This is a genomic window from Spirosoma arboris (genome assembly GCF_009754945.1).
Classification (GTDB): Bacteria; Bacteroidota; Bacteroidia; order Cytophagales; family Spirosomataceae; genus Spirosoma; species Spirosoma arboris.
Genome location: NZ_WPIN01000006.1, coordinates 57,672 through 288,357, shown reverse-complemented (window position 1 = coordinate 288,357; position 230,686 = coordinate 57,672). Strand labels below are relative to the sequence as shown.

Annotated in this window: 190 protein-coding genes and 1 pseudogene (1 of these 191 running past the window's edge); 97 read left to right on the top strand and 94 right to left on the bottom strand. The window is 46.6% G+C overall.

Annotated elements, in window-relative coordinates:
• The first annotated feature begins 69 nt into the window (after positions 1-69).
• The 5 genes from GO755_RS18235 to GO755_RS18215 all read left to right on the top strand — a co-directional run bounded on the left by GO755_RS18235 (position 70) and on the right by GO755_RS18215 (position 9,228).
• Positions 70-498 (top strand): RrF2 family transcriptional regulator, encoded by a 429-nt coding sequence (locus tag GO755_RS18235; RefSeq protein WP_157586635.1) that lies wholly within the window; start codon positions 70-72, stop codon positions 496-498.
• 185 nt (positions 499-683) lie between these two features.
• Entirely contained in the window at positions 684-1,022 is a 339-nt protein-coding gene (locus tag GO755_RS18230; RefSeq protein ID WP_157586633.1) for a PadR family transcriptional regulator, read from the top strand.
• Complete coding sequence (locus tag GO755_RS18225) at positions 1,019-3,706, top strand: ABC transporter permease (protein WP_198174863.1); 2,688 nt, start codon at positions 1,019-1,021, stop codon at positions 3,704-3,706. The genes GO755_RS18230 and GO755_RS18225 overlap by 4 nt, the downstream gene beginning before the upstream one ends.
• Positions 3,707-3,728: 22 nt before the next feature.
• Positions 3,729-6,398, top strand: a complete 2,670-nt coding sequence (locus GO755_RS18220) for an ABC transporter permease (protein WP_227686992.1) — start codon at positions 3,729-3,731, stop codon at positions 6,396-6,398.
• Between the two features lie 160 nt (positions 6,399-6,558).
• Entirely contained in the window at positions 6,559-9,228 is a 2,670-nt protein-coding gene (locus GO755_RS18215; protein WP_227686991.1) for an ABC transporter permease, read from the top strand.
• Between the two features lie 81 nt (positions 9,229-9,309).
• On the opposite strand, the pseudogene GO755_RS18210 reads toward GO755_RS18215, so the two are convergent.
• Both GO755_RS18210 and GO755_RS18205 read right to left on the bottom strand, forming a co-directional pair.
• A pseudogene (locus GO755_RS18210) lies at positions 9,310-9,405 on the bottom strand (DJ-1/PfpI family protein); the annotation flags it as partial.
• 18 nt (positions 9,406-9,423) lie between these two features.
• The gene (locus tag GO755_RS18205) at positions 9,424-15,297 is read right to left on the bottom strand and encodes a TolB-like translocation protein (protein WP_157586631.1); all 5,874 of its coding nucleotides are present in this window, start codon (positions 15,295-15,297) and stop codon (positions 9,424-9,426) included.
• A gap of 307 nt (positions 15,298-15,604) precedes the next feature.
• On the opposite strand from GO755_RS18205, the gene GO755_RS18200 reads away from it, so the two are divergent.
• A complete protein-coding gene (locus GO755_RS18200) occupies positions 15,605-15,874 on the top strand; it encodes an ArsR/SmtB family transcription factor (protein ID WP_157586629.1) in 270 nt (89 codons plus the stop codon).
• 94 nt (positions 15,875-15,968) lie between these two features.
• Positions 15,969-17,060 (top strand): alkene reductase, encoded by a 1,092-nt coding sequence (locus GO755_RS18195; protein WP_157586627.1) that lies wholly within the window; start codon positions 15,969-15,971, stop codon positions 17,058-17,060.
• Positions 17,061-17,189: 129 nt separating this feature from the next.
• Here the strand turns inward: GO755_RS18195 and GO755_RS18190 are convergent, their stop codons facing one another.
• Positions 17,190-18,137, bottom strand: coding sequence for a PLP-dependent cysteine synthase family protein (locus GO755_RS18190; protein WP_157586625.1), 948 nt, complete (start codon positions 18,135-18,137; stop codon positions 17,190-17,192).
• A 152-nt stretch (positions 18,138-18,289) separates the two neighbouring features.
• Here GO755_RS18190 and GO755_RS18185 point away from each other — a divergent pair, with 152 nt between their 5' ends.
• Positions 18,290-19,186, top strand: a complete 897-nt coding sequence (locus GO755_RS18185; protein WP_157586624.1) for a cyanophycinase — start codon at positions 18,290-18,292, stop codon at positions 19,184-19,186.
• A 93-nt stretch (positions 19,187-19,279) separates the two neighbouring features.
• On the opposite strand, the gene purQ is transcribed toward GO755_RS18185, so the two are convergent.
• The 6 genes from purQ to GO755_RS18155 form a co-directional block, all read right to left on the bottom strand.
• Positions 19,280-19,969 carry a phosphoribosylformylglycinamidine synthase subunit PurQ gene (purQ, locus tag GO755_RS18180; RefSeq protein WP_157586622.1) on the bottom strand — a complete coding sequence of 230 codons (690 nt, stop codon included), beginning with the start codon at positions 19,967-19,969 and terminating at the stop codon, positions 19,280-19,282.
• Positions 19,970-20,043: 74 nt separating this feature from the next.
• Positions 20,044-20,976 (bottom strand): bifunctional metallophosphatase/5'-nucleotidase, encoded by a 933-nt coding sequence (locus GO755_RS18175; protein WP_157586620.1) that lies wholly within the window; start codon positions 20,974-20,976, stop codon positions 20,044-20,046.
• Complete coding sequence (locus tag GO755_RS18170; protein WP_157586618.1) at positions 20,954-21,694, bottom strand: 5'-nucleotidase C-terminal domain-containing protein; 741 nt, start codon at positions 21,692-21,694, stop codon at positions 20,954-20,956. The genes GO755_RS18175 and GO755_RS18170 overlap by 23 nt, the downstream gene beginning before the upstream one ends.
• 83 nt (positions 21,695-21,777) lie before the next feature.
• Positions 21,778-22,923: a hypothetical protein gene (locus GO755_RS18165; protein WP_157586617.1), complete on the bottom strand. Its 1,146-nt coding sequence runs from the start codon at positions 22,921-22,923 to the stop codon at positions 21,778-21,780.
• A 104-nt stretch (positions 22,924-23,027) separates the two neighbouring features.
• On the bottom strand, positions 23,028-24,338 hold the full coding sequence (ahcY, locus tag GO755_RS18160) for an adenosylhomocysteinase (protein ID WP_157586615.1): 1,311 nt from the start codon (positions 24,336-24,338) through the stop codon (positions 23,028-23,030).
• 185 nt (positions 24,339-24,523) lie between these two features.
• Positions 24,524-24,988 (bottom strand): RidA family protein, encoded by a 465-nt coding sequence (locus GO755_RS18155; RefSeq protein WP_157586613.1) that lies wholly within the window; start codon positions 24,986-24,988, stop codon positions 24,524-24,526.
• A gap of 140 nt (positions 24,989-25,128) precedes the next feature.
• Between GO755_RS18155 and GO755_RS18150 the strand changes: the two genes are divergently transcribed.
• The 3 genes from GO755_RS18150 to GO755_RS18140 all read left to right on the top strand — a co-directional run bounded on the left by GO755_RS18150 (position 25,129) and on the right by GO755_RS18140 (position 26,812).
• The gene (locus tag GO755_RS18150) at positions 25,129-25,620 is read left to right on the top strand and encodes a MarR family winged helix-turn-helix transcriptional regulator (protein ID WP_157586611.1); all 492 of its coding nucleotides are present in this window, start codon (positions 25,129-25,131) and stop codon (positions 25,618-25,620) included.
• 10 nt (positions 25,621-25,630) lie between these two features.
• Entirely contained in the window at positions 25,631-26,095 is a 465-nt protein-coding gene (locus tag GO755_RS18145) for a GNAT family N-acetyltransferase (protein ID WP_157586610.1), read from the top strand.
• Between the two features lie 132 nt (positions 26,096-26,227).
• Complete coding sequence (locus tag GO755_RS18140; RefSeq protein WP_227686990.1) at positions 26,228-26,812, top strand: fasciclin domain-containing protein; 585 nt, start codon at positions 26,228-26,230, stop codon at positions 26,810-26,812.
• Between the two features lie 7 nt (positions 26,813-26,819).
• On the opposite strand, the gene GO755_RS18135 is transcribed toward GO755_RS18140, so the two are convergent.
• The 3 genes from GO755_RS18135 to GO755_RS18125 all read right to left on the bottom strand — a co-directional run bounded on the left by GO755_RS18135 (position 26,820) and on the right by GO755_RS18125 (position 30,790).
• Complete coding sequence (locus tag GO755_RS18135; RefSeq protein WP_157586608.1) at positions 26,820-27,926, bottom strand: serine hydrolase domain-containing protein; 1,107 nt, start codon at positions 27,924-27,926, stop codon at positions 26,820-26,822.
• Between the two features lie 93 nt (positions 27,927-28,019).
• Positions 28,020-29,963: a histidinol-phosphatase gene (locus GO755_RS18130; RefSeq protein ID WP_157586606.1), complete on the bottom strand. Its 1,944-nt coding sequence runs from the start codon at positions 29,961-29,963 to the stop codon at positions 28,020-28,022.
• A gap of 161 nt (positions 29,964-30,124) precedes the next feature.
• Positions 30,125-30,790, bottom strand: a complete 666-nt coding sequence (locus GO755_RS18125) for a hypothetical protein (protein ID WP_157586604.1) — start codon at positions 30,788-30,790, stop codon at positions 30,125-30,127.
• A gap of 308 nt (positions 30,791-31,098) precedes the next feature.
• On the opposite strand from GO755_RS18125, the gene GO755_RS18120 reads away from it, so the two are divergent.
• The 5 genes from GO755_RS18120 to GO755_RS18100 all read left to right on the top strand — a co-directional run bounded on the left by GO755_RS18120 (position 31,099) and on the right by GO755_RS18100 (position 37,291).
• Positions 31,099-31,896 (top strand): HipA family kinase, encoded by a 798-nt coding sequence (locus GO755_RS18120; RefSeq protein ID WP_317165901.1) that lies wholly within the window; start codon positions 31,099-31,101, stop codon positions 31,894-31,896.
• On the top strand, positions 31,874-32,257 hold the full coding sequence (locus GO755_RS18115; RefSeq protein ID WP_157586603.1) for a DUF3037 domain-containing protein: 384 nt from the start codon (positions 31,874-31,876) through the stop codon (positions 32,255-32,257). Before GO755_RS18120 ends, GO755_RS18115 begins: the two co-directional genes overlap by 23 nt.
• Before the next feature lie 141 nt (positions 32,258-32,398).
• Entirely contained in the window at positions 32,399-33,694 is a 1,296-nt protein-coding gene (locus GO755_RS18110; protein WP_157586601.1) for a serine hydrolase, read from the top strand.
• A gap of 78 nt (positions 33,695-33,772) precedes the next feature.
• Positions 33,773-35,092 (top strand): serine hydrolase domain-containing protein, encoded by a 1,320-nt coding sequence (locus GO755_RS18105; protein ID WP_157586599.1) that lies wholly within the window; start codon positions 33,773-33,775, stop codon positions 35,090-35,092.
• Between the two features lie 12 nt (positions 35,093-35,104).
• Positions 35,105-37,291 carry an alpha-galactosidase gene (locus GO755_RS18100; RefSeq protein WP_157586598.1) on the top strand — a complete coding sequence of 729 codons (2,187 nt, stop codon included), beginning with the start codon at positions 35,105-35,107 and terminating at the stop codon, positions 37,289-37,291.
• A gap of 31 nt (positions 37,292-37,322) precedes the next feature.
• Here the strand turns inward: GO755_RS18100 and GO755_RS18095 are convergent, their stop codons facing one another.
• Positions 37,323-37,820: a MarR family winged helix-turn-helix transcriptional regulator gene (locus GO755_RS18095; RefSeq protein WP_157586597.1), complete on the bottom strand. Its 498-nt coding sequence runs from the start codon at positions 37,818-37,820 to the stop codon at positions 37,323-37,325.
• Positions 37,821-37,977: 157 nt separating this feature from the next.
• Between GO755_RS18095 and GO755_RS18090 the strand changes: the two genes are divergently transcribed.
• Both GO755_RS18090 and GO755_RS18085 read left to right on the top strand, forming a co-directional pair.
• A complete protein-coding gene (locus GO755_RS18090; protein ID WP_157586596.1) occupies positions 37,978-38,613 on the top strand; it encodes a TMEM175 family protein in 636 nt (211 codons plus the stop codon).
• A gap of 12 nt (positions 38,614-38,625) precedes the next feature.
• Entirely contained in the window at positions 38,626-38,994 is a 369-nt protein-coding gene (locus GO755_RS18085) for a VOC family protein (protein ID WP_157586595.1), read from the top strand.
• Between the two features lie 194 nt (positions 38,995-39,188).
• Here GO755_RS18085 and GO755_RS18080 read toward each other — a convergent pair whose 3' ends face one another.
• Positions 39,189-40,970 (bottom strand): ABC transporter ATP-binding protein, encoded by a 1,782-nt coding sequence (locus GO755_RS18080; RefSeq protein ID WP_317165905.1) that lies wholly within the window; start codon positions 40,968-40,970, stop codon positions 39,189-39,191.
• A 275-nt stretch (positions 40,971-41,245) separates the two neighbouring features.
• Between GO755_RS18080 and nusB the strand changes: the two genes are divergently transcribed.
• From nusB to GO755_RS18045, 7 genes are all read left to right on the top strand, one after another.
• Positions 41,246-42,382 carry a transcription antitermination factor NusB gene (gene nusB, locus GO755_RS18075; RefSeq protein ID WP_157586858.1) on the top strand — a complete coding sequence of 379 codons (1,137 nt, stop codon included), beginning with the start codon at positions 41,246-41,248 and terminating at the stop codon, positions 42,380-42,382.
• 118 nt (positions 42,383-42,500) lie between these two features.
• The gene (locus GO755_RS18070) at positions 42,501-42,803 is read left to right on the top strand and encodes a YtxH domain-containing protein (RefSeq protein WP_157586594.1); all 303 of its coding nucleotides are present in this window, start codon (positions 42,501-42,503) and stop codon (positions 42,801-42,803) included.
• Positions 42,804-42,818: 15 nt separating this feature from the next.
• Positions 42,819-43,271, top strand: a complete 453-nt coding sequence (locus GO755_RS18065) for a DUF1573 domain-containing protein (RefSeq protein ID WP_157586593.1) — start codon at positions 42,819-42,821, stop codon at positions 43,269-43,271.
• A 14-nt stretch (positions 43,272-43,285) separates the two neighbouring features.
• On the top strand, positions 43,286-43,609 hold the full coding sequence (gene yajC / locus GO755_RS18060; protein ID WP_157586592.1) for a preprotein translocase subunit YajC: 324 nt from the start codon (positions 43,286-43,288) through the stop codon (positions 43,607-43,609).
• Positions 43,610-43,691: 82 nt separating this feature from the next.
• A complete protein-coding gene (locus GO755_RS18055; protein WP_317165900.1) occupies positions 43,692-44,387 on the top strand; it encodes a YbbR-like domain-containing protein in 696 nt (231 codons plus the stop codon).
• Positions 44,388-44,484: 97 nt separating this feature from the next.
• Entirely contained in the window at positions 44,485-45,093 is a 609-nt protein-coding gene (coaE, locus tag GO755_RS18050) for a dephospho-CoA kinase (protein ID WP_157586591.1), read from the top strand.
• Positions 45,094-45,142: 49 nt separating this feature from the next.
• Complete coding sequence (locus GO755_RS18045) at positions 45,143-46,810, top strand: amidase (protein ID WP_157586590.1); 1,668 nt, start codon at positions 45,143-45,145, stop codon at positions 46,808-46,810.
• A 96-nt stretch (positions 46,811-46,906) separates the two neighbouring features.
• Here GO755_RS18045 and GO755_RS18040 read toward each other — a convergent pair whose 3' ends face one another.
• Positions 46,907-47,812, bottom strand: coding sequence for a nucleotidyltransferase family protein (locus tag GO755_RS18040; protein ID WP_157586589.1), 906 nt, complete (start codon positions 47,810-47,812; stop codon positions 46,907-46,909).
• A gap of 316 nt (positions 47,813-48,128) precedes the next feature.
• Here GO755_RS18040 and GO755_RS18035 point away from each other — a divergent pair, with 316 nt between their 5' ends.
• From GO755_RS18035 to GO755_RS18010, 6 genes are all read left to right on the top strand, one after another.
• Positions 48,129-49,289: a homogentisate 1,2-dioxygenase gene (locus GO755_RS18035; RefSeq protein WP_157586588.1), complete on the top strand. Its 1,161-nt coding sequence runs from the start codon at positions 48,129-48,131 to the stop codon at positions 49,287-49,289.
• A gap of 44 nt (positions 49,290-49,333) precedes the next feature.
• Positions 49,334-50,458, top strand: coding sequence for a 4-hydroxyphenylpyruvate dioxygenase (gene hppD, locus GO755_RS18030; protein WP_157586587.1), 1,125 nt, complete (start codon positions 49,334-49,336; stop codon positions 50,456-50,458).
• Positions 50,430-51,299, top strand: coding sequence for a phenylalanine 4-monooxygenase (locus GO755_RS18025; protein WP_317165899.1), 870 nt, complete (start codon positions 50,430-50,432; stop codon positions 51,297-51,299). Before hppD ends, GO755_RS18025 begins: the two co-directional genes overlap by 29 nt.
• A 53-nt stretch (positions 51,300-51,352) precedes the next feature.
• Entirely contained in the window at positions 51,353-51,790 is a 438-nt protein-coding gene (locus GO755_RS18020; protein WP_317165898.1) for a MarR family winged helix-turn-helix transcriptional regulator, read from the top strand.
• Positions 51,791-51,856: 66 nt separating this feature from the next.
• Positions 51,857-53,029 (top strand): fumarylacetoacetase, encoded by a 1,173-nt coding sequence (gene fahA, locus GO755_RS18015; RefSeq protein WP_157586585.1) that lies wholly within the window; start codon positions 51,857-51,859, stop codon positions 53,027-53,029.
• Complete coding sequence (locus tag GO755_RS18010; protein WP_157586584.1) at positions 53,026-53,928, top strand: flavin reductase family protein; 903 nt, start codon at positions 53,026-53,028, stop codon at positions 53,926-53,928. The genes fahA and GO755_RS18010 overlap by 4 nt, the downstream gene beginning before the upstream one ends.
• 492 nt (positions 53,929-54,420) lie before the next feature.
• Here the strand turns inward: GO755_RS18010 and GO755_RS18005 are convergent, their stop codons facing one another.
• The 14 genes from GO755_RS18005 to GO755_RS17945 all read right to left on the bottom strand — a co-directional run bounded on the left by GO755_RS18005 (position 54,421) and on the right by GO755_RS17945 (position 69,913).
• Entirely contained in the window at positions 54,421-55,980 is a 1,560-nt protein-coding gene (locus tag GO755_RS18005) for an ABC transporter permease/substrate-binding protein (RefSeq protein WP_157586583.1), read from the bottom strand.
• A complete protein-coding gene (locus GO755_RS18000) occupies positions 55,973-56,707 on the bottom strand; it encodes an ABC transporter ATP-binding protein (RefSeq protein ID WP_157586582.1) in 735 nt (244 codons plus the stop codon). Before GO755_RS18000 ends, GO755_RS18005 begins: the two co-directional genes overlap by 8 nt.
• A complete protein-coding gene (locus GO755_RS17995; RefSeq protein WP_157586581.1) occupies positions 56,704-56,985 on the bottom strand; it encodes a DUF427 domain-containing protein in 282 nt (93 codons plus the stop codon). Before GO755_RS17995 ends, GO755_RS18000 begins: the two co-directional genes overlap by 4 nt.
• Before the next feature lie 54 nt (positions 56,986-57,039).
• Complete coding sequence (locus GO755_RS17990) at positions 57,040-58,956, bottom strand: CocE/NonD family hydrolase (RefSeq protein ID WP_157586580.1); 1,917 nt, start codon at positions 58,954-58,956, stop codon at positions 57,040-57,042.
• A gap of 120 nt (positions 58,957-59,076) precedes the next feature.
• Entirely contained in the window at positions 59,077-59,235 is a 159-nt protein-coding gene (locus GO755_RS40925) for a hypothetical protein (RefSeq protein WP_198174862.1), read from the bottom strand.
• Entirely contained in the window at positions 59,219-59,800 is a 582-nt protein-coding gene (locus GO755_RS17985) for a zeta toxin family protein (RefSeq protein ID WP_157586579.1), read from the bottom strand. Before GO755_RS17985 ends, GO755_RS40925 begins: the two co-directional genes overlap by 17 nt.
• Before the next feature lie 4 nt (positions 59,801-59,804).
• The gene (locus GO755_RS17980) at positions 59,805-60,005 is read right to left on the bottom strand and encodes a helix-turn-helix transcriptional regulator (RefSeq protein ID WP_157586578.1); all 201 of its coding nucleotides are present in this window, start codon (positions 60,003-60,005) and stop codon (positions 59,805-59,807) included.
• Entirely contained in the window at positions 59,989-60,474 is a 486-nt protein-coding gene (locus tag GO755_RS17975) for a hypothetical protein (protein ID WP_157586577.1), read from the bottom strand. Before GO755_RS17975 ends, GO755_RS17980 begins: the two co-directional genes overlap by 17 nt.
• Before the next feature lie 129 nt (positions 60,475-60,603).
• Positions 60,604-60,930: an L-rhamnose mutarotase gene (locus GO755_RS17970; protein ID WP_198174861.1), complete on the bottom strand. Its 327-nt coding sequence runs from the start codon at positions 60,928-60,930 to the stop codon at positions 60,604-60,606.
• A 130-nt stretch (positions 60,931-61,060) separates the two neighbouring features.
• Entirely contained in the window at positions 61,061-62,041 is a 981-nt protein-coding gene (locus GO755_RS17965) for a type I phosphomannose isomerase catalytic subunit (protein WP_157586575.1), read from the bottom strand.
• Positions 62,042-62,120: 79 nt separating this feature from the next.
• Entirely contained in the window at positions 62,121-63,350 is a 1,230-nt protein-coding gene (locus GO755_RS17960) for an efflux RND transporter periplasmic adaptor subunit (RefSeq protein ID WP_157586574.1), read from the bottom strand.
• Positions 63,351-63,374: 24 nt separating this feature from the next.
• Positions 63,375-67,778: a CusA/CzcA family heavy metal efflux RND transporter gene (locus tag GO755_RS17955; RefSeq protein ID WP_157586573.1), complete on the bottom strand. Its 4,404-nt coding sequence runs from the start codon at positions 67,776-67,778 to the stop codon at positions 63,375-63,377.
• 239 nt (positions 67,779-68,017) lie between these two features.
• The gene (locus tag GO755_RS17950) at positions 68,018-68,410 is read right to left on the bottom strand and encodes a hypothetical protein (RefSeq protein WP_157586572.1); all 393 of its coding nucleotides are present in this window, start codon (positions 68,408-68,410) and stop codon (positions 68,018-68,020) included.
• A 144-nt stretch (positions 68,411-68,554) separates the two neighbouring features.
• On the bottom strand, positions 68,555-69,913 hold the full coding sequence (locus tag GO755_RS17945; protein WP_157586571.1) for an alpha-L-fucosidase: 1,359 nt from the start codon (positions 69,911-69,913) through the stop codon (positions 68,555-68,557).
• Between the two features lie 354 nt (positions 69,914-70,267).
• Between GO755_RS17945 and GO755_RS17940 the strand changes: the two genes are divergently transcribed.
• Together GO755_RS17940 and GO755_RS17935 are read left to right on the top strand one after the other, a co-directional pair.
• Positions 70,268-74,293 carry a hybrid sensor histidine kinase/response regulator transcription factor gene (locus tag GO755_RS17940; protein ID WP_157586570.1) on the top strand — a complete coding sequence of 1,342 codons (4,026 nt, stop codon included), beginning with the start codon at positions 70,268-70,270 and terminating at the stop codon, positions 74,291-74,293.
• Positions 74,294-74,609: 316 nt separating this feature from the next.
• Positions 74,610-75,158 carry an RNA polymerase sigma factor gene (locus GO755_RS17935; protein ID WP_157586569.1) on the top strand — a complete coding sequence of 183 codons (549 nt, stop codon included), beginning with the start codon at positions 74,610-74,612 and terminating at the stop codon, positions 75,156-75,158.
• 21 nt (positions 75,159-75,179) lie between these two features.
• Here the strand turns inward: GO755_RS17935 and GO755_RS17930 are convergent, their stop codons facing one another.
• The 4 genes from GO755_RS17930 to lysM form a co-directional block, all read right to left on the bottom strand.
• Entirely contained in the window at positions 75,180-76,265 is a 1,086-nt protein-coding gene (locus GO755_RS17930; protein WP_157586568.1) for a M20 family metallo-hydrolase, read from the bottom strand.
• A gap of 75 nt (positions 76,266-76,340) precedes the next feature.
• Positions 76,341-77,225 (bottom strand): S1 family peptidase, encoded by an 885-nt coding sequence (locus tag GO755_RS17925; protein ID WP_157586567.1) that lies wholly within the window; start codon positions 77,223-77,225, stop codon positions 76,341-76,343.
• A gap of 177 nt (positions 77,226-77,402) precedes the next feature.
• The gene (locus tag GO755_RS17920; protein ID WP_157586566.1) at positions 77,403-78,314 is read right to left on the bottom strand and encodes a DUF937 domain-containing protein; all 912 of its coding nucleotides are present in this window, start codon (positions 78,312-78,314) and stop codon (positions 77,403-77,405) included.
• A 132-nt stretch (positions 78,315-78,446) separates the two neighbouring features.
• Positions 78,447-78,914 (bottom strand): peptidoglycan-binding protein LysM, encoded by a 468-nt coding sequence (lysM, locus tag GO755_RS17915; RefSeq protein WP_157586565.1) that lies wholly within the window; start codon positions 78,912-78,914, stop codon positions 78,447-78,449.
• A gap of 215 nt (positions 78,915-79,129) precedes the next feature.
• Between lysM and GO755_RS17910 the strand changes: the two genes are divergently transcribed.
• Both GO755_RS17910 and GO755_RS17905 read left to right on the top strand, forming a co-directional pair.
• On the top strand, positions 79,130-80,482 hold the full coding sequence (locus tag GO755_RS17910; protein WP_157586564.1) for an SGNH/GDSL hydrolase family protein: 1,353 nt from the start codon (positions 79,130-79,132) through the stop codon (positions 80,480-80,482).
• Between the two features lie 8 nt (positions 80,483-80,490).
• Positions 80,491-81,288, top strand: a complete 798-nt coding sequence (locus GO755_RS17905) for an outer membrane beta-barrel protein (RefSeq protein WP_157586563.1) — start codon at positions 80,491-80,493, stop codon at positions 81,286-81,288.
• Between the two features lie 74 nt (positions 81,289-81,362).
• Here GO755_RS17905 and GO755_RS17900 read toward each other — a convergent pair whose 3' ends face one another.
• Together GO755_RS17900 and GO755_RS17895 are read right to left on the bottom strand one after the other, a co-directional pair.
• A complete protein-coding gene (locus GO755_RS17900; protein WP_157586562.1) occupies positions 81,363-82,001 on the bottom strand; it encodes a hypothetical protein in 639 nt (212 codons plus the stop codon).
• A 59-nt stretch (positions 82,002-82,060) separates the two neighbouring features.
• On the bottom strand, positions 82,061-82,399 hold the full coding sequence (locus GO755_RS17895) for a winged helix-turn-helix transcriptional regulator (RefSeq protein WP_157586561.1): 339 nt from the start codon (positions 82,397-82,399) through the stop codon (positions 82,061-82,063).
• A gap of 540 nt (positions 82,400-82,939) precedes the next feature.
• On the opposite strand from GO755_RS17895, the gene miaA reads away from it, so the two are divergent.
• Positions 82,940-83,839: a tRNA (adenosine(37)-N6)-dimethylallyltransferase MiaA gene (miaA, locus tag GO755_RS17890; RefSeq protein WP_157586560.1), complete on the top strand. Its 900-nt coding sequence runs from the start codon at positions 82,940-82,942 to the stop codon at positions 83,837-83,839.
• Between the two features lie 91 nt (positions 83,840-83,930).
• Here miaA and GO755_RS17885 read toward each other — a convergent pair whose 3' ends face one another.
• The 5 genes from GO755_RS17885 to GO755_RS17865 form a co-directional block, all read right to left on the bottom strand.
• A complete protein-coding gene (locus GO755_RS17885; protein WP_157586559.1) occupies positions 83,931-84,224 on the bottom strand; it encodes a rhodanese-like domain-containing protein in 294 nt (97 codons plus the stop codon).
• Positions 84,225-84,295: 71 nt separating this feature from the next.
• Complete coding sequence (locus tag GO755_RS17880; RefSeq protein WP_157586558.1) at positions 84,296-86,200, bottom strand: T9SS type A sorting domain-containing protein; 1,905 nt, start codon at positions 86,198-86,200, stop codon at positions 84,296-84,298.
• 23 nt (positions 86,201-86,223) lie between these two features.
• Complete coding sequence (locus GO755_RS17875; RefSeq protein WP_157586557.1) at positions 86,224-87,000, bottom strand: PASTA domain-containing protein; 777 nt, start codon at positions 86,998-87,000, stop codon at positions 86,224-86,226.
• A gap of 154 nt (positions 87,001-87,154) precedes the next feature.
• Positions 87,155-87,748: a riboflavin synthase gene (locus GO755_RS17870; RefSeq protein ID WP_157586556.1), complete on the bottom strand. Its 594-nt coding sequence runs from the start codon at positions 87,746-87,748 to the stop codon at positions 87,155-87,157.
• A gap of 189 nt (positions 87,749-87,937) precedes the next feature.
• Entirely contained in the window at positions 87,938-89,035 is a 1,098-nt protein-coding gene (locus tag GO755_RS17865) for a DegT/DnrJ/EryC1/StrS family aminotransferase (RefSeq protein WP_157586555.1), read from the bottom strand.
• A gap of 283 nt (positions 89,036-89,318) precedes the next feature.
• On the opposite strand from GO755_RS17865, the gene GO755_RS17860 reads away from it, so the two are divergent.
• From GO755_RS17860 to GO755_RS17825, 8 genes are all read left to right on the top strand, one after another.
• Entirely contained in the window at positions 89,319-89,963 is a 645-nt protein-coding gene (locus GO755_RS17860) for a DUF1684 domain-containing protein (RefSeq protein ID WP_157586554.1), read from the top strand.
• A 116-nt stretch (positions 89,964-90,079) separates the two neighbouring features.
• The gene (gene pheT, locus GO755_RS17855) at positions 90,080-92,509 is read left to right on the top strand and encodes a phenylalanine--tRNA ligase subunit beta (RefSeq protein ID WP_157586553.1); all 2,430 of its coding nucleotides are present in this window, start codon (positions 90,080-90,082) and stop codon (positions 92,507-92,509) included.
• Between the two features lie 96 nt (positions 92,510-92,605).
• Entirely contained in the window at positions 92,606-92,944 is a 339-nt protein-coding gene (locus GO755_RS17850) for a hypothetical protein (RefSeq protein WP_317165897.1), read from the top strand.
• 48 nt (positions 92,945-92,992) lie between these two features.
• Entirely contained in the window at positions 92,993-93,280 is a 288-nt protein-coding gene (locus tag GO755_RS17845) for a cell division protein ZapA (protein ID WP_157586552.1), read from the top strand.
• A 105-nt stretch (positions 93,281-93,385) separates the two neighbouring features.
• On the top strand, positions 93,386-94,990 hold the full coding sequence (gene rny / locus GO755_RS17840) for a ribonuclease Y (RefSeq protein ID WP_157586551.1): 1,605 nt from the start codon (positions 93,386-93,388) through the stop codon (positions 94,988-94,990).
• A gap of 119 nt (positions 94,991-95,109) precedes the next feature.
• On the top strand, positions 95,110-95,778 hold the full coding sequence (locus GO755_RS17835; protein ID WP_157586550.1) for a DUF4230 domain-containing protein: 669 nt from the start codon (positions 95,110-95,112) through the stop codon (positions 95,776-95,778).
• A 43-nt stretch (positions 95,779-95,821) separates the two neighbouring features.
• Positions 95,822-97,816, top strand: a complete 1,995-nt coding sequence (locus GO755_RS17830; RefSeq protein ID WP_157586549.1) for a M1 family aminopeptidase — start codon at positions 95,822-95,824, stop codon at positions 97,814-97,816.
• 88 nt (positions 97,817-97,904) lie between these two features.
• Positions 97,905-98,372: a hypothetical protein gene (locus tag GO755_RS17825; RefSeq protein WP_157586548.1), complete on the top strand. Its 468-nt coding sequence runs from the start codon at positions 97,905-97,907 to the stop codon at positions 98,370-98,372.
• 156 nt (positions 98,373-98,528) lie between these two features.
• On the opposite strand, the gene GO755_RS17820 is transcribed toward GO755_RS17825, so the two are convergent.
• From GO755_RS17820 to GO755_RS17750, 15 genes are all read right to left on the bottom strand, one after another.
• Entirely contained in the window at positions 98,529-100,574 is a 2,046-nt protein-coding gene (locus GO755_RS17820) for an alpha-1,4-glucan--maltose-1-phosphate maltosyltransferase (protein WP_157586547.1), read from the bottom strand.
• 101 nt (positions 100,575-100,675) lie between these two features.
• Positions 100,676-102,184: a phosphatase PAP2 family protein gene (locus tag GO755_RS17815; RefSeq protein WP_157586546.1), complete on the bottom strand. Its 1,509-nt coding sequence runs from the start codon at positions 102,182-102,184 to the stop codon at positions 100,676-100,678.
• A gap of 31 nt (positions 102,185-102,215) precedes the next feature.
• Complete coding sequence (locus GO755_RS17810; RefSeq protein WP_157586545.1) at positions 102,216-103,133, bottom strand: hypothetical protein; 918 nt, start codon at positions 103,131-103,133, stop codon at positions 102,216-102,218.
• 84 nt (positions 103,134-103,217) lie between these two features.
• Entirely contained in the window at positions 103,218-105,788 is a 2,571-nt protein-coding gene (locus tag GO755_RS17805; RefSeq protein WP_157586544.1) for a CotH kinase family protein, read from the bottom strand.
• A 399-nt stretch (positions 105,789-106,187) separates the two neighbouring features.
• Entirely contained in the window at positions 106,188-107,420 is a 1,233-nt protein-coding gene (locus GO755_RS17800; protein ID WP_157586543.1) for a DUF3179 domain-containing (seleno)protein, read from the bottom strand.
• An 11-nt stretch (positions 107,421-107,431) separates the two neighbouring features.
• Positions 107,432-108,019, bottom strand: coding sequence for a carboxymuconolactone decarboxylase family protein (locus GO755_RS17795; protein ID WP_157586542.1), 588 nt, complete (start codon positions 108,017-108,019; stop codon positions 107,432-107,434).
• 92 nt (positions 108,020-108,111) lie between these two features.
• Positions 108,112-109,419, bottom strand: a complete 1,308-nt coding sequence (locus GO755_RS17790) for a vanadium-dependent haloperoxidase (RefSeq protein WP_198174860.1) — start codon at positions 109,417-109,419, stop codon at positions 108,112-108,114.
• Between the two features lie 425 nt (positions 109,420-109,844).
• On the bottom strand, positions 109,845-110,435 hold the full coding sequence (locus tag GO755_RS17785; RefSeq protein WP_157586540.1) for a carboxymuconolactone decarboxylase family protein: 591 nt from the start codon (positions 110,433-110,435) through the stop codon (positions 109,845-109,847).
• Positions 110,436-110,479: 44 nt separating this feature from the next.
• A complete protein-coding gene (locus GO755_RS17780; RefSeq protein WP_157586539.1) occupies positions 110,480-111,700 on the bottom strand; it encodes an MFS transporter in 1,221 nt (406 codons plus the stop codon).
• 41 nt (positions 111,701-111,741) lie between these two features.
• Complete coding sequence (locus GO755_RS17775; protein ID WP_157586538.1) at positions 111,742-114,534, bottom strand: TonB-dependent receptor; 2,793 nt, start codon at positions 114,532-114,534, stop codon at positions 111,742-111,744.
• A gap of 162 nt (positions 114,535-114,696) precedes the next feature.
• On the bottom strand, positions 114,697-115,257 hold the full coding sequence (locus GO755_RS17770) for a carboxymuconolactone decarboxylase family protein (protein WP_157586537.1): 561 nt from the start codon (positions 115,255-115,257) through the stop codon (positions 114,697-114,699).
• A gap of 73 nt (positions 115,258-115,330) precedes the next feature.
• A complete protein-coding gene (locus GO755_RS17765; RefSeq protein WP_157586536.1) occupies positions 115,331-116,878 on the bottom strand; it encodes a phosphatase PAP2 family protein in 1,548 nt (515 codons plus the stop codon).
• 14 nt (positions 116,879-116,892) lie between these two features.
• Positions 116,893-117,789 carry a hypothetical protein gene (locus GO755_RS17760; RefSeq protein ID WP_157586535.1) on the bottom strand — a complete coding sequence of 299 codons (897 nt, stop codon included), beginning with the start codon at positions 117,787-117,789 and terminating at the stop codon, positions 116,893-116,895.
• Positions 117,790-117,929: 140 nt separating this feature from the next.
• Entirely contained in the window at positions 117,930-119,045 is a 1,116-nt protein-coding gene (locus GO755_RS17755; RefSeq protein WP_157586534.1) for a hypothetical protein, read from the bottom strand.
• Positions 119,046-119,371: 326 nt separating this feature from the next.
• Positions 119,372-119,914, bottom strand: a complete 543-nt coding sequence (locus tag GO755_RS17750) for a hypothetical protein (RefSeq protein ID WP_157586855.1) — start codon at positions 119,912-119,914, stop codon at positions 119,372-119,374.
• Between the two features lie 339 nt (positions 119,915-120,253).
• On the opposite strand from GO755_RS17750, the gene moaA reads away from it, so the two are divergent.
• The 3 genes from moaA (at position 120,254) to GO755_RS17735 (ending at position 123,230) form a co-directional block, all read left to right on the top strand.
• Positions 120,254-121,249, top strand: a complete 996-nt coding sequence (gene moaA / locus GO755_RS17745; protein ID WP_157586533.1) for a GTP 3',8-cyclase MoaA — start codon at positions 120,254-120,256, stop codon at positions 121,247-121,249.
• A 32-nt stretch (positions 121,250-121,281) separates the two neighbouring features.
• A complete protein-coding gene (locus GO755_RS17740) occupies positions 121,282-122,067 on the top strand; it encodes a carboxypeptidase-like regulatory domain-containing protein (RefSeq protein WP_157586532.1) in 786 nt (261 codons plus the stop codon).
• Between the two features lie 206 nt (positions 122,068-122,273).
• Positions 122,274-123,230 (top strand): extracellular catalytic domain type 1 short-chain-length polyhydroxyalkanoate depolymerase, encoded by a 957-nt coding sequence (locus GO755_RS17735; protein WP_157586531.1) that lies wholly within the window; start codon positions 122,274-122,276, stop codon positions 123,228-123,230.
• Positions 123,231-123,335: 105 nt separating this feature from the next.
• Here GO755_RS17735 and GO755_RS17730 read toward each other — a convergent pair whose 3' ends face one another.
• Positions 123,336-124,295, bottom strand: a complete 960-nt coding sequence (locus tag GO755_RS17730) for an ABC transporter substrate-binding protein (RefSeq protein ID WP_157586530.1) — start codon at positions 124,293-124,295, stop codon at positions 123,336-123,338.
• A 116-nt stretch (positions 124,296-124,411) separates the two neighbouring features.
• Complete coding sequence (locus GO755_RS17725) at positions 124,412-125,185, bottom strand: NUDIX hydrolase (protein WP_157586529.1); 774 nt, start codon at positions 125,183-125,185, stop codon at positions 124,412-124,414.
• Positions 125,186-125,268: 83 nt separating this feature from the next.
• On the opposite strand from GO755_RS17725, the gene GO755_RS17720 reads away from it, so the two are divergent.
• The 3 genes from GO755_RS17720 (at position 125,269) to GO755_RS17710 (ending at position 130,301) form a co-directional block, all read left to right on the top strand.
• On the top strand, positions 125,269-128,046 hold the full coding sequence (locus GO755_RS17720) for a PQQ-dependent sugar dehydrogenase (RefSeq protein WP_157586528.1): 2,778 nt from the start codon (positions 125,269-125,271) through the stop codon (positions 128,044-128,046).
• A gap of 198 nt (positions 128,047-128,244) precedes the next feature.
• On the top strand, positions 128,245-129,270 hold the full coding sequence (locus tag GO755_RS17715) for a sugar phosphate isomerase/epimerase family protein (RefSeq protein ID WP_157586527.1): 1,026 nt from the start codon (positions 128,245-128,247) through the stop codon (positions 129,268-129,270).
• Between the two features lie 188 nt (positions 129,271-129,458).
• Positions 129,459-130,301 (top strand): ThuA domain-containing protein, encoded by an 843-nt coding sequence (locus GO755_RS17710; RefSeq protein WP_157586526.1) that lies wholly within the window; start codon positions 129,459-129,461, stop codon positions 130,299-130,301.
• Positions 130,302-130,496: 195 nt separating this feature from the next.
• Here GO755_RS17710 and GO755_RS17705 read toward each other — a convergent pair whose 3' ends face one another.
• Positions 130,497-131,432: a polysaccharide deacetylase family protein gene (locus tag GO755_RS17705; protein ID WP_157586525.1), complete on the bottom strand. Its 936-nt coding sequence runs from the start codon at positions 131,430-131,432 to the stop codon at positions 130,497-130,499.
• Between the two features lie 169 nt (positions 131,433-131,601).
• Between GO755_RS17705 and GO755_RS17700 the strand changes: the two genes are divergently transcribed.
• The 7 genes from GO755_RS17700 to aspS all read left to right on the top strand — a co-directional run bounded on the left by GO755_RS17700 (position 131,602) and on the right by aspS (position 140,330).
• Positions 131,602-133,359 (top strand): FAD-binding protein, encoded by a 1,758-nt coding sequence (locus tag GO755_RS17700; protein WP_157586524.1) that lies wholly within the window; start codon positions 131,602-131,604, stop codon positions 133,357-133,359.
• Between the two features lie 75 nt (positions 133,360-133,434).
• Entirely contained in the window at positions 133,435-134,295 is an 861-nt protein-coding gene (locus tag GO755_RS17695; RefSeq protein WP_157586523.1) for a class I SAM-dependent methyltransferase, read from the top strand.
• Positions 134,295-134,885 carry a hypothetical protein gene (locus tag GO755_RS17690; RefSeq protein ID WP_157586522.1) on the top strand — a complete coding sequence of 197 codons (591 nt, stop codon included), beginning with the start codon at positions 134,295-134,297 and terminating at the stop codon, positions 134,883-134,885. Before GO755_RS17695 ends, GO755_RS17690 begins: the two co-directional genes overlap by 1 nt.
• A 111-nt stretch (positions 134,886-134,996) precedes the next feature.
• Positions 134,997-136,088: a hypothetical protein gene (locus tag GO755_RS17685; RefSeq protein WP_157586521.1), complete on the top strand. Its 1,092-nt coding sequence runs from the start codon at positions 134,997-134,999 to the stop codon at positions 136,086-136,088.
• A gap of 124 nt (positions 136,089-136,212) precedes the next feature.
• Positions 136,213-136,755: a DUF4136 domain-containing protein gene (locus GO755_RS17680; RefSeq protein WP_157586520.1), complete on the top strand. Its 543-nt coding sequence runs from the start codon at positions 136,213-136,215 to the stop codon at positions 136,753-136,755.
• 205 nt (positions 136,756-136,960) lie between these two features.
• Positions 136,961-138,430 carry an amidohydrolase gene (locus GO755_RS17675; protein ID WP_157586519.1) on the top strand — a complete coding sequence of 490 codons (1,470 nt, stop codon included), beginning with the start codon at positions 136,961-136,963 and terminating at the stop codon, positions 138,428-138,430.
• A gap of 130 nt (positions 138,431-138,560) precedes the next feature.
• Positions 138,561-140,330, top strand: coding sequence for an aspartate--tRNA ligase (gene aspS / locus GO755_RS17670; protein WP_157586518.1), 1,770 nt, complete (start codon positions 138,561-138,563; stop codon positions 140,328-140,330).
• A 106-nt stretch (positions 140,331-140,436) separates the two neighbouring features.
• Here aspS and GO755_RS17665 read toward each other — a convergent pair whose 3' ends face one another.
• The gene (locus GO755_RS17665; protein ID WP_157586517.1) at positions 140,437-141,960 is read right to left on the bottom strand and encodes a sulfatase family protein; all 1,524 of its coding nucleotides are present in this window, start codon (positions 141,958-141,960) and stop codon (positions 140,437-140,439) included.
• 219 nt (positions 141,961-142,179) lie between these two features.
• On the opposite strand from GO755_RS17665, the gene GO755_RS41840 reads away from it, so the two are divergent.
• The 3 genes from GO755_RS41840 to trxA all read left to right on the top strand — a co-directional run bounded on the left by GO755_RS41840 (position 142,180) and on the right by trxA (position 143,402).
• Positions 142,180-142,305 (top strand): hypothetical protein, encoded by a 126-nt coding sequence (locus tag GO755_RS41840; protein WP_262887009.1) that lies wholly within the window; start codon positions 142,180-142,182, stop codon positions 142,303-142,305.
• A gap of 129 nt (positions 142,306-142,434) precedes the next feature.
• On the top strand, positions 142,435-142,935 hold the full coding sequence (locus tag GO755_RS17660; RefSeq protein WP_157586516.1) for a peptidylprolyl isomerase: 501 nt from the start codon (positions 142,435-142,437) through the stop codon (positions 142,933-142,935).
• Between the two features lie 137 nt (positions 142,936-143,072).
• Positions 143,073-143,402, top strand: a complete 330-nt coding sequence (gene trxA, locus GO755_RS17655) for a thioredoxin TrxA (protein ID WP_157586515.1) — start codon at positions 143,073-143,075, stop codon at positions 143,400-143,402.
• A gap of 435 nt (positions 143,403-143,837) precedes the next feature.
• Here the strand turns inward: trxA and galU are convergent, their stop codons facing one another.
• The 4 genes from galU to GO755_RS17635 all read right to left on the bottom strand — a co-directional run bounded on the left by galU (position 143,838) and on the right by GO755_RS17635 (position 146,967).
• Positions 143,838-144,704 (bottom strand): UTP--glucose-1-phosphate uridylyltransferase GalU, encoded by an 867-nt coding sequence (gene galU / locus GO755_RS17650; protein ID WP_157586514.1) that lies wholly within the window; start codon positions 144,702-144,704, stop codon positions 143,838-143,840.
• A gap of 88 nt (positions 144,705-144,792) precedes the next feature.
• The gene (locus tag GO755_RS17645; RefSeq protein WP_157586513.1) at positions 144,793-145,788 is read right to left on the bottom strand and encodes a mevalonate kinase family protein; all 996 of its coding nucleotides are present in this window, start codon (positions 145,786-145,788) and stop codon (positions 144,793-144,795) included.
• 200 nt (positions 145,789-145,988) lie between these two features.
• Positions 145,989-146,474: a hypothetical protein gene (locus GO755_RS17640; protein WP_157586512.1), complete on the bottom strand. Its 486-nt coding sequence runs from the start codon at positions 146,472-146,474 to the stop codon at positions 145,989-145,991.
• 103 nt (positions 146,475-146,577) lie between these two features.
• Positions 146,578-146,967, bottom strand: coding sequence for an XRE family transcriptional regulator (locus GO755_RS17635; protein WP_157586511.1), 390 nt, complete (start codon positions 146,965-146,967; stop codon positions 146,578-146,580).
• Positions 146,968-147,239: 272 nt separating this feature from the next.
• On the opposite strand from GO755_RS17635, the gene GO755_RS17630 reads away from it, so the two are divergent.
• The 5 genes from GO755_RS17630 to GO755_RS17610 all read left to right on the top strand — a co-directional run bounded on the left by GO755_RS17630 (position 147,240) and on the right by GO755_RS17610 (position 151,565).
• Positions 147,240-147,893: a hypothetical protein gene (locus GO755_RS17630; RefSeq protein WP_157586510.1), complete on the top strand. Its 654-nt coding sequence runs from the start codon at positions 147,240-147,242 to the stop codon at positions 147,891-147,893.
• A 154-nt stretch (positions 147,894-148,047) separates the two neighbouring features.
• Positions 148,048-148,845: a PD-(D/E)XK nuclease-like domain-containing protein gene (locus tag GO755_RS17625; RefSeq protein WP_157586509.1), complete on the top strand. Its 798-nt coding sequence runs from the start codon at positions 148,048-148,050 to the stop codon at positions 148,843-148,845.
• 76 nt (positions 148,846-148,921) lie between these two features.
• Complete coding sequence (locus tag GO755_RS17620; protein ID WP_157586508.1) at positions 148,922-149,269, top strand: hypothetical protein; 348 nt, start codon at positions 148,922-148,924, stop codon at positions 149,267-149,269.
• 180 nt (positions 149,270-149,449) lie between these two features.
• Positions 149,450-150,226 (top strand): pentapeptide repeat-containing protein, encoded by a 777-nt coding sequence (locus GO755_RS17615; protein WP_157586507.1) that lies wholly within the window; start codon positions 149,450-149,452, stop codon positions 150,224-150,226.
• Positions 150,227-150,374: 148 nt separating this feature from the next.
• Positions 150,375-151,565, top strand: coding sequence for an AsmA family protein (locus tag GO755_RS17610; protein WP_157586506.1), 1,191 nt, complete (start codon positions 150,375-150,377; stop codon positions 151,563-151,565).
• Positions 151,566-151,612: 47 nt separating this feature from the next.
• On the opposite strand, the gene GO755_RS17605 is transcribed toward GO755_RS17610, so the two are convergent.
• Positions 151,613-151,894, bottom strand: a complete 282-nt coding sequence (locus GO755_RS17605) for a hypothetical protein (RefSeq protein ID WP_157586505.1) — start codon at positions 151,892-151,894, stop codon at positions 151,613-151,615.
• 200 nt (positions 151,895-152,094) lie between these two features.
• Between GO755_RS17605 and GO755_RS17600 the strand changes: the two genes are divergently transcribed.
• From GO755_RS17600 to GO755_RS17575, 6 genes are all read left to right on the top strand, one after another.
• Positions 152,095-152,691, top strand: a complete 597-nt coding sequence (locus GO755_RS17600; RefSeq protein ID WP_157586504.1) for an RNA polymerase sigma factor — start codon at positions 152,095-152,097, stop codon at positions 152,689-152,691.
• Positions 152,692-152,696: 5 nt separating this feature from the next.
• A complete protein-coding gene (locus GO755_RS17595) occupies positions 152,697-153,131 on the top strand; it encodes an anti-sigma factor (RefSeq protein WP_157586503.1) in 435 nt (144 codons plus the stop codon).
• Positions 153,132-153,243: 112 nt separating this feature from the next.
• Complete coding sequence (locus GO755_RS17590; protein WP_157586502.1) at positions 153,244-153,933, top strand: porin family protein; 690 nt, start codon at positions 153,244-153,246, stop codon at positions 153,931-153,933.
• Between the two features lie 181 nt (positions 153,934-154,114).
• Complete coding sequence (locus GO755_RS17585) at positions 154,115-157,126, top strand: glycoside hydrolase family 3 N-terminal domain-containing protein (protein ID WP_157586501.1); 3,012 nt, start codon at positions 154,115-154,117, stop codon at positions 157,124-157,126.
• Entirely contained in the window at positions 157,123-157,581 is a 459-nt protein-coding gene (locus GO755_RS17580) for a DinB family protein (protein WP_157586500.1), read from the top strand. The genes GO755_RS17585 and GO755_RS17580 overlap by 4 nt, the downstream gene beginning before the upstream one ends.
• Positions 157,582-157,957: 376 nt before the next feature.
• Positions 157,958-161,836 (top strand): AsmA family protein, encoded by a 3,879-nt coding sequence (locus tag GO755_RS17575; protein ID WP_157586499.1) that lies wholly within the window; start codon positions 157,958-157,960, stop codon positions 161,834-161,836.
• Positions 161,837-161,853: 17 nt separating this feature from the next.
• On the opposite strand, the gene GO755_RS17570 is transcribed toward GO755_RS17575, so the two are convergent.
• Positions 161,854-162,948, bottom strand: a complete 1,095-nt coding sequence (locus GO755_RS17570; RefSeq protein ID WP_198174859.1) for an AI-2E family transporter — start codon at positions 162,946-162,948, stop codon at positions 161,854-161,856.
• A 187-nt stretch (positions 162,949-163,135) separates the two neighbouring features.
• Here GO755_RS17570 and GO755_RS17565 point away from each other — a divergent pair, with 187 nt between their 5' ends.
• Entirely contained in the window at positions 163,136-163,672 is a 537-nt protein-coding gene (locus GO755_RS17565) for a DUF4468 domain-containing protein (protein WP_157586498.1), read from the top strand.
• 5 nt (positions 163,673-163,677) lie between these two features.
• Here GO755_RS17565 and GO755_RS17560 read toward each other — a convergent pair whose 3' ends face one another.
• Together GO755_RS17560 and GO755_RS17555 are read right to left on the bottom strand one after the other, a co-directional pair.
• A complete protein-coding gene (locus GO755_RS17560) occupies positions 163,678-164,340 on the bottom strand; it encodes an endonuclease III domain-containing protein (RefSeq protein WP_157586497.1) in 663 nt (220 codons plus the stop codon).
• Positions 164,341-164,441: 101 nt separating this feature from the next.
• The gene (locus GO755_RS17555; protein WP_157586496.1) at positions 164,442-165,725 is read right to left on the bottom strand and encodes an OmpA family protein; all 1,284 of its coding nucleotides are present in this window, start codon (positions 165,723-165,725) and stop codon (positions 164,442-164,444) included.
• Between the two features lie 497 nt (positions 165,726-166,222).
• Between GO755_RS17555 and GO755_RS17550 the strand changes: the two genes are divergently transcribed.
• The gene (locus tag GO755_RS17550; protein ID WP_157586495.1) at positions 166,223-169,294 is read left to right on the top strand and encodes a SusC/RagA family TonB-linked outer membrane protein; all 3,072 of its coding nucleotides are present in this window, start codon (positions 166,223-166,225) and stop codon (positions 169,292-169,294) included.
• 49 nt (positions 169,295-169,343) lie between these two features.
• Positions 169,344-170,693: a RagB/SusD family nutrient uptake outer membrane protein gene (locus tag GO755_RS17545; RefSeq protein WP_157586494.1), complete on the top strand. Its 1,350-nt coding sequence runs from the start codon at positions 169,344-169,346 to the stop codon at positions 170,691-170,693.
• Between the two features lie 176 nt (positions 170,694-170,869).
• Here the strand turns inward: GO755_RS17545 and GO755_RS17540 are convergent, their stop codons facing one another.
• Positions 170,870-171,805: a cyanophycinase gene (locus GO755_RS17540; RefSeq protein ID WP_198174858.1), complete on the bottom strand. Its 936-nt coding sequence runs from the start codon at positions 171,803-171,805 to the stop codon at positions 170,870-170,872.
• A gap of 234 nt (positions 171,806-172,039) precedes the next feature.
• Between GO755_RS17540 and GO755_RS17535 the strand changes: the two genes are divergently transcribed.
• The gene (locus GO755_RS17535; protein ID WP_157586492.1) at positions 172,040-172,627 is read left to right on the top strand and encodes a hypothetical protein; all 588 of its coding nucleotides are present in this window, start codon (positions 172,040-172,042) and stop codon (positions 172,625-172,627) included.
• 553 nt (positions 172,628-173,180) lie between these two features.
• On the opposite strand, the gene GO755_RS17530 is transcribed toward GO755_RS17535, so the two are convergent.
• The 14 genes from GO755_RS17530 to GO755_RS17465 form a co-directional block, all read right to left on the bottom strand.
• Positions 173,181-175,556: a M43 family zinc metalloprotease gene (locus GO755_RS17530; RefSeq protein WP_157586491.1), complete on the bottom strand. Its 2,376-nt coding sequence runs from the start codon at positions 175,554-175,556 to the stop codon at positions 173,181-173,183.
• Between the two features lie 4 nt (positions 175,557-175,560).
• Positions 175,561-176,055 (bottom strand): hypothetical protein, encoded by a 495-nt coding sequence (locus tag GO755_RS17525; RefSeq protein ID WP_157586490.1) that lies wholly within the window; start codon positions 176,053-176,055, stop codon positions 175,561-175,563.
• Between the two features lie 46 nt (positions 176,056-176,101).
• Entirely contained in the window at positions 176,102-176,932 is an 831-nt protein-coding gene (locus GO755_RS17520) for a hypothetical protein (protein ID WP_157586489.1), read from the bottom strand.
• 22 nt (positions 176,933-176,954) lie between these two features.
• A complete protein-coding gene (locus GO755_RS17515; RefSeq protein WP_157586488.1) occupies positions 176,955-178,304 on the bottom strand; it encodes a RagB/SusD family nutrient uptake outer membrane protein in 1,350 nt (449 codons plus the stop codon).
• A 45-nt stretch (positions 178,305-178,349) separates the two neighbouring features.
• Positions 178,350-181,385, bottom strand: a complete 3,036-nt coding sequence (locus tag GO755_RS17510) for a SusC/RagA family TonB-linked outer membrane protein (RefSeq protein ID WP_157586487.1) — start codon at positions 181,383-181,385, stop codon at positions 178,350-178,352.
• Between the two features lie 378 nt (positions 181,386-181,763).
• On the bottom strand, positions 181,764-183,386 hold the full coding sequence (locus GO755_RS17505; protein WP_157586486.1) for a RagB/SusD family nutrient uptake outer membrane protein: 1,623 nt from the start codon (positions 183,384-183,386) through the stop codon (positions 181,764-181,766).
• Between the two features lie 24 nt (positions 183,387-183,410).
• Positions 183,411-186,602 (bottom strand): SusC/RagA family TonB-linked outer membrane protein, encoded by a 3,192-nt coding sequence (locus GO755_RS17500; protein ID WP_157586485.1) that lies wholly within the window; start codon positions 186,600-186,602, stop codon positions 183,411-183,413.
• Positions 186,603-187,223: 621 nt separating this feature from the next.
• Complete coding sequence (locus tag GO755_RS17495; protein WP_157586484.1) at positions 187,224-188,003, bottom strand: patatin-like phospholipase family protein; 780 nt, start codon at positions 188,001-188,003, stop codon at positions 187,224-187,226.
• 81 nt (positions 188,004-188,084) lie between these two features.
• The gene (locus GO755_RS17490) at positions 188,085-188,921 is read right to left on the bottom strand and encodes an MBL fold metallo-hydrolase (protein ID WP_157586483.1); all 837 of its coding nucleotides are present in this window, start codon (positions 188,919-188,921) and stop codon (positions 188,085-188,087) included.
• A 105-nt stretch (positions 188,922-189,026) separates the two neighbouring features.
• A complete protein-coding gene (locus GO755_RS17485) occupies positions 189,027-190,229 on the bottom strand; it encodes a hypothetical protein (protein ID WP_157586482.1) in 1,203 nt (400 codons plus the stop codon).
• 13 nt (positions 190,230-190,242) lie between these two features.
• Positions 190,243-190,818, bottom strand: a complete 576-nt coding sequence (locus GO755_RS17480) for a hypothetical protein (RefSeq protein ID WP_157586481.1) — start codon at positions 190,816-190,818, stop codon at positions 190,243-190,245.
• A 34-nt stretch (positions 190,819-190,852) separates the two neighbouring features.
• The gene (locus GO755_RS17475) at positions 190,853-191,467 is read right to left on the bottom strand and encodes a hypothetical protein (RefSeq protein WP_157586480.1); all 615 of its coding nucleotides are present in this window, start codon (positions 191,465-191,467) and stop codon (positions 190,853-190,855) included.
• Positions 191,468-191,528: 61 nt separating this feature from the next.
• Complete coding sequence (locus GO755_RS17470) at positions 191,529-192,266, bottom strand: hypothetical protein (protein ID WP_157586479.1); 738 nt, start codon at positions 192,264-192,266, stop codon at positions 191,529-191,531.
• Positions 192,267-192,475: 209 nt separating this feature from the next.
• On the bottom strand, positions 192,476-194,137 hold the full coding sequence (locus GO755_RS17465) for a 7TM diverse intracellular signaling domain-containing protein (RefSeq protein ID WP_157586478.1): 1,662 nt from the start codon (positions 194,135-194,137) through the stop codon (positions 192,476-192,478).
• 112 nt (positions 194,138-194,249) lie between these two features.
• On the opposite strand from GO755_RS17465, the gene GO755_RS17460 reads away from it, so the two are divergent.
• From GO755_RS17460 to GO755_RS17435, 6 genes are all read left to right on the top strand, one after another.
• Positions 194,250-195,011, top strand: coding sequence for a cytochrome b/b6 domain-containing protein (locus GO755_RS17460; RefSeq protein ID WP_157586477.1), 762 nt, complete (start codon positions 194,250-194,252; stop codon positions 195,009-195,011).
• Complete coding sequence (locus GO755_RS17455) at positions 195,008-195,814, top strand: molybdopterin-dependent oxidoreductase (protein ID WP_157586476.1); 807 nt, start codon at positions 195,008-195,010, stop codon at positions 195,812-195,814. The genes GO755_RS17460 and GO755_RS17455 overlap by 4 nt, the downstream gene beginning before the upstream one ends.
• A 16-nt stretch (positions 195,815-195,830) precedes the next feature.
• The gene (locus GO755_RS17450; RefSeq protein WP_157586475.1) at positions 195,831-196,568 is read left to right on the top strand and encodes a DUF1223 domain-containing protein; all 738 of its coding nucleotides are present in this window, start codon (positions 195,831-195,833) and stop codon (positions 196,566-196,568) included.
• Positions 196,569-196,651: 83 nt separating this feature from the next.
• Positions 196,652-197,071 carry a hypothetical protein gene (locus GO755_RS17445; RefSeq protein WP_157586474.1) on the top strand — a complete coding sequence of 140 codons (420 nt, stop codon included), beginning with the start codon at positions 196,652-196,654 and terminating at the stop codon, positions 197,069-197,071.
• A 468-nt stretch (positions 197,072-197,539) separates the two neighbouring features.
• Positions 197,540-200,794 (top strand): SusC/RagA family TonB-linked outer membrane protein, encoded by a 3,255-nt coding sequence (locus GO755_RS17440; RefSeq protein WP_157586473.1) that lies wholly within the window; start codon positions 197,540-197,542, stop codon positions 200,792-200,794.
• Between the two features lie 18 nt (positions 200,795-200,812).
• The gene (locus GO755_RS17435) at positions 200,813-202,495 is read left to right on the top strand and encodes a RagB/SusD family nutrient uptake outer membrane protein (RefSeq protein WP_157586472.1); all 1,683 of its coding nucleotides are present in this window, start codon (positions 200,813-200,815) and stop codon (positions 202,493-202,495) included.
• 119 nt (positions 202,496-202,614) lie between these two features.
• Here the strand turns inward: GO755_RS17435 and GO755_RS17430 are convergent, their stop codons facing one another.
• The gene (locus tag GO755_RS17430) at positions 202,615-204,996 is read right to left on the bottom strand and encodes an alpha-L-rhamnosidase-related protein (protein WP_157586471.1); all 2,382 of its coding nucleotides are present in this window, start codon (positions 204,994-204,996) and stop codon (positions 202,615-202,617) included.
• A gap of 103 nt (positions 204,997-205,099) precedes the next feature.
• Between GO755_RS17430 and GO755_RS17425 the strand changes: the two genes are divergently transcribed.
• The 5 genes from GO755_RS17425 (at position 205,100) to GO755_RS17405 (ending at position 209,332) form a co-directional block, all read left to right on the top strand.
• Positions 205,100-206,581, top strand: a complete 1,482-nt coding sequence (locus GO755_RS17425) for a xylulokinase (RefSeq protein ID WP_157586470.1) — start codon at positions 205,100-205,102, stop codon at positions 206,579-206,581.
• Positions 206,582-206,710: 129 nt separating this feature from the next.
• The gene (locus GO755_RS17420; RefSeq protein WP_157586469.1) at positions 206,711-207,169 is read left to right on the top strand and encodes a hypothetical protein; all 459 of its coding nucleotides are present in this window, start codon (positions 206,711-206,713) and stop codon (positions 207,167-207,169) included.
• An 84-nt stretch (positions 207,170-207,253) separates the two neighbouring features.
• Positions 207,254-208,594, top strand: coding sequence for a xylose isomerase (xylA, locus tag GO755_RS17415; protein WP_157586468.1), 1,341 nt, complete (start codon positions 207,254-207,256; stop codon positions 208,592-208,594).
• A gap of 58 nt (positions 208,595-208,652) precedes the next feature.
• A complete protein-coding gene (locus GO755_RS17410) occupies positions 208,653-208,871 on the top strand; it encodes a PLDc N-terminal domain-containing protein (protein ID WP_157586467.1) in 219 nt (72 codons plus the stop codon).
• Complete coding sequence (locus GO755_RS17405) at positions 208,868-209,332, top strand: nuclear transport factor 2 family protein (RefSeq protein WP_157586466.1); 465 nt, start codon at positions 208,868-208,870, stop codon at positions 209,330-209,332. The genes GO755_RS17410 and GO755_RS17405 overlap by 4 nt, the downstream gene beginning before the upstream one ends.
• Here GO755_RS17405 and GO755_RS17400 read toward each other — a convergent pair whose 3' ends face one another.
• Complete coding sequence (locus GO755_RS17400; protein WP_157586465.1) at positions 209,333-210,151, bottom strand: enoyl-CoA hydratase-related protein; 819 nt, start codon at positions 210,149-210,151, stop codon at positions 209,333-209,335.
• A gap of 111 nt (positions 210,152-210,262) precedes the next feature.
• On the opposite strand from GO755_RS17400, the gene GO755_RS17395 reads away from it, so the two are divergent.
• Positions 210,263-211,393: a T9SS type A sorting domain-containing protein gene (locus GO755_RS17395; protein ID WP_157586464.1), complete on the top strand. Its 1,131-nt coding sequence runs from the start codon at positions 210,263-210,265 to the stop codon at positions 211,391-211,393.
• Positions 211,394-211,406: 13 nt separating this feature from the next.
• Here GO755_RS17395 and GO755_RS17390 read toward each other — a convergent pair whose 3' ends face one another.
• Genes GO755_RS17390 through accD form a run of 4 tightly spaced genes read right to left on the bottom strand, consistent with a single transcriptional unit; the run spans position 211,407 to position 213,683 of the window.
• Positions 211,407-212,384 carry a radical SAM protein gene (locus GO755_RS17390; protein WP_157586463.1) on the bottom strand — a complete coding sequence of 326 codons (978 nt, stop codon included), beginning with the start codon at positions 212,382-212,384 and terminating at the stop codon, positions 211,407-211,409.
• A gap of 23 nt (positions 212,385-212,407) precedes the next feature.
• Positions 212,408-212,614: a type II toxin-antitoxin system HicA family toxin gene (locus GO755_RS42185; protein ID WP_157586462.1), complete on the bottom strand. Its 207-nt coding sequence runs from the start codon at positions 212,612-212,614 to the stop codon at positions 212,408-212,410.
• A complete protein-coding gene (locus tag GO755_RS17380) occupies positions 212,611-212,832 on the bottom strand; it encodes a type II toxin-antitoxin system HicB family antitoxin (protein WP_157586461.1) in 222 nt (73 codons plus the stop codon). The genes GO755_RS42185 and GO755_RS17380 overlap by 4 nt, the downstream gene beginning before the upstream one ends.
• 8 nt (positions 212,833-212,840) lie before the next feature.
• Entirely contained in the window at positions 212,841-213,683 is an 843-nt protein-coding gene (accD, locus tag GO755_RS17375; RefSeq protein ID WP_157586460.1) for an acetyl-CoA carboxylase, carboxyltransferase subunit beta, read from the bottom strand.
• A gap of 193 nt (positions 213,684-213,876) precedes the next feature.
• On the opposite strand from accD, the gene GO755_RS17370 reads away from it, so the two are divergent.
• A complete protein-coding gene (locus tag GO755_RS17370; protein ID WP_157586459.1) occupies positions 213,877-214,320 on the top strand; it encodes a hypothetical protein in 444 nt (147 codons plus the stop codon).
• A gap of 86 nt (positions 214,321-214,406) precedes the next feature.
• Here the strand turns inward: GO755_RS17370 and GO755_RS17365 are convergent, their stop codons facing one another.
• A complete protein-coding gene (locus tag GO755_RS17365; RefSeq protein WP_157586458.1) occupies positions 214,407-216,134 on the bottom strand; it encodes a S41 family peptidase in 1,728 nt (575 codons plus the stop codon).
• Between the two features lie 167 nt (positions 216,135-216,301).
• On the bottom strand, positions 216,302-217,381 hold the full coding sequence (locus tag GO755_RS17360; RefSeq protein WP_157586457.1) for a DUF5694 domain-containing protein: 1,080 nt from the start codon (positions 217,379-217,381) through the stop codon (positions 216,302-216,304).
• A 232-nt stretch (positions 217,382-217,613) separates the two neighbouring features.
• On the opposite strand from GO755_RS17360, the gene GO755_RS17355 reads away from it, so the two are divergent.
• Entirely contained in the window at positions 217,614-218,660 is a 1,047-nt protein-coding gene (locus tag GO755_RS17355) for a sensor histidine kinase (protein WP_157586456.1), read from the top strand.
• Between the two features lie 20 nt (positions 218,661-218,680).
• Positions 218,681-219,436 carry a LytR/AlgR family response regulator transcription factor gene (locus GO755_RS17350; RefSeq protein ID WP_157586455.1) on the top strand — a complete coding sequence of 252 codons (756 nt, stop codon included), beginning with the start codon at positions 218,681-218,683 and terminating at the stop codon, positions 219,434-219,436.
• Between the two features lie 13 nt (positions 219,437-219,449).
• On the opposite strand, the gene GO755_RS17345 is transcribed toward GO755_RS17350, so the two are convergent.
• From GO755_RS17345 to GO755_RS17335, 3 genes are all read right to left on the bottom strand, one after another.
• A complete protein-coding gene (locus GO755_RS17345) occupies positions 219,450-221,606 on the bottom strand; it encodes a peptidase domain-containing ABC transporter (RefSeq protein ID WP_157586454.1) in 2,157 nt (718 codons plus the stop codon).
• Entirely contained in the window at positions 221,603-222,790 is a 1,188-nt protein-coding gene (locus GO755_RS17340; RefSeq protein ID WP_157586453.1) for an HlyD family secretion protein, read from the bottom strand. The genes GO755_RS17345 and GO755_RS17340 overlap by 4 nt, the downstream gene beginning before the upstream one ends.
• Before the next feature lie 183 nt (positions 222,791-222,973).
• A complete protein-coding gene (locus GO755_RS17335) occupies positions 222,974-223,192 on the bottom strand; it encodes a hypothetical protein (RefSeq protein WP_157586452.1) in 219 nt (72 codons plus the stop codon).
• Between the two features lie 346 nt (positions 223,193-223,538).
• Here GO755_RS17335 and GO755_RS17330 point away from each other — a divergent pair, with 346 nt between their 5' ends.
• Together GO755_RS17330 and GO755_RS17325 are read left to right on the top strand one after the other, a co-directional pair.
• The gene (locus GO755_RS17330) at positions 223,539-223,814 is read left to right on the top strand and encodes a helix-turn-helix domain-containing protein (RefSeq protein ID WP_157586451.1); all 276 of its coding nucleotides are present in this window, start codon (positions 223,539-223,541) and stop codon (positions 223,812-223,814) included.
• A 74-nt stretch (positions 223,815-223,888) separates the two neighbouring features.
• Entirely contained in the window at positions 223,889-224,188 is a 300-nt protein-coding gene (locus GO755_RS17325) for a Dabb family protein (RefSeq protein WP_157586450.1), read from the top strand.
• 64 nt (positions 224,189-224,252) lie between these two features.
• On the opposite strand, the gene GO755_RS17320 is transcribed toward GO755_RS17325, so the two are convergent.
• Positions 224,253-224,666 carry an Ohr family peroxiredoxin gene (locus tag GO755_RS17320; RefSeq protein ID WP_157586449.1) on the bottom strand — a complete coding sequence of 138 codons (414 nt, stop codon included), beginning with the start codon at positions 224,664-224,666 and terminating at the stop codon, positions 224,253-224,255.
• A 323-nt stretch (positions 224,667-224,989) separates the two neighbouring features.
• Between GO755_RS17320 and GO755_RS17315 the strand changes: the two genes are divergently transcribed.
• From GO755_RS17315 to GO755_RS17295, 5 genes are all read left to right on the top strand, one after another.
• On the top strand, positions 224,990-226,771 hold the full coding sequence (locus GO755_RS17315) for a tetratricopeptide repeat protein (protein WP_157586448.1): 1,782 nt from the start codon (positions 224,990-224,992) through the stop codon (positions 226,769-226,771).
• 103 nt (positions 226,772-226,874) lie between these two features.
• Complete coding sequence (locus tag GO755_RS17310) at positions 226,875-227,747, top strand: DUF4292 domain-containing protein (RefSeq protein ID WP_157586447.1); 873 nt, start codon at positions 226,875-226,877, stop codon at positions 227,745-227,747.
• Between the two features lie 32 nt (positions 227,748-227,779).
• Complete coding sequence (locus GO755_RS17305; protein WP_157586446.1) at positions 227,780-229,231, top strand: murein hydrolase activator EnvC family protein; 1,452 nt, start codon at positions 227,780-227,782, stop codon at positions 229,229-229,231.
• 116 nt (positions 229,232-229,347) lie between these two features.
• The gene (gene panB / locus GO755_RS17300; RefSeq protein WP_157586445.1) at positions 229,348-230,166 is read left to right on the top strand and encodes a 3-methyl-2-oxobutanoate hydroxymethyltransferase; all 819 of its coding nucleotides are present in this window, start codon (positions 229,348-229,350) and stop codon (positions 230,164-230,166) included.
• A 122-nt stretch (positions 230,167-230,288) separates the two neighbouring features.
• Positions 230,289-230,686, top strand: the 5' portion of a protein-coding gene (locus GO755_RS17295) for an RluA family pseudouridine synthase (protein ID WP_157586444.1). 349 nt of this gene lie beyond the right edge of the window; the window shows 398 of its 747 coding nt (coding positions 1-398); its start codon is at positions 230,289-230,291; the stop codon falls past the right edge of the window.

Here is a 230,686-nt window from a genome sequence, read left to right as displayed (position 1 = left end):
AGCATTTATTCGATTTGCTCTTTAGTTTTACGCTGAAATTGAGCGACACAGTCCGAAATTATCCGAAAAATGATTTCAAAAAAAGCGAAGTACGCCATCAAAGCGGTGAAGGTATTAGCCGAACAATTTGGGAATGGCCCTGTGCTGATTACTACCATCTCGGCTCATGAAAACATTCCAAAAAAATTTCTGGAAAGCATCCTACTCGAACTACGGAATCATGGATTACTACAAAGCCAGAAAGGGAAAGGGGGTGGTTACAGCTTGAGACTGGAACCAGAACGAATCAATTTGGCTCAGGTAATCCGGATAATCGACGGGCCAATTGCCCCAACACCTTGTGTGTCGCTAAATTTCTATGTCCGTTGCGACGATTGTGACGATGAGGAAACCTGTGAAATCCGGCCCATTATGATTCGTGTACGCGATGCAAATCTGGCAGTTTATGAAAAGACAACCCTCCGCTCACTAATTGAAGGCGCTGTTCTCGCCATATAACCTCACCCCAACCCCTGTCCTGAATCGTACAGGATATGTCCGTTAATGGACAACTCGGCGGGCTTATATTCCATCAAAAAGCCTTATTACAAAGCCTAAATGGTGTTTTTGTGAGTTGGCAATTGATTTGCTATACAAATGAGTAGTATATAGTTATAGGCCAGAAACTGCTACTCGGATTAGCCATGAAAGGCACTCAATTCGGTGAATTTGAAGAGATCGTCCTGCTGACAATCGCACTACTTTACGATGATGCTTATAGTGCAGCCGTCGTGGAAGAACTCAGTCAGCGGTTGGAACGGCCCATGAGTTTAGGTGCTGTTCACCGCACCATGCAACGACTCGAAGAAAAAGGACTGGTACATTCTCGATTCGGGGAGTCTACCGCCGAACGAGGAGGACGACGCAAACGCCTGTTCACAGTAACTGTTTCTGGCGAACAGGTTTTGCAGGAAGCTCGTAAAATTCGCAATGACTTGTGGGCCGATATTCCCAAAGCAGCTTTTGGAGGAAGTGTAGCATGAACTCTAAGCAAACACCTCCCAACGGCACACCGCCCCAATGGGCTCGGCGCTTACTGGAGCGAATTGCAGCTCCCCATCTACGCGAAGAGCTCACAGGCGATCTGGATGAATTATTTCACAAACGAGGTCAGCGACATGGCTATGCCAAAGCCCGGCGTATGTATGTCTGGGATATAGTCCTGTTGTTACACCCCAGACTGTGGCGACGCGAATCGGCACCCAAATTCAAACCTCGTTATACAAAATATAGTGACGTTTCTAAGCCCTTTTTCCTCAATCCTACTATGATCCGTAATTATTTAACAATCGCCTTTCGAAATCTGGTCAAAAATAAATCGTATTCGGCCATCAACATCGGTGGGCTGGCCGTAGGCATGGCTGTGGCCATGCTGATTGGCATTTGGATAAACGATGAAGTATCGGCCAACAAGCACCATAAAAACTACGAAAATCTCTACCAGGTCAAAATGAGTCAAACCTTTGATGGTGTTAGAGGTACGCAGGACGCGTTACCGTTTCCAACGGGTGACGAACTAAGATCCAAATACCCGGACTTTAAGGCGGTAGCCATGTACGACCGGGGAGAGGGCAATCGATCGTTGATTGTTGGGGCTCAGAAATTCATTAAACAGGGGCTTTTCATTGGCGAAGATGCCATTGATATGTTTTCGTTGACTATCCTGAATGGGAATAAAAATCCATTAAAGGAGCCATATTCGATTGTACTGACCGATGAAACAGCCCATGCCCTTTTCGGAGATCAGGACCCGATTGGTAAACTCCTCAAAATGGATAATAAGGTCGATTTAAAAGTGACGGCCGTGGTTGCCAAACAGCCCCAAAACGCTACGCTTCAATTTGATTATCTGCTTCCCTGGCAACTACAGGAGAACATGTATGAGTGGGTAGGAAAATACATGAAAATGAATTGGAAAAATAACGGCTGGGGCGTTTATGTACAGCTTAAAGACGGCGTAGATCCAGCACAAACCAATGTCAAAATCAAAGATGTGATCTTAAGCCACTCATCCTATGACGTCAATACCAGACGTGTAAAGCCCGAATTATTCCTGCATCCTATGTCAAAATGGAGACTCTATTCGGAATTTACCGAGGGGAAAAACACAGGCGGTTTTATCAAATATGTACGTCTGTTTGGCATTTTCGGCTTATTTATTCTAGTCATTGCCTGCATCAATTTCATGAACCTCTCAACGGCCCGTTCCGAAAAACGAGCCAAAGAAGTGGGGGTTCGGAAAGCCGTTGGCTCGGGTCGTGAACAACTGGTTGGGCAGTTTTTGAGTGAGTCAACCCTGATTGCCTGCATGGCTCTGGTGCTAGCACTAGTTATCGTGTTAATTTCAATGCCTTATTTCAATACGCTTACCGCGAAAACGATGTCCATTGAATTTGGGAATCCCGTTTTCTGGGGCGTTATGATCATTTTCACCGTATTTACTGGCTTACTGGCCGGCAGTTATCCGGCCCTTTATTTGTCTTCGTTCAACCCTGTCAAAATTCTCAAAGGGGGCGTTCATGTGGGTAAAAGTGCGTCGTTACCCCGTAAAATTCTGGTCGTCATTCAATTCACGTTTTCCACTGTGCTGATGATTAGTACCATCATTATTTATCAGCAGATTCAGCACGGCAAAAACCGGCCAATTGGGTTTACGAACAAGGGGCTCATTTCCATAAACTCCTCTAACGATCTAGTTGACCATTTTGAAGCCCTTCGAGCTGAATTATTGGCTACAGGAGCGGTATCGTCTATTTGCAAGTCCAATTCACCACCGACCCAGTGGTGGAGTTCCAATAGTGGCTGGTCGTGGAAAGGATCGACACCGGAAGATCAGGCGTCTATTTTCACGACCATTGCGACCAATTATGATTATATCAAAACAATGGGTATTAAGCTCAAGGAAGGCAGGGATTTTTCGCGGGACTTTACGACCGACTCGTCAGGTGTTATTTTAAATGAAGCGGCTGTCAAACGTATGGGGTTGAAACACCCCGTCGGCGAGCTGCTACGATGGGCGGGGAAAGATCGGACAGTCGTTGGGGTAATCCCCGACATAGTTGTGGAATGGTCGCCCTACCGCGCCGTTGCGCCAATGACCATTCTTTTTGAAAAGGATAAGAGTTGGGTAGGTTTCCTTTGCGTACGAATCAATCCGGCCGTAGCACCTTCGATAGCTATCAACAAAATCGCCCCGATTTTTGATAAATACAATCCGGGATTTCCGTTCGATTATAAGTTTGCCGATACGGAGTACAACAAGAAATTCCACTACGAAGAACTCATCGGCAATCTTTCGGCTGTTGTTTGCCTGCTGGCCATATTTATTTCGTGCCTGGGCCTATTTGGTTTGGCTTCCTTTATAGCGGAGCAACGCACCAAAGAAATTGGCGTTCGGAAAGTACTGGGTGCCAGTGTAGCCAATGTCTGGCAGCTACTATCGAAAGACTTCGTTCTGTTAGTCATTATTTCCTGTTTGATCGCTTCGCCCATTGCCTGGTATGCCATGAATCAATGGCTGGAAAGCTATACCTACAAAATCAATATTGGGGCTGGTGTATTTTTAATCGTGCTGGTTATCGCCTTGGCAATCACCTTACTAACGGTTAGCTATCAAGCGATCAAAGCTGGTTTACTGAATCCCGTGAAGAGCCTGCGAAGCGAATAAACTGGGCTGACAATCTACTGCTATGAATCAGAAGCAATCATCCTACCCGCCCCGTTGGGCGAAACGCCTGCTGGAACGAATCACGGCTCCGCATCTGCGAGAGGAGATTCAGGGCGATATGGATGAGTTGTTCCATAAACGGGGACAGCGCAGTGGCTATGCTAAAGCCCGACTGATGTATGTGGTGGATCTGCTTTTATTGCTGCATCCCCGGCTCTGGCGACGGGAACCCACGCCTACTTTCAAGCCTCGTTATACAAAATACAGTGACGTCTCTAAATCCTTTCTTCATCCTACTATGATCCGTTCGTATTTAACAATCGCCTTTCGGAATCTGATCAAAAACAAATCGTATTCCGCTATTAACATCGGTGGGCTGGCTGTAGGTATGGCCGTAGCCATGCTGATAGGCATTTGGATAAATGATGAATTATCGGCCAATAAGCACCACAAAAACTACGAAACCCTTTACCAGGTCGAGGTGAACCAAACCTTCGATGGGCGTAGAGGAACGCAGGATGCAATACCCTTTCCGCTTGGCGACGAATTAAAAACCAAATACCCGGACTTTAAAGCAACAGCCATGTGCGATTGGAGTGGTCAACGTTCGTTAGTCGTGGGCAATCAGAAATTCCTGAAAGATGGACATTACATTGGTCAGGATGCCATTGATATGTTTTCGCTACAGGTATTAGATGGGGATAAAAATCCACTGAAAGAACCGTATTCCATTGTATTGACGGACGAAACAGCCCAAGCACTTTTTGGCCAGAAAGATCCTATTGGCAAAACCGTGCGAATAGATAATACGGTCGATTTAAAAGTGACGGCTGTGGTAGCCAAACAACCCAAAAATGCGACCCTTCAATTTGATTATTTAATTCCGTGGCATTTACAGGCGGCACGTCAACCTGATTATATAAAAAGGGCAGAAACCAACTGGATAAGCAATGATTATCAGGTATTTGCCCAGCTCAAGGATGGCGTATCCCTCGAAAAAACCAATGCCAAAATCAAAGACGTCATATTAAACCATCTGTTAAATGATGAGCTCACCCAAAAGAGTACAAAACCCGAAGTTTTCCTGCACCCCATGTCGAAATGGCGGCTCTATTCGGAGTTTACCGAAGGGAAAAATACGGGTGGTTTTATTAAATACGTTCGGCTATTTGGCATTTTTGGTTTGTTCATTTTAGTAATTGCCTGCATCAATTTTATGAACCTCTCAACGGCCCGTTCCGAGAAGCGGGCCAAAGAAGTGGGGGTTCGAAAAGCCGTTGGCTCGGGTCGCGAACAACTCATTGGGCAGTTTTTGAGCGAATCACTGTTAATTACCTTTATGGCTTTAGTGTTGGCCCTGGGGGCGGTATTGATGGTGCTACCTTATTTCAATACGCTTACTGAAAAACAACTGGCGCTCCAGATTGACAATCCAATTTTCTGGGGTATCATGGTCATTTTCACCCTATTCACGGGTCTATTAGCAGGCAGTTATCCGGCGCTTTACCTATCGTCATTCAACCCTGTCAGGATTCTCAAAGGGGGCGTTCATGTGGGTAAAAGTGCGTCGTTACCCCGGCAAATCCTGGTCGTTATTCAATTTACCTTTTCCATTGTGCTGATGATTGGTACGATTATCATTTATCAGCAGATACAACATGGAAAAAATCGACCGATTGGGTTTACCAAACAAGGACTCATTTCTGTCAATGCGTCCAAAGATTTAGTGGATCATTTCGAAGCCCTTCAGGCCGAATTGCTGGGCTCAGGCATGGTATCGTCTATTTGTACAACCAATTCGCCACCGGCTCAAGTTTGGGCCACCAATAACGGATGGGAGTGGAAGGGCTCTACGCCCAACGATAAATCTGTAGGATTCAAAACGATTGCAACGAGTTATGACTACACCAAAACTATGGGGATTAAACTCATGGAGGGACGCGATTTTTCCCGAGACTTTGGGACTGATTCATTAGGGGGAGTACTATTGAATGAAGCGGCTGTTAAACGCATGGGATTGAAACACCCTGTTGGCGAACTCCTGAAATGGAATGGTAGCGACCGAAAAGTAGTTGGCGTCATACCCGATATGATGATGGAATCGCCCTACCAGGCCGTCTCGCCGTTGACCGTTATTTTTGACAAATATTGGGTGGGCTCTATTTGTGTACGCATCAATCCAAATGTGTCCTCATCGGCAGCGATCCAAAAAATCCAGCCGATTTTCGATAAGTACAACCCAGGTTTTCCGTTCGATTATAAGTTCTCGGATACTGAATACGCTAAAAAATTCAGCTACGAAGAACTCATTGGCAATCTGTCGGCTATCGTTTCTTTGCTGGCTATCTTCATTTCCTGTCTAGGTTTATTCGGTCTGGCATCGTTCATGGCTGAGCAACGTACGAAAGAAATTGGCATTCGTAAGGTGTTGGGTGCTAGCATCGCCAATGTGTGGGGACTCCTGTCTAAAGACTTCGTTCAGTTGGTCATTATTTCCTGTTTAGTGGCTTCACCCATTGCCTGGTACGTTATGAGCCAATGGCTGGAAAGCTATACGTACAAAATCAATATTGGGGCTGGCGTATTTTTAGTCGTGCTTATTGTGGCGTTGGCCATCACCCTATTAACGGTTAGCTATCAAGCGATTAAAGCTGGTTTACTGAATCCCGTGAAGAGCCTCAGAAGCGAATAAATTGGATTATGCGTATTACCCCCACCCCCTGAAGGGGGCTCTGCCCGACTATTCTCAACCTAAGCCTCCTTCAGGGGGTGGGGGGACGCAACGGTTATATCAAAACAATGTCAGTAACTAGTCGGCTATTCCAGAAGCCACTTTTGGAGGAAGTGGTAGTATGAATCAGAAACAATTTGTTCACCCGCCCCGTTGGGCCACGCGCCTGCTGGATGTGTTATGTGCCCCGCATCTTCGAGAAGAGATTCAGGGTGATATGGATGAGTTGTTCCATAAACGAGGGCAACGTAGTGGTTATGCTAAAGCCCGACTGCTCTATGTACTGGATTTACTTTTGCTGCTGCACCCCAGACTCTGGCGACGGGAACCCACGCCTACTTTCAGACCTCGTCATACAAAATATAGTGACGTTTCTAGATCCTCATTTCTTCATCCTACTATGATCCGTTCGTATTTAATAATCGCCTTTCGGAATCTGATCAAAAACAAATCGTATTCCGCTATTAACATTGGCGGATTGGCCGTAGGCATGGCTGTGGCCATGCTGATTGGGCTCTGGATAAATGATGAAGTCTCGGCCAATAAACATTATAAAAACTATGGAACCCTCTACCAGGTCAAAATGAATCAAACGTCTGATGGGCGTAGAGATACACAGGATGGAATACCGTATCCACTGGGCGACGAATTGAAAACCAAATATCCGGACTTTAAAGCAGTAGCCATGTGCGACTGGGGTGCCAACAATTCGTTGGTGGTTGGGGATCAGAAATTCCTGAAAGATGGACATTACATTGGTCAGGACGCCGTTGAGATGTTTTCATTACAGATACTGAATGGTGATAAAAATCCATTGAAAGAACCGTACTCCATTGTGCTCTCGGACGAAACTGCCCGAACGCTTTTTGGTTCGCAAGATCCCATTGGAAAAACCGTACGGATGAATAATACCTCGGACTTAAAAGTAACAGCCGTAGTTGCCAGGCAGCCCAAAAATGCGAGTTTGCAGTTTGATTATTTGGTTCCGTGGCACTTGGCGGCTAAGCTTCAGCCCGATTATATCAAACAGCATGAAACCAACTGGGGTGATAACTCTTTTCGCGTATTTGCACAACTTCAGGACGGTGTAACTCTTGAGAAAGTCAATGCTAAAATAAAAGATGTGGTATTAAGTCATCTTTTAAATGACGAGGTTACTCAAAAGAGTACAAAGCCCGAAGTATTTATTTATCCCATGGCAAAATGGCGGCTCTACTCCGAATTTACGGAGGGAAAAAATACGGGAGGTTTTATCAAGTATGTGCGCCTATTTGGCATTTTTGGTTTGTTTATTTTAGTGATTGCCTGCATCAATTTTATGAACCTCTCAACGGCCCGTTCTGAAAAGCGAGCCAAAGAAGTGGGCGTTCGAAAAGCCGTTGGCTCGGGTCGCGAACAACTCATTGGGCAGTTTTTGAGCGAATCACTATTAATTACCTTTATGGCTTTAGTGTTGGCCCTGGGGGTGGTGTTTATGGTGCTACCTTACTTTAATACGCTTACTGAAAAGCAACTGGCGCTCCAAGTTGACAAGCCAGTTTTCTGGGGCATCATGGTCATTTTCACCCTATTCACGGGCCTACTGGCAGGCAGTTATCCAGCTCTTTATTTATCGTCATTCAACCCTGTCAGGATTCTCAAAGGGGGTGTTCATGTGGGGAAAAGTGCGTCGTTACCCCGGCAAATCCTGGTCGTTATTCAATTTACCTTTTCCATTGTGCTGATGATTGGCACCATCATCATTTATCAGCAGATACAACACGGCAAAAATCGACCGATTGGCTTTAATAATAAAGGCCTCATTTCTGTCAATGCGTCCAAAGATTTAGTGGATCATTTCGAAGCCCTTCAGGCCGAATTGCTGGGCTCAGGCATGGTATCGTCTATTTGTACAACCAATTCGCCACCGGCTCAAGTTTGGGCCAGCAATAATGGCTGGGAATGGAAAGGCTCAACGCCCAACGATAAATCCGTAGACTTCAGAACGCTTGCAACGAGTTATGACTACACCAAAACAATAGGTATTAAACTCAAGGAGGGACGGGATTTTTCCCGAGACTTTAGTACCGATTCATCGGGCGTACTGTTGAATGAAGCGGCCGTTAAACGCATGGGATTGAAACACCCTGTTGGCGAAATCCTAAAATGGAATGGTAGTGACCGAAAAGTAGTTGGCGTTCTTCCCGATATGATGATGGAATCGCCCTACCAGGCAGTTTCCCCGTTGACCGTTATTTTCGACAAATATTGGGTAGGTTCTATTTGTGTGCGAATCAATCCAAACGTATCCTCTTCGGAAGCGGTCAACCGAATAACCCCGATTTTTGATAAATACAACCCAGGATTTCCGTTCGATTATAAGTTTGCTGATACGGAGTACAACAAAAAGTTTAATTATGAAGAGCTTATTGGCAACCTTTCAGCCATTGTTTCTTTGCTGGCCATATTCATTTCGTGCCTGGGTTTATTCGGTCTGGCATCCTTCATGGCGGAACAACGTACGAAAGAAATTGGCATTCGTAAAGTATTGGGTGCCAGCATCGCCAATGTGTGGGGATTACTCTCCAAAGACTTCGTTCAGTTGGTCATTATTTCCTGTTTAATCGCTTCGCCTATTGCCTGGTACGCCATGAGTCAATGGCTGGAAAGCTATACCTACAAAATCAACATTGGAGTTGGTGTATTTTTAGTCGTGCTGATTATGGCGTTGGCCATCACCTTATTAACGATCAGTTACCAGGCAATCAAAGCCGCCCTGCTGAACCCGGTGAAAAGCCTGAAAAGCGAATAAGCAACTAGTTTAATACATCGGCACGGAGGGAAAGATAATATCCCTGCGTGCCGATGTATTAAATCTATAAACTACTTAGTACTGATCCGTTACAACTTCTTCATCCACCCAATTCGCTCCGGCATTTTTCAGATCAGTTTGGATAGATGGATATGAGGTAAGTTTCCTACCATTAATTCTTTTCCTGCTGCAGCTTTATTTTGCCTTCCTGATCACCAGAGGCACACATATATGAGGTGGGCAAGCACAGGTGGTCTCTGCCAATTGCAGCGTTACATCTCTATAACAATTGGTTGTGTTATACACACGAATCGTATAGGTCTGAACGCCTGTCGGATTAGCCAACTTGTTCGCGATAATGCCATTGGCTGGAATCGCCTGCGCTGGCCCCGATAAGGAGGCAGCTTCAGTAAAGGTCGCTCCTGCCGAAAACTGATACGTATTACCAGCCGTAAATCCAGTCAGTACAAGTTGACCATTGCTTTGAGCGATGCTGCCTAAACAAGTAACAGGTAGAGCTCTCGCCTGGAAACTAGGTTTAATGCAGCAGTTTGAAGGCAGAACCGTCACTTGTTGTTCAGCATAACAGGCCGGATCAGCCGGATTAAAGACTCGAACTGTGTAGGTTTTGGGCAGTTCACTATCGTCCAGATTGGCAATAATCACTTGTGGACCACCACTGAGCAATGTGGCCGAGACAGGCACTTTGGTGCCCACAGAGAAATCAGTCCCCTCCACATACTGATACGTACTACCAGCCGCATAATTCGACAAAGTGACTCTACCCTTTACGGACACTCCCGTTCCGTTTGTGCTACAAACCGGCGATGTGGATGTTACAATAAAATTCGAATAAGCCGTAAATGAAACGCTAACGGGCTTAATCGTAGCGCAGAAACCATCAGCAGAAACCGACTTAATGTAATAAGTGGTTGGTAAAGAAACCGGGTTTGTAACCGGAATTGTAGCCGCAGCATTGGCATAATAGCTGACGCCGACACCTGTATTCCCGATGATGGCATTGGCCAGATCAAAGGTAGCCGTTCCATCAACAGTTTGGCAGGTGGTATTTAGACGTTTAACCGTCAATGTTGGGCTCACCGTCGTCACCTGAACGGTCATCTCATCTCCAAAACTGCAACCCGTATTGGCATCATAATAACTTAGCTTATAAACGGTTGTCGAGCTGGGACAAACAGTGGGTTGCGCTGAACTAAGGTTTGAAATTTGAGCTACTTTGGTGGCGTCATAGGGTATTGTGCTCCAACTATAGCTGAACCCAGCCAGAGCAGGGGTGCCAATCTCAACACAACTTCCGAGGCAAACGGCTTTATCGCCTCCAGCCAGTTTATACCGTTGTTTCCCAATTTTCACAGTACCCGAAGCCGTTGATGTACAGCCGCTTCCATAAGTCACTGTTGCGATATAGGTATAGGTTCCAGCAAGCGCCGATGTAATATCCAGCGTAGGCTGGCTAACCGATGTCGAACTCAAATAAGCTGTAGCACTGGCCGGACTGGCTGTCCAGATTACTGTACTCCCAGCAGGTGGGTTGTTGAGCGGTAAGGCTGTAGAAGCGCCATCACCCTCACAGAAGTTGAGGGTAGCAGGCAGACTCGCTACATAGGCAGCAGCCGGTACAGGTAACACAAATGTTTTCACACAGCCAGTTGCGTGGGTAGCCGTTAGGGTATACGAAGTCGGGGTCTCGGGGTAAACCTGTAAGGTAGATAGATCGCCTGCCGACGAGATTACCCCCGTAAATGGACTCCACGAATAACTCCAGCCGCCATCGGGCGAGTTGTTGACACCAATCGTTATCGGACCATTACACGGCGGCTCAATCGGATCGTTACCCAGATTGACGGTAGGTGTCGTAGCCGGGTTGACATTCACCATAGCGGTAGCTGAACAGGAACCTTGCCCGACAGTCACAGTATAAGGCCCCGTAGCCGACACACTGATTTGGGCCGTAGTTTCTCCGGTCGACCATAGATAGGTCAGGTTCGGATCAGGTACAGGTCCTATAGTTACCGAACCTCCGCCCCCATCGCATAAACTTCCTGGTGCATGAATGTTCACCGCAGGAGACGTAAAGGATATGTACTTGACCGTGTCGGCATATGAGCAGTTGGCGGCCGTATTCCCATTGGTCGCATTACGGATGAAGAGCACAGGGCTATCCGTATTTGGTAGAATCGTGACGGTAGATGTAGCACTACCAGGCGAACTAAAAGTAACTCCTGGTGTTGGTGAAGTCCAGGCATAGGTATAGCCAAGTTTTGCTTCGGAGCCAACGGTAAAACTACCCCCCGATGATAAGCAATAAGTGCCATCAGCGCCCGCATTATTCTCAACTGGCGTCACCAGAATTTTCACTGTATCCCGAACTGAACAGCCCGTAGCAGCATCCGTTACGTTTACGAAAAGCGTTTTATCGGTAGTTAACGGCACTGTAGTCGGATTAGCAATTGTCGAATCGGAAACCAGTGTTCCGGCTGACCAATGGTAGGTATAACCAGGAATGGCATTCTGTTCAAGTTGAACGGTTCCTCCTTTGCAAGCGGCTACTGGCGAGGTATAGTTTGTAACGGGCAGCGACGATTGGCCCGGAAACACCTTCACGAAAATCTTGCATGTATCCGTTGCGCCCGGCAATACGAGCGAAAGCGTATAGGTTACAGCAACTAACCCTGATGGGTTCGCGATAACTTTAGCTGGGTGAGGCACGCCCGCAACCAACGGAAGTCCGGTGCTGGGGTCCGACAACCCAGCGACTGGCGACCAGGTATAGGTTCCGTTACTAGCCGCAGTGATTGGCCCAATAGTATTCGTTGTTCCCCCACATTGACCCTCAGCACCACCTTGCTGATCTAGTTTACAGAAATCCGTTCCGCCAGGTCCGCACCCTATAATGTACCTGATTTCGGCAGTATCGGCTCGTGCACAGGCCGGGTTCGTCGCATTCTGACTAGTTCGAATGTATAAAATTGTATAGGGGCCATTTGCCAACCCGCCATTTGGGATGGCAGTACCAGTCATATGCATAGATACCTGCGAAGCGGTCGTACTATTCAGGAATGCAAGGGCTTGTGTTGGCGAGGGTACTCCCTGCGTAGCCGATACACTGGTAATAACCGCACGCCAACTGTAACTGATACCCGTTTCGGCAGGAGTACCAAAACTAGTCGTTGCCAAGAATCCAGATGTAGCGCAGAAGATATATGGCTCTTTCTGATTAAATACATTATTCGGGGTTTTATAGATTGTAATCTGCTGGGTTGCCGTCTGCACGCAACCCGATGTACCATTTGAAGCCTGTACTATAAACTGTAGTGTGTTAACGCCCTGAGGTGCATAGGTAGCAGTAAATAAAGGCCGTAGAGCAGTAGGCTCACTAATGCCCAGACCAGGCACCCATCCGTAACTAACACCCACCTGCTCGGTAAGTCCCTGACCTAATCGCGCCGTATCGCCCTGGCACAGCGTCAGACTGGGCAAAGCCGGCAGGGATGTTACGCTTTGGTTCGTCACCGTAACGGTATCGACCCGACAGCCATTAAAATTCAGGTAGAAGTCCTGCGATGCTCCATTGGCGGGCAGGATCGATAAGGTTGGATTGATGCCATTGGGGTTATCCAGCCCCGTTACTGGTGTCCAGTTAAACGTATTTGTCGGCACATTAGCATAGTTCGGTGGCAACGAAGCTGGTCCTAGTTTAACGGTTGAATTGCCACAGGTAAACACCGTTCGGGAAGGTAGTGATACGTTGAACTGTAACGTTTTCAGTGTGTTGTAACTAGTACATCCCCTGCTATCTGTTACGTTCAGAAGATAATTTCCCTCAGTGGTAATGCTCAGCGAAATAGGTGTTGCCGATGTTGCGACTGTTCCCGAAAGTAGGGCCGTTCCTCCGGTCAACGGAGCAAGTGTATAGGTATAGGTTCCCTGATCACCGTCTGCACCGGGCGTAATCGAAGCGGTTATAGCCAGTGCCGAGCCTTTGCAAAATCCATATGGTTTGTTTACCAAATTGGTCGAGTGGACTTTATTAGCCGAGATTATATATTCAATACTATTGCTGTAATTAACAGCATCACAACTACTAGTCGGAGTACAGGTTGCATCGAAAGGTGTTTGCCGAACAGCACGTCGAAAAAATATAGATCCCCCACTTGTTGACGTATTGGGTGTATAATCCTTTGACGTTGCACCGGCAATATCCGTCCAGGGGCCAGCCGCCGAACTACTGCTTTGCCACTGATAATAAAGGGAAGTAGGAGCAGGATTTGCATCTGCGGCTCCTCTGACAGCTGGCGTTTTGTAAGCAGGTTTAGATCCAACTATGGGAAATAAACCAGCGCCTTCACAGTAGCTGGTGATCGTTGCAGAAATCGTATTGGTGTTATCTGTATACTTTGCGTAATTGAACGCCGTCAGGTAAACGGTAGTCTCCTGCGGATTGGTGACCAGATTATAGCCCGTCAACGTTGTCGTTCCATCACTGGCCAAACCAGCTGGCGTAACTGGATAGTTGACACTGGAACCTGCTGTAGCCAGAATTGTGGCTCGACAACCAGTTAGCTCGACATCATAAGCACCCGTAGTGCGCCCGTTCTGCCCCGAATTTAGATAGGTGGCATACAGCACTTTATCTAAAGTACAGTCAACAATGAGGTAAATCGCATTATTAGCGCCAAATAGCGAATAGAGCGCACCCGGCGTCGGGCTAATACTAGACCCAGCATTGGCTTTACCACTGATGTGCACTCGCCCTTGCGCATCAAGCTCCATGTCCGATGCCTCTACACTTCCATTGCCCACGACTACACTCCGGATAACGGACGTTAGGCTCGGATTAAATTCTGTTAAGGTTAGCTGTCCGGCTGTCCAGGCCGTATAGGGCGATGAACCAACCTGTATAAATTCGGAAGGGGTAGTGATCACGCCCATCACCACAAGATTTCCATTGGGCCGTTTACGAATTCCCTGGATCTGAGTTCCGGGTAAAGCGGTCGACTGTAACAATTGTCCCGAAGCACCATAATGCGCGATATAGCCTACCTGATTAGTCAGCGAAACCCCTGAATAAGCCGCACCTGAGGTAATTGGTAAGATGGCGCCATTACCGTTCCGATAAGTTGCGTAAAAACTCCCATCGTTGTCGGGCATTATATCTGTAGCATATTGGATGGGTACAGAGGCACTTGTCGAATAATACGATGCGTAACGGAGGGTACCATCGGCATTGAAAATGGCCATATATGGATCATCGTTACCGCCTTTAGGAGCCGATTGATAAGCACTGGGCGTTGTAGGCAATGATCCCGATCCACTATTCTGTAACATCAGAATCATAGACCCATCGGGCGTAACAATCAAATTCTGAAAATAGGGAGTTTCATTCCAAAGCCGAACACGTACGTTAGACGAACCACCAACAGCGCCAAGATAAGAACCGTACGTAATGGTTTTTCCATCGGGAGATAACTTCATCAAGACGGCCAGATTACCACCCGCCGTATTGGGCCGACTCGTTTGAAAGCCATTTGACGTAATAAGTGCCGTAGCAGCCGACCCTCCATTGCTCACGCATAAAAGAACAAGTTCGCCCGTAGGAGAAAGTTGAAAAGCCAGAGGGGTAAAACTGCTATTTTCTCCATTAAAGATCCGCACCCATTCCAGCGTATTGCCATCTGGCGAATACTTCGATAGAACCGCATTATAGCCGTCGCCAGGGCCTGATAACGGAGGACCAAACTCTTTGATATCCGCTACAGAATAACCCGTAGCATTATTCCGACCTTCGGTCAATACATAAATAGAACCATCTGGACCGATCTTTTGTACAGCACCCTGATTTGACGATTTATTTGAAATAGCCGTACTCCATTGCAGCGATTGAGCCAGAGCTATACGACTAAGAAAAAATAGGCAGAAAATGCTTACCCATATAGATTTACTAGCTGTCTGAACTAACTGAATTTGTATAAACCGTAAGAAAGCGTCTTTGTGATTAGTTAGGGTAGGATAAGTCCGGTAATAAATTGAACCAGTAAAATTGATCATAGCGAATGATAGAGCTGTAAATACGCGAAATAGACGTAGGCGTTGTACTCGCGAGGGTGGGTACAAAGCCTATGCCAAATGGTCAGTTGGCCATATAATCGTATTACGATTCTAAGTCTCTATATCTATTGGGTTATCCTGGTTTCCAATCCGTATACTTAGTGTTTTAATTTTTCCCCTTTTTATAGATTAACAAATAATGTACCAACTTATTAATTGGGTCTCCAGGGTTATTCTTGCCAACGTATTGATCAAGCGCTTAGCAAAGAGCGCACCTTAACAAATCGTTTTTTGTTAGGTTTGTATTATGGATTCTAAATCATGCGAGAAGGCAACGAGCGCTATCGCCGATAAATATCGGCTCTCGATTTTATTGGAATTGGCAAAACGCGAAAGCATGACCCCATCGGAGATTCAGGAGTTGACAGGTTTGTCGCAGCCCTGTGTCTCACACCATGTCAAGCTCCTCACAGAAAGTGAGTTAGTGACTTCAGCCAAGGAAGGACGAAATGTTTATCTGCGTCTTAATAAAGATACTACCCGACAATTATCTGATTTTCTGTCGAAGTTGACCTAAAATTTTTACCAAAAGCATTTAAACTTTTAAATATATAGAAGTGTTCTCTGCCCGAATATAATACACTAACTCGTATCCTTACTGATACCGACCAATGGCACAAACACTTTTCGCGGCTGCTACACTAGGCAACCTAACGCTTCAGAATCACATCGTCATGGCTCCCATGACTCGTAATCGCGCTACGGCTGATCATGCGGTAACGCCCATTATGACAACGTATTATGCGCAACGGGCATCGGCTGGTCTGATCATAACCGAAGGTGTAGCACCCTCGCCAAATGGCAATGGGTATGCTCGTGTTCCGGGCCTTTACACAAAAGCACAAATTGCTGGCTGGAAGAACGTTACTGATGCGGTTCATGAAAAAGGTGGTAAAATCTTCGCGCAGTTGATGCACACCGGTCGTATTAGTCACGTCGCTAATATGCACGAAGGTGCCGAAGTGGTAGCTCCTTCAGCCATTGCTGCTGCCGGACAGATTTATACCGATACCGATGGGATGCAGGAGCAGCCAACGCCCCGCGCTCTGACAACAGATGAAGTAAAACAAACGGTGCAGGAGTTTGTACAGGCAGCTCAAAATGCTATTGAAGCTGGCTTCGATGGTGTCGAAATTCATGGGGCCAATGGCTATCTGGTTGAGCAGTTTATCCGGTCTACATCGAATAAGCGAACTGACGAATACGGTGGTTCAGCTGAAAACAATGCACGTTTTGCCCTTGAAGTTGCAGAGAAAATATCACAGGCTATCGGTAAAGAAAAAACGGGTATCCGTTTGTCTCCTTATGGCCCATTTAATGACATGCCTTACTCACCAGACGACGATAAAATCTATCACTATGTGGCCGAAAAACTGTCTGATTACGTCGTATATGTCCACCTTGTCGATCACTCCTCGATGGGCGCACCGGCTGTTGATCCGGCAATTGTAGAAGCTATCCGTGCGAACTATACGGGAACTCTGATGCTGAGTGGAGGGTATGATGCCGAGAGAGCTGAAACCGCGCTGGCCAGTGGTAAAGCTGACCTGATTGCCTTCGGTCGTCCATTTATTGCCAATCCCGATTTTGTGGAGCGCATCAAAACCGGTGCAGAATTGAACCAACCCGATTTCTCTACCTTTTATACCACTAGCGAACAGGGTTACACAGATTATCCAGCGCTGGAAACGGTGAAAGCCTGATAAGTTTGAGAAAATAACTGATAGTGTAGCTTACCTGCGGGTTCAATAAGCTACAACAGGTAATTAACAATTTTATCCAGAGAGGCACAGAAGGTTAAAGTGCTGTGCCTCTCTGGATAAAGATTTTACTCAGGCATCGTATAAATCGCCCGCAAGATATTTCATACCCGAGTCGCAGGCTACCGTTACTACTGTATGGCCTGGCCCTAACTCCTGCGCCAGTTGAACGGCTGCCGCAATATTTAAACCACTCGAAATTCCGGCAAAAATACCTTCCTCCTTTGCCAGTCGGCGGGCCATTTGGCGGGCATCCGTTTCGTCCACAGCGCGAGCTTCGTCGTAAAAATCTTTCGCTAGCAACGGCGGAACAATCCCGATAGCAATTCCTTCTACCCGATGACTACCAGGTTGTCCTTTCGATAGCAACGGCGCCGATGCGGGCTCAAGCGCCACAATACGAGTCGCCTGTCCAGCTGCCCGCAAGGCAGTTGAAACACCCATGAGCATACCGGCTGTACCGACGCCCCCGCAAAACGCATCGATCGGACGACCAAGCTGTTCTAAAATCTCTTCGCCAATTAGCTTGTAGCCTTTTTTAGAACTAGGGTTGTTGATTTGATCCGTAAAAAAGGCATCGGGACGCTGTGCCAGCTCACGTGCACGTTCACGCATGGTTGGAATGAGGTCTGGGGTAATTTTCCCTCCCAGACTCGGCACAATAACCAGATCGGCTCCAAACGCCCGCATGGTTTGGAGCTTCTCTTTCGCAAAAGCATCAGATGTAACGATCTGCATCCGATATCCTTTTACGGCACATACAAACGCGAGCGATGTTCCTGTGCTCCCACCTGTGCATTCAACTACGGTCATACCCGGTTGCAACGCCCCGCTTCGTTCGGCTTCTTCGATCATGGCAAGTGCCATGCGGTCTTTGTAAGAACCCGTGGGGTTGTAGTATTCCAGTTTTACGAATACATCCGCACTGTCTGGTCTGACTACTTTATTAAGATGAACGAGGGGCGTTTGGCCAATGGCTGCCAGGGTATTGGCCGCAATGGCAGGAGCTTTCTGTGACATGGTTAAACGGAATAGCAGCTTAAAAATAAGTTTATTTAAAACGATTTCGACGTATGGCTTTCTGAAAAACAAGCAGTTGACGCAAAATCAGGCATATTGGTTAACTTTGGATACTGTGTATCCGGCACAGCACAATCAAACTACAATCTGATATGAAAAAGCACTTCACGTTATCTTTCCTCTTGCTATTTCTTCTGGTCAACTTAAGTCATGCACAAACGGTAGCTGCGTCTAAAATGGTAGGACCCGAAAAAGGGGCGCTGATTATTGTAGGCGGAGGAGCTATGGGCCTAGAACTCTGGAATCGCTTTGTTGAGCTGGCGGGTGGACCAGCCAATGCTAACATCGTTATTATCCCAACGGCGGGCGAAGATTCTTCGGCTAGCAGTGCTCCCCGCGAAAAAGAAAAGCTGCTTAGCCTGGGTGTAAAAAACATAACCATCATGCACACCCGCGATCCGAAAGTAGCCAACCAGGAAGCCTTTGTAGCTCCATTGAAGCAGGCTACGGGCATCTGGTTTGTTGGTGGACGTCATTGGCGACTGACAGATTCGTATCTAAATACACTAGCGCACAAAGAATTTAACGCTGTACTTAACCGGGGTGGAGTTATTGGGGGTACGTCGGCAGGAGCTACGATTCAGGGATCGTTTATGGTACGTGGTGACACCAAAGGCAATTCAATTATGGTTGGCGATCACACGCAGGGATTAGATTTTATTCATAATGTTACCATTGACCAGCATTTTCTGCGCCGGAATCGCCAATTTGACCTTGTCGAAGTCATAAAAGCACGTCCTGAATTACTCGGTATCGCTATTGATGAAGGAACCGCTATTGTTGTACAACAAAATACGTTTGAGGTACTAGGCAACTCCTATGTAGGTATCTACGAAGCGAATCAAATTGCGAACAGCACAAAGTATCCATCTGGACAAAACAGCACCGGTGGCCCATTTTATTTCCTCAGCAAGGGGCAAAAATTTGATTTGCAGGCAAGAAAAGTCATCGACACACGCCCAGCACGGCCAAACGAACCAGCGAAGTAAACGCATCAAAAACAGTCAGCGGTTGTCAAGTGTAGCCAGTAGTGTTGATCAACACCTGACTACGCTTGACAACCGCTGACTGTTTTCTGACGATTAAACCAGTACGGCCTTGAGAATCTGATCCATGATCAGTCGGCCATCCATATTCCCCAGGACTGGATCGGCAGCTCGTTCGGGGTGAGGCATCATGCCAAACACATTTTTGCCTATGTTGGTCACGCCCGCAATATTTTCCAAACTTCCGTTAGGGTTGGCGGTATCTGTAATGGCTCCAGTTTCGTCGCAATACCGGAAAAGGACCTGGCCATTATCATTTAGGGATTTCAGCGTGTCGGCATCGGCAAAATAACGTCCTTCGCCGTGAGCCATCGGAATTTTATAAGCTCGGCCTGAATCAAGACCAGCCGTTAACAACGCATCGGGCGACTGGGGAGTCAGGTAAATATTTTTACAAACGTATTGCTGATTAGCATTACGAAGTAAAACCCCTGGTACTAATCGCGCTTCAGCCAGAATTTGAAATCCGTTGCAGATACCCATCAGGTAGCCACCACGATTAGCGTGGGCAATTACCTCATTCATAATGGGCGAAAACCGGGCTACTGCTCCCGTACGTAGGTAATCGCCGTAGGAAAACCCGCCAGGTAGGATAATAAAATCACAGCCTTGCAGGTCATGATCTTTGTGCCAGAGTTTAATGACCTCCTGGTCCATCAGTGTCAGTGTATCTACTGCATCCTGATCGCAGTTAGAGCCGGGAAAAACGACAACGCCAAATTTCATAAAAGCATAAAGAGCGAAAGAGTGAATGAGCGAAAGAGTGGTTAGCGCCCCAGCATTCCACTCTTTACGCAAAGTTACTTCACTTCAACGGATTTTCCGGCACTTGAAACAGCTTTACCGTGTTCAAATGCCAAGTCGATTCGACCCAGATTGATCCCTGCAAAGCCAACCTGATTGATCCACACAGGCTGTCCATCGAGATTATTGACGGCTACCGGCGCATCCAGAAATGTATGCGTATGACCACCAATGATCAAATCAATATTTTTGGTTTTAGCCGCCAGTACGTTGTCGGAGACTGTTGGCTCATTGTATTTGAAGCCCAGATGCGATAAGCAAATGACGTAGTCACATTTTTTATCCGTCCGCAACTGAGCTGCCGTATCGTTCCCAATTTCGATGGGATCTAGGTATTTAGTTTCCTTATACGCTTCTTTCGGAATCAGACCCGCTGGTTCGATTCCTAACCCAAAAACGCCCACTCGAATACCGTCTTTCTCAAAGAGTTTATATGGCATGGTTTTCCCATCCATGACCGTGTTTTTGAAGTCATAATTAGCAATCAGCAACGGAAAGCTAGCCTTGCCGAATTGGGTAACCATATTATCGATTCCCCCATCGAAATCGTGGTTACCAATGGTTCCGGCATCGTAGCCCAGCCGATTCATAGCCAGAATTTCGGGTTCGCCTTTGTACAAATTAAAGTAAGGTGTTCCCTGAAAAATATCGCCCGCATCGAACAGGAGTACATTTGGCTGCTCCTGTCGAATTTTTTTGATTAGCGTGGCTCGCCGGGCTACACCGCCTTTACCCGCATTGCGACTTCCATCCATTGGAAACGGGTCCAGCCGGCTATGCACATCGTTGGTATGCAGGATGGTTAGCGATGACGTTTTCGCTCTGGCAGAGGCTGGATGGGCTAGTACATCTGGTGCAACCGAACTAACAACGGCAGCTGTACCAAGCAGTTTAAGAAATTGGCGTCTATTCGATGCTAATGCGTCCATCAGAAACGGGATTAATGGGTTGATTGGTTTTGCCTTGCTGCCGAAAATAATCGATCAGAGCATCCCGCATGAGGTAATTGATATTTTCGCGCTTGATGGCATTCTTCAGAAAATTGGCGTTATCGCCCCCATCAGCTACATAATCGCTCAGGACAACCGTGTAGGTTTCATTGGGTTGCAGTGTTCGGCCATTTGTAAATGTTACAGATTGAGTCTGCTTATCGTGAAGTTTAGCCCGAATTCCACCTACAACCAGCCCACTGCCTTTTGCAAAATGATCCAATAGTTGTTGCAGCATATCGCCTTTTACAGTCAACACAATCAACTGATTATCGAATGGCATAACCTCAAAAATAGAACCAATGGTGACGTTGCCTTCGGGCAAATTGCTCCGAATACCCCCATAATTCAGGTGAGAGCAGTCAATTGGTTTACCGTATCGCTGGATAGCCTGCTGAAGCAGAGCATCTGTGAGCAAATCATTGAGTGGTGCATCTGGCAATCCTTTCTCAATCCGCGCGGTTGAGTGAGTCAGCACCTCGTTCATGGTTTTATCGAGATTCTGCCGATAAGGTTTCAGGAAGTTGGCAACGCTGGTATCAGATGACGCAGCCAGCGAATCTACTCCAATACGATTAGCAGTTCGTTGCGTAAGGTGGTAGCCGGAATTACAGGCTGACAAACCGGCTAAAGCCAGTAGCAGAAGGTATTTTTTCATACGTATCTGCAAGTTCGGAAACTCTTTGCAAACCTGCGTTAACAAATCGTTAGAAAGCACTCGTCCAAGTTGGTAATACAACCTTAAATGACTTTACCTGGCAAGGCAATTACTGTGTGCTCTGGTTTATAATGCACCTTGCGCGTTCGCCCAAAGCCGCCCAAACCGATTTGCAGATTAAAGAGACCGCCCGAAAAGGGCTTCTCGTCCAGAATTGGGCTATATGATAGTTTTGTTCGCACAAACCAGAAGCTATGTTGCGAAAGATCAAGCTTAGGTGTATTGTCACCTAACTTAATATCAAATACAAGGCCTACTGTGGGCGAGTGGGTTAGTAGCGATAACCCTTTGTAGCGTTCATCCTTTCGATCACGGGGAGACAAATCGAAAAGCAGGTAACCGACGTATGGAATTATCCGGCTTCGTGGCCCGTCATAAATAACACGACCCAGTCCCAGTTCGAACAACATGGGACTAATAGGCATGTCTTTTTCCCATTGTTGGTTATTATGCCAAAAACCCGCCCGTAGCGTACCATTGTAAAGGGTTGGGTGTAACATCAGCATTGTACGTTGCAAAGCAATGTCGATACCAAACACAACTCCCGCCGATATATTGAGCGTTTGAGCAAGCGAACCTGTTGCCTGAATTCCACCCCCACCAAAGAACACCCCATAGCCAATTTTAGAGGAACTAAAGGTAGTTACCAGATCAGGCGTATCGTAAAGTTGCTGAGCGATCTTTTTCTCCCATTGTTGCAGGGCCTGCAAATCATCGCCCCCACCGGTTTCGGCCCGAAATCGATTAACTTCAGCCCCCAACTCAGAGTTGGTCAGGTACTCGATTTGTCGGGCTTGCTGCTTAAACTGACGATCGGCTCCAAGTGCCATTAACTTGGCTTTCATCTGGCGGGTATGCACTTCCACCAAATCGAACAATATCTGATTATAGGCCAGGGTCCGCTCATTCCTGGCTGTTTCGGATACCCACGACAGGTTGCGAAACATCAAACAAAATGACTCAATAGCTGGCTGACTCCAGATGGAGGTTGGGCGAACTTCGTAACCAATCTGATAATAAAATTCGGAGCCGCCTAAACCGGGTTGTGTAGGCGAATGAAAATCGGAAAGTTGCAAACGTCTAGTCGCGCTCCAGTGTAGCGTGTCGATAGTTACCTGCGCCGAACCGAGCAGGGGAGACAGTAACAAGAGCAGCAGCAGGCGTTTCATGGTAAAGGCTTCATTTCCATGTGTCAATACTAACAAATTTAAAGCAAAAAAACGCGGCTCCGTTTCCGAAGCCGCGCCAAAGCACTGAAAATCTTATATTTAAATTAATACCGATACATTTCCGACTTGAACGGACCTGCAACTGGGACGCCAATATAATCGGCTTGTGCCTGCTCCAGTGGCTCCAATTTAGCGCCTACGTGAGCAAGGTGCAAAGCGGCCACTTTCTCGTCAAGGATCTTCGGCAGAACGTATACTTTATTCTCGTATTTATCCGAGTTAGCCCACAACTCCAATTGCGCCAGTGTCTGGTTCGAGAACGAGCATGACATTACAAATGAAGGGTGACCCATAGCACAGCCAAGGTTCACCAAACGGCCTTCAGCCAGTACGATGATTTCCTTGCCTTTTACTTCATACATGTCAACCTGTGGCTTGATCTGGCTCTTCGTGTGACCATACGTTTCATTCAACCAGGCCATGTCAATTTCGTTGTCGAAGTGACCAATGTTGCAGACAACCGCTTTGTCGCGCATGGCTTCAAAGTGACGACCTTTAATGATGCCCACATTTCCTGTTGCCGTCACGAAAATCTGTGCGCGGGGTACTGCTTCGTCCATTGGAATCACTTCAAATCCATCCATAGCAGCCTGAAGTGCACAAATCGGATCAATTTCGGTTACCAGAACCCGGCAACCAGCTCCCCGCAACGACTCAGCCGAGCCTTTACCTACATCACCATAACCAGCTACAACGGCCACTTTACCAGCCAGCATCAGGTCGGTAGCGCGACGAATAGCATCGACCAGCGATTCGCGGCAGCCGTATTTGTTATCGAACTTCGACTTCGTTACCGAGTCATTTACGTTAATGGCAGGCAGGTGCAATGTACCATTCTTCATCCGCTCATACAGGCGGTGAACACCCGTCGTGGTTTCTTCCGACAGACCTTTGATGTTCTGAATCAATTCAGGATACACATCGAAAACCATGTTGGTTAAGTCACCACCATCATCAAGAATCATGTTGAGCGGTTGGCGCTCTTCGCCGAAGAATAACGTTTGCTCAATGCACCAGTTGAACTCTTCTTCGTTCATCCCTTTCCACGCATAAACCGGAATTCCGGCAGCAGCAATGGCAGCAGCGGCATGATCCTGTGTCGAAAAAATATTACAGGACGACCAGGTCACCTGGGCACCCAGTTCAACCAGCGTTTCAATGAGAACGGCGGTCTGAATGGTCATGTGCAGGCATCCGGCAACGCGAGCACCTTTGAGCGGTTGCGAAGGACCGTATTCGGCACGAAGCGCCATCAAGCCAGGCATTTCAGCTTCAGCAAGTTTGATTTCCTTGCGGCCCCACTCGGCCAACGCAATGTCCTTAACCTTGTAGGGGACGTAGGTTGATGTTTGCATATCGATTTGCGATTTGTGACGTGTTCAATACAAATGTATGACTACCACTTCACGACGTTTTGTTTCTTAGTAAAGTGCAAAAATAAGAAGCAGTCAGCAGAATCCCTATTTGAGCCAAAATACTTTAGTATCAGCTTATTTAAAGGAACTGGGGATTTTGTTGCTAGATATTCTGTCTATAGTCCTCATTTTAAGGCGACAGTCGCTTCAATTTCAATCAATACATCTTTGTCATACAGACCCTGTACACCAACGTATGTGCTTGCTGGTGGATTAGGTGCGGTAAAATACTGCCCCCTTATTTCCCGTACGATGCCGATCTTTTCGGCATCTGTATTGACAACATAAGTCGTTGTTTTAATGACGTCGGCAAAGGTAGCGCCCATTGAGGCTAATGCTATTTTGAGGTTTTCAAGTACCTGCTTCGTTTGTCCGCGGAAATCACCTTTGTTTATGATTTCGCCCTTTGCATTACTCGATACCTGCCCTGAAATGTAGGCAACTCGGCTCGCTTGTATCACTACGATCTGGGTGTAATTTTTAGAGGTAGGCAAACCAGGTGGATTAATGTACTGGAGTTGCTGACCAAATAGAGCGGGCGCACTTAATAGCAGACTTAGTAAGAGAAGAAATTGTCGAATGTGGTTCATAAGCATCGTTTTTTCTAACAAATCTATCCAATGAGCGCGTATCACTACTAAGGCGTTCGATAGAAATAATTGAACGGTTTCTTGACAACGATAAAAGTTTTTTCTAATTATGTAACTTCTTACGTAAGTACTTACATATTATGGATTTTATGGCCGAAATGGCCGAGTTAGCGCTTGCCAGCCGACTCAGGCGATTAAGTGATGTGTATTGGCAGGGCGTAACCGCCACCTATCGGCAATCGGGAGTGGATTTCGATGTGCGCTGGGCAACCATTTTTGTGCTCATTGCCCGGCAAGGACCCGTGGCCGTTATGGAAATAGCTGATCGACTGGGCATTACTCACCCCGCTGTAATTCAGGTAATTAATGAACTGGAAAAGCATAATCTGATTACATCTGCCAAGTCGGAGCAGGATGGCCGAAAACGATTGTTGACGCTTAGTGAAACCGGCCTCGAGATGCTCCCTAAACTCCAGCCTTTATGGGATGCCTTTATTGCGGTCAATCAGGAGATGCTGGGAAACCAGACGCACAATCTGCTAGCCTCGCTCCAGGAAATGGAAGACCAATTGGCCAAACGCACCTTCTATGACCGTATTCAGGATCAATTGAACCGAACGAAAATTAATTAATTGCAAGACCATGACTGACATTTCTATCATTTCCTACTCACCTGAATACCAACCTGATTTTAAGCGTCTGAACATCGAATGGATTTCCCGCTATTTTACAGTTGAACCGCACGACCTGGAGCAGCTAGATCAACCCGAAACGTATATCCTGCCAAACGATGGCCAAATCTTTCTGGCCAAGATTGGCGACGACATCGTTGGTTGTGTAGCTATGATCAACATGGGAGCAACAGGTTTCGAATTGGCTAAAATGGCTGTTTCACCGGGTACACAAGGAAAAGGCATTGGCAAAAAACTATGTGTAGATGCTATTGATTATGCTCGACAACTAGGTATTAAAACTGTCTGGCTGGAATCGAACCGGATACTTACGCCAGCGCTTACTATGTATGCCAGCGTGGGCTTCCATGAAGTCCCTAGTGTACCAACGCCCTATAGTCGTGCTGATATTCGGATGGAGATGGCCCTGAAATAAGTCTCAATAAATTAAGAAGCGATTTAAATCCACTCAGCTTAGTATGGGTCAAAAAACAATCAAGGATTTGCAAGGTTAAGCCTACGCTCAACTATCCAGTATTCCACTCTGGCTAATGAAAATTGATTAATCATGAAACCGAATCATACGATTGTTTTTTGCCTGACAGGGTTCGTCCTTTGCAGTTTGCCAACCGTTGCCCAGAACATGCCTTCGGCAACTTCATCTACGACAAATGGCGTTTTGATAGCAAGTGGCGTGAAAACCGGCAATACGCTGGCTCTCAGTGCGGCCGAATCGCCTGACCACACTACATTGCTTCAGTTGCTGAAAGCTTCAGGGTTAACAAAACAGGCTTCAGGGGCAGGTCCTTATACAGTTTTTGCCCCCAACAACGGCGCTTTTACTGAATTTTCGAAGGAGGAACTAGATGAATTACTCTTGCCATCAAGCAAAAACCGGCTCATTCAATTACTGGCTTACCATGTTGTGAAAGGGCGGCTAACCTCTGATCAACTGAGAGATGGGCAGACGCTAACTAACCTGACGGGTCAAATTTTAACTATACACAAGCAGGAAGACCACATCACCATCGAAGACGGACGCGGCACGGTCGCCGATGTTATTCAGGGAAACGTTCGAGCCACCAACGGTGTAATATATTCTATCAATAAGGTACTGCAGGCAGCTTCAGCGAAGGGGCCCGTAGTTCGATAAAACGACGTTATTTCTCGACCAGCGATTCTATCGTTTTCAGAATAACCGGCAACTTTTCGTGGGCGTTATTACAAAGCAGAATGATCGTTTTATCGGCATCGATATAGCGAATAATCTGCGTTTTATAGCCGGGATTATCGCCATCGTGCCATACGACTTTACCCAGCTTATCGCTCTGCTTCAATTCCCAGCCAAAGCCATAATGTGTGAACGAACCATCAGTCAATTTGGCTGGCACAAAGGCATCTTTGAGGGTCTGTTGGCTCACTAGCTGATTGGTATATAAGGCACGATCCCATTTCAACAAATCGCCGACCGTGGAACTGATGCGACCGGGTCCTTTTCGGTTGCCCAGCCAAATCGCATAATTGAATTCGGGGAAGGAGTCAGCTCGTATGTATCGTTTTTTTTCAGGCACGTACATATACCCCCAGGCCATGTCTGGCAATTTAATCTTCTCCTCGCGAGTACGAATATCTGTATGTGTCATACCAACCGGCCTGAAAATTCGCGTCCGGCAAAATTCGATAAAATCTTGCCCCGACGCCTTTTCGGTAATGCTGGCGAGGAGCATATAGCCCGTATTGCTGTATTCATATTTGGCCCCCGGCTCAGCTAATTTAGCCGGGTGATATTGAATCAAATAGGCAATATTATCGGCGTTGTTCGCCACCTTGCTTTTATCCCAGTGTTTGTCCATTACATCCTGATAATCAGGCAAGCCAGACGTATGATTCAACAGATGCCGAATGGTGATACCGGGGTACGGCAAACCTGGAATGTACTTTTCAAGTAGATCATCGTAGGCTAATTTACCCTGCTGCTTTAGCATCATGATGGTCATAGCCGTAAACTGTTTTGAGACTGACGCCAGTTCGAAAATGGATGCCGTTGTTACCGGCTCTTTCGTCTCGAAATTTTTATAACCAAATGCCTTCTGATAAACTGGCTTACCCTTGTCGGCGATGAGCACGACGCCACTAAAGTCGGGTACGCTGGCGAAGAGCGTGTTTAACTCTTTATCCAATAAAGCGGGTGAGTTCGTCTGAGCCTGTGAAAGGGAGTTCAATAATAAAGTAAGTATGAATAAAATCGTAGCGGGGCTGGTTTTCATGCAGGAGCGGTTGTATAGGTTTACCAAATTAAGGTGCATTTGGGATAAATTAACAATCGCCGACAGAAAAAGCCTTTAGCACATGACGTTGAGTTATTTACCAGAGTCTTTCAACAGAAAATCCCGTGCCAGCACCAGTTGATCCGTACTAATAAAATCGACGCCCGCTTCACGCAGTTTAACCCAAACAACGGGATCTTCAGGGCTTGCCCAGAGTCTCAGTTTCTTCCCTTCTTTATGCACTCGATCAACCAGTTGGCGCAGCTTTTGGAACTCATCAGCAGGTATATCGCCTTTCCCTCTCCAGCTAAGTTGGTTAGGGTACGAATCACTAATAAGGGGCATTACCGCCGAATTATAGCCCTTACCTAAATCGGCTGGGCGCCCATCCAGCGTAAGCAACCGTTCTTTGGCTTTTACAACGGTTGCCATAGGTCGATTACCCGACAAAACGACAGTAACAATACCCGTCTGATTTTTAGATTGATTTCCGGTAGTTAATACCGAACGATACCGTTGTAGAAGCTTTTCTAAGGCCAGATAAGTACTGTCCGCATTAGTTTTAGCATCAATCATAAGATAAAATGGCCCAGCATAATTTGTCAGGACTCGCCCACCATTTTGTTTTATCCGGTCAGCCAGTGGCTTCAGATACAGATTCTCAAGTGTTGACGCCGGATTTTTGAACGCAGGTCGGTCGTGGGCAACATACAATGTATCATCAATCAGGTGTACATCCGCTTCGACGCTGGCGAACCCATTGTCCAGCGCATCCCAGAGTGGTCGCGACTGCTCATAATCGTTATGGGCATGTGCGTTCGGTAAGGCAACAACACTCGCGATTGGCTGCGGTACTGGCCGCTGGGCAATGGGCTGTGTCCAGGCGGTTTCAAGATCGCCCGGCATAAATGGGTTGTATTTGGGCTTGCTGGAGATAATCTTGGCCCTGAGCAACAGGATATCATCCGTCAGCGTATAACTGGCCGAAGTATCGGCTACTTCGCGAAGTAATTCAACCTGTTGGTTGCCCTTACGAATACCGAAAAACTGAATTCGGTACGTTACGTCCGGCTCCGTTTTAACACGTACGGTAAGTATGTTTCCGGTCTGGGGCAATTGCTTTAACGTCACACCCGAGCTTATATAGAATCGGCCAGCCTCCATAGCTTCAATCAGGGCTTTGGGTGTTAAATCAGGGGCATTGACCATAACCCAACTCCGCCCTGAATTACTGAACGAAGGACCAAAAAAGTAATAATTATGGCTATCGTCAGTACCCATGCCATACATCAGCGGGCGTCCCTGTTGCAGAAAATGCAGGTTTATTTTATCCCACATCGACTCAGTGCCTTCGTGGGTACTATCCCCATAGTTGTTGACTAAATGGTGACCATTAAAGACTTCGAAGAATCGCTCATGGCGAAGCTGCATCAGGTCTTCGGCCTTGACGGCGTAATAAAAATTGGGGTGGTTAATGTGCGGGAACATGGGTTGCCCTGTCAGACGCCGTTGCGCCACCACCAGATCAATATTATTCTGCATCACATCGGCTACACTATTGCCCGGTAGCGGCCGAATGAGGTTCTTCACATTGGTGACATTGATATGAATGGGTTTACCCTGATAGCTAGTCGAAAGTTCTTCATTTTTGATTATCAAAAACTTACCAGATTCTTCAAAGTAATTTCGGTATTCGTCCAGTTTTTTAAGCCGGACTTTAAGGGAGTCATTGGGGCCTTTCTGGTACACTACCCAATCGGGGCCAAAGGTGCGCAGGTATCGCTCAAACGTTCGTCGCCGATCTTGCTGATGGGGAACGTTTACCCATTTCTCAACATCCTGCAAAATATTGTGATCCGATAGACCCACAAACTGGTAGCCATTTGCTTTATACCAGTCCATAACCATTTCTGGATAATCGTCGCCATCGCTCCAGAGCGAGTGCGTGTGCAGGTTACCTTTATACCAGTTTTGTGCCTGCGTTATAGTAGTGGCGAGGGTAAGAATAAGCAGACTTAAGCGTATCGTTCGTTGCATTGAATCGGGTGGGCGTTTAGGAAGACAATAATGCAAAAATATCGGATACCTGCCCAGATAATTAACTGCTCGTATACAGACTTAACACGTTCATAAACAAGGGCGCCACTCAGCAATAAGTGGCGCCCTTGTTTATGAATGTATAGTGTAACAACTGTCCGCTATTTCGTCGATTTATTACTGGCTATCCGTTGATCGATCAAATATGTCATTAATCGGGTGGCCGAGTCAATAACAGGTCCACCCATCGAGTCGTTTTGTAAAACATCAAATGGACCTTGTCCAAAATAAAGACCATCCGAAACCAGGAAAGTCAATTTAACCATGCCTTCGCCAGGAAACGTGGTGCGTGCCTGATCCCAGGGACCAATCCGCTTGACAACGTTAAGGCTATCAGAAAAAAGCTGCCCAACCAGCTGATTAGTTTTTTCGGTCTGGGTATCCCAAACCAGGAGACTTTCAATATGGTTGATATAGCGGCAGGTGCCGTCACTATAAGCTGCTAATACATCGAGCCCATCACCTAAGGAAACCTCAATAATGACGCCCAAAAGAGCTTTCGTATGAACAGGAAAACCTTTTGCCCGCAGCAGATTATAGGCTAGTAGCTGCTGCCTTGTTTCCAGAGTATTATCGGTCGTAATGGCCGTCAGTTCGTTAGGATCGGGATTGTCGGAAAGCAACGTATCCCATGGGTAGCCCGTAGGCTTCGTTTCTGATTTGTATAAGTCAATGGTATCACAAAATAGAAGCCCATAGATTCTATTCAAGCCTTCATTGGCATAGGGAGCGATTGAATGTTCTGGCATCAAATTGATTGAGTTCATTGTATTGTTGACATTTAGTTTTGCATGAATAAATCAGTCGATACGCCCATACTGGGTGGCTTTCCTGATTGACCGTGGCAAATATAGATGCGCCAAAGTCACTGGACTCGACCGGATTAACAACTGGTAGCAATGGGTTAATAACTAACAGGATTATCCTGTCTATTGGCTCCAGATCTGTATAAGACGATACTCATGCAGGTAGGAAGCTCTCTTCTTTTAAAAATTAGTCCTAAATTTCTCAGGCGCTTCTGCTAAGTGTAGATTTACACCGCCGAGCTAGAGAAGCTTAGAGGCCTACTTACATTGTGTCGTATACTCAACCTGATCTCCGAACTGTTAATGTGACTCGCTACGCTAAGCCGTTGCGCGAAGGTGGTTCACTACCCGCTCTTGTCGAAGCCGACGACGAGTTTTTGTACGTTCTTAAGTTTCGCGGGGCAGGACAGGGTACTAAAGCCCTGATTGCCGAGCTCATTGCGGGTGAAATTGCCCGGGCGCTTGGCCTGCGTATCCCAGAAATTGTGTTTGTCAATCTCGATGAAGCCTTTGGCCGCACAGAGCCTGACGAAGAAATTCAGGATTTGCTGCGGGCCAGTGAGGGCCTAAATCTTGGACTTCATTACCTGTCTGGGTCTATCACATTCGATCCAATTCTAAATCATGTCGATGCCCGGTTAGCATCGAAGATTGTCTGGTTAGATGCCTTCGTGATGAACGTGGATCGCACTGCCCGTAATACGAATATGCTCATGTGGCATAAAGAATTATGGCTAATTGACCACGGTGCATCGTTGTATGTGCATCATACAGGACCCACATGGCCAGAGCAAAGTAGACGACCATTCGTCCAGATCAAAGACCATGTGTTGCTGCCACAGGCTACCGAACTCGATGCCGTCGATAGTGAATTTCATCAGTTACTTACCCCCGATCACATTCAGGGCATTGTGTCATTAGTGCCCGATGAATGGTTACTAAATAATGGCGTATCGGAGTCAGTTTCTGAACAACGAGCGGTGTACGCCCAGTTTTTAACGGATCGACTGGCTTCATCAGAAATTTTTGTTAACGCAGCTAAAGATGCCAGAAATGCACTTGTTTGAGTACGCCGTCATCCGGGTTATGCCGCGCGTTGATCGGGAAGAATTTCTGAACGTTGGCGTTATTGTTTATTGCCGCTCACAGGGCTTTTTGCAAACGAAATTCGCGTTGAACGAACCTCGTCTTCGCGCCTTTTCGGCGGAGTTAGATATGCAGGAACTGGCCGACAGGTTAAGTGCTTTCGAGCGAATTTGTGCAGGCCGTGCACAAGGTGGTACCATTGGCAAGCTCCCAATAGCTGAGCGTTTTCGATGGCTCACGGCCACACGTAGCACGGTTGTACAAACATCACCAGTTCACCCTGGCTTGTGTGTTGATGCGGGCGAAACGCTGGCGCGACTTTTTGCTCAATTGGTTTTGTAGTTTTTGTCATTCCGACGAAAGGAGGAATCTCAAAATTCCCTGTTAATCAGGCGCTTGAATTAATAGGAGACTTAAGATTCCTCCTTTCGTCGGAATGACAAAAATGAATCCTTAAGTAGCCTTGAAATCGTTTTAGTAGCTATGCAACAACGTGTAATCTTTCATATCGGCCTTCTATTCATTTGTATTTCAGTTAGTCACGGCCAATCCCGTACCGATGCGTTCCTGACTAATTTATTTTCCAGGAATCAGAGTCCGATTTTTCAGGAAGTCATCAAGCATCCAGACACGTATCGGCTGCAAATTATTTATACCCAAATTAATCGAGACAAGGCGAATGTGCCTTCGTTCACGAATTATTATTTCCATGTCGATAGCACCGAATATTTCAATCCGGCCTCTACGGTTAAATTGCCGTTAGCGCTGCTATCGCTCGAAAAACTAAACAGGTTGAACAAGCCCAACGTGACCAAGTTCACGTCCATGCAATTCGACAGTGCATACAGTAAGCAAACCAAAGAATGGACCGATAAGACGGCACAGAATGGGTATCCGTCAATAGTTCACCTTATCAGAAAGGCCTTTCTGGTGAGCGAAAATGACCCGTACAGCCGCATGTATGAGTTTGTAGGGCAGAGCGAAATCAACCGGTCGCTCCATGCGAAGGGATATCTGGACACGCGCATTACCCACCGATTCGTACGCATGACCAACGATGAAAATCGGCATACAAACCCTGTTCGGTTTATCCAGGATGATGGCAAACTAATTTACACCCAACCGGCAGCTTATAACGAAGATCCGTTTGATTTCCGACGCGTGGCCAAACTCGGAAAAGGGTATTATGTGAGAGATAGCCTGGTGCATCAGCCCTTTGACTTCACCGAACGCAATAAATTTCCGCTCGAAGCTTTTCAGCAAATTCTCCAGTCGGTTATGTTTCCAATGTCGGTTTCGGCAAAGCAACGGTTCAATTTAACAAAGGATGATTACCGATTTTTGTACCAATATTTATCGCAATATCCCAGCGAAACCAATTACCCTAAATACGACGCCAAACAGTATTACGATAGCTACGTAAAATTCTTTTTTATGGATAGTTTGCATCACCAGATGCCAGAGGGGATTCGGGTATTTAATAAAGTGGGCTGGGCCTATGGATTTCTGACCGATGCGTCGTACATAGTCGATTTCAACAACAAAATCGAGTACATGCTAACGGCTACGGTATACGTAAACAGCGACGGCATTCTGAACGACGACAAATATGACTTTGATAGTATAGGTCATCCATTTTTATACCAGCTAGGTCAAACAATTTACCAATATGAATTGAAACGGAAACGCCCATTTACTCCTGATTTGAACGTCTTTCGGATACCGTACGAGAAACGCATCAATGATGCGAGGCCGGTTGTTAAAGATGTTGATAATTGAGAGACGCGATAGCGCGAACGAAGACGTTCGCGCTATCATAACTTTACACACATTATCCTAAATCAAACCCTAAATTCTATGACGTTACTAACCACAATTCGAGCAGTGGTGCTTGTTGCGCTCACCACAATCTCCCTGCATGCGCAAACCGGCACCAAACAAAACCCTCCGTTATTAACCGTAGCCTCTCCCGAATCGGCCGGATTTTACCCCGAACGGCTCAACCGACTCGACGGACTTATCCAGTCGTACATCGACAAAGGAGCGTTTCCGGGTGTGGCAGCAATTGTGGTGAAAGACGGTAAAATCGTGTACCATAAATCGTTTGGCAAATCGGATCTTGAATCCAGCAAACCGCTGGCCAAGGATGCCATTTTTCGAATTGCCTCCATGACCAAAGCCGTTACCTCATTAGCGGTTATGATGCTGCACGAAGAAGGTAAAATCCTGCTCGATGATCCCATTAGTAAATATATTCCCGAGTTCGCCAAGCCTGTTGTTCTCGACAAATTCAACGAGAAAGATAGCACTTACACCACTATTCCGGCCAAACGGGAAATTACGATTCGTCACCTGTTAACGCACATGTCGGGGCTGAATTACAATGTCATCGCCAGCGATCCCCGTATGCGGGCCATTTACACGAAAGCCGGTGGTATTCCCGACGCTTTCGTTACCGATAATATCAAACTTGGCGATATGGTGAAGAAATTAGCTAAGCAACCGCTCAATCATCAACCCGGCGAAAAATGGACGTATGGACTAAGCATTGATGTACTCGGCTATTTGGTGGAAGTGGTATCAGGCCAATCGCTGGCGGAGTTTTTCCAGAAGCGAATTTTTGAACCGCTGGGTATGAAAGACACGTATTTCTATTTGCCCGATGCCAAAAAAGATCGCTTAGTGGCGCTTTATTCAGAAGATAAGGACAAAAAGCTGATTAAAACCGCTACTATCAAAACACTCCCGGTCGATCCTGATTACCCAATTATGGGCGCAAAAACGTACTACTCCGGCGGTGGCGGCTTATCCAGCACAGCCTATGATTACGCCATTTTTCTGCAAATGCTCCTCAACGACGGGGTTTATAATGGAAAGCGATTCCTGAGTCGAAAAGGGATCGAGTTGTTTACGAACTCGAACCAAACCGGCACACTGTTTCCTGAGCCCGGCAACTATTTCAGTTTGGGCTTTCGGGTAATTGGCGAACAGGGCCACGCAAATGATCTGAATAGCGTGGGGACGTTTGCCTGGGGTGGCGCTTTCAGCACACATTACATCGCCGATCCAAAAGAAAAAATTAGCGTCGTTCTGATGAAACAAATGTGGGGCACAACTTACGGCGGTGAGCTCGACAAAAAGTTTGACGTATTGGTGTATCAGGCACTGGATGAATAGATCATTTTTTCGATGGGCCGTTTACACTACTTACTCCTTTGCTGGTTCCTGACGCACAGCGCGTTTCCGCAAACACAATCACTCCCTCTTTATCAACCTACTTCCTTTAAGCAGGATTGGCTGATTGCGCCCGTTCTACAGAAAGCAGGTGTCTTTCAGACCAACAATGGCAAAGAGCTCGTATTAGCGAATGGATTGATCAGTCGCCGATTTCGAATTAGTCCCAATCTGGCCACAGTCGATTACCAGAATCTGTCGACCAATGAGCAGTTTGTTCGATCTGTCAGACCCGAAGCGGTGGTTGTTCTTAATGGCAAACCGTATAATATTGGCGGCTTGCAGGGGCAGAAAGAACACGCTTACCTGCGTGAAGAGTGGCTTGATGGACTAACTGCAAACCCGGCTGATTTCCAGTTTAAGACAATCACGGTTTCGCCCGTAAAGCCCTACGTTAACTGGAAATCGCGTACCTGGACTATGAATCGAAATCAAGCTGGCGGTAAGGAAGTAACGCTGGCATTCACGTCCAATCTGCCTGAATTGCAAGGCGTGGAAGTAGCTGTTCATTATGCACTTTACGATGGTATTCCAACGCTTTGTAAATGGGTAACGATTCAAAACAAAAGTTCGAAAACACATCATATTAATCAGGTTATCAACGAGATACTGGCAACACCAGAAGAGGAATCGGCGGTGGTAGGAAAGCCTGAGCAGATGAAGAAACCCCAGCGTATTTATATCGAAAACAACTTTGCATTCAACAATGCAATGCGCTACGATTTATCTGATCAGGCAACGCACTGGAAAACCGATTCACTGTATACGTCGCAGGTAAATTACAACTACGAAACGCCCTGTTTGCTGGAAGTGTATCCAACCCTTGGCGTCGGCGTTGACCTGGAATCGTCACAAACGTACACGTCAATACGCACCTATGAACTGCTCTCGGACTCCTACGACCGCGAACGCAACGGTCTTGCCCGTCGGCGGTTTTATGCGACCGTTACGCCCTGGACAACGCAGAATCCTATTTTCATGCACCTGGTCAGCACCGATCCGGCAACGGTAAAAAACGTAATTGATCAATGTGCCGAAACGGGGTATGAGATGGTGATTCTGAGCTTTGGCAGCGGACTGAATATGGAAGATGCCAGCGATGCGAACATCCAGAAATTCAAGGCACTGGCTGATTATGCCCATAGTAAAAGAATTCTACTGGGCGGTTATTCGCTGTTCAGCAGCCGACGGATCGATGATGAAACCGACGTTATTGACCCAAAAACTGGTTTACCTGATAAAGGGGCGTTTTTCGGTCACGCACCCTGTTTAGCCAGTCAGTGGGGCATCAATTACCTGAATAGTCTAAAGAAGTTCATCACTGAAACAGGTTTCGATTTACTTGAACATGATGGCCCTTACCCTGGTGATGTCTGTGCCTCTACGAAGCATCCGGGCCATAAAGGACTGGACGATTCGCAGTGGGTACAGATGGAAATGCAGAAAGGATTTTACCGATTTCTGAATGAAAAAGGTGTGTATATCAATGCGCCTGACTGGTATTTCATGGATGGCACCAATAAGATTGCACTAGGGTATCGGGAGGTTAATTTTTCACTGTCGCGCGACCAGCAGAAACTACTGAATCGGCAAAATATTTATGACGGTACCTGGGAGAAAACGCCCGCTATGGGTTGGGGATTTGTACCGCTCACCAAATACCAGGGTGGTGGCCCCGAAGCTGTACTAGAGCCCCTCAGCGAACACCTGACCGATTATGAGCAACTTATGATGCAATATTACGGAGCTGGTATTCAGGCCTGTTACCGAGGTCCTCGGCTATACGATACCGAAGCAACGAAACAGGCCGTTCAGCGTGTGATTAGTTGGTACAAGAAATACCGCCCGATTCTAAACTCTGATCTCATCCACCTTCGCCGACCCGACGGTCGCGATTGGGATGGCATTCTACATGTTAATCCTACGAAGAAGGAAAAAGGACTGGTGATGCTCTTTAATCCGCTGAAAACAAAAATCACTCGGACTATTAAACTCCCTCTTTATTACACTGGGCTTCGCGAAACAGCGATGATTCGACAAGGTGAAGGCAAGCCCAAATCGTACAAACTGAATCGGAATTATGAAGTGGAGATTTCAGTAGAAATTGAGCCAGAGAGTTACGGCTGGTGGGTTATTGAGTAATAGAGTTGATGTAAGTTGATTGTTAACTCTATTACTCATCCTCCTCAGGTTGATTCAGCGATTCGTGATAAGCAACTATTTGATAAAGCACCTCTACGGCAATCGCGAAATTTTCCTCACCCACTAATTCCTTATACGTATCTGTAAGTTTTTCCTGTTGGCGTTTCGCTATTAGTAACAACTTTTTACCTTCATCGGTCAAGGTAATTTTAGAGCTACGCCCGTCGCGTTTGCTCTTTTCCGTATTAATTAGTCCTTCAGCTTCCAACTCTTTCACCGTTCGACTCATGGCCTGTTTAGGCTGCATGGCTCGTTTTGCCAATTCCTGATTCGTAATGCCGTTCAGGCTGATGTTGGTCAGAAATTTCATGAACGATGTTTTGAAGGGCATATCTGTTGATGCGCTCATCGCACGTTGCATCCAGCCATCTGTTAGTCGTTTTGTAACAGCAATCAACCGGACCCAATTGCGCTCGTTATTCTGCATGTAGTCAGTTAACTCCGCCAGGATAGCCTTCTTTTTCTTCATACTTACTTCGTTCCAAATTGGACACTAATTTTACAAACAAATATAGTCATCAATTATGACTAATTAGTCAACAATAGAGACTATATTTGTACTAATAATAATAACGCTGATTAAAAGAGCAATAGTATTTAGCTAATCACTCCATCTTTCATAACACATGGATAAGTCTGCTAATCGACCCAAAGAGAAGGATTTAAACCTCGATAGGATCGTCTTTTTCAGCGATGCCGTTGTGGCGATCGCCATTACCTTATTGGTACTTGACTTAAAGCTTGATATAGCTGGCTCGCAAACCGTTCGTTGGGCTGACATTGGCAAATTGTTACCTCAGTTTGCGGCATTTTTACTCTCATTCATTCTTGTAGCGCTATTCTGGATCATACATAATCAAATATTCCGCTACATAAAGCGAGTGGATGAAAGGCTGGTATGGATAAATATCTCCTGGTTATTTTTCATTGCCCTTCTCCCCTTTTCAGCATCGTTGCTAAGCGCTCATTTCGGGGAACGGGTTGCTACGATGGTGTACGTACTCAATACACTGGGGATTACCGCCTGTCAGAATTTTATTTGGGATTATGTGGCGGTAAGGCCTGACTATCTGGATGGAGAAATCCCCGAAAGGCAGGTTAAAATCTATCAAATTTATTTTAACGTGGGCATGGTTAATGGGTTAATTGCCATTGTCTTTACTTTTTTTGCGCCCACCCTTGCGTTCTTTATTCTTTTCACCCGACCCATGATGATGGCAATCTATCGGCGCTTAGCATTGCCCCGTCGCCTTAAACGATAACCCTATATACAAATGGCACTCAAGCATTTAAATTTAGCCGTGTCCGATGTGGCACAAACAGTATCTTTTTTTGAGACATACTTTGGCTTTCACACTGACGAAGTAAAAGGCGATAATATTATCGCTATTCTGGAAGATAAAGACGGCTTTATCCTGTCTATCAGTAATTTCAAGAAAGACGTAATTCCTCAATACCCAACCGACTTTCACGTTGGCTTTGTGCAGGAGTCACCCGAAAAGGTCATCGAAATTTATCAGATCATGAAAGCCAATGGCATCGACGTTGGTAAAGAACCCCACAACTACGGTGGGCGTGGTACCTATTCGTTTTACGTGACCGCCCCCGGAGGTTTTCTGATTGAAGTATTGTGTGTGATTTGACATTTTACTCTTTACTCAATCGCAAAATATACACCAAACGAGCGGACGTTTTCGAGTGAAATGCTCTTGAACCAGACGCGGGGATTTTCCGTAGCCATACTTGTATAACCTAAAAACAATAAGGGCGAAGATACCAAAATATCCCCGCCCAATCGAAAATCGTAACGTGATTGCCCGCCAGCCGTAACCCCACTTTACACTTCTTCCGTCTGCAACTGCTTCTCGTACAGTTCGCGATAGGCACCGTTTTTGGCGAGTAGTTCTTCATGCGTGCCCTGCTCAATGATTTCGCCTTCGTCCAACATAATAATGAAGTCGGCTAGTTTTGCGGAGGAGACACGGTGCGAAATCACAACCGAAGTGCGGTCGGCCATGATGCGCTGGAGGTTGTTCAGGATGATGTTTTCGGTGTTGGTATCTACTGCCGATAAACAGTCATCAAGGATCAGAATTTTAGGATCGCGGGCGATTGCGCGGGCGATGCTCAGGCGTTGCTTCTGACCGCCCGATAATGTGACACCACGCTCGCCCACGCGAGTTTCAAATTGCTCCGGGAAATCGAGCACATTCTGATACAAATCAGCATCACGAATGGCCTGATCGACGCGTTCCTGTGGCAGGTCAGGTTTACCAAAGCGAACGTTGTTGCTTATGGTTTCAGAGAACAGGAATACGTCCTGCGGCACATAGCCCATTTGCTCCCGCAATGAGGTCAGGTTGTAATCTTTGATCGGAATTCCATCAATCAGAATCTCGCCAAAGGTCACGTCGTACATTCGTGTTAGCAAGTTCGCCAGTGTACTTTTACCCGAACCAGTTGTTCCGAGAATAGCGACTGTTTCTCCCGCCCGAACGCGCATCGAGAATTCTTTGATGGCAATAATGCCCGAATCAGGATACACAAACCGAACCTTCCTGAACTCGATATCGCCCTGAATCGTGTGGCTGATATTCTTCTGTGAGACAATGTCGGTTTTGATGCTTAGGAATTCGTTAATGCGTTGTTGAGAAGCAGCAGCCCGTTGGGTTTGGCTCGTAGTCCAGCCCAGCGCCATCACGGGCCACGTCAGCATGTTTACGTACAGAATGAATTCCGTAATGTTGCCGGGCGTGAGCCGCCCAGCTATAATTTCCTGGCCGCCGACGAAAATAACCAGTACATTACTCAGTCCGACCAGAATGGCCACGATCGGAAAAAATAACGAGTCAACCCGCGTTAAACTCAGCGACTTGTTTCGATATTCATCGCTCTCAATCTCAAACTTAGCCGCCGAATTATTCTCCTGCACAAACGCCTTCAGCACGCGAATCCCCGAAAAAGCTTCCTGCACATACGTCGACAGTCGCGACAAAGACCGCTGAATTTCTTCTGACCGTCGAATGATAATATTGTTGACAATATAAATGGCAACCGACAGAATTGGCAACGGCAGCAGCACATACAACGACAGCCGGGCGTTGATGCTGACCATGTAGCTAATGACCAGAATAAACAGTACAATCAGGTTCAGGCCATACATGATACTCGGCCCAACATACATTCTGACCTTGCTGACATCTTCCGAAATCCGGGCCATTAAATCGCCGGTATTGTGCTGGCGATAGAAGCTAAGCGGTAGGGTTTGATAGTGGTCGTAAATCTCGTTTTTGAGGTCGTATTCAACGTGCCTGGACATGACAATGAGGGTCTGTCGAACCAGGAACAGAAAGAACCCTTTCAGCAACGCAAGGACGAGCGTCAGGACACCAAATAGCAAAATACTAAGTGCAAACACCTCATAGAGACCTGATTGCAAAGGTGATTTATCGTAGAGGTAATAGACATCCAGCGTTTCACGAACCAGATCAAGAGCGTACCGCACCAATTGTGCAGGAAAAATGCCAAAGAGATTGGAAATGGCCGTAAAAGCCGTTCCCAAAATCAGGTACCATTTATACTTTAGGAGGTATTTATTAAGATAGGAAAGTGCTTTCACAGGATAACCAACAGCGTTTTGTTCGTAACGGCAGGGGTTGGCGAAAAGTTGCAGAATGGCAAGGTGCAGGAAGCGCAGAGCAGGAGTAATGAGTGCAAAAATTAGCACTCTGATTACCTCCCCTGCTCCATGCTCTTCGCTCCATGTCAATTTCCCGCTTGCCTTTTTACGAAGAAATCCGTATTTTTGCACCCGATTTCAAAACAGTTCTTTTCTTACCGGTAGATTTTAGACTTAGGCGGATGCTCAACAGGCGACTACTCCGAATAAAGGTCATGCAGGCGTTGTACGCCCTGAAGCAGGCCGAATTTTCAAATCAGCAAATGGCCCTCGATGGCATTAATGATCTCTTCCAACCCGACCTAAACTCGATGCTGCCGCAGGACAAGCGGCAACTCGAAGGCTACCGAAAACTCGCCAGTCTGCTTTTTGAGGAGGCTATCAAGACCAACCAACCCGCCAAGGACGACGACGCCCCGAACAAGGTGCTTAAAGCCGCCAATGATGGATTCATCTTCTATCAGGTTCGGGCGAAGAAAGATCGTCAGCATCTCGCCCAAATGTTGTTGAAGCAGGTAAATGGCATTTACGACGACTATTTACGCGTGATGGCGTTACTCATTGAACTTGGTCACGCAGCCAGTATTGACAGCGAACGCAAATACCGCGATGTTGACGAAACTCCGTTTCCATTCGAATCAACACTCAATGATAACACGGTTGTGCAGGCGCTAGCCGGACACCAGCCACTCAAAAATGAAGTCCTTCGACATGGCATTTCATGGACCGAAGACCTTGGTTTTGTTCGGAAGGCACTCCGAGAAGTATTGAAAGCCGATGAGACTTACCGAGCCTATTGCGAACAAAAAACGCACACAGCAGATGAAGATCAGGCATTGGCACAATACGTGCTGCGTACACTAATATTCAAACATGAAACCATTCGCGATCACCTGGCCGAAATCGACCTGAGTTGGGCAGAAAACAGTGAAGTGGTTCGTGGGTTAGCTATTCGAACGATTAAATCGGCGCAAAGTCCAACAGGTTTACAGCTTGAGCCACTTACCGATGATTGGGAAGAAGACGAATTATTTCTCAATACCCTGTTTGATAAGTCAATGGAAAACGACGCTGATTATGAGCAATTACTAGCCGATCAGCTTCAAAATTGGGATGTTGAACGAGTAGCTATGCTCGATAAAATAATTTTAAAACTGGCGGTTTGTGAGTTACTCAGTTTTCCAAACATTCCAGTTAAAGTAACGATTAATGAATATATCGAACTGGCAAAGGCGTACAGTACGCCTAAAAGCGGTAAGTTTGTCAATGGAATATTAGATAACCTATCTGAGAAGTTGCAAGCCTCAGGTCGTCTGCGGAAAAGTGGACGAGGGTTATTGGACAATAAATAGCGTTATAAAGTCGTAAAGTTGTAAGGTTGTAAAACGGTCCGCCGTTGCGGTTGGTATAGTTAGCTCCCTTTTAAACTATATAACTCTATAACTCTACAACTTTATAACTTTAAATACAATGAGCAGAATTGGCCGTGATTTAACCTTTTTGCTAACCGGTATTGCCGCCGGTTCCCTGTTTGGATTGCTGTATGCGCCCGATAAGGGTAAAATTACCCGTGATCGACTCTCTTTCCGGTTATCGAAATATAGAGAGCAGATTAATCTGTTGCTCGAAGACTTAGGCAACTCAGGCGAGCAGCCCGAAAATTCATCGAAGAACGAAGGTCAGCGTGTTGTAAATGATGCCCGTGAAAAAGCAGAGCGCTTACTCGAAGATGTAGATCGACTGATGGCGCAGATTAAGCAACAGAACACATAATAAGTTTCGTTAAAAATGCATCTCAGAAATTGGCTACTCATAACAGCCCTGGCTGGCATTGGTTTTGGTCAGATCAGCTGCGACAATCGGCAACAGGGGAAAGAGTCGAAAGCAGTTGCCTCCGAAAAGATGCCTAAAATCACATTTGCCGAAAAAGGCATTTACGATTTTGGCGCACTCACCGAAGGCGATACAGTTGAACACACATTCGCTTTTACAAATACAGGCGAATTCCCACTGATTATTAATAACATCACTGCTTCCTGCGGCTGCACTACGCCCGAATGGCCTCATGAACCCGTGGCTCCTGGCGCAAAATCGTCGGTGCGAGTACGCTTTAATAGCCGGGGCAAAAGTGGTGAACAGAGCAAAACCATCACCATCTTTGCCAACACAGAACCAGCCATGACCGATCTTCACTTCAAAGCAATAGTGAACCCGAAAGCTGATTCTGTCAAAAACTCATAATACCACCAAGAACTATGTATTCTATTTTATTACAGGGCCTAGCCGGTTCCAACACATCCATGATTTACAATGTGCTGCTGTGGGTAGGCATCATTGGTATTTTTTACTTCTTCATGATTCGCCCGCAACAGAAAAAGCAGAAGGATCAGAAGAGTTTTGTTGACAATCTCAAGAAAGGCGATAGTGTAGTAACCATCGGTGGATTACACGGAAAAATTGCGGCCGTAGAAGGCACAACGGTTGTACTGGAAGTGGATCGGGGTGTTAAAATGACGTTTGAAAAAACATCTATCTCACGCGAAGCAACTGTAAAGCCAGCCGAAGACGAGAAAAAGTAATTTTGTCCACTAAGTGGGGTAAGTGTAGTAAGTCGGGTTGATACTCACTTCACTTACTACACTCATTTCACTGCCCTCCTTCGTGAACTCCCACGCCCCAAACGTCCGCTCGTTTCAGCCCACGAAGGCTCTGTTGTGTCTGGTAGCAGCCACACTATTCTGGTTTTTAAGCGCGCTTAACAAACCAGGCTATACCCTGAATGTCGAATATCCAGTGCGATTTGTGTATGATGACTCGCTATTCGTCCCGACTACACCGTTACCTAAAACTGTGCGCGTCAATGTGTCTAGCGATGGTTGGGGTTTGCTTCGTCATGCCTGGATACCTTTCCGGGTCGATCCGGTAACCTATGTCGTCCATGATCCGCTTCAGGCATCGGTCATTAATACGTCATCCTTAACAGCTGCACTGGCCGAACACATCAAAAAGCTACATGTTAATTACGTAGTCGCCGATAAGCTCGATATTCACTTCGATCGGCGTATGACTAAAACGATTCAATTAGTCGCTGATAGCCTCCATATTAACATGGCCCCACGCTTTGTGGTAACAAGCGTAATCAACCTGACTCCCCATACTATTCAGGTTGATGGTCCAGAAAAATTAGTACGCGGCTTACCTGATACGCTACTCGTGAAAATTCCGCGCAAACGCATTGCCGATAACTACGACGACGAAATTCCGCTCAATCATCTACGTCATCCACTCCTGCATACCAGTGCAGACCGCGTGGCAGTTAGTTTTGAAGTAGGAGAGTTGTTGTCACCAGTTAAATAGGTCAAGTGGGTGGAATGAGTTAAGTGAGTGGAATAGGTTCACTAGTTTTAACCTCACTTCACTACTCTACTCACTCCACTAAATCCGCTTCCTACAAATGAAAGCTCCTCTCCAAATTGGCGTAACCGGTGGTATTGGTTCAGGTAAAAGTGTTGTTTGTCAGGTATTTCAGACGTTGGGAGCTCCCGTCTATGAAGCCGATGAGCGGGCCAAATGGCTCACAGAACACGACCCTATTCTAAAGGCCGATATTAAACGGGTGCTGGGCTCAAATGCCTACGACGCACTTGGACATTACAATCGTGCGTGGGTGGCCTCTCAGGTATTTGCCAACCCTGAACTCCTGGCCGCACTCAACGGCGTTATCCACCCGCGCGTATTTGCTGACACAGAGGCCTGGGTAAATCAACAACTTGGAAAGCCCTACGTAATTAAGGAAGCCGCGCTCATGAAAGCTGCCGGAGATAATAATACGCTTGATAAAGTCATCGTGGTGCGAGCCCCCATAACGCTACGTATCGAACGCATTCGCCACCGCGACCCTCACCGCTCCGAAGCCGAAATTCGGAATATTATTGCCCGTCAGATAAGCGACGAAGACCGGCTTTTGCTCGCCGACTATGTTCTCGACAACGACGAAAGTCAATTGCTGTTACCTCAGATTGTTCGACTACACGAGGATTTTTTGCGCCAATGGGCCAATTAATGCCGTTATCGCTGTAATTTGGGCTATCACTCATCAATAGCCCAATCGAATGAAACAACGGTTACTCCTCTTTTCCTGCTGCATCGGTAGCTTTCTATTCGGTGCATTCATCACCAACGACGATCCTAAAAAGCCGCTAACTTCCGAGATGGTTGAGGTAGCCGCACGCGTATTTGACCTGGAGTTTAGTCCTGCCGAACGTGATTCTATGCTCGGTAATCTGAATAACGCCCGCACGAATTATGAAGCGTTGCGCAAAATCGACTTGCCCAACAATGTCGCGCCAGCTCTCTATTTTAATCCCCTTCCGGCTGGTTTCGTTATGCCCACAGGGCCGTCTTCATTCAAGGAATCAGCTCCGGGTAAGGTTACTCTTCCTGTCAATCGCGATGAATTGGCGTTCTATACCGTTGGGCAGTTGGGTCAATTAATTCGAACCAAACAGATTTCATCAGTCGAGCTCACGCAGTTTTTCTTGAATCGCCTTAAAACATACGACCCTAAATTACACTGTGTCATCACATTAACCGAAGACTTAGCTCTGAGTCAGGCCAAACGCGCCGACGACGAATTGAAAGCAGGGAAGTATCGGGGGCCATTGCATGGAATTCCTTATGGTGCAAAAGATTTGCTGGCAAAAAAAGGCTACAAAACAACCTGGGGCGCTACGCCATATAAAGACCAGACGCTGGATATGGATGCCACTGTCATTCAACGGCTTGAAAAAGCTGGGGCTGTATTGTGCGGCAAAATGACCCTAGGTGCCTTAGCGATGGGTGATGTTTGGTATGGTGGCATGACGCGCAATCCCTGGAATACAAACAACGGTTCCAGCGGTTCGTCGGCAGGCTCGGCATCGAGCGTATCGGCGGGATTGTTACCCTTCGCTATCGGCACAGAAACAATGGGCTCTATCGTCTCGCCATCCACAATTTGCGGTACCACGGGTCTTCGTCCGACGTTTGGCCGGGTGAGTCGGCATGGGGCTATGGCGTTGAGCTGGAGCATGGATAAAATTGGGCCAATTACTCGATCAGTGGAAGATTGTGCATTGGTTTTCAATGCCATCTACGGCCCTGATGGTAATGATCCAACCGTCATGGCGGCTCCGTTCCGCTACGCACCGCTTACGTCGCTAAAAGGGATGCGTATTGGCTACGTCAAAAAAGGATTTGAAAGCAACTATCCTAATCGCGCCAACGACTCGCTCACGCTTCAAACCCTGCGTACGCTGGGTGCGGAATTGGTGCCATTCGATTTACCAACGGGTGTTCCGGCTGGTCGGATTTCGTTCCTGCTAACAGTGGAAGCGGCAGCTGCTTTTGACGAGTTAACCCGTTCGGGACGCGACGACCTGCTGACAAGTCAGGGAAGAGGTGCCTGGCCAAATGCTTTCCGTTCGTCGCGGTTCGTTCCGGCAGTGGAGTATATCCAGGCGAACCGCGCCCGCACCAAGCTCATCAATGAGATGGACGCTCAGTTAAAAGCGGCAAAGATCGATGTCTATGTATCACCTGCTTATGCGGGTGGCAACCTGACAATAACGAACCTCACGGGCCATCCCTGTGTCGTTTTACCCAACGGATTCTCGAAGCAAAATCTGCCCACCAGCATCACGTTTATGGGCCAATTATTTGAGGAAGGGAAAGTGTTGGCCGTTGCCAAAGCGTATCAGGACGCCACCGAATGGAACAAAAAACACCCCACTCTTCAGTAGAATTAGCCATATACATAAAGGCCGCTTCGTCAGATTGACAAAGCGGCCTTTATTTTTCCTGATGACGCAAGGTTCCAGCCTTGCGCCATCAGTTTCTTACCACAATTTCTCTGGGTACGCACTCTCATCGTGCAACTGCTTCAGCGCAGCCTGAACGGTTGGTTTATCGTCTGGGTAGGTTACACCAAACCAGGCCGAGCGGCTACGGAATACTTTGCAATGCCCCGTATCGGTTTCGATAAGGTTCGTCATAACCGTTGGAATATAAAACTCCGCTTTTGGCGAGTCGATATTGGCGATAGCATAACTTTCAAACTGATGGAGTACTAACGGAAACACCGTTGGTTTGAAGCCCCAGAAGTTCATGGAAACCGGTGTATCTGGCGACAAGGGAGTTAAATTCCCGCCTTCTTCAAAGACAATCTTTTTGCCATTTGTTTCCTCTTCATAAATTTTGGTACGCTCGATAACTGAAATCAAATTACCGTTTTCAGCCACCTCGCAAACGCCCCGCGACACTGAGCCATTTTCTGAGAGGGTATTTTTCACTTCATAGCCAACCATCGCATGGAGCTGGTCATCGGTGTCGGTTGTCAGGAAATCGCTTATCAATTGAAACGCTTCCAAACCGTAAAAATCATCGGCGTTAATGACAGCGAAGGGAGTTGTCGTATGTTTTTTGGCACATAACATGGCGTGCCCTGTACCCCAGGGTTTGGTACGTTTTACGGGACCTAACTCGGCTGGCACATAGGAATCAAGTGCCTGAATCGCGTAATCGATCTCAATTTTCCCGGCTAATTTCTTGCCAAAAACCTCTTCAAAATCGTGCCGAAGCTCTTCCCGAATGATAAACACAACCTTGCCGAAACCAGCCCGAATCGCGTCGAAAAGTGAATAATCTATAATGGTTTCCCCATTTGGCCCGAACTGGTCGAGCTGTTTAATACCACCATAGCGGCTGCCCATACCAGCTGCCAGAATCAAAAGCGTAGGTTGCATTTTTTCAGTTGTTAGGAATCAAACCTATAAGATTTTCGAGGCTACTACAGCGACCCGGCTTATAGGCCATACTCAATCGTCTCGCCAAAATTAGGAAAAAGGGGTGGTCTCTGCTATCGAAACCATGACGGATACCATTTTATCACTTTTAACACATTTTAATAAAATAATTTCTAAACAATATACCATTTTCATTAGTTGTCGTTATAATTGTACGCTAAACAATAGTTGTCTTAGCAATTAATCGAATTTCACATAAAAACAGCGGCTTTTCTTATTTACAGCTAGTAAATTGGGAAAAAGCGGCACCAACAAGATGCCCTTTTATCACACGCTCGGCCATATTCCTCCGAAACGGCACACTCAATTCGGGAAACCCAATGGGCAGGGACTTTACTACGAGCAATTGTTCGGCACAATTGGCTTCGAGGGTATGTCGTCTTTGTTGTATCATGTTCATCGCCCAACGATGGTACGTGAAGTGCTGGAGAGTGTTGATATGGCACCTAAATTAGCCATTCAGAAAAATATGCTGGCGCGAAAACTCATTGGGTTCAACATTGCACCAGCCGATGATTTTTTAGAAAGTCGGGTACCTCTGCTAGCAAACAATGACCTGATTTTTGGACTAGCCGCACCACGCCAATCACTGACCACTTATTTCTACAAAAATGCCGATGCCGACGAACTGCTGTTTGTCCATCGCGGGTCGGGCCGATTACGAACATTGTTTGGCACTATACCCTTTCAGTATGGTGATTATCTGATCATTCCGCGTGGAATAATTTATCAGATCGACTTCGATACCACCGACAATCGATTGCTCTATGTGGAGTCACATTCACCGATTTATACGCCCAAACGCTACCGAAACCAGTTTGGGCAACTATTAGAGCATTCGCCCTTTTGCGAACGCGACATCATTCGCCCGCGCGATTTGGAAACCCACGATGAAACCGGTGATTTTCTGATAAAAATCAAGAAACAGGGCTCATTGCATTCGCTTGTCTACGCGTCGCATCCGTTCGATGTGGTTGGATGGGATGGTTACAATTATCCATATAGTTTCTCCATTTTCAATTTTGAACCAATTACCGGACGAGTGCATCAGCCGCCACCTGTTCATCAGACTTTCCAGACCGATTCATTTGTGGTGTGCTCGTTCGTACCTCGTTTATACGACTATCATCCACTGGCGATTCCGGCACCCTATAATCACTCGAACATCGACTCCGACGAGGTCATCTATTACGTAGATGGTGATTTTATGAGTCGTAACGACATCGCTCAGGGACATATCACGTTGCATCCCGGCGGCATTCCACACGGCCCGGCACCGGGTGCCATGGAACGTAGTATTGGCAAAAAAGAAACGCAGGAATACGCAGTGATGGTAGACACATTTCGCCCCCTGATGCTGACTGAACAAGCCCTTAAACTCGATGATGGTAAGTATTATAAGTCGTGGTTAGACTGATGTGCGCAGGTTTCTACCCGCGCTACACAAAACATCAACAAACAATGGAAACACTAGAGCTTTTAGAACCAAAAACGACAGAGGATTTCCTGCCACTTAATGGCACGGATTACATCGAATTGTACGTCGGCAACGCCCGGCAGTCAGCGCATTATTTCCAGACGGCATTTGGCTTTCAACCCATAGCTCATGCAGGGTTGTCAACGGGTGTGCGCGACCGCGAATCGTATGTTGTACAACAGGGAAAAATTCGCCTTGTTCTGACATCTCCCCTTTATGGCGAAAGCGAGATTGGGCGTCATATTGATCGGCACGGCGATGGCGTTCGGGTCGTTGCGCTGTGGGTTGACAATGCTACGCAGGCATTTGAGGAGACAGTTCGTCGGGGGGCTCATGTGTATATGGAACCCACTCGCTCTCAGGATGAATATGGCTACGTCATTCGCTCAGGCATTCATACGTATGGCGATACGCTGCATGTGTTTGTTGAGCGCAATGATTACACAGGTGTGTTTTTGCCGGGTTATCAACCCTGGACGCCAGCTTATCAGCCAAACAACGCTGGTCTCAAATACGTCGATCATATGGTGGGTAATGTGGGCTGGCATGAGATGAATCATTGGATGGCTTTTTACCACGATGTAATGGGCTTTCAGCAGCTTGTTTCGTTCGATGATAAAGACATCTCGACCGATTACACGGCCTTAATGAGCAAGGTTATGACCAATGGCAACGGGCGCGTTAAATTCCCGATCAACGAACCGGCAGAAGGTAAAAAGAAGTCCCAGATTGAGGAGTATCTGGATTTTTATGGTGGCCCCGGTATTCAGCACATCGCCGTCGCCACCGACAATATTGTCGAAACCGTACTGGCTCTGCGCGATCGGGGCGTTGAGTTTCTGACCGTACCCGACACCTACTACGATAATCTGGCCGAGCGAATTGGCCAGATTGACGAAGAAATAGCTACACTACGTCCCCTCGGCATTCTGGCTGACCGGGACGATGAAGGCTACTTGCTTCAGATTTTCACGAAACCCATCTGTCCACGCCCCACGCTGTTTTTTGAAATCATTCAGCGTAAAGGAGCAAAGTCGTTCGGAAAAGGCAATTTCAAAGCCCTGTTCGAAGCTATCGAGCGTGAGCAAGCGTTGCGAGGGACGCTATAACCAGTGCAGTAGGTGTAGTAAGTGGAATAGGTCAAATCAACTCACTACGCCTACTGCACTCACTTCACACATTACAAACATGAACCAGACCTATTCATACACCCCCGGCGAACAGGCCGTTTGGCAACTTCTGTTCGAGCGGCAGATGGCGCAGTTGCCGGGAAAGGCCAGTCAAGATTACTTGGATGGTATTTCGGCAACAGGCTTTCGCCCTGACCGTATTCCTGATTTTGAGCAGGATTTGAATCCTCGGTTGCAAAAACTAACCGGCTGGCGGGTGTGTGCCGTGGAAGGACTTATTCCGAACCGGGCGTTTTTTGAACTTATGGCGAATCGGAATTTTCCGGCTACCACCTGGCTGCGTCGGCAGGATCAACTGGAGTATCTGCCGGAGCCGGATATGTTTCATGATACGTTCGGGCATGTTCCAATGCTATCAAATCAGGCTTTTTGTGATTTCCTGGAAGCGCTGAGCCAGATTGCGTTACATCATATCGAGAGCGAAGAGACCATTGCTATGATCTCCCGATTGTACTGGTATACAGTCGAGTTTGGGTTGATTCAGGAAGGAAATCACTTGCGCATCTATGGCGGTGGTATTTTATCATCGGTAGGCGAAACAACCTATAGCTTGTTCAGTCCTGAGCCGAAGCGGATTCCATATAATGTTGAAACATTGCTCAGGACACCTTATATCATTGACCATTTTCAGGAGCAGTATTTCGTCATTGAGTCGTATGAACAACTCTATCAGTCAGTGGCTCAAGTTGAATCGACACTGGAAGAACTGCTAGTAATGAACCACACGAGCGGCCCCGAATGTATAATAAATAATGAGTAATTTTGGACTACTTACACATCCCTTGTTTAACACTGTCCATTATCCATTAACCTGTGACGCATCCATCCGATACGCGTGCTTATTTCTTCAAGATTGACACCACAATCAAGAAAATTCGAAATGCCCTTCAAAAGCAGTTTACTGATGCTGGTTTTGATCTGACCGTTGATCAGTGGGTTGTGATTGATCACCTCTACCGAAATCCGGGAATCAGTCAGAACACAATTTCGGAAATGACGACCAAAGATGCGCCGACAGTAACGCGCATAATTGACCTGCTAAGTCAGAAAGGTCTGACCGAACGGCGCATGGCCGATAATGATCGGCGCAAGTTTCTGGTCTACTTAACCGAAGCCGGAGAAGCCAAATACAGTGAAGTATTACCGGTCGTATCGGCGATGCGACGGAAAGGATGGGGCGACTTGAGTGATGATGATTATCAGCATTTTGTGCGAATCATGGATTCGATTTATAGTAATATTAGTGAGTAATGTACCTACGGGCTTCAGCCCGTATATGCACATTAGAAAATACGGGCTGAAGCCCGTAGGTACAGTATGTACGGCATATTCAGCTACGGCATTTCAACTCCACGCGTCGGCTTTAAGCATGGCAACTACATTCTGGACCTCGAAGTAGTTAGTCTGCTGGGTTATTTCGATGATCTCGCTATCAACCCAGTTGTATTTGCCCAACCTGCGCTAAACGATTTTATCGCACTGGGCAAACCGGCACATCGCGCTATTCGCCAACGGCTCAATGAGTTGTTAGACAATGATGCTTCGGCGTTTGCCGGCGTTCACAATCAGGTTTTCATCCATGAATCCCGAACGCAGATGCACTTGCCCGTACGTATCGGCGACTACACGGATTTTTATGCGGGTATTCATCATGCCGAAAACGTAGGGCGTATGTTTCGCCCTACGAGCGATCCACTCCTACCGAACTACAAACACTTGCCGGTAGCCTATCATGGTCGAGCCTCCTCAATTGTCGTATCAGGCACGCCCATCCGGCGACCAAATAGCCAGTTTTTGCAGGCAGGCAAACCTGTATTTGGCCCATCGCAGGCACTGGATTTTGAGCTTGAGCTAGGGCTAATTATTGGCAAGAGCAATCCGCTCGGCGAATCAATTTCGGTAGACGAAGCCGAAGACTATATTTTTGGCATTACGCTGTTTAACGACTGGTCAGCACGTGATATTCAGCGATGGGAATATCAGCCATTAGGACCATTTCTGGGCAAAAATTTTGCGTCGAGCCTGTCGGCCTGGGTGTTGCCGTTCGATGAACTGGAGCCATTTCGTGTAGCTGGCCCTATTCAGGAACCAACACCTCTACCCTATCTACAAACAACCGGCAAAAAACATTTTACCCTTGAACTGGAAGTCTGGCTTCAACCTGCTGGCGGAGATGAAATTTGTATCGCCCGATCCAATTCTCGGTATCTATACTGGAATTTCGCCCAGATGATTGCACATCACACAGTTGGTGGCTGTAACCTGAACATTGGTGATGTACTGGCAACAGGTACAATATCAGGCAGTACACCTGGCAGCTATGGATCACTACTCGAACTAAGCTGGAATGGCGAGCGTCCACTGTATTTATCAGAAGCCATAAGCCGAACATTTTTAGCCGATGGCGACACGATAACGCTACGAGGTTGGGGCTTTTTGAACGGTGTTCGCGTAGATTTGGGCGACGTAACCGGAACGATTCATTCATGATCACAGTCAATCCTGCCGATTTAAAACCCAATGAGTTTTATCGCTATATGATTAGCACAATTGGCCCGCGCCCAATTGCGTTGGCCAGTACGATAGATGCGCAGGGAACTATCAATCTGAGCCCCTTCAGCTTCTTCAATCTCTTTGGCTATAACCCAGCCACACTGGTTTTCGCCACAACGATCAACCGGCATGGCCATAAGAAGCACACGTTGCTCAATCTGGAAGAAGTTGGCGAAGTAGTTATCAATGTGGTGAATTACCCGATGGTTGAGCAGATTTCGTTAGCCAGCGCTGAATTTGAACGGGGTGTCAATGAATTCGAGAAGGCAGGCTTTACAGCTGTTCCTTCTGAGCGAGTTCGCCCGCCCAGAGTCGCCGAATCCCCCGCTTCGTATGAATGTGTCGTAAAGCAGATTATCAATACGAATGCCCAGTCGGATCAGGACTCGCCGGGAACGGGTCATTTAGTTATCTGCGAAGTCGTACTAGCGCATTTTCAGGAGTCTATTTTCAACGACAATGGTGGCATTGATCAGGCGCGCATTGATTTGGTTGGACGGCTCGGTGGCGACTGGTACAGCCGGACAAACGCTGATGCATTATTTGCCGTCAGCCGACCGCAGATAGGCATGGGCATCGATCAGATTCCTGCCGCAATTCGTAACAGCGCGATTTTAACGGGCAATGATTTAGGGAAATTAGGCAGTTTTACAGCCATGCCAACGCCTGAGGACGTAGACGCGTTTCGATCTTTGGGAAGCCTGAACGAAATATTCGACGAAGCTCGAAATGGTTGCCAGTATTTACCCGATTTACTACACCTTCGGGCCAAACAATTACTGGCCAAGAACAAAGTGAAAGAAGCATGGCTGACGCTGTTGGCGGGGCAATTGTAATGGACCAGCGGGTTTATTGAATCCTGTATCAGCCCACGGCTTTAGCTGTGGGTTTAGTCAAAGTTGGATTCATTCCATTAACCGTTTCAACGGTTTTAACACATGCTAAACCGTTGAAACGGTTATTTTTATCGGCGTTATTTTCCAGGAACCCACAGCTAAAGCAGTGGGCTGATACAGAGCCGATTCGACCCTTATTTACCTCAAATCCATAAACCTGGTGACCCGTAAAAATCAACCCTAGCTAACGTCAATCTTAATTTTACCCCGGATTACATCCTGGAAAAACGTTTTCAATTCTATAAAAAGGCGGCTATAATGCATGGCTTCTCGTCTCGGTTAATAGCTTCTTAAGGCTGTCTTACATTGTCCAGTTCGACCCCTACAGGGTCGCATGTTTATAGCTCGAACATATTACTATAAATATACGACCCTGTAGGGGTCGAACTGGATTCTAATGTATTTTTTTCTAGCGAACATTGGAATATCCTTTTACTTTTTATCAAGATACCGTACTAAATCTTCAATCGACTGAATACCCAACTGATGCGCTTGCTCTCGTCGCATCATGAGGCAATAGCTATTATTAAAGCCTAGTGGTTTTAACCAATCCATCTTGTATTTCTGCTGAAACTGTTGGCGCACAAATTGATAAACCGAATCGGTTTGCATGGGCAGTTGCTCCAATGTAGAGGCTGACGGCTGTAGAATAACCAGCAATCCTGTTCCCGTATATTCAGGGTAAAAATCAATGGCACCCGTTTGGAGGGCATCGAAGCATATTTGTGTACCGCCAAGCCCTGTTTTTGTTACGACACGTAATGGCGTTTGTCCCTCGATCAATTGCCGGTAAATCTCAGCCAGAATATATTGCTCTGTAAATACTTTCGAGCCCATGACTATAGTTGAAGTTCGCTCGCCCGGTTTGGGAGTATTATATAAACCCGCTTGCTTTAGAAATGCACTCGCTATAGCTTCCGGGGATTCTTTTTTATAGTCTGCTTGGTAATTCAGAGCCGTCATTACAGAATCCGTTAGTTTTCCGGCCAGCTTGTTTAGAGTTGGGCCGAGTTCCGGGTAGCGATCTAGTGTCGCCTGCCGAATGGCGGGAGCAGCTGCATATGGAGGAAACGCATGCCGGTTATCAGCCAGAACCAGCAAGTCGAACGCCTTGATACGCCCATCCGTCGAGTAACCGCTGATAATGTCGACTTGGCCCTGATGAATAGCTTCGTACATCAAGTTTTGGTCAATCAGGCGGGGACGCAGTTGAAGTCCATAGGTTTTCTGCAAACCGGGATAGCCATCTGCACGACCATAAAACTCGTGCGCAAATCCAGCGATGAGCTTATCCTGTCGGCCGGGTAACAAATAAAAAGCCGATAGAAAAGGGACCAGAATCACAAAAGCCAGTGCGCCAATTCGCAATTTCTTAACGGACAATCGTTGAAGTCTGGCCAATCCGAAGTCAAAGCCAACAGCCAGTAACGCGGCCGGAATTGCCCCCGCCAGCATCATATTCACGTTACTTAGGGCAATCCCGCTGAAAATAAACTCACCTAATCCACCGGCTGCTACATAAGCCGCCAGTGTGGCCACGCCTACGTTGATAACCGTTGCGGTACGTACTCCCGCGAAAATGACGGGCAAAGCCAATGGTAATTCAACCTTGGTCAGGATCTGGTTATCTGTCATACCCACGCCTTTCGCAGCTTCTTTCACCAATGGGTTAACTTCGGTAATGCCGACATACGTATTCCGAATGATGGGCAGGAGTGCATATAGAAACAAGGCCACCAAAGCAGGGCCAACGCCAATACCCAACAACGGAATCAGGAAACCCAGAAGCGCTACGCTCGGCACCGTTTGCAACACACCTGCCACACCCAGTACACTACTAGCCAATTTGGTTCGTCTCGAAATCAGGATACCGAGCGGCACCCCAATCAGCAAGGCGAGCAACAGCGATACAAACGTCAGACCAATGTGCGTCAGGGTTTGCTCCAGCAGTTTATCGGCATGCTCGCGGATGAACGAGAAGAAGTCAGTCATTCAGTCGGTGGGGTTTATCGTCCAGAAAATCCCGAACGAAATCGTTAGCAGGTCGTTTCAACAACTCACTAGGCGGCCCAATCTGCACAATTCGTCCCCTGTCCATCAAGGCAATGCGGTCGGCGAGTTCGAGAGCTTCACTTACATCGTGCGTAACGAGCACAACCGTCGTCTCCTTTAATTCATTGAGGCCGAACAGTTCACGCCGAACATGCCGCCGGGTAAACGGGTCCAACGCCCCAAATGGCTCATCCATCAACACAACTGGTGGCTTGGCTGCCAATGCACGTGCCAGTCCAACCCGCTGCCGTTGACCACCACTCAATTCAGATGGGTAGCGCGTCAGTACCGTTTTAGGAAGTTGCAGCTTTTCGATCAGTTCGTGAGTTCGTTGCTGAATAGCCTTTGTCTCCCAGCCTAACAGTTTCGGGACGGTGGCAATAGCCTCAGCAATTGTATAATGTGGAAACAAGCCTCCATCCTGAATAACGTAGCCGATCTGCCGGCGAAGTTCGGGGCCGAGTTGTTGCTGAACGTCTATGCCCGCCACACTGATCGAGCCACTGGTAGGCTCGATCAGGCGGTTAATCATTTTGAGCGTGGTGGTTTTACCGCAGCCACTAGTGCCTAATAATACAAGGGTTTCGCCCTGCCCAACTGTTAGCGAGACACCGTCTACAGCCGCGTGTGATGCAAATCGTTTGGTTAGTTTCTGAATCTCGATCATTCGACTATCTGAACACCTTTCCAGAAAGCAACCCGGTCTTTGATCTGACTCGCAGCTGGCTTAGGATCAGGATAATACCAAACCGCGTCGGGGTTGGTGGTGCCATTTACAGTTAGTGAATAATACGAAGCCAGGCCTTTCCAGGGACAGATTGTGTGTGTTTGACTATCACCCAGACATTCGGGTTTCACCGATTCTTTCGGGAAGTAATGGTTGTTTTCGACCACAACGGTATCGTTACTTTCGGCAATAATTTCGCCGTTCCAGATAGCTTTCATAGGCTGATAATTAGACGTTTGTAAGGGTACAACCCAGCAATACAGGAACTAGTTTTATTTCAACACCTGTACTTCAATCACCGAACTATCGTATACTCGGTGAGTAGCCTTCTGAAAGTCTTTTTCATCAGCTTTAAAGATGTTGTCCACATATTTCTGTGGATTTCTGTCGATAAGTGGGAACCAGGTACTTTGTACCTGAATCATAACCCGATGCCCCTTTTTGAACGTATGCAATACATCCTGCAAGCGGAAATTCACATCTGTTACTTCACCCGGTTTAAAGGGCTCTGGTTTCTCAAATGAGTTGCGAAACCGGCCCCGCATTACCTCCGAACGTACCATCTGCTCATAATTACCGAGGGTAATATTCTTGTTGGGCATGTAAGGATGATTCGGCTCATCGGGCGGATACACATCAATCAATTTAACGACCCAATCGGCATCAGTTCCAGTAGTACTCACTTTGAGTTTAGCCATAATTTCGCCACCCAGTGTTAGGTCTTCGGTCAGAACATCGGTTTTAAACGTCAATACATCAGGCCGACGACCCGCAAAACGCTGATCCTCTGACATATAGTTGAACGGCGTAAAACCTTGCGTTGTCGTAATGTCTTCGGTGTAAGGCACCGGTTTCATCGGGTCACTGATGAATTCCGAATAGGCATTGCCCGCCTGTTGCGCCAGTTGGCCATTGCTGGCCAAGAAAAACTGCATCGGTTGCGCATTGGCAGCTGGCCATTTATCGAACGTTTTCCACTCGTTGCGACCCGTGTTGAACAGATAGGCTTCGGGTAATCCAGTCTTGCCATCGCCCGCGCCTTTCAGGAAGTGCGTAAAGAATTTGGCCTCGATATTTCGCTGATAAAACGTAGCGATGCTATCGCCAAAATAGACATTACTGTGCAGCGTATGGCCCGTCTCGTACGACCAACGACCATGCCCAAACGGCCCCATAACCAGCGTATTATAGATGCCGGGATTATTTTTTTCAACCGTTTTATAGATGTTCAGCGGGCCCGGCAAGTCCTCTGCGTCGAACCAGCCACCCACAGTCATGAGGGCATGTTTAACATTTTTGAGATGCGGAATAATGCTCCGTTTCTGCCAGAATTCGTCGTAGTTCGGGTGGTTAACAGTTTCCTGCCAATAGAAATTATCCTTGTAATACTTATCGACATTTTTGAGTGGGCCGAGATCCAGTTGCCATTGAAAACCATCCTTCGACTTGGTATTGATAAATGCATTGTTGTACCAGGCTTGCGTAGTTGGCTGTGGGTGTTGAATCCCAAACACCGGAAACGTGAATAAATAAGCCTGAATAAACGCACCATTGTGGTGAAAATCGTCGAAGAAAAAGTCCGAGATTGGCGCTTGTGGCGATGATGCTTTCAATGCCGGGTGAGCGGCCACAGCGCCTGCAATGGTGTAAAAGCCAGGATAACTAATACCCCACTGCCCTACTCGGCCGTTGTTATTTGGTATGTTTTTAAGCAGCCATTCAATGGTATCGTAGGTATCGGAACTCTCATCGACGAGGGTTGTATTCACTGGTTTTGTAACACTCTTTTTGCCCTTAGTCGCTACGGCAACAGGTTGCTGATCGGTTACGGTCGGTGTCATGTTTGTCCAGATGCCTTCCGACGCCCAACGTCCCCGAACGTCCTGATACACGAAGATGAACTTGTCGCGCATGAGTGTTCCCGAAGGGCCAACCTGTGCAGGATACGTATCGGGACCGTAAGGCGCTACGCTATAGCACGTCCGCTGCATCATAAACGGATAACTACTTGTTGGTGAGGCATCCTTCGGAACATAGACAGTTGTATGCAGTTTTGTGCCATCGCGCATCGGAATTTTGTATTCCGTCTTCTGGTAATTATCCCGAACAAAGTTTCCAGCGGTCGTAAGTTGCGCCTGGGCTGGAACGATGAAAGCAAACGCGAGAAGTGCGTAAAGCCAGTATTTCATAAAGGTGCCGTATTGATGGAGTTGATACCTGTAAAGATAACGATATGCAGGACTGAGTAACAACAAAAAACGCCCATTGGCTATAGGCGTTTTGGTGAATGTATTTAGTAACGATTGGCCTTACAAGTCACGAGCTTTGACATGGACAGGTTTACCATCGCGCTCAATAACCAGTGTGTCGTCATCACGCTTGGCTTTCTCGACTAATCGTTTGTGAGCTAACCGAAAGCCGTCCATGACCTTTTCCGAAATGTCTTCTTTTTTAGTTGCCGTTTCCATGCTCACTTCTCAAAAAATTCCACAAGACAGAATCCTTAATTATCTCCTGCATTCGTAAACCGCCATGTGCCACTTCAATGGGTTCTTCACCGCTATTGTTGACAACCCAAAATGAATCACAAATCGGCAGATAAAGCGTAAATAAGTTCTTTAGTGCCCGTTCGTATCTGCGATAAACAACATCGGTAGGAATATGGTGCCCACCCATTGAAACACGCTTTGCTACACGGCTAACAGCCATTTCAGGCGAGGATAAATATATAAAAAAAAGTGTAACACTATAACCAGCCTCCTTGGCACGCCGAATCGTTTGTACATAAGAGCGAGTTGAAAGCGTCGTCTCAAAGGCAAAATCAACGTCTTTGGAAATTAAAAAGTCAATTCGCTGCAACATAATTCGTCCGGCCTCAAAAGCCACAGAATCAGGTCGAAACGGCGACAATCCACGAGCTATTTCGTCTGCGTTTACAAATTCCCAAACGCTCAGTATCTCAGGCAAGAGTGTATAAGCAGTTGTCGTTTTTCCAGCTCCATTCGGGCCAGCCATGATATATAGGTTTGGCATCTTATCAATCGGTCGCTTCGAGCGTAAAGATATGCTCAACCGGTTTACCAAACACCTGTGCCAGTTTCAGTGACAAAATCGTGGAGGGAACGTAGCGGCCCGTTTCAATCGAGTTAATCGTTTGTCGACTTACGCCAATGCGATCAGCCAGATCGGCCTGTGACAGATTCTGTTCGGCCCGTTCAACTTTAAGCCGGTTTTTCATAACGCAAAATAGTTGTTCCAAAAATAAGCCAGCGAAACCGGATAATGAATACTACCAAGACAGTAAACATGTTATAGACCATAACATTAAAAAAGGCATTGTCATACAGCGTCAAAATGGCAATAGCCAGTATGATATAATTGGCATAAACGCTCCATTGCAACGCTTCGAGCCGAAGTTGACCTATCATTTCATCTTCAACCTTCTCTCGTGAGAATGCTATGAATAACAGACCTACAATAGTACCAACACCTGCTATTTCATCGGTCATATTTTGGCTACCAGCAGAAAAGAAGCCTTCAAGCGTAAGAGTGCCTGTTGGTGGCTTAGCATTGAATAAAAGCTCCTTAATTAAGGAAATAATATCTAACTCATAATACATTGCTGCCAGCCCGAGGATAGCCGAAGGAATGAAAATAATCCAGCCAATAAACCGGAAGCGATGCGGGAAAAGCCATTTTGTTTTCATAGATATGTAAAGTTTATTTGACACAACAAACGTAAATTTTGTTTTCCATTATGTCAAGTTAATTTTACATAAATAACAAAAAAAATAGTGGAACATGATATGGATGAATACCCGTGCCAGATTCCAAATTCACATTTTGAAGATCTCTTTCATCAGCATCCACTTCTCGCCCGGTTTCGCCATGGGCAGAGACTGCTGGTAACCCCACATGAGATTCTCCCATTCCTGCACCTTTGGGTTGGCGGCATCAGCCGCTGCTTTCACGTCAAACGAGAAGGTTTCGTCTGTTTCCATGATCATAAACAGGCGATTGCCGATCCGGTAAATTTCCATTTCGGTGATGCCATAGTCACGAATACTGGCTTCAATAGCGGGTTGAAGCTTTTTGTGATACTGTTCATACTCGGCAATCAGAGCCGGGTCATCTTTGAGATCAAGGGCAAGGCAATAGCGCATCAGAACCGGGATTATTGACCGGGATTTAGCTGATTTAGGGATTTTCTGGATTTTGTTTTAAACAGATTCGCGTCTTTGACGCGTAAACAAAGTCCAGAAAATCCCTAAATCAGCTAAATCCCGGTTCTGACTAAGGTACATAGGTTTCCAGCACTGTCATGTCGCCGTCTGGAATCAGGGTTATGTTATCGATGGATGCGGGAATCAGAGCACATTGGCCCATTTTGAGCGATTGGCTATAGCCTCCCGGAGTTTCGATGGTCAGGCCACCCGCCACACAGATCAGGATCACGAAGGAGTCGATATGTGTGTAGTCATGAGCAACTTCTTCATTAAAATTCAGTACGTTCGTTACGAAATAATTACTCGTAACGGCGTTAACGCTCTCATTTAACTTCTTGTCGTACTGCGTTTTGTAATGGTCGTAGTGGTGATAATCAATGGCGTCGACGGCCAGTTCGGTGTGAAGTTCGCGCTTCTGGCCAGTGGTTGCATCTACGCGATCGAAGTCGTAAATCCGGTAGGTGGTGTCGGACGTCTGCTGGATTTCGGCTAGCAATAATCCCTTGCCAATGTAGTGAACGCGACCAGCGGGCAGGAAAAATACATCGCCAGGGTGAGCGGGTTCGATGTTCAGCAAGTCCTGAATGGTGTTGTCGGCTACGGCTTTAACGTACTCGTCTTTAGTCACTTCCCGATTGAAGCCCGAGTTAAGTTTTGCGCCTTCATCAGCCTGCATAATGTACCACATCTCGGTTTTACCGAAGCCGCTTTTGCGTTGTTTGGCCAGCTCATCATTCGGGTGAACCTGAATGGATAGATCGTCATTGGCATCAATGAATTTCACTAGTAGCGGAAACCGATTGCCATACTGCTCGTAAACGTGTTTCCCAACAAGTTCACCTTTGTATTGCTCCACCAGTTCGTGTAGCGATTTCCCTTGAAGACTACCTTCTTTTACAATCGATACGTTGCCTTCTACATCGGAGACTTCCCAAGTTTCACCACAGTTGGGCAAGGGAGCGAAGTCTTTCTCCAGAATTGTTTTGATTTTCTGGCCTCCCCAGATTTTGTCTTTGAAAATGGTTTCGAACGTCAGCGGATATAACATGAGGGAAATGAACCGTGCAAACGGCTACGACTGATTGTTGGATGAGGAAATTAACTGCCAAAGTAAAGCATTTGTTGGTCTACTCCTCTTCGCTGTTATTTAATTTGGCTAACAAATTATAGGCGCCCTTCACCACAATTGGGGTTTGCTTCGCGTTAATATCGCCGGGCAGGGTTATAGATACATAACCATTTTCCCGAACGCCGGGCTTCACTTCCACTTGTCGAAATTGATATGTTATTGGATTGACCTCCTTCTTTTCCAGAATATAGATGTAGTGTTTGCCGCCAAAATTAACGATAGCCTCTTCAGGTAGCGCAGGCAATGGCTGCGTTTTCACATCAATCTGAGCCGAGATATAGCCGCCTGGAATAAAGTCATTGGCATAGCCATCCGGGTGTACTAATACCGAAATCGTTCGGTCGGCAGCGATGGATTTACCGATCAGGAAAATTTCACCCCGATGTATCAGACTAGCATCTCCCCCCATACCGAACCGAACGAGTTGACCCACATGAATCCGGCTAATATCTTTCTCGAAAATAGTTAACCGAACGTGCGGGTGCGTTAAATCTGTAATCTGTACCAGTACATCGGCAGGGTTCAGGTAGCGGCCATTATTGACCGGTACGTCGGTGACGAAACCCGATACCGGCGAGGGAACGCTAATTATACGAGTCAGCGTGGCGGGTGTCAACGTAGCCGGATTGATGTGCAAAAGCGCAAGTCGCTGAGCCATACCAGCCAGGTGAGCCTGCAAGCTCTGACGATTAGCTCGGGTTTGTTGGAATACCTTCAGTGCATTGACGTTTTCTCGACTCAATTCCTGTTGCCGTTCAAACTCCAGGTCGGCATATTCCAGTTTCGCCTTTGTATCCAGGTAATCCTGTTGAAGCTGAATGTATTCAGGATTTTCGAGCACGACCAACGTCTGCCCTTTGCTGATACGCATTCCCGGTTCCAGTCCAATTTTCCTGATATAGCCGCCAAATGGTACCGAAACCGATACCTGATTTTGAGCCGGCACATCGAGTGAGCCGTTCACTTTCAGTGTAGTACTAAGACTTCGAGGCACAGGCTGTCCGAGTTGAATACCTGCCACGGTGTATTGTGCCTGCGTCAGAGCAACCCTCACAGGGTCGTCAGATTTCTCAGTGGAATCTACGGCTGTAGTAGATTCTGTGGTCTTTTCAGTAGTGGTATCAGTATTGGATTTTTCAGTAGACTGGCAAGCCAACACGCCGACTATCCCGCCAATTAACAGCAGGCAAAGCCGAACAAGACGAATAGATGAATGATTGAAAGTCATATAGAAGTACACTGCGACAAGCACTTATGGATTGCCAGCCAGGTAGTTAATGTATAAAACTGATTGATTGTACTGATTCAGCAGATCGAGGTAGTTCAGACGAATGGTAAGCGCCTGCTGAATGGCTAGTGAAAATTCGACATAGCCAATATCTCCACCGCTGAATGATCGACGGGCATTGGTTTGAATAAGCTGCGCCTGTGCCAACCCATTTTGTTCATAATAGGTAAGCGCATCACGATATTGCCCATATTGGGTTACGGCCTGAGTTATCTGTTGTTGAAGCGCCAGTTGCTGACTTTGCAGTTGCGTTTGGGCGAGCTGCTCTCCAACGCGGGCGGCCTCAATTCTTGCCCGTCCGGCCCCGCTCAACAAGGGAAACGTTACCCCAATCTGACCACCGTAGAATCGATAGCCAGGCCCGAAATACAGTTCCTGTCCATCGATCAACTGGCTACCGACGAGTGTCTGCGAGAAAATACCAAGCAGAAAATCGGGTTTAAGGCGCGCCTGCTCGACAGAACGAGATTCCTGAGCAACGCGAATCTGTTGCTGTAACTGACGCAGAAGCGGATTTTGCGCAAGAACCGTACTATCTGTCGGAATCGTCAATGTTAGTTTAGGCAACTCCTGCTCTGGAATGTTGACGGGTTCCGTGCGATAAAGCAATGTCTGCAAACGCGTTCGTGTAGCGGTTTGATTGCTTTCGTTCTGAGCCAGTCGTACACGTTGATCAGCCAGTTGGCTTTCGGCCGTAGCTTTTTCCAGACTTCCGGTTTCCCCTACCCGATACCGAAGATTAGCTGCCTTGACAAACTCGGTTAGGATCGTATCCTGCTGGTGGTAAATGCGCGTTTTCTGCTGAAGATAGACCAGATCGTAGTAGGTCGATTTTACCTGATACTGAACATCATTTCGAGTAACGAGTACCTCAAGTTGGCGAGCCGAAACGGCCTGATCATTCAAGTCAGCCAGTCGACGCATGAGCGTTGGATTCGGAATGGTCTGGGTTACCGTTAGGTTGTTATCAAACCGGCGACTATTATACTGACCCAGCATACCCACAACCGATAGTCGCCCGGCATCGTAAGCTGTTCGACGTAATGCTTGTTGCTGGCTCACGCCCAGTCCAGCTACCTGAACCTGCGCATTACGATTACTTGCCTGTTGCACCGCCTGATCAAGTGTAATTACCTGCAAAGGAGCCACTTGTGAAAAACCAATTGTCGACGATGCCACTAGTAACCCAATGATTCTAGCAACAGAAGGCGACTTTTTCCTGGCAGTTTTGATCTCACGATCAAGTGATTTCTTTTCCATTAGCGAATACAGGATTGGTAAAATAATCAGTGTCAATAGCGTTGCGGTCAACAAGCCACCAATGACAACGGTAGCTAAGGGTTTCTGAACTTCGGCCCCTGCCGAATTGGAAACCGCCATTGGAATAAAGCCGAACGACGCGACAAGAGCCGTCATGATAACCGGTCGCAAGCGCACCTCAGCACCCTTTCGGATAATCTCGATCATATCGGTCAGTCCCTCTTCGTGCCGCAGACGGTTGAATTCGGCAATCAGGACGATACCGTTCAGCACCGATACTCCGAAGAGGGCAATAAAACCGACACCTGCCGAAATACTAAATGGCATACCGCGTAGCAACAGGGCAAATACACCCCCAATGGCCGCCATTGGAATCGCCATAAAAATGAGCAGGCTCTGACGAACAGAATCGAACGTAAAAAAGAGTAAAGCAAAAATCAGTGCGAGAGCAATGGGTACGGCGATACTTAGTCGTTGCTTGGCATCAACTAAGTTCTGAAACTGGCCACCATAGGTAACATAGTAACCCGCCGGAAACTTAATCTGCTGATCGACTTTCTGCCGAAGTTCGTTCACGATACTTTCCACATCTCGCCCGCGCACGTTGAAACCCAAGGTGATACGTCGGTGGGTATCGTCACGCTGAATTTGATTAGGGGCCTGCTCCATTGTCACCTTTGCCACTTCCGACAGCGGAATCTGCTGGCCCGGACTGGAAGGTCCAGTTGGCGTGGCGATATAAACGTTCTGAATATCTTCAATACGTTGCCGCTTATCGGCAGCCAGCCGAACAACCAGATCAAAGCGTTTTTCGCCTTCGAAAACCAGGCCTGCCGATTGCCCTGCAAAGGCGGTATTAATGGTTTGGTTGACATCGGCCACGTTCAAGCCGAAGCGCGCTAGTTGATTCCGGTCTAGCTTGATCAGAATCTGCGCTAAGCCTGCAACCTGCTCAACGTACAGATCTTTTGCCCCATCAATGCGCCGGATAATGGCGCCCACCCTGTTAGCTAGTTTTTCCAGTTGATCGAGATCTTCGCCATAAATTTTCAACGCGACATCCTGCCGTGCGCCTGTCATCAATTCATTGAAGCGCATCTGTACAGGCTGCTGAAAGCCAAAAGTTACTCCTGGTATTACCGATAAAGCCTCCGCCATTTTCCCTGCCAGTTCATCACGGGTTTTGGCCGACGTCCACTGATCTTTTGGTTTTAAAATTATCATCTGATCGGCTGCTTCGATCGGCATCGGATCAGTTGGAATTTCGCCGGAACCAATTTTTGCAACAACCTGCTCTACTTCGGGGAACTGTTTCAGCAAAATTCGCTCGGCTTTGAGCGTCGCATCGACCGTTTCGGATAAAGAACTGCCCGTTAGTGTACGGGTGTCAACCGCAAAATCGCCTTCATCCAACTGCGGAATGAACTCGCCACCCATACGGCTAAACAGAAATCCGGCTAGCGCTAATAAGCCCAAAGCCCCAAGCAAAATGGGCAGTCGATGCCGCAGTGATCCTAATAGTACTGGTTCGTAAAACCGTTGGAGCTGCTTCATTAGCTTAGCCGAAAACGTCTCCTTGTGAACGACTTTTTTGTCCAGTAACAAGGACGAAATCATGGGCACATAAGTAAGCGACAGGATAAACGCGCCCAGAATAGCAAACGCGACCGTCAGGGCCATGGGTCGAAACATTTTGCCTTCCACTCCCGACAACGCCAGAATAGGCAGGTATACAATCAGAATGATAATCTCGCCAAAAGCAGCCGATGACCGAATTCGGCTAGCTGCCCCAAAGACCTCATTATCCATTTGCTCCTGTGTGAGAGTCTGGTCTTTATTTCGGAGGATAATGTGATGCAGCGTAGCTTCCACAATGATAACGGCCCCATCGACAATCAATCCAAAGTCGATAGCCCCAAGGCTCATCAGGTTGCCCGATACATCAAAGAGATTCATCATCGAAATAGCGAAGAGCAAGGCAAGCGGAATCACCGAAGCAACTACTACGCCTGCCCGCCAGTTACCCAACAGTAATACCAGCACCAAAATGACGATAATAGCCCCTTCCAACAGGTTGCGTTCTACAGTACCGATGGCACTATTGACCATTTTTGTACGGTCCAGAAACGGGATAATCTGAACGCCTTCTGGCAACGTTTTTCTGATTTCAGCGATCTTGTTTTTTACGGCCTTAATCACTTCAGACGAATTTCCGCCCTTGATCATCATCACGATTGCTCCAACAGTTTCGCCCTGACCATTGCGCGTTACGGCCCCATAACGTACCGCCGAACCCATTTGCACCTGTGCAACATCGCGCACTCTTACAGGTAATCGTTGATCATTCAGCCTTACAACAACATTAGCAATGTCGTCAATGGAACTAATCAACCCATTAGACCGAATAAAGAAGGCGTTGGGTTTCCTGTCAATATAGGCACCACCCGTGTTCTGGTTGTTTTTTTGTAGGGCCGTAAACAAGTCATTGACAGTGACCCCCATACTGCGCAGTCGATCAGGATCAACAGCGATCTCATATTGTTTAAGCAGTCCCCCGAAACTACTCACATCTGCTACACCAGGTGTTCCAAGCAGTCCTCGACGGATAATCCAGTCCTGAATGGTACGTAGATCGGCCAACGAGTATTTACTTTCGTAGCCCTTTTTGGGGGCAACTGTGTATTGGAAAATTTCGCCCAATCCGGTTGTAACAGGAGCCATTATAGGTGTACCAACGCCCGGCGGAATCTGGGTTGTTACAGTCTGTAATCGCTCGGCAATCTGCTGCCGTGCCCAATACACATCGGTTGCATCGCTGAATACAACCGTTACGATAGACAGCCCAAAGCGGGAAAACGACCTGAGTTCGATCAGACCGGGTATGTTGGAGAGCCCGACTTCCACTGGAAATGTAACAAGTCGTTCGATGTCCTCAGCCGCCAGCGACGGGCTACTGGTAATAACCTGAACTTGATTATTGGTAATATCGGGTACTGCATCAATCGGCAATTGTGTCGCCGACCAACCGCCCCAGGCTACTAATGCCAAGGCCAGAAAACCAATGATGAGTTTGTTATGTATTGAAAAATGAATGATGGTGTTCAGCATAGTGACTACCGTAAATAAGTCGGCTAATAATATCCTCTAAGGCAGGCCACCATGGCCTGATACATGCAGGAAATAATACGACCAGGGCCGTATGGCGTGCAGAATGACGTATGCCATTAGTCTGTCGTTTCGAACGATCAAACACAGCACAAAAGCAGGAAAACAGGGCAAGTAAATAGGCCAGCCAGTATAGTAATACCACATGAACGGGCATAATTCGGCCTACAGGTACGCAAAAGCTAGCGTCTGGGAGGGTTTATTAGGGAGAAAACCGATAGAAACGAATACAGATTTGTATAGCGCGAGAACGCCATCTGAGAAAAAATCCCCACCGATAGACACGATGTAATGCTTAATCGAAGGTTATTCGGCATGAAACCATTAACCATATGGCCTACCGAAGGCAAGTTGTGGTGACTGTGGTTAGGGTGCTTGTGGTGTTCTGAGTTTTCGCCATAATGCATGACCATAAAATCAGAGAAACTCAGATTATGGTCATGATCTGCTTTTACATGTTGCTGGTAATGCTGTATCAGTTCGACCAGTTTGGTCGACTGATCGACGCCAAAACCGGGCAGCAAACTGCTCCCCAGAATTAGACCCGCCAGCAAAAAAGCAACGATTGATTTCATGAACCCGCTTTCTTTTAGGTGCTAAACGCAAGGTAGCGCTGAAAGTTTATATAGAGCAGTTCCTCCAGCTAATTTAGAAATAATCCAGTAGATGATAGCGCGAGCGTCCGCAACGGTTGCCCAATTTGCTCGCGCTATCGCTCATCATTCTCCTTCTCGCGCCGATGCTTTATAAACGCCTACTTCCGCCAGCTCTACCGAACCATTGGCATTGGCAATGATCAAACGAAGCTTCGACGATTTCACGGTCGGGAAACGTAATAACCGTTTATAGCCTACCGTTGTGAATGTCTGAAGTGGCTTCCATGCCGAACCATCCCAATACTCAACCCGCCCACTGGCAATACGTTGTCCATTGGCAATATTTTCCTGAATCGACACGCGATCAAAGGGTTGCTCGCCATTTAACTCAATGGTTAGCGGTTGATTGGCAGACAACGTCGTGAATGTGCCAAGCTGTTTATCAGTAAGCTTGGGCTGTTTAGCCACCAGATTTTGTTTAAATGTTTCGTCTAGAATCCTGCGAAACTCTTTCAAACTCGCCAGATCAGGCTCTGAGAAAAGACCCTCACGATTGGGAGGCACATTCAGCAACAACAAACTATTCCGGCCAACCGACTGGTAATAAAGATTGACCAGGTTTTTGCCTGAGCGCACTTTAGCATCTTCCTTTTCATGATAAAACCAGCCGGGTCGGATAGATACGTCGGTCTCTGCCGGAACCCATTGTTTACCCGTCGCGTCACCCCGGTTCAGGTATTTGGAATCAGCTACACCAGGAGCTAATCCATCAGTATTGATTGTCGACCAGCAGGTTTCGCCCGCGTTCCCAGCTTCGTTACCCACCCATCGAACATCAGGCCCAGCATCCGAAAACATGACCGCATTGGGTTGTAACTCCCGAACCAGCGCCCAATACCCAGCAAAATCGTACGTCATATCTTTGGCATTTTCGCCCTTCGCCCCATCGAACCAGACCTCCGAAATAGGGCCATAATTAGTCAGCAATTCGCGCAACTGGCTTTTGTAATAATCGTTGTAAGCAGCTGTGCCATAGCGCGGTTCATGACGATCCCAAGGCGATAGATACACACCGAATTTCAAACCAAATTCACGACAGGCATCGGCTACCTCACGTACCACATCACCTTTCCCGTTCTTCCAGGGGCTATTTTTCACGGAATGCTCGGTCATTTTGGATGGCCATAGGCAGAAGCCGTCATGATGCTTGGCCGTAATGATGGCCATTTTGAAACCGGCTTCTTTCAGGGCTTTAATCCATTGACGAGCATCCAGTTTCGTAGGATTAAATATTGCCGGACTTTCGGTGCCATCACCCCACTCTTTATCAGTAAACGTATTGACCGTAAAGTGCAGAAACGCCGTGGTTTCCAACGGTTGCCAGGCAAGCTGGCGGGGAGTCGGTTTAACCGTTGGTTGAGCCGTAAGGCAAGTTACCGTCAGTAATACCAATAACCCAGTAAGAGCAGAATAAAAACGCATAATAAATAGGAAAGTCAGTAAGGGAATTAGACTTATTTTTTAGCCCCTAAAAGTAACTAAAAAACAACCTCTCCAACCGGTTATTGACATAGATGCTTACCTAAAGGGCATCAACTTCATAGCGAACAGGCGAACCCTCACGAGACTATTTCGACAAAAGCAGATCAATTAATGAGTACGTATATAGGATTAAGTATATCTACTTATCATATTAACAGGTTCTTATTATTAAGATTTTCTAATTATGTTATTGAACGAATAAAATCTTTATATTACTTACTTAAAAATTGAAAATATTATATATTAACTTATTTATTTTCTATTTTATGTCATTCTTTTTGCCTAATTAGACAAATGCGTTCGGTTTTCATTCATTATTTACGAGTAGCCTTAGTGTTGATTTTATTTATATTAACGCTTATCAGTATAAGTAAAATACCGTTATATGCTCAAACGTTTACGTTACCACAATCAGAGGCCATAACCAGCAAACAGGGATTACCCCAGGCCTTTGTGCCTGCTATTGTACAGGATCGTCAGGGTTTTATCTGGATGGCAACTCGCGATGGCCTATGCCGCTACGATGGAAAGCATTTTAAAGTGTTTCAGCCAACTACGGATGGGAAGCCGGGTATTTCCTCATCAGGTCTTTCAGGGCTGGGGCTCGACAGGTTAGGAAGAATCTGGATCTTCGGCGACCAAAACGCTATTGATATAATGGACCCCGTACGGGAAACATTCGTTAATTTCTCCAGAGAACCTTTTTTTAAACGCCTGTTGGGTCTGGATTTCATTCGCACCCATTATTTCGATCAGAAAGGCCAATTATGGCTTAGCTTTCGTTCCAATAAAATCGCCTGTATTGATCCGATTACGCATCGTTTCCGGCTTTATAAGCTTCCACCTTTTTACTCGGATGACTGTACTTTCATTCAGGATAAACAAAGAACGGTTTGGGTTTCTACTGATAAGGGACTTTATCGACTAGATCCGCTAACCAACCAGTTCATTCAGTACTTTCTTCCCGATAATGCTGTCAGAGGGATTTGTCTACTGCCTAATGGACACCTGTTTATTCAAACAAATCACTCAATACTGATACTGGACACCCGATCCAGTCGTATCCGGTCGTTTGCCTTACCCCATTCAACTACGTCCGCTATAAGCTTGCAGAATAAGAGCATTGTAACAGATAGTGAAGGCAACACGTACTTTAGCAATCAGTATAACGACCTGCTACGATTCAGTGAAACAGAGGGAGTAAACGTATTGGTAGAATTGAAGGAGGGAGTAGCCTTGCGAAGCTTACTTATTGACCGCTCGGACGTGTTATGGGTAGGTACTGACAAAGCTGGTATTCTTAAATACAACCTCAAAGCCAGTCAGTTTAAAGCGGTGCCTTACCAGCACAATTTCTATACAGACCTGTTCATTCGGGAATTAGGCGTCTCTCCCGCTCAAATGCCATTTGAAATCGAGAAGGATATACCCTATTATTTCCGGTATACAGTTGATAAAGCGGGAAAACTGTGGTTCAATACGGGCTACAGGCGTTTTTACAAACTCGATCTACAAACCAAACAGATTACCTCCATTTCTGTTCCACCTACTGTTGGATTACGGCATTATTGGGATAAACCCATAGCTCCTATGGCAACCGACCCTGCAGGCCATGTGTGGGTCGTAACGGATTCGCTGGCTATGTGGTACGAAGCCGGTCAATGGCGACTTTTTCAACATCCTATTCGTGGAAACGATCGGGCAAATGGATTAAGACCACGTGCGAATTCATCCAATGTTATAGAAGGGGAAATACTTCAGGTTGTCGTTGATAAACAGGCCTTATGGATAGCTACCGCTACACAAGGACTATATCGAGTAGATCGTACTAATGGCCAGATCAGGGCGTATAAGCATCAGTCAAAGAATTTGAACTCGCTTAGCAGCAACCAGTTGTTTTGCTTATACGACGACCCTTTTGACCAAAACAGTTTATGGGTAGGTACGTTTGGTAGTGGCCTATGCCGTTTTGACAAACGAACCGGTACGTGCCGTCGATTTTCTACGCAAACCGGCTTACCTAATAACGTAATTTATTCAGCCATTCCTGACCAGCAGGGTTTTCTATGGATTTGTACAAATCAGGGGCTTTGTCGCATGGATCGTCGGACTTTTCAGACGAGTATCTATACAGAGGAAGATGGCCTTCTGGAAAATGAATTCAATCGCTTTCATTTCCTTCACCTACCCAACGACCGTATACTGATGGGAGGTCTGGAGGGCATTACCTCTTTTTTCCCCCGACAATTGCACGATGATACTTATCAGCCTTCCATACAAATCACCAATATTCAATTAAATAACCAGCCGATAATATCAGGCCCATTAACTAATTTCCTTCCTATTCAAGCGGTAAGCAGGCTGGAGTTACCATATAATCAAAACTTTATTGCTGTTCATTTTGCCGCTCTGCAATATAATCGACACAACAAAATTCGGTATCGTTATCAGCTAATTGGGTTGAACCAGCAATGGATTGAAACCCAAGAACCCGTAATTCAATACACCGATTTAGACTGGGGGCGTTACACCCTGAAGTTAAATGCCTCGAACACATCGGGCATTTGGAGCAAACATGTTCGATTGCTTAAGCTAATTATTCGTCCACCTTGGTGGGCTACCTGGTGGGCTATTCTTATATACATTGCCGGAATAGTGACAGTAGGCTATATATTGGTTCAGGCCTATGTGAATCAACAGGAAGCAAAACATCTTAAGGCAATTGATATAATGAAAGCGCGTTTCTTTACCAATATTGCGCATGAATTCAGAACACCGCTAACCTTAATTCTGGGGCCAGTAGAAACATTAAAGAATCGATTACCTAGTAGGGATGATCAGTATCAGCTTGACTTAATTAATAACAATGCCACCCAAATTCTGGAACTGGTTAACCAGTTAATAGACCTATCAAAAGCAGAGGCTCATGCTCTGCGGCTCAATGAAAGTCTGGGCAATCTGAAAGTGTTTATAAACGAATTGGTGCATTCATTTGAGTCACAGGCACAAGCAAAAAGTATTCAATTAATTTTTCAGGCAGAGACCATACATACAAAATATTGGTTCGACTCAGAAAAACTGGCAAGAATTATAACTAATCTTGTAGCCAATGCATTGAAATTTACGCCTATAGGTGGAAAAGTAAGTATAAATGTAGCCGCTGCCCATCCTGGGGCCACTCAGTCAACTCAAACGAATTCTATTCAGGAATCCTGGATTCGGATTATCGTTTCTGATAATGGCATTGGTATTTCGCCAGAGGACTTACCGTATATTTTCGACCGATTTTATCGGGCAGAAAACGGCTCTACCAACCTGTTAAAATCCGATCAGGCTTCCTCCTTCGAACAGGCAGGGACGGGCATTGGGTTAGCCTTAGTAAAAGAGTTAGTTGAATTTCAGTCAGGTATACTTCAGGTAACCAGTAAAGTAAGCTTAGGAACCGCCTTCACCATTTATTTGCCCTATCGCCAAGCCAATACGCTCTCGTTTACACCTACCGAAACAACTGAAACTCTAAAGGTCACTCCAGAGAATAATCAACCTAAGAAACAATCTGACAAGACTTCTCTTGTGTTACTTGTTGAAGACAACAAAATTCTATGTGATTTTATCTTCGAAAATTTATCGAGTACTTACACAATACACCAGGCACAGAACGGAGTCCAAGGTTGGGAACAGGCAATTAACCTAGTGCCAGACTTAATCATCAGCGACGTTATGATGCCTGTTATGGGCGGTTATGAACTTTGTGAGAATCTAAAAAAAGATCCAAGAACCAGCCATATTCCGGTTATTTTGCTGACAGCTAAAGCATCGGTTGAGGATCGGCTGGAAGGTTTATCAGTAGGAGCAGATGCTTACATAGCCAAGCCATTCCACATCCAGGAACTTCAGTTACGTATTCGCAACCTGTTAGAACGACGCCGTCAATTGCAGCAATGGGTATTGGCCAGTATCACAAATATCAGTCCAACCACCCCAATCGACCCACCTTTACCTACCGATCCACTGATCGAGAAACTCTGTCAACTAGTAGAGGAGCATTTAGATGAGACAACGTTTGGTGCCGAAGAACTCATCTTAGCCAGTGGCATGAGCCGGATGAATTTACATCGAAAGTTGAAAGCACTAGCCGATACATCAGCAGGCGAGTTTATCCGTAATTATCGATTAAAACGGGCCGCTCAACTTCTCCGCCAAGGGCATTCTGTAGCTGAAACTGCCTATATGGTTGGCTTCGAAGATCCTTCTTATTTTGCCCGATCATTCCGAAAAGTGTATCAGATGCCCCCTTCTGCTTTTTCTCGCACTATTTAAAAGCTATCTACAAAAAGTAAATACTAATTATACAATTAAATAATTAAAGTATATCAATAAGGTATAATATGAGGTAATGATGAGGTAGTTGGGATATATGTACCGGTTTTTGGTACAAAATCACCGGCTTTTATAAGGCATATAATAGACCTTTGAGAAATCATTAGGCTCTAATTAATGATTTCAAACTATGCATTAAGAACAGCCTACTTAATACCCGCAGTCCATTTACCTACCGTAACTTAAAAGCTATATAGTGTACTGATCACCTAGTGATCTGTTACACTATATAGCGACTTAACTAATTTATTACATCATGGAAGATACCTATTTGGCAGACCAAAAAGCATCTGCTTTTTGTCAAAGCACAAAGGACAAAAATCGTTTTGAAACCATTTACAATCGTTATGTCGGCAAAGTTTATCAGAAATGCCTTTCAATGACCCAAGATCCTGAAACGTCGAAAGATTTCACTCAGGATATTTTTATTAAAGTATATTTTAAACTGAAAACATTCGAGAATCGCTCATCATTTTCTACCTGGCTTTACTCAATTGCCCACAATCACTGCCTTGATCAACTTCGGTTACGTAAACGGACGCGGGTAGAATTACTCTCTGATATAGCGATAGTTGTAGAGGCAGAGTCGGATCAGTCTACATTAAATCAATGGCATATAATGGAGTGTATGATGAATGACCTACCAAGCCAGGAAGCAACCTTATTAAGGCTTAAATACGAACAGGGTTTATCGATTAAAGCAATTAGCGAGCGGTATCAGTTGTCAGAAAGTGCCATAAAGATGCGTCTGCTCCGAACCCGCGATAAGCTACAGACTATGTACATGATGCAATATGGTACATAGCCAGTGGGTTTCGATAATTGGTCAAATCACCTGCTCCAGCATCTGAATGTATCCCTTTACACCCTCAGCAATTTCCCGAATATAAATAAATTCGTCAGCAGAATGCGACCGGGCAGAATGGCCTGGTCCGCATTTGAGTGAGGGACAGTTAAGCACGGCCTGATCGGAGGTTGTTGGCGAACCGTAGGTATAACGGCCCAACGCAAGGCCGGCCTGCACTATAGGATGGTTTATTGGAATAGACGATGGCTTGAGCCGAATTGAGCGAGGTTTTACTTCTGCCTGAATATTTTCTCTGATCGTTTCAATAACTTCTTCGAGGGTATATTGCTCGGTTACGCGCACATCTATTGTAAACGTGCAGGTATCGGGCACAACGTTATGTTGTGTTCCAGCATTGATAATTGTTACCGATAGTTTAATCGGCCCAAGTGTTGGCGATACCTTAGGAAACTGATATGTTGTAAGCCAGTTTATATCTCGAATCGCTTTGTAAATAGCGTTATCACCCTCATCACGGGCAGCATGGCCACTCACGCCATGAGCAGTACAATCGAGTACGAGCAATCCTTTTTCAGCAATAGCCAACTGCATTTCGGTAGGTTCACCCACAATGGCAAAGCTGATTGGTGGCAATTCAGGCAATAGTAATTCCAGTCCATCGCGCCCCGAAATTTCTTCTTCGGCGGTAGCAGCCATCACAATGTTATAGGCCATGCCAGGACGATCGTAGAAGTAAGCGAAGGTGGCTAGTAATGACACCAAGCAGCCCCCCGCATCATTACTCCCAAGGCCAAACAGTTTTTCGTCACGCTCAATTGGGTCGAACGGATCAAGTGTCCAGGATGGGTTTGGTTTAACTGTATCGTGGTGCGAGTTCAGCAGCAACGTTGGTTTATCTGGATCAAAATGATAATTCTGCGCCCATACGTTGTTTTTTAAGCGTTTAAACGGAATCTGTTTTTCCCGGAAAAACGACTCTAGTTGCATCGCAGTCTGATCTTCCTGCCGGCTAAACGACGGGATCGCGATCAGCTGTTTAAGCAATGCAAAGGCGTCTGCCGAAAGAGTAGTTTGTGCCGACTGTTGAGCGTCTAGTTGAGCCATAAAAAAAGCGTTAGCCGCGCAAATATACAGCCAACGTTACAAAGTCTTTAGTGATTCAGTTGCCAGACTCAACGCTTATTCCTCATAAAATGATACGCCCTTCTCCCGTAGAAAGGCTTTAATCACATCGACGTGAACGCATTTTCCGACGTTCAGAAATGGATAATTTGATACCCGTCTTTTTCGTCCATTTACCAGCACCTCATGATCTTCAATATCGAAACCAAGATGCAAATGACTTGTGGCCGACTGCATTCCGTAAATTACTCCATTTGTATCGAACAAGGGACCACCACTTTGCCCTCTCAAACCAGGCGTACTTAGCTCGATACCTGTAATACCCGTTGCATCACCTGCTAACCGGGTTACAATACCATCAATTGGAAAAGAGGGAGAACTTGTACGGCCTGCCGTATTCCACTCAATATCATCGATAGAAGGGTTATAGCGAAAGTTCGTGAATTCAGGAAAGGGATAGCCCAGTCGGCATAAACTACGGCCTGGTTTAATACGGCTTGTATCGCCCAGGAACGTAGCGTGTGAGCGATATAGCAATCGATTATAGCCTTCAAATCGTAGCAAAGCCAGATCCTGAGTTGGGTGGCGCTCAATATGTAGTTGCTGAAATTGATCAACACAGCCAACAAAATTATTTCGTATCCTGATAATCGTGTCGATGTTGAGTTTAAACTTCGCTTCCAATTGACTGATAAGGTGGGCTGCATTTTTTTCCTTCAGTACATTCCGGCGCGCGCCCTGAAACTCCTGATAATTCCGGTAAATCGCATCAGCCTGGGCAACGAGATCAGCGACGTGTTTGCAGGTAATAGCATATCCCTCCTGATTCACAAAAAAAAGAGTAGCTGTACCGGGCACAATCCCATCGTGACCATAAAGTCTGACAATTGAATGTAAAGGCCGGGTAAACAAATCAACGCGTTCAATGGCGTCAACGAACATAAAACATCAGCAAGTTAGTGAACCGCTATAGCGGCAAGTAAAGTGGCAAGTTAACCAATCCCTACGCACTTCTCGCCCAACTTGCTGACGGACTTACTTACTTTTTAGGCTTTACCTTTATTTCAGGCGAATATAAATTGGGAGCTCACTGGTGCTATAGCTGCTGAATCGAATTCATTACCGACTTATCTTCGACGAATCACGAATACCAAGCGGACCGGGCACCGTTGAATCACCTACTTGCCCATGAGCATCCCGAATGCTTTCTTTTGTAGCAGCCGACGTGTCTTCCACAGAGTTTGGTTCAACACGAGCCGTCGAGTCGGTACTGATACCATCGATACTATTCTGATTTTCGCCACACTGCCGCACAAGGAGCCCAATTATCATGATAGCAACAGCAATCATTGCCCAGCGAAGCCAACGCACGTTTTCGTGTCGACGCTCACCTTCTGTACTTTTGGGAATATTGGGATTGATTATCGTTCCACTGAGATTATCAGTTCCCTGTACTTCGGTTTGTGGACCAGCTGGAGTTATCAGATCATTGAACCCTAATAGGCTTCCAACTCCATCTAAGCCTCCAGGTAAGGCCTGTCTAAACTCAGTAGCCTGGCCTAGTAACAGGGTTTTAAGGTTTTCGGCCGTTAATCCTTTTTCCTGCTCCTGCCGTCCCAGAACGCCCATTAGCACTATACCTGCCTGTACCAGAATCGCCTGTACTGATTGCGGCTTTGTGCCACTGTATAAGCTAATGAGTTCGATAACTCGGGTAAGTTTATCGTCAAAAATATGGTCCAGGAAATCGCGCCCAGCAGCGTTTGTTTTAGCAGTAGTCGGATGCTCACCTATCGACTGACTCACGTCCAGAGGTATTGCTCCATAATCTTCTTTATCCAGGAAAGTAACGATTGATGAACTCCCTCCCGTTGTCTGAATACGCCGTGTAAGTGCCCCTAAAAGGGTCGGTAGGGAGCCATTAATGACCTTAAGGGTACTAGCTGATGATTCACTCAGTTCATAGCTCAGCTGGTCGACTACAGCAGGAGTGAACTGCTCTCTCAGGTACGATAATAAATGAACAGCCATGGGTTTTTCATTGAGTTGAGGTCAATAAAACCACCCATATGCCGAAAAAGTTATCGGGTTATTGAGTTATAAAGTTTCAGGACGTGTCGCCCACTTTATAACTCAATAACCCGATAACTTTATACTGTAAAACTACAGTTGCGGAATCCGTAATACCTGATCAGGATAGATCAGATCGGGATCTTTCAGCATTGGTTTATTAGCTTCGAAAATAATGCCGTACTTCATAGGATCACCGTATACTTCCTTGGCAATTTTCGACAGCGAATCACCTGATTTCACGGTGTAATATTTACCTTCTGGTGTTGGCTCATCAACAACCAATTGGTTATCAACAGCTTGTACACCTTCCACATTACCAACAGCCAGTGCGATTTTCTCTGAATCTTCCTGCGACTTTACCGAACCTGTTATAGTAACGGTATCTCCTTTTGTTTTAACAGTCAAACTATTGTAAGCAAGTCCCAGTTGCTTTACATGGTCAAGCAGCGCCTGCGCCCGAACGGGTTCAACTTTTTCGGCGTGCACCGGATCTGGAGCTACCTCGTCTTTGTGAAAAATTTTTTCACCTACTCCTTTAAAAAATGATAAAAGGCCCATTGGATTAGTACAGTTTTAATGAAACATGTGTAATGGCAGGCAATTACGCCAACTCATTCTTGACAAACAACTGATTGCGTTTAAGGTTTGTTTAAGACCCTCCCACGCTCTAGTAAGGATTTGACGATTAATTGGCAGTCTGGTAACAGAAAGCCACTACTTTTGCGTTCTTTTTTTACAATTTTATCTTTCTTTCAACCAACCTATATAACCTAATGCAAGTCAAGAATAGGTTTCGCTGGGAATGGGCTCTGACCATACTCATTGGACTCAATGCCTGTACCAACAATGACATTGATCCCAATGCCGGTACTACTACTGTTGTCCCAAGTAAAGGCAGTGCCGATTTCACGAAATACGTAGCGGTAGGAAACTCGCTAACGGCAGGTTTTGCCGATGGGGGACTTTACCGTGATAGTCAACTTAACTCATATCCCAGTATTCTGGCTGGTCAGTTTACGACCGTCGGTGGAGGCAGTTTCGTGCAACCTTTATTCACTGAAGCACAAGCCGCCGGGTCTGGTTATCTGAAGCTTATCCGCGTTCCCTCACTCGCAGATCCTACTAGCCTGATCACATCCATTGCACAGGTAGCTCCGGGTGCCGCACGAGGGGGTACTACTGCAGGAGGTTCGCCATTATTAACCAAGTTTACAGATGCCAATCAGAATTTAGGGGTACCAGGCATTCGAGTATCTGATATTCTAACAGTAGGCTATGGTTCTACACAGGGTAATCAATACTTTGAGCGATTGTTGGCAAACCCAGCAACGACGTACTTCCAATATATGAGCGATAACCTGAACGGGGCTACGTTCTTCTCCTGCTGGCTGGGTAACAATGACGCTCTCGGTTATGCCACAACTGGGGGCACGACACCGCTGACTCCTATTGACCTATTCACGACAAACTTCACGGCAGCCATGAACAAACTGACAGAAGGCGGTCGTAAGGGTGTTGTCATCGGTATTCCTAATATCACAACAACTCCTTATTTCTCGACAGTAACGGTGCCATTGGCAGTAGCACAAATCAACTTGGCGCTTAATAATCCCACACCAGCCATAACAGCTCTGGTTATCCAAACAGCTCAAGGCGTTCGCGCAACAAAAACTGGCGATTTGCTTATGATTCCCAATGCATTGGAATATGCCAAAATAGGCAGTACTGCAGCCGGCACAAAAACAGGACCTTATGGTCTTAGTGCAACAAATCCATTACCTACTCAATATGTCTTGGATGCAGATGAGGTAACTGCTCTGAACGCTGCTATTGTCGCTTACGATGGTGTTATGAAAGCCCAGGCCGACGCCAAAGGAGCAGCCTATGTTGATCCGAATACCGTCTTAAGCCAGGTAGCCGCTACAGGTGGGATTACCCAAAACGGTATTACTTATACCTCCAGTTTTATTCAGGGGGGCGTATTCAGCCTTGATGGTATTCACCTAACCCCAGCTGGTTACGCGCTGATGGCCAACGAGATCATTAAAGGAATTAATACCAAATACAGCGCGACAATTCCACAAGTTAATCCAGCCAATTACCGTCGCGTCTTGCTACAACAATAAACTTACTTATGAAATTTAGTCAACTTTCATTTGCCACGCTACTTCTATTGAGTACGTCGGCAGCCATTGCCCAGAATACTGTTCGAAGCATCGAATTTGGTATTAAAGGCGGGGCTACATTTACACATGGCTACACCACCATTCCGGGGCAAACGGTAGGGAGCGTTCAAGTCCCCAATCTCGAAAATAAAAACAATGGTATTGGTTATGGATACTCCGGCGGTTTGTGGGCGCGAAAAAACTTCAGCAACTTTTATATTCAGGCCGAGGTCACTTACAATCGGTTTGTACTGAAGCAAATAGGTGCTATAACGGTCGATGTAAACGCTAATTCGGCATTAGCCAATGCACTACCTATTAGCGTACAGCCAGGTCTACTTAATGCGACCTTAAACGTTGTATCTGAGTCGGTTTTGCAGGCGGTTGATGTGCCTATTCTGTTTGGCAAACGCTGGATGGGAGGCAAACTGCGTGCCTATGCTGGCCCTAACTTCATTTTTGTACAAAAAGCAGAAGCCACCCGGACTACCTCAGGAGCCATTAATGCCAACTCAAGCGTGGCTTTTCCGAAAACAGATATTCCAGCTACTACGGGCACCACAAATCTGCTCAATAAATATGAAGCGCAGAATTTAGAAGTAAAAGATTTTACGTATGCGTTAGAAGTGGGTATAGGGTATACACCGGTTTCCTTTTTAGATGTCGATCTACGCTATGCTGCACCTGTTGGTGGTGTATATAAAGATACGGGCATCAAAGGTTTTCTTGGTATTGCAACCCTTTCACTTGGGTTTAAAGTGTTTTAATCAGTTGTTAGTCAGTCATGAAAAGTCAGAGGGGCATCAAGTGGTGCCCCTCTGACTTTTCATGACTGACTAATTTATTCGGTTATCAGTGTATATCCTGTTGCGCCAGCTGGCTTAAGGTGATATCGTACCATTTGATAGCCGCCAGAAGGTTCCGCGTTCGAATCGCCGGATAGGTAAATTGGGTATTTTCGGCAGAGAATATCTCGTTCGACCCACAAACTATCATGTCCCATATAACCCTCTGCAGGAGTTATACGCCAATTGGACAACCCTATATCAGCTTTTCGTTCTGGTAGAAACTGCCAGGCATAAACGTTTCCAAATGAACCACTACCATCGCTGGTGGTGTACACATAGAGTTCAGGAAAGCGATTATTATCCAAGTCTGCTACTTCGGCACCTACTACGGCACCGTCGACTCGAAGGCGAAAATTAGTTAATAACAACTCCCCCCGATAAGCTTTAATAATCATTTCACGAACACGCCCACTGTCACTGGCTGTTACGTTAAAACTATATATGTTGAATCGCAGTGTTTTTGCGTACTGGGGAGCAAGTTTTACCGAGTAGCTTCTTAATGTAATGCGGGATTGTTGAGTTATGGATGTTGCTATATCAGTACGTGGTCGCACATCCTGAATTAGGCGTGTGCCGCCCAATTGGATAAGTCCAAGTATGCCCACTAAAAAACAACGTACCTTTATACCCATTGACTCCGCTTACTGTATGTCAACAACTAACGACACGGAATCAAAAAAAGTTGATTTGATTACGGCTCCAGAAAGGTTTCTCCAATAGAGGTAAGATCAAGCAATGCTGGTAATACTTTATGCCCCTTAACTGTCAGGTTATATTCAACCCGGGGTGGCACTTCATTATAAGCTCTCTTTTCAATTACGCCTAAGTTAACCAATGCCTTAAGTTCTTGAATTAAAACTTTTTCACTCACATCAGGGATCATTCGCCTTAGTTCACCATATCGACGGGCTTCTGTTCCCAATTGATAAATGATGTATAATCGCCATTTTCCACAAATAATATCTAAGGTTTTTTTAAGCGCTAATTGTGTAGCATCGGTATTTTTTTGAGTAGTCAATCCGTTATTCATGAGGGGCTTCTTCACTAACTTTTTGGTAGGTAACACATTGATTAAAAGGCACTTGCAACAACATGAGCAAATATAGATATTTGTGATTGATCTATAGCATAAACTGTTTTTATGAGCCGTACAAATAAAAATAGCCAGTGTAACTATCTGCTAATCAATCTTAAAGAATATATCCTAAAAAGCTCTTCTAAAAACACGTTTAATCCAATACTCATTACAGTCTCAACTAAGCGACGTATATTCTGTTAAGTCATTCATTTTCACACCAATGACATATCCATTAAGTATACCATTTGGAAATTTCGTTAATATGATCTCATTTGTAGGCAAAAAGAGACTACAAAGCAAGCTGTCCAGTTTGGAGTAGTCCAGACGGTTTTTTCGGACGAAGATTCTCATGTGTACCTATTAACGAATGAGAATAGCAATCAGATTTTTTTTCTGAAAAAATGAGGTAATGGTCTTAATCTTACTAACTCGTAAGAGGGCAACCAGAGATAGCTTAATTTTGTAGAATTTCGAATTTATTCTAGCAGACTTTTGAAAACACTGCTCGTTGTAGCTGGTCCTACTGCTGTTGGCAAGACAGCGTTATGTGTTCAGTTGGCCAAAACTTTACAGACAGATGTAGTTTCGGCAGACTCCCGGCAACTATACCGTGAACTCAACATTGGCACAGCTAAGCCTACTTTTGAGGAGATGGAAGGCATCAGACATCATTTTATTGGTTCGCACTCAATTACCGACCCAGTCAATGCAGGGCGATACGAGCGGGAGTGCCTTGCCTTATTGAATGAATTATTCAAGGAAACCGATATAGTAATTCTATCAGGTGGTACGGGTCTGTATATCAACGCCGTTTGCTCTGGACTCGACGATATTCCCTCGGTCGAGCCAGCTCTGCGTGAGCATTTGTTTGCCCGGCTTCAGCAGGAAGGATTAGGCGTACTTCAGGATGAATTAAGAAAAATAGATCCCGTTTATGCACAGTCGGCAGATTTGCAGAATCCAATTCGGGTAACACGGGCGCTAGAGGTCTGTTTGGCAACGGGTCAGCCTTATTCGTCATTTCGTCGGCAACAAACAGCTGAACGACCTTTCCGATCAGTAATGATTGCGCTCGAACGCCCACGCGAAGAGTTATATACTCGAATTGACGCCCGTATGGATGCTATGCTTGCAGCCGGTTTAGTTGATGAGGTCCGTTCGCTACTACCTTACCAGCATCTACCAGCACTCCAGACAGTCGGCTATCAAGAGGTTTTTCCATATTTAGATGGCCAATATGACTATGAGGAGATGGTGCGCTTACTAAAACGCAACTCCCGACGTTACGCCAAACGGCAACTAACTTGGTTTCGCAATCAGGGAAATTATAATTGGGTTAGCCCCAATGATGAGGAAGAAGTTCTTCGGTATATGATGCAGTTTGATATATGATATAGGGTGTATGACATAGTTACTGTAAAACAGCCATCATACACCCTATATCATATATCCTCCATCAAACTATTGTGTATCCTCCATCAAACTATTGTGCGCGGTAGGCCAACATTCCGCCAATTACATTGCGAACATTGTTAAATCCGTTCTGCTCCAGAATTTGCTGGGCCATACCGCTGCGTTTGCCTGATCGGCAATGAACAATTACCTCTTCGTCTTGCAGGCCGTCGAGTTCATCTAGGCGATAAGGTAAATCGCCTAACGGAATAAGCGTTGCGCCAATGTTGTCGTCTTCGTATTCGTTAGGTTCGCGAACGTCAAACAGATTTAGTTTTTCGCCTTTGTCGATTCGCTCTTTTAATTCCTGTACGGTAATATCCATGATTAGTTGATAATCAATAGTTAGTAGTCGTTAGATTTTGGGAACTGACGATTGCCAACTATCGACTGATTTTAATGTTGAATAATTAATTTCTGTACGGTCGTCTGTTGTTTAGCAAAAAGCCGGATTAAATAGAGACCATCGGGTAGATAACTCAGGTCTAACGTTCGCTGGCCACGTTCTGGTTCAACGGTATGTACTAGTCTGCCTGTACTGTTTATTACCTCTAATCGAGTCAGGCGTGGGTCATCCCATTGAATCAGACCCGATGTTGGATTAGGGTATGTTCGGAGAGGAACCAATGGCTCTGGTTCAGTCGTGGCGGTAACAACGGCTAGTTTGCCACCCATTACTGGTCTCAACATAAATGCTCCCTGTACCTGTAATAAGGAAGTGGTAGAGCCCTGCGATCCTGTCTGGAGATTCTGCTCCCAATTAGTCCCGCCATTATAGAAAATGTTTGCACCAAAGGGGCTACTTTTATCAAACCCTAAGCGTAAAAAGGTAGTATCGCTGCTACTAATTTGCTGATAACCAACGTAAAATGTATCTTTTACGATCACACTCCGGGTAAATTTGTAGTCAACAAAACCATTACGTGTGTCAGGATATTGCATGGAGAACGACTGCTGATAAAGGGCTGTCCCTGGTTTGCCGTTTTGGTTTGCATAAACCGTAATCACAAAAGGTTGCCCTGTCTGGTCAGTAGTAAACGGAACGATACAAGCCCGGACGCTGCCAATCGTGTCAGGTCTGTTCAGAATAAACCGCACGGCAATCTGCTCACGTTGTCTAATCTGTTGAGCATACTCCCACGAACCATCATCGTAGGCGTAATAATCATCCAGAGCTGCCACTGCCGAAATTGTATCGTTTCGAAGAAGCGTTTGTGGTTCACGCTGAAAAATCGAGTTTTGGTTATCGCTCGTTTGCAAATCTAGTTCGTAATGCAACAAGGCTTTGGTAACCGTGTTATCGAAGGTGTACGCACTTGGTTTCACGCTTCTGCGTTGAGAGCCATTTACGTAAATAGGGGCTGTTAGTTCATTCTGCAAAGAACGTCCTGATACGTCATCACGTACAATGAAACGCGAGGGAACCGGAGTTGGGTTATTGATCAGGTTCTTAACGACTGTATTTACCGAATCGGCTAGCTCAGCCGCCCCTTTTATCTTGTACTGCGACATCGGCATAGCTGTATAGCGTTTCAAGAGCGGACTAAGCGCTCGTTGAGTAGCTATATCAATCATATATTTATCCGTTGCTGATCGGCCTTTATTCAGGTAAATGTAGTCAATATGCCAGGTATCAAATGGGCCCGAACGTCGCCCAAAAGAGCGAAACCGAAAGGCAAATCCATCATAAAAATAGCTGGCATCAGAAATCTGGACAAACGCCTGATTAAACGTACTGTCCACATGACCACCTGCTTGTCCCCATACTGTTTTCCAGATGCCAGTAGCATCCCGAAACTGAAGTGTTAATGAATCGCCAGCCTGAAGAATTGGGGGGCTCCCTTGCGGAGTCGACAACGTATCGCCGGGATCAGGCAACTCACCTAATCCTTTGGATTGCCAGAAAAAACTGAGATAAACGGCACTCCCCGCCGATAAACCCGACAGATTGATCGGTTTCGATTCGAGTGTATCGGTGTACCCCTGATCTAGCGGATTATTACTTACATAGGGCCTTCCATTAGCCTGGAGCCCATCGAAGGTAGCCACATTGATGGTGGGCTGGTCGATGGCCATCGTGTTGTTGATATACACACCGCTACCGGGTTGCCAGCGACTGGGGTCGGGTTGGGTAGAACCCGAACGAGCTGCCGCAGTAGCAAAATCATCAAAAAATGGCAGTTGCAACGATGTCTGCGCCATACCTGCCGATGCCTGCAGACAACAGATAATCAACAAAAAGCCGCGCAAAAATCGTCGGATAATAGCAGTGTGCGATAGATTAAGTAAAGCAATTCCCATTGGGCATTCGTGCCGAAAGTTTTTTATTGGTCTGGCTCAATTGGCCCCACTATCCATAAATCCATTGTTTCGCCAACGCGGATGCGTTCACCAGACCGAGCTTCGGGTCGTTGCTTGATCACGGTTCCAACTTCCTTCTCAGGGTCATCAACGGAAATTTTCGTGCCAACTTTTAAATTAGAACCACGAATAGCGGCTTCCGCTTCATCGAGGGGTAATCCTACAACGTTCGGAATCTCAAACATCGTACTTCCGAGACCATCTCCAATTTCAAGATCAATGCTTGCTCCTTTCGGTACGGGAGTCCCAGGTGTAATTTCTTTACCATTATATAACTGGCGCAGCACCGAATTCTTGGCTACGTCGGGAACATAAATTGTCTCCCCTTTCTCCAGGCCCAATGATTGCAGGTTTAGTTCAGCACTACGCAATGTGAGATCGACGAGTTTAGGCATCGACACCATCGGCGCCACACGCTTGGTAAGTGTCACATATATTTTACGACCTTCCTTCACTTTTGCATTGGCTCGTGGATATTGGAGTACAACGGTTAACGGTTGTGCTCCAGCCACAAATGTACAATCACTGACTTCGTACCGAAGATCGCGGTCATCCAGGAGATTCTGCATCTCATCAAAGCTTAGTTTCGTTACGTCAGGTACCGTAATTGTTTGCCCATGATTAGTGGTAAAGGGCAAATACACAAAGAAAAAGGCCAGAAACAAAACAGCGAATAAGGCCAGGATAATGCCAATATTAATCAGCAGGTCAGAAAAAGAGCGGGTGCTGACTTTAGTCATTCGGGAGTTGGTGAAATAGTTTTTTAGTGAAGTAGGTGTGGTTAGTGAAGTAGGTGGAGGGAGGGAGTATAGTACGTTTAAAAGGTTTACTAACTACACTTACTCCACCTACTTCACTAACCACATTCACTTCACTAAGTACAAAGTAAATTGGTTATTGATAGCCACCAAGCATTTTTTTGATATACTTCCCAATAATATCGAACTCCAGATTAATCACATCACCAACGTTTAGATCACTAAATGTGGTATGCTCGTACGTGTAGGGAATGATTGTTACTCGAAATCGATCGGTCTGTGAGTTAAAAACGGTTAAACTGACGCCATTTATACAAATAGACCCTTTTTCGACTGTTAGATTGTCTGAGGCATCGGGCTCATACTGAAAATCGAATAACCAACTACCATTCAAATCCTGAATATTAGTACAAATACCAGTCTGGTCGACATGCCCCTGCACGATATGTCCATCAAAGCGTCCATTAGCCGGCATACACCGCTCCAGATTGACACGATCACCGGGCTTTACTTTCCCCAGGTTTGTTTTTTTGAGCGTTTCATCCACCGCCGTCACGGTATAGCTTCCATCACTCACACTTGTGACAGTCAGGCAGACCCCATTATGGCTGACACTTTGATCAATTTTCAATTCGGAAGCCAACGACGATTCAATATGAAAAGTAAGATTTGTGTCTTCTGCTTCAATCGCCGATACACGGCCAGTTGTTTCAACAATACCAGTAAACATAGTTTTAGTTAATAAGGAAGTAAGTTGTAAGTTGTAAGTGGCTGACGCGAAAGCAACTCATTCGCGCTAGCCACTTACAACTTACTAACTTATAACTTGCGCACTTTTACAAACATCGAACTGCCAAATGGGGTTCGGCCCGCGAATGATAACAGACAGGTATTTGACACCCTTACCCTTGTTAACTCTTTAGGGTTCTTTGCTAAATTCATTAATCGTATCAATAATATAAGTCACCTCTCCATCGGTCAATGATGGATTGAGCGGCAAGCTAAGTACTTCCCGATGCATCTGCTCTGAAATTGGTAACGACAAATGTGCCAATGAAGCGTATGCTTTCTGATGATGGGGTGGAATGGGATAGTGAACATCGGTTCCAATGCCTTTATCAAATAGATAGGCTCGCAGGTTGTCGCGCCGGGGATGGCGGATGACAAATAAATGCCAAACATCCTGATCGATTTGATCTGCTGAAGGTACTATCACATCTGGATTCTGAAGACCGAACAAGTAACGTCGGGCCAATGCTCGTCTATGGCTATTTTCTTCATTGAGTAACGGCAATTTAGCCAAAAGTATAGCAGCCTGTAACTCATCTAACCGGCTATTATATCCCTGATAATCAGTGACGCATTTCTGCGATGAACCATAGTTTCGCCAGGCCCGAAGCTGATTGGCTAACGTGTCATCGTTGGTTGTAATAGCTCCGGCATCGCCTAGCGCCCCTAGATTTTTACTCGGATAAAAACTCCAGCCCGCAGCATCGCCGAGATTACCTGCTCGATTTTCGCCGTAAACAGCCCCGTGCGCCTGGGCCGCATCTTCTAGTATTTTCAGCTTGTAACGTTGCGCCAGTGTATGAATCGTCCTCATATCGCAACAGCGTCCGTACAGATGAACTGGCAGAATAGCTTTTGTTCGTTCTGTAATGGCTTGTTCAATTTTGGTGGGATCAAGTAAGTATGTATATGGGTCTGGCTCGACCAAAACTGGTGTCAGGCCAGCGTGGGTAATACTCAACACTGATGCGATATAAGCATTAGAGGCTATGATTATCTCACTATCCGCCCGAAAATTCCATGCTTTTAAGACCAAGGTCAGTGCATCAAGCCCACTAGCCACCCCGATACAGTGTTTCGTTTGGCAATAGTCGGCAAATTGGCGTTCAAAATTTTCGACTTCTCTCCCTAAAATATACCAACCCGATGTCAGAACACGCTCAGTGGCCGTTTGGATAGCCGACTGGTGCGGTTTATTTACGTGCTTCAGATCCAGAAAGGGAATCATACTGAGTCAATGGCTTCAATCCATAAAGTTTTGCCATTCGCAAAGAAAGTTATTTGTGCAATTAGGGCCCTATCCAAAGCAATAAATATATTAAAGTATAGCTAAAGTATAAATATCGAATCCAGGCTTAAGTTTATACTTTTGGCATTGGCGCTAAAGCGGGATAGCCTACACGAAAAAATGGTATAATAACCACCCTTAAAGACTTATAAAGAAAACTTTATGCACTAAGTGAGGAGTTCTGATTTGAGATCATGTTTCCTGTTGTTTATTTTGAGAGATTATGTCAAGAAATAAGTTTTTTCTTACGGGCCTATTTCTAGCTGCCCTGATTGTTTTGTACTATAGCTTTTTCGATGGCGCTAACATGACATCTGCCGACGGTCTGGATGAGTCTATCAAGCCAGAGACGTACCGCCAGCAGATAGACGCCGAACGCACCAAGAAAGATCAGTTTTTCCGTACCGACGGCGAATCGCCAATTAAGGACAAAGCAGCCTTTGGCGGTCTACGCTACTTTGCCCCTGACCCTGCCTATCGTGTTCCGGCCAGACTTGAGCCTTTTGCCGATAAAACCCAGAAACTCATTGTACATATGAGTGACGGCAAAGAAGAAGTGTATGACAAGTTTGCTCATGCTGTATTCAGCCTGAATGGTGAAACCTGCCGATTGCTGATCGTAAAACTTGAAAATACGTACTCCATTCTATTTCGCGATGCAACATCAGGCAAAGAAACCTATGGTGGTGGGCGTTATCTTGAATTAGACCCTAAAAAACTAACCGACAATCGGACTATTCTGGATTTTAATACAGCTTACAACCCTTACTGTGCCTATAATCCTGGATATTCATGTCCCCTTCCTCCTGGCGAAAATAAATTACCATTAGCCGTTAAAGCTGGAGAGAAATATATAACACATGAGTAGGTGAAGTGGTGGAGTAAGTGTAATAAGTAGAGTAGCTTACTTACTCCACCCCTTTACCTACTCCACTTACATCACTTTCTCCTTACCTTTGTGGTAATTATCTGCATTGCCGCTGTATGGAAGTTTCCTATAAATGGTTACAAGAGTTTATTGAATTGCCTGAGTCCCCCGAAGAAGTTGGCAAACTGTTAACGTCAACGGGTTTGGAAGTGGAAGGAATCGAAAAAATTGAGGCCATACCAGGTGGCCTGGAAGGCGTTGTGATTGGGGAGGTGCTCACCTGCACCAAACACCCGGATGCCGATAAGCTGAGTCTGACAACTGTAGATGTTGGTGCTGATCAACCTCTGCCTATTGTTTGCGGAGCACCCAATGTGGCCGCTGGTCAGAAAGTTGTTGTAGCCCTTGTTGGCGCGACCCTGTATCCCACTTCTGGAGAATCGTTTCAGATTAAGAAAGCCAAAATTCGCGGGGCTGCCTCCGAAGGTATGATTTGCGCCGAAGATGAAATCGGCCTGGGAACATCTCACGCTGGCATTATGGTGCTCGATACTGAGCTTCCTAATGGAACTCCCGCAGCCCGTTATTTCAATCTCGAAGCAGACTATCAAATTGCCATTGGATTGACGCCAAACCGCATTGATGCGGCATCTCACCTCGGCACAGCCCGTGACTTGAAAGCCGTTTTGAAGCGTCCCATGTGTTTTCCATCTGTAGAAGCATTTGAGGTAGGCAACACCAGCCTGACGTTAGATGTACGGGTTGAAGATGGCATTGCCTGTCCACGTTATGCGGGCCTAACGATTACTGGCCTAACGGTAAGTGAATCACCAGATTGGTTGAAACAACGACTGATAAGTATTGGGCTCAATCCGATTAACAACCTTGTGGATATAACGAATTTCGTTTGCCACGATCTTGGGCAGCCACTCCACGCCTTCGACGCAGCTAAAATTGCTGGCGGGCAAGTCATCGTAAAAACACTACCCGAAGGGACTCCTTTCATAACGCTCGACGGCGTAGAACGTAAACTTAGTGCTACTGACCTAATGATCTGCGATGCCGAAAAACCGATGTGCATTGCAGGGGTGTTTGGCGGTCAATATTCAGGTGTATCGGCCGAGACGACCAGTATCTTTCTGGAATCAGCCTATTTTTCGCCCGTCTCTGTTCGTAAAACAGCACAGCATCATGGCTTAAAAACCGATGCTTCATTCCGTTTCGAGCGGGGTACTGATCCGAATATGCCAGTATTTGCCCTCAAACGGGCTGCACTACTTATTCAACAAGTAGCAGGCGGTATCATCAGTTCTGAGATCACAGATATCTACCCGAATCCTATTGACCCATTTCGGGTATCTGTTCGTTATCGGAACGTTGACCGACTAATTGGTATCCAGATTGATCGCACCGAAATTCACCGAATTCTGGAAGCATTGGATATTCTGGCAGAGGAAGTCAATGATATTGGATTCGTAGCTATTGTCCCCCCCTACCGTGTTGACGTCACACGCGAGGCTGACGTTATCGAAGAAATCCTTCGAATTTATGGATTGGACAATGTTCCTCTATCCGTTAATCTGGCCGCCGATTCGCTATCAGAGTTCCCTAAAACTGACCCCGACCAATGGCAAAGCCGCGTGGGGCAACTAATGGCCGCCAACGGATTCTATGAAATTCTGACCTTATCGCTCACGCGTCCAGCTTATCACGATGCTATTCGGTCCTCGTTACCAGGGAGTGATGTAACACTGCTTAATCCGCTTAGTGACGAGTTATCAGTCATGCGGCAAACGTTATTATTCTCATCCCTCGAAACGCTGGTCTATAACCTGAATCGTCGGCAAAAGGATCTAAAAACGTTTGAATTTGGCAAAGTCTATCATAAAGTAAAACTTGAAGATGGATCGACTAAGTACGTCGAACGCATGCGTCTAAGTCTTGCCATAACTGGCAATCAATACCCTGAAAGCTGGCTACAGAAAAACCAGACAGTGGCCTATCACGATCTGGCTACGGCTGTGCAGCGGGTACTGAATCTCTTCCGCATTAAATCGTTCGAGACGCAACCTGCCGATTCAACGCTTTTCCAATATGGCCTGACCTATGTAGTGAATAAGAAACCAATTGTAAGTCTAGGGTTGGTTCAGCCTAAACTAACAAAATTGGTTGACCTGAAGCAGCTCGTATTCTACGCTGATTTTGACTGGCAGGCACTCCTGAAGCTGGCTACGACTAAGGCCCGTTATGAAGAAGTGGTTCGGTTCCCTGAAGTTCGTCGGGACTTGTCGCTGGTTATCGACAAGAAGATTAACTTCGAGCAAATCAACCGATTAGCTCGTCAAACAGAACGAAAATTATTGCGTTCTGTCAATGTTTTCGATGTATATGAGGGCGAAAATCTGGGAGCAGATAAAAAAGCATACTCAGTAAGTTTTATGTTACAAGATACTGCCCAGACCCTTACAGACTCGGCAATTGACAAGACTATGCAGCGACTCATGAGCGCTTTCGAGCAGGAATTGGGCGCAGTAATTCGAAAATAATGAGTGAATGAATAAATGAGTGAATGAGTAATATCTGCTACCTATGGATTTACTTATTCGCTCATTCGTCATTCGCTCAATCACTCATTAAAATCTGTGGTTAGCGAAAAACAAATCATTGCATTGGTAGAGCGATTCGAGCATAAACTCGAGTTGCTTACGGGCATGTACGCTGAAGCAAAAAAGCAGATAGAGCAGTTGGAAAGGGAAAATAATGCCCTCCAAGATAGCCTCAGAGAGGAGCAGAAATTAGTAATCGAATTACGAAAAAAAACACCTATTCAGGAAAAAAATACACCAAATTCAAAAGATAGTGGTATAATTGTAAAAGACAACCCGTCTGATAAAAATACGAATGCTGAATTAAAACAACAACTCGACGAGTATATCCGGGAATTGGAACGGTGTATTGCTCATTTGAGTAGTTTGTCATAAACCCAAATTGGCTCCGGGGATTAGTCCCCATCTGAGCCGACTGCAGCGATGGAAGAACTGCCAATTCGCGTAAAAATCGCCGACCGCATCTACAAATTGTATGTAGAACCGGAAGCGGAAGCCGTTGTGCGCGAAGCCGCCAAGCTGATTCAGGAGGAACTGAAGCAATACCGGGAGAAGGGCTTTGCTGAAACGCAGGAAGCCCTGGCAATGATAGCCTTCGACTGCTTGGTCACCAAGCTCAGAGGAGAACGACAGATGCAGAGATTACAACAAATGGTGTTTGACAAAATAACTCAATTAGACCAGGTCGTCACGCCGGTCATTACGACATAGAAAACCGGCGGGCCGCCCACCCCGCATAACTCAGAGTTCGCGTTCAGGGCACTCGTATCGCAGCAGGTTGATGGTTTATTTGTTCAACCTTAACGATATAGTCCAATGGACACTTGGTTAACGATTCTTGCTGCCCTTTTAGGGGGCGGTATTGGCATAGTGATTGGCCGCCAGATGATGGCGGGCGTTCGTGGAAAGCACGAAAAAGAAGCGGAAGAGAAAGCAGCAGCCCTTTTAAAAAATGCTGAATTACAGGCCGAAACGATTAAGAAGGAACGAATGCTGGAGGCTAAAGAAAAATATCTGAAGCTAAAAACCGAATTTGAAGAAACAACGAATCAGAAACGAAATTTACTCCTACAAAACGAAAGTAAACTCAAGCAACGAGAACAACAATTAGCCCAACAGGCCGACCAGCAACGCAATCGCGAAGGTGAGCTGAATCAGCAACGAAATGAAATCGGTCAGCAGAAAAATAGCCTTTCGCAACAAATTGACGCACTCAATAAACGCCGGGAAGATGTTGACCGTCGGCAGCAGGAAGCCGACCGAATGCTGGCCGATCAAGTAGCACAACTCGAAAAGATTGCAGGTCTCTCAGCCGATCAGGCCAGAGATCAACTCATCGAAACGCTGAAGGCGGAAGCAGAAACCCGGGCCTCCTCCTACATCAAAAATATCGTTGAAGAGGCAAAATTGACCGCTACTAAGGAGGCAAAAAAAGTAGTTATCGAAACCATCCAGCGAACAGCTACCGAACACGCGATCGAGAACTGTGTGTCGGTTTTCAACATTGAATCTGACGATGTAAAGGGCAAAGTTATTGGCCGCGAAGGGCGTAATATCCGTGCCTTGGAAGCCGCAACTGGTGTCGAAATCATTGTCGATGATACCCCTGAAGCGATCATTATTTCAGGTTTCGATCCTGTCCGGCGCGAGATTGCCCGTCTTTCTTTACACCGACTTGTACAGGATGGTCGAATTCACCCCGCCCGTATTGAAGAGATTGTAGCCAAAACCCGCAAGAATATTGAAGATGAAATTGTGGAAATTGGCGAACGTACTGTCATTGATCTCGGCATTCATGGTCTCCATCCCGAATTGATTAAAATGGTTGGACGCATGCGTTTCCGGTCAAGTTACGGCCAGAATCTGCTCCAACACTCGCGTGAAGTAGCTAAACTTTGCGCTACTATGGCTGCAGAACTGGGGTTGAATGCCAAGTTAGCCAAACGTGCTGGTTTGCTTCATGACATTGGTAAAGTATGGCCCGAAGAAGCTGAGTTGCCCCACGCCATTCTGGGAATGGAATTGGCGAAAAAATACAAGGAGAACCCCGAAGTCATTAACGCCATTGGTGCTCACCATGACGAGATCGAGATGACCAGTATGATTTCGCCGATTGTTCAGGTTTGTGATGCCGTTTCCGGCTCGCGACCTGGTGCCCGACGAGAAATGATGGAGTCGTACATTAAGCGCCTGAAAGAACTCGAAGAATTGGCAAGCAACTTTCCTGGCGTAACGAAGTGCTACGCCATTCAGGCCGGACGTGAACTTCGGATTATGGTCGATGCAGATCATGTTTCTGATGAACGGGCGGGGGTGCTTTCGTACGAAATTTCGCAGAAAATCGAGAAGGAAATGCAATATCCCGGTCAAATTAAAGTGACAGTTATTCGGGAAATGCGAGCTGTAGCCTACGCGAAGTAATCTTTACTAATTAAAGAAAAATGTACAATGGATAATGGGATAGTAGGCCCTTACTCATTGTACATTTTTCTTTATACATTCGGGGGCGCCCGTGCTGTTCACCATACATTTGGCCCATTATGGATTTCTTAACCACCGTTTTACTATTACTTGTGGGTGCTGGCGGAGGAGTTGCGCTGGCGAACACCTTACGCAAGGGTAGCGCCACGCCCGACGTTCAGCGGGATTCTGTACTCTTGCTGGAGCGTATCGAAAAGGTATTTAAAGTAGTAATGGCCGAAGGTTATTTCTCCGAGATATATAATTATCAGGATCAGAAAAAGATATTATACCTACTGAATGATCCGAAGAAGGCAATGGTCATTGCCAAATCAAAAGTGCTGGTAGGTTTCGATTTCGCTAAAGTACGATTTCGCGCGCCCGATGATGGCCAGAAAAAGCTGATTATCGAGGCATTTCCCCAACCCGAAATTCTGTCAATCGATACCGATTATAAATTTTACGATATTCAGGCGGGTATTCTTAATCATTTCAGTGGAGCCGATTATACGCAAATCTTAGAAGAGGCCAAGCAAGCTATGAATGAGCGGGCCATGCAGAGCGATCTCCCTAAAATCGCTAACAATCAGATTCAGTATATGATGTATCAGTTAGCGAGTTCGATGGGCTGGCAGCTTCAATTACCCGAAGCCGAACAGAAAAAACTGGAAGCCTTGAAAGCAAAAGCCGAAGATACTCCGAAATTGCCTGCCTTTCTGAGTCCCGAAGAAGATGAAGAAGACCTTTAACCAATTGTCGGTTTGGCAGTTCAGTCAATATTGATCCAGCTTTATGAAAACTCTATCTATCTATCTCCTGTTTCTTTTACCGTTAGCCGCCTATGCCCAACTTGACACACAAGGCTGGCAAGCCTGCCAGGCGGGTAAAGTACGCTACTTTGGGCAGTTGGCAGATAATCCAAAAGCGCGCCTGGCTTATCCCGGCGATGCAACTATCGACGTTACCTACTACGGCCTCGATCTACGCCTGACAACTACGCCAGCTAGTTTGCGTGGCGCAGCAACGATTACTTTGAAGAGCACGTCATCTACGCTTACTAGTTTTTTTCTGGATTTGAACTCAACCAGCGCTACAACAGGCGAGGGATTACGGGTTGATTCAGTAAAAGTAAGCAACCAAAAATTGAGCTTTCAACATGCCCAAAATAAACTAACCATTACCCCGCCACAAGCTCTAACTACGGGACAAGCCCTGACCTTAACCGTATTTTATCATGGAATTCCCAATAGCAGTGTTCAGGGCAGTTTCAAATTTGACAAACACGAATCGACAACTGATCCTGTTATCTGGAGTTTAAGTGAGCCTTATGGCGCTCCAGATTGGTTCCCCTGTCGGGATACACCTGCCGATAAAGCCGACTCATCCTCAGTACGAATTACGGCTCCTGCACAATTTGTTTCGGTTTCTAATGGCAAGCTTATCAGCATAACGACCAATATAGACGGTACCAAAACCTACCTCTGGAAAAACAGCTACCCTATTGCTCAGTACCTCATTTCGATAGCCGTATCAAACTACGCTCAATACGATACACCCTTTACGTATGGCACGCAGACCATGCCCGTTACGCACTATATCTATCCCGAAAATCTAGCCAGTGTTCAGTCGAGTCTCGCGCTGACTCCCAGCATGCTTCAATTGTTTACCAACCAATTTGGTACCTATCCATTTTTGCGGGAAAAGTATGGTCATGCGCAATTCGCATGGGCCAATGGGGGCATGGAACACCAAACGATAACCTCAATGGGGATTTCCTCTTTAACGCCTAATGTGATTGCACATGAACTGGCTCACCAATGGTTTGGCGATAAAATTACCTGTCGCGACTGGCAGAATATCTGGCTTAACGAGGGCTTTGCCTCCTATGGTGAAGCTGTTTATACGGAATCAGTTAGTGGGCGGGCAGGGTATCAATCTTATATGAACACGTTTATGAATAATGCTCGCCTTGCAGTAGGAAGCGTTTATGTTCAGGACATTAGTTCTTTTAACAATATTTTCAACAGCAATCGAAGTTATGCGAAAGGCGCAACTGTGCTACACATGCTTCGGGGCGTAGTGGGTGATAGTACATTCTTTCGTGTACTACGTACGTATGTAGCAACACCTACCCTAACCTATAATACCGCCGTTACTGAGGACTTTCAGGCAGTGGCCCAACAGGTTTCCGGGAAAGATTTGGGTTACTTCTTTAAGCAGTGGATTTATGGCGAAGGCTATCCAACATACAAGGCAACCATCACGGGTGGAGGTAAATTTGCGACCGTACGATTGCAACAAAGCAACACAAAATCGACAAATCCTGCCTCATTTACGATGCCTGTACAAATGCTGGTGCAATCGGCAGCGGGTGACACAACCGTGACCGTCTTCAACAACAGCGCCGATCAAACGTTCACGGTTCCCGGCCGGGGAGCTGTTACCAATGTCGTTATCGATCCCAATAACTGGATTCTAAAAACTGTCGAATCATCGACAACATCGATTGTAACCGCAATACCTGAACCAGCAAAAACAGGGTTACGCGTTTACCCAAACCCAACCACCGAAACGCTGGTGGTTGACTTTACGCTATCTGAACGAGGAGCTGTTACGTTGTCATTAACGAACTTACTTGGTCAGCAGGTCAAGACAACGAATGAGTCGAATCTGGCACCCGGCGATTATAGCCGAACCTTAAGCCTGCGTGGATTGTCGGCGGGTCGCTATACGGTCACAGTAGAAACACCATCTGGATTGCAAAGCCGGGTAGTTCTGGTTCGATAGCCTCCAATAAAAGCCTCAATTTTTACTATTTCTGTATAGTAAAATCCAATATTCTTCGTTTCAAAACTGAACGAACTCATCGAAGAATATGGTTAATCTCAGACTATTGGGAGGGCTTTTTCTTTTAGTTATAACAGGCGGTATGTCTTGTACCAAGAATACCTTAAACTTGCCAGAACCAGCACAATCACTAGCAGGTACCTATAAGATTCAGGCAACTAAGAATCCACTTCCAATTAAGGGAGATGATATTACATTAGTTATAAAGCCTACAGCATCAGAAACCGTTGGTATTGTCGTTAAATCTAGCCTCAATGGCCAGCTTATCGATAGTCTTACTTATCAAAAAGCGACTGTAGAACAGGATTTCGACAATTCTCTGGCAATTGGAAATGTGTCCTTGAGGTCTGTGTGCATAAGTTACACAATCTATTTGACTCCCCAAAAAAGCGCCGACTTCCTAAAAATGACCTGTACCGAAACAAATGTATTTTACTATTACTATACACCCGTTGGTCAGACAGGTACTACAATTCTAAAATTCAAAAAAGTCTAAATAGACATGTTATTGGCTTAATCTGGCGTTTGTGTTGGTTACTTAAGTAATAAAGGAGACCATCTAGTTGATAGTCTCCTTTATTAATCAGGTGATTCGACATTAGACTTTTCCAGGCGGACAGCCTCAAGAATCTATTTTTGATACTTTATCAAACTACATCTCTATTCGGAATAAGTGCATGGGTAGTACATACGGATCAAGCTCAACGTAATTCTGTTCACCCTGCCATGTGTAGTAGGCTCCTGTCAACAGGTCATGAACAGTATATGGCTGCTCATGACCGATACCCAATTGCCAGATAGGAACCTGCACAACACCAGCCCGACGGCTATAGGCATCAGTATTGACTACGATGAGCAATCGATTGCTCCCTGACGTTTTCAGGTAGGCCATAATAGCATCGTCATTGACAGCGCAGAATGTTAGATTATTGGTCGTTTGCAACGCTGCATTCTCGTGCCGAATTCGATTGACAAGCGTAATCAGGTAGGTTAGTTTGTTGGTTTTATCCCAATCCCAATGCCGAATTTCGTATTTCTCTGAGTTCAGGTATTCTTCTTTGTTTGGAAATGGGATATGCTCCATTAACTCGAACGACGGGCCATAAATACCGTAGTTGCTCGACAGCGTGGCCGCCATGAAATAGCGGATAAGAAACTGCGGTTCGTGCCCTCCCTGCAAACTATACGGGTTGATATCATGCGTAGTCGGCCAGAAATTCGGTCGGAAATAATACCTCATTTCTCCTTTTGTTAGCTCATTCATGTACTCTTCCAACTCATTTTTCGTATTGCGCCAGGTGTAATACGTATACGAATGGGCAAAACCTCCCTTTGCCAGCTCCTGCATCACTTTAGGTTTGGTAAAAGCTTCGGCTAGAAACAACATATCGGGAAACTCCTTCTTGACTTCCGCAATGACCCACTCCCAAAACGAAAACGGTTTGGTGTGTGGATTATCGACCCGCACAATTCGAACACCCCAGGATGCCCATACGAGTAAAACGCGCTTTAACTCTTCCCAGAGATTTTGCCAATCTTCCGTTTCGAAGTAAACAGGGTAAATATCCTGGTACTTTTTAGGTGGATTTTCGGCGTATTGAATCGTGCCATCGGGCCGTTTTTTAAACCATTCGGGGTGCTCTTTAGCCCAGGGATGGTCGGGCGAACATTGGATAGCCAGATCCATAGCAACCTCCATACCATAGTTGGCAGCAATAGCAATCAAATGCTTAAAATCGTCGACAGTACCAAGTTCAGGATGAATAGCATCATGCCCACCTTCTGATGAACCGATACCATATGGGACTCCCGGTTCGCCCGGCTGGCAAATGACCGAATTGTTTTTACCTTTTCGGTGAGCGGTGCCAATAGGGTGAATAGGCGGAAGGTAAAGCACATCGAACCCCATTCCCGAAATGCGCGGCAATAGTGTTTCCACATCTTTGAATGTCCCATGTTTGGCGGACGCGCCCCCGGCCTCTTCACGCGAAGCCGAACGGGGAAACAGGCAATACCAGGTGCTGAATCCAGCGCGAGCGCGGTCTACCTCTACGCCTAACTCATGTTGATACCGAGTTGGGTGTTGTCGTTCAGGGTAACGGGCCGCATAAAATGTAAACTGATCGCTTTCGGCAACAGACACCGCTTCATCGTATCGATTTTCGTCACGAAAGAGCGCTGCCATTTCTCGCAGTACTTTTACATCTGCTGGCTCCTCAACCAGTCCTTCTTTCTTTTTCCCTTTTGCTTTGGTTCCTGCAACTATCTTCCCTCCTGCCCGTATCACCATGCCATCTACATAGTTTGCACCTGCCAGCAGTTCACTGGTAATTCGCTGCCCATCGGCTACTTTCAGATGAACCTCGTGTTGCCAGGAAGCCAGATGATCTATCCAGGCTTCAAACGTGTACGTATACCGGCCCTGCTTTTCAGCAATGAAAGATACCCCCCAGCGATCGTTGCCAAGCAGAGCCATTCCGCTCTCGGTCCAGGTGGCATCGTCGGCATGTTTATAGAGTAGGATAGCCGTCAAGTAATCGTGGCCATCGGCAAAGATGTCAGCTTCAATCGCTATCACATCGCCGGGTATGGCTTTTATAGGAAATTTACCACCATCAAGTTCAGGAGATACGCGCTCAATGACGACACGGGATTGGCCAGTCCAGGCCAGACCAGAAATAGTTGTGGGAACGCTCATGCAATCAAGGTTTGATTGATAAATCGTGAATAACGAAGCAATGTTACAAAAAAGCCGGATTAGTAAGCCCGGCTAATTATATCAATGAAGTTCAGCTTGGTTTATTTAGCACCATCGGCTGTTGCCCCTGTAACAGCCAATTGCCCGATAGCCGCCCCTAGCTTAGCTCCTTCGTCGGTATCGAAACGAAATTGCGTTCCGCCATAGAGTCCAGACAATGTAGCTTCCGCAGCCTGCGCATTCAAGTGCGTAGTCTCATCAGGGAACAAATAAGCCAGGATTATAGCAGCTGCGGTCGAAACTGCGGCTCGATCGGCTACGTAGCCAGGTGCATTTGGAATAGGAGTAGCCGTCTTTATTTCCGGATCAATTTGCGAAGGGCGCGGGACAAAATACGTGTACATTGTTTGCCAACTGGCGGTTGTTGCATCCTGCATGGTTCGATTGAGCAGGGCGTAGGTTCGGGCCGTTCGTAGTTCATTCTGACCCTCCTGCCGAATGAGATCTTCGACCAGAAAATTCCAAAGGCCAGCTAGCGAATACGTACTGGGGCCGTTATCCCAATAGCTGGCAATACGCCATTGGTCGCGGGTGCGGGTGTTCGAAATGTCACGCACTTCACTTAAGGCTTTCTGAAACTCCGTCGATGTAGTAGCTGGTGGAATCGCAGGCAATGTCCGGAAAATAGCCGTTGAATCGTACCAGGTTTTCACCTTACCCGCCAACGGCAGTACAGGCGCCCGTTCCGGTAGTTCTATACTCTTCCATTTCTGATCGTAAGGAGCTTTGGCAAGCGCTGTTTGCCAGCTATTAGCCGGGTCAATGGCTTCAGTAAAGCGGTCGCTTTTTGCGCGATCTATGACTTTGGCCATCAATGTGGTAGCCAGATCTTCTCCCGCTTTTAAATCACTGGGAACATTGGCTCCAGCCCACAATCTACTTTGTTTATGTTCGGTCGCTTTTGCCTTGAGCCAACTTGCTTCGTTCGGAAAAAAATACGCCAGCATTTGACAGGATGCCTCGGCAATAGCTGCATCTTCCGATGGATAGGACGGTACATTGAGTATAGGCACTCGCGAAACAACGCCCTGTTGTTCTAACGATGGCCGGTTGTATTGATACTTAGCACGCCATGCCACGACCAGCGCATCATATTGCGCCACACTTAATAGTGCATAAACACGAGCGGCAAAAGGTGGGCCTGCATAAGGATTTCCTGCACTGGCTGGTGTTATCTGCCCGGTTGCGTAGTCGTAGCCCGGCGCTATATTGTATTTAGCCACTAGCTGGCGGGCAATCTGATTCCAGCGTATAACGCCCCCCGCAGCCCAGTAATTAACTGCCGTATTCTGCTCAGGCGTGGCTGCCAGTACGCCGTTTTTTACGTCGGAAAATTCCTTTTTATAGTCATCCGATGTAATCGCTATCGGTTGAGGAACTGCTATATCGGATGCTGATTTCAGAATGATGGTCCGCCACGTTCCACCGTTGGCATCGACCGATGTAGGGACTACGGTCGGTAGAACACCCTCGTCTATGACGGGTTCTTTACAACCCGTTAGCCACAGAAGGAGCGTACTCAGAATGATCGAAAAACAACGCGTTTTCATAGTTGATAAGGTCGTTCAAGCCAACGGACGGCTAATTATTTGCAGTCCAGTGACCAATCACTAAGCCTCCATTGATTTGTGTGCTTTTGCCGATATTCCGGCCATCGAGCGTAGCGCTATAGCCTGCAACCAGTCCAAATTGCTTTAACAGCCGCAGATAGCCCGTTGCTCCCACCCGCGTAAAACCAACCGCATTCGTCGGAAAGGGAATGCCGGGACCAATATCAGTACCACTACTATGGGGCGTTTGACGTTGTCCCCAAACATCGATGTTAACTATTTTTGTGACAATACCAGCCCGGATAATGAGTTCGGTAACGTCGGGCACATTGACTTTTAAGCCGCTATTTGGATTTAGCTGACTTGGATCGTAAGTGTTTACAATATGGTCAAGTTTAACCTGACCACGCCGAATGTAGCCGTATTGGCCTGTTATGAAAAAGTTAGGTGCTTTAAAATGCAGCAGTGTTCGACCGTCCAGATTCTGTGACCCACGACCAATGGCCACCAACGCATCGTTGACATAATTCTGCATGGGCATGGAATAGCCTACGGCGAACTGCCAGGAGAGCTTGGTCTTCCCAAATTTATAATCGTACGCTTCCCATCGAAGCGTTCCCGAAACATCCTGAAACCCTTCCTGCTTGGGAAAATAGCCCGCGCTGGCCTGAGTACGAACATAGGGAGCTGCTACAATCAAATCGAGATCGTATCCTAATCCATATGTACCAACTACTGTAAGCGCCTGTGTGGTAACAGTGCCAAGATTCGGGTTTTTCGTTTCGGTGGTGTTGATGTAGTAGGTATCGTAGGTTTCCTGCGAGCCAAGGATGGCCAGACTAGCCTTTCGCTGGCCTCGCATAAAACCGTCAATTAATCCCTGGGCGTGGGTTTCCAGGGCACAGGTCAGCATCGTAAGAGTAATAAAGGAAATAACTATAAATCGCATACGTCTGCTTTTGGTAGGTAAAGGTAGCCTTTCACCTGAATCGTATGCAATAAAATCGTTTATTCTGTGTCAGCGGTCCAGGGTTTAATCAACCCTGACGCCTACCCAAGCTTCGTCATCCTCCCCGTTTATTGTTCCATTACCGGGTGTAGAATCAGGATCTGATTGGTCGCTCGCTGTAATCTGTCCCTTGTACGTCCAGTTTCCGGAACTAATCGCCTGTACCTGAAATACAACCGTTATCGTACTCCCCGATGCAATTGTCAGACCAGTAGCCGATACCGTATTTCCGGATGCAGTGCCACCACTTCCTACTACATATTGTACACCCGATGGCAATACACATTGAACAGCTACGCCTGTTGCATTCAATCCCCCCATATTCTTAATACTCATTTTTACGGTATTGTTATTCCCCTGCTTTATAGCAAGCTTGTCAAGTTCTATCTGTAAACTAAGATCAGCCTTTTCTGGATCAGGGACTGGTTGGCTAGAGGCTACTACCGGTAATGGACGTTGATTAGGATTGGCGGATTCAGTAATAAGGGTACTACTATCAGGCGTTCTAATCTCTGCCGTTGCCATATCATCTTCGCCATCACCCGTGCCACTTCCGGGTGTACTATCAGGATCATAGCTAGCCGAATTTACTATTTGAGCAGTATTTCGAAATATACCCGACGATGTTGGACTGACATCAAACGAAAACAAGGCTGTACGGTAAGCCTCTAAACTATCTATACTGAAATTAACAATACCACTAGAATAAGTTACTGATGGATTAGCATTACCAGCAAATACAAGACCTGTCGGGAGTCGATCCTGAATCTGAATCGTTCGTGCTGTAACAGGTCCGTGGTTAGTTAGCGAGAATGTCAGGCGTGTGGTTTGATTAACGGGCACTATACGGCGACTACTTTGCTGATCCAGCGATAAATCGGCTTGTATCGTTTTAAAATTATCATCTGGAAGTATAGTAAGCGTTAGCGTCGTCGATTTAGGACTTTGGCAACCAGCTCCCACCTGATTACATATCGCCCAATATTGAGCGGTGTTCCATGGCGTAACTAATAAATTCGCCCCCACCTGTCCTGTGTTCCAAGTAACTGTATAAGGGCAGCCAGATGCTGTAAGCGTAGCGCTCTGCCCGACTGTAATAGTACTGGAATTAATGCTCAGTGTAGGCGCTACAGGGTTAGTGCAAACGTCTGGAAATCCACCAAAATAATTATCTAGAAAAGTTGTTCGATTATCAATCCAGGCATTTATATAGGCTAACTCGCTATTAACTGAGCTAACTGACCATTTAGTAGCCTCTCGTAAATAAGCGCCGTTCGTAGTCAATATAGTTGCATTAGTAGCAAATGAATTTTTGAGATTGGTCGTAGCAAATAGGCTGGTTCGCAGATTGAACCAACGCGTTTTCATTTTCTGTTTAAAATTAGCAGGGTTTAAGCTTAGTAATCTATTATAGAGGCCATTAGAAAGTATATCAGTAGTTGTATTATCATGAGAACCACTCCATATGCTTCCCCAGGTTCCATCAAGATCCCAAGCGATAATTATATAAGGTTCTCCTTCTTTATAGCGTGCGATATAAAGGTTTTTACCTGTGTTGTCAGTAGCTCGCGTTAGGTTAAGAAACAAGAAGTAATCAATCAAATTATCAATTTGCCATTTACTGGCTATTTGATTCGTAAATTTTGCATCACTCCAGTTAACCGTGGAATCTACTAACCCATACATATTTGTCCAGAAACCGGGTTGATTTGGGTATTTAAGTTCAAACCCAGCCCAGGTTGTATCATTTCCATCTTTGGCGGGCATACCTGTAAAAACTGTTGCACTCGTCCAATCAGAGGATTTGTAAAGTTCTCCGCGAGCCTGACCGTTATCTTTTGTCTTTTTCAATTTAAGCTGCTTGCGATCTATGGGTTCCGCAAGTGCATAAACACCGTTATAGTTTCCATCTATAAACACATCTACATAACGGGTTCGAATACCAGATAGGGCATCTGGTTCCTGATTGAGATAATACAATTGATGCATTGTTCGCCATAACGCGTGAGACGTAACATTATTAATCCGTATGGCCTCATTATACATTGCTAATAGTAGCCACTCACTATCAGTCCTCATACCAAATAGCGTTGTATCTTTTGTGGTGAGACCCAAGCTATCCGCCCAGAAATCAATTTTGTATGATTTCTTTGGAAAGGTGCTGGACAATCCACCTCGAACATTAATACCAATGTAGGAAGCAGGTGATACACCGTTTGTATCGGCGATGACAATGCTTGCTTTACTTACAATTTCTTTAACAATTGTAGCTCCATTCGTATTAATCTGAATAATTGGAAATTGGGTAAATGATAATTGATACGTTGTATCATTATAGATAATTGGATAAATTTGATCTGTACGTATTGAGCTAACTGGAGCAGAAAATGTATATATGCGATCTAATTTAATTGAGCTGATTGGCGCAGCAAAGGTTTTAGGTATTTGATTGCAAACAATTAATCTTTGTGCCCTATCGATTCGATATTGTCCAGTATTTATAACAATAGGTTGCGCTTTTAAAATTGAAAAATAACTGGCAATTACATTTATAATAAACAGCGAAAAAATAAAACGCAATAAGTTAAAGGCCATAAAAATAAGTCTACTCTATTTTGATTTTCGAATCAAATATAAAGTAGTATATCCTTTATTTTTATCGGTTTTTTATAAATTTTTACTAAAAAATTACTATAGTTAATTCACAGACTAAGTGCTAGTTCATCAATACTTACTCTTGTTTAAATAAATAAAACTTAAAATATTCGCCCATTAATATATTTATATCAACAGTAATAAAATAGTCAAAAACACATGCTTTATTTTTTCATATTATCTTATAACCAACAAAAGCTGGGTAAAATACCCAGCTTTTGTTGAAAATTTTTATATCTCGTTGTAATACAGTACAACCTTTGTATTTTTAGTTATATTGAATTTACCAATACTAGTAAATAACTAGTATTTCCTATTACTTCTTGCTAGGCCAACTAGCTAATTCCCTGGATCATATTGTTTTGTATCAGGGTGAAAACTACGCCATGAATGCCAGAACTCCTGGTGCGCCTTCGGGATCGACGCAAGGTGCCGACCAGCCAGTGAGCCTGCTATGCAATGCCCGCGCCACGTCCATACCGATCCGGTCTCCTTATCTGTGAGTTTTTTGTTTGCGTACTGGAAGTTGAGTGTTTGTACACCCACTCGCCGGCTCCATGCTCCGAACGATACACTATCGGGGGCCATTGTCAGCACTAGTGGTTCACCACCTACTACATCGCTCAGGATGCGTTTCGTTTCCAGCGTATTCCAATCGTAGGCTTTACTGAAACCTGCCCGTTCTACCCCAATAACCCACGATTTAGGCTTCCATGAAGCCGAGTCACGTCGGGTGAGTTTGCCTTTCGAGAGGCCTCGATCATAGGCTTTCATATGCTCAAATTCTTCGGCGAAGGTCGGATCGGCTTGCAACACGTGCGTATTAGGATGTTCAGCTGCCCACTCACCCAGGGTCATTTGCCGGCCGGTCAGTTCAGTTAAACTTTGCCCTTTTAGCGGTCCGACTATAGCCTCGCCCGTAGCCTGGCGCCACCAACTGCCTGTTCGTTTATCCTCAAACATCGCATTGAAATGATCCATGCCTACTAACCGAAACTCATCGGCTTGCCCACGTACCAACGGGCTAAATACACGTCCTGTCCGGCAAACGGTGCAATAGGTTACCATAATAGATTCACCACCAACTGTATCACGCACTTGATGGTGATAGCCAATCAATTGCAATGGATAAGCCGTTGCCTCTCCCATTGATTCGAATCCTACGACGAGTTTGTTAAGCGGAATTTTGTTCTCGCTCATTGGCACCACCCGTTTATGAATAGGTTGCAAAAACATGTGGTCGGCCATCATTTCCATGTTGACCTGATACAGCACTACGCCATAAGCCAGGAGCAGTATACCTGCTACATACCGCTGCCATACCCGACGGGGTTTGCTAATAATTAAAAATGCAGGATAGGCTAACAGAAGTAGCCCAACCACTCGCATCCAGCCTATGTTTTTGTGCAGCCAGTAGCCCAACTCAACACGACCAAGTGAAGCTGGACCCGCTTCGGTCTCTGCAAGGCCTAATTGACTGCCTGGAAATGGCATAATGAAATAAACGCTCAGTACCTCTGCAATAATGAGTAGGAGAATGGGCAACAAAAAGAACAAAAAGGGGCGCTTCATCGAACAATTGGTTAGGTAGTTAACTCGGCAGGCGGCATATAATGATCTTCGTGCGTGTAACCGTATTCAGCCACTCTTTGAGCGCGATATCGGTATAAAGTTGGGTCGTTGGGTGCCCATGTCGCCAGTCCATCGACGTAGCGGTTAAACATGCAAAAGGCCGCTGCAATCAGCACAGTATCATGAATGTCATGATCTGTAGCGCCTTCAGCGCGGGCAGCCTCTACCTGCTCTGATGTAACCTGCTTTCCACCCTGCTGAACACTACCAGCAATCGTAAGCAGCGCCTTCAATTTAGGACTAATGTCGGCTGATGCAGGGTCACTTTTGACCGATTGAACAAGACTCCAGTCTTCATCGCCAAGATGATGACTGGCAATGGCGCCGTGGATGGTTTGGCAAAAAAAGCAGTCGTTTCGTGCTGATACATAGGTTGCAATCAGCTCCCGCTCACCCTCAGTCAAACCGGATTCGGGTCGGTTTGCATTCGTACGCAGTAATGCATTGACCAGGTCGTTGAGCGGGCGGGCCGTTTCGGGGCTAAACGCCATTGGTCCTCGAATGCCGGGCAGTCCGGCGGGTAATTCGATATGTGGCATGACTTAATTTGGTTAGGTTATATATTACGAAATCATTTTTACGTTGTGTTCTCTTTGCCTCTGTGTTGCCTATAGATTACCGAGAAATCAGATCATTTCTCCCAGGGCAACTGATTTACTTTTCGGCCAATTGCGTACCCCATGCGTAGCCCTTCTTCGCAATCCATGCGGTAATGAACGCCCAGAACTACCCGCGAGTATGCATTTTCCTGAGCCATCTCATAAAAACTATTGAAACTGCGTGGTGTCCCGTTAAACTCGGTACGCCCTTCGTGGCAACGGTCAGTCATGGCATAATCAGGGCCATAAATATTCGTCAGAATTTCGGCAGATACGGCTCCAAAACACGAGTGTCCGGATGGATAGGATGGAAAAGGTGGTGTAATTCCGACCATGATACTAAGTGGATTGTTCAATCGGGTCACCCAGGTTGGATCAATCGTCTTGCGTATGTACGTGATAGGACGTTCGATAGTATAAATGTATTTAGAGTTCCAGCACGCCACACCAATGTCGCTCAGACCAAATCCTATTTTAGCGTAGGTATAAAGGGCTTTATCCAATGCTACATTTTCTTTGACAACTACTTGTTGAGCAATAGCCAGCCAGCGCCCAGCGGGTTCGAATGTTAGTTTGTAGATATCATCGCTCCAGAATTCACCAATCCATTGCTGCTCTTTTGAGAGAGGAGTTGTGTTCGAATAAATTTCCAATCCCTGCGCAAACAAGGTTGATTTTACGTTGGTACTATAATCAAGAGGAGCCTTCGCAACTTTGTCGGCTGCACTCGCAACAAAAGTTCTGACTTTGCCCCAATACGGTAATAAAGCCCGGCTGAAATCGGGTGCAGTCGGTTGCCATTTACCCACACCCGTCGGTGGCACATAGTCGGTAGGTTGGTTACGTAGATAAGCTGCATCGCCAGCGAGATCTGTTTTCGAATAGGCTAGTACAGCCGCGGCTACATCTTGTCCAAACTTCTTCGACCGGTCCAATTCATCAGCAGATCCAGTTGCTGAAGCCAGTTTTGTATGTAAACTATCAATTTTGGCCTTGTCGGCATCAACAACGTGCGGAAAAAAGCCTTTCATCAGTAGATAATACGTTTCGTTCACGGCTACATCCCAGCGATACACTTTACCCGATTCTGTTTTCGGGATTACGAGCCCTGTAAATTGAGAAGCTACGGATTGATACTTCTCGGAACCAGGCACGACAGTTTCATAAGCCGCTAATCCAATATAGCCCAGCGTTCGGGCCGCAACGGGGGGCCTATAACCAGGTGCATAGCGTTCCACATTCAGGAACAGATTCATCCATTGAACAGCCACCGAGGCATCTGTTTTAGCTGCAGTTTGTACGGGAGCCACGTCATCTTTATTGGACTGGCAGGCGGACATTATTCCTAAAAAGGCAATAATAAAAGCATAGTAAACGCAATTTTTAAATCTGAATGTATTTATTCTCCATAGTAAAGTAGATGTAAAAAACTTCATAACTGGACTTATATTTAGTGTAAAAAATAGTGAGTACTCGCTGGTATTCCATTCTTATACACTATGGGTTAAGTAGCATCGGCAGTATATATATCCCCACCCGCAAAACAGGCGGGGAATACAAATCACCTATGATATTTTTATTCAGACAGAATCCCTTTAGTGGAGAATCATCATCGCGTTAGTTGGCGATTTCAGAAAAGAGCGAGCATCAATACGATTATTACCCTTATTAGTCCATGACCTATCTTAGGTTATATTACTAGCAATAATGGTGCCTTATTAACAATAGTACCCCAGCTGCAAAGCAGCCGGGGACTATAACCAACCTATGATAAATGAGTGGTAGGGCTAGCGGTATCGTTAGCCTTTACTTTTGGTAATTGATAGCCGAGTGTTCCCATCCGTTCACCCATTGCGTCGTACGCAGCCGGGTCTGTAGGTGTCAATGTTGCCAATCCGTCGACATAGCGATTGTACATACAGAATGAAGCAGCAATCAGCACAGTATCATGAATATCACCATCCGTCGCTCCCTCAGCTCGAGCCGCTGCTACCAGATCGTCTGAAACCGTGCGAGCGTCGGCCTGTACATGGCTGGCGATAGCCAATAGTGCTTTCAACTTTTCGGAGATCGGTGCCGTGGCTGGATCAACTAAAGTCTGATCAACTACGTCGCGCTGGTCAGCATACAGGTAGCGGGAAGCAGCTGCGTGGCTGTTCATGCAGAAATTCGTCTGGTTCTGTTTCGAAACGAAAGCAGCAATTAACTCGCGTTCAGCATCAGTAAGCGTACTGTCAGGCGAACCAGCCCGGAGTAGCGCTTGCGCCAGGTCGTACAGATGCTGACCCGTATCGGGCCGATACATGACTAAACTCCGAATACCAGGAACGCCATCTGGAAGTGTGATATGAGGCATAATCAATGAATGTGTTTCTAAATGACTAATTAGGAATAAGCTATCTATTTTCGGACCCAAACTGCGCCGAATGCGATTAGGAAGGCAACAGAGAAAACGACAAGTGCATTTCCGATACCGCCCAGATTTGTTGTTAATGTTCCCACAAACAGTACCGCTGTAGCCGTGAACAAGCGACCAACATTAAAACAAAATCCCGTTGCTGTAGCTCGAATAGGAGCCAAAAATAGTGTTGGTACATAGCTCGACAGGGAGCCCTGGCTAATACCAAAGAACAATGATAACAAGGCAATTTCACCATAAATGACTGGCGAAAATGTTCGATTAGTCAGAAAGAGAATGCCACAGGCTAGTATGCATCCCAAAAATGTGAATAGCAATGTATGGCGTGGCCCGAGCAGCTTTACCAGAAATCCCGACGCTATACCGCCCAGAATTCCCCCTACCCCTAGTAACATCATCGTAATACTTCGTTCGGTCTGGCCAGTCTGGCCCGCTGGTAATAGTGACTGAACCCAGGTTGGTATCCACGAGAAAATTCCCCACAAGCCAATTAACACAGACCCAAAAATGATGGCGCCACTAATGACATTTGGCTTATTTTCGGGACTAAACAAGCTAGATTTATGAGTCTGTATTTGGTTACGCCCTTGTTGCCATAGCATCGACTCGGGCAGCAATATCCAAATCAGGACTGCTATTAAAACAGGAGCCACACCAATACCAAAAGCAATCCGCCAGTCGCCAAAACTACTCGCTAGCCCGCCCGTTGCCACAATTCCAACCGGAAATGCCGTTGCCAACACGCCCAACGCAACTGGCCGTGACTGAGTTGGCCATACCTCCGACAAGTAAACAGTTGACACAAGCAGGATGCCACCCACACCTGCGCCGGTCAATGCCCGAAGCAAAAACAAAACGTACTCATTGGGAACAATGGCCGTTGCCAGCATAGCACTACCGCATAAACCCGTTGCGAAAACTAAGGCCCGAACCCGCCCAATGCTGTCGGCTAATGGCCCAAACAAAAAGCCACCAATCATCCAGCCATATAGGAAGGCTGCGCTTACCCATGCACCAACTTCGTCCAATTGACTAGCAGAGGCATTTCCACCGAGCAGTTGGGGAATAGCCACAGGCAAATAGGTTGCCATGAGCGTACTGGCCGTACCACCGAACAGATAAGCTATTATACAAAGCGCAAAAGCACGCCAGGGTAGGCTTATCTGTTGTTCCTGATCAATCATAAGCGGGCTTGTTTCCATTGTTTAGTTTATTTTTTGAAACCCTATAAGTCTGATACTAATTACCGTAACATACCCTGATCGAAAGTGAGCGATACATAATACAAACCGCCTACAGCGGGCGAACCATAAGCCTGCACTACATAATGATTGGTCAGGTTCGACGCACCAACTTTTAGCAGGGTCTTATAAGCAGGTATTTTCAGCGTCACTTGTGCATCGATGAGATTATAAGCCTGAATTCGACCCGGACGAAGATCATTAAATGACCCTACCCAATCGAAAGCCTCCTGCCAGTGCCAGGCTACGTTAAAACCAAGATTCGGTGCAATATTCCGGTGCCCAAAGGTTACGTTCGTTTTGAAACGAGGTGTATTAAAGGCAGGAATATTATTCGGATCAGCGTTTTGCAGATTAAAGGCCGACCAGGTTCCATTACCGGTTAGTGCATAGCCACCGGCTGTAACATAATTTAAGCCGAGCGTGGCTCCCTGCGCCGTAACGCGATCGGGAGCGTTGGTATATAGCTGAAATGCCTGATAATTAGAGTTCAGAATATCCTGAGCGGCTGCAGGATTAATACTACCATCGGCAGCCAGTACGGGACTATTGGGTCGAATAACTACTGTATTCAGAATAAAATTGCGATAAGCTCCGAAGTAATAGTTGGCATCAAGCGATAAGCGGCTTGTCAATAGCGTTCGATAACCCACCTCAAAGCTCTGTACCCGTTCGGGAGCGATATAGGGCACGTTCGATTTCACCAGCTTATTTTTATTATTCAGCACGGCTTGTTGCGGCCCTGCCGTTTTCACATCAGCCAGAAAACCGTTAACAAAACCACCAATGCTGGTTGAGTTGAATGAATTTTCGTACACATTCATCCCAGCACTATTGCTTGGTGCACCACCCAGAATCGTGATTGGCCCAACATTGAGTTTAATGAACTGGTCGCTGGGGGTGGGATTGCGGTAACCAGACTGAAATGAGGCCCGAAAGTGATGGCGATCATTGGGCGAAAACACCGCAGAGGCACGGGGGGTAAAGTAACCGGCAAAATTCTGATTCTTGTCGTACCGGCCCGATACGGTCAACTTCAATTTATTTTCCATCAGCGACTTGCTCAATTGGGCAAATGTTCCAAACTCGCTGTACAGAATACGTCCGCCTTTATCATCGAAGAGCGTTCCGTTCGTAAATAAGCTATACTGCCGAAAATTGCCACCGACTAACAACTCTGTTCCGGCAAGCCCAGCCGAGGCCAGGGCCGATGTCAGATTATATTGCGCATCGGCATGGTACATTTTCGTCTGGCTCAAGATTCCAGCTCCAGCCAATCCCTGAACACCAATTAACCGTGCTTTCTGCTGTTCATATTCGGCAGAACCGGGTAGCAAGCGTCCCTGATCGGCAAATTGCCGAGCCATGGCCTGATCACTAGCCGTTACACCTTGTACTTTTCCCTGATAAGCAGCTGTGTACCGGTCAAACCAGGTTTGATCGGCCAAGTTCGGGGCCACTACATTGCCATTTAAATCGCGCACCCAGGTTCGGTCGATCTGCTGCCCCAGAGAGCGAGTATTATAGGAATTATGCGAATCTTCCTGATTTGTGTAGCCACGTATAAAGAAGTTAGTTCCACGCAGTTCAATTCGGTGTTGAAGTAGCGAAAACCCATTGACAGAGAAACGATTACTACCTGTATAGTTCGTCGTTCCTTTCGCGAAGTTGTAGGAATAGATAGCCTCCAGGCTTGATGTAATGCGGTAATGAAGAGCTCCATTTAGTTTTAGGCTATAGACGTTATAGTCAGTCAGGTCTTTTTCCTGATAGCCTGTGCGAGACACTTTACCAATGTCTGTAATTGTCCGGTTAATCTCATCACCGTAGACATTGAGGCCATTATAGGCTGGATTACTCGGACCTCTTTTTTCGGGAGAGGTGGTGGCATCGACATCCGTATAGTCTGTCGCAAACCAATCGAGCCCTTTCATATACGAGGCCACAAGTTTGAATGCCAGTTTATTACTGAACGCTTTGGCATATCGTAAGCCATAATCCTGATACAGAGCCGCTCCTGTATTCGAATCGCCAAGGTGATTTACGCCTAATTTAGCCTGAACACTTAATCCCTGATACCGAAATGGATCTTTACTGGTTAACAGCAATGCACCGTTAAAGGCAGCGGGACCATACAAGGCCGAAGCAGCTCCAGGTACTAACTCAGCACTTTCGGCATCTAAATCACTCAAGCCAAACAAATTGCCCATCGAAAAACCGAAACCAGCAGGTTGGTTATCGACTCCGTCAATCAGTTGCAGAAATCGACTGTTGCCTGTGCTGGCAAAACCCCGTGTATTAATTTGCTTATAGGTCAATCCACTAGTGACCATGTCCACCCCTTTCAGGTTGTTCAGGCCTTCATAAAATGTAGCTGAAGGCGTTTCCCGAATGGCGCGCGAATCCATTTTCTCTACGGTAACAGGGGCTCGTAAAATGCTCTCCTCTACCCGCGAAGCAGCTACAACCACATCCTGTAAGGAATTTGTAGCAATCCGCAACTTTACATCAACAGATTGATTATCAGCAGTTACACCAACAGTTTGTGCTTCGTGACCTACCATCGAAATCAACAAGGTAGCTGTGCCTCGCTGGTTCGTCGTTAGAGTAAACTGTCCGTTAGCATCGGCAACAGCTCCCGTCAATTGACCTTTTAAAATCACACTAGCTCCTGCTAGCGGTTGCCCACTTTCCACATCCCGCACTGTGCCTGTTACTCGGCGAGACTGCGCCAAAGCCGACCACGAGATGAGAAAATGGATCGCCAAAGCGATACTAATTTGTATAAATTTCATATATGTTTTTTCGGTTAAAAAGGATAAAAAGGGGGTTGAACACCCAAAAACAGTGATTTTTAGGATAGAATAATGGCAATAAAAAAGGGGCTAACCGCGGTCTATCAAGACTCCAGTCAGTTGGACCTGCAACGAATCAGCTTAACTCATCATAGTTATAGCTTAAGAAGTAGGGACTGGATAACCACCCGGTGGCCGTACGTAGCCTCGGCCGGTAATTCGCTCACCCAGCGTCTGGTAAAATGCCGGGTTGGTAGGTGCTACTGTGGCTAATCCGTCTACATATTTATTGTATAGACAGAACAGAGCTGCAATTAGTACCGTGTCGTGAATTTCCCGATCAGTAGCACCTGCTTCATGGGCACGAGTAATGGCTTCTGGAGTTACCTCTCTCCCGTTTTTCTGGGTAAAGGCCGCAATTTGAAGCAGCGCCTTCATCTTCTCACTTATGGGAGCCGTTTCGATGTCATGCTTTACAGCGCGTGCTGTTTCATCATCGCCCAGCAGTATATCCGCAGCTTTGGTATGGGCCGCTTCGCAGAAATTAGTGCAATTGCGCGACGATACCAATGCAGCAATCAGTTCACGCTCTCCCTGCGATAAAGTCGACTCGCCCCGTAGCAAAATCTGCGTCAGTTCGCGGATGGGAGCAGCCGTGTCTAAGCGATATTCGAGCAGTCCCGTAATGCCTGGCAACTGCTCTGGTAGTGGTATATGTGGCATACATGTAACGAGTAAAAGGTGAATGAGCGAATGAGTGAATCCTGCGATAGTTATTCGCTCATTCGCTCGTTAATTAAAGTCCCGACCCATCCGCCTTAGCTCGCGCCACAGCGTAGGACCCAATTTTATTGCCATGATCCAGGCCACCATTTGAATCAAACCGATAGTGAATCAGACCATATACCCGCGATGTAGAAGCTTCTGACGCTTCATCCTGGAAATCTTTTGCTTTATCAGGAAAAATAGAAGTTAGCACCGTAGCAGCTGCGGCTGAAAAAGTAGAGTGCCCCGACGGGTAGGAAGGGAAATTAGGCAACCCAACCGATGTTTTCATCCCAAACTGTTGTGGGCGCGGATAATAATAGTAGTACTTCGCTTCCCAGCAGCCAACGGCAGCATCCATTAGAGCGGTACCCACAAGTGCCAGCGTCCGGGCCATACGAACCTCGCTGTATTTAGCGTCATTAGCTGCATTAGCCGCTGTGCGATGCCAGTGACCGGGAGGTGTATAGCTGCCTGCACCATCTGACCAATAGTTGGCAATCCGGGCCTGTTCGCGGGTTTGGCTTTTATTGATTTCTTTCAGCTCGTTCATATCCTTCTCATAATTAGCATCATTGAGAGCGGGTGGTGGAGTCGGGCGAATTTGGACCAGAGTTGTCCGGTCAAGATTCCAGGTCGATACTGCACCGAAATTCGGCAACATAGGCGGGCGGGCAGGCGTTTCCTGACTCACCCAGACTTCGGCAAGACCCCGGTCTTTAGCCGCCTGAATCATACCTGCTGTTACAGCCTGATTATTAGCAGCACTCATACCATCTGTTTTAGCCCGTGCCATTACTTTAGCAGCGGCCTGGTTACCCAAATCAATACCAGCACTGAGATCACTCGCTACATTCATTCCTGCCCATAACCGGCTATTCTGATGTTCAGCTAGTTTGGCATCGATAAATGGTACTTCGCCAGGAAACATCGCTTTCAGAACTACAGCCGAAGCAGCTGCTACAACGGCATCTTCCGACGGATAAGCCGGTAGAGCTGACGTTGGCAACGCGACGCGTACAGTAGCATCTACTTTCGATGGAGCTACCCGATTAAACTTGTATTTATAACTCCAGGCCGCTACCAGCGCATCGTATTGTGCTACACTCAGGTAAGCGAGCGCACGAGATGAATAAGGTGGGTTCGCAAACGGGAACTTAGGGTCTGCCAGTGGATTGGCAGCATCCGGTACAGGATATTTACCGTCGGCGTTTGAAGCTGGAGGTATGTTATAACGAGCGCACAATTCGCGGGCAATTTCGTTCCAGCGGTAAACAGCACCCGCTCCCCAATACACAACAGCTTCCTGTTGGGCCTGGGTCAGGCTCGCCGATTTCGATTTGAGATCAGTCAGTTCAGCCTGATAATCTGTCGATGACGTAGCTGATGGGGTAGCAACTGTTACGTCGGTAGGCGCAGTAAGTACATAGGTTTTCCAGGTACCTGCTTTTTCATCGACGCTTGCAGGTGCATACCCTACACGCTGGGGTTCTGAAATGCTTTTATCACACGAAACAAAAGCAATAGACAAACTAGTGACAATGCTGCCAATTGCAAGAATTCGATTATACTTTTTCATGATGTTACGGATGCTTACTTCTTAAAGTTAATTTGATAGAGCAGGCCAACTGTATAGCTGGTGCTCTGGCCTACGTTCAGCCCATCGAGGACATAACCAATACGGGCATTTACGCCAATGTTGCGAGGTTGCACTTTACCGTACCAACCCACCGATGTGGCCTGCATCTTGTTCGTCGGGTAAGGCATATCATTCCGGCGAATGTTGTCTCCACTGAGGCATGACACGCGCTCTGCCCAAACTTCGGTTTGCCAGCCTTTCCGCTGTACACCTAATCGCACAGCAGCATCGTAGGTATTTGGTACTTTTACCTGATCGGTGTTATATACCCGATCATCAGCCTGATACGCATCCTGATCTATTTTACTGTTACTCCGCCAGCCGTAACTGCCATAGGCCGTCAGGTATAGACCCGTTTTGGGTTCTCTATAACTGGCCAGCAATCGCCCGGTGAACGTACGACATTGCATGCCAATAGACATCGGCATAAAGTTGGGTACGTAATTTCCCAGGGGGACAGACCCGCCAACAATGGCATTGAGTGAAAATCCACCAGCTTGCAGAGCTTTCACTTTCAACCAGATCGATAGGTCCTGAATACCGTGTTGTCCCATCAGGTTACCAGCGCTGTTGCTTGTCCAGATATACGGGAGACTCATAATAACGTTTACCCGCTTGCTGATACCGAAGGCAGGCATGAGCATAACACTCTGCGTCGTTTGTGTACCGATGTTAAAATTCTCGCGTTTGAGCGTATTCTCCCAATATTGATTCCAGGACGTGTGGTTATACATACCGGCCACACACAACTGGTTTTTACCCATGTAGATCGCATCGTTCGGCATTTGTGCTTTAGCCGCAAAGGGCGTTAGCAGCGACACAACGATCAGACATTTTAGATTTGTTTTCATTGGTTGGTTAATTCATTGGTTGGTTAAATTGGTACGATGGACTTCTAACTAGTTAAGCTTACCGATAATTTGTTTGTTTTTCGTGACAGATTGTATAGAAGGATAGGTGCGAAGGAGTTACCCTTCGCACCTGAATTGACTCAGAACCAACGAGATAAACTAACAGATACCAGGTAATCAGCGAATGCTGCATCACCTTGCTTTACGCCAAGCGGATCAAGACGATCGGCATAGCTTTTAATCCGGTTGCGGTAAATGGCTACAGGTACTGTAGCTGCAATTGAGGTTTTGCGGTGCATGTACGACAGCCCTGGCTCAACTGAGACAATGTAACCTGGTCGACGGAAGCCCGAACTACCACCAAACGCATCGATGGCGGGAACCCCTTCAACACGGCCGCCTAGCATAACGGCTAAACCTGGAACTGCTTTAATGGACTGGCTCAAGCCAATACGAGCAGCAAACTGATCGGCCACCGAGAATGATCCGGTAACCAAATCAATCGTAGTAGCGGTCGGGTTACGAATTACGCCGTTCGTTTCGCGCGGATTGAACAGATAAAAACCATTGGCATAAGCTGTCAGCGTTTTCGTGATCGAGGCATAGCCCTGGAGTTCAAGGCTTACGCCCACTCCTCCATCACCTAACTGAATCGATTGATCGACAGGTAAGTTAACCGTATAGTCAGTTCCATCTTTGGTCAGCCGGTGGAAATCATCGGTCGCGCCATAATTGCCTGTTGGCAATTTTACACCCATTCCAACCGCTAAATTGGCTTTAGGTAGTTTAACAGGATTGACGAGCCAATAACTACCGGATATACGCAGGTCGCCGATTCCTTCAGATTGCGTATCAAATCGCTTTTGCTGCGGATTTTGCGCGATGGTGTTACCGTAATGTTCATAGAGCGACGAACGATCGTAATATTGAATGGGAAGATTGACAGAAAACGACAGACGCTGATTCACCATGTAGGTGATTCCCAAATCAATAGCATGTGAAACGTTAATTACGTTTGTACCCTGATCAACGCGCTGCTTCTGCTCGACATCCCCGACAAAATGCTTGTAGGAACGGAAGAATCGATAGCCTGCCGACACCTGCCAGTGGCCGTTACGTTGTTTGAAATAATCAGCAGAACCAGCTGGAGCGGCACAACTCATGTGTCGAACGGCTACACAACCCTGTGCCGATGTTGATGTATTAGAAATAAGTATATAAGCTACCGCTAAAACGATAGTAGAAATTGATTTCATACTTTATGGATATCCGAGGATGTCTGAGATGGAAAATGAAAATTTCATATACGATCCACATAGACAGTAACCAGGTGATTCTCCGTTCGTGGGTGCACAAACAGAAACTGCTGATCAACCTAGGCTGTATGTCAGTGGTCGCACAATCGCGTAGCCAGACAGAATGCCGGCCCAGACAGCTTGCTTATAGCAGTCCGCAGCCTGTGTGATTTTACAATGTCGATCCGTTATGAAGCGAACGAATACACGTTGCCCACACGAAACGGCATAGCAAAAAAGCCACTAGAGCTACTGAGAACAAAGCTTGAACGCGATGGGAAATTACCTCAGACTTCAGGAGGGGGCGAATTAACTGACAGGGCACGGACAGCAATCACGAACACTTGTTCGGGAATACGAATAGCTTCGCGCCAGTTGGGAGAGAGGAAACTAAAAATGGCTCGCGGGGTTGGCGAGTATTCCTTTAATAAAAATTTCAAAAATTTATTCGTCTTTTGATGCGAATCGGCAGCACCAGAGACGTGATCGTTCAAAAACGAAAGTAAATCGCTCTGCCAGAATGTGCGGCTTTGCGATTCTAATCCTGCAATGTGTACTTTACCATCCCGAATTTCTATACTCACAATAGAGTAATAATGACCTCGGTAGCTAAACCCATCCGACGTTGTACGTGCAATGGTGCTTTCATCGAGCCTATTGTCTTTGAGTGGAATCTCAAATTCAACAATGCTATCCACTGACCGATAAACAGAAAGTCGTTCCGACAGATCATGCTCTTCCTGCCACCATGTACCTACAAACACCAGCACATAAGCCAGTGTATGGTACAGGATTAGGGCAAAGAGACCTATGGAAACTGCTTTTTTCAACATTAAAGTCAATAAAATTTCTCCAAAAATAATACTAATATTTCAAACAAAAGCCATGTTAGACAGGTTAAACTTTTTTTTTGTTTGTTTTACGGGGTATCATAGCCAAATCCCAATCTCCAACAAGTCGAAATTTACCACTCACATAGCTTGTTGCTGCAAATTCCGAATCAGATCCTGATACATTTAGTCTACTTGACTTATAGTCTAGTCCATCTTAGGTCGTTATGACAATTTCAAGTGATCTATTAGTTGTTTCATGTGGGTAGTTAAAGCCGCGACTATCAAACAAGACGTAATGCAATCAAAACCCATAATTTTGTGTTAGTCTGGCACCACATGATCTACGATAATCACAATCGCCCCATCACTTACCTTCGGTTGGCTGTAACGGACCGCTGCAACTTGCGGTGCTTTTACTGTATGCCCGAAGAGGGTATTAAATACCTGCCCAAACACCAGGTGCTGACCTATGAGGAGATGGAGCGGGTAGTACGCGTATTGGCTCGATTAGGTGTGCAGAAAGTACGGATCACGGGTGGAGAGCCTTTTGTTCGGGCTGGATTAATGGACTTTCTGCATCGACTGGCTGCTATTGATGGGCTAAACGATATATCGTTGACAACCAATGGCGTGTTAACAGCTCCTCACATTACCGACTTAGCCGCACTCGGCGTTCGATCCGTGAATTTGAGCTTAGATACGCTTGACCGTGAACGCTTTCGACAAATTACCCGGCGTGATGAACTACCTGCCGTATTGAAAACACTCGATGGATTGCTGTCGGCTGGGATTCAGACCAAAATCAACGCGGTTGTTATGGATGGGCAGAATACGCAGGATTTAGTCCCGCTTTCTGACCTAACCCGCACGCTACCTGTTGATGTACGGTTTATTGAAGAAATGCCTTTTAACGGGGAAGGAAGTCACTATCCAGTACTTAACTGGACGCACCAACGAATTATTGACGAAATTCGGGCGCATTTTCCCGATCTACAAAAACTACCTGACCCGCCCTTTTCAACCTCAGCCAATTACCAGATTCCGGGTCATCAGGGAACCATTGGCGTGATTGCCGCTTTCAGCCGGACATTTTGCGGCACCTGCAACCGAATTCGCCTGACAGCGCAGGGAACTCTTAAAACCTGCCTATACGATAACGGTGTGCTGGATATTCGTGCTTTACTCCGCCGTGGCGCATCGGACGAAGAACTAACAGCTGCCTTTCTACAAGCCTTCGCTCATCGCCCACTCAATGGCTTTGAAGCTGAGCAGCAACGGAGTGTTCAGTCCGGCGCTCCGGTCAGTGAGTCTATGGCAACGATTGGGGGGTAGATTTCAGGCAAGCTTATGTTATTGGATATACTATGCGAAGCCTCACAATCCAAATTCCGCAAGCGTGCCACGAAGGCTGGGACGAGATGCAACCAACTGAGCGTGGGCGGTTTTGTGGCAGTTGCCAGAAAACAGTAGTCGATTATACGAAATTCACTGATCAGGAATTGGTGAAGCTGCTCAGTAAAGCACCAGAAACAAGCTGTGGGCGTTTCCGCAATGAGCAGCTCAACCGGCAACTACCCTTATCGAATCCGAGTGCTATGTCTGTTTGGCGGCATTGGGCTGGTTTACTCACCTTGAGTCTGTTCGGTTGGCAAACGGCAAAAGCTCAACTCAACCAGGCTCCTAAACCATCTCCACCCACTTCGGTACGACCCGATTTTACGGTTTCAACAATTGCCAGTCGAAAGATCTTTGAGCCCGATGCCAAACGCGTTATTACAGGTCGAGTTATGCTTATGGATTCAATCGATCATTTATCTCCGGCATCACAGGCTACTGTCACTGTTTACCAGCTTGGGAAAGTTTGGGAAACGCAAACAGACAGTACCGGCACATTTAGTCTATCGGTGTCTGTTCAGGTACTAGACAAGCCTCTTCAATCAGGAAATCCTAAAATAGTCGTTGCAACATCTTTTCCGAATCATAGTCGGGGGAGTGCTACACTCGACGTACGGCCAGCAACCACTCCGATTACAGTAGATGATATTATTCTGTATAAACAGAGTAAAATGAAAAACATTACTGGTGGCGGCATTTGCCTTATTAAAACACCGTCCCTCTGGCAGAAGTTAAAACAGAAGCTATTTCACTAATTCCCAGCTGTTTTATTTTATAGCTATATGCTAACAACTTCACGCACAGCACCTGCCTACTTGACTGCTACATTGTAGAGACTATCAGACATGAAGTGAACAAATAGCTATATCGCCTTTAATTTGACATTACTGCCATTAATCCTATAGTTTATAACTACTAATATAAAACAACATATCTTTCAAGTAAACATCCAAGTTGAAGAATGAAAAAGATCGTTTTAGCATTCATTGCAATCATCTTTTTATCCGCTACGATAAGGGCAAATGGACTAATGGGTGGTGATTCTATGCGTAAACTCACGGTAGATGGGCGTGAGCGTACTTATTTTATTCATGTACCAAAATCATATGATGGTCGTAAACCCTTCCCTATCGTATTGGTATTCCATGGAGGTGGCAGTAATGCGACCGATTGGATTGAACTATGCGGATTAAATCAAACGGCCGATCAGGCCAATTTCATCGCCGTCTATCCAAATGGTACGGGAAAAAAAATAGAAGGCTATCCTAAAGGTATACTTGGTTGGAACGGTGGCCCGCGTCAGCCAGGTGGCCCTGATTCTGAAGTGAGTAAGGTAGATGATATTAAGTTTACTAAAGCCATGCTCGATGATTTATCCACTATCGTCAAGGTTGATAAAAAGCGTGTTTATGCCACCGGCATGTCGATGGGTGCTATTTTGGTGTATCGCCTGGCGTCTGAATTATCGGACCAGATTGCGGCCATTGCTCCAATTGCCGGACCGATGGGAACCGAAACATGTACTCCTAAACGGCCTGTACCGGTTATTCATTTTCATGGAACGGCCGATGAAGCTGTCCCTTTCAATGGAGGCAAGGGCAAGCTAGACCCGTCAGGAACGGATTACTATTCCGTTGACTATTCCATTCGTAACTGGGTAAAGGCTGATGGATGTCATGAGACACCAGTAACCACCGAATTAGCGGAGAAAGTCAATGACGGCACCAAAGTCATCCGCAAATCATATACGGGAGGTAAACAGGGGAGTGAAGTAATCTTATATGCTATTGAAGGTGGAGGCCACACCTGGCCCGATCGACCGTTTAGTCCTGAGCTTAAAATTCTGGGCAAAGCGACAAAGAATATATCTGCCAATGAGCTAATGTGGGCTTTTTTCGAGAAGCACCCAATGAAGTAAACTGAGGCTATTCTACCTTAAGAAAAGATTTCGCCCCCTTCAGGGTCGTATGTTTATAAACATACGACCCTGAAGGGGGCGAAAATAGTAGGCAACCCCCAGGCACTATAGGCGTATCACCGCCGGGACGCCTTCAAAGTATTTGTTCGTAAAGAGCGTATCAACGTCCATTCGTTGAATCAATTCACCCTGCGAATCGGTGAGCATCCGATTGCGAATCATCCAGTTAACGAATGATACCCAGATGGTTCGATGCATGAAACCCCAATTGCCTTCGCCATCCAGGTAATAACCAGAAACCATCTGCTGACTTTGCTCCACAAAATTGCGATTGGTTAAGCTGGGGTGATTTGCCGTTTTCATCAGGATACGAGCCGATTCATCGGGGTTTTTCATCGCGAACCGGAAACCAGCGGCCGTTGCTTCCAGAAATGCCCGCAACGCATCAGTATTCTCCTCTGCCCAATCACGATGGACGGTCAGAACAGGATTGTACCCATACGGAATTTCGTATTCGTCAAACAAAAACTGGTTTAGATCAATACCATCTATATCGGCTTTGACCCCCTCCCAGGTAAGCCAGCACCAGGCGGCATCGACCTCCCGAGTCACTAAGGCACGCCAAATATTGGCCCAAGGCGACTTATGTGGAACAAACTGCCCCCGACCATCGTCATTTTGAATCAATTGTCGAATAATATCCTCTTCGTAACGAGCACCGTAAGAAGCATATACTTTGCCATCTAATTCCTTCGGTCGATTGATACCACTTTCTTTCAGCGTCATAATCGCACTCACATCGCGAGCCAGCAAGGTGGCTATGGCTACCAGAGGAACTCCGTTAGTCTGATAACTAATCACACTTTCGGAAGGAGTAATGGCCAGATGAGCATCGCTCTGGGCCACACGACGGGCCGGGGCTGTCTGATAATTTTCCTGATCAGGCGAGATGAATTCTACATCGAGACCGGCCCGTTGATAAGCTCCTTTTGCAAAGGCAACATAAAAGCCCGTGTGGTTAGTGTTAGGAGTCCGGTCAAGCGCTAATCGAATGGTTGTATTCATAAGGTACAGTACTGATACGGCTAGTTTAACAATTCAGGTAATAGAAGGTTTCCTGCAATCGCACCCAACTGGCTGATTGCAAAGACTAATGTAAAAAGAATCGGGGCAAAATGTTCTCAGCCAACAAACAGAATTTCTTCGGCCAGGGCTTTTTCGTATTTCTCTTTATCAAATCGATATAAATAGGGAGCCTTATGCGCTCCGCCAGTTTTACGCTCCTCTAGCCGCTCCAGAATATTATAGCCAAGCATTCGTTTCTGGAAATTCCGTCGGTCTAGCGTCTGGCCTAAAATTGTTTCATAAAGCTGCTGGATATCAGGCATTGTAAATTTATCAGGCAGTAAATTATAGCCAATGGGCTGATAACTAAGCTGTCGTCGAAGGGTCTTCAGCGCCAGCTTGATCATGTCATTATGGTCAAAAAGAAGCGGTGGAATCTGGTCAATATCCCACCAGCGACACTCTTCGGTAAAGAAATCAGGTGTTGGCACCGCATTCGCAAACTCAACTAGCGCATAATAACCTACTGACACATCACGACTAACAAGCTCCTCTGTAATATCTTCGGGTAAGCCCAGCTTCGCCATCGTTTCCTGCTTACTGAAATTCGTGTAACGCATAACGTCGCCGAACGTGTGGAACTGTTGCAGGAAAATCTCACGTAAGCCTGTCCGTTGTTGTAGACTCCGATAAGCGGCCACTTCCAGGTTTTCTTCGTGGCGAATTCGTCCGCCTGGCAAACACCAGTCATCAGTGCCTTTCCAGCGCAGGAGAAGCACCTTTAATTGCCCGTCGTGAAACCCGAATATGGCTAGATCCAGCGATACAGAGGGCATGAAATTGGTCTTAAACTCTTCAATTAGTTGTCGCAATGCCTTTTGGTATTCCATGTGGAAAATTTAAGAATAAACATAGTGTGTATTTTCAACACAATGAAATAAAATTGCTATCATTGTGTTAAAATTACACATCTATGATGAAACGCCACTTTTTCTCACGGCAATCGTACAAGGCAGTTATTCCACTTTGCGTTGGTGCGATTGGACTGTTAGCCTATTCGGTAAGGCCGTTCACTGACCCTGGCGATAAGCCCGACGAAAACCGATTTACAAAAGTAGTACTCGCCGAAAAACTGAACGAACCCCTCGAAATGGCCATTTTGCCCGACGAGCGTGTTCTTTTTATTGAACGGCATGGGCAAGTGCAATTGTATTCACCAGTAACGAAGCAGGTAAAAACCATCGCTACGATTCCGGTCAGTACGAAATACAAGGATAAGGAAGGGCACGAAACAGAAGCCGAAGATGGACTTTTGGGTGTGAACCTCGATCCTAATTTTGAGAAAAACCATTGGTTATATCTCTACTACTCGCCCGCTGGTAACGAATCCAAGAACATTCTGACCCGTTACGAGCTACGTGGTGATGAGTTGGTTCTTTCCTCTAAAAAAGTACTCCTCGAAGTAGTCACCCAGCGTGAGCAATGTTGCCATACGGGAGGCTCAATTGATTGGGACCGCGACGGCAATCTCTATCTCTCAACCGGCGATAATACCAGCCCGCGCGCTACATTGTATGCCCCCATCGACGAACGCCCTGGCCGTGGGCCCTGGGATGCTCAGAAATCATCGGGAAACACGAACGATTTACGGGGCAAGATTCTGCGTATCCACCCCGAAGCCGACGGCACATACACGATTCCCGAAGGCAATCTCTTCCCAAAAGGAACGCCTAAAACCCGGCCTGAAATTTATACAATGGGGCACCGGAATCCGTATCGCATTGCGGTAGATAAACACACTGGCTATCTGTATTGGGGTGATGTAGGTCCTGATGCAGGTGAAGATTCAGTTGGCGTTGGCCCAACCGCCGAAGATGAATACAATCAGGCGAAAAAAGCAGGCAATTTCGGCTGGCCCTATTTTGTAGGCAATAACAAGGCGTATTACGATAAAGATTTTACGACTGGTAAAGGAGGTGCCAAATTCGATCCGGCTCATCCCTTTAACGATTCGCCCAACAACACGGGTTTACATGACCTGCCTCCTGCCCAGCCGGCTATGATCTGGTACCCAGCCGCAGAGAGCAAGACGTTTCCATTTATGGGTACGGGAGGTCGTAGCGCCATGGCTGGACCAACCTATTATAAAGATGACTTTAAAGGCGCCAAACGCCTTTTTCCGGACTATTACAACGGAAAGACATTCCTGTTTGAGTGGATGCGTGACATGATTCTGGCGGTTAGCTACGATAGTCAGGGCAACATGACCAAGACCGAGCGATTCCTTCCTAATATGCCATTCAGCCACCCAATCGACATGGCCTTCGGACCGAACGGTGACCTGTATGTGCTTGAGTATGGCACGGGATGGTTCCTCAAAAACGACGACTCTCGTTTAGTGAAAATTGAATTCAACGCTGGTAACCGCAAACCAAATGTGCAGGCTTCTGCTAACCAAAAAGCCGGAGCAGTCCCTATGGTTGTAAAACTATCGTCGGAAGGGACCAAAGATTCTGATGGCGATGCGATGACCTATCAGTGGAAAATATACAACAAGGCAGGTGGTCAGCCAACGGTTTTGGCCGATCCTAATCCAACGTTCACCTTCCAGAAACCCGGTCAGTATAAAGTGATTCTGACTGTAACGGATGCCCACGGCCTCAAAGACTCTCGCGAGGTGGATATTATGGCAGGGAACCAACCACCTACTGTAGCACTGGACATCATGAATGGAAATAAAAGCTTCTACTTCCCTGGCCAACCGATTGCCTATCAGGTAAGTGTAACGGATAAAGAAGACGGAAGCCTGGCCAATGGTAAAATTTTGGCGAAGCAGATAATGGTGAAGGCTAACTACCAGGATGAAGCCAATGCTCAAAATGTCAGCGAAGCAGGTCACAAGTTCTCCGAAGCGACTTACTTAGGCGCGGGACAGGTCCTTATGGAAAAGAGCGACTGTAAAGCCTGTCATTTCATGGATAAAAAGTCAGTTGGCCCAGCGTTCGTCGAAGTGGCAAAACGTTACAAAAGTGATGCGAATGCCGTAGCCAGCCTATCAAACAAAATTATTAAAGGCGGTGGAGGTTCCTGGGGCGATGCCATCATGACGGCCCACCCACAATTGGCTCAGTCAGATGCGGGCGAGATTGTGAAGTATATTCTCACCTTGTCGGATAAGAAAGTAGCCACACCGTCGCTGCCAACAAAAGGTACGTATACCCCGGATAAAAATGAGAAAGGGAATCTGGTGTTACAGGCATCATACAAGGATAAAGGCGCAAACGGCCTGCCCGCTCAAACCAGCGAACAGGTGCTGGTATTACGTAATCCATTGATACCATTAGGCACGAGCACCACTCAATCGAAAGGCATTACGCTGTTCAAAATGGGTACGCAACCCTACCCTATTGTCATTGTGATGGGCTCTGATACCTACGTGCAATTCAACAAGTTTGATCTTACTGGCGTACAGACGATGGAGTTTGCTGTAGCAGTTCCTAAAGCGCAGCTCATCTGCGTTGGCGGAAGAATCGAAATACATATTGATTCAGCAACAGGGCCGCTGCTGGGCCAGACTGAGGAGCTTTTGCCTAACGAAAGCAAAGACCCTGCCGACATCTTTAAGCCCAGTATGGCTAAGGTCACCATTAAGCCAACGACCGGTCAGCACGATTTATATTTTGTCTTTAAAAACGAAAAAGCAGGTAAAGCCCCGCTCTTTGTTCCCGTTACCGTACAGCTTTCTAACTGATTTAATTAAAATCACCTCACCCCCGGCCCCTCTCCTACAACAGGGATAGGGGAGGTTTTAACGTCTGACTTGTTTTCCCTAATCCATTTGCTATAAGCAAGGATTAAACTAGACTCAAATACGACGTTTGTAACTCCCGTTGCACCCCTCTCCTGATACAGGAGAGGGGCTGGGGGTGAGGTTAATCCTATTTCAACCATGATCCAATCACGTCGCGATTTCCTGAATCAACTGGGCCTGACAGCCGCCGGATTAAGTCTGGCATCGGCCTTACCAACATCAACTTTTGCCGATATGGGCGCTAAAAAATTTACGTTCGACATCTCACTGGCTGAGTTCTCCTTTGCGGGCGAACTCTATTCGGGTAAAATGACGAATATGGATTTCCCCGCTCGTACCAAAAAAGATTTTGGCATCAATGTGCTGGAATATGTATCTGGTTTTTTCAACAACAAACATACCGATCAGGCATACCTGAAAGAACTCAAGCAACGATGCGATGACCTCGGCATGAAAAACAACCTCATCATGGTCGATGGAGCCAACATTGCAGATCTTGACGCAACGAAACGACACCAAGCGGTCGAGGCCCACCATGCCTGGGTCGATGCAGCCAAGTATTTGGGTTGTAGTTCCATTCGGGTTAATTTGGGTGATACCTCCAAAGCAATGACGGGCGTAGAAGATGATCCTGCTGCCGAAGCTGCTAAAACGGCTGCCGATGGGTATCACAAGCTGCTGGAATATGCGGCCAAGTCAAAAATGGATGTCATTGTTGAAAATCACTTTGGTAACTCGACCGATATCGACTGGTTGGTTGGGGTTATAAAACAAGTGAATATGCCCAATGCGGGCCTATTACCTGATTTCGGTAACTTCTGTCGGCAACGCAGCAAACCCGAAACCAACGATATCAAGGGAATCATGGGCACCAAGTGTGTCAAGGAATATGACCGCTACGAAGGCGTGAAGAAAATGATGCCGTACGCTAAAGGTATCAGTGCCAAGACACACAAGTTCGATGCCAATGGTAACGAGACCGAAACCGACTTCCGTAAAATGTTCCAGATCATCAAAGATGCCGGTTTTAAAGGCTATGTAGGTATTGAATACGAAGGCGGCATCATCGGCATGTACAATCCAACCGGTGGTTATCTGCCTACCAACGATGGTATTCAAGCGACGAAAAACTTGCTCGAACGCGTACGAACGGAACTTGCTTAATTTTTTTAACCCCTAAATCCCCTGAAGGGCAGGACTGTTAAGCTCCCAATTTTTAGCCCTAGTTGCTCCCCTCTCCTGTTTTGGGAGAGGGGCCGGGGGTGAGGGGAAAGCGGTCAATTCAGACATAATCCACCTCACCCCAATCCCTCTCCTATAACAGGAGAGGAGCTTTTCACCCCTAAAAACTCATGTTCCGTAAATTCCTGAAAATTCTGCTCGGTCTCGTCCTCGTTTTAGTCATATTGGCAGGTGGGTTCGTTGTATTTGGCATGTATGTCACCCGGCAGCTTCCCTGGCAAAAGCCTGAGTTCGATACAGTACGTCCAGCAGATCCCGGTGCTGTTGGCGCTAAAGGTGTCCTCATCTTTTCGAAGACAAATGGGTTCCGGCATGAGTCGATCGAGCCGGGTATCGAAGCGCTCAAAAAAGAAGGTAAAGCAAAAGGCTGGGATGTGCGAACAACTGAAAATGGAGCCTTCTTCAATGATGATTACCTAAGCAAATTCAAGGTCGTGGTGTTCCTGTCAACTACGGGCGACATTCTGACGCCAGAACAGGAAAAATCCTTTGAGAAGTTTATTGAAAACGGCGGAGGTTACGTCGGTATTCATGCCGCATCCGATACGGAATATAGCTGGGATTGGTACGATCACATGCTCGGTACCCATTTCCGCGATCACCCATTATATCCTGAACACACACCCGAAGCGGAAATTATTACAGATGTTCGGGATCACCCAACGACAAAGCACTTACCGGCCAAATTCCGCAGAGCGGATGAATGGTATAATTTCAAGCAAAGTGTGCGGGGCAAAGACAGCATTCAAGTGCTGCTAACGCTAAATGAAGCAACCTACAAAGCAACATGGCCTAAAGCCATGGGGGGCGATCACCCGATTTCGTGGACAAACAAAGTTGGTAAAGGCCGCGTATTCTACACGGGAATGGGTCATACCGACGAAACCTTTACCGACCAATACGCTATGCCGCATATTGTGGCTGGCATTGAATGGGCTGGGCGGTTTGAGTAATCGTCCTTGCCGCGGTGGTTCGGCGTAGTCTCTGAACTACGTCGCAGTGTTATCCGGTCTCCGACCGGAGTGAAGCTAGATTTTACAAATACCGGTCAGAGACCGGATAGCACTCCAGCGTAATCTTAGACTACGCTGAACAATAAATAAAAAAAGCGGCCGCACAGCCGCTTTTTTTATTTATCAAAACTCATCTTACTTCCCGTCAAAGCTTTGCTTCATGTTCCGATAGAACGTTTTCGTGCTCCATTGACCACCTGCAATAATGCGTCGGATGGTGTAGAGTGGCATTTGGTCATCGCGTTTGTCAGCCAGGGTAAACGCAGCTGCGTAACCGCGTTTCTGAATTTCGGGTAATACCTGATGGCTCCACAAACCAAATGGGTAGGCAAAATACTTAACAGGTTTCCCGATAATGGTTTCCAGCTTCGCCTTTGGTTCTTCAATCTGAATCTTCCAGTCGTCGCCCTGGTATTTTTTCACGTTGTGGTGATCCCACGTATGGGCACCAATCGTATGTCCTTTGTCGGATAAGTCTTTAATCTGCGCTTTGTCCATGTACGGCTGCTTTCCCCGGCGACCAATAGCAACAGTCATAATGAAAAACGCCCCTTTGAAACCAAGTTTATCCAGGATGGGTACGGCGGTTTCGTACTGATCAAGATCCCCGTCATCGAAAGTGAGCATAACCGGTTTTGACGGCAGTGGTGCACCAGTAGTCAGGTAAGCGTAGAGTTGGTCCGGCAGAATGGTGTGATAACCGCTGTCGGCCAGAATCTGCATTTGCTCCTTGAACGATTGAACGGGAATAATGTAATCCTTAGCACTTTTAGAATCACTAGCCCGCCAGTCGCGGATTTGGTGATAACACAGCACCGGCACCTGTGGACGAGCCAGAATTGTAGCGGCATCCGCTATTTTGTCGGCAGGGATACTAGATGGATCAGGAGCTGCTTTGGCCGTTTCTTCGCTTGAAACTGGTTTATCAGTCGTCGCCTTCGTTGCGGAATCAGTTGTCGTTGTGGCTTCGTTCGTAGACGCGCTTTTCGACTGGCAGCCCATCAGGCCATTGGAGAGTAAAACAGACAGGCAGAGAGCTGCTGAGAGAGATAAGGTTTGACGAGTCAACATAGAAAATGAATATGGCCCAAACATAGGGAAAAGAATTTGGCCTATAGAATAAAAGTTAGTAAACAGATACAAACTTTTATTCTTCCCGCTACAAATTTCATACCTTAAAATAAGTGGTTACCTTGTTAATCAGCCAGATGCCCAATGCTCCGTTATCTTTGTTCGACCTATGCGTTTAAAAGATAAACTTCCCCTTAGCTATCTTCTTTTCACAACCCGAGGGCGTATCCATCGTTCAACGTACTGGTTGGTCTCGGCATTTATCTGGAGTACGTTTTATGTGCTTCATACCATCTTATATGACTTCGTTAGCGAAGGATCAACGTATATTCTGTACCCACTTTTGATAGGATCGTTAGTAGCTACGGCCAACAAACGACTGCACGATACCAACCATTCGGGTTATTGGTTGCTAGCAATACTAATTCCGGTCCTGGGGCCGCTCTGGTTGATTTATCAACTGGGTTTTCGGCGGGGCGATAAACACCAGAACCTATTTGGCACCGTACCCAACGAAGCTGCCGATTATTTCAAGAACGACAACGGACAACCTGTTCCGCACAGTGCCCCAGAGCGGATCATAAACGATGTAACGCAGTTGAACCCAGTTGTGGTAGCAGATGTATTCCGCCCAAAATCAGTGGACGAGTTACAGGAACGGCTTCGTAACACGACTGGCCCCGTTTCGGTAGGCGGTGGACGATTTAGTATGGGTGGGCAAACAGCCAGTTCCGGGAGTCTGCACATCGACATGCGGGGCCTGAATCAGGTTATCCAGTTCTCGAAAGAAGACCGACGAATTACTGTTCAGGCGGGGATTCGGTGGTGCGACATTCAGCGATTTGTGGATGCCCACGACCTGAGTGTCAAGATTATGCAGACCTATGCCAATTTTACGGTCGGCGGGTCGCTAAGTGTAAACTGTCATGGGCGCTATATGGGGCATGGGCCGTTAATTCTATCCGTTCGTTCCATTGAGCTTGTGCTGGCCGATGGGTCATTGGTTCAGGCTAGTCGCACCGAAAATTCGGATGTCTTTTTTGGCACCATTGGTGGCTATAATGGCCTTGGCATTATTGTATCCGCCGAGTTGGATCTTGAGGATAATCTCGCCGTTCGTCGGGAGTATCACAACCTCCCCCGGTCTGATTACCGTACTTATTTTGCCGATACCATCCGCGACAATCCCGAAGCCGTTTTCCACAACGGCGATATGTATCCGCCCACCTACACGAACATGCGGGCCGTTACCTGGGTAAAAACAACGGAGAAACCAACTGTTAAAACCCGGCTGATGCCGCTTCGTGAATCGTATCCACTGGAACGGTATTTTATGTGGGCATTCACCGAAACAGCGGCTGGCAAATGGCGTCGTGAGCATATCGTCGATCCGCTACTTTACCTCGCCAAACCCATTCACTGGCGCAATTACGAAGCGGGCTACGACGTGGCTGAACTCGAACCGCGCTCCCGTACAAAGCGTACGTACGTGTTGCAGGAATACTTCGTACCTGTTCGACACTTCGATACGTTTTCGGCGAAGATGAGCGAGATTTTTAACCGCTATCAGGTCAATGTTATCAACGTTTCGGTTCGGCATGCCCTCCCCGATTCGGGTTCGTATCTGGCCTGGGCACGCGAAGAAGTCTTTGCCTTTGTGGTCTATTACAAACAGCGAACGAACGACGTGGCAAAAAACACGGTGGCCATCTGGACGCGTGAGTTAATCGACGCGGCTCTTTCCGTTGGTGGAGCCTATTACCTGCCGTATCAGGCGCATGCTACGTCGGAGCAGTTTCATCAGGCCTATCCAAATGCGAGGAAGCTATTTGCACTAAAGAAAAACCTGGACCCGGATTTCCGGTTTCATAATGTGTTTTGGGATACGTATTATCAACCGTTTCTTTCGACAGGATTGACAGGATGAACAGGATTTCAAAGCTTACTTACTAATAAATCCTGTTCATCCTGTCAATCCTGTCGAAAGAAAAACAACAAACCAATGGCAACGCAAACCTCCGAATTTCATACTGTCTTTGATCAGACCAAACCCCGCGATGCGTTTTATCGCTTCCTGCAGGTCGTTTTTCACCTCTACCCCGAAGATAAGTTTCATCACCTGATTGGGGAGGTAACGAAAACTCAAACGTCGGACGAAACAATTTACAAAACCATACAGAATCGCCTGCCCAGCATCAAGCCATTTCTGTCGGAATTGACCTATGCTTTGCCTGCGCTCAAAGTTCAGAAAAAAGAAATGACCCGACAGATGCTGGAGCTATTACCCAAAGGCGCACAGGTGAATGGCTATGCAGAAATTGGCTCACCGGGGCGATACATCAGCGATTTACGGAAACACTTGCCGATCAGTGGTCCTATTTACCTGATCAATGATGTAGCACCAACGTTCAGCCCCGCCGATATTATGGAGCGTGGCCAGTTGACGAAGCTAGGCATCTTTGTTGAATCGCATAATTTTGACCCCATCAGCCCCAGCGACATACCTGATGAGAGCGTTGACTTGGTGACTTGCCTCATTGGCTTGCACCACACCCGACCCGAAAAACTTACTGGTTTTATCACCTCTATCCGACGCATTCTTCGGCCAGGCGGCTGGTTCATTCTGCGCGATCATGATGTAAAAACTCCTGATATGGCCACGTTCGTATCGCTGGTACACACCGTTTTCAACTTAGGGTTAAATATAACCTGGGAAGTGGACAAGGAAGATTACAAGGATTTCAAACCGATTGAGGACTGGAGCAAGATTGTCAGTAAGGTTGGTTTTACCGATGCTGGAAAGCGACTGCTTCAGGCCAATGATCCTTCCGATAATACGATGGTGCTGTTCACAAAAAGTTGATGAAAACCCTATTTTACTTCATTAGCCTGCTCACCCTTCTTAGTTGCTCAGAAAAGGAAAACCAGTCGGCCAGCACCGATTCGGGAAAGGCTACTGCCACAACCGACACGCTTCAACCGCCTGTAGCTGTATCTGAGCAATCAACGACTAAAAGTGACTCGCCTGCAGGTTCTGGTACGTGGCGATATGAGAAGACGACCGATAAAGAAGGGCACTCTGTTTACAAAGCGTCGATTACCTCGCCTAACTTACTTGAGTTCAGTTTTCCTTATGCCGGTGGTTCTACAGCAACACTAACCATTCGGAAGCGGGAAAGTGGTACGCATGTTTACATACACGTATCAAAAGGACAGTTTAACCGGAGTTTTCAGGGCGGCAGGGCTGGCGTTCGTTTCGATGGGAAACCAGCGATCTCCTATTCATTTTCAGCCGCTGAAAACGGCAGCGCGAATATTATATTTTTTGATTCCGAACAAACACTGATCGATAAGATGAAAGCTGCCCGCAACATGATTGTCAATGTAGATTTTGCAGGACAGGGTCAGCGACAAATCGAATTTAGAACGGCAGGCTTGGCCTGGAATCACTGATAATTTTGTCATTCCGACGATAGGAGGAATCTCAAGTTTCTTATTAGTCAAGCGTGAGATTCCTCCTATCGTCGGAATGACAAAGGTGTACTAAATAGCTACTCTTTGTTTATGCTTAGGCTTCCGATTTTAACTGTTATCATGGTCTTACTGGCCAGTTTTCTGTTCTTCCGGAAAGGGCGGCAAGCCCTGACAACGCCAGCCGGAAAAGGCTGCGTGGTACCGAAAGATTGGTTAGTTAGCAACCCGCATCCAGTCACACCCACCGAACACATCCGGCCCGCCGACCAGACCTTTCTAACCTATCCTGAATGGTTTCTGGTACATAGCCCCGCCGAGATAGCCGACTACGCCCACGAGCGTACCACGACCACCTTCCCCTATATGAGCCATGTTAAGCAGCTTTGGCAGAGCTATGGCGTTGTCTATGACCAGATTAAAGGAAGCTTTGCCTTCAACACCGGCTACCATATTATGATTTGGGTAATTGGCGTAAGCACTACGGTCGAATATGCGCTCAAAGCCCTCTATGAGACGGTTGTAGGCCGACTCACCAATCCGACCAACGGAGCTGTAGTTACAGATGAAGACAAGTTTAACGCCCAATTTTCGCAGGATTATGTAGACTTTATTCGCGTACTGCCCTGGTACGAATTCGACTTCAAAGCCCGAATTCCCCAATTGCTCAAAGGAACGTCGTTTTTCGGGCCGCACTTCATCCGAAAATTCGAACGTAAGTATATGCTACTGACGGAATTACTGGTAAAATCGGGCTATGGATATCTCATCAAAATCGGCACCAAAGCCTCCTATGACGAAGCCTTGCTAACTACTGCCGTTGTTATTAATCGACTCCCCGCTGTACCCGACACCCTAACGCCTATCAAAACCTATCCCGACGGATCGGCCCTATTACTTCTACCCCGGTATGAAGCATTTCATCCTGCCGTATCAGCGTTGGTAAAACAGGGGGTAACCTTCCGTGAGATTGCCGGGAATAACTCGGCCATTTTACTAACCGTGCTCGCCCCAGAAACCTGGCAACCTGTTTCCCAGAACTTGCAACTAGTATTCACTCAACCTATCGTCACCAAACCTGGCCTGAAGCGGGTGGCGCTAGTAACGACAGTGGGTTCGCTGGACAAAACCATCCGGTATGCGCAGGAACAGAACGTGAAGATCGAGCATGTGTATGATTATTAACAACACGATCAATCAAACCCGCTCAATGTGACAGGTTTAACTGTCTTTTAATTAACCGACCCGGTATGCGTTAGTTATTGATAAAAACAGGAATAAAACCCTGAATCAATTTAATTCAACGTATATGAAACGGTTATTTTTTGTCGCTGCGTTCGCGCTGGCGACCAGCCTGACTCAGGCACAAACAGTTACAGTAGATAGCGAACTTAGGCCCAATGTTGACTTCAGTCATTTTAAAAGCTACGCATGGGCTTCTCAACCGACTAGCAAACAAGAGACAGGAAACACGCTGGCCTTGAAAAAGCAGGTGCGGGATGCAGTTGGGTATGCTTTAGACGGTCGCGGTTATACGTTAAATAGGCAGTCGCCCGATCTGATTGTCAATTTCCGTGTATTTGACAAACCAACGACCATCAAAGGCTATACAGATGGCGACAATTATGCCAGTCTCAACGAAGTACAGAGTCTTGGAAAAGAAAAAGATATTACGGTAAAAGCAGGTACGATTCTGGTCAACCTTGTTGATACCAAAACCGATCAGGCTATCTGGCAGGGGTTGGCGTCAGGTCTGACGTCAACCAATAAAATGGATCATCAGGAAGGCAAGATTCGCGAAGCTGTTAACCTAATCTTCAACAAATACCCCTACCGGGCGGATAAGTTTTAGTGTGCCTTAGTGAACAGTAACGGCGCGCCATTCGAAAGAGTGACGCGCCGTTTTGCTGTTTTATAGAACCTTATTATACCTATCGATAATTAGGCTCAGAGTATTATTAATTGAGTAAATATAACATTGCTGCGACGGGATTGGCGAACTCCTCTTTTTGCCTTATTTTTATTGGCTTACAACCCAATTCCCCGAATACAACCCCATGAAAAAACAATTCCTCGCAATTATCTTACTCGCTCCTATGCTCGCGGTTGCCCAACCAAAAGCAAAAAAAGCCGTAACTCCTACAGTCGACCCAGACAAGAAAACCATTATTACTAATCTGGATAGCCGATTTCAGGAATACGCCGGAATCTCGAAGCAAATCTGGAATTTCGCCGAACTCGGCTATCAGGAAGAGAAGAGTTCGGCACTGCTGGAAGAGCAGCTAAAGAAAGAAGGATTCGATGTACAAACCGGCGTGGCGGGTATTCCGACAGCTTTTGTCGCTACGTATGGATCAGGTAAACCCGTCATCGGTATTTTGGGTGAATATGACGCGCTACCCGGTCTGGCAACCGAAGCCAAACCCGAATTTACGCCCATTGCGGGTCAGAAAGGCGGTCACGGTTGCGGACACAATCTGTTCGGAACGGCGTCGATGGCGGCTGCGGTACAGGTGAAAGACTGGCTCAAAAAATCGGGCCACGCCGGAACGATCAAAATTTATGGTTGTCCAGCCGAGGAAGGCGGATCGGCCAAGGTGTATATGGTGCGTGAAGGCTTGTTTAAGGATGTCGACGTAGTATTGCATTGGCACCCCGGTGCTCAGAATGCCGCGGATGCCGGTACGTCGCTGGCCAACAAAAATGCAAAGTTCCGCTTCAAGGGGATTGCTGCCCACGCAGCGGCCTCGCCTGAGCGCGGTCGGTCGGCGCTGGATGGTGTCGAAGCTATGGATTACATGGTCAACATGATGCGCGAGCACATCCCGTCGGATACCCGGATTCACTACGTGATCACCAAGGGTGGCGAAGCCCCCAACGTGGTTCCAGCCAATGCCGAAGTATATTATTATGTTCGGAACAAAGACCGTGCAGTGGTGCAAAGCGTCTGGAAACGGATCGAAAATGCCGCTGAAGGCGCTGCCAAGGGAACAGGAACACAGGTAACCTGGGAAGTGCTGGGCGGTGTGTATGACCTACTACCCAACGTAACTCTGGCCGAAGTCATGCACCAGAATCTGCAAACGGTTGGCGGTGTGAATTATACGCCCGAAGAAACAGAATTCGCTAAAAAAATCAGCGAGACCTTTGGGGATCAGAAAGTGCCCATCGAAAATGCCGCCAAAGTGAAAGATTTCCGTGATGCCTCCGAAAGTGCAACCAGCGGTGGCTCTACCGACGTAGGTGACGTAAGCTGGGCCGTACCCACCGTTGGCCTGTCTACGGCAACCTGGGTACCGGGTTCATCGGCCCACAGTTGGCAATCAACAGCCGCCAGTGGCATGACTATTGGGCAGAAAGGTATGATCGTGGCGGCTAAAACACTCGCCATGACGGCGCTGGATTTGTTCAAAACGCCTACGCTCATCGAGAAAGCGACTGCCGAGTGGAAGCAAAAACTCGGCCCCGACTTCAAATATGAAGCCCTGCTCGGCGACCGGAAACCCGCTTTGGATTACCGGAAATAACCTTGCCCTTTGCGGTCGGAGTCCGTACCTTTGCGACAGAATTTAAAGAGTGAAAGAGTGAAAGAGCGAAAGAGCGGATTCCGCCATCGACTTTCGCTCTTTCACTCTTTCACTCTTTCGCTTTTTAAAAATGCTCCGAACGCACACTTGCGGGGAACTCCGCCTTTCTAACGATAATCAAACTGCAACACTGTCTGGCTGGGTTCAGACCATCCGCGATAAAGGTGGTGTGTTGTGGATTGACCTCCGCGACCGCTATGGTATTACGCAGCTTCTGCTCGAAGATGGTCAGACTGCGCCCGAATTGTTTACCATTGCCCGCTCCCTGGGTCGAGAATTTGTCCTGAAAGCTACCGGGACGGTCATTGAACGGAAATCCAAAAATCCGAACATCCCAACCGGCGAGATTGAGTTGAAAGTGACATCGTTGGAAGTATTGAATCCGGCCAAATTACCGCCCTTCCTGATCGAGGATACCACCGATGGGGGCGATGACCTCCGTATGAAATACCGTTACCTCGACCTTCGCCGGAATCCGGTTCGGAAGAGCCTCGAACTGCGCCATCGTATGGCCCAGCAAACGCGGTTATACATGGACGGTCAGAATTTCATTGAAGTAGAAACACCCGTTCTGATCAAATCAACGCCCGAAGGAGCACGTGACTTTGTCGTGCCAAGCCGCATGAATCCGGGTGAATTTTACGCCCTACCGCAGTCACCACAGACATTCAAGCAGTTGTTAATGGTGTCAGGATTTGACCGGTACTACCAGATTGTGAAGTGTTTCCGCGATGAAGATCTTCGTGCCGACCGTCAGCCTGAATTTACCCAGATCGACTGCGAAATGTCGTTTGTGGAGCAGGAAGACATCCTGAATATGTTCGAGGGGCTCGTGCGGCATCTGTTTAAGGCAGTAAAAGGTATCGACATGGCTACCGTGCCACGCATGACATATGCTGATGCTATGAAGTTCTACGGTTCCGACAAGCCAGACACACGCTTCGATATGAAGTTTGTTGAGCTCAAAGCCCCATTCGATACGGTCGATATGACATCGGGAAAAGGCTTCGGCGTGTTCGATTCGGCGGAGTTGGTTGTCGGTATCAACGCGCCAGGTTGCGCGCATTATACCCGTAAGCAATTGGATGAGCTGACGGATTGGATCAAACGCCCACAAGTTGGGGCAAAAGGTCTGATTTACGTTCGGTATAATGAGGACGGAACATTGAAATCATCGGTCGACAAGTTCTATTCGGAAGCGGATTTGAAAGCCTGGGCGGTTCGATTCAATGCCAAACCCGGAGATTTGATGCTGATCATTTCGGGCGAATGTGCCAAAGCGCGTAAGCAATTGAATGAATTACGTCTGGAAATGGGTACTCGGCTTGGTCTGCGCGATCCAAACGTGTTCAGTACGTTGTGGGTGCTCGACTTTCCGTTGCTTGAATATGGTGAAGAAGAGCAACGCTGGTTTGCCATGCACCACCCCTTTACGTCGCCCAAGCCCGAAGATATTCCCCTGCTCGACACGGATTTAGGTTCGGTACGTGCTAATGCCTATGACCTGGTTATCAATGGAACTGAAGTAGGTGGCGGTTCGATTCGGATTTTCAACCGCGATTTGCAGGCTCGGATGTTCAGTATTCTGGGTTTCTCAGACGAAGAAGCAAAAGCACAGTTTGGGTTCCTGATGGACGCTTTTGAATATGGCGCACCTCCACATGGTGGTATCGCTTTCGGTTTTGACCGCTTGTGTTCACTCTTCGGTGGTGCCGACTCCATCCGTGATTTCATCGCCTTCCCGAAAAACAACTCGGGCCGCGATGTCATGATCGATTCGCCATCCGTAATCAGCCAGGCGCAATTGAACGAACTAAAAATCGCGACAGTAGCAAAGTAAAGGAGATTTAAACACGGAGAAACGGAGATTTCACGGAGGTCATAGAGGTTTTATATATCCCATGATCTCCGTGAAATCTCCGTTTCTCCGTTTGTTTAAGCCTCTTTTATTCAAATTCCCATTTGCTTACCCAAGGGTCGTGAGTTTGTTTCTGGAATCGCTTTAGTTTGGTTTGCATCCGCGTCAGCGTTTCCCGATAACGTGGATTACTAGCCAGATTATGCACCTCATCGGGGTCAGTTTCGAGGTCATATAACTCAAAGCGTGGGCGATGCAGATAAGCCTCCACGGTTCGTTTTCCGTAAACTTTCTGCTTCGTTCGAAGAATGTCCTGCCAGGTAAATGAATTGTACAGGTCAAGCGCCATCGGGTACGGCAACGCGTGGGCAATATTGAAAATCAACTTATAACGTCGTTCGCGGACTACGCGCATGGGATAGTACATCGTTACTTCATGGAGTGAGTGTGACGCATAGACTTCATCCCAGCCCGTAACACCTTCCTGTTCAATAATAGCTTTAAACGAACGGCCCTGCTTCCGTACTTTACTAGTTTCAATTCCAGCAAATTCCAGAAGTGTGGGCGTTATATCGACCCACGAAACCAATGCATCCTGCACGAAACCGGGCTTGTTAGGTTTCGGTAATTTCACTAGCAAAGGCAAGCGCATACCCGGTTCGTACAGATTCGTTTTCGAACCCGGAAACGGAGCACCATTATCCGACAGATAAATAATCAGCGTGTTGTCATACTGATCTGTCTCTTTCAGATACTCGACCAACCGACCAATGCCCTGATCAAGCCGACTGATAGCCTCATAATACTGCGCCAGTTCGGCTCGACTGGCTTTAGTATCGGACATGTAAGGCGGCACCCTAACTTCACGGGGTTGATAGAAATGATCGCCCACCTGCGGATACCCACCGGGTTTATTCCCAAACAGATTTGGTTTCGATCCATCGAAAATAGGTGTGCCATCAGGGGCTACACTATTGCTGCGGTGTGGATCATCGGTCGCGAAATACAGAAAAAAAGGTTTATCTGATTTCTCCTCCAGAAACGAGTAGCATTTCCGCGCCATCTCCACCGGGCTTCGCCCAATCGAAGCTGGATCATTCACGCCACCCGCTCCCAGTACTTTTTGGAAATGGTACACTTGCTCGGGCGCTACATGCAGTTTTCCGATTCGTGCGGTTCGATAACCTGCCTGTTCCAGTAAAACGGGGAGCGATCGCACGGTATCGAACGAGCTGAAATGATGTACCTGATGCTCCAGCCCATACATGCCATTAGCATGATTATGCAGGCCCGTCAGCAACACCGACCGACTGGGACTGCAACTGGCTGTGGTGCAGAATGCATTCGAGAACCGGGTTCCATCTGAGGCCAGCTGGTCGATATGGGGCGTTCGGACAGTTGGTGATGGCGTGTTCTTATCTCCGTAACAGCCGACAGCTTCACGGCCATGATCGTCGGAAACGATCAACACAATATTGGGGCGCTTATCAAGCAGTTGCTGTACTGGCAGATCAGGCTGTTGTCTTGTGCTTATCTCAGTAGCCTCCGGTTGAAAAAGCGCGTAAAAGCCGATCAGGAAGCTAGTAGACAGACCGCTGAGCGTATAATTCATAACAATAGGCAGCTTTGGAAATAGTATTGTTTTATCACCTCTAATTATGCAACTGTTTAAACTTTATGGAAAGTTCGCACCTCAAAATTCACATGACTTTAGGGATTTTCCATAAAGTTTAAACAGCTTCCATGGTAAATATCGATAACAGAGTAATAGCAATTATTTCCGATCAACCCGGAATCCGCAAGGATGAAATAACCCTTGAGTCCTCTTTTTATGGAGGATTTAGGAACAGACGATCTCGGTGTAGTAGAGCTGATCGTATACAACGAATGGGAAGCTATTTTTTCATCCAATGCAACCAATGGAAACGAATTTGGGACGGATAGAAACGCAGCCTAATGGCTCAGGCTGCACCTTTGTCCTATCATGAAACTAGTTTAAACATTAGTCAACTTACTACCTACTGAACAACTGCGAACACAGAGGCTACTTACCGATTCTTTTAACACGCAAACCATTTATTCAATCATGTCAAAAGTAAACATACACACCAATCACGGCCTCATCACGCTTGAGCTATTTCCAGAGAAGGCACCGATCACGGTTGCCAATTTTGAAAATTATGTCAGAAAAGGCCATTATAACGGAACTATCTTCCATCGGGTAATCAATGACTTTATGATTCAAGGCGGTGGATTTGAACCCGGTATGAAGCAAAAAGAAGATCTCGATGCGCCGATCAAAAACGAGGCAGGTAATGGTCTTACCAACCAAAAATATACAATAGCGATGGCCCGCACTCCGGACCCGCATTCGGCCACTGCCCAGTTTTTTATTAATGTGAGCAATAACAAGTTTATGAACTTTACAGCGGAAACTCCTCAAGGCTACGGTTATGCAGTATTTGGCAACGTTGTGGATGGCTATGACGTTGTAGACGCGATCAAATGCGTAAGAACAGGTGCCAAAGGTATGCATCAGGATGTGCCCATCTCGGATGTTTTAATCGAAAAGATCGAAATTATCTAAGCTTGCTCTGTTGGAATTTATGAAAGCCAATGGGCTAGACAAAGTAAAAGGGGCCTAATCTGAACACCTCTCCGTTTTGGGAAACTAGTAGGACGCCAACACCGCCAAACGAAGCGTTATGAGTGGGCAACAACTATATGGCTTCAGAACTGACACATCATGTATCGGATGCGTCTTTTGACAACGATGTGCTTCGTGCCGAGTATCCGGTTTTGGTATACTATTGGGCAGAATGGAGCGGCCCTTGTAAAATGATGGCACCTATGTTTGATGAGGTAGCCGAAACATATAATGGGCGCTTGAAAATAGCAAAGCTCAATATCGACCACAACGAGGATACCCCACCCAGATGGGGCGTAAAGGGCATTCCTACAGTAATGATTTTTATGAACGGGCGAGTTGAGGCTACCAAAACAGGGGCGTTTTCAAAATCGCAACTGATGGCGTTTATAGATGTCAATATTTGACACGTAATAGCCGGATATCACGGCGTTCTTTCCTATCCTATCGTGGCTCTTTTCACGAATGGCTGGAGACATTAAACCTGTTTAAACTTTCCCTAAAGGCCGGAGCGGGGCTATTTCTAAATGCCGACCCCGACTTTGATTCGGCTGATTTTGTCGCAGCTTGTAATCAAGAAGACATCATTGCGAATATCAAGCCAAACACTCGAAATTCAGCCAATGCAGCACCTAACTTAGCGGAAAGGGGTACCCATGTTTTTGATGATCAACTTTATCAGGGTCGTTCCCGACCGGTTTGACCATAGTGGGGCAGACCATAACAGGCAATGGTTATACAAATGGAGAAGATGATACGGCAGTTGTAACACTCCGAGCGCAATAAGCAGCTACAAAACAAAGAAGGCTCCATCGTAACGGAGCCTTCTTCATTTCAGTCGTTTATTCTTTTCGGAGAATCTCTTCCAGAAATGCCCGAAACTTATCAGCGAATTCGGGGCGTTTGAGGGCAAATTCAACGGTTGTTTTCAGAAAATCGAGCTTGTTTCCAATGTCATGGCGCTTCCCTTCAATACGGTGTGCATAGAGGTTTTCCCGTTTCAGCAACAGCAACATCGCATCGGTTAATTGAATCTCGTTGTTCTTACCTGCCGGAGTTTGTTCCAGCATCGCGAAGATTTCGGGAGTTAGAATATACCGACCCGCAATGGCTAAGTTCGACGGTGCATCTTGGACATTGGGCTTCTCGACCAACGTATTCAATTCCATAATCCGGTCGCTTAATGCCTTTCCACCCACAATACCATAGCGATTTACTTTATCGTGAGGTACTTCTTCAACCGCAATGATCGAACCGCCATACTGAGCATAGGTGTCAATCAACTGCTGAGTTACGGGAATGACCGAATCCATAATGGTATCGCCAAGCAGCACAGCAAATGGCTCATTGCCAACATGGTGGCGTGCATACCGAATGGCATCGCCCAGCCCGTTCAGTTCGCGCTGACGAACGTAGTGCAGGTTGGCCATATCAGAGAGTCGACGCATCTCATCCAGCAAAAACTGATCTTCCTTTTCCTCAAGCCGGGTCTCGAGTTCGTGATTCCGATCGAAGTGATCTTCAATCGCCCGTTTACCTTTACCCGTAATAATCAGAATATCTTCGATACCCGAATCAACGGCCTCCTGCACCACATACTGAATGGTGGGGCGGTCAATAATGGGCAACATTTCTTTAGGTTGCGCCTTGGTGGCAGGCAGAAACCGGGTTCCAAATCCGGCAGCGGGGATAACGGCTTTTTTGATCATGATAGGAGGTGAAGTAGGTGGAGTGAGTGGAGTGGGTGAAGTTATTATCAACTCACTTACTTCACTCACTCCACCTACTTCACTATTTTTAAACTACATAAGGCTTAATAACGCGGGCATTAATTTTCTTCAATTCAACAAATAGGCGATTCAACATCGCATCATCGCGGTAGAGGCCGATGATCGAGCCTCCCGAACCGGTGAACGAAGCTGAAGCCCCGCAGGATCGAGCGGTTTCAATCATTTTCCGGTTTCGATCACTGATGTTATAAATCTGAGAGCGCAGATCGAAATTACGATTCACAAGTTCGTTCAGTCCCTTCGTATCCTGCCTGAGCAACGCTTCGCGTCCCTGGCGAGCCACATCGGCAATCGAATTCATGGTTTCGATCACCGTAGGGTCACCCTTGAGCCACCGCGACCGGACATCGTTATGCACTTGCCCCGACTGTTTACCCAGATCGGTATTATACGCAATGTACAGTTTTGGAAGCAGGCGCGGATCAAGCGGTTCATATTGACCATACCCCTGACGCTCAAGGGTAGCCCGGTCGAAATCCATGTACACGCAGCCTTCATAGCACTGAATGACCCGATCCTGTAAACCAGCCGTAATACCCAGTTCTTCAGCTTCGGTGGCCAGTACCAGATTCGGCAATATGGGTTGAGGAATTTCAACGCCATAGAACTGCATAAGCGCCCTGAACGTAGCGACAATAATGGCACTGGAACCCGACAAACCAACCTGCCGGGGAATTGATGTATTGTAGCGAATCGAGAAATTCTGATTAGGGAGTCGAATCTGTTCGGCTTCACAATATTCGGCGAACTTCTTGATGGCCGCTTTCAGCAACGGAACGCCCCCATGATAGCCGAGCATGCTTACCGAATCGCGCAGGTGGTGTAAGCTTCTGAATACGTTCGTATCCTGCGGCTGCGGTTCAATATGCAGTTCGGGTGATGGATAGAGCGTTACAGACGCTCCAAAATTGCGGACGGTAATGGCGATTGTCTTGCCAAAAAAGCCGTCAGACGGGTTGCCGAGCATCCCCGCTCGGGCATAGGCACGGGTTTCGATGAGCAAAATAAAAAGCGGACTTAATATCCGCAGGCTTAGCTAAACAATTAAACGACAAGTTTACGAAAGATTCCGTAGCATAAGTTACTAAACGTAGATTCTATGAATTGTATTGATTCTATGGACAGGAAACTCCTGATTGTCATTAACTAAAAAAGCGACCAGGAAATGATCCGGTCGCTTTTTTAAAGAGATAATCGTGTGGTTTAGTCTACTTTATTTTTCTCCACATCTGTCTTGTCCTTCCCGCTATAACCCACATTATGCGGATCATAACCCTTATTTGGATCGTCGCCCTCTTCCAGATAGGTGGCATCGGCCCGGTGAAGCAGTGCATCGTCAGACGGATTTTCGGCCACTTCGCTTAGTTTCTTAGCGGCTTCGTCGCTCATCATATGCCCTTTAGGGACTTCAGAGATAGTATCGGCGTCAACGTCCCACTCCTGAAAACCGCCAAGGCTTGCCACTTGTGCATCAATTGGTCGACTTCCACTGAGGTTGGCCTCGCGGCTATCGTGCGTCATAATCATATTGTCGCTATCCATATCCATACCCGACGTCGAATCTTTGTAGACATTGGTACCAACACCTTCCGATTCGTGCCCATAATCGGACGTACCGTGCTGGTTAGGATCTTTTGAATAGTATTCAGGATCAATTTTATCTGGGTCGAATGGTGATGTAGTTGCCATAACGTTAAGTGTTTTTTTACTATAACCAGAAATGGCAATGGGTTGTTTTTTTGCGTGGATAGCGTGGAGCAGGGTGCGCGGTGCAGGGAAGACTGACTGAAGCTTAATTTTGTGGACTACCGTGCTCCGTGCTCCCTGCTCCACGCATTTTCAACTCCTCCAGCAATTGGTCATTCGTTTGTTGGAGTAAGGCAACCCGCTCGTTGAGTTGAAAAAGTAGGAACTCAACATTTCGTAGTCGCTCTTCGGTTGTGATAGCCGCCGAAGGTGAATTAAGTGTCTTAAACATGAGGCCTTCACCACTCAATAACCAGTCACCATTAACCTGCGGATACGCCACTAATATTTTCTCGAGTGTGTCATAGCGCGGCTTCAACCGGCCGTGCAAAATGTGATATATTTTTTCGCCCCGATTCTCACCCAACTGCCGGGAAAATTCGAGCACACTAATATTTAGCGAATCAATTAATTGTTGAAGGCGCAGGTGTATCATTTTTTTTAGGAGTGAGGAATTAAGATCGAGAAGTTAGGAGTAAGAATGGCTATCGCGTGCGTGTTGGTATATCAGCTACTCTCAATACGACCGTCTCAATCCTAACCCTTAAAAATTACACATTACCCTGTAAATAAACGGCAATTTTCTTTTAGAATGGCTTTGCTTATTACACAAAAGTATGTATATTTAAACCTGTAAACAGAGCCCCTAAAAAGGCAAAAGGGACCGCAAAACGGGTCCCCTGCTTGAACAGTAAACAACAAATACTAATGAACACACAAAACAAAAGCCAAATCGAGACAAATCAAAGCGATAGCGCTCCGAAACTGGATCAAAAAATTCATGAGTTGACCGCCGAAGTGGTTAATAATAGTGTTGTACGACGCTATAAATACCTCGAAGGACACCCTCGCCAGTATCGATTCGACGCCAAAGAAGGTGTGTTCAATATTAACGGCACCGAGAAACTGGGCCGTACACTGACCTTCCAACCCATAGCCTGGCGAATTTTTACGGATAATATCCTGAATATGGGCACCAAAAACTGGGCAGAAATTTTCTTTATCGACGACAAAAACTGTGTGTCGGCGCTGCTATTTCATGGGTATTCTGTCGATAATATTTTCCGTCTGATTGAACCGCTCTACTACGATGACCTGACTCTGGCCGATGTGGTTATCACGGCCGTTGCCGAAAAGAAAGAATACACCAAAGTGCAACCTAAAGGTGTGTATTACATTGCTACGTTCTCTTACAAGATTGGCGATGTGCAAAAAACAGCTGAACTGAAACAGTTTGCTCAAGAGGTAAAAATCTTCCGGCAGGAAACGCTTACCGATATCGCTAACATCAAAACAGCGATGAACTACTACAACCCCTTCGTCAATCTGGCCGATGAGCCGGAATTGTTATCGGCGGGTTAATTAAGTGGAGTGGGTGAAGTAGGCGAAAGTGAGTGGAATAAGTGGAGTAGGTGTACTAGTTTCGCTGACTACACCCACTCCACTTATTCCACTCACTTTCGCCTACTTCACCCACTCCACTATGTTCACATACGGCACTAATTACACTCATTTTATGATGACTTCCCTTATTCCGATACAACCAGTTCAGCCACTCATTACATCCGGCGATTTTTACCGGGCACTGCCGCGCGTGTCGAATTCTGACTTAACGCGCCTGAAAGAAGAGCATCTGGGCTACTGGTCGGCACCATCGACACGATTTATAGCCGAAAAGACGAAGGTATTTGGCCGGGCGTTTCACCAACATTTGCTTGAACCTGAAACTGTCGGCACCGTGCTATCGCAGTTCCTTCCCGATATGATCGACTCATCGAATCGAGTCGCGGAGAATGGACTGGCACCTGCTCAGGCGAAGCAGCTACAGGCACTAATGAAACCCATTCGGCAGGACGCCTTTTGTCGCCGGTATCTGCGTCAGTCGGAGCGGGAGCGTATTGTGCTGTCAACGGAACCCACGACGGGTATAGCCTGCAAAGCACGCTTAGATATGGTATACACCAGTCCCAAACGTCGGAACGCGCTGATTATCGACTTAAAAACGACCTCAGCCCGGACGCAGGCGCAATTTCTGGAATCATGTTATACCTATGATTACGATCGACAGGCCGCTTTTTATGTAGACAATCTGCGTCATGCCGACAACGGTGAATGGGACACGACCCGCCAGTTTCGGTTCGTGTTTGTTGGCGTCATGAAACAGAAACCCTATAAACTCTTCGCTGTCGATGCTACGTCCATTCCGGGCTTCCTCGACTACGGTCGAAAGAAGTACCGTTTCTGGCTTCGTAAATGGCAGGAAGAACAAGCACAACCAGAGCTTGTACCTTCTGCATGGAGTATGAGTGCGTAATCTGTTTCAGGTTCAAGGTTTCATGTTTCAGTACTTAACATGGAACCTTGAACCTGAAACCTGAAACATAAGAATCATGAACGCTTCCATAATAACTCTCACGCCTACTCAACTCAATTTCAACTGGGGCACCGACGGACTGGTGCTTTGGATTGAGGAACTGGACAGCATAGATAGTCTTGCCGAGCAAATGAGTGAGGTAATGGATCGAATTGCCTTCGCCATCGAATTACAAACGGGTTGGGACCATCGCACGGATGGCGATACATTACACCCGCTTTACGGCTACCGGCTGTTGTTACGAAACGCATCGGGTTGCTGGAACGCTATTCAGACCGACGAGACAGGTCATTTTGCAAGCCTGATTCCGCTCAAAGAAATGGATTATGAACAGGCTTACGACAAAGTGATGTGGCTTGATTAAGGGAGTTGTAAGTTGGTAAGTAGCAAGGGAGTAAGTGCTGGCGCAAAAAGTAATATACAGGCGTCATCCACTTACTCCCTTGCTACTTACCAACTTACAACTAATCTTTTCCTCCACGCAACCTTTTGGGTTTGGTTTACATCTTTAGTCAAAAGTCAAACACAAATTCAGAAAGGACACATGAAAACCTTCGTTACCTCCCTCCTGCTCGCCCTTGTTGCGCTGGCACCTACGCTAGCTCAATCAACCATTGATGCGAAAGACATTATAGCTAAAATCAATCGTAAAGAAGCCGTTTCGTACCAGAACGTAACCATTACGGGTGAACTAGACCTAACCAACCTGGCGAACCGGAAAGAAGTACGGGAAGGCAGTTGGAAAGGCGACTCTCGCGAATACTTAAGCGTAGTTGAAGTGCCACTGACATTCAAAAACTGCACATTCAAAGGGAAGTTTCTGGCTTATCACACCGACGATCAGGATGGCAAACGGCTTTTCAATACGAACAATATCGTTTACAACGCCGATTTTACAGAAGCTGTAACTATTGACGGCTGCAAGTTTGAAGACGATGCCACCTTCAAATATTCATTATTCAGTCAGCGGGCTATTTTTACCAACAATAGATTCGGTGAGGAGGCCCTCTTCAAGTATACCAAATTCCGCAATGCGGCTGATTTCAGCAATTCAACTTTCCGAGGTTATGCCGATTTTAAATACACCAAGTTCGATGAGTCGTCTTCCTTCGAGAAAGCAACGTTTGAGCGGTCTGCCGATTTCAAATACACCAAATTTGATGAAGTAACTAATTTTCAGAAGGCTCGCTTCTCAGGCAATGCCGACTTCAAATACACGCACCTTCCACGGGGCACTAATTTCGACGAAGTTCGCTTTGAAGGTTCTACCGACTTCAAATACACCACCCTCGACGGTCGGAAATTTTCGCCAAGCCGGTAGTTAACTTAGTGGAGTAAGTGAAAGTGGGTGGAGTAAGTGTACTAGTTTCGCTAACTACACTTACTCCACCCACTTTCACTTACTCCACTAATTAACCATTTCCCAACTTGCGTGTTTATCAGAACGTTACCACCAACCACTCAACGTTTTGAAACGCACGACCAAAATTCTGATCGCAGTAATCATTCTATTGGTTATTGCCCGTTTACTATTGCCGTATTTCGTGCTTCGATATGTCAATAAGACACTGGCCGACATGAGCGGCTATACTGGACATGTCGAAGATATTGATATTCAACTCATTCGGGGTGCTTACCAGCTCGATAATCTTCGCATTCGAAAAGTTAACGGCAAGATTAAAGAGCCATTTCTGTTTATTCCCAAAACTGATCTTTCAGTTGAGTGGAAGTCATTACTAAAAGGCAAATTAGTTAGTGAAGTCGAGTGTTACGAGCCTGAAATCAACTTCGCGTTTAGTAAAAATGAAGCCAGCAACCAAACCGGCGCCGAAGTCGATTGGACAGCTTACCTGAAAAAATTATTGCCCATTAACATTAACCGGTTTGCGGTTGTAAACGGTAAAGTAAACCTGACCAGTCTGGTCACCCAACCCCGCGCTGACTTATCGATGCAGCGATTTCAGGGGGAAATTCGAAATATTCGTAACGTTGAAGATAAGAATAAGTTACTGCCTTCGCCGGTGACAGCCTCTGGCGACGTATTAGGTTATGGCGGCACCATGAACTTTTCGGCCAATATGAATTTGCTGAAGGTTGTTCCAGATTTTGATTACAACCTTCGATTCAGTGACCTCCAGCTAGTCAAGCTTAATACACTTGCCCGTCAATACGCCAATCTCGACTTCAACCAAGGCACTGTAAGTGTGTATAGTGAGATGGCCATGGTGGACAAAAAGCTCAATGGCTATATCAAACCTCTTACCAAGGGCATGCAGATCTTCAAATTGAACGAGCATGACAATCGATCAGTAGGTCGCTTTTTTACAGAACTTATTGCACAGGTTGGTACAGATGTCCTTAAAAACCAGAAACACGATCAAGTTGCTACCCGTATTCCGTTAAACGGCACCGTCGATAATATTGAAACGGCTGTCTGGCCAACTATTTTCGGTATTCTGCGCAACGCATATATTCAGGCTTTTCGCGGAGAGTTTGATAATAATATTACCGTAAAAGACGCATTCAAAGGCCTTAAAGACGATTACAAAGCCAAACGAGCCGAGAAGAAAACCGAACGAAAAGAAAAGCGAGCCGAGCGAAAAGCCGAACGGAAGGAAAAACGGGAAGAACGAAAGGCGGAACGTCAGAAGAAAAAATAGGTCAGTTTTTTTGTGGCGTCGGTTATAAGTAACCGACGCCACAGATTCTATCGAACGGTATCAACGCGGGTAGCTCCTCCCCGACGTAATGAATCGGGCGCCAGTCGCCGTTGCTTACGATTTTTAGGCACGATTGTGTCTGTCGTAGATTGCATCTTCGGGTTTCCACTCTTGCTATTTTTCTTTAGTTTAGGCTGAGATGGAGTAGGCTGGCGTGTATCTGTCGTTGACGTTGATTGCTGAATGTCCGGGGACTGAGCGCTTTGGGCAACTGTACTCATACAAATGAGGCCGCCCAGTAGACTAGTGAACAAAAAGATCCGTTTCATACTATCGTTGAGTTTATATCCTTATGTAACGATCCTGAGCAGGATTCGGTTACGATTGTTTTCGACAGGATTAACAGGATAAGACAGGATTTTAGCACAGAAGTTCTATCTTATCTTGGTAATCCTGTCGAAAAATAGGGAATCAAGTCGTGTGGAATTTTATCGGTTTCTGCATCTGTTGACTAAGCAGCCACCAACCTATGTTTCTGAAACTGTTTCGTAAGACCAAGCCCGACCGCCATCGCAGCGATGCTGCCGACTATGTGGCAGCTTATCGCTCCACGGGCGATCTGGCCATTCTGGGAGAACTCTATGAACAGCATATGGAACTGATTTATGCGGTTTGTTACAATTACCTGCGCGATGAAGATGAGGCTAAAGATGCCGTCATGAACCTGTTTGAGCAGCTAGTAAATGACCTGCGTCGCCACGAAGTGCAACAGTTTGGCCCCTGGCTACATAGCGTGGCCCGCAATTACTGCCTGATGCAACTACGTAAGAATCAGGCTCATCCCAAAACAGAGTTAGTGACCAATGCCACAGGTGAAGTAGAAGATGAACCCTTACTAAGGTTGCGGAGTGACGAAACGGATACGCTGGAGCTGGAGGAAGATCTCAGCCGCATGGAAGCCTGTCTAAAAACACTTCCAGTCGAGCAGCAAACCTGCCTGACCTTGTTTTACCTGGAACGAAAAAGTTACACCGAAGTATCCGACCTGACAGGCTATGACCTAAAACAGGTGAAAAGTTATTTGCAAAATGGTCGGCGAAATTTGAAAATTTGTATGAGTAAATAAGGCTTATGAACGACCAACTGACATTCGAAGAGTTAAGGGCTTATCAGTCCGGTCGGCTGAGCGGGCCAGCGCGACACCGTGTCGAGCGATTGTTGCTGGAAAATCCATTTTATGCCGATGCACTGGCGGGTCTGGAGGCCATGCAACAAACCGCCAGCGATGTTGCCAATGGTTCAATGACCGAGCAAATAGCGGATTTGCGCAATACGCTACACCAGCGTATTCATGAATCTGCCAATCGGAAACGACTCTGGCCACTCTGGATCGCTACAACCACGGCTGCCATTCTGTTTATGCTGGCGATGGCCATCTATTTTATTTTCTTTGCCCCTAAATATCCAGTCAAACCGAAGCCAATCACTCCGTCAAAAACGACTGTATTTCAGCCTAAATCTGCCAGTTCGATAGACCAGCAAGCGATTATTTATAGAGCTGCCTGAGCCAGTTCATCAGGCAGCTTTTTCTGAATAAAATGATGGAAGTCTTTCACTAATATAAAACATTTGCCGAAGCTCAGACGTTAACCGGGCATATCAACTTATTGATTTTCCCATGTTTCGCTCAAATTCACTACGCTCTATCATTCTTGCATTTGTATTCGTTTCTGGCTGTTTCTCAAGCCTTTCCGCGCAACAGCGCTTTAGTGTGGGGCCACGTGTCGGCTTAAATTTGTCTAATTACTGGGGTAATGCCGATTACATGAAATTTACGCCCGGAGTGTCTGCTGGTGCTTTTATTATGTACAGCTCACTAAATCACTTCGGCATTTCGGCCGATTTTTTATACTCACAACGCGGCACGAGCTATAACGACAACACCAAGAAGTTTATTCAGCGGGTCAATTACTTGGAGATTCCAGTTGTTGCCCGGTATTTCCTGACGCTATCAGGCAATTTTAGACCGAATCTTTTTATTGGTCCTTCGTTAGGCATTAAAATGAATGCGAAACGTATTAAAGGCGATTATCTACAGGGAACGGGGCCTGTTCTTAATGGCGACAATAGCGAAAATTTCAACAACCTGGATTTAGGGGCAACGGGTGGATTTCAGCTCAACTGGGGAACGGGCAATCGGCAACACTTTCTGATCGACGCCCGCTATACACTCGGCTTAAGCGACGTACAAACCAATTTATATAACGTGTGGGGACCTCGTGGCTCATTGCAAAACTCAACGTTTACATTAGCCTTGGGCTATAGTTTCGGCGTTGGCAAAGAGTACCCCAGCCGCTACAGAAGATAGTTACGGATTACGATGTACGAATTACGATTTCCTCCGGTCTGTGTCGGCAAAAATCGTAATTCATATATCGCAACTCGTAAATCATACTTTACTTTCGTCCTCGTCATTTCACGTTTTACTGAAGTGGCGAGGACGTTATTTTTGTATTTTTGACACTTCACGACCCCAATTTTATTTACTCATGCCATCCTGTCGGTCTCTTTTAGTTGGTTTATTGAGCGTTTTATTGTCTATACCGGCTTTGGCGCAAACAACCTCGCCCACCTTTCTTCAACTCAATGCACGTCAGAATTGCTGGGTCGATTCGGTATTCACCAATATGGCTCCCGACGACCGTATCGCGCAGTTGATTATGGTGGCAGGGTACTCGAACCGAAAACCAGGTTACGAAGATTCTCTCGTGACACTTGTACAAAAAAATAAACTGGGTGGCGTCGTGATGTTTCAGGGTGGCCCGATGCGGCAAGCCCGATTAACCAATCGGCTGCAAGCCAACTCAAAGGTGCCGCTCCTTATTGCTATGGATGCCGAATGGGGGATTGCTATGCGTCTGGACAGTACTGTTCGCTATCCGTATCAGATGACGTTGGGTGCCATGCAGGGCGCAGGTTCCGATTCGCTCATTTATCAAATGGGCGCTCATTTGGCTAAACAGGCACGCCGATTAGGCATGCACGTCAACTTCGCGCCCTCGGTTGATGTCAACAATAACCCCAACAATCCCGTCATTAACTTCCGGTCATTCGGCGAAAACAAGTATGATGTTGCCCGTAAAGCGCTGGCTTATATGCGTGGCATGCAGGATAATCAATTGCTAACGAGCCTTAAGCACTTCCCCGGCCATGGCGATACCGGCACCGATTCGCACTATGATCTGCCGCTGATTACCAAAAGCCGCGCCCAACTCGACTCACTTGAATTGTATCCGTTTCGGCAGTTGATCAATGCGGGTGCTGCCGGCGTCATGATTGCCCATTTAAGCATTCCGGCATTAGATACGACCCGAAATCGCCCATCTACACTCTCACCCGCTATTGTTACGAACCTGCTCAAAAATGAATTAGGCTTCCAGGGTCTGGTCTTTTCCGACGCCATGAACATGAAAGGTGTAACGAAATACTTTCCATCGGGCAGGGCTGATGAACTAGGGCTGGAAGCAGGCATGGATGTCCTGGAATTCACGGAAGATGTTCCAGCCGCTCTCTCGTTGATCAAGCAAGCTATTGCCGATGGCCGCATGACGCAGGCCTCGCTGGATGCCCGTTGCCTGAAAGTACTGAAGGCCAAAGCCTGGGTTGGTCTGGATCAGTACAAGCCTATTGTGCTGGACAATCTTGTAAGCGACCTTAACCCGGTACAGGACGAATTGCTCAACCGTAAACTTACCGAAGCCAGTCTGACCGTTCTAAAAAACGACCGGAATCTGTTGCCGCTACAACGGCTGGACACACTTCGAATCGCATCGGTCGCTATTGAGAGCGATAAAATCACAGCTTTCCAGCAAATGGCGAGCAATTATACATTGGTTGATCATTTTAATATAACCTCAAAAACGCCCGATTCAACGCTGGCGCAGGTGCGCGATTCGCTCAAAAACTACAACCTGATTCTGGTCGATGTTCACCTGAACAATATCCGCCCCGCTGTTAAATACGGGCTACAAGCCAAAACGGCAGGTCTGCTTGGTGAGTTAGTAGCTACAGGAAAGGCTGTCGTTACGGTGTTTGGAAATGTATACGCGCTGGACAAACTGACCTTTCCGATGGATACGGCCCAACCCAGCCGAAACATCGAACAGGCGCGAGCTATTGTCATGCCTTATCAGCTAACCAATTATACAGAAGAATTATCGGCGCAGTTGATTTTCGGAGCGATTGGTGCGTCGGGCAAACTACCCGTTACAGTCAACCAGCGGTTTCGGGTGGGCGATGGCATGACGATTCAACCCAATGGTCGGCTCAAATACACCATTCCTGAAGAAGTTGGGATTGACAGTCGATACCTGACGCAACAAGTAGATTCGTTAGTGAATGTAGGATTGACCCAAAAGGCGTTTCCGGGTTGTGTCGTACAAATGGCCAGAAACGGCAAGGTTATTTTCCGCAAAGCGTACGGAAAACACACCTACGATGCGTCATTAGGGGCTGAGCCATTACCCGTGCAACTGGATGATCTCTATGACATGGCATCGGTGACGAAGGTAAGTACATCGACACCCGCCCTGATGCGTTTAGTGGACGAGGGCAAGTTTAACCTCGATGGAAAAATGGCCGACTACCTGCCCAGTTTCAAAAAATCGAACAAAGCGGATTTGGTTTGGCGCGATGTGCTAACGCATCAGGCCCGGCTAAAAGCGTGGATTCCTTTCTGGATGGACACAAAAAATCCGGATGGTACGTGGAAGCCTAAAACGTTCAAAGCGGAAGAATCAAGCCGATATCCGATTGAAGTAACCGACAGCCTGTACGAATTCAAAAAGTATCCGAGAACGATTTTCCAGCAGATACGTGATTCACCTCTGAACCCTAAGAAAGAGTACGTCTACTCCGATCTTTCGTTCATTTTATACCCTCAAATCGTGAAGCGAATTACGGGCGTCGATTTTGAAGATTACATTAAAACGACCTTCTATAAGCCACTTGGTGCCACTACGCTCACGTTTCTACCACGTCGGTTCTATTCGTTGAACCGCATTGTTCCCACTGAATATGATTCACTGTTTCGTAAGACGCTTATCTGGGGGCGCGTGCATGACGAGGGGGCGGCTATGCTCAACGGTCTGTCGGGACACGCGGGGCTGTTCGGTTCGGCCAACGATTTGATGAAGGTCTATGAGATGTATCGTCAGAAAGGGAGCTATGGTGGCCAGCAGTTTATTTCTCAGAAAACCATTGCGGAGTTTACACGTTATCAGTTTCCGGAGTTAGGCAACCGGCGCGGATTGGGCTTTGACAAACCCTCGTTTACTTATTCGGGCAATGGACCCAAGTCGGGAACGAAGGCCAGTTATGGGCACTCGGGCTACACAGGCACGTTTGTGTGGGTTGAACCCGATCCGGCTTACAACCTGACGTACGTCTTTTTGTGCAACCGGGTTTACCCAACCCGAAACAATCCTACATTGGGCAATCTGAATACCCGCACCAATATCGTTGAAGCATTGTATCAGGCAACCAAACGTGGACTGCAATGAAAGACTATCTGATTCGATTACTGAACTACGAATTGTGGGCCAATCTACGGGTAATCGACTCCCTCGAGACGATCAAAAACCCACCGGCACGCGCCCTTGCCGTTATGGGCCATATTCTATCGGCGCAACATGTATGGTTGGGTCGTATCACTAACGAATCGGTCTTTGTGTCTATCTGGGAAGACATTCCTGTTAGTTGGATGGCCGAAACTGCTGAGCGTCAACACCGTCAGCTGACGGGTCATGTAGAGGGGTTAACTGAACCGGATTTAGTAAAGACGATTGCCTACGCCAACTCGCAAGGCGTTCCCTATCAAAATACACTGATTGATATGCTAACACATATGAGTCACCATGCGGCTTACCATCGTGGTCAGGTCGTGCAATTGATACGCCCCATGCTGACAGAAGCGCCAGTGACCGATTATATTGTCTGGAAACGGGAAGTCATTTAAGCGCTATGATCAAGATAATACGAACGACTTCGCTCCTACCCCCGTTTTCGCTTGGCTTTGCCGAGTGAATTTTATTATTTCAAGGGCCTCTGGCCCGTTTTTGCCATACTCATACGGGCGAGACGCCCTAAAGGATAGAATTCACTCGGCAAAGCCAAGCGAAAACGGAAAGTGGTTATAGCGCGAACGAAGATGTTCGCGCTATCATAACAAACAATATTCGAAGCTATTTCATTTTTCAATCCATTGATTTATAAGCTATTGCCATTAAAATAACGATAAAAGCTAAACTCATTATGTTGATAGTTAGTTAACAGTAGCGAACAGTAACAACTATCTGTCGGACTGTTTCCCCATTCTACTCACGCATAGACCTATGAAGTTGCTGTCAAAAAGCTGGGTGAAACTTCTGCTCCTCATAGCAGTAATACCCTTCTTAGCGGCAGGTGTGTTGTATTATGTGCTAGTGAATAATCTAAAGGACGTAATAACCTATGCTATTGACAAAGAAACCAAAGGCGGCTATACCTTCAGGACTAAAGACTTAAGTCTGTCCATCTGGGATAGAACCGTTACGATTGACGGCTTGGCTTTCGCCCGGAAAGACACGACGAATGTACCTTCCTACTATACAGTAAAAATCCCCAACGCCTATTTATCCATCGAATCATGGCGGGAACTCCTGCTGAAAAAGCGATTATTAGTCGATAGCTTTTCGGTGTCCAGGCCCGAAATTATCGTTCACGATTATAAGATTCATTCGAGAAGTCATAACCAGACTAGGTTTCACACGTCGAGTATTCTCGAAAATTTGCAAAAAACCCTAGACCATTTACATGCAAAATCATTCAACGTTCAGGGTGGATCGTTCGCGCTTTTCAAACGAAATTCAGGGGGGCCTTTTGTCATCAAAGACATTAATCTGGTCGTTCACAATTTCTCAAAAATTGACAATGACAATCGGCGCGTATTAGGCTCCGATCATATTGAGGTTTCTCTGGGCAAGCAACAATGGGTTTTATCTGACGGGAAAAATACGTTAAGCTTTCGTGGGCTGCGTTTTGCCAGTGCTACTCAGTTATTTGAAATTGATTCGGTTCATTTCCGGAAACCCGCTACTGCTCAAAAAGGTGAAATGAGTTTGCGGGCCGAGAAGTTTTTCTTCAACTCAAGGCATTTGCCGGCCGTTTACCAGAAAGGTGAATTATGGCTCGATACCTTAATTTGCGTTAGACCCGTGCTCACGTTGCCTATTGAAAGCCGAAAAGATCAGTTAACGGATACGAGTGGCACAATCAACGCGAATATAAAAACCCTGTTTAAAACCGTAACGATTGGCTATACCCAGGTCCAGGACGGCGAAATTCTACTGGCCAACAAGGCAAATCCGGCTTCCAGAGGAGGCACGCAGAAAGCAAACCTGACCATTTACAACCTAACGCTCAATCAGCAGAGTGATCACTCCCTTAGCACCGATAGTGTTAATCTGAGCCTGCGAAATATTGCTTTTTTTTCCCCTGACAGTCTTTTTAAAATCGGGGTTGAATCATTTCAGGTTCTCAAGAAAGATCTCATTTTCAGGAATGTCTTGTACGGAACTACATCCCGCAAACTAACAGGAAAGGGCCTAACCTTTAAGGCGCCACTCCTGCATCTACACAATATCAGTTTTGAAGATTTGATGCAGAAGCGACTCGTAGCCACTGCCGCCGAACTGGTACAGCCAAGTATTGTGATCGTAGCCACCAAAAAAGTAGCCATACATCCAAAGCCATATGTGGTAGCAACCGCTCCCCCTAAAAAAGTTGATTTGTTCAAAACCCTGCACGGACTGGGCGAGCTACTTCAGGTAGATAATTTCCGAATTATCAACGCCAACGCGCAGTATAAACTAGTGGGTGATGAGCCGATGGAGGTAGCCATGAGAAATATGAATGCTACCGTTTTGCTGAACGATTTTTTAGTAAGCGACTCGCTGATTGACATGAAGCATGCCATTCCAAACCTTACCGTAGCGAATGCGCATTTGACGACCAAAAAACTAACCGTTGCCCTGACGAATTACACCCTATATGGGAGACAACGGTACAACGGAGTCGATAAGGTACAAATGGAGTTTTCCAACGGAACCGCCCTGACGGCCAATAAAGTATACTGGGAAGCATTTGCCTGGGATGCGCTCCAGCAATCGAAAGACATCCAGATTGAATTGCTTCGCGTACATGATTTAGTAGTTGACATGAAAAACACCACTAAAAAAAGTACAAGTTCAACCCAGGTTCATACGCCAACACAGGCTAAAGAGTCTTTGCCGCTGCTTCATATTGCCCAGTTAATGGCCGACAAGCTAACCCTGAAAGCCGCTTTACCCAGGCAAATACGGGCGGGTTTTCAAGGGTCAGCCATCCGTATTGATAGCCTGACAACAGAAACGGGTCACTTTAGTTGGGACCAGATCAGCGGAAAACTGAATGACCTTTATCTCACTCAGCCGGGAGGCAAGCAAGTTTCAATTGCACAGGCAAGCGTAAATAGCCAGCAAATCAGTACACTAACTAATCTACGTTATACGGATTATAGTCCGGGCAAAAAACTGGATATTACCCTTCCTCAACTTCGGATCACAGCGCCGTTTAATTCGACCAATTTTTCGACAATTCGCCTTCAGTCGGTGCAACTTGAGCGCCCCGAATTAACCCTGATTACAGAAGGAAAATCGACTGCTGAAGGGCCAACCAGCGCGTTTTCCATTCCGTTCACATTTACCCTTCATGATTTGGGTATCAATAGTGCTAAAGTAAATTACATCACCAAAAAAGACGGCGATTCGGTGAGTGTCCGAACGGTGGTTGATGTAGATGGAAAGGGGCTGTATGGCGCTAAACAGGAAGCGCTAACATTTGCATCCCTACGGATAACCCCAGCCAATATAATTCTTGCCAGTCCCCGACTAAAGACCGTAATCCCATCGGCGGCCGTACAGCTAACCAATGGGAGAATATCAGCCACCAAAACAGGGAAACCGATGTTGGTTGGCGACCTGCAAGCTAGTCTGATCGCTAATGACTTGCATCCGCTGCTGAAAGCGAAGAACAATACCTTTCCTAGTCAACTGAGCGTTGGTCGATTTACAGCAACTGTCAACTTTCCGGATTTCACCTGGACAACCGGAAAAAAGATAGCCTGGTCAACCTGGATGAATCACACGAATCTGGCCATGACAGACGTGCTCTTGACAAGACCGGCTACAGCTTTTCAGGCTGACAACCTAACCTGGACGCCCCAGAATGCCCGTCTGTTACTCACTAATTTTCAGGTAGCTCCGACAATGCCTCAGGAGGAGTTTATGACACCACCCCATTTTCAGGCTGACTACATTACCGTAAAAGGCGATGAAGCCCAATTGAACGGGCTGAATATGGCTCAATGGCATCGTGATTCGACCATTGCCATTCATCATGTTGTGGTGAAAAACGTTACGGCGGATGTGTCGCGCGATAAACGACTACCCGACCCGGACTTTATTCCTGAAAAACTGATGCCTACCCGGCTGATAAGTCGTGTTACTATTCCGTTCCAGGTTGATTCGATTTCGGTGATTAATAGTAATGTTATTTACCATGAAACTTCCAAATTGACGAACCGAGTAGGTAACGTTCCGTTGATGAGCATCAATGGTGTTCTGAAAAACATTACCAATCGCCCAAGAAAAACGACCGACAGTTTGGTATTAAGGGCCAGTACGAAACTGCTGGGGCTGAACATTGATCGGCTCCATTACCGGGAGTCTTACGGCGATTCGCTGGCAGGTTTTCATATGCTGCTCCAAACGTCGGATGTACACCTGCCCGAGTTAAGCTCGATAACGAACCCAATCATAGCGGCTAATCTGGATGGCGGATACGTGCAGCCCATTACAGCCCGAGTGGTGGGCAACCGATATGCGTCGGTTGGCAACATGCATTTTTACTATAAAGATTTAAAAATCAGCTTGCTCAGTCCTGCCGATACGGCCAAAAAGACGTTTTTAATCAAGTTTAAAAACTTCGTTATTGGCAAAGTTTTGCGCAAAAAGAATGAAGCAGACTCTCGTATTTTTTACGATCGCGACCCGCAGACGTTTATTTTCGGCTACTGGATCAAAACGATGACGAGTGGCATTTTGACCAGCATTGGTGTGAAAGGCAATAAAAAATACCGTGCCAACTACCTGAAATTGAGCCAGCAACATCCCTTACCTGTTGAAGAGGAATAAAATTAGTTCCTAGGCATTTACGACCTCTTCCAAATCCGCAAAGCCAGTTTCTGCATGGGGCTATGCACTGGATTTTCATCGCCAAACAAGACGCCCCATTTGGCAAACATATCTGTCCGATCAAAAATCACTTTCAGAATGGCAATGATGGGCAATGACAAAAACATACCGGACACGCCAGCTATATGGCCTCCAATGACAACGCCAATTATGCTGGTTAAGGCGTTGATTCTTACTTTAGAACCAACTACTCGCGGGCGAAGAATATTCTGATCAAGGAAGTGCACCACCACGACCACAACAATCAGTTCAACAATAGGCAGTAACTCCTGCGATGAAGCCAGAATAATGAACAGGCCAATGAACGTTCCCATGAAAATACCAACGTAGGGTATCAGATTCAGAAACGCCAGGATAATTCCGATCAACAGCGCGTGTGGTATACCCAACAGTTGCAGCGTGCCACCCAGAATGACAATGATGAAGGCAATCTGAATCAATAATCCAATCAGGTAGCTTTTAATAATTGACTCTGTTTCTCGTAGCGCTTCCTCAACCCGGTTATGGTCTTTGGCCGAAAACCATAAAAACACAAATCGGACGAGTAAATTTTTGTAGAACAACAGCAGAAATACATAAATAGGCATCAGCCCCATCAACACAAAAACCGACGATAAAGACGTAGCTACCTGTCTTAGCAAATCACCCGTTGCATTAAGTAGTTTGGCATTTTGTTCATGAAAAAACTGAAGCTGCTGCTGGGTGGAATAGTGTGTTTTCTGGCCCAGAAATTCGCTTAACTCACGTAGGTGCAGTAGAAGCGTTTTTTTGATCTGCGGAAAGTCGACAAGTAGGCTACTAAGCTGGATCGAGAAAAACCAGATTACCACAATGCCCGACACAATCATAAGCAAAATGGATAGTAGAATGGCAAGTGAATCGGGTAGGCGACCTTTTTTGAGAAAACGATAAACCGGCAGCAAAACGATGCTGACAAAAAAGGCCATAATCAGTGGCATAATGATGGCTTTGCCAACCAGAATTAAGACACAGAGCAGACATAGGCCCATTAATTCAATAGACCGCTTGACGGTTAGAGGGAGTTGATTCACAGGCGTATAAGGGCTAAGGCAGACGAATGATTAGTTAACTAAAGTAAAGAACCAATGGTTACTATTCGATTCGACGATCCCCAATGTACGATTTCGCTGTTGTCAAATCCGTAACGGCCTTATCTTCGCATTCGCTTTTGACAGGCTATGCAGTATGGCTTGTTCGTAAACACGAAGTCACTTTACTATGAAGTATTTGCTCATCCTCACGTTGTTTTTATCAGGCAATGCACTAGCGCAACTTCGATTGCCAACTAACGAAACAGGTCAGGTTCAATATCAGGAAATCGTGCGTGTGCCCAACGCAAAATTGCCAGCCCGGCAACTGATGGGACAGCTTCATGACTGGGCCGAATACTATTATGCCTCAGAACCAGCTGCTGAACAGCAATATGATCCAGAGCATAATATCCAATTTATCAAGGCATTATATCGAATTGACGATCAAACCATCCGCTATACGCTTACTGTAGAAGCTAAGTTTGGTCGCTATCGCGCCACCATTACCGACCTTATTGCCGAAAGTAAAGGGATCAGTGTACCGGTCAGGACTACCAGTAGCACTGCCGATGAACTGGAGCGGGCGGCAGGCGGCAAAATCACAAACAGGAAATTAATTGAGCAAGCCGCCAGTCAGCAAGCTGATCTATACCGTCAAATCGACAAATCCTGCCGCGACACCCTTGCCAGCCTAAAACAGTTTTTAACAACCTTGCAGAAATAAGGTAACTACCGGTGGCGCTCCACCCCTACCTGCTCGCACCAGGGTAGCACAGGGCAGGTTGAGCAGTGTGGCAATGTACCTGTACAGATGTGCTTACCAAACGGCATTAGTAGTCGATTGATATTTATCCACTGATCATGGGGTACCTGCACTTCCAGAACTTTCAGGGTTTGTTCGGGCTGTTTGGTATGCACATAGCCCCAGCGGTTCATGACCCGATGCACGTGGACATCAACACTGATAGCCGCCTGTCCCGTTGCTACGCCCAGAGCCAGGTTGGCACATTTGGGACCAACGCCTTTTAGCGACGTCAATGTATCGTAGTTGGCGGGTAACTCGCCATTGAATTCATTGACAATCCGTTCAGCAATACCAAGCATAGTATAAGCTTTCTGATCGGGATAGGTTGTGCCGTAGAGCAATTGGGTCAGCGTCGGAACATCGAGTTGGAGAAGTTGTTCGGGGGTTCGCGCTTTTTCAAATAGTCTCAACGATACAGGAATCGTTGTTTCGTCAAGCGTTCGGATAGACACAATGCACGAAATCAATTGTTCGAACAGGCTATTATATCCTCGTTCGAACAGATCGAACATAGCCGCTTTCGGGTAGGGCTTGATGGCCTCTTCAATATGGGCCAGCACAACGGTAAGGTCAAAATCTTGTTTCATGTACTCTTAAACGCAAAGGGCGCAAAGATGGCGCAGAGTTCGCAAAGTTTTTTCTCTGCGTCCGTTGCGCTCACCTTTGCGCCCTTTGCGTTTTCAACCTGTTAAACTTTCACTACAACCATTTCTACCCGACGGTTTTCGGCTCGTTCTTTTAGGGTTTTATTGGTATTAATAGGTCGAGAAGGGCCATAACCCACAGCTTCGATCCGGCCGGCACTGATGCCTTTACTCACCAGATACCGCTTCACCTCATTGACCCGATTGCGGGAGAGCTCAACGTTCGCATCGAATTCGCCAACCATATCGGTATGTCCTTCCAAACGAATCTGCATAGTCGGGTTCGATTGCATCATTGTTGCCAGTCGATCTAGTTCCGGGAATGATTCGGGCTTAAGGTTATACTGCGATATATTGAAATAAATGTTTTTCAACGTGATTTTCGCTCCGGCCTCAATAGGAACCAAATCAAAATCTCTGGCGACATCGATGCGGTTAGTTGCTAACGTATCACTCTGGCTAAAGTACCCTTTGGCTGAAGCCGTTACCACATAAACACCCCGCCGATCAATGGTAATTTTGTAATTGCCTGCTGGACTAACACTTTTTACAGAATCAGCGGGTTCGTCGCCCGATGCTTCGGCGCCGGATAATAATCGATACGTTACCGTGGCAATGACTGGCTGATTTGTTTTCGCATCACGCGTAATCCCGTTGATGGCTACAGTAGCTGGTGCCGGAGTTTCTGGCTCCGTTGGTTTAGGTGTTACCTCCGGGGCACCTACGCCAGGTGTGGTACGCGGCTTATAACGAGGCTGCTGTGGCTTTGGCTGAACGGGCACTGGCGTTTTAGGCGTACGCTGCGAATAGGTCTCTTTCCGACGTGGGTTAATAATATGCACTCCCCAGAAATTGAAGCAGACATAGCCTTTACTGTCCCGGCATTCAAATAAGTCGAAGGTTGTGTAGCCTGGATCTATCCGCTCAAAATAAGCAACGAAATCAACGCGCTCACCAGGTTGAACAGGCCGACGGGTTTCAGCAGGAATATTCTCGGCACGCACAAATTTGTAGGAGCGTTCGCCCTGATTTACATACAAACGGGATGTTGGCTGGAAGCCAATGTTATTCGTTGATTCCATCTGCATCGATCCTCCACCAGGCTGTGGAATTGAAAACGGCCACGATCGCCCTTGCGAACCCGGTCGCTGATGAGATTCAAATTTCATGTAAATAATGGTGTACTGATCGGTCAGTTCAATGCGCTTGATACTAACATCCCGGTCGTTAATATCGTCGATGCGTGGGCTTTCGGTCGTGTATTGTACCTGTGCACGCAAGCCTGTTACGAGTAGCAGAAGGAATAGGGTGAACAGCCTAAATTTCATCGTTGTTTGAGTTTACTGATGTACCAGTAACGATTAGACAACAACTCCTGTTTCACCGTTTAATACCTATTTGAAAAAGCGCGGATTTAATGGTTTCCAGTTTATAAAACAGAATCCTGCCTTATTAAACCATCTGAGTTAATTCTACAAATTACTTACCAAGCTTATCCTATAGGCTGATAGATTTTACCTAATCAATACTGGTTAATTATACTCAAGTAAGTCAAAAATTTTTACTTTTTTTTTAGATTGGCTATCTATAGAAATACAGTCATAAGTATAATTATACCAATAATCTCACTTACAATAAACCAGCATTATACTTATGATTTAGGCCTATAATAAAGTATTTTATTTGTCAGGTATCTCAATTAGTTAATGAATTATTCTAATATTCCACTTATTACATATATGACCATTCTATTTAACCTTATTTTAATATACAACTGAAGATTGTACTTTTGCAACTATTACTACTTGTTTTCATTGACAACATTATGAGAAAACTATTACAAATTAGCCTCCTGCTTCTTACGACAGCCTGGGGAGCTTATGCCCAGAGTCAGGGGATTTCGGGCAAGGTTACATCATCGGATGATAACACCGGCCTACCTGGTGTAACGGTAACCGTGAAAGGTAGCACACAGGGTACGCTCACCGATGCGAGCGGTAATTATCGGCTTACTGTAGGTAACAATGCCACGCTTGTTTTTAGTTTTATTGGCTTTACAAGCGTTGAAGAGCCTGTCAACAATCGATCTGTAATTGATGTGCAATTGAAGACCGATGTTCGCAATTTGAACGAAGTAGTGGTTACCGGTTATGGCCAGCAAATTAAGCGGGATCTGACCGGCAATATCGCTAAAGTCCGCGCATCCGACATTCAGGATCAACCCGTAACAACCTTCGATCAGGCATTACAGGGGAAAGCCGCTGGTGTACAGATTAACTCAGGTTCGGGCAAACTGGGTCAGGGTATTCAGGTACGGGTTCGGGGACAATCGTCTGTATCGGCGTCGAACCAACCGCTCTATGTGGTTGATGGTACACCGGTCACAACTGACAATCTAAGCTTCAACAGTGCCTCTACAAACCCACTTGCCGATATTAATCCACAGGATATCGAGTCGGTTGATATTCTGAAAGACGCGTCGGCCGGGGCTATTTATGGAGCCCGTGCCGCTAATGGTGTGGTACTGATTACGACCAAACGCGGTAAAGCGGGTCGCACCAACATCACCTTTGGTGCACAGTATGGCTCGAGCAAACCCACGAACAAACTGCAATTTTTAAATACAGATCAGTACGTCAAGTTTTACAATCAGGCAGCCGCTAACTCCGACCGGATTGAAGGCCTTGATCAAAGCGATCCGGATTCGTATACGTCCTATATGAAGGGCTTCTACGAAACGCAGGGGCTAGGCACCTATGGGACACCTACCCAGGCAAGCACAAACTGGGGAGATCTGGCCTATCAGGATGCGCCTTATCAGCAGTATGATATCAACCTGAATGGTGGGAACGAAAAAACGACGTTCTATATGTCAGGACAATTGCTGGACCAGAAAGGCATTCTGGTTGGTAATGCGCTACAACGGTATTCGGGTCGGCTTAACCTGGACCATAAAGTGTCTGATCGGCTTCGGGTGGGTTTCAATACGGGCTTAACCCGCACGTTCAACCAACGCATTTCGGCTGATAACCAGTTTGATAACCCCATGCAGATGGTCGCATTGCCGCCAATGACACCTGCTACTGACCCAAATACAGGTCTGCCTGTTGGCACCCCTCCCGGCGATCTGAGTATTCCGGTTTATTATAACCCGCTGATCAATATTGGCAATGCCTATTTCAATACGACAGTTTACCGCAATATCAGCAACGTATACGGTCAACTGCAGATTATCAAAGGGTTATCGTTCCGTACTGAGTTTGGTCTGGACGTACTCAACCAGCAGGAAGAGCTGTATTACAACAGCAAAACGCAGCGTAATTTCAGTGCCCCGCAAGGTATTGGTCAAAATCGCTACGTTCGGGTAGAGAATTATACCACCAATAATTTCTTCACCTACAACACGCTGTTTGGCCGCAGCCAACTTGATTTGACTGTGGGTATGTCGTATCAGCAATCGCAGCAGAAAACCAACTTCACTGAAGGACGAGATTTCCCATCGGATGCCTATCGCCAGATTGCCAGTGCCGCTCGTAAAACGGACGGTAGTTCCACCCAGACCGACTACCGCTTCCTGTCGTACTTTGCCAGGGCGAATTACAAATTTTCGGACCGGTACTTGCTGGGTTTGAGTGCCCGTGTCGATGGCTCGTCGCGTTTTGGTAAAAATAGTCGCTATGGTTTCTTCCCGGCAGTTTCGGCGGGTTGGGTACTTTCGGAAGAAAATTTCCTAAAGAACAACCGGACCATCAGCTTTCTGAAACTTCGGTCCAGCTACGGACAAACAGGTAATGCCGAAATTCAGAATTTCCCGCAGTTAGGTTTGTTTACGGGCGACGCCAGTTATGGTACCCTGCCTGGTCAGCGGCCATCGCAGTTAGCCAACCCCGATTTGAAGTGGGAAACGACCAACCAATTCGATATTGGCGTTGATTTCGGTATTCTCAATAACCGAATCAATGGGGAAATTGACTATTATAACAAGCAAACATCTGGCCTTCTATTGAGCGTAAACGTACCGGGTACCACCGGTTTTGCCACTCAGTTTCGCAACGTAGGTAGCCTCGAAAACAAAGGCTTTGAGTTTGTCATTAACTCGGAAAACCTAACCGGAGCTTTCCGCTGGACCACAAGCTTCAACGCGGCAATCAACCAGAACAAGATCACCAACTTACAATCGCAGATCATCGAAGGAGGTATCAACGCCATGAGTCGCGCGGTTGAAGGTCAGCCACTCGGTGTATTCTTCACACAGGAGTATGCGGGTGTCGACCCAGCCAATGGCGATGCACTCTGGTACAAAAATACGACGAATGCCGACGGTACACTTGATCGTACAACCACCAATACCTACAGTCAGGCACAACGTGTGGTTGTAGGTAGCCCACTGCCTAAATGGACAGGCGGTATTACGAACACCTTCAGTTACAAAGGCATTACGTTGAATGTACTGTTCAATGGCGTGTTTGGCAATAAGATCAACTTCTATGGCGTTGGTCGCTACTCGTCGGCGAACGGACGATTTGAAGATAACCAGACCGTTAACCAACTGGCGGCCTGGACGTCTACGAATACAGTTACGAACGTGCCGGAAGCTCGCTTGTTCTATAACAACGGCGCTCAATCGTCCAGTCGCTTCATTCTCGATGGTTCGTTTGTTCGGCTGCGTACGGTTACGTTATCATACAACCTGCCTAAAACACTCATTAGCAAAGCTAAACTTACCAACGTTCGTTTGTTTGTAACGGGTCAGAATCTACTCACATTCACGAGCTATGCTGGTTGGGACCCCGAAGTAAACGCCGATTACATTGTGTCGAACATTGCGCAGGGCTATGATTTTTACACAGCTCCTCAGGCACGTACCATTACGGGCGGTATCAACATCGGTTTCTAATCAGCACTTCTGAACGAATTAACAACGACTTTTCAACGCATTTTTTGCTATGAATTTATCCATAAAACATTGGTTATACGCAGGAGCGGTTAGTCTACTGATCACCGCCTGCGACAACCGCCTGAACGTTGTACCGACTCAAAGTATTGAGCAGAGTCAGGCGTTAAATACAGAACAAGATGTACAAATCACGTTGATTGGCACCTACGATGGCCTCAGCGATGTAAACCTGTACGGCGGTGGCATTCAGTACATTGGCGATTTGATGGGCGATAACCGGGATGTGCTTTTCGGCGGTACTTATGCGACAATCGATGAGATCTGGCGCAAAACCGTCACCACCTCAAACACGGTTACTCGGGATTTCTGGCTGGATGGGTATAATGCTATCAACCGAACAAACAACGTGTTATCTGCCCTGGCGAAAGTGGGTGAGACTAACCGGGGCAATACAGAAGGGCAAGCTCGTTTTATTAGAGGAGCCCTGTACTTTGAACTGGTAAAAGCCTTCGCTAAAAGCTGGAATGACGGTACGCCAACAGCCAATCCAGGTGTACCTCTGGTTCTAACACCAACGACTTCTGTAACTGATGTAGACTATCGCGCACGCAACACAGTCGCCGAAGTATATGCTCAGGTTCTGGATGATCTGACAAAAGCAGAAAGCCTATTGCCAGCAACTCAATCGGGAGGTAGCGGCTTTGCCACAAAAGGGGCTGCCGCAGCCATTCTTGCTCGTGTATACTTACAGCAACAGAACTACACGGCGGCTCGTGATGCGGCCAATCGGGTTATCACCTCAGGAACCTATGCACTGGAAGATAACTTTGCCGATGTATTCAACGATGCGACTAACACGTCGGAGATTATTTTCAAGATTATCGTAACAGATCAGGACGGGGCTAACGACATGAATACGTTCTACGCATCTTCGTTGAATCAGGGTCGTGGCGATGTGCGGGTACAAACAAAATTCCGGCAACTTTATGCGACTGGCGATGTGCGGGGCACCTTCTTCAATACGGCTGGCCAAAACACCTTTACCAGTAAGTTCAATGATCAATATGGTGATGTGCCCGTGGTTCGTCTGGCCGAAATGTACCTAATTCGTGCAGAAGCAAACCTACGTCTAAGTACGAGCATAGGCGCTACTCCGCTGGAGGATGTCAATTTGATTCGCAGCCGGGCAAAGGCAACTGCACTTACCACGGTCGACCTGGCCGCTATTCTGCTGGAGCGTCGACTTGAATTAGCGTTTGAAGGTCAGCAACTTCCCGACATCAAACGCACGGCGGGGACAGTGGGAGCCGTAGCCTACAACGCAAACAATCTGGTTCTTCCCATCCCACAACGGGAAATTGATACCAATAAAAAGCTGGTGCAAAATCCGGGCTATTAATAGTCGGGTTTGATTTTCGGTTTGTAAAAACTGGCGAATTCCTACTGCGAATTCGCCAGTTTTTTTGCTTTTTGGCACGGGCATTCACCCTTCCCTTTCATTAGCTCAACATTCGCTGGCGCCAGTAAATACTGACGAGCTTCAAAGGCACGAGCAAATGCCCCTACCAGCCCGTTTTACTTTTTCATGCCAGCCTCCACATACCAGTATTCAGTTTTAGCTTTTGCAGTTGACCGAAACGACGTTAAATTAAAGCCGGGTGCTCCCTCAAGCGAACCCGCAAGGATTGTTACATAAACAGCTTTGCCTTTACGATTCCAGGTTAAGGGTTGATTCTTCTGGCAGGTTTCGGGTTTCTTCCTGGTCGCTTGTAGAAAATAGGCGTTACCCTGCCCAAAAACAGTAACATTTCCATCAGGTGTCACACAAACAGCTGTCTTTTCATCAACGCCAATACCACGTGGTCGGATGGCCCAATCTGTTGCGGCCCGAGCCATAAACACTATATGCCGACCTTGCCGATTACGAGCACTATAATGCATATCGGTAATCGTATTGACCAGCAGCGGTTGTTTCAAAAAATCGTCCCGACGCATAGCCACTCGTTTGTCGTAGGGATTCGTCAACGCTTCTTCGGAGGTCACGCTTCCTTCCAGGGCCGAAAAATAGGTTTGTCCCAGAATGCCACAACCAGCACTGGTACCGCCCATAACGGCCCCTTCCCGAATACGCTCATTCAGCGCATCGGCGACGGGTGTGCCCTGCCAAAAGTTTACATAATTAGCCTGATCTCCGCCCGCAAAGAAGATGGCCTCCGCCTGGCGAATTTTTCGAATAATTTCGGCATTGCTCGCTAACTCCCGTTTGTCAAGCAATATTGTTTCAACCGAATTAACCGATTCGCCCAGCGTTTTATAGAGATAGTCATTGTAGCCATCTTTACCCGATGCGCGGAGAATAAGTACATCGCCCCCACCCGACCGGCGCAGAAACCAGCGCATCGCTGCATCGACATCTGTACTTCCACCAGCCAACACGACTCCGCCCAGAGGTTGGCGAATCACATCAGACGAATCACCTACAATCCAGGATGTGTATGAGAGTTTAGGCATAACAGCCGAATTTATAGGTTTAGGTATTAGAAAACTACGAATCAGATATACTAAACCAGCCAGTTTTACCAGCCACACAACTACATTGTTAATCATATAGCCTAAAATAAGCATTAAACCATCTATATAAAATCTCTTCGCTTGAGGTGGTTTTGAAGCTAAGCGCTTGCAGGTAGCATTAATACACTTTTTTGAATACTATATTTACAAGGCAATTATTTCAAGCTAACACTATTGAAACGAAATCCAGCTTTTATTCCATTACTCTTTGTTCTGGCTTTGAGTTGTCAGCAAGAGCCTGCCCCATTCGAGACGATACTTGCAGGCTACACGATTCAATTTCCTAAAGTGGCAAAGCAATTGATACATTCAGGCTATACTACCAAAGACAAAATTATATACGTTGATAGCACACGTAAACTCAAAATAGAATGGCTATTCAATCCATACGAATTTGGCGAGGATACAATTTATAAATTGCCTGATCGACGACAAGCTTATGGGATCAACATCTATCTCAAAAATAAAGGCGACCGATTAGATTCGGTGAAAGCAGCTTTAGAGAGGCAGTATAAACAGCCAATGCTACCCATGACGATAACGAAAACAAAGGATGAAAGCCACTGGCGTTATGGCTCAGCTGGATACTATTGCCAAATCGGTTCAGATGCTGTTCTGTTTTTACGTACGACAAGTTCCCCACAAGGCGACCCGTGGCATCAATTTAATAGTTTGCGAATAGCTATTGGCTATGGCTTAAGCAAAGCAGAACAGGAGCGTTTTGCAACCACCTCTGGTCGAGTGTGGAAAACGGTGGATTGACTCTTTTAATCTTTCCCACTTTTTTGAAATGCCAGTTTGTCTATGCAGATAAATCTCATGAAGTCAGCAGCTTACAAAAACATCATTCAATACCATTACTGGTTGGTTAAAATCCTTGAGATACTAACTTTTCTGTCATTCGCTTGTATCACTTACGACGACTCAAAATTTGACTTGCCTATGCTCATATTGGCTACAGCGGCCGTATTTATAGGATCACCTTTAGAGAAAATAAGCTATCTGGCGGTTCTTTTAAGCTGGATTTATGTCGGTAGCTTAATCTTCTGGAATCATCTTTATAAACAGTCATTCGTTATACTAGTAATTGGAGTCTTATGGGTATTAATAATTCTCCGCGGGTATCGAATGTTTATATCTCCAAATCCAGACGTAATAGATAGGAATCACTGGTTCATTGGCTCCAGCATAGTATTTCTAGTTAGTTCAGGGCCATTGCTTTTTCAGGTATTTAATACAAGAAAGTAAAAGGGCATTTAATGCTATAGAGTGTAAAAAAGGAGGAGTCGGATTCCTAAATCCGACTCCTCCTTTTTTACTGTTTCACAACCCGTCTCCTAAAGACTTGCTCCCCTATACTTATCTCCACAAAATACACGCCGGGTGGAGCAGTTTTGAGATCGAGCGACTGCTGGAATGTGTCGGTAGTTTTCTGGTGACTTTGTCGGAGTAATTCCGAACCTGTCACATTGCGGACGCCTAATACTAATGCTCCTCGCAATGTACTGCTGAACGAGATGTTCATCTGCCCATCGCTGGGATTTGGGTTCACTTGCAAGGCCTGTTCGGCTAGGGGCGTTGTGGCGGTTACAGTGCCGGTTCGCACATTCACAGTAATCACAGCCGATGTGCTGCACAAATCCGTTCCCGATCCCGTTACGGTGTAGGAAGTGGTTTGAGTCGGTTGAGCTACTACCTGTGCCCCCAACGTTGAGTTGAGTCCCGTACCTGTCCAGGTGAAAATGCTGGCTCCGCGAGCATTCAGCGTTACGGTCTGGCCCGGATCGATAAAGATGGACGAGGCTGCGACCTGTACTGATAATTTCTGTCCAACACGTCCGGAAATATTATGGGCTACATTCAAGCCAAGGCTATCGGCATACCGGAGCCAGTTTCCCTGACTATTCTGCCGCCAGGAGGTTGCGTCCAGCGATTGCCCATTTGCGGTGGTGACCAGTGCAACGGTATCGCCCGATGCATACGGGATCAAAATACCAATGTGGAAAGGCAGTCCACTCACCGGAACGTTCTTATCGAACGTAACCGTAGTTGCCCGGTTGTTCGCCACATCAGCCAGAATATCCTTTAGCGGCACATCTTTTTGTCCCAGAATAGCGCCAGGACCACCCTGGAAACCGCGACCATTCCAAATTGTTACCGTCACTACCGATTCCGTAGCCGCTCCCTTGGCAGCTTTGGCAACACCAAATTTCAGCGATGCCCCTGCCAGGTTCGTATAGCTCAATTTATTGGCAAAAAACTCAGAAACAGCCTGGCTCTTGTGGCTATTCTGACCTGACACATAGCCTGTTCCGTTGGTTTCACGCAGTACAGTAGGTGTCCCGTTGAAATTCGTTATATCGGTGCATAGCCCTTGATTCAGCACTTCAATATATTCTGTACGAACCAGCGGGTCCGAGGTTCCAATAGCATTCGACGTTACCAGTGTTACTTTAAATTTACCCGGTTGGGTATAGGTAACGGTGGGGTTCTGATCAGTCGAGGTAGCGGGGGTGCCTCCTTCAAATGTCCAGCTCCAGGTAGTTGGGAACCCGTCTGACAAATCGTTGAATTTAACCTGGCCCCCTAACAATACCTGCTGGTTATCGGTCCGGAAGTTCGACGTGGGGCGCGTGGCAACCTGTGTTCCACAGACATTGGACGACAGCAGGCTGAGCCGCCGGGGACTAATAGCCATAACGGCCCGAATTCGATCTTTTTGGTTGAGTGTGAATATGTTAAAGCAGGCATCATTGGAATAGTCCATGTAGTTCTGCACCATGTTCGTAGCACCACAACTTACCCGACCAACCTGGCAACCACTACTGGCAGAAGCCTGAGGGGGTGTATCAGCGCAAAAATCATCGCCACAATTGGTATCGCCCCAAATGTGGCGCAGACCCAGCCAGTGACCGGTTTCATGACTTAAAGTACGGCCCAGGTTGAAAGGCGACTGAAGTACGGGAAAGTTTCCCTTCTCAACGCTCCCAAATGCTTTGTAATAGATCACGACACCATCGGTACTGGCGGGACCATCTGATGGAATACCCGGCAGATTCGATTGGGTTGGAAACTGAGCATAGCCTAACAATTGCCCGTTTATGGATGGATCACTGATATCTACAACCCAGATGTTGTAATATTTGTCGGGATTCCAGTAGGTACTGGGCTTCAATACACCATCGATATCATTCTGCGTCCAGTTGGCCCGGCCACCATTGTACCGATCAATACCCGGCTCAGCCATTGGCTGTCCCTGTGGATTAACTACTGCCGGACAAAACTCGATTTCAATATCAGCACCGACAGGGTTATCATTAAAGCCGTGTGTACCAGCCTTACGACGGTAATCTTCATTCAGGACAGCCAGTTGAGACTGTACCTGAGCCAGGCTAATGTTACGCCCCGAGCCAACGGTTTCCCCATTATGCACAACGTGTACCACAACCGGAATAGTGATAACCGTAGCGGCCGGTGCCCGCCCATTGGCCAGTTGCTTTTTGAAATCAAGCATTTTCTGCTGCAACGCCTTTTCAAAATCGTTGAGCGTTCCCAGCTGTGGATATTTAACCCGCAGCAAACTATCCATTTCCATAGTAGCACACTGCTCAGCCCGTTTGATAGGCGTTTGAGCGTGCAGCGTCTGGGTCAACAGAACGCATAAAAAAACGTAGAGTACATGTCGGAACATACGCCTATTTGGTCGTAACCGAATTGAATGTGAATTGATAACTGGCATCTATATCTGTGAAATAATACTGGACTGTCAACACGGTTGACGTCAAATTTTTGATTGTCCAGGGATATATGCCATTTAAGACTGGAATGTAAAATTGCAAGGTTGCATTCGCATTAATAAGCGTCCAGGTATCGGTCAAATAAAGGTCAGCGTCTGTAGGATTACATTTAGTTGCCCCCTCACTAGCTTCAAATTTATGCTCAGCATCAGCGTAAAAGGTCAGTAAATCGTCATAAATACAAGGATCTATACCTGATTGAGCAACTGGTATCACACCCGATGCTTTACCGTTGTCAATAACCTGAATTGACACCATCTTCCAGGCTTTCTTATCTGTGCCCGTCAGCAACTGGGAGTACGTAAAGGGCTGGGGTTCTAGTTTTTGAGAACATCCCCCCAGGAGCCAGCCAACTATCCCAGGAATCAATAAGAAGCGTATTAAATGTCGCATGGTTGAAGCTTATCTAACGAATTGTTAATGACTCGGAATTCTGGCTTTACTGGGGTGTGTACGTTTGTGTATAGTTCACAGTGGTGTCTTTAGTACTACTGAGAGCAAGCTTGAATTGGAGGTTCATTGTAATTACCCGATTGCGAGGATTCCAGGCACCGGTTCCCTTAATCGTATCGGTCGAACCAAGGGTCGCATTGCTCTGTGTTGGCACAGTAAGCGAATTATCACCATTGTCGATAAACGTTAGTGTTGGCTTAATCGCATCGAACGAGAAAAATGGAACGCCGATATTCCAGTTACTAATGACATACTGTTTGCAATCGGTACTGGTAATTTCAATATCTGACACACTATAGTTACTGGTTCCTATACGACTGGTTCCCGTATAAAACCCTCCCAGCAAGCAATCATCCTGAATTGTTAGCGTCAGCGATTTTCCAATAAGACTCTCTTTACCAAAGCCAACCTGTAATGTGCTGGGTTGAACGCCCGTCAGTGTAAACGTGAGTGATGTTGATTCCAGAATATTATTCGCGTTATTGATCAGCTGCACCATAATATTACCCTTGCTCGACTTGGCCGGTATCACCACGGTACCTTTGGTACCAATAATGGTATATTCTTTCCCTTCACGAGCCGTTCCATTAACCGTATAGCTAATCGTAATAGGCTGATCAAGTTGAGGGCCAACGTTGTGTACCTCAATCGAAATAGGCTTACTATAGCTTTCCTTATAGATCAGTGTTGTATCGGTAAAGCGAACAAAATAGGGCCCTTCGAATGTGCGGTCAATGTCACTTGTTTCGCAGGCCACCAGGGCCATGCCAAGTAGCATTACCATTCCAATGAACCCACTTACCTTATATTTTCTCATAACTTTTAAGACGCTTTACGAATTAATACCCTGGATTCTGAGCACCCTGTAATGCGGGGTTACGCAAAATTTCTGACTGTGGAATTGGCCATACTTCAAATCGACTGCTCCAGTTAGGTGAGAAGGCAGACATAACCGCCTGCGCCCGGCCTGTACGAACCAGATCATACCAGCGATGTCCTTCAAACGCCAGTTCGTACTGACGTTCCCGTTCAATAGCCAGAAGAACATCGGCCTGAGCAGCCGCCGTAACTGCAACTGCCTTAGCCCGCGTACGTAATACGGTGAGGTCCTCAACGGCACTATTAGCGCCTACTAATTTGCCCAGCTGTGCGCGTGCTTCAGCCCGAATCAGGTACATTTCAGCCAGACGAAAAACAACGATGTTCGCATTGCCTTCTATGGCTGTGCCATATTTCTTTACCGTCCAGCCGTTATCATTTCCCTGCTGCTGTGCTACATTAAATGCAATGGTTGCTACGCGCGTACCCGACTCTGTCGAGTTAAGGGCAATCACAATCTGATCGGATGGAATAACTTCCCGGCGACTGACAAACAGTGTGTTTAACGTACCTGGATCATCGTTCTGCGTATAGCCTACTTCAAAGATCGATTCGGCCGTAAAATTCACATTGACGATCGTGTTATAGTCAGGCACCAACGTAAACTTGCCTGAACTAATCACCTGGGTAGCATAGGTTTCGGCCTGTGCCCAGTTTTTTTGATAGAGGTAATAACGAGCGAGGGCCGCCTGAACTACTCGTTTCGATAAATAAGCGGCCCCAGTCGATGAATCGTCGGGCAAATCGGCCAGAGCGGCCTGATAATCGGCTAATACAGCGGCTAAAACAGTTGCTTTGGGCGATCGGGCAATGTTTCGGTTCGTAGCCTGATCGGTAGTGGTTACCAACGGAATATCACCAAAGGTATAGACCCCATAAAAATTGGCCAGCCCACGCAGAAAACGAGCTTCAGCCGTTAAGGTTTTCCGGCTATCTGACGTTATGCCAGACACGACGTTGGGTAGTCGTTCCAGAATGAAATTAGCGACATAATTGGTCTGGTATACGCCCGCCCAGAATGTAGCTACGTCGGCGTTTGTCGACGTAATCTGCTTGGTACCAAACTCCTGATAGGACGTAAACGTACCGTTATGTTTGATGTTATCGGCCGTAAAATCACCAGCAATAACTACAGACGAGGTCATGGCCCTAAACGCACTATATAAACCAATCCGAACGAGAGGAGCATCAGCCGCCGTCTTCAATGTCAGATCGTCGATACGAATATCATAGGGTGTAGGCTCCAGAACGTCTTTACAGGAGGTTAGTACTGTAAGGGTAAGTATGAAGCAGGTTATATAAGACTTCATGTTGACTAAGATAGGAGTGTTCCAGAAACTACAGGAGTCCACTCATTAAAACGTTGCAGTTAGGCCTACCATCATGTTTTTCACCTGAGGTAAGGTATTAAAATCAATTCCCTGAGCTGTGGTTGATCCATCAAGCGTACTCAGCTCTGGGTCTGGTCCAGAATATTTCGTAAAGGTCCAGATGTTGGTAGCCGACGCAAAAACCCGAATACCGGATAATTTTACCTTACTAACCCAGGTTTTAGGGACATTATAACCAAGCGTTACATTTTTCAATCGTACATAAGAGCCATCTTCCACAAACCGGCTGCTCAGGTAGTTGTTATACGTATTTTCATAGATATAACGGGGTACGCTGGTAATATCGCCCTCTTTCTGCCAACGTTTTAGGGCATCGGTGCTTTGATTGAAATTGAGCGAAGAACCCGTATTAACCGATGTCTGCTTGGTCAGATTCATAACATGGTTACCATACGAAAACTGGAAGAAAACACTTAAATCGAATCCCTTATACGATAATCGGTTCGTAAAACCGCCAAAGAGTTTAGGCTGGGCATTACCAATTACCTGAGCATCGTCGGGCGTGATACGGCCGTCTCCATTTTTATCATCATAGATGGCATTACCCGTAGCTGGATCAACTCCCAGGAACTTCAACCCCCAGAATGTGCCTAGTGGCTGACCGGGCAAAACGACGTTGGTTGCGGTAGCACCGCTGGCCTGATAACCGGCAAAAAGCGGCTCTGTTGTTGCCAGCTCAACTACTTTGTTCTCGTTACGGGACAGGTTCAGATCGGTACTCCAGCGAAGTCCTTTGCTGTCGATATTGACGGTCGTAATCGTAAGTTCGATACCCTTGTTTGAAATTTTACCGATGTTCCCCTGTACGGCACCAAATCCTGAAGTTAGCGGGATAGGCTGATTGAATAATAACTTATCGGTCAGGTTGTCATAGGCATCGAGTGTAGCGCTTAATCGCCCGTTAAAGAAGGACGCGTCGATACCAACGTTCGCTTCGCGGGTACGCTCCCATTGGAGGTTTGGGTTCGCCAGAGCAGCGGGTCCTAAACCCGACGAGCCACTATAGGTCGTTGCCGCCCAGGTACCCAGGAATAAGAAGTTGCCAATCTGTTCGTTTCCGGTAAATCCGTAGCTGGCCCGAACTTTCAGGTCGTTCAGAAAACTGGTCTTGGACAAAAACTCTTCCTCCGAAATCCGCCAGGCTACTGATCCAGATGGGAAGAAGCCAAACTGACGATTAGGCCCAAACCGAGACGAGCCATCGTAACGGCCAGTCGCAGTCACTAAATATTTCTCTTTGTAATCGTATTTGACTTCACCAAAGCCTGAAAAAAGACCGCTATATACCAAAGCAGAACTACCTGCATTAACGACCCCCGCCGACGTTATATACGTAAAATCATTACTAGGGAAATATTTCCCGATCGTCGATCCGCTTCTATTCGTTCGCTTAATTACTTCTACACCCCCGAGAGCACTGATTCGGTGTTTTTCATTAATCAGTGTATTGTAGGTTAATGTATTCGTACTTGTAAATGTAGCCGCCAGGCTCGTGTTATACTCCCCGTACCCCTGCTGGCCTACGCTTGTATCATAGCCCCCAACAGCCGTGCCCGTTGGATCGTAGATATCTTCGATAATACTGTTGTAATCAATACTGGCTTTCGATCGAAACCGGAGATTCGGCAGAAATTCATATTGTACATAAACTCCACCCAGCATTTTTGTCGTCAATACATTCTGCCGAGGCAACACGGCCTCCCCCACTGGATTAAAGTTAGGAAAGCCGGCATAGTTGGCATCGCTTGGCCCATACAATTGCCCTTGTTCATTGTAAGGCGCATAATAGGGCAAGCTACGAGTAGCACCAGAATAAACTCCATTTAAGGCATTATCGCCCAAAACCCGCTTGTTAACGGCTCTCGATACGGTTATATTACTGCCAAATGACAGTTTCGCGGTGGCATTGTGATCAATCGTCATGGTACCACTCATCCGACTAAACCGATTATTCAGCAATACTCCTTCTTCGTCCCGGTAGTTACCACTCAGGTAGAAACGAGTACGATCTGTGCCCCCCTGTGCCGATACCTGATACTGCTGGTAAACACCTTTGCGCAGTATCATATCCAGCCAGTTTGTATTAACGCCATCGGTTACACCTTTAATCAAACCTAGTTTGTCAGGATCTTGTCCGGCATTCGTGACAGCTTCTCGTTGTAGGTCAAGTAACTGCGTTGAATTAAGTAGGCTAGGGCGTTTAACAATGTCGGTCAAGCCTCGTTGTACATCAGCTGTAATCGTTGTTTTCTGATTTGCTTTCCCACGTTTGGTCGTGATCAGCACAACACCATTGGCAGCACGTGAACCATAAATGGCTTTCGCCGAGGCATCCTTTAACACCTGAATTGATTCGATGTCGTTTGGGTTGAGAAGCGCTAACGCATTGTCATTCTGCCCTCCATAGCCTGTTGTTAACGAACCGTTTTGCACCTGTACACCATCAACAATGAACAGAGGACGGTTAGATGCCGAAATCGACGTATTACCCCGAACCCGAACGGTAAGTCCGCCACCTGGCGTACCCGACGATTGCGTTACCTGTACACCAGCCGCTTGTCCTTGAAGCGCCTGATCCAGACTGGTAACGGGAATATCCTTAAATTTTTCGGAGGAAATAGATGCGATAGAGCCGGTGATGTCTTTGCGCTGGGTTGTGTTATAACCAGTTACCACAACCTGGCTCAATTCATTGAGGGCTTCCTGCATAATTACATTCACCACAGAGCGGTTGCCAACGGCTACTTCCTGTGTATTAAGCCCAATGGACGTGAATACCAGAGTTGCATTGCCATTAGGAATAACAATGCTGTAGGCCCCATTAGCATCTGTACTAACGCCATTGGTCGTTCCTTTAACAACGATGTTGACGCCCGGTAAGGTCTGACCGTCCTGGGCTGATGTAACTCTACCCGTTATACGCTGACCCTGAGCCCAAAGATAGCCCGGCAGTATGGTCAGGAGGACTGACCAGATAATAACACTATAAAATTTTCTCATGTATAGGTTATACTCCAAGTAAAAGCTTTTAGGGTTGAGATAATCTTAACGGGAAAACAATATACTAATAAGCTTGTGCAAACTACTATTTTTTCAAACGAAAAATTCACCCTCATCGTATAAATCTACTGACTAAGGAAGCTACTCTATCTCACTCAGTTTCTGATAGACCGCCAGCACTGCACAATCAAAATCATCCGGTATTGTTGGGCTGTCTGTAAACTATTTCCCACTTCCAATACGCTAATCTATTTCCGTCTGATGCAAAATCCTTTACAGATTTGGATGGTTACACTGATTTTAATTGATTTTTTAACCAAAAAACAAGGCTCCCTGCCTATGACAGAGAGCCTTGACTATAGAATCTATTCTGTTTAATTACTTCGGATTTTTAACAGGGGCGCTACCGGCAGCAGCAGGGTTATAGGCTAACTCATTATCGGGTACATCCCAGTAATCGAGGAAGTTGTAGGTGATCGTCGCATTGGTGCTAACCTTACCCGCTTTATCAACCACAACAGCGCCTGTACGACCTTTGGTGATTACTTCCCAACGGCGGGCATCGTAAAACGATAGTCCACGGAAGACCAGACCAACCCGGCGTTCTTTGCGAAGCGCTTCTTTAGCACCCGCAAGATCCAGACCACTCAATGGATCTAAACCTGCGCCCTGGAATGTACGAACAGCATCGATTGAGGTCAACCCACCAGCGATATCGCCTGTGTAGATTTTGGCTTCGGCTTTCATCAGTTCGTTTTCTTCGTACGTACTAGCCAGTGTGAGTTCGTATGCACCTACGGTCAGATTGCTCAATACGACGACACCCGCCTGCCCTTTGCCACCACTCACTAACTGCCAACGGGTGTTAAACGAGTTACCACGGTCAGAGTTGAACAGAGCAGGCGCAGCTAATTGAGTAAAGTTATTCGCCAACCGCTTGTCACCCGCTGGGAAGTCCTGAATCAGGCGCTCGCTCACTTTATAGGTAACGGTACCTGGTGTACCCGTCGTTTTAGCCGCCATGCTACCATTTACAGCAGAAATAAAGTCGGCGTTGTCGGTTGAGCGACCCGTAAAGATATTATCGGTCGATTTTACACCATCATTAGTCAACGTCAGGATCTGTCCCCACTGAGCAGCGGTCATAGCGGCTGCGGTCGTGTTTACCAGAATATTGCGGGCTTTGAGCGTATTAATGCTCCGTTTCCACATATCGGTTGTTGGCGGAAGCCCTTTACCAACCTGATTAAACGTTGGAATTAATGCGGTAAGCGTAGGCAAATAGTTCGCGTCGGTACCAATCGTCGTTAATAACGCGGCAGCTTTATCGAGGTTTTTAGTCGCTTCATCAATGATCTTCTCTTTGGCCACGTAGTTTGCGTTCGTAGCGCCGGTTTTGTCATTGATTATCCCAGCGTAATAGATTGACCCGATCCGCGAGTAAGCGTATCCTTTCCACCAGTAAGCCCAGGCCAGAACCGTGTTCTTTTTAGCATCGTTAGAGAACTTCGTTGAATTGGTGATGTCAATCACACTATTCATTGCATTGTTCAGGTTGTACATATACCCCCATTCGTAGAACAGCGGATTGGCGCCAGCATTAGCATTCGTATTAATGGTACGAATCAAGGCAATCTGCGTATTGATCGAACTTGGGTTCAACACTTTCGAGCCATCGTCCAGGGTAACCACGTCGGGCATACCAATCTGGTTACCATATACGTTAGCCGCTTCTTCGCCAACTACATCGGCCATCAATTCATGAAAGCCAACAGCACCGGTCCAGAAATAACCTGGAATACCGTCGCTGTATTTAATGCCATCTCTGAATCCATTAATGTAAACACTACCCTGGGCCAGACCAATTACTCCCGATTCGGTAGAAGCACTGGACGGTGTGGGTTGGTTTGGATTTTTAACATCCAGCTGTTCCTTACAGGCTCCCAGTAGACTAACCAGAGCGAAGGATAGAACTGTAGTTCTTATTATATATCGTTTCATGAAGTTGTTCTTGCTGGTAAAAAATTAGAAACCAAAGTTGAGAGATACCTGATAGGAACGGTTGTTCGGAGTTGTATTGTGATCCGTACCCCGATCCCACGCTGAGCTTTCGTTACCCGTTGTCTGACCCGAGTTCACCTCAGGATCGAAACCTGTGTATTTGGTGAATGTCAGCAGGTTACGACCGCTAAATACAACTTGCAGGCGATTCATTGGCAACTTGATGAGTTTCGTTAACTCAACACCCAGTGCTACGTTACGCAGGCGAACAAAGGAAGCATCTTCGTAGAAGTAATCTTTCGTACCGTTGTTTGCGCCGGCCTGATAGATACCCCGATAGAAAGCTGTCCAGGCACCCGTTTCGCCATTGATAGTGATTGGCGTTGTGTAGTCCTTGTGAATACCATCGCGGTACATCCATTCTTTCGTCTGATTGTAGACGTGGCTACCCGATGTCCAGTCGAACTGGAAGTTCAGGGTCACGATATCACGGAACGAAATATCATTGATGAACGACGATACAAATTTGGGGTTAGGATCACCAAAGCTATACTGAGCCGAGCTAAACAGTGGTTGTTTGGTCGCTTTGCTGACAACAAAGCCGTTACTAGCCACTTCGTAGCCAGCCTTGGCGCTTTCAGCAATGGCTGGTGTGCCATCAGGCAGAACCTGGTCGAGGCTGTGGATACCCACATAACCAAACAATTGACCAATTTTCTGACCTGCTTTCAGTACGTAGTTGGTACTACCAGCGCTGGATGTTACAACAATCTGCTGATTACCTTTTACAGCATCGATCTGCGATGTCTGATGGCCGAAATTCGTTGTAAAATTCCAGGTGAAGCTCTTACCGCGATACACCGTAGCGTTTAACGAGAACTGTGTTCCTTTAGACGACAGCGAGAAGGCATTATCTTTAATCGTACCGATACCCGTCGATGGGGCTGCGTTTACGTTGAAGATAGCATTATCAGTCGAGCGATTCCAGTAGCTGAACGAGAAGTTCAGTTTCTTGAGCCAATCGCCGTTACCTGCTTTAACCGTGAAGTCGGTACCGATTTCAAGTTCTTTCGAAACTTCTACACCCAGATCCGGATTGCTTTGCGAGGTCGTATTGTAGAATACGTTGTTAGCGCCAAACGTACGCGTACCCAACGTTACATACCGGTCAAATGGCTTAGGCTGAATACCTGCCTGACCATAGGCAGCCCGCAGTTTGAACTCAGGCACATAAGTACCTAAGGTTCCATTCTGCCAGAACTTCAGCGACGAGGGGCGTACATAACCGTCGGCGTGGGGGAAGGTAAATGGCGTTGAGCCCTGTCCGAAAGCCGACGAATAATCAGAACGGAAACCGGCCGTAACACCCAACAGTTCACCATATTCGATATGCTGATTAATCAGGTATCCGTACGTTACAAATGGCGTACTATCGTCACGTAATATCCGGTAAGTACTAGCCTGAGCCGCTGTATAAGGCGTGTAAGTAGGCACACCAAGACCGTAGGCATCAAACTCCTTGTAATTGTTCTTCCGATAGTCGAAGGAGATTTGTGTCGATGTCCGAATTGGAATATTCAGTTTGAAGTCTTCCATGAAATCGGTTTTGATGAATGCACTACCCAGGAAATTCTGGAACACCGTTTTGTAATCGTAGGTAGATATTTCACCTTTGGCATCACTGGCATTCAGGGAAGTGGCATAACCAGCTCCGTTGGCAACAATGTTCCGGTTCAAAGTCTGATTACCATAAGAATACCGATCACTTTCCTGGGTGTAGTTTAACCCGTATCGAGCGTTCAGATCTAAATACTTGATGGGTTTGTAATCCAGTTCTAAGCTCTGAATAACGTCTATTTTATTATCGGCATGATTCCGGTATTGAAGGCGATAATTTGGATTGTATCCGTTTACGCCCGAAGCACTACCAAAATAGGCTGCGTAGTTTCCATCTGGATCTACATAATCGTAGTTGTTGAACGGCCGTGTGTTGTTGATATCGTACCATACAGACCGGTCATTGGTTTGAATCGTGCTTTTCGTATAAACCAACTGGGTTATGCTACGCAACGTCAAATTCTTAGCCAGCGTCATCCCGATATTGCTTACCAGGTTGCTCCGGTCATAAGCACCATTGTTTTTCAGGATCGTTGTCTGATAGCTGTTTGACGCCGTAATGCTATAATCTGCTTTTGCGCTTCCGCCCGATATGTTTATCGAGTTGTTAATCGTTTCGGAAGACCGGAAAAACATTTTGTAGTAATCGTAGAATTTCAGGTTCTGATCGTATGCTTTGTTTGCCTGGCTAGTAACGTCCAACGCATTGTATTGAACGTTTTCACTCCAGGTGCTGGTAGCCGGATCGAATGAAAGTGGCTTGCCCGATACACCGATAACATTGTTGCTGGCGTCAGTTACAAAGGCGTGTTTGTCGGCCTGAGCTACACCACCTGCATTAATGAACGAGTTAGTAGCGTACGAATTAGTGAAACTAATACGTGCTGGACCATCCTTACCACGCTTGCTAAATAACTGAATTACACCGTTGGCACCCTGCGCACCATACAGCGTTCCGGCAGCAGCACCCTGGATAACTTCAACCCGATCAATCGTGCTCAGATCAAGGCTATTCAAATCTGTAGAGCCTACCTGCACACCGTCCATTAATATAATAGGAGCGGTACCCCGGTTGATGGTGTTGATACCACGAAGCAGGATGTTTGCCTTTGCGCCTGGCGTACCGTTGGCGCTCACAATTTGTGCACCAGCAATCTTACCTACAAGCGCCTGATCAATCGAAGCAGTTGGCGCAGCAGGCAGATCTTTTGCCGCAACTGATTCAACAGCAATCCCGAGTTTGGCTTTACTGGTAGCTACCCCAACCCCAGTTACAACAACTTCTGAAAGTTGGCGTGAGTCAGATACTAAACTCACATTTACTTCAGTTTCACTACCTACTTTAACTTCCTGGGTTGTAACCCCAACGAAGCTGAATACCAGAATTGTGCCTTTGGCACTGGGCACTGTGATGTCATATACACCGCCAGCATCTGTATTAGCCCCTTTGGTTGTACCCTTTACAACAACTGAAACACCCGGTAAGGGTGAACCATCTTCCGCTGACGTAACCTTGCCAACGATTCTCCGTCCCTGAGCCCAAGCTGTGGAACAAAATGAGCTTACCAGTAGGAAACTCACTAATAGAATTCTACTCATGTACGTTTTTAGTTAGGTGAAGCAACACGTTACTTCCTGCAAAAGTAATATCAAATTTATCCAATACAAATATTTTTTCATTCAAATAAATAAGCCAACATAAATCTAAGATTATCTATATAAGCAAAATATTATTCTGAATGCAATTTTTTCATTACTTAGTTATAAATGCAGTAAATACTTAGCTAGTCAAAATTTGAAATATAATTTTATAAAGATCAGTCTCTTGGAGTATTACTTACTATAGCATCTGCTATTTTTGGCTATCAACTCATTTCTTACCAATAAGTAAGTAATCATTCTTATTACATATATCTCCTCATACTACCTCACTCAAATAGTTTCGACAACTATTTCTTCAGAGACTAAACTTGAGGACTAAAATTTTATGTTATATGGGCATTCTACCAAAATAGATACTGTATATTGATTTAATTCTAAATAATTCTATGGATTCTACTGGTAAACTCAGTATAATAAGAAGGGCCTATATTGGTCAAGTGCAAATTCAGGTTTAACCTAAGACAAACGATTGGGACTGAATAAGATGGGGAACTTTTACAAACAGAACACCGGGCCCTAGGGCCCGGCGTTCTGTTTGTAAAAGTTATGTAGTGATGTCTAGTGATGACCAGCCGTTACCTGAGTAAGGGCCTTTTCAATATCAGAAGCCATTGATCGGGTGTATTGATAGCCTATGCGGAATAACTCACGTGCCTTTCTAACGTCGGCTGGACTGTAGCCCGCTAAATCGCCAGGCTCTAGCAGAACAGTACAGCGGGGAAATTTTGCTTTTGTTTTACTCTGAACAGCCAAAATAATACTACGCTCAATAACACCCCGCATTGAGCGTATTGGCTTGGTCATACCAAACGAGTTGCAGTGCGAACCAATCAGAAAATCTACTTTATCGTCAATCACCTCAACGGGCAAATTATTCAGCACACCGCCATCAACAAACTGGCGTTTATTAATAAGCATTGGCTCAAAAATACCCGGCAGGCAACACGACGCCAGCACTGGCCGAATCAGTTCGCCTTTTTCGAAGATCACCTGCTCACCTGCGTTTAAATCAACCGCCACAACGTGCAAGGGTATCTGTAATCCTTCAAACGAATCGTGTGGAATGTATTTCTTGTAAAGCTCACTAGCCGTATCGATTCGCAGCAGGCCCATCCGATTCCAGGCAGGCCGCAAGTGGCGCATAAACGATGATGATTCAATAATTTTCAGGCCCTCATCTGGTGTATACCCCTGAGCTATCAAGGCGCCAACAATAGCTCCAGCGCTGGTTCCGGCAATCTGATCAAAGCCTATGCCCATTTCCTGCAAGGCTTTGATGATACCCAAATGGGCAATCCCGCGCGCTCCGCCACCCGATAATACCAGACCAATTTTCATACGTTTCAGTTAATTGGTTTGATAACGGTATATGTAGTTTTTTGGTTTTATAGCATGTACCGCAACGGCCGACCGTCCACGCTACAGCAAATCCCCCAATTTCCCTTTCTCCCGAATTCGAACTCCTCTTTCTGTCAGTTCAACGGTAGCAGCTTCGGTGGTAGGATCATGTTCAAAAATCAGAATCCAGTTTTCTTGCGCAGCCTGTTTCAATAGCTGAGTTTTCTCGTCCATTGTCAGCAGAGGCCGTACATCATAACTCATTACATACGGTAACGGAATATGCGCCGATGACGGAATCAGATCAGCCATGTAGGCTGCTGTCCGGCCATTGATACGAAACAAAGGCAAGGCCATCTTTTCGGTATGCCCGTCCACGTATAGCAAGTCAATATCGGTAAAAGGAAACGGACGCTCAGTCAGAAAGGATAACTGGCCGCTTTCCTGCAAAGGCATAATATTTTCGTGAAGGAACGATGCTTTTTCACGCGGGTTCGGATTTGTCGCCCATTGCCAATGCCCCGGATGTATCCAATAGGTAGCATTCTGAAAGACGGGCGTTAATTGTTCGTCATCGCGTCGAACGGCTCCACCCACATGATCGAAGTGCAGGTGCGTGAGCAGCACATCTGTAACATCGGCTTCTGAATAACCCGCTTTGTGGATAGAGCCCAGCAAGGTGGCATCGCCATGAAGATCATAGTGACCAAAGAACTTAGCGTCCTGTTTATTGCCAATGCCGGTATCTACGACCAGAAGTCGATTGCCTTGTTCATAAAGTAAGCAACGCATGGCCCAGGTGCAGCGGTTCTGTTCGTCGGCAGGATTGAGTTTTTGCCAGAGTGGTTTGGGTACAACGCCGAACATGGCCCCGCCATCAAGCTTAAAAAGACCGGTATCGAGGGTTTGGAGAGTCATAAACGAGTTTTTCGGCAAGTTAGGATTTTATCCTACTTACCGAAAAGACGAGCCCGCCAACCAGTTGCAGTAAACTTGGCACTTTACATCGTTTTCCCGATTCAATTACTTATTCGTAGCAATTGGCGAGCTCCACTGTAGGGTTTTATCTGGTTTCGTCTTTGTTAAAGCAATTGTGCCATATGCATCCAGACCCATATACACAAATGAGTCATCCGACAGGCGAAGAATATCGCCACTTTCGGACGAAATAACGGGCTCGCTTCTGGTCTGATGAATTTGTTCGACTCCGGCCAGATCGGTCGTTACGATTTCAGTACTGTTGGGGTAAGCATAAAAAACGAATTCATAGCCATCGGTCGATGCAAAAATTCGTATTGGCGTACCAGCGTATGTACTACGTAGCGGATATAATTTACTCCACTGGATATTGCCATCTTTATCGAGCTTATATAAAACTGCAGTAGCTGTACTGGATGTATTTCGCCCTACTAACACATAGCCCTTATCTGTCGATTCACTAACCGTCAGATTATCCGTAAATAAGCCATATTTTCTGAGCCAGATTTGCTGACCATTCGCGTCTGTTTTAAGCAGAAATGATTCATATCCCCCCGGCTGAGCACTATTGTAGCCAGACCATGAAATCATCAGGCCGCCATCGGATGTAGCTGCCAGTCTATAGGCACCAGGAAGTGTATTGGTTGCCTGTGTATAGGATCGACTCCATAGCAATTTCCCCTGCTCATCAAAGCGCATCAAAAAATACGATTCATTACCTAAATGAGCACTGATAATGAATCCCTTATCCGCTAAAGAAAGAATTTTCTGTATCGTAAAATAGAGGCCTAAGTTTACCCCATCAACAGCTTGTTTCGTTAGCACTTCGCCAGTACTATTGAGGTGGCTCACAAGCAGTTGATATGTGTTCTGCGTAAGAAATGGGGGGATCAATTGAAAAACCAGATAGCCGCCGTCACTTAACGGGTGAATCAATGGCGTGCTCCCTCCAGTACCAACCAGTTTAGACCACTGAACCTGTCCTAACTGATCCGTTTTAACGACCACAACTTCATTTCGCGTTATGTAGGATATACCATTATATAATGACACCGCCTGATTGAAGGCCTGTCGCAGGAGTACCGTAGCAAATCCACCATCAGAAGTCAGGCAAACATTACCAGTAGGCTGGTAGGTTTTATGAGGCACATCCTGTTCCAGAACGGGCGTTTCACTAGTCGACAACTCAATTGGTTTACAGGCGTTTAGAACACCAATAAAGCTCAGAAAAAGTAGTAATGGTTTCATCTGAATAGCTTTTTTAAAAACGTCGGCCAATAGACAGACCGGGACTTGGGAATAGATACGTCGTCTTTTTCCAGACTACATCATCATAGGCTTTCGAACTCGTTCTAGTCTCGGAGTAGATCATGCCGGCAACATACAGACGTACCAGCCAGGTTTTAGGAGCATAACGTAAACCAGTAATAACTCCGGGTATATAGGCCTGACTGGCAATTATTCCTTTCTGACCCAAGACACCTGCATACCCAACTTCGACCTGAAGCCGACGCCCCCAAAGCAATAGTAGGCTATGATGTGTGGAAACAGACAGTTTATCGTCGCAAGGCCCCCAAAGACAGAGCTTTGGGATAATACCGGCTCCTGCACTTACTTCTATTGCGCCGGCATACGACTGACGTTGGGTGGCAAATTGGATAATCTGATGGTGGTAGCTGACGCCAAGTACAGGTGTATTGCCCAGCAAATCCAACGTCATGGCCTGTTTTGCTTCTTCAGGAGCTGGTATCAGCGACGAACTCTCCTGACCCAAACCAGGGGTGCGGCTACCTAGTATGAAAAGCAGGGCCAGCAAATAGTATCGATAGGTAGGCATACAAAATAGGTTTACAGTTGATGAAAGAGCCTTTTCAGGGCTTATACAGGTTGGCCTGGTTGACCTGATCCACAATGGAGAGTTTTCGGAATCGCCGAGGTACCTCAACCGCTATAGATTGTTTTTTTGCATCTACACGTCTACTTATAGACCCGCCAACTAATGCCCCAGGAACCGAAAAAATTAAACCATAGGCAATTGCATAATCGCCCGCTGTAGCGCGTAGCCTCGAAAGTGCGATAGTTTCAGGGTCCCCGCCATGAATAAACCCGGTGACTACCCCAATCAACGTACCAAACAGCAATCCTCTGGCACCGCGGCCACGGCGGTGAACCGTTATCAGGCTTATAGCCGAATACCGATACGTTTGTAAAGGAATTACTCGTCTGACAGAATCAGTTGGTGGTAACGTACCTCCCCGCTGAACAATGAGCGCATTCAATTTCGGTTTTATCCCTTTAATTGGCGCCAAAACGAGCGTAGAGTCTGTCACTTCATACAGAACACCCGTCGCAAATTGACCTCGTGATTTTAGTGTTATATCAGCTACGTAGCGCCGTAGAAAAAAACTGGGGCCTTTAGTCTGACTGTACCCTGATTGACTAAGAGCCAGTCCTCCGATTAGTAGAGCAATAAGTCGAACATGCATAGCTACTTATTGGTTAAGAAGGCCATCTTTAAGATAGCTGGTTCGGATAAAATTTTGAAGGCTATTGCTGCTGTCGATGCGCGCCCAATCGAAAGCCAGCGCCTACTGTGAACGTAAACCGGTTATAAGTCAGATCATAGTCTATCGTTCGGTTATTCCCAGACTGTTTTAGTTCATTGTGTAGCCGCCCAAAAGCCGCATCGTACCGTCCGCCTAACTCCATAAAGAATTTACGGCGGGCCGGGAATCGTACGGCTGCGTCGATCACCAACCCAGGTACGATGGATGTTTGTCTGGTTGGTCTAGAGGACCCAGGAATAATGGATGCAAAGTCTACTCCTGTTTCGTTAAGCAACCATTGAACGGACGGGCCTATACTGATACGACGGGTACGTTGCCGTGAATAGTAACTGTAAAGGGGTGCAAACGAAATTGTCCGCCATCGTATATATGCACCGCTACTTCCTTCCACAGACCCTTCAAGGAGGTTTAGATTAACAGCCATACTCGAGTGAGTTTGAAAATACTCAACTCGCAGCCCTATACCCGGTATTGCCTGAGTAGCAGGATACGATTTTGTCCCAAAAAAACCGGAAGAAGCTCCCCCCAACCCATTAGCTTCCATTAGGCTTCGGATTGATGAAGAAGGCGTATAAATAGGTACTGCCAATTGAACAGTAATCGCCCAGCGAGCTAGTGGGGGACTCAAAGTCTGAGCGAAGGCAGAACCTGAAATAGTTAGAAAACCAGCCCAGAAAACAAGGAGGTTATGGTAGAATAGTACGCAAAACCTAGCCATGATTTTTTGATTGGGAGTAAGCTTGATAAAATAAGTGTGGATAGAAGAGGTACTCTGTTAATTAACACCGCTGATTCTGTGGAGTAGAAGCGAATCAAAATTGCCTGTCAACTTCACAACAAAACAGCATCAGTTGACCAACGGAGGGGTTGAGTTGTACAACGGAGGTTTTTACTAGATTACAGGATCGGCTATGGCTGCCAACATCCTCATTCCTCCCCTACCAATCGCTTCATTAAATCGGGTTTTGCGCGCCGGGACACGTCAACCGTACACCCATCGTCAAGAACTACCTGCCCACCTTCGCCACGTAGGTATTTGACCACATGATTGAGGTTGACAATGTACGATTTGTGGGTACGAAAAAAGGATTCTCCTTCGGCACACAGATGCTCAAACTCGGCTAGTCCCCGCGATGCGAGAACAGTTTTCTGATTCGAGAAATGAATGGTTGTGTAACTCCCGGCCGCTTCGAGCCAGGTGATGTCCCCTACTGGAAAAAGCAATATTCCGTCGAGGGTAGGAATCGCCATTTTCCGAATCCGCTCCCGGTCTTCTTTCATGCTCCGCAACAGGCTACGCATGTCGTCGGATAGAGGGTCCTGGCGATGTTCATGTTGCAGTTTCTCCGCCAGCAACTTGTTATTTCGGGCCAGTAGTTCCTCATTCTCGCCCGCACGCGTTAACGCTAACTGCTGCGCGGTCTGGTATTCAGCCTGATAGGTTTGTAGTCGGTCGGCCAGGGCCAGGGTCAGGAGGGTAGCTTCACAGGCAGCTCCAAATTGATACCCATACACAACCCAAAGGTGCGTAAATGTCAGTACGTCAAGCAATCCCAGTACGCTCGTCATGGCGCCAGCAATATAAAAGCTCCAGGCCAGCAGGTAGTAGCGAGCCGGTCGATAGCCTTGTCGATAGGTTCGAACCCCCAGTATCAGAAGAGACACAAAGCCTAACAAGGTCAGTCCGTAAAAAGCCCGCTCCAAACCGGGTACCTCAAGCAGACGCAACAGTGTGGTTAGGCCCACCAGACTTAGTAAGCCAATGAAGTAGCGAAAAAATAGGGGTAGAAATTCTCGGGTACGCAGAAAATTCATTGAAAACCAGACGGCTGCGCCAAACGTCATAGCCGTAATAAGTAAGTAGAGCCGTCCATTATTAAGGGCCGGAAACGAGCGCCAGAGCAGATCATATAATAAACCCTCAAACGACATAAAGGTGAGGCACGACAGCGTCACATAAACGGCATAAAGCAGATAAACCCGATCTCGAACAAGACCATATACAAACAGATTAATAATCACCATTACCAGCATCAATCCCATTACCGCTCCATTGAAAAGCGACTCTTTTTGAAGGTGACTTACAATTGGACGAACAGGGGCCAGCAAAACCGAAAAATGAAGGATATTATCGTCGCGAAGGGCCAGAAATACCGTATGAGGCTGTTTACCAATCGGTAGTACAACGGTGTTGGTCAGAAAATAGCGATTTTCAAACGGTTGTAATACGCCCGAATGTTGCTCCGTAATAGCGCCGGTTTCGTTGATTACATAGAGATCAACATAATCGACATCCTGCGTCATGAAGAGCAGAAAAAGCGAGTCCTGTAGCGGATTATCAAGGTGAAATTTTAGCCAGATACGCGAAGTTGTATGTCCAAAATTCAATTTTTGTTGCTGACTGAGTCGGTAAGTCGAATCTGGTTTAGCAGCTACCTGGGCAAATGTCAGCTGAAGGGTAGGATCATCTAAAATAAGCGCCTTCGGGCCCAGCTCCACCAGTTGATCTGGAACAGGATTCGCAACTGGCTGAGCCGCTGCAGACAGCGCACTCACAATCAGTAGAAAGAGAACCCGTACATAAATCATATCGTATCATCGAACGGACAATTGCCTGATTGTGAAATTATAACAAATTTATCACGTTCAAACTTTTCCTAGTTATTGGGCGTATATTTCACACTATACCCTCGCACATTCAATGAAACGCATTGTTCACAAACACCCACTGGCGATTCGGTGGTTTCACTGGATTAACTTTCCGGTTCTATTCGTCATGATCTGGAGTGGGCTGCTGATTTACTGGGCTTATGATCCTTATAAAATCCAGATCGGCGATTATACCCTCATCTCGTTTTTCCCCGATGGCTTTTACAAATTTCTTCATGTGCAGCGTCGACTGGCCGAAGGTATGGCCTGGCACTGGGTCTTTATGTGGCTGTTTATGCTGAACGGCCTGCTGTATGTTGGCTATACGTTTATATCTGGCGAATGGCGGCATCTGGTACCCAACTTAAGCTCGTTCCGTGAAGCTATTCAGGTAACCCTTTACGATTTGGGCCTCCGCAAAACGCAACCGCCCTTTATCAAATACAATGGTGCCCAAAAGATTGCCTATTTTTCTATTATGCTCATGGGCGTCGGCTCGGTTTTAACGGGCTTTGCCATCTATAAACCCACCCAATTTTCGTGGCTGACAAGCTTACTAGGTGGCTACAAAGCTGCCCGTCTGGAACATTTCGTGCTGACGATTGGCTACGTCCTGTTTTTTGTCATTCATATTGGACAGATAATTCGGGCGGGCTGGCAAAATTTCCAGTCGATGGTAACCGGTTTCGAAGTAATCAAACCGCATAACCCAGAGCATCCTGTAAAACCCGAACCTGTTATTGATCAGCCCGTTGAGCCAGAAACCGACGGACCACTCGAACCATCTCCCACTATATCGCCCGCTCTATCATGAACCAGCCAACTGAACCCGAGCTCCCAGAGAATGATATTCCTGAGTCAGTCGCTCGCAGGAAGCTAATTAAATCGTTTGGCTGGTTTGCGCTGGCGAGTGCCGTACCCGTTGGTGTGTATGAATGGGTTACGAAAAGCGCCGGTGCTCAGGGCATTAAACGACCGCTTCGAACGGTTTTAAATGCCAATGAACAGGTTGCCAGAACGTACTTCAGCAATACGCACTTAGTACCCACATTTGCGGTAGAAGATGCAGCAAAAAAGGCGCGTGTCAATGGTTACGACGGCATTAAGAGCCCTATTCCTGAAGACTGGAAATTGCAGATTGACCACCCTTCAGGAACAGGTCAGCCACTTATGCTGACCGTCGACGATATTAAAGCCTTGCCTAAACATGAGATCGTGTACGAGTTCAAGTGCATTGAGGGCTGGAGCCAGGTGCAACATTGGGGTGGAGCGCGTCTGTCCGATTTTCTGGCAAATTATAAGCTGGGCACCAAAAGCGGTAACGGCCCCAATCCTGAGAATGCCGACGATTTATATAAATACGTAGGTCTGGAAACGCCCGACAAAGGGTATTATGTAGGTATCGACATAGAAAGTGCGATGCACCCGCAAACGTTGCTGGCCTATGAACTGAATGGCCAGCCGATCACAGCTCCTCATGGCGCTCCACTTCGGCTAATTATTCCCGTTAAATACGGTGTAAAGAACCTGAAACGTATTGGCCGAATGTTCTTCTCCGACGAACGTCCACGCGATTTTTGGGCCGAACGAGGCTATGATTATTATGTAGGTCTATAAACACAACAAGGACAATATGAACCACTTGCTTATCCTCTTGACTGCCTTCGGTATGGCAGCCTTCTTACCGGCTGACAAACCGGCAAAACCAGCGGCCCAGCCTATTATTGTACTGGAATTGTTTACCTCGCAGGGTTGCTCCAGCTGTCCACCAGCCGACAAAGCTTTGCAGGACATAACCCAACAGGCTGCCCGCTCTGGTCAGGCTGTCTACGGACTCTCTTTCCACGTCGATTACTGGGATCGACTTGGCTGGCAGGACCCATTCAGCGCTAAACAATATACAGATCGTCAACGTCAATACGACAGAACCCTTAAAAGCCAGACATATACCCCTCAGTTGATCATTAATGGTAGTCAGGGTGTAATTGGTGGACAACGTGGCCGAATCGAACAGGCGATTCAAGCCATTCAGAAACAACCAGTATCAGCTTTTGTCGGTGTCGATGGGCACGTTGTTCAAGACGCGAAACAGATAACCGTCTCTTATACTTTATCGGCCGCAGGCCCCTACCGCATAAACGTAGCGTTAGTGCAGAAAGAAGCGCGGACTGCTGTGCAGAACGGCGAAAACGGGGGAAAAACCTTAGTGAATACAAACGTTGTCCGGCAATTTAAAACCATTGACGAAGCAGGAACAGGGGGCAGCACGACTTTACCATTGCCTGCTGGCCTGGGTGCTAACCAAACGGCAGTACTGGTGTATGTTCAGCGTACCGATAACGGGCAAATCGTTGGCGCGAAACAGTTATAAGCATTCAGCGGTTTACTAAATGACTTATAACCCGATTGCATCTTGACGCAGTCGGCAGGACATAGACTTATACTCAACGAATTATGAAAAAATCACTCACAGTTTTATCCTTGCTGTTAATGGGAGTATTAGCAGCTGCCCAAACCAAGCCCACATCGTCCACAACTACCACACCCACTCCGCCGACTGTTATTTCGGTCATTGAGAGCGTGAGCGGAAAACAATTCCTGCCTGATACAGCCTTTGCAGCGTTGTCGGAGGAAGATGAGACGTTATTGACTAAGGAGCCAATTGCCAACTGGGGTTTACTACAGGAATCTGGGCCCTCTATGGCCTATTCTAACCTGGTTATCGGCACTCGATCTTACCAATTAGTTATTACGAGGCAACCTAAAGAAGTGTTCCCCAAAGCGATGCTACTACGTTTTACTACGCCCAAGTCGAAGCCGGAACCCATTGCCCGTGGTACGCTTAAGCCCAAGGCAGATGAAAAACTAAAATAAATAACCTTTTTGACATTGAGAGCGCGGCATACCGCGCTCTTTTTTTGTTTTAAGCTATTCCTGATCGCGTTTGATGAAATCAGATCCGACACAACTTTTCCTCCCGCATCTTTAATTAACTCCCTTCTTTCTTGCTGTAAATTGAGTTTTACTACTCAAATTATAACAAAAACGTTGCTCCTTATTCAAAATAAAGCTTCAGTAATTACTTGCACTATTTTAATAAATATAATTTTATTCAAGTACAAATACCTACAATATATCATAAAGTATATAATTTATAAGTAATTCAAGGGTTTGTATAAAAACCGTATAACTTCATATAGGCAAAATAATATTCCGAAAAGTATCAATTATAGAGAATTTAAGCTATTGACATTAAAATTGAATAAAAATTTGTTTTGTCTTTCCTTAATTCAGTAGCTTTATAAAAAAGTAGCATTTTTCTTAACTTAACACTAACAACTTATGATGAAATCTCTATTTGTGAGTATGCTATTGGCATGCTCGCTCTGGACCACTGCGTGGGCTCAGGAACGGAGGGTAATCGGCAAAGTAACGTCGGCTGAAGATGGATCGCCCTTACCAGGCGTTTCGGTAATTGTAAAAGGGTCAAGTAAGGGCGCATCAACTGATGCAGGTGGCATTTACGACATCTCTGTCCCCGCAAAAGGTACTACCTTAATATTTAGCTTCGTAGGTACCACAACGCAGGAAATCAAGCTCGGTAATGAATCGGAAGTAAACGTCAGCTTAGTCTCTGATTCGCGCCTACTTACCGAAGTGGTTGTAACTGGTAGCGGGGTCGCTACGAGTAAAGCCAAACTCGGTATTGCTGTTGAATCGGTTTCGTCGAAAGATCTCCCACAGACACCGACTGCCTCTATCGATCAGGCCTTAATCGGTAAGATTCCGGGCGCTCAGATTTCGTCGACCAGTGGTAACCCTGGTGACCCCGTCAACATTCTGCTTCGCGGGATCAACAGCGTACAGGGCGGTACGAAACCACTGATCATGGTAGATGGCGTACAGGTTGCTTCTACTGACATTAACTCACTGGATTTAAGCAACGTAGACCGCGTAGAGGTCGTACAGGGTGCTGCTTCAGCCTCTATTTATGGTGCCCAGGGTGCCAACGGTGTAATTCAGATATTTACTAAAAAGGGGAAAAAAGGTCGTACAGCCGTTAATTTCTCGACCAGCTATTCGGCGAACGAGTTTCTCAATACGGGGAATGTACACAAAGCAGAGTTACACCCCTATCTGACCGATGCAAGTGGAAACATCGTCGATGTAAATGGTAAGGTATTAGACTATACGCAGTATGGAGCCATCGAAGGTATTTCGTATAAGTACGGTGGCGCAACTCGCTATGCCATTCAGGATATCCGCAATGATGCCAATACACCGTATAGCGGAAACCTGAAATATTATGATCACTTCAAACAAGTGTTCAACACAGGAAGTACCTGGAATAATAATATCAACATTTCGGGTGCATCAGAAAAAAGTGACTTCAATATAGCAGCGGCAAATAACCATACTGTTTCGCCAATTTTAAAAGGCAATGATGGCGCTGTTGATAGAAGCAACTTATCGGCTAACATAGGCACTGAATTATTCAAAGGATTTACACTCCGTTCTACTACGCAGTTGGTCTACACCAGAAATACCATGAAGCCCGGTTTGGGAGCGGCTTATGGACCATTTAACGGTGGATCCGGGAACGTAGGATCAGTCTATGGCTTTTTAAATACATCGCCTTTCTTCGATTTAACTCGCAAGCTGGCTGATGGAACCTATCCAGTATATCCAACTGCCGACTTCCTTAGTGTTAATGCCGGTAACCCCTACTATCAGGCGGAATACACGGATGCGGTAAATAATAAAATTGACGTTCTCCAAAACTTCAACGCAAACTATAAGGTCAACAAGTTCCTCGAATTAGATGCTAAATATGGTATCAACTACCGGAACGAAACTGCTCGCTGGACGTACTTCAACCAGTCGCAAAATATTAGCTCAGAATATTATCAATCATGGGCAGCAAACTATGCTCCAGATAATAAGGGTGAAATTGACAACTTCCAGTATAACAACACGTTCCAGAACTTCCTGGGTACGGCCTACATACGGACTGATTTCCAAAATGACTTCCATATAAACCTGCCGATCCAGACCAGCACGCAGGTGTCGTTCGATTATCGGAAGAACAAATCGACCCAATATGATACGTATGGTGTAGGCCTAAGTACGTCACCACCGTTCAATATTGGCGCTACCTCAGAGCAGCACGTGGCGACTGACATTGTTACTCCATTCATTACGTATGGGTATCTGGTTAATCAAAAAGTTGACTTTGGCGATTATGGTGGTATTACCGCTGGTTTCCGGAGTGACTGGTCTTCGGCTTTCGGTGGTGGCTCTACGCCATTCACATTCCCGCACTTTGACGGTCATATTTCGCCACTGTCTTTCTTTAAAAACAGCAGCATTGCTAATACCGTATCGTATTTCAAGTTGAGAGCGGCCTATGGCGAAGCGGGTATCCAACCTACTGCTTTTGACCGCTACCCTGTTTTGAGTCAACAGAACCTGGGTTCGGGGTTAAGTTATACGGTTCCGACTACCACAAAAAATGCTAACCTACAGGTAGAAGTATCGAAAGAACTCGAAATTGGTACCGACTTTACCATTGGTGGCAATTCGAACCGGGCATGGCTGAACTCTATTTCGGGCGCGTTCACCTACTGGAAACGGTCGAGCGAAAACGTGATTTATACAGTTAGTGTACCACCTTCCCTTGGTTCGACTGGTCAGTTAACTAATGCCATCAACATGTCATCTAATGGAGTCCAGTTCTCGTTGACCATTCCCGTTTATAAATCCCCAAGCCTGAAGTGGGATTTCACAACGAATTTTGGCCACCAGATCTCCAAAATTGATGCAATCTCGGGTGGTGCCGATATTATCCTGACTTCGAATGCTGGTAGCACCGCGCTGGTTTTAACACCAGGTCAGCCAATTGGTCAAGTGTATGGTTACAAGGCCTTAACTAGCCTGGATTACACTCGTCATGATGGCACAAAGTACATTACGGAAGCAGATAAGGCTAACTACACTATCGTAGACGGTCGTGTAGTCAAAAAATCGGATTATCAAATTCAGTTTACGGATGAAACGTATCCGCTGATGAACCCGAATCCGAAGTTTAACATGTCGTTCATCAATGGCGTCACGTTCAAGAACTTCCTGACCTTAAACTTCCAGTTCGACTGGGTAAACGGCAGCCACCTGTACAACCAAACGAAAGAGTGGTTGTATCGGGATGGAATCAGCGGTGATTTCAGCAAGCAAGTTACCATCGATGGAAAAACAGGCGCTTTCCCTGCCTACTGGTCCAGTGCTTATTATAACCTGTGGGGTAGCACACGGGGTGCGGGTAACAATGCCACCAAAGACTTCTACGTAGAAGATGCTTCTTTCGTACGGTTGCGGAACGTTTCGCTCGCCTTCGATGTCGCCAGACTTGTAAAATTACCGTATCTCAATAAAGTCCAGGTTGTATTTACGGGTCGGAACATCCTGACGTTCACCAAATACTCTGGCTATGATCCTGAAGTTAGTTCTGGCTCTTCTAACTCTTCGTTCGACAGAGGGGTAGACCACAGCACCCTACCAAACATTAAGTCGTATCAGGTTGGACTGAATATCGGGTTCTAATTTTAAACTTCTTTTTCTATGAAACTTCTTACTAATAATAGATTTCTTTCCACGGCTTGTCTGACAGTACTGCTGCTTGGTGCAGTGTCCTGCAAGGATCAATTGGATGTAGGTAACCCCAACGCGCCTACTGTAGCAGCCAATGTTACAGATGAAACTGGCCTTATAACGTTCGCACAGGGTGGTGTCTACATCAATGGCTTTTATAATGGTGATGGCTGGCTGGGAAACAGCTACTTTTCACTGCCCATAGGTTATAGTGAATTGATGGCCGATAACGTAGGAGCTGATGCCTCTAACAACCAGGTTACGACGATAGGTGTACCCGATTATATCATTCTGGATGATGGTACCAAGGTAAGCAATCCAGCTCCACAGGTAGGCATTATTCGATCGTACAATAGTCGTGCAGCAACGGGAGCTGGTAATAATGCAATCTATTACCAATGGCTGAATATGTATGCGTTGAATAATGTATGCAACCAGATATTGGATCTGGCCGGTACGATTAAGTTTACGGGTGATGCAGCCAGCCGGTCTAACACCATGAAAGCATGGGCTTATTGGTGGAAAGGCTATGCTTATGCGTCAATCGGATCGATGTATTATGCTGGTCTTATTGAAGATAAGTCGAACGTAACGAATAGTACATATGTGTTACACGATGCGATCATCAGTAAGTCGAACGATTATTTCAATCTGGCCGCTACAACATTAACTGCGATCACTAGTGCTAGTGATTATCAGGATGTTATAACTAAGCTCATTCCTTCCTTTAATCAGGTAGGCAATGGAGGTGTTCCTACCATCGATATGTGGAAACGGAATATCAACACGATGCTGGCTCGTAATATCCTGGTTAATAAACTAGCTCCGTTTGTGAATGGCAATCCAGCAGCTACCATCTCCAAGTCTTCGACGACGGCTATGACCACTGCCGATTGGAACAGTGTGTTAACCTTAGCTACCAATGGGATTCAAAAAGGAGACGTAGTCTTTACAGGACGGAGCACGGCATCTAACTTTTTCTTCTCGGCTTCGGGCGGTACGGTTGCTGCCTTAACAACGGGTGTAAATACGGCGACTACGTTCAAAATCAGCGAGCGATTCATGCAATCCTTTAATGCAGGTGATAAACGGGTTACGAACAATTTCAACACAGCTACGACCTACAAAAACAACTATACGTTTACCACACGGTATAGCATAACAGCGAATGGTAACGGCGCAGCTGGCGTGTATGTTTACGGAACCAAAGATGTAGGTGCTTATGAAGTCTATATCGCAGGCAGCTACGAAGAGAATGCTCTGATGCTGGCCGAAGCAAATCTGCGCTTGGGCAACATAGAAACCGGCCTGGGTTTTGTTGATGCCGTACGGACCTATCAGGGAGCTGGGGTTGCAGCAGTTGCTGGAACCGGCCTAACGCTATCGAAAGGACTAACGGAATTAACGAAGGAACGAAGAGTATCCCTGTTTGGCAGAGGACTGTCTTATTATGACAACAGACGGTGGGGCTGGACCTATGATATCTCTACAGGTGGCGGTAGCTATGGTAACACGGTTGTAACAACTGCTGGTGTGGTGAATAAAAACGTCACGATCAACTACAACTTCATGGATTATTGGGATGTACCCGCCGATGAGTCGCAGTTGAATCCGACTACATCCAGTGTCGTTACCAAAAACCCCAATTATTAGTCTGCATTCATTTCTTACTAAAACAGAAATAGGACTGCCTAGGCAGTCCTATTTCTGTTTTATGACTTTAGTAGCATGGGCGAAAGCCCCTCAAGTTCCCAAGGTCTCGCTTGGCTACGTTACAAACTCACTGTTTGTTTTCCTGCCTTTAATGGCAACGTTTTCCCTTTCCAGCGCAATGTACCTGTCAGGTCGGCTGGAAGTGTAACACTACCCGTCAGCGCACCCGTTGGCGATTTCTGAAACTGTACGGCAATTTCACCCAATGGGTGAGGCATCTTTCCTTCTACAGTGGTTAGATCGCCCAGAAACGGCTCGATACGCACGGATTTAAAACCCGGTTCAGCGGTTCGGATACCGCAGGTTATCGACAGAAATTCGTACAACGGCGAGGCACTCCAGGCGTGACAATCAGAACGGGTTGGTTCCGGGTTTTCGGCGAAGGTTGTCAGGCCAATAGCCAGCATATCACGCCAGGGTTTTAACTGGGTAATAAACTGATCGCCCAACCCCGTTTTTTTGAGCGCTTCAAACAAATAGAACTTAAAATAGAACGTGGCCTGTGTGAGCGACGTATCTGCCATTGTTTTTTGCAGTAAAGCCCCTTGCTGTTCAACGGGTACAGCGTTGGTCAATACAGCCAGAATATTGGCGTGTTGACTGAATGAGTTCTTATCGGGCGTATCAGCAAAAAGATTACGACCAGCATCCCAACACTGAGTATAGACCGTTTTATTCAATCGTCGGGCCAATTCTCGGTAATGTTCGGCTAGTTCGTTTTTGCCATAATGGGCCAGAAGATCGGCGGCCCGAATATAGGTGTACGCCTGTTGCAGGGATAGAATACTGGAACCGCCTTTGCGTGCCCCATTTGGAATACCTCCCGAAATTTCGTCTTTCGCGTTTTTCCACTTCGACCAGTCGACAAAGTTCCACCACTCCAGTGGTCCGTTGAGGCCGGTTTTGGCAATACGCTGCTCATGCCAATTCAGTACGCCCAGAATACCGGGAAGCATTGATTTCACAAACGCATCATCCTGACGGTGCATCCAATAGTCGTGAAGCATGCAAACCCAGTAGAGTGAAAAGGTCGGAATAACCTGAAAATCAGCTGATGGATAACGGCTTTGGGTAAGCCCATCATTGAAACGGCTATGTTCGTAATCCGTAATCGCTTTTCGCATGAGCCGCTCATCACCCGTTACATAGAGCGAAATCATAGACTGAATCCGGGTATCGCCCGTGTATTGCAATTGCTCGTAGTAAGGGCAATCGTAGTAGGTTTCACCCGCGCACAGCTGGGCCGTTCGCCAGCCAACATTCCAGAGCGCTTTCAGGGTTGTATCGCTGGCAGCAAACTGCGCTTTTTCCTCAAAAGGATAGCCTGTAAATTTCCCGACCAAATCTTCCAGAATCAATGGTTCGTCTTTGGTCTCAACGGTCAGTTGCAGGTAGCGATACGTACGAAACCATAAAGGGCGAAACGTTCTCTTTTCGGTACCGTCAGCGAGTAACTGATCATCGAAGCCGCGCATGGTTCGGCCTTCGACCTCATTTCGATTTCCCTTTTGTCCTTTCGCATCGATCAGCGCTTCGGCATAGGAGAGCGTTACAAGAGCTCCTTTCCCTTTACTAACCGTCAGTTCAGGATAGGCATTTGTCAGATAATTCTGGTCGAGCATAAACACTGCTTTCGTATTAGCAGGAACCGTTACTGGCGATTTACTCTGCAAAAAAGCAGCATCCATCTTGCCATTTTCACTCCGCCGAACCGTTGCCAGTCGAACGACATTTTCTGCCATCATTGGAATCGTTCGCGGTACCAATGCCCAGTTACCGTCTGTGCCCAGACCGCGCGGTTTCGTCGGGAAGCCAAATGGCTTGGCCGTTGCCCAGGCTTTATCATCAAAATTAGACTGCTCCCATCCCCAAGGGTATTTCGAAGCATCGATATGGTCACCATCGCCCATAACAATGTACGTTCTCAGTTTTGGAATATCGTTTTTGACGGGCGAGTAAGCTGGATTCTGAAACACCTTCCAACTAGCATCCGTATTGGCCACTTTTTCAGTCTCCCCATCGCCCTGCAACAGAAAAGCAAGCTGGTAGCTCATCTGCGCAAAAGGCGCACTCTCGCCCATGTACCACACCTGTGCCGCCAGCACATTACGACCTGCCTGTAGGAAGGGCGCGAGGTCGAGCGTTTCGTAATTCCAGTTTTGCGTATCGCTACGTGCTGGTCCCAACGCCACCGCCTTACCATTGACGAACAATCGGTACCGATTATCAGCCGAAACATGAACGACAAAACGGGCAGGCTTTTGAGCCAGGTCAATGGCTTTACGAAAATGATAAATACCATATTGACGCGTTGGAGCCGTCGGATGAACAATCCAGCGGGCAGGCCAATATTGGTTCGTCCAGTCAGGAGCAGGTGTTTGGGCCAGACTGGTCAATTGAGTTACGGAGAAGAGAGCGACAAAGAGTATAACCTGTTTCATAAAAGCCAAATAATTTGCAAGATAAGAGACATTTTTACTGTACTTACTGATTATCCTCGTCTCGTTGTACTTTCGCAACAGATTCCCTAACTCTGGCAACCACATGTATTTTATTGGATTCGATCTTGGTAGTTCGTCTGTCAAAGCTTGTCTACTCGATGCTGATAGCGGTAAAGTTGTCGCATCGGCATTCTTTCCCCAACCCGAAATGATCATCGAAGCTCCGCAAGCGGGGTTCGCTGAACAACAACCCGAATTATGGTGGCAAAATGCCTGCCTGGCCAGTAAGGCGGTGATGCAGCAAGCCAATATCCAATCCAGCGACGTCAAAGCGATCGGCATTTCTTATCAAATGCACGGACTAGTAGTGGTCGATAAGGACTTTAACGTCCTGCGTCCATCCATTATCTGGTGCGATAGTCGGGCCGTTCCCTACGGTAATCAGGCGTTCGACGCCTTAGGCCATGATCGTACCCTACACCATCTGCTTAACTCACCTGGCAATTTCACCGCGGCAAAGCTGGCCTGGGTAAAAGCCAATGAGCCCGATGTGTATGCAAAGGTGGACAAGTTTATGCTACCCGGCGACTATCTGGCTGCCCGCATGACTGGTGACATTGTAACCACTGCATCGGGCCTTTCAGAAGGGGCCTTCTGGGATTTCCAGGCTAGCGAACCTGCCCAGTTTTTACTCGATTATTTCGGTTTCGACGTATCCTTAATTCCGACCATCAAGCCAACATTTGCTCCACAGGGAGAGATAACGGCATCGGCAGCCGCCGAACTGGGCCTTGCCGCAGGAACACCCGTTACGTATCGGGCTGGTGATCAGCCAAACAATGCCTTTTCCCTGAATGTGCTGGAACCCGGCCAGATTGCGGCTACCGCCGGTACATCGGGGGTTGTGTATGGTGTTAGTGATCAGGCTAAATACGATCCAAAATCGCGGGTAAATACGTTTCTGCACGTTAGTAACACGGTCGAGGCTCCACGCTACGGAGTTCTGTTATGTGTAAACGGCACAGGCATTCTGAATAGCTGGCTTCGGAACCAGGTGTTAGGACGCTCCATTGGTTATGATGACATGAATCGATTAGCGCACGAAGCGCCCATTGGTGCCGATGGGCTAGTCTGCCTACCCTTTGGCAACGGCGCCGAACGCATGCTCGAAAACGCAGACTTGGGTGCTTCGTTTCATGGCCTTCAACTGACTCGTCACGGTCTGCCACACATGATTCGGGCCGCGCAGGAAGGTATCGTCTTTGCCCTTTACTACGGCATCCAGATTATGGAAAGCGTGGGCGTGGGACTCCAAACAATTCGGGCGGGTGAGGCCAATATGTTCCTCAGTCCCCTCTTCCGCGACACGATGGCCAACCTGACTGGAGCGACTATTGAATTGTACAATACTGATGGCGCTCAGGGCGCGGCTCGTGGCGCTGGACTAGGCCTGGGTTATTACAAAAACACACAGGAAGCCTTTACCGGATTACATGTAACGAAAACAATTGAGCCTGATATGCGGGCACAGGAAGGATACAGAGATGCCTATGAGCAGTGGCTGGTAGCTTTGCAGGCAAAATGATAGTTTGTTAGTTAGATTTGTATAAACGAATATAACCTACCCCAGGCTTATTGTTCGGCGCACTGTAGACTTGGTCGCCAGTGATACGTCAAAACACAACCTATCTCTCTGTAAACCTTTTATCAAAGAATGAATCCAATCTTCGCAAAACTCAATTACAAAACGCAGCCCGAAATTGTTGTTATCAATTCGCCTGTCGAGTTTGCTCCCGTGGTTGATGAGATGCGGCCACTGGCAGCGATCGTTACTGATCCTCACCAGATTCAGGAAGGGGATTTTGCCATTGCTTTTGTGAAAACGCAGCAGGAAGTCGATACATTAAGTCCCATCCTGGCCGACAAATTGAAAGGCGACGCTATTCTCTGGATGACTTATCCCAAAGGCAGCTCAAAAAAGCATAAATGCGATTTTAATCGGGATACGGGCTGGACCATTTTGGGGACACTAGGATTTGAACCTGTCAGGATGGTCGCTATCGACGAAGACTGGAGCGCGTTGCGATTTCGGCGAGTTGAGTACGTCAAAAAAATGACTCGTCGGGAAGGGACAGCCCTTACCGAAGCAGGAAAAGTAAGAACCCAACAGTAAGCCATCGAAAGGGATTGCCGGACGTGAGGAGAAACTATCATTGGTTTTCTTTCTCGATTACGTATTACCTCAATTCCTATTCCCATGTCTGATGTTAAGTTAACCCTCGGCGAGAAAACGTATTTTCCGTTTGTCGAGAAGCCGATTCAATACGAAGGTCGCGAGTCTGATAACCCACTGGCGTTTAAGTTCTACGATGCCAATCGGCTTATTCTGGGCAAGCCCATGAAGGATTTGTTCCGCTTTGCTACGGCTTACTGGCATACCTTCTGCGGAACTGGAGCAGATCCTTTTGGTCCGGGCGTTAAACACTTCCCCTGGGATGCCAACACCGACCGATTAGCGGCAGCTCACGACAAAATGGATGCGGCTTTCGAGTTCATCACCAAAATCGGCATGGAGTTTTATTGCTTCCACGATGTCGATGTGGCTCCGGAAGGCAACTCAAATGCTGAGTTTGAGAAGAATTTCCGTGCAATTGTCGACTACGCCAAACAGAAACAGGCCGCCAGCGGTGTAAAACTGCTTTGGGGAACAGCCAACCTCTTCTCGCACGAACGCTACATGAATGGGGCGAGTACCAATCCCGATTTTCACGTACTGGCTCATGGCGGTTGGCAGGTGAAAAACGCCATCGATGCAACCATCGAACTGGGCGGTTCTGGCTATACATTCTGGGGAGGCCGCGAAGGCTATATGTCGCTGCTGAACACGAACATGAAGCGGGAAACCGAGCACTTGGCCAAGTTCCTGCAAATCAGCCGCGACTATGCCCGCAAGCAGGGGTTCAAAGGGTCATTTTATATTGAGCCTAAGCCAATGGAACCCAGCAAACACCAGTACGATTTCGACGCAGCTACGGTGGTTGGCTTTCTGAATCGCTATGGTTTACAGGACGATTTCGAACTGAACGTCGAAACCAACCATGCTACGCTGGCCAATCATACCTTCGCACACGAATTGCAGGTTGCTGCCGACAACAATATGCTCGGCAGCATTGACGCCAACCGGGGTGATTACCAGAACGGTTGGGATACCGACCAGTTTCCGGTGGATGTGTATGAACTGACCGAAGCCATGCTGGTTATTCTTGAAGCCGGTGGGTTGAAATCAGGGGGTGTTAATTTCGATGCTAAAACGCGCCGGAATTCCACTGATCTGGACGACATTTTCATCGCGCACATTGGTGGCATGGACACCTTCGCACGGGCAGCCATTGCTGCTGAAGCCATTCTAGCCAAATCGCAATACAAGAAACTCCGCGCCGATCGCTACGCCAGCTTCGACTCTGGCGAGGGTTCTCGTTTTGAAAAAGGCGAATTAACCCTTGAAGACCTTCGGGAGTACGCCATGAAAAATGGAGAAGCCAAACAAATCAGTGGCAAGCAGGAGCTATATGAAATGATTGTAAATCAGTATATTTAGCTGATTTACCAAGCCTTATAGGTTTTAGAAATCTATAAGGCTTGAAAACTTCACTAGCATGTATTCATTTATTGGTATAGGGCCGCTGGAAATTGCCATTTTCTTACTGGCTCTGATTCTCGGTTTTCTGTTACCAATTATAGCACTGGTCGACATTATTCGAAGCGAATTTAAGGGCACAAATGACAAACTGATTTGGGTTATAATCGTGCTATTCTTAAATTTCCTGGGCGCACTGTTGTATTTTTTCATTGGCCGAAACCAACGTATCAAATGAAGTATTTATTCTTACCTATTGCGTTCTTTCTAGCGCTTCCAACATTTGCTCAGTCGGGTGAAGAGGCCGCCGTAAAAGCCACTGTGAATCGGCTATTTGAAGGCATGCAGAAAGCAGACTCAACCATATTAAAACCTCTGTTTACACCCACGGCCCGGCTCCAGACGGTTGCTAACAAACAAGGGGATGTATCGGTAAAGGATGATGCTATTTCATTGTTTATCAATTCCATAGGCAAAGCAAAAGCCGGAACGTTGGATGAACGTCTGGCAAGCATAGACGTAAGAATTGATGGCGAACTAGCCACGGCCTGGACACCCTACGTTTTTTATCGTCAGGAGCAGAAAAGTCACTGTGGTGTCAATGCGTTTACGCTCGTGAAGATGAATGGCAGCTGGAAAATCCAGACGATTATCGACACGCGTCGAAAAGAAAACTGCCCGGATTTGCCGAAGAAATAACTACTTACCACCCCACTCTGGTTTACGCTTTTCCAGAAAGGCCGCCATGCCTTCTCTGGCATCGGGCGTTTGTTGAAGCTGCACAAATTGTTCGTATAAAAAGGCCTGCTGCTCCTGAGATGGCAGGCTTTTTAATTGCTGGTACGTTCGTAAACCCGCTTGCATAGCCATTGGCGAGAACTGTTTTAGTTCATCGGTTAGCTGCCTAATGGCGTTATCCAATTCATCGGTCGAGACAACGTCTGTTACCAAACCAATCGCTCGTGCTTCTATAGCCGAAAGTGTGCGAGCACGAAGACAGAGGTCAAGTGCAGTACGAGCGGGCATAATTTCAAGCAGAATGGCCAGCACCTGAAACGGGAATAAACCCCGCTTTACCTCGGGCAAGCTGAATGTAGTCGAATCAACTGCCACCACATAAGTACTAACGCCAACCAATAGAAATCCACCCGCATACACCGCTCCTTGCACTCTTGCAATACACGGTTTATGTAGCTCTGCCATTAGCTCTCCCAACCGAACCGGTCCCGATGGTGCAGGCACGGTGGTGGTTTCCGAATCGCCTGCCGAAAGGCTTTTCAGGTCCATACCAGCACAAAATGTATCACCCGCAGCGGCCAAAACAACCATCCAGACATCGGCTGAATAATGGGCATACGTCAGCGCAAAGGCAAATTCTGCCAGCATCGGCGGGTTTAGCGCATTCTTTTTTTCAGGGCGATTTAGAGTAATAGTCAGCACATGATCGTTAAGCTCAGTCAGCAAATAGCGAAACCCTTCGGAAGGTAATTGAGCGGTTTGGTCGGCAGTGTACAGCATAGCAGAAAGGTACGGAAATACCGTTAACGAAATCTTTAGAAACAAGTATATGGCTATGTGTCCATTTGCAGTTAGCTAGGAAACCCCGGCCTTTTTTCTAATCAATCCGTCATGAAAACGTTTCTATTTCTATCCCTGGCATTTCTGAGCAGTCAATTAGCCCAGGCTACTCATTTGATTGGTGGTTATATTCAGGTGAAACCTGTCACCGGTTCAACACTTACGTACGAAGCGATAGCGGTTGTCTACTCTTACGCAGGAGCAGCAACGGAGCAGGCATCCTCCTTAAGTATGTGTTTCGGTGATGGTAGCACAAACGAAGTTACGCGTGCCACTCTTCAGTATGTCACGCTCGGAAACAACAATATTAGCTCACGTCTTGGCATTAGTACTTACCGGATTAATCATACTTATGCCGGGCCGGGTGTGTACACGCTAACGACATCACTGTCGAATCGAACACCGGCAGTCAACATCCCCAACAGTACAGTTCAACAGGAACCACTGACGCTTACCACAACATTTACCACTGTTTCGCCTGCGAACCAGACTCCTACTCCATCCATTCCAATAACCGGATTATATATTGCTCTCAATCAAAAAGTTGTGCTGCCTTTACACGCTACAGACGCTGACGGCGATAGTTTAGTGTACGGATTAGTTAAATCACAGACAAGTGCATCGAATGATTTCTGTAATTATCGGCAAATGGCCACCTATCAATTTCCGAACGATGTCACCCATCAGGGAATCTACAAACTCAACAATCGCACGGGCGATTTAACCTGGGATGCGCCTGCTCAACAAGGGAATTATAGTATCGTTATTTCGGTAAGTGAATATAGAAATGGTATTTTCCTCAGTCAAACACTTCAGGAAATCGCGCTAATTGTCGCAGATCAACCCGGCACACCCAGCCCCCTTCCACCTTATGAGCCTGCTATAGAAGGAAATGGCATTATCACAGCCATATCAAAGTATGTAGACTCCGATATACAGCTCACAGCTTTTCCTAGTCCTGTGGACGATCGCTTGCAGGTCGTTATCCAAACGAGTAATCCAACGACAGCGCTTGTACAACTGCTGGATATAAATGGTCGAAACGTTCATGAATTAATCTTCAATCGGGCTGCGCGTGAACACGAAAAAGCCATTGACATGGGGAGTTTGGTACCCGGTACCTATCTGATCCGTGCCACTATTGGGGGGCGCTCGTTGATTAAGAAGATTGTGAAGAAATAAGGATTTCGTAAAATCAGAATAACTGCTTCCAGGTGCCTTTCACCCAGTTGTATTTGAGTGTGCTGGGTAAGGCTCGCCAGAAGTATTTATTCACCTCAACGGCAAAGGAAGGTTGCATATAGCAGTTAATCGCACAGCCTTCGCAAGCGGGCAAGCGCCCTTCTAAGACCACTAATTTCTGTACTTCGTTGGAGCGATAAAGCTCGTAAAGACTATTGTTGATGGAGAAGTCTTTTAGGCCCAAGTGGTAACAGGGTAAGACTAATTTATTTTCGGGAGAGATAACAATTGTGGTACTGGCTGCTCGGCAAATAGGATCTTCGACATGGTTACCGCCATCTCGCCGAAGCTGAATAAAGCCGTCGTTCAGGTAAACGTTTTTCTGCTTTCCCCACCATGACATCTGTTGAAGCGTAGCCTCCGAAAATTGGTCGCCGGTTTCAACAGAATTATAATCAAAGACAGGATTCAGAATCAGGACAAGGTCATTTGGCAGGCAGATTTCTTCGTGCATCTGCCTGATTTGATGCACATTGTGTTCAAATACCGTAAACAGAATATCCGGTCGTTCGCCCAACTGTTTCGCAATGGCAATCGACTCCATGACCTTATCGAAGCATTTTACACCCCGCGATTGGTCATGTTCTTCAGCAATGGGCGAATCGAGTGAGAAATGGAGCATATCGACCAGTCCGCGCAGTTTTTCTGCCTGTTTGGGATATAGCAGCGCGTTGGTCGTAAGGGTAGTGATAAGGCCGAGTTGTTTGGCTTCGTGCAGTAGTTCGGGGAGTTGGCGATGCAGTAAAGGCTCTCCACCCGTAAAATCAATAACCCGAACACCTAGTTTTTTGAGGTCGCGCAGATTCTGACGGGCATTCTCAAGCGTAACGTAAGGGGAAGGCCGCTCCCAGATGTCGCAAAAACTACAACTCGCATTACAGCGATACGTAAGGTAGTAATTGCAAAGAACCGGATGGGAGACAAGGCGCATGGAGCTACAGAGTTTCTAAATCCTCAATTGACAGGCCCGTGTCTTTCATAATTTGCTTTAACAAACCAATACCTAACTCTTTTTTTACCGTGAATGGGTATGGTTGTTCGTAATCCCTCATCGTCGATATAAATCGCGTGGCTACCGCTTTGTCTCGAAAAAGAAAACCCTTTTTGTGCAAGAATTTTGATTAGTTGCCGAGCATTCACCTTTGGGTGTTTATGACTCATGCGGCTATGTCTAATCGCTGAGAAAACAACTCTTCATAAATCGGTTCTTGACGTGCCTGTCGATCTTCAATATGAAGCTGAATAACCTCCCGAAGGTAGCCTAAAGCTTCTTCGGGAGTTTCTCCTTCGGCATAGCAACCTTGCAAAGCGGGGCAGATAGCCAGGTAATTCCCCTCTTCGTCTTGTTGTACAATAACCGTAAATTGATAGTTTCTCATAACTGGTATTACGACAACATCTTAAACAGAGTCACGACCTTGTCTTTCAGGTCTTTCCGGTCGACAATGAAATCGAGGAAGCCGTGATCGAGAACGAACTCAGCACTTTGAAAGCCTTTGGGCAAGTCTTTGCCAATGGTTTCGCGGATGACACGTGGACCTGCAAAACCAATCAGAGATTCAGGTTCGGCAATGTTGAAATCGCCGAGCATGGCGTATGATGCCGTAACTCCACCCGTTGTGGGGTCGGTCAGCAGCGATACATACGGCAATTTTGCCCGATCCAGCAGCGCCAATTTAGCCGACGTTTTGGCCATCTGCATCAGCGAGAAACCAGCTTCCATCATCCGTGCACCACCCGATTTGGAAATCATCAGGAAAGGCGTCTTATTCCTGATTGCATGGTCAATGGCGCGAGCAATTTTTTCGCCCACTACCGAGCCCATAGAGCCGCCGATGAAGTTGAAATCCATGACGGCCATCGTTACAGTCAGGCCGTTCATAGGGCCATAAGCCGTCCGAACCGCATCTTTCAAACCCGTTTTTTCGATGGTTGCCTTAACCCGGGCTGGGTATGGCTTTGTATCTACAAAATTCAGTGGATCAGCCGATTGCATGTTCGCGTCGAGTTCAGTAAACTCATTATCATCGAACAGGATGGAAAAATATGCCTCGGACCCAATTTTCTCGTGATAGTTGCAATGAATACAGGTATACGCGTTGAGTTTGTGCTCTCGCGTCTGCATTGCTTTTTTACAGTTCGGACATTGATACCACAACCCATCGGGAGCTTCCCGCTTCATTTCGGTTGGGGTTTGAATACCTTTATCTTTTCGGACGAACCAGGACATTTTCAGTAAATAGTTAGCAAGAAAGGACTGTAAAGGTACAAAGAAAACTAGACCAACGAGTACACAGTAACTTTGTAGTCAATCATTCGACAACTGACGCTTATGGTAGAAGGACCGCTTTATTGAAAAACCAGACAGTCGTTTTACGATTCGTTCGGTTTTTTTATGCCTGATAAAGTTGTTGATTTGCCCTATGAAACACGCATTCACGGTTTTACTATTGGGCGTTACGTTATCCGCCTTTGGTCAGGCTTCGGTAGCCTACTACCCGTTCAACAACATTATTACGGTCAGTTCCAATGCCGACCGCGCCTTCTGGTTCGACGGTCGCCTACAGACGAATACTATTTTCGGCTCGCTCAGTACCACTTTATGCCCAATGGTCAATGTGTCCCGAAAATCCCAGGTAAATTTTTACACGGGGTTGGGTGTACGATTCAATGCACTCAATGGAATTGATGATCGGGATATTCTGGAAGGCTATTCGCTGCACGTGGGTGCCCGAATAAAACCGCTGACCTTCATGCCCAACCTGCGTGTTGCCTTCGAAATAGCGCCTTATTCACGCAAAGATTTCAAAACTGGCAATCTCCAGTCGTTTCTGGGATTGGTGTATCAGTTCAGTAAGAGAAAGTGAAGAGGTTAGTAATGGAGTAGGTGTAGTGAGTGAAGTGGTTTAACCGACTGCACTTACTACACCTACTCCATTACTAACCTCTTCACCTACTTCTGATTATACGACATCGTGCCGTGTTCGAGTTTGTCGGCCCGGTCGAATAGTTGCAGTGCCTTCTGGAAGGTATCATCGCTATTGCTGATGACCCGGAAGAACTCGTTATTCTGTCCAGCTTTATTGTTTTTCTGGTAAACAGAACGGGCTACCAATGCCTTGATCTGATTGCGGATATAGTTTTTCGAGCGATTATATTCTTTCTCGTTAAACTTAATTCCCTCGCTGGTGGCAATTTTCACCAATCGGCCCATCTGCTCATCGTTAATGGTAACGGTGCGATTGAACTCATCGAATGGCATTTTCTCCAGCTTCTTCTGATTGTCATTGGCATATTCCATAGCAAACTCACGGATGATATTCTTGCCGTAAAGCTGTACTAAGTACGCCGTTTGCCAGGTCGAATCGCGCGGAATGAAGTAATCCGGCGTGATACCACCGCCACCATACACAACCCGGCCGCCATCCGTCTTGAACTTCAGTTTGGGGTCATTTTTAATGGAATCGGCAATGTAGTATTCACCCCGTTTCGAGCGCAATTCAAGATCTTTTTCGTAATCACCTTCGTGACCCGGCACGTAAGGTTTCTGAATACTCCGACCGCTAGGCGTATAATAGCGAGAGATTGTCAACCGAAGTTCAGACCCATCGGAAAGCGTAACTGGCATTTGCACCAGACCTTTACCAAACGACCGACGGCCCGCAATCAGAGCACGGTCATGATCCTGTAAGGCACCCGATACAATTTCGGAAGCCGATGCGCTTCCTTCATCGACCAGTACAACCAATGGGCCTTCTTCAAACTGTCCGGCAATATGTGCGTAGGTTTTTCGGTCGTAGCGATTGTCTTTCCCGTCGGTATACACCAGCAGTTTATTCCCCGAAATGAATTCATCCGCAATGTTCGTTGCCCGGTCCATATAACCGCCAGGGTTGTTGCGCAGGTCCATCATCAACTGCGTCATTCCCTTCGATTTAAGTGAAGCCAACGCGGTTTTGAACTCATCGTAGGTCGTTTCGGAGAAGCGGTTGATTTTGATATAGCCCGTTTTGGCATCAATCATATAAGCCGCATCAACCGAGTAAGTTGGAATGCGATCACGAGTGATATTAAACTCTTTGGGTTGCTTATCGCCCTTTCGCAAAATAGTCAGCTTAACATCGGTACCACGTTTGCCACGCAGCGCCTTAAACACGGCGCTGTTTTCAATTTTGGTACCTGCCAGAGGCTTATCATCGACCTTAATGATCTTATCACCACTCAAAATCCCGGCAGATTCAGACGGGCCACCGGCTAAGGGTGTAACGACATAAACGGTGTCTTTGTAGATATTGAACTCTACACCAATGCCATCGAAACCACCTTCGAGCTGCGACCGAGCCGCCACGGCATCCTGTGGATTCATGTAGGCCGTGTGCGGATCGAGTTTCTCAAGCATTTTCGTGATTGAATAATCGACCAAATCGTCGGTATTGACCGTATCAACGTAGTTATTCTCAATCAGTTGCAGAATTTCCCGGTACTTCGCATAACCATGACCAATGCTGTTCATGCTTTTAGAACCACCAAAAAAAGTGGCACCAATGAGCATTCCTCCGGCCAGCGTAATACCCAAAATCATCGGTAGCCGAACCGTTGCTTTATCGTTTTGAATCCCATTTTTAGGGTCGTTATCTCCATGACCCAATGGTTCATTCGCAGTATTTGTTGTGTCTTCCATTCGTTGGTCTCTTAACGGTGCCGTGTATACTCACATAACGTTTTGAAGATAGCGAAATGTTTGCCAGAAATAAACTAAGAACTTAAAAAATCATAAAAGCGAGTATTCCTCTAATCTATGGCCTTCACTAAGACCACAAACCAGAGGAATGCTCGTGCAGATTACAGTTAAGGCTGATACTCGTTCAGGGTGTAAACCGTTACGCCGGGCATCGCTTTCAACAGGCTCACCATCAGTTCCCGGTGCGAAGCCCCTACTCCCACAACAACCCGCCGAGCACCTAGTTGTCGGGCTCGAGTTACGATATTATGGCACATACCTTCGTTACGAAGTGTCCAGTACTTAAGCATCTCGCGAACGCCGTTCTCAGGAAATCCCTTTAAGCCAAACAGGTACCGATTCCCGTAGAAATTACCAAAATCGGTGTATTTATCCCAATCTGCGGTATTCAGGAACTCTGTCGATTTACCGGCCTGGTTAGCCTTATTAAGTAATCGTTGAAGCGCATTATTTTCATTGTTCAGTTTCAGATAGGTCCGATAATCAGCGGAGTTGGTATCAGCTTCGATTGACTTTTCAAAAATTTTGTACAGCGAATCCGTTTTTTCCCAGGCTGCACTCCAAGGCGTGTTGTATTTCTGACAATCCATCGGCATAATTTTATCCAGTTTCAGCGACTGAGCAATTGGATGGAAAATGTTATAATATTCGTTTGAGCGTCGGAAACCAACATTTTTTAGGGAATCAACGGGGCCAAGTATGTGAGTAAACGCGGCCACCTCTTCGGCACCAAATGCAGGCCGCAGTTTGTCGAGCAGGTAGAACTGATACGAAGCATTGCCGAAATCATGCGTCAGGAATAAGGCATGGGCCAGTTTCATGCGCTCCTGATGGAAATACGGATGCTTCTGAAGTAACTTATATTGACCAGCGATGAATGCTTTAGGATGTTTCGGTAAAGGATAGCCTATTTTGGTCAGGTACGCCAGGCGTTTATCGATCGCTTCTTTGTTCCAGTGGCGGTCCAAGGCATCATAATCTTCAGGCGACAGATTTTCGCCAAATACGGCATCTGGTTTAAACGCAAGTGCCTTATTGACTGGATAGGAAAAGTCTTCAATAGGCTTGGTCCCATAGTCATGAGCGGCTGCAATAAAGAGAATTTCGAGTGGCTGTTCGTTCTTCGCCGATTGAGCATTGGCCAGAAACGAACTGGTTATCAGCAAAAGTGAAGCAAGTAATTTCATGATGGTTGACCTGAGTTGGTGAATTGATGGATCAAAGGTGCGGCCTCCGCCCGACCCCGGCCAACTCTATTCGACCAACCTCTTCATTGTGTCGGCTAACAGTATTCTGGACCGACCAACGCCCCTATAAAACTCTAAACGCGTTGGTCGGCCAAAACTCGGTGTTGGTCGATTAAGCTTGCTACTTCGGGTTCGACTGCGGTATTTCGTGCATCCATTAATTTGATCTCGTATGGTCCTGGGTATTCCTTTCTTTCTCAACAACCGCACCCACGTTCGCAACCTGGTTTATCTGCTGCTTTGGGCCATAATGGTTGTACTCAATGCCGACGATCCAAAAAAGAATTCCCTATTTTTCGATCCACTCGAAATTTCCTTTAGTCTGGCGTTCTGGTTTACGTCCTGGTTCGAACACGCCATTGTGCTCACCCGCTACCTCAATCGCCAGAAAATAGGCTGGGCGGTTTTAGGATCAGCCCTTGCGATTGGCGTGTTTATCGCCATCCGGTATTTTCTGGAACAAGTACTTTACTGGCATCTATTTGGCTTTACGAATTACGACCCCGATGTTTCCAAATTCGCTTATGCCTGGGATAATCGGTATTATGCCTTGTGGGCCATCGGTCTGGGACTGGCGTTTAAAATTATGGAAGACTGGTTTGTTCATGAGCAGGAACGGACCGCACTCGTGAGCGAACGTAACACGGCCGAACTGGCCTTCCTGAAGTCGCAGGTGAATCCGCATTTTTTGTTCAATACCCTCAACAATATTTATTCGCTTGCTTATACCAAATCGGATGCCGCTCCGGGTGCCATTCTGAAACTATCGGAACTGATGCGCTACATGCTTTACGATAGCAACGGACAAAACGGCGGAACGGGACGAGTCCCACTGTCAAAAGAAGTGGCTTATCTGCAAAACTACGTTGAACTCGAAAAGCTTCGGGTAGTAAATGCCAACGTGCTATTTAGTGTGGATGGTAATACCGATTTGTTCCGTATCGAGCCGTTGCTGCTGGTATCATTTGTCGAAAACGCCTTCAAACACGGTGATCTGACCGACCCGAACCATCCATTGGTCCTTGATTTGAGTGTTCGAAATGGTAGATTGCGCTTCGATACACTGAACAAAAAAATAAGCCGTCAAAACGATTCGGTGGGTGGGATTGGGTTAACGAATGTGCAACGTCGGCTGGCGTTACTTTATCCGAATCAGCATACGTTACACATTACCAATGAGCCTGACAGTTACGCCTGCTCGTTGGAATTGAGTTTATAAGTTGCCTCTCCAATACACCTATGCGCTGCCTGATTGTTGACGACGAACCCCTCGCTCATGCCATTTTGAGCGATTATATCCGTAAAGTACCTTTCCTGGAATTGGTGGGGGCCACAACCAGCCCAATCGACGCGTTGACCCGAGTACAACGGGGCGAAGTAGACCTTGTGTTTCTGGATATCCAGATGCCCGAACTCACCGGCATGCAGTTTCTAAAACTGGTAGAACGGGCAGTAAGCGACCACAAATGCCGGGTTATTTTAACCACCGCTTACTCAACCTATGCACTGGAAGGATACGAGCATAATGTGGTCGATTATCTGCTCAAACCAGTTTCTTTCGAGCGTTTTTATAAGGCCGTGCAAAAATTATTTCCGCCAATTCAAACCACTCCGACTGTCACTACTTCAGTGCCAAATCAGGAGGTAAGCAACCCGACGGAAACCCCGCCCAAAGACTTCATTTTCGTTAAGACAGAATATCGTTTGCAGCGCGTCGGCCTGACCGATATTCTGTACTGCGAAGGCCTAAAAGATTATATATCCATTTACACGACAACCGAACGTATTCTGGCGCTTCAAACCATGAAAAGTCTGGAAGAAAAGCTACCGGCCAATCAGTTCGCTCGCGTCCACAAATCGTACATTGTCGCCCTCAACCGAATTGAATCCATCGAACGGAATCGCATATACATTAATCATCCCGGTCATTCTCAAGCTATTGTTCCCATTGGCGAAACGTACCGGGATGCCTTCTATCGACTCATTGAGGAGTAGCTGAATTCATCGCTTAAACTACCTCGGTTTGCTGCTGCCAGAATTGAGAATAGACCTTCCCGTTTTTCAGCAAATCGCCATGTTGCCCCTCTTCAATGACCCGCCCTTGCTCTAACACGACAATTTTATCGGCATTTCGAACGGTGCTGAGTCGGTGGGCAATAATGATAATTGTTTTGCCATCTTTTCGCATCTGTTGCACCGTCCGTTGCACAAACTGCTCCGATAATGAATCCAACGCCGACGTGGCCTCATCCAGAATCAGGACTTCGGGTTGGCGATAGAGTGCACGAGCAATGGCTAAGCGTTGTTTTTGTCCGCCCGAAAGTGTTGCTCCGTTTTCACCTAAGTAAGTGTTAAATCCGTTGGGCATTCGTTCGATAAAATCGGTAATGCCGAGCTGATCACAAATAGCCAGAAGACGTTGCATATTGGGCTCATCGTCACCGATGGCAATATTGTCGATCACATTTCCCGCAAACAGATCAATCTTCTGTGGCACTACACTTACTACCTGACGCAGACTGTCTGGGTGAAGATGTTTTATGTCGTAATCACCAATGAAAATGCTGCCACTCTGCAAGGGATATAGCCCCTGCACCAACGACATCAGCGTAGATTTCCCCGATCCGCTTTCGCCTACGACAGCCGTAATTTTTCCCTTCGGTATTGTTAAGACCAGATTATCGAAAACAGTGGCGCGGGTGCCATAGCGGAAAGTCACGTTCTGGAACCGAATTGTCCCAACCATGGCAGGTTGTAGCTGCACTTTGTTCTCATTCGATTCGCGGTCCAGGTCCATAATTTCAAACAAACGGTCAGCAGCAATAAACGCTTCCTGAATGCTCCGGTTTGACCCGATAAGGCTGGCGGCTGGTCCCGTGAAATAGCCGATCAGTGCGTAAAATGACAGGAGTCCGCCCGGTGTCAGGTCATTCTGGAGTACGTATCCAGCGCCTGCCCAGAGTAGAATAATTGTGAATAGTCGTGTCACAAATTCCGATGCATTACCCGCGAAGATACCCGCACTACCTGTTTGAAAAATCGTTTGCAACAGGGCAACGAAGCGAGTTTCGGTTTTCTGACTGGCAAACTGTTCCAGCCCGAACCGCTTAATCGTTGGCATGGCATTCAGCGATTCAACCAACTGGGCTTCCAAATCGGCGGAGTTCTCCATTAGCTTTCGCTGATATTGCTGGTTGAACCGGTTCATGGCCCAGTAAATAGCAGCATAAAGCGGTACAACAAGAATCAGGATCAGGGCGAGTTTCCAGTAATAAGTAAACATCAGCCCAAACGAGAAAAATACAATCAGGACGTTTACTAGCAAGCCTAGGGCAATATCGTTGACAAATGCCCGGATTTTAACCGCATCGTTGACACGGGAAATCACCTCACCCACGCGCATTGTGTCAAAAAATGATTGCGGCAGAGTCATGAGGTGTTTATAATAACCCAAAATCAGGGCGGCATCAATCCGCTGGCCGGTTTTCAGGTTGAAAAAGCTCTTGGTGGCATTGATAAAAATCTGTAATACCAGCAATCCAATCATAACAACACTGAGCAGATTCAGTAGATTCCGATTGCCATTTACCAGTACATTATCGACGATTTTCTGGATATAAATAGCTGATGACAGCCCCAGAATCGTGTAGATCAGAGCACCGAACAGCGCCTGTATTAGAACAGACCGATGGGGTTGTATCAATTGCCAGAACCGTTGTAAAATGGGCACTTTCTGATTACCAACCTTGAAGGTCTCATCGGGCACCAGCAAAACCAATAACCCCGTCCAGACTGCCTTGAAATCATCAGGAGAAAGATGGTGCATTTTCCCATCAGCAGGGTCCATGACCGTAATCTGCTGGAGCGTACTACCATAAATAACTACGTAGTGCTGCAACTGACTGTTTCGAACGGTCACGTGGGCGATAGTCGGCTGAGGGATTTTCGACAAGCTCTCGAACGGTGCCTTTACCCCTTTCGCCTGAAAGCCCAACTTCTGCGCAGCCTCGACCATGCCTAACATCGTAGTGCCTTTCTGGTCGGTGGCGGCTAACTGTCGAATGCGGGCAACCGGCAACAGTAAGTTATAATAAGCCGCTACCGACGCCAGACAAGCAGCTCCGCAGTCGGTAATATCTCGTTGCTTAATTTTTGTCCCGTTCATATTTTGCTACCGCCCTCCTTCGGCGAGGTTTGGGTAGCCGTTTTGGGGCTACTAATGGCCGGATTTAGCCAGTCGTCGGCTTTGTCGTAAAGCAACTGGAACAACGAGCGTCTGGCTACTTGAAAGCGGGTCTGCACGATCATTCCTTTTTTCAATCGACCCTGATAGCCGTTTTGCAAGCTCAGGTACGATTTATCTAACTGGCACCGAACTTTGAAAACAGGCTCTCCATTCGCTGTTGTAAAATCATTCGCGATATCTATAACGTGGCCGGTAAGCAGTCCCCACTGATTATAATTAAAGGCATCGACCTGTAACCGTACCGACTGACCTGGCTTTAGTAAACCAATGTCTTTCGAGGGAACGTAGGCTTCAGCAATTAGCGTGGAGTCTGGAGAAACAACGGCCAGTACATCGCCCGGCTGGACATAACTACCGGCATATCGTCCGGCTAACTGACTGGCAGTTCCACCTACAGGGGCTTTCAGTACATACAACTCCTGCTCTTCGCCAAGTTGTTTCGCGTCGGATTCAAGGTTGGCCAAATCGCGCCGAATCTGCGTCAGGTCTGTCTGCCAGTCGCTACGTTGCTGCTCAACGAGTGTATTATAGCGGGCCAGAGCGGCTTTATGGGCATAAAGCGCATCTTCATATTCGAGTCGTGCAATTGCTTTTTGCGAGTATAGCAACTGAGCCGTCTGGTACTCCCGTCTACGTTTTTCCTGTAAACTCCAGTTTTCTTCTGCCACTGCTCGAAACTGGTTATACTCCTGCCGATAAAGAGGAGCTGCCAATCCACTTACCGCTTTCCAGGACTTCGTAGTCAGCAACTCCAGATCGCGCACAAAAGAAGCTTTCTCGGCAATCTGCTTGTCGATCAACTGCTTTCGATTATCCAGCGCGTCTGACCGAAGTTGAAAAAGCGGCTGCCCTTTTTTAACGGGCTGCCATTCCTGCACCATCACTTTTTCGACTACTGCCCCAGCTGTCGCTTTCACTTCACTACGCTCCGAAACAGGTCGAACTAACCCATTCGCCTGCACCGACACATCGACATAAATAAACGGTAGCGCTAGCAACGTAAGTAGAACAACGCTCAGCACCGTTGTGTAAATAATCTGGCTCCGCACACTAACCCTGGGCAAGTAGGTGACTAGGCCATACGAGAATTCGGATTCGTTCATAGTTGCGTTGAGTATACTGACTTGGTATATGCGTATAGCAAAAAACAGGGACTCGGCCCCGATACAGAAATAATGAAATGGCTTTCTGTTTCTATGAGCGAAATCCCTGGCACTTATTCTACTCCAACCTATTCTAGTCTACTTGCTTTGCAAGTCTATTCCAGCTGCCTATTAACAAACCGATTATAACCATACTTTGAGGTTAACATTCGCATTTAGATCGGTACTATTGCCACAGAACAAGTTTCCGTTGAGAAGGGCAACAGCATTCACATCGAGCAAATTTCCAACGGTTATTGAGCCAATAGCGATCAAACTGCTGTCACCACCACCGTGATTGTTGATCATTTCCTGATTGGTTAGCTCCTCAACGCCGAGGGTAGCAAAATCTAAGGTGTTCATAACGATATAAGTTTAATAATGCCTACTCTATAAGCTTTTCGGCAAGCGCTTTACAAAGGCAAATTGGTTCGTTTTAGAAGTCGACAAACTCACTGCCGTTTGCTTATGACAAAGGTGGGGGACACCCAGGCTCGACCTGATAACCGCCTTTTATAAAAATATAGCTATCAGTTATAATCTAATAACCGGACTAGCGCAGGACTTTTCAAAGAATTGCCGAATAAAAAGTAAATCTAAAACTTATATAAATAGTCGTAAGTTTACTAATCGATCACAATTAGAGTACCGTAGCTTATGATAAGATCGTTATTGTTTACTATAAATTTGATTTATAAATTAGTGAACTATGCCAGTATTATCGGAAAAGCTTCGCCGGCTACGTCAGTTGTTTGGGTATTCCCAGGAATACATCGCATTTAATATCGGCATGACCCAGCCTGCTTACTGCAAATGGGAGAGTGGACAAACTCAACCGCCTATTAATAAGTTAGAGGAGCTTGCCAATTTGTACCAGCTAAGTCTTGGTGACCTACTGAGCGAAAGTGATCTGGATATTATTCGGAAACTGATGGCCGATGAGCATTTTGCCGAGAAATTACTGGGAAGAGGGGATGCGATCTAGTGGCCTTTTTTAGGCTTACCAGAAAGTATTCTTACTTTTACGGCTCAATTTTAAAAGCCCTGTCAACCGATATTATGTTTGTTCATACCGTTTTTTTCTGGCTTCACCATCCTGAGAGCCAGGACGATCATACGGCACTTCGTGCTGGTCTCGAATCGCTGAAAGCAGTAACCGAAATCTCAACCGTTTACATAGGCACACCCGCCGAAACGCGTCGCCCGGTTATTGACCATACCTACGATTTTGCACTAACGCTGATTTTTGCCGACAAAGCCGCTCATGACGTTTATCAGGAGCATCCTGTTCATCTTGCATTTGTCGACAAATGCGCACATCTCTGGCAGCGTGTGCAGATTTATGATGCGGTAGGTTAGTTAGCATGGGGCAAGGTGCATGGGGCGCGGTTTCACCCTGCTCCGTGCACCTTGCCCCGCGCCTTTACACAAGCACCTCAATTTTCATATCCATATTGCCCTTTACTGCTTTCGAGTACGGGCAAACAATATGGGCCGATTCGGCTAGTTGTTGTAGTTGGTCGTGATCCATTCCCGGTGCTTTCACCGTAATTTTTCCCGACAGAAACATATTATTGCCATCCTTGTTCAGCGAAATGCTGACCTCTACGGCATGTTCGGGCAGGATAACTTTCCGGCGTTCGGCTACGGCCATCAATGCCCCATTATAACAAGAGCTGTAAGCAGCCGCAAATAGCATTTCGGGGTTCGGCGCTCCGCCTTCGCCATGCATCTCAACCGGCCGTTTAATATCCAATTCTAAAATACCATCGAGTGATTTTACATCACCTTCGCGCCCGCCGACATTACTGACGGTGGCAGTATACAGAGTTTCCATGTGTACAAAATTTGAGTTTATAGCAGTACTACTATCTGATTGATAACTCCTGCACCCTCGAAAAGTTCTCGATCGCCCAAGACATCCTTCTACCCTATTTAGCCGTGTTGTCGGATTAAGGCAAAGTATTTGCAGGAAATATAGAGCAAGGAGCAGCGCATCAGAAAAGCCCTTTCTTACAGCCTCGCCTATGCTCCACACCCTATGCAAATCATTCCGTCATTTTGAACTACCTTTGTCTAAGGAGCTTACTTAAACTAAAGCCGCAATAGAACGGAGTAGAGCGCGTTTTGGTAAGTAAGTTCGTCTATTCGCAGACCAGCATGAAAACGTTATACAAATTTTCCTCTAACCGGCTCCTGATTGGATGGATTGCTAGTCTCCTGTTGGTTATTTGGGCCACACTGGCCCCAGCCTCAGCGCAGCGTCGACGCGAAAAAGCAGGCCCCGACACTACGCTGGCCAAGGCTGCGTCGACAACCACTACCCGCATAGAAGCCGAAACCCAGTTTACGGAAGGTATTCGTTACCTGATGACCGACGAGCCTACAAAGGCTATTGCCCAGTTCAGCAAAGTCCTTCAGAAAGATCCGAATAATGCGGCTGCTCAGTATTCTACCGCCAATGCATTGCTAAAGACCGGAAAAATTGCCGAAGCAATCCCGTACGCAACGAAAGCGTATGCCTTAGATAATCAAAACAAGTTTTACTCCCTCCTATTGGCAGAACTGTACGTCAAGCAAAAACGCTATACAGAAGCGGAGGACCTCTACGAAAAACTCCTGAAAAAAAGCGCGGAAAATGCGGAGTACGGTGTCGAGCTTGCTGCGATCTATTTGTTCAACGATAAGCCTGACAAAGCTCTTGATACATATAATAAAGTAGAGCGTGAATTGGGTTTGAATGAGGAAATCATTCGGCAGAAACAGCGGATTTATTTAAAGCAGAACAAAGTTGACAAGGCGGTTGAAGAAGCCGAAAAATTAGTGGCTTCGGAGCCGTCAGAACCTGATTATCTACTCGAAGGAGCCGAATTACTAATTGCAAACGATCGGTCTGATCAGGCCATTAGCTGGATTGACCGCGCCCTTAAGCTGAGCTCCGATCTCCCCCAGGCCCACGTATTGCTAGCCGATATCTATCGCAAGAAGGGCGACATGGATCGAGTAACGAAAGAATTGAATCAGGTGCTAGCCAACCCAAATCTTGAAGCGGGGCTGAAAGCACGGATTTTGTCGAGTTATGTGGGTATGACTGGCGAAAATTCAACCGCTCGTCAGGATGCATTGGGTATGGCGCAGAACTTAGCCAAAACCTCCCCTAACGACCCAAAGACGCAGATTATGTTGGCCGATTTGCTGATGCAGCAGGGCAAAAAAGCAGAGGCTCGCGATGCCTATGCCAAAGCCGCTCGGCTCGATGGCTCTGTTTATGAAGTGTGGGGAGCTTTGTTGCAATTGGATGGCGAATTGAATCAGGTAGATAGTTTGCTGGCGCATTCCGAAAAAGCCCTTGAAGTGTTTCCTACGCAAGGGTTATTCTGGTATTCCAATGGCTCGGCCAATCTGTTTAAGCGAAAATACCAACAAGCCGTCGATGCGCTTGAAGAGAGTCGTAAACTCCTGGCTGCAACCTCAAATAGTGATCTTAAAAAACAAATCGATGCTCAGTTAGGAGATGCCTACAATGGTCTCGGAGACCACGCAAAATCGGATGAATCATACGAAGCTGTTCTGAAAGTAGATCCTATAAACGATCACGTTCTTAATAACTATAGCTATTTTCTGTCGCTGCGGAAAGAGAACCTGCCTCGTGCGTTACAACTATCGCAGAAACTCGTTGAGCGGAACCCGACCAATGCCACCTATCTGGATACGTATGCCTGGGTGTTATACGTCTCGAAAGACTATACCAAGGCAAAGCAATATCTGGAGAAAGCCCTCGCCGATCCAGCCAACGTAAGCGCTACCATCATTGAGCATTATGGCGATGTGCTTTATCAGCTTGGCCAATCCGATAAAGCGCTTGAACAATGGAAACAAGCCAAAGCGAAAGGTGGTGCGGGACCTGATCTAGACAAAAAGATAGCCTCTGGAAAGTTGTAAACCGGTTTTATGGTATATGATTTTCGGCTTTCAGTAAATGGGTTTCTACACATACTTATGATCGAAACTATAGCCTGAAAGCCGAAAATTGAAAATCTCCCAAATGAATAAATATCTGTGCGTTATAGGATTGCTGCTCACATTTCTGGGTTCGGAAGGTTGTCGACGTCATCACATGTCGCATTCAGCAGGCCCAACTGTCGTTCCAGCGCCTACGTCTGACTCAACGATTGCAATACGCCCTAAGCCAAGTGTGCCCACTGATACAGTAACGATCGTCCGGCCTGCTCGACCAGGCATTGAGGAAGCCCGTGCTAACGTTGCCGAAATTGATTTTCGTTACCTCACGGCCAAATCAAAAATTTCGTTCAAAAGTCCTTCTCAAGATATTGACAACGCTAATGTCAACATTCGGGTACGAAAAGATAGTCTGATCTGGCTCTCCGTTTCTAAACTGGGGATCGAAGCGGTTCGTGGCCTGATTACCCATGATTCAATCACAATCATTGACAAAATTCACCGGGAATATAGCGTTTATGATTTTCCAACATTGAGCAAACAGTTCAATTTTCAGATGAACTTCCAGTTGCTACAGGCCTTAATCGTTGGAAATTTACCCTTGCCTAAGCGCCCAGCACAAAAAATCAAAAATGAGCGCGACTATCTTCTGTTACGGCAAAGCGAAGGCAAAGTGCTGGTTGAAAATTACATTGGCGAACAGGATCGGAAATTAAAAAAATTGATGGTAACAGAACAGCCCACAAAAAATACCCTGCGGCTGGATTATGACGATTTTACTTCGCTCAATAATTTCCTGTTTCCTTATACAAGTCTCGTAACGCTCGATTACCAATCGAAGACTGATGGTCAGTTTTATCAAACCTTGCTGCGTATCAAATATAATAAAGTTGAACTGGTCGAAAAAAGTCCGGAATTCCCATTCAATATTCCAGCAAATTATCAGCGTCGACCATAACCATAGGTACTCGGGTAGTATTTTCAAAATCCATGCACCCCACTAGTTTATTTACTTTCCGAATTGTTTACTGGTCAGCAATCAGTCTGATAGCGCTCAGTTTTGTGTGGTTCATTGAGCCAGTGCAAGCACAGATTCAGCCGCAGAATCAGGTGCCGCAAACCCAACGAAATCGGCAGGTTTTAGAGAAGGAAAAGAAGCAGAATCTGGAAAAGATGAACCAGATCCGGACGATTCTTAAGCAAACTGCATCGGAGAAGCAAGCTAGTTTAGGCCAACTCAAAGCACTTGATCAACAGATTCAAACCCAGTCGAAACAGATTGGCCTGCTTAATAAAGATCTTCGATTAACCGAAGCTGAAATTGCCGAACTACGCCAGGCCAGCACGGCGCTCACACAGGATTTGAACAAGCTTAAAGCCGAATACGGCTCTATGATTTATGCAGCCGATAAACGACGTCAGCAGGTCAATCCGTTGGGGTTTTTATTTGCGTCTGATAACTTCAACCAACTCGTTGCCCGGTATCGATACCTACGCCAGTATTCCGACGCCCGCCAGAGTCAGGTGCGGCAAATGAATAACGTTCAGGTCATGCTACAGGGTAAACAAAAAGCGACGCAGCATAAACGGCTTGAACAAAAGAATACGATTGGCGCGAAAGTAAATGAGACTCAAAAGCTTGAAACCCTGAAAGTCGAGAAAAATGGGGTAGTAAAAGAGTTGAGTAAGAAAGAAGCTGAACTCCAGGCAGAATTGGCCGAAAGTCGCCGGGCCATCAACCGGCTCGAGTCAATGATTACGCGTATCATTGCCCGGGAAGCGAAAGAGCGTGCAGAACGTGAAGCCCGCGAACGAGCTGAACGCGACCGTCTTGCCCGTCTTGAAGCTGCTCGTAAAGCTGCCGAACGCAAACGTGCTGAAGACGCTATAGCAGCCGCAGAGAAAGCAGGTGAAAAGCCCGCACCAGCTGATGTTGCTAAAGTAGAACGACCCGTCGAACCTGAACCTGCTGCCAAAAAGCCTGATGAACGTCGGGATAATAACCTCAACGATGAAGAAACAGCGCTGGCGTCGTCGTTTACAGCTTCACGGGCACATCTGCCCTGGCCTGTCACAAAAGGATTCATTTCTGATCACTTTGGGCGAAAACCTCACCCAGTACTGAAAGGCATATTCGTTGAAAATCAAGGGATTGACATTCAAACAAATGCGGGCGAAGGGGTCCGATCTGTTTATGACGGTGTTGTCCAGGATGTCACCAATATTCCAGGCATGAACAATGTTGTTGCGATTCAGCACGGTGACTATTTTACACTTTATGCCAAGCTAAAGAGCGTATCGGTTCGCGTAGGCCAACACGTGAAAGCCCGTGAGTCTATTGGAACGGTCGCGACAGATAAAAATGGGGTTTCCGAAATCCAGTTCCAAATCTGGAAAGAATTCACCAAACTCAACCCTGAGTCGTGGCTTACGCCAAGATGATTTACGAATTACGATGTACGAGTTACGATTTTAGATTCCTGGGCCTTTACCTTTGCAAGGTGCGAAATCGTAACCGCTACGGCGGACCGTTCACAAATTGTACATCGTAAATCACTATGTCTGTTCATAATCCCGACATCAAGCGCGTTACTACGCATACCATCCAGGAGCTCAAAAATAAAGGCGAAAAAATTTCGGCTCTAACAGCCTACGATTATTCGATGGCGCGGGTAGTCGATGCCGCGGGCGTTGAGCTAATTCTGGTAGGTGACTCAGCCTCGAACGTTATGGCAGGTCATGAAACCACGCTGCCTATCACCCTCGACCAGATGATTTATCATGCCAGCTCAGTAGTACGAGGGGTTAAGCGGGCACTGGTTGTAGTTGATTTGCCGTTTGGTTCCTACCAGGGTAATTCATCGGTAGCTTTGCAATCGGCCATTCGAATCATGAAAGAGTCGGGAGCGCACGCTGTAAAAATGGAAGGTGGGCTGGAAATCAAGGAATCCATCGTCCGAATTCTGAGTGCGGGCGTCCCTGTAATGGGCCATCTTGGCCTAACTCCCCAATCTATTTACAAATTTGGCACCTATGCCGTTCGGGCTAGAGAAGAAGCTGAAGCTGAAAAATTAATGGCTGATGCGCATATGCTCGAAGACATTGGCTGCTTTGGGATTGTACTCGAAAAAATCCCGGCATCCCTCACCAAAAAAGTGTCGGCAAGCCTGAATATACCCACAATTGGTATTGGCGCGGGCCCCGATGCTGACGGGCAAATTCTGGTTTTCCACGACTTATTAGGTATCAACAATGAGTTTAAACCACGCTTCCTGCGTCGGTATGCCGAACTGCATACTGTTATGAAAGAGGCCATTGCTCATTACGTGGATGATGTGAAAACCAACGACTTTCCGAACGAGAAAGAAGCATATTGAGTTAGCGTATTATGAACCGCCCACCGTTGCACGGGGTCGCCTGTGCGGGTGGGCATATTTTTTATTAAAAGCGGTTTTCATCGGACTATCCCGGTGGGGAACCGCGCATTACTACGTTAAATATGAAAAAGAAACCATATCAGGTGGTTTACGAGGACAACCACCTGTTAATTGTCAATAAAGATCCGGGTATTCTGGTGCAAGGGGACCGCACGGGCGATACCACCTTGCTGGATGTTTTGAAAGATTACGTCAAAGAAAAGTACAACAAACCGGGTGAGGTTTTTTTGGGCTTGGTTCATCGACTCGATCGACCTGTGAGTGGCTTAGTCGTATTTGCCCGCACCTCGAAAGCGCTGGAGCGCATGAACGAAATTTTCCGGAAGCGTCAAGTACAAAAAACTTACTGGGCTGTCGTCCGGCATAAACCACCTAAAGATGCAGACAAGCTAGTCAACTGGCTGATTAAGGACGAGCAGAAGAATCAGGTTACGGTCTACGATTATGAGGTTCCGAATTC

Excerpts from the sequence above, each read along its gene's own strand:
- GO755_RS17505 (WP_157586486.1), bottom strand. The coding sequence starts at position 183,386 with ATGAAACGATATATAATAAGAACTACAGTTCTATCCTTCGCTCTGGTT.
- GO755_RS17590 (WP_157586502.1), top strand. The coding sequence starts at position 153,244 with ATGTTTCGCTCAAATTCACTACGCTCTATCATTCTTGCATTTGTATTC.
- GO755_RS18200 (WP_157586629.1), top strand. The coding sequence starts at position 15,605 with ATGGATTCTAAATCATGCGAGAAGGCAACGAGCGCTATCGCCGATAAA.
- GO755_RS17510 (WP_157586487.1), bottom strand. The coding sequence starts at position 181,385 with ATGAGAAAATTTTATAGTGTTATTATCTGGTCAGTCCTCCTGACCATA.
- GO755_RS17470 (WP_157586479.1), bottom strand. The coding sequence starts at position 192,266 with ATGGCTAGGTTTTGCGTACTATTCTACCATAACCTCCTTGTTTTCTGG.
- GO755_RS17830 (WP_157586549.1), top strand. The coding sequence starts at position 95,822 with ATGAAAACTCTATCTATCTATCTCCTGTTTCTTTTACCGTTAGCCGCC.
- GO755_RS18065 (WP_157586593.1), top strand. The coding sequence starts at position 42,819 with ATGCATCTCAGAAATTGGCTACTCATAACAGCCCTGGCTGGCATTGGT.
- GO755_RS17720 (WP_157586528.1), top strand. The coding sequence starts at position 125,269 with ATGATGAAACGCCACTTTTTCTCACGGCAATCGTACAAGGCAGTTATT.
- GO755_RS17455 (WP_157586476.1), top strand. The coding sequence starts at position 195,008 with ATGAACCAGCCAACTGAACCCGAGCTCCCAGAGAATGATATTCCTGAG.
- GO755_RS41840 (WP_262887009.1), top strand. The coding sequence starts at position 142,180 with ATGGAGGATTTAGGAACAGACGATCTCGGTGTAGTAGAGCTGATCGTA.
- GO755_RS17330 (WP_157586451.1), top strand. The coding sequence starts at position 223,539 with ATGCCAGTATTATCGGAAAAGCTTCGCCGGCTACGTCAGTTGTTTGGG.
- GO755_RS17660 (WP_157586516.1), top strand. The coding sequence starts at position 142,435 with ATGTCAAAAGTAAACATACACACCAATCACGGCCTCATCACGCTTGAG.
- GO755_RS17485 (WP_157586482.1), bottom strand. The coding sequence starts at position 190,229 with ATGAAACCATTACTACTTTTTCTGAGCTTTATTGGTGTTCTAAACGCC.
- GO755_RS17695 (WP_157586523.1), top strand. The coding sequence starts at position 133,435 with ATGGCAACGCAAACCTCCGAATTTCATACTGTCTTTGATCAGACCAAA.
- GO755_RS17545 (WP_157586494.1), top strand. The coding sequence starts at position 169,344 with ATGAATTTATCCATAAAACATTGGTTATACGCAGGAGCGGTTAGTCTA.
- GO755_RS17865 (WP_157586555.1), bottom strand. The coding sequence starts at position 89,035 with ATGATTCCCTTTCTGGATCTGAAGCACGTAAATAAACCGCACCAGTCG.
- GO755_RS18110 (WP_157586601.1), top strand. The coding sequence starts at position 32,399 with ATGCAACAACGTGTAATCTTTCATATCGGCCTTCTATTCATTTGTATT.
- GO755_RS17780 (WP_157586539.1), bottom strand. The coding sequence starts at position 111,700 with ATGGAAACAAGCCCGCTTATGATTGATCAGGAACAACAGATAAGCCTA.
- GO755_RS17475 (WP_157586480.1), bottom strand. The coding sequence starts at position 191,467 with ATGCATGTTCGACTTATTGCTCTACTAATCGGAGGACTGGCTCTTAGT.
- GO755_RS17540 (WP_198174858.1), bottom strand. The coding sequence starts at position 171,805 with ATGCCTAAACTCTCATACACATCCTGGATTGTAGGTGATTCGTCTGAT.
- GO755_RS17640 (WP_157586512.1), bottom strand. The coding sequence starts at position 146,474 with ATGGCAACTACATCACCATTCGACCCAGATAAAATTGATCCTGAATAC.
- GO755_RS18000 (WP_157586582.1), bottom strand. The coding sequence starts at position 56,707 with ATGATCGAGATTCAGAAACTAACCAAACGATTTGCATCACACGCGGCT.
- purQ (WP_157586622.1), bottom strand. The coding sequence starts at position 19,969 with ATGAAATTTGGCGTTGTCGTTTTTCCCGGCTCTAACTGCGATCAGGAT.
- GO755_RS17465 (WP_157586478.1), bottom strand. The coding sequence starts at position 194,137 with ATGATTTATGTACGGGTTCTCTTTCTACTGATTGTGAGTGCGCTGTCT.
- GO755_RS17870 (WP_157586556.1), bottom strand. The coding sequence starts at position 87,748 with ATGTTTACTGGTATTGTTGAAACAACTGGCCGTGTATCGGCGATTGAA.
- GO755_RS17960 (WP_157586574.1), bottom strand. The coding sequence starts at position 63,350 with ATGACTTTCAATCATTCATCTATTCGTCTTGTTCGGCTTTGCCTGCTG.
- GO755_RS17605 (WP_157586505.1), bottom strand. The coding sequence starts at position 151,894 with ATGAAACGGATCTTTTTGTTCACTAGTCTACTGGGCGGCCTCATTTGT.
- GO755_RS17805 (WP_157586544.1), bottom strand. The coding sequence starts at position 105,788 with ATGGCCTTTAACTTATTGCGTTTTATTTTTTCGCTGTTTATTATAAAT.
- GO755_RS18010 (WP_157586584.1), top strand. The coding sequence starts at position 53,026 with ATGATCACAGTCAATCCTGCCGATTTAAAACCCAATGAGTTTTATCGC.
- GO755_RS17390 (WP_157586463.1), bottom strand. The coding sequence starts at position 212,384 with ATGCGCCTTGTCTCCCATCCGGTTCTTTGCAATTACTACCTTACGTAT.
- GO755_RS17945 (WP_157586571.1), bottom strand. The coding sequence starts at position 69,913 with ATGCGTTTTTATTCTGCTCTTACTGGGTTATTGGTATTACTGACGGTA.
- xylA (WP_157586468.1), top strand. The coding sequence starts at position 207,254 with ATGTCTGATGTTAAGTTAACCCTCGGCGAGAAAACGTATTTTCCGTTT.
- yajC (WP_157586592.1), top strand. The coding sequence starts at position 43,286 with ATGTATTCTATTTTATTACAGGGCCTAGCCGGTTCCAACACATCCATG.
- GO755_RS17995 (WP_157586581.1), bottom strand. The coding sequence starts at position 56,985 with ATGAAAGCTATCTGGAACGGCGAAATTATTGCCGAAAGTAACGATACC.
- panB (WP_157586445.1), top strand. The coding sequence starts at position 229,348 with ATGTCTGTTCATAATCCCGACATCAAGCGCGTTACTACGCATACCATC.
- GO755_RS17975 (WP_157586577.1), bottom strand. The coding sequence starts at position 60,474 with ATGAAAACAAAATGGCTTTTCCCGCATCGCTTCCGGTTTATTGGCTGG.
- GO755_RS17705 (WP_157586525.1), bottom strand. The coding sequence starts at position 131,432 with ATGTTGACTCGTCAAACCTTATCTCTCTCAGCAGCTCTCTGCCTGTCT.
- GO755_RS17450 (WP_157586475.1), top strand. The coding sequence starts at position 195,831 with ATGAACCACTTGCTTATCCTCTTGACTGCCTTCGGTATGGCAGCCTTC.
- GO755_RS17575 (WP_157586499.1), top strand. The coding sequence starts at position 157,958 with ATGAAGTTGCTGTCAAAAAGCTGGGTGAAACTTCTGCTCCTCATAGCA.
- trxA (WP_157586515.1), top strand. The coding sequence starts at position 143,073 with ATGGCTTCAGAACTGACACATCATGTATCGGATGCGTCTTTTGACAAC.
- GO755_RS17480 (WP_157586481.1), bottom strand. The coding sequence starts at position 190,818 with ATGCCTACCTATCGATACTATTTGCTGGCCCTGCTTTTCATACTAGGT.
- GO755_RS18230 (WP_157586633.1), top strand. The coding sequence starts at position 684 with ATGAAAGGCACTCAATTCGGTGAATTTGAAGAGATCGTCCTGCTGACA.
- GO755_RS17950 (WP_157586572.1), bottom strand. The coding sequence starts at position 68,410 with ATGAAATCAATCGTTGCTTTTTTGCTGGCGGGTCTAATTCTGGGGAGC.
- GO755_RS17360 (WP_157586457.1), bottom strand. The coding sequence starts at position 217,381 with ATGAAATTACTTGCTTCACTTTTGCTGATAACCAGTTCGTTTCTGGCC.
- GO755_RS17335 (WP_157586452.1), bottom strand. The coding sequence starts at position 223,192 with ATGAACACCTTAGATTTTGCTACCCTCGGCGTTGAGGAGCTAACCAAT.
- GO755_RS17440 (WP_157586473.1), top strand. The coding sequence starts at position 197,540 with ATGATGAAATCTCTATTTGTGAGTATGCTATTGGCATGCTCGCTCTGG.
- GO755_RS18045 (WP_157586590.1), top strand. The coding sequence starts at position 45,143 with ATGAAACAACGGTTACTCCTCTTTTCCTGCTGCATCGGTAGCTTTCTA.
- GO755_RS17815 (WP_157586546.1), bottom strand. The coding sequence starts at position 102,184 with ATGAAAACGCGTTGTTTTTCGATCATTCTGAGTACGCTCCTTCTGTGG.
- GO755_RS17860 (WP_157586554.1), top strand. The coding sequence starts at position 89,319 with ATGTCAAGAAATAAGTTTTTTCTTACGGGCCTATTTCTAGCTGCCCTG.
- GO755_RS17310 (WP_157586447.1), top strand. The coding sequence starts at position 226,875 with ATGAATAAATATCTGTGCGTTATAGGATTGCTGCTCACATTTCTGGGT.
- GO755_RS17460 (WP_157586477.1), top strand. The coding sequence starts at position 194,250 with ATGAAACGCATTGTTCACAAACACCCACTGGCGATTCGGTGGTTTCAC.
- GO755_RS17595 (WP_157586503.1), top strand. The coding sequence starts at position 152,697 with ATGAACGACCAACTGACATTCGAAGAGTTAAGGGCTTATCAGTCCGGT.
- GO755_RS17885 (WP_157586559.1), bottom strand. The coding sequence starts at position 84,224 with ATGGATATTACCGTACAGGAATTAAAAGAGCGAATCGACAAAGGCGAA.
- GO755_RS17680 (WP_157586520.1), top strand. The coding sequence starts at position 136,213 with ATGAAACGGTTATTTTTTGTCGCTGCGTTCGCGCTGGCGACCAGCCTG.
- GO755_RS17785 (WP_157586540.1), bottom strand. The coding sequence starts at position 110,435 with ATGCCTCATATCACACTTCCAGATGGCGTTCCTGGTATTCGGAGTTTA.
- GO755_RS17970 (WP_198174861.1), bottom strand. The coding sequence starts at position 60,930 with ATGCGCTATTGCCTTGCCCTTGATCTCAAAGATGACCCGGCTCTGATT.
- pheT (WP_157586553.1), top strand. The coding sequence starts at position 90,080 with ATGGAAGTTTCCTATAAATGGTTACAAGAGTTTATTGAATTGCCTGAG.
- GO755_RS18195 (WP_157586627.1), top strand. The coding sequence starts at position 15,969 with ATGGCACAAACACTTTTCGCGGCTGCTACACTAGGCAACCTAACGCTT.
- GO755_RS17905 (WP_157586563.1), top strand. The coding sequence starts at position 80,491 with ATGAAATTTAGTCAACTTTCATTTGCCACGCTACTTCTATTGAGTACG.
- GO755_RS17445 (WP_157586474.1), top strand. The coding sequence starts at position 196,652 with ATGAAAAAATCACTCACAGTTTTATCCTTGCTGTTAATGGGAGTATTA.
- GO755_RS17910 (WP_157586564.1), top strand. The coding sequence starts at position 79,130 with ATGCAAGTCAAGAATAGGTTTCGCTGGGAATGGGCTCTGACCATACTC.
- GO755_RS17410 (WP_157586467.1), top strand. The coding sequence starts at position 208,653 with ATGTATTCATTTATTGGTATAGGGCCGCTGGAAATTGCCATTTTCTTA.
- GO755_RS17965 (WP_157586575.1), bottom strand. The coding sequence starts at position 62,041 with ATGTTATATCCGCTGACGTTCGAAACCATTTTCAAAGACAAAATCTGG.
- GO755_RS17900 (WP_157586562.1), bottom strand. The coding sequence starts at position 82,001 with ATGGGTATAAAGGTACGTTGTTTTTTAGTGGGCATACTTGGACTTATC.
- GO755_RS17490 (WP_157586483.1), bottom strand. The coding sequence starts at position 188,921 with ATGACTCTCCAAACCCTCGATACCGGTCTTTTTAAGCTTGATGGCGGG.
- GO755_RS17710 (WP_157586526.1), top strand. The coding sequence starts at position 129,459 with ATGTTCCGTAAATTCCTGAAAATTCTGCTCGGTCTCGTCCTCGTTTTA.
- GO755_RS17365 (WP_157586458.1), bottom strand. The coding sequence starts at position 216,134 with ATGGAAGACACAACAAATACTGCGAATGAACCATTGGGTCATGGAGAT.
- GO755_RS17425 (WP_157586470.1), top strand. The coding sequence starts at position 205,100 with ATGTATTTTATTGGATTCGATCTTGGTAGTTCGTCTGTCAAAGCTTGT.
- GO755_RS18155 (WP_157586613.1), bottom strand. The coding sequence starts at position 24,988 with ATGAACCACATTCGACAATTTCTTCTCTTACTAAGTCTGCTATTAAGT.
- GO755_RS17500 (WP_157586485.1), bottom strand. The coding sequence starts at position 186,602 with ATGAGTAGAATTCTATTAGTGAGTTTCCTACTGGTAAGCTCATTTTGT.
- GO755_RS17435 (WP_157586472.1), top strand. The coding sequence starts at position 200,813 with ATGAAACTTCTTACTAATAATAGATTTCTTTCCACGGCTTGTCTGACA.
- GO755_RS17400 (WP_157586465.1), bottom strand. The coding sequence starts at position 210,151 with ATGCTGTACACTGCCGACCAAACCGCTCAATTACCTTCCGAAGGGTTT.
- GO755_RS17395 (WP_157586464.1), top strand. The coding sequence starts at position 210,263 with ATGAAAACGTTTCTATTTCTATCCCTGGCATTTCTGAGCAGTCAATTA.
- GO755_RS18175 (WP_157586620.1), bottom strand. The coding sequence starts at position 20,976 with ATGGACGCATTAGCATCGAATAGACGCCAATTTCTTAAACTGCTTGGT.
- GO755_RS18220 (WP_227686992.1), top strand. The coding sequence starts at position 3,729 with ATGAATCAGAAGCAATCATCCTACCCGCCCCGTTGGGCGAAACGCCTG.
- fahA (WP_157586585.1), top strand. The coding sequence starts at position 51,857 with ATGTACGGCATATTCAGCTACGGCATTTCAACTCCACGCGTCGGCTTT.
- GO755_RS18235 (WP_157586635.1), top strand. The coding sequence starts at position 70 with ATGATTTCAAAAAAAGCGAAGTACGCCATCAAAGCGGTGAAGGTATTA.
- coaE (WP_157586591.1), top strand. The coding sequence starts at position 44,485 with ATGAAAGCTCCTCTCCAAATTGGCGTAACCGGTGGTATTGGTTCAGGT.
- GO755_RS17560 (WP_157586497.1), bottom strand. The coding sequence starts at position 164,340 with ATGAAACAAGATTTTGACCTTACCGTTGTGCTGGCCCATATTGAAGAG.
- GO755_RS17430 (WP_157586471.1), bottom strand. The coding sequence starts at position 204,996 with ATGAAACAGGTTATACTCTTTGTCGCTCTCTTCTCCGTAACTCAATTG.
- GO755_RS17615 (WP_157586507.1), top strand. The coding sequence starts at position 149,450 with ATGAAAACCTTCGTTACCTCCCTCCTGCTCGCCCTTGTTGCGCTGGCA.
- GO755_RS18190 (WP_157586625.1), bottom strand. The coding sequence starts at position 18,137 with ATGTCACAGAAAGCTCCTGCCATTGCGGCCAATACCCTGGCAGCCATT.
- GO755_RS18130 (WP_157586606.1), bottom strand. The coding sequence starts at position 29,963 with ATGCAACGAACGATACGCTTAAGTCTGCTTATTCTTACCCTCGCCACT.
- GO755_RS17820 (WP_157586547.1), bottom strand. The coding sequence starts at position 100,574 with ATGAGCGTTCCCACAACTATTTCTGGTCTGGCCTGGACTGGCCAATCC.
- GO755_RS17520 (WP_157586489.1), bottom strand. The coding sequence starts at position 176,932 with ATGAGAAAATATAAGGTAAGTGGGTTCATTGGAATGGTAATGCTACTT.
- GO755_RS18005 (WP_157586583.1), bottom strand. The coding sequence starts at position 55,980 with ATGACTGACTTCTTCTCGTTCATCCGCGAGCATGCCGATAAACTGCTG.
- GO755_RS17715 (WP_157586527.1), top strand. The coding sequence starts at position 128,245 with ATGATCCAATCACGTCGCGATTTCCTGAATCAACTGGGCCTGACAGCC.
- GO755_RS17665 (WP_157586517.1), bottom strand. The coding sequence starts at position 141,960 with ATGAATTATACGCTCAGCGGTCTGTCTACTAGCTTCCTGATCGGCTTT.
- GO755_RS17525 (WP_157586490.1), bottom strand. The coding sequence starts at position 176,055 with ATGCGACATTTAATACGCTTCTTATTGATTCCTGGGATAGTTGGCTGG.
- GO755_RS18095 (WP_157586597.1), bottom strand. The coding sequence starts at position 37,820 with ATGAAGAAAAAGAAGGCTATCCTGGCGGAGTTAACTGACTACATGCAG.
- moaA (WP_157586533.1), top strand. The coding sequence starts at position 120,254 with ATGATCTACGATAATCACAATCGCCCCATCACTTACCTTCGGTTGGCT.
- GO755_RS17305 (WP_157586446.1), top strand. The coding sequence starts at position 227,780 with ATGCACCCCACTAGTTTATTTACTTTCCGAATTGTTTACTGGTCAGCA.
- nusB (WP_157586858.1), top strand. The coding sequence starts at position 41,246 with ATGCAGGCGTTGTACGCCCTGAAGCAGGCCGAATTTTCAAATCAGCAA.
- GO755_RS18215 (WP_227686991.1), top strand. The coding sequence starts at position 6,559 with ATGAATCAGAAACAATTTGTTCACCCGCCCCGTTGGGCCACGCGCCTG.
- GO755_RS17320 (WP_157586449.1), bottom strand. The coding sequence starts at position 224,666 with ATGGAAACTCTGTATACTGCCACCGTCAGTAATGTCGGCGGGCGCGAA.
- GO755_RS17675 (WP_157586519.1), top strand. The coding sequence starts at position 136,961 with ATGAAAAAACAATTCCTCGCAATTATCTTACTCGCTCCTATGCTCGCG.
- GO755_RS17730 (WP_157586530.1), bottom strand. The coding sequence starts at position 124,295 with ATGAATACAACCATTCGATTAGCGCTTGACCGGACTCCTAACACTAAC.
- GO755_RS40925 (WP_198174862.1), bottom strand. The coding sequence starts at position 59,235 with ATGGAAACGGCAACTAAAAAAGAAGACATTTCGGAAAAGGTCATGGAC.
- GO755_RS18205 (WP_157586631.1), bottom strand. The coding sequence starts at position 15,297 with ATGATCAATTTTACTGGTTCAATTTATTACCGGACTTATCCTACCCTA.
- GO755_RS17630 (WP_157586510.1), top strand. The coding sequence starts at position 147,240 with ATGAACACACAAAACAAAAGCCAAATCGAGACAAATCAAAGCGATAGC.
- GO755_RS18225 (WP_198174863.1), top strand. The coding sequence starts at position 1,019 with ATGAACTCTAAGCAAACACCTCCCAACGGCACACCGCCCCAATGGGCT.
- GO755_RS17585 (WP_157586501.1), top strand. The coding sequence starts at position 154,115 with ATGCCATCCTGTCGGTCTCTTTTAGTTGGTTTATTGAGCGTTTTATTG.
- GO755_RS18100 (WP_157586598.1), top strand. The coding sequence starts at position 35,105 with ATGGGCCGTTTACACTACTTACTCCTTTGCTGGTTCCTGACGCACAGC.
- GO755_RS18165 (WP_157586617.1), bottom strand. The coding sequence starts at position 22,923 with ATGAAACGCCTGCTGCTGCTCTTGTTACTGTCTCCCCTGCTCGGTTCG.
- galU (WP_157586514.1), bottom strand. The coding sequence starts at position 144,704 with ATGATCAAAAAAGCCGTTATCCCCGCTGCCGGATTTGGAACCCGGTTT.
- GO755_RS17405 (WP_157586466.1), top strand. The coding sequence starts at position 208,868 with ATGAAGTATTTATTCTTACCTATTGCGTTCTTTCTAGCGCTTCCAACA.
- GO755_RS17755 (WP_157586534.1), bottom strand. The coding sequence starts at position 119,045 with ATGAAATCAATTTCTACTATCGTTTTAGCGGTAGCTTATATACTTATT.
- GO755_RS17420 (WP_157586469.1), top strand. The coding sequence starts at position 206,711 with ATGAATCCAATCTTCGCAAAACTCAATTACAAAACGCAGCCCGAAATT.
- GO755_RS17350 (WP_157586455.1), top strand. The coding sequence starts at position 218,681 with ATGCGCTGCCTGATTGTTGACGACGAACCCCTCGCTCATGCCATTTTG.
- GO755_RS17685 (WP_157586521.1), top strand. The coding sequence starts at position 134,997 with ATGCTTAGGCTTCCGATTTTAACTGTTATCATGGTCTTACTGGCCAGT.
- hppD (WP_157586587.1), top strand. The coding sequence starts at position 49,334 with ATGGAAACACTAGAGCTTTTAGAACCAAAAACGACAGAGGATTTCCTG.
- ahcY (WP_157586615.1), bottom strand. The coding sequence starts at position 24,338 with ATGCAAACATCAACCTACGTCCCCTACAAGGTTAAGGACATTGCGTTG.
- GO755_RS17825 (WP_157586548.1), top strand. The coding sequence starts at position 97,905 with ATGGTTAATCTCAGACTATTGGGAGGGCTTTTTCTTTTAGTTATAACA.
- GO755_RS17725 (WP_157586529.1), bottom strand. The coding sequence starts at position 125,185 with ATGGAATACCAAAAGGCATTGCGACAACTAATTGAAGAGTTTAAGACC.
- GO755_RS17555 (WP_157586496.1), bottom strand. The coding sequence starts at position 165,725 with ATGAAATTTAGGCTGTTCACCCTATTCCTTCTGCTACTCGTAACAGGC.
- GO755_RS17340 (WP_157586453.1), bottom strand. The coding sequence starts at position 222,790 with ATGAACGAATCCGAATTCTCGTATGGCCTAGTCACCTACTTGCCCAGG.
- rny (WP_157586551.1), top strand. The coding sequence starts at position 93,386 with ATGGACACTTGGTTAACGATTCTTGCTGCCCTTTTAGGGGGCGGTATT.
- GO755_RS17810 (WP_157586545.1), bottom strand. The coding sequence starts at position 103,133 with ATGCGATTTATAGTTATTTCCTTTATTACTCTTACGATGCTGACCTGT.
- GO755_RS18125 (WP_157586604.1), bottom strand. The coding sequence starts at position 30,790 with ATGAACTCAATCAATTTGATGCCAGAACATTCAATCGCTCCCTATGCC.
- GO755_RS17700 (WP_157586524.1), top strand. The coding sequence starts at position 131,602 with ATGCGTTTAAAAGATAAACTTCCCCTTAGCTATCTTCTTTTCACAACC.
- aspS (WP_157586518.1), top strand. The coding sequence starts at position 138,561 with ATGCTCCGAACGCACACTTGCGGGGAACTCCGCCTTTCTAACGATAAT.
- GO755_RS18170 (WP_157586618.1), bottom strand. The coding sequence starts at position 21,694 with ATGAAAAAATACCTTCTGCTACTGGCTTTAGCCGGTTTGTCAGCCTGT.
- GO755_RS17990 (WP_157586580.1), bottom strand. The coding sequence starts at position 58,956 with ATGAAATACTGGCTTTACGCACTTCTCGCGTTTGCTTTCATCGTTCCA.
- GO755_RS17550 (WP_157586495.1), top strand. The coding sequence starts at position 166,223 with ATGAGAAAACTATTACAAATTAGCCTCCTGCTTCTTACGACAGCCTGG.
- GO755_RS17565 (WP_157586498.1), top strand. The coding sequence starts at position 163,136 with ATGAAGTATTTGCTCATCCTCACGTTGTTTTTATCAGGCAATGCACTA.
- GO755_RS17370 (WP_157586459.1), top strand. The coding sequence starts at position 213,877 with ATGAAACACGCATTCACGGTTTTACTATTGGGCGTTACGTTATCCGCC.
- GO755_RS17765 (WP_157586536.1), bottom strand. The coding sequence starts at position 116,878 with ATGAAAAAGTATAATCGAATTCTTGCAATTGGCAGCATTGTCACTAGT.
- GO755_RS17530 (WP_157586491.1), bottom strand. The coding sequence starts at position 175,556 with ATGTTCCGACATGTACTCTACGTTTTTTTATGCGTTCTGTTGACCCAG.
- GO755_RS17515 (WP_157586488.1), bottom strand. The coding sequence starts at position 178,304 with ATGAAGTCTTATATAACCTGCTTCATACTTACCCTTACAGTACTAACC.
- GO755_RS18035 (WP_157586588.1), top strand. The coding sequence starts at position 48,129 with ATGCCCTTTTATCACACGCTCGGCCATATTCCTCCGAAACGGCACACT.
- GO755_RS17620 (WP_157586508.1), top strand. The coding sequence starts at position 148,922 with ATGAACGCTTCCATAATAACTCTCACGCCTACTCAACTCAATTTCAAC.
- GO755_RS17625 (WP_157586509.1), top strand. The coding sequence starts at position 148,048 with ATGATGACTTCCCTTATTCCGATACAACCAGTTCAGCCACTCATTACA.
- GO755_RS18150 (WP_157586611.1), top strand. The coding sequence starts at position 25,129 with ATGGATTTTATGGCCGAAATGGCCGAGTTAGCGCTTGCCAGCCGACTC.
- GO755_RS17635 (WP_157586511.1), bottom strand. The coding sequence starts at position 146,967 with ATGATACACCTGCGCCTTCAACAATTAATTGATTCGCTAAATATTAGT.
- GO755_RS18105 (WP_157586599.1), top strand. The coding sequence starts at position 33,773 with ATGACGTTACTAACCACAATTCGAGCAGTGGTGCTTGTTGCGCTCACC.
- GO755_RS17835 (WP_157586550.1), top strand. The coding sequence starts at position 95,110 with ATGGATTTCTTAACCACCGTTTTACTATTACTTGTGGGTGCTGGCGGA.
- GO755_RS17980 (WP_157586578.1), bottom strand. The coding sequence starts at position 60,005 with ATGAAAAACCGGCTTAAAGTTGAACGGGCCGAACAGAATCTGTCACAG.
- GO755_RS17875 (WP_157586557.1), bottom strand. The coding sequence starts at position 87,000 with ATGACTAAAGTCAGCACCCGCTCTTTTTCTGACCTGCTGATTAATATT.
- GO755_RS17315 (WP_157586448.1), top strand. The coding sequence starts at position 224,990 with ATGAAAACGTTATACAAATTTTCCTCTAACCGGCTCCTGATTGGATGG.
- GO755_RS17985 (WP_157586579.1), bottom strand. The coding sequence starts at position 59,800 with ATGCCAAACCTATATATCATGGCTGGCCCGAATGGAGCTGGAAAAACG.
- GO755_RS18070 (WP_157586594.1), top strand. The coding sequence starts at position 42,501 with ATGAGCAGAATTGGCCGTGATTTAACCTTTTTGCTAACCGGTATTGCC.
- GO755_RS17760 (WP_157586535.1), bottom strand. The coding sequence starts at position 117,789 with ATGAAAACAAATCTAAAATGTCTGATCGTTGTGTCGCTGCTAACGCCC.
- GO755_RS17795 (WP_157586542.1), bottom strand. The coding sequence starts at position 108,019 with ATGCCACATATCGAATTACCCGCCGGACTGCCCGGCATTCGAGGACCA.
- GO755_RS17940 (WP_157586570.1), top strand. The coding sequence starts at position 70,268 with ATGCGTTCGGTTTTCATTCATTATTTACGAGTAGCCTTAGTGTTGATT.
- lysM (WP_157586565.1), bottom strand. The coding sequence starts at position 78,914 with ATGGGCCTTTTATCATTTTTTAAAGGAGTAGGTGAAAAAATTTTTCAC.
- GO755_RS17775 (WP_157586538.1), bottom strand. The coding sequence starts at position 114,534 with ATGAAATTTATACAAATTAGTATCGCTTTGGCGATCCATTTTCTCATC.
- GO755_RS18085 (WP_157586595.1), top strand. The coding sequence starts at position 38,626 with ATGGCACTCAAGCATTTAAATTTAGCCGTGTCCGATGTGGCACAAACA.
- GO755_RS17920 (WP_157586566.1), bottom strand. The coding sequence starts at position 78,314 with ATGGCTGTTCATTTATTATCGTACCTGAGAGAGCAGTTCACTCCTGCT.
- GO755_RS17735 (WP_157586531.1), top strand. The coding sequence starts at position 122,274 with ATGAAAAAGATCGTTTTAGCATTCATTGCAATCATCTTTTTATCCGCT.
- GO755_RS17955 (WP_157586573.1), bottom strand. The coding sequence starts at position 67,778 with ATGCTGAACACCATCATTCATTTTTCAATACATAACAAACTCATCATT.
- GO755_RS17880 (WP_157586558.1), bottom strand. The coding sequence starts at position 86,200 with ATGGGAATTGCTTTACTTAATCTATCGCACACTGCTATTATCCGACGA.
- GO755_RS17800 (WP_157586543.1), bottom strand. The coding sequence starts at position 107,420 with ATGAAGCGCCCCTTTTTGTTCTTTTTGTTGCCCATTCTCCTACTCATT.
- accD (WP_157586460.1), bottom strand. The coding sequence starts at position 213,683 with ATGTCCTGGTTCGTCCGAAAAGATAAAGGTATTCAAACCCCAACCGAA.
- GO755_RS18135 (WP_157586608.1), bottom strand. The coding sequence starts at position 27,926 with ATGAAAACCAGCCCCGCTACGATTTTATTCATACTTACTTTATTATTG.
- GO755_RS17690 (WP_157586522.1), top strand. The coding sequence starts at position 134,295 with ATGAAAACCCTATTTTACTTCATTAGCCTGCTCACCCTTCTTAGTTGC.
- GO755_RS17925 (WP_157586567.1), bottom strand. The coding sequence starts at position 77,225 with ATGTTCGTTGACGCCATTGAACGCGTTGATTTGTTTACCCGGCCTTTA.
- GO755_RS17380 (WP_157586461.1), bottom strand. The coding sequence starts at position 212,832 with ATGAGAAACTATCAATTTACGGTTATTGTACAACAAGACGAAGAGGGG.
- GO755_RS18040 (WP_157586589.1), bottom strand. The coding sequence starts at position 47,812 with ATGCAACCTACGCTTTTGATTCTGGCAGCTGGTATGGGCAGCCGCTAT.
- GO755_RS17740 (WP_157586532.1), top strand. The coding sequence starts at position 121,282 with ATGCGAAGCCTCACAATCCAAATTCCGCAAGCGTGCCACGAAGGCTGG.
- GO755_RS17345 (WP_157586454.1), bottom strand. The coding sequence starts at position 221,606 with ATGAACGGGACAAAAATTAAGCAACGAGATATTACCGACTGCGGAGCT.
- GO755_RS18145 (WP_157586610.1), top strand. The coding sequence starts at position 25,631 with ATGACTGACATTTCTATCATTTCCTACTCACCTGAATACCAACCTGAT.
- GO755_RS17600 (WP_157586504.1), top strand. The coding sequence starts at position 152,095 with ATGTTTCTGAAACTGTTTCGTAAGACCAAGCCCGACCGCCATCGCAGC.
- GO755_RS17790 (WP_198174860.1), bottom strand. The coding sequence starts at position 109,419 with ATGTCCGCCTGCCAGTCCAATAAAGATGACGTGGCTCCCGTACAAACT.
- GO755_RS42185 (WP_157586462.1), bottom strand. The coding sequence starts at position 212,614 with ATGAGTCATAAACACCCAAAGGTGAATGCTCGGCAACTAATCAAAATT.
- GO755_RS18185 (WP_157586624.1), top strand. The coding sequence starts at position 18,290 with ATGAAAAAGCACTTCACGTTATCTTTCCTCTTGCTATTTCTTCTGGTC.
- GO755_RS17935 (WP_157586569.1), top strand. The coding sequence starts at position 74,610 with ATGGAAGATACCTATTTGGCAGACCAAAAAGCATCTGCTTTTTGTCAA.
- GO755_RS17580 (WP_157586500.1), top strand. The coding sequence starts at position 157,123 with ATGAAAGACTATCTGATTCGATTACTGAACTACGAATTGTGGGCCAAT.
- GO755_RS17930 (WP_157586568.1), bottom strand. The coding sequence starts at position 76,265 with ATGGCTCAACTAGACGCTCAACAGTCGGCACAAACTACTCTTTCGGCA.
- GO755_RS18140 (WP_227686990.1), top strand. The coding sequence starts at position 26,228 with ATGAAACCGAATCATACGATTGTTTTTTGCCTGACAGGGTTCGTCCTT.
- GO755_RS17495 (WP_157586484.1), bottom strand. The coding sequence starts at position 188,003 with ATGAAAATTGGTCTGGTATTATCGGGTGGCGGAGCGCGCGGGATTGCC.
- GO755_RS18090 (WP_157586596.1), top strand. The coding sequence starts at position 37,978 with ATGGATAAGTCTGCTAATCGACCCAAAGAGAAGGATTTAAACCTCGAT.
- GO755_RS17325 (WP_157586450.1), top strand. The coding sequence starts at position 223,889 with ATGTTTGTTCATACCGTTTTTTTCTGGCTTCACCATCCTGAGAGCCAG.
- GO755_RS17895 (WP_157586561.1), bottom strand. The coding sequence starts at position 82,399 with ATGAATAACGGATTGACTACTCAAAAAAATACCGATGCTACACAATTA.
- GO755_RS17355 (WP_157586456.1), top strand. The coding sequence starts at position 217,614 with ATGGTCCTGGGTATTCCTTTCTTTCTCAACAACCGCACCCACGTTCGC.
- GO755_RS18115 (WP_157586603.1), top strand. The coding sequence starts at position 31,874 with ATGCCAGAAATGCACTTGTTTGAGTACGCCGTCATCCGGGTTATGCCG.
- GO755_RS17770 (WP_157586537.1), bottom strand. The coding sequence starts at position 115,257 with ATGCCACATATACCACTACCAGAGCAGTTGCCAGGCATTACGGGACTG.
- GO755_RS17845 (WP_157586552.1), top strand. The coding sequence starts at position 92,993 with ATGGAAGAACTGCCAATTCGCGTAAAAATCGCCGACCGCATCTACAAA.